This is a genomic window from Variovorax sp. NFACC27, assembly GCF_048301545.1.
Lineage (GTDB): Bacteria > Pseudomonadota > Gammaproteobacteria > Burkholderiales > Burkholderiaceae_C > Variovorax > Variovorax gossypii.
In genome coordinates this window covers 3,247,667-3,478,352 of record NZ_CP157613.1, presented here as the reverse complement: position 1 = coordinate 3,478,352, position 230,686 = coordinate 3,247,667, and the positions used below count along the sequence as shown (strand labels likewise).

Annotated in this window: 191 protein-coding genes, 2 tRNA genes, 1 other RNA gene and 17 pseudogenes (2 of these 211 cut by a window edge); 65 read left to right on the top strand and 146 right to left on the bottom strand. The window is 66.5% G+C overall.

The window, feature by feature from the left end:
* The 6 genes in view from ABL840_RS16265 to ABL840_RS16240 are tightly spaced (at most 42 nt apart) and all read left to right on the top strand, a layout consistent with a single transcriptional unit that may run on beyond the window.
* Positions 1–1,560 carry the 3' portion of a YhgE/Pip domain-containing protein gene (locus tag ABL840_RS16265; RefSeq protein WP_093302585.1) on the top strand. Its footprint begins 342 nt before the window's first position, so only the last 1,560 of its 1,902 coding nucleotides appear in the window; its start codon lies beyond the left edge, outside the window; the stop codon is at positions 1,558–1,560.
* A gap of 42 nt (positions 1,561–1,602) precedes the next feature.
* Positions 1,603–2,328: a MerR family transcriptional regulator gene (locus ABL840_RS16260; RefSeq protein WP_093195510.1), complete on the top strand. Its 726-nt coding sequence runs from the start codon at positions 1,603–1,605 to the stop codon at positions 2,326–2,328.
* Positions 2,329–2,332: 4 nt separating this feature from the next.
* On the top strand, positions 2,333–3,781 hold the full coding sequence (locus ABL840_RS16255) for a TolC family protein (RefSeq protein WP_418116306.1): 1,449 nt from the start codon (positions 2,333–2,335) through the stop codon (positions 3,779–3,781).
* Positions 3,781–4,767 carry an HlyD family secretion protein gene (locus tag ABL840_RS16250; RefSeq protein WP_093195511.1) on the top strand — a complete coding sequence of 329 codons (987 nt, stop codon included), beginning with the start codon at positions 3,781–3,783 and terminating at the stop codon, positions 4,765–4,767. The genes ABL840_RS16255 and ABL840_RS16250 overlap by 1 nt, the downstream gene beginning before the upstream one ends.
* Positions 4,768–4,791: 24 nt before the next feature.
* Positions 4,792–5,976, top strand: a complete 1,185-nt coding sequence (locus ABL840_RS16245; protein WP_093302582.1) for an ABC transporter permease — start codon at positions 4,792–4,794, stop codon at positions 5,974–5,976.
* Positions 5,973–7,112 (top strand): ABC transporter permease, encoded by a 1,140-nt coding sequence (locus ABL840_RS16240; RefSeq protein WP_093302580.1) that lies wholly within the window; start codon positions 5,973–5,975, stop codon positions 7,110–7,112. Before ABL840_RS16245 ends, ABL840_RS16240 begins: the two co-directional genes overlap by 4 nt.
* On the opposite strand, the gene ABL840_RS16235 is transcribed toward ABL840_RS16240, so the two are convergent.
* Positions 7,109–7,744, bottom strand: coding sequence for a TetR/AcrR family transcriptional regulator (locus ABL840_RS16235; protein ID WP_093195514.1), 636 nt, complete (start codon positions 7,742–7,744; stop codon positions 7,109–7,111). The genes ABL840_RS16240 and ABL840_RS16235 overlap by 4 nt on opposite strands.
* 130 nt (positions 7,745–7,874) lie before the next feature.
* Here ABL840_RS16235 and ABL840_RS16230 point away from each other — a divergent pair, with 130 nt between their 5' ends.
* Entirely contained in the window at positions 7,875–8,717 is an 843-nt protein-coding gene (locus tag ABL840_RS16230) for a metal-dependent hydrolase (protein ID WP_093302577.1), read from the top strand.
* Between the two features lie 24 nt (positions 8,718–8,741).
* On the opposite strand, the gene ABL840_RS16225 is transcribed toward ABL840_RS16230, so the two are convergent.
* From ABL840_RS16225 to ABL840_RS16190, 8 genes are all read right to left on the bottom strand, one after another.
* The gene (locus tag ABL840_RS16225; protein WP_093195516.1) at positions 8,742–9,329 is read right to left on the bottom strand and encodes a hypothetical protein; all 588 of its coding nucleotides are present in this window, start codon (positions 9,327–9,329) and stop codon (positions 8,742–8,744) included.
* A gap of 249 nt (positions 9,330–9,578) precedes the next feature.
* Complete coding sequence (locus ABL840_RS16220) at positions 9,579–9,809, bottom strand: hypothetical protein (RefSeq protein ID WP_019653008.1); 231 nt, start codon at positions 9,807–9,809, stop codon at positions 9,579–9,581.
* A complete protein-coding gene (locus ABL840_RS16215; protein ID WP_093195517.1) occupies positions 9,796–10,167 on the bottom strand; it encodes a hypothetical protein in 372 nt (123 codons plus the stop codon). Before ABL840_RS16215 ends, ABL840_RS16220 begins: the two co-directional genes overlap by 14 nt.
* A 17-nt stretch (positions 10,168–10,184) precedes the next feature.
* Positions 10,185–11,108 carry a DUF6999 family protein gene (locus ABL840_RS16210; protein ID WP_093302575.1) on the bottom strand — a complete coding sequence of 308 codons (924 nt, stop codon included), beginning with the start codon at positions 11,106–11,108 and terminating at the stop codon, positions 10,185–10,187.
* The gene (locus ABL840_RS16205) at positions 11,092–13,008 is read right to left on the bottom strand and encodes a StlD/DarB family beta-ketosynthase (RefSeq protein ID WP_093302572.1); all 1,917 of its coding nucleotides are present in this window, start codon (positions 13,006–13,008) and stop codon (positions 11,092–11,094) included. The genes ABL840_RS16210 and ABL840_RS16205 overlap by 17 nt, the downstream gene beginning before the upstream one ends.
* Positions 13,009–13,011: 3 nt before the next feature.
* Positions 13,012–13,959 carry a fatty acid desaturase family protein gene (locus tag ABL840_RS16200; protein ID WP_093302570.1) on the bottom strand — a complete coding sequence of 316 codons (948 nt, stop codon included), beginning with the start codon at positions 13,957–13,959 and terminating at the stop codon, positions 13,012–13,014.
* Positions 13,943–14,713 carry a sterol desaturase family protein gene (locus tag ABL840_RS16195; protein ID WP_093302568.1) on the bottom strand — a complete coding sequence of 257 codons (771 nt, stop codon included), beginning with the start codon at positions 14,711–14,713 and terminating at the stop codon, positions 13,943–13,945. Before ABL840_RS16195 ends, ABL840_RS16200 begins: the two co-directional genes overlap by 17 nt.
* Positions 14,714–14,722: 9 nt before the next feature.
* Positions 14,723–16,300: a phospholipase D family protein gene (locus ABL840_RS16190; protein WP_093302567.1), complete on the bottom strand. Its 1,578-nt coding sequence runs from the start codon at positions 16,298–16,300 to the stop codon at positions 14,723–14,725.
* Positions 16,301–16,461: 161 nt separating this feature from the next.
* Here ABL840_RS16190 and ABL840_RS16185 point away from each other — a divergent pair, with 161 nt between their 5' ends.
* Both ABL840_RS16185 and ABL840_RS16180 read left to right on the top strand, forming a co-directional pair.
* The gene (locus ABL840_RS16185; RefSeq protein WP_093195523.1) at positions 16,462–17,013 is read left to right on the top strand and encodes a peroxiredoxin; all 552 of its coding nucleotides are present in this window, start codon (positions 16,462–16,464) and stop codon (positions 17,011–17,013) included.
* Positions 17,014–17,076: 63 nt separating this feature from the next.
* Positions 17,077–18,510, top strand: a complete 1,434-nt coding sequence (locus tag ABL840_RS16180; RefSeq protein WP_093302565.1) for an aldehyde dehydrogenase family protein — start codon at positions 17,077–17,079, stop codon at positions 18,508–18,510.
* A gap of 24 nt (positions 18,511–18,534) precedes the next feature.
* Here ABL840_RS16180 and ABL840_RS16175 read toward each other — a convergent pair whose 3' ends face one another.
* Both ABL840_RS16175 and ABL840_RS16170 read right to left on the bottom strand, forming a co-directional pair.
* Positions 18,535–19,458 (bottom strand): ZIP family metal transporter, encoded by a 924-nt coding sequence (locus tag ABL840_RS16175; RefSeq protein WP_093302562.1) that lies wholly within the window; start codon positions 19,456–19,458, stop codon positions 18,535–18,537.
* 11 nt (positions 19,459–19,469) lie between these two features.
* Complete coding sequence (locus ABL840_RS16170; protein WP_093302559.1) at positions 19,470–20,105, bottom strand: superoxide dismutase; 636 nt, start codon at positions 20,103–20,105, stop codon at positions 19,470–19,472.
* A 204-nt stretch (positions 20,106–20,309) separates the two neighbouring features.
* Here ABL840_RS16170 and ABL840_RS16165 point away from each other — a divergent pair, with 204 nt between their 5' ends.
* From ABL840_RS16165 to glp, 5 genes are all read left to right on the top strand, one after another.
* On the top strand, positions 20,310–20,999 hold the full coding sequence (locus ABL840_RS16165; RefSeq protein WP_093302556.1) for a hypothetical protein: 690 nt from the start codon (positions 20,310–20,312) through the stop codon (positions 20,997–20,999).
* 88 nt (positions 21,000–21,087) lie between these two features.
* Complete coding sequence (locus ABL840_RS16160) at positions 21,088–22,371, top strand: serine hydrolase domain-containing protein (RefSeq protein WP_093195528.1); 1,284 nt, start codon at positions 21,088–21,090, stop codon at positions 22,369–22,371.
* Positions 22,372–22,429: 58 nt separating this feature from the next.
* The gene (moaA, locus tag ABL840_RS16155) at positions 22,430–23,578 is read left to right on the top strand and encodes a GTP 3',8-cyclase MoaA (RefSeq protein WP_093195529.1); all 1,149 of its coding nucleotides are present in this window, start codon (positions 22,430–22,432) and stop codon (positions 23,576–23,578) included.
* A gap of 14 nt (positions 23,579–23,592) precedes the next feature.
* Positions 23,593–24,228 (top strand): molybdenum cofactor guanylyltransferase MobA, encoded by a 636-nt coding sequence (gene mobA, locus ABL840_RS16150; RefSeq protein ID WP_093195619.1) that lies wholly within the window; start codon positions 23,593–23,595, stop codon positions 24,226–24,228.
* Complete coding sequence (glp, locus tag ABL840_RS16145) at positions 24,225–25,541, top strand: gephyrin-like molybdotransferase Glp (RefSeq protein WP_093302553.1); 1,317 nt, start codon at positions 24,225–24,227, stop codon at positions 25,539–25,541. The genes mobA and glp overlap by 4 nt, the downstream gene beginning before the upstream one ends.
* A 130-nt stretch (positions 25,542–25,671) precedes the next feature.
* Here glp and rnhA read toward each other — a convergent pair whose 3' ends face one another.
* Together rnhA and ABL840_RS16135 are read right to left on the bottom strand one after the other, a co-directional pair.
* Positions 25,672–26,121, bottom strand: a complete 450-nt coding sequence (rnhA, locus tag ABL840_RS16140; protein WP_093302551.1) for a ribonuclease HI — start codon at positions 26,119–26,121, stop codon at positions 25,672–25,674.
* A gap of 45 nt (positions 26,122–26,166) precedes the next feature.
* Positions 26,167–26,919 (bottom strand): class I SAM-dependent methyltransferase, encoded by a 753-nt coding sequence (locus ABL840_RS16135; protein WP_093195532.1) that lies wholly within the window; start codon positions 26,917–26,919, stop codon positions 26,167–26,169.
* A gap of 19 nt (positions 26,920–26,938) precedes the next feature.
* On the opposite strand from ABL840_RS16135, the gene gloB reads away from it, so the two are divergent.
* Both gloB and ABL840_RS16125 read left to right on the top strand, forming a co-directional pair.
* Positions 26,939–27,727, top strand: a complete 789-nt coding sequence (gloB, locus tag ABL840_RS16130) for a hydroxyacylglutathione hydrolase (protein WP_093302548.1) — start codon at positions 26,939–26,941, stop codon at positions 27,725–27,727.
* Entirely contained in the window at positions 27,724–29,349 is a 1,626-nt protein-coding gene (locus ABL840_RS16125) for a transglycosylase SLT domain-containing protein (protein WP_093302546.1), read from the top strand. Before gloB ends, ABL840_RS16125 begins: the two co-directional genes overlap by 4 nt.
* A 42-nt stretch (positions 29,350–29,391) precedes the next feature.
* On the opposite strand, the gene ABL840_RS16120 is transcribed toward ABL840_RS16125, so the two are convergent.
* From ABL840_RS16120 to dnaX, 8 genes are all read right to left on the bottom strand, one after another.
* Positions 29,392–30,579: a low temperature requirement protein A gene (locus ABL840_RS16120; protein WP_093302543.1), complete on the bottom strand. Its 1,188-nt coding sequence runs from the start codon at positions 30,577–30,579 to the stop codon at positions 29,392–29,394.
* Between the two features lie 68 nt (positions 30,580–30,647).
* Positions 30,648–31,484, bottom strand: a complete 837-nt coding sequence (locus ABL840_RS16115) for an ABC transporter permease (protein ID WP_093195536.1) — start codon at positions 31,482–31,484, stop codon at positions 30,648–30,650.
* Complete coding sequence (locus tag ABL840_RS16110) at positions 31,484–32,299, bottom strand: ABC transporter ATP-binding protein (RefSeq protein ID WP_093195537.1); 816 nt, start codon at positions 32,297–32,299, stop codon at positions 31,484–31,486. Before ABL840_RS16110 ends, ABL840_RS16115 begins: the two co-directional genes overlap by 1 nt.
* A 44-nt stretch (positions 32,300–32,343) precedes the next feature.
* Positions 32,344–33,384, bottom strand: coding sequence for an ABC transporter substrate-binding protein (locus ABL840_RS16105; protein ID WP_093195538.1), 1,041 nt, complete (start codon positions 33,382–33,384; stop codon positions 32,344–32,346).
* Positions 33,385–33,522: 138 nt separating this feature from the next.
* Entirely contained in the window at positions 33,523–33,915 is a 393-nt protein-coding gene (locus tag ABL840_RS16100; protein ID WP_093302541.1) for an MAPEG family protein, read from the bottom strand.
* Between the two features lie 8 nt (positions 33,916–33,923).
* Positions 33,924–34,514 (bottom strand): recombination mediator RecR, encoded by a 591-nt coding sequence (recR, locus tag ABL840_RS16095; protein ID WP_093195540.1) that lies wholly within the window; start codon positions 34,512–34,514, stop codon positions 33,924–33,926.
* Between the two features lie 115 nt (positions 34,515–34,629).
* On the bottom strand, positions 34,630–34,962 hold the full coding sequence (locus ABL840_RS16090) for a YbaB/EbfC family nucleoid-associated protein (RefSeq protein ID WP_012747441.1): 333 nt from the start codon (positions 34,960–34,962) through the stop codon (positions 34,630–34,632).
* A gap of 57 nt (positions 34,963–35,019) precedes the next feature.
* Positions 35,020–36,894: a DNA polymerase III subunit gamma/tau gene (dnaX, locus tag ABL840_RS16085; protein ID WP_093302538.1), complete on the bottom strand. Its 1,875-nt coding sequence runs from the start codon at positions 36,892–36,894 to the stop codon at positions 35,020–35,022.
* Positions 36,895–36,981: 87 nt separating this feature from the next.
* Here dnaX and ffs point away from each other — a divergent pair.
* Positions 36,982–37,078, top strand: an RNA gene (ffs, locus tag ABL840_RS16080) — signal recognition particle sRNA small type.
* A 94-nt stretch (positions 37,079–37,172) separates the two neighbouring features.
* Here ffs and ABL840_RS16075 read toward each other — a convergent pair.
* The 3 genes from ABL840_RS16075 to ABL840_RS16065 are packed head-to-tail and all read right to left on the bottom strand — an operon-like array spanning position 37,173 to position 44,274.
* Positions 37,173–38,411, bottom strand: coding sequence for a TIGR03862 family flavoprotein (locus tag ABL840_RS16075; RefSeq protein WP_093302535.1), 1,239 nt, complete (start codon positions 38,409–38,411; stop codon positions 37,173–37,175).
* Positions 38,408–41,671, bottom strand: coding sequence for a UvrD-helicase domain-containing protein (locus ABL840_RS16070; RefSeq protein ID WP_093302532.1), 3,264 nt, complete (start codon positions 41,669–41,671; stop codon positions 38,408–38,410). Before ABL840_RS16070 ends, ABL840_RS16075 begins: the two co-directional genes overlap by 4 nt.
* On the bottom strand, positions 41,668–44,274 hold the full coding sequence (locus tag ABL840_RS16065) for a PD-(D/E)XK nuclease family protein (protein ID WP_093302529.1): 2,607 nt from the start codon (positions 44,272–44,274) through the stop codon (positions 41,668–41,670). The genes ABL840_RS16070 and ABL840_RS16065 overlap by 4 nt, the downstream gene beginning before the upstream one ends.
* A 159-nt stretch (positions 44,275–44,433) precedes the next feature.
* Here ABL840_RS16065 and trxA point away from each other — a divergent pair, with 159 nt between their 5' ends.
* Positions 44,434–44,766 (top strand): thioredoxin TrxA, encoded by a 333-nt coding sequence (trxA, locus tag ABL840_RS16060; protein ID WP_093195545.1) that lies wholly within the window; start codon positions 44,434–44,436, stop codon positions 44,764–44,766.
* Positions 44,767–44,960: 194 nt separating this feature from the next.
* The gene (gene rho / locus ABL840_RS16055) at positions 44,961–46,226 is read left to right on the top strand and encodes a transcription termination factor Rho (protein WP_093195546.1); all 1,266 of its coding nucleotides are present in this window, start codon (positions 44,961–44,963) and stop codon (positions 46,224–46,226) included.
* A 131-nt stretch (positions 46,227–46,357) separates the two neighbouring features.
* Here rho and ABL840_RS16050 read toward each other — a convergent pair whose 3' ends face one another.
* Positions 46,358–47,416, bottom strand: a complete 1,059-nt coding sequence (locus ABL840_RS16050) for an oxidoreductase (protein ID WP_093302526.1) — start codon at positions 47,414–47,416, stop codon at positions 46,358–46,360.
* Between the two features lie 182 nt (positions 47,417–47,598).
* Here ABL840_RS16050 and ABL840_RS16045 point away from each other — a divergent pair, with 182 nt between their 5' ends.
* The 3 genes from ABL840_RS16045 to ABL840_RS16035 all read left to right on the top strand — a co-directional run bounded on the left by ABL840_RS16045 (position 47,599) and on the right by ABL840_RS16035 (position 51,024).
* Positions 47,599–47,868 carry a type B 50S ribosomal protein L31 gene (locus tag ABL840_RS16045; RefSeq protein ID WP_019653042.1) on the top strand — a complete coding sequence of 90 codons (270 nt, stop codon included), beginning with the start codon at positions 47,599–47,601 and terminating at the stop codon, positions 47,866–47,868.
* Positions 47,869–47,947: 79 nt separating this feature from the next.
* The gene (locus ABL840_RS16040) at positions 47,948–49,684 is read left to right on the top strand and encodes a hypothetical protein (RefSeq protein ID WP_093302522.1); all 1,737 of its coding nucleotides are present in this window, start codon (positions 47,948–47,950) and stop codon (positions 49,682–49,684) included.
* Positions 49,681–51,024, top strand: coding sequence for an MATE family efflux transporter (locus ABL840_RS16035; protein WP_093302519.1), 1,344 nt, complete (start codon positions 49,681–49,683; stop codon positions 51,022–51,024). The genes ABL840_RS16040 and ABL840_RS16035 overlap by 4 nt, the downstream gene beginning before the upstream one ends.
* Positions 51,025–51,069: 45 nt before the next feature.
* On the opposite strand, the gene phoR is transcribed toward ABL840_RS16035, so the two are convergent.
* The 7 genes from phoR to pstS are packed head-to-tail and all read right to left on the bottom strand — an operon-like array spanning position 51,070 to position 57,718.
* Positions 51,070–52,407, bottom strand: a complete 1,338-nt coding sequence (gene phoR, locus ABL840_RS16030) for a phosphate regulon sensor histidine kinase PhoR (RefSeq protein WP_170217042.1) — start codon at positions 52,405–52,407, stop codon at positions 51,070–51,072.
* A 44-nt stretch (positions 52,408–52,451) separates the two neighbouring features.
* Entirely contained in the window at positions 52,452–53,144 is a 693-nt protein-coding gene (gene phoB / locus ABL840_RS16025; RefSeq protein WP_007836652.1) for a phosphate regulon transcriptional regulator PhoB, read from the bottom strand.
* Between the two features lie 27 nt (positions 53,145–53,171).
* Positions 53,172–53,873 (bottom strand): phosphate signaling complex protein PhoU, encoded by a 702-nt coding sequence (phoU, locus tag ABL840_RS16020; RefSeq protein WP_019653047.1) that lies wholly within the window; start codon positions 53,871–53,873, stop codon positions 53,172–53,174.
* 16 nt (positions 53,874–53,889) lie between these two features.
* Positions 53,890–54,669 carry a phosphate ABC transporter ATP-binding protein PstB gene (pstB, locus tag ABL840_RS16015; protein ID WP_021007056.1) on the bottom strand — a complete coding sequence of 260 codons (780 nt, stop codon included), beginning with the start codon at positions 54,667–54,669 and terminating at the stop codon, positions 53,890–53,892.
* 20 nt (positions 54,670–54,689) lie between these two features.
* Positions 54,690–55,574 carry a phosphate ABC transporter permease PstA gene (gene pstA / locus ABL840_RS16010; RefSeq protein WP_093195550.1) on the bottom strand — a complete coding sequence of 295 codons (885 nt, stop codon included), beginning with the start codon at positions 55,572–55,574 and terminating at the stop codon, positions 54,690–54,692.
* Positions 55,571–56,653, bottom strand: a complete 1,083-nt coding sequence (pstC, locus tag ABL840_RS16005) for a phosphate ABC transporter permease subunit PstC (protein ID WP_093195551.1) — start codon at positions 56,651–56,653, stop codon at positions 55,571–55,573. The genes pstA and pstC overlap by 4 nt, the downstream gene beginning before the upstream one ends.
* A 30-nt stretch (positions 56,654–56,683) precedes the next feature.
* Positions 56,684–57,718, bottom strand: a complete 1,035-nt coding sequence (gene pstS, locus ABL840_RS16000; protein WP_093195552.1) for a phosphate ABC transporter substrate-binding protein PstS — start codon at positions 57,716–57,718, stop codon at positions 56,684–56,686.
* 264 nt (positions 57,719–57,982) lie between these two features.
* Between pstS and ABL840_RS15995 the strand changes: the two genes are divergently transcribed.
* Positions 57,983–59,503 (top strand): Ppx/GppA phosphatase family protein, encoded by a 1,521-nt coding sequence (locus tag ABL840_RS15995; protein ID WP_093302515.1) that lies wholly within the window; start codon positions 57,983–57,985, stop codon positions 59,501–59,503.
* Between the two features lie 30 nt (positions 59,504–59,533).
* Here the strand turns inward: ABL840_RS15995 and ABL840_RS15990 are convergent, their stop codons facing one another.
* From ABL840_RS15990 to ABL840_RS15980, 3 genes are read right to left on the bottom strand one after another with little or no spacing between them, the layout of a single operon-like run.
* Positions 59,534–59,995: a SixA phosphatase family protein gene (locus ABL840_RS15990; RefSeq protein WP_176947504.1), complete on the bottom strand. Its 462-nt coding sequence runs from the start codon at positions 59,993–59,995 to the stop codon at positions 59,534–59,536.
* Positions 59,996–60,014: 19 nt separating this feature from the next.
* Positions 60,015–62,336, bottom strand: a complete 2,322-nt coding sequence (gene ppk1 / locus ABL840_RS15985; RefSeq protein ID WP_093302512.1) for a polyphosphate kinase 1 — start codon at positions 62,334–62,336, stop codon at positions 60,015–60,017.
* A complete protein-coding gene (locus tag ABL840_RS15980) occupies positions 62,333–63,214 on the bottom strand; it encodes a GNAT family N-acetyltransferase (protein ID WP_093195556.1) in 882 nt (293 codons plus the stop codon). Before ABL840_RS15980 ends, ppk1 begins: the two co-directional genes overlap by 4 nt.
* Positions 63,215–63,385: 171 nt before the next feature.
* Between ABL840_RS15980 and ABL840_RS15975 the strand changes: the two genes are divergently transcribed.
* From ABL840_RS15975 to ABL840_RS15950, 6 genes are all read left to right on the top strand, one after another.
* A complete protein-coding gene (locus ABL840_RS15975) occupies positions 63,386–65,068 on the top strand; it encodes an FAD-dependent oxidoreductase (RefSeq protein ID WP_093302509.1) in 1,683 nt (560 codons plus the stop codon).
* A 38-nt stretch (positions 65,069–65,106) separates the two neighbouring features.
* Positions 65,107–65,376 carry a UBP-type zinc finger domain-containing protein gene (locus ABL840_RS15970; RefSeq protein WP_093195558.1) on the top strand — a complete coding sequence of 90 codons (270 nt, stop codon included), beginning with the start codon at positions 65,107–65,109 and terminating at the stop codon, positions 65,374–65,376.
* A 109-nt stretch (positions 65,377–65,485) separates the two neighbouring features.
* Entirely contained in the window at positions 65,486–66,190 is a 705-nt protein-coding gene (locus ABL840_RS15965) for a glutathione binding-like protein (protein ID WP_093195559.1), read from the top strand.
* Positions 66,191–66,225: 35 nt separating this feature from the next.
* Positions 66,226–66,302: transfer RNA gene (locus tag ABL840_RS15960), tRNA-Pro, on the top strand.
* Between the two features lie 187 nt (positions 66,303–66,489).
* Positions 66,490–66,566, top strand: a tRNA-Arg gene (locus ABL840_RS15955).
* Between the two features lie 181 nt (positions 66,567–66,747).
* A complete protein-coding gene (locus ABL840_RS15950) occupies positions 66,748–67,986 on the top strand; it encodes a tyrosine-type recombinase/integrase (protein WP_093195560.1) in 1,239 nt (412 codons plus the stop codon).
* Positions 67,987–68,127: 141 nt separating this feature from the next.
* Here ABL840_RS15950 and ABL840_RS15945 read toward each other — a convergent pair whose 3' ends face one another.
* Complete coding sequence (locus ABL840_RS15945) at positions 68,128–68,319, bottom strand: helix-turn-helix transcriptional regulator (protein WP_256228139.1); 192 nt, start codon at positions 68,317–68,319, stop codon at positions 68,128–68,130.
* 946 nt (positions 68,320–69,265) lie between these two features.
* On the opposite strand from ABL840_RS15945, the gene ABL840_RS15940 reads away from it, so the two are divergent.
* A complete protein-coding gene (locus ABL840_RS15940; protein ID WP_093195562.1) occupies positions 69,266–70,078 on the top strand; it encodes a metallophosphoesterase family protein in 813 nt (270 codons plus the stop codon).
* A 49-nt stretch (positions 70,079–70,127) separates the two neighbouring features.
* Here ABL840_RS15940 and lpxA read toward each other — a convergent pair whose 3' ends face one another.
* The 43 genes and pseudogenes from lpxA to ABL840_RS15725 all read right to left on the bottom strand — a co-directional run bounded on the left by lpxA (position 70,128) and on the right by ABL840_RS15725 (position 136,017).
* Positions 70,128–70,916, bottom strand: a complete 789-nt coding sequence (gene lpxA, locus ABL840_RS15935; RefSeq protein WP_176947489.1) for an acyl-ACP--UDP-N-acetylglucosamine O-acyltransferase — start codon at positions 70,914–70,916, stop codon at positions 70,128–70,130.
* 157 nt (positions 70,917–71,073) lie between these two features.
* Positions 71,074–85,077, bottom strand: a complete 14,004-nt coding sequence (locus ABL840_RS15930; RefSeq protein WP_418116305.1) for an SDR family NAD(P)-dependent oxidoreductase — start codon at positions 85,075–85,077, stop codon at positions 71,074–71,076.
* A gap of 102 nt (positions 85,078–85,179) precedes the next feature.
* Positions 85,180–87,117 carry a beta-ketoacyl synthase N-terminal-like domain-containing protein gene (locus ABL840_RS15925; RefSeq protein ID WP_418116304.1) on the bottom strand — a complete coding sequence of 646 codons (1,938 nt, stop codon included), beginning with the start codon at positions 87,115–87,117 and terminating at the stop codon, positions 85,180–85,182.
* A 277-nt stretch (positions 87,118–87,394) separates the two neighbouring features.
* Positions 87,395–88,189: pseudogene (locus tag ABL840_RS15920) on the bottom strand (beta-ketoacyl reductase); the annotation flags it as partial.
* A 778-nt stretch (positions 88,190–88,967) separates the two neighbouring features.
* Positions 88,968–89,717, bottom strand: a pseudogene (locus ABL840_RS15915) (polyketide synthase dehydratase domain-containing protein); the annotation flags it as partial.
* A gap of 10 nt (positions 89,718–89,727) precedes the next feature.
* A pseudogene (locus ABL840_RS15910) lies at positions 89,728–91,924 on the bottom strand (beta-ketoacyl synthase N-terminal-like domain-containing protein); the annotation flags it as partial.
* A 12-nt stretch (positions 91,925–91,936) separates the two neighbouring features.
* Positions 91,937–92,104 (bottom strand): annotated as a pseudogene (locus tag ABL840_RS15905) (acyl carrier protein); the annotation flags it as partial.
* Between the two features lie 97 nt (positions 92,105–92,201).
* Positions 92,202–92,815, bottom strand: a pseudogene (locus tag ABL840_RS15900) (SDR family NAD(P)-dependent oxidoreductase).
* 44 nt (positions 92,816–92,859) lie between these two features.
* Positions 92,860–94,242, bottom strand: a complete 1,383-nt coding sequence (locus tag ABL840_RS15895) for a polyketide synthase dehydratase domain-containing protein (protein WP_418116303.1) — start codon at positions 94,240–94,242, stop codon at positions 92,860–92,862.
* A 10-nt stretch (positions 94,243–94,252) separates the two neighbouring features.
* Complete coding sequence (locus ABL840_RS15890; RefSeq protein ID WP_418116302.1) at positions 94,253–95,317, bottom strand: ketoacyl-synthetase C-terminal extension domain-containing protein; 1,065 nt, start codon at positions 95,315–95,317, stop codon at positions 94,253–94,255.
* Positions 95,318–95,393: 76 nt separating this feature from the next.
* Positions 95,394–96,194 (bottom strand): beta-ketoacyl synthase N-terminal-like domain-containing protein, encoded by an 801-nt coding sequence (locus ABL840_RS15885; protein WP_418116301.1) that lies wholly within the window; start codon positions 96,192–96,194, stop codon positions 95,394–95,396.
* Positions 96,191–96,919, bottom strand: a complete 729-nt coding sequence (locus ABL840_RS15880) for an acyl carrier protein (protein ID WP_418116300.1) — start codon at positions 96,917–96,919, stop codon at positions 96,191–96,193. Before ABL840_RS15880 ends, ABL840_RS15885 begins: the two co-directional genes overlap by 4 nt.
* Positions 96,886–97,431 carry an acyl carrier protein gene (locus tag ABL840_RS15875; RefSeq protein WP_418116299.1) on the bottom strand — a complete coding sequence of 182 codons (546 nt, stop codon included), beginning with the start codon at positions 97,429–97,431 and terminating at the stop codon, positions 96,886–96,888. Before ABL840_RS15875 ends, ABL840_RS15880 begins: the two co-directional genes overlap by 34 nt.
* Before the next feature lie 41 nt (positions 97,432–97,472).
* Positions 97,473–97,829, bottom strand: coding sequence for a class I SAM-dependent methyltransferase (locus tag ABL840_RS15870; protein ID WP_418116365.1), 357 nt, complete (start codon positions 97,827–97,829; stop codon positions 97,473–97,475).
* Positions 97,745–98,650: a hypothetical protein gene (locus tag ABL840_RS15865; RefSeq protein WP_418116392.1), complete on the bottom strand. Its 906-nt coding sequence runs from the start codon at positions 98,648–98,650 to the stop codon at positions 97,745–97,747. The genes ABL840_RS15870 and ABL840_RS15865 overlap by 85 nt, the downstream gene beginning before the upstream one ends.
* Before the next feature lie 99 nt (positions 98,651–98,749).
* Positions 98,750–98,836, bottom strand: a pseudogene (locus tag ABL840_RS15860) (KR domain-containing protein); the annotation flags it as partial.
* Positions 98,837–98,870: 34 nt separating this feature from the next.
* Positions 98,871–99,329: pseudogene (locus ABL840_RS15855) on the bottom strand (SDR family NAD(P)-dependent oxidoreductase); the annotation flags it as partial.
* Between the two features lie 178 nt (positions 99,330–99,507).
* Entirely contained in the window at positions 99,508–99,879 is a 372-nt protein-coding gene (locus ABL840_RS15850) for a hypothetical protein (RefSeq protein WP_418116391.1), read from the bottom strand.
* A gap of 172 nt (positions 99,880–100,051) precedes the next feature.
* A pseudogene (locus ABL840_RS15845) lies at positions 100,052–100,702 on the bottom strand (polyketide synthase dehydratase domain-containing protein); the annotation flags it as partial.
* A gap of 97 nt (positions 100,703–100,799) precedes the next feature.
* Entirely contained in the window at positions 100,800–101,429 is a 630-nt protein-coding gene (locus ABL840_RS15840) for a hypothetical protein (protein ID WP_418116298.1), read from the bottom strand.
* A gap of 79 nt (positions 101,430–101,508) precedes the next feature.
* Positions 101,509–102,953, bottom strand: a pseudogene (locus ABL840_RS15835) (type I polyketide synthase); the annotation flags it as partial.
* Between the two features lie 3 nt (positions 102,954–102,956).
* Positions 102,957–103,034, bottom strand: a pseudogene (locus ABL840_RS15830) (hypothetical protein); the annotation flags it as partial.
* Positions 103,001–105,289, bottom strand: a complete 2,289-nt coding sequence (locus ABL840_RS15825) for an SDR family oxidoreductase (protein ID WP_418116364.1) — start codon at positions 105,287–105,289, stop codon at positions 103,001–103,003. The pseudogene ABL840_RS15830 and the gene ABL840_RS15825, both read right to left, overlap by 34 nt.
* Before the next feature lie 68 nt (positions 105,290–105,357).
* Positions 105,358–106,092: a ketoacyl-synthetase C-terminal extension domain-containing protein gene (locus ABL840_RS15820; RefSeq protein ID WP_418116297.1), complete on the bottom strand. Its 735-nt coding sequence runs from the start codon at positions 106,090–106,092 to the stop codon at positions 105,358–105,360.
* A pseudogene (locus ABL840_RS15815) lies at positions 106,089–108,334 on the bottom strand (beta-ketoacyl synthase N-terminal-like domain-containing protein). The gene ABL840_RS15820 and the pseudogene ABL840_RS15815 overlap by 4 nt, the downstream one beginning before the upstream one ends.
* Before the next feature lie 298 nt (positions 108,335–108,632).
* Positions 108,633–108,911 carry a hypothetical protein gene (locus tag ABL840_RS15810; RefSeq protein ID WP_418116296.1) on the bottom strand — a complete coding sequence of 93 codons (279 nt, stop codon included), beginning with the start codon at positions 108,909–108,911 and terminating at the stop codon, positions 108,633–108,635.
* On the bottom strand, positions 108,866–109,525 hold the full coding sequence (locus ABL840_RS15805) for an SDR family NAD(P)-dependent oxidoreductase (protein WP_418116295.1): 660 nt from the start codon (positions 109,523–109,525) through the stop codon (positions 108,866–108,868). Before ABL840_RS15805 ends, ABL840_RS15810 begins: the two co-directional genes overlap by 46 nt.
* The gene (locus ABL840_RS15800) at positions 109,468–111,003 is read right to left on the bottom strand and encodes a polyketide synthase dehydratase domain-containing protein (protein ID WP_418116294.1); all 1,536 of its coding nucleotides are present in this window, start codon (positions 111,001–111,003) and stop codon (positions 109,468–109,470) included. The genes ABL840_RS15805 and ABL840_RS15800 overlap by 58 nt, the downstream gene beginning before the upstream one ends.
* Positions 111,000–115,370, bottom strand: coding sequence for a GNAT family N-acetyltransferase (locus ABL840_RS15795; RefSeq protein ID WP_418116293.1), 4,371 nt, complete (start codon positions 115,368–115,370; stop codon positions 111,000–111,002). The genes ABL840_RS15800 and ABL840_RS15795 overlap by 4 nt, the downstream gene beginning before the upstream one ends.
* 104 nt (positions 115,371–115,474) lie before the next feature.
* Complete coding sequence (locus tag ABL840_RS15790) at positions 115,475–116,923, bottom strand: PfaD family polyunsaturated fatty acid/polyketide biosynthesis protein (RefSeq protein ID WP_093308076.1); 1,449 nt, start codon at positions 116,921–116,923, stop codon at positions 115,475–115,477.
* 42 nt (positions 116,924–116,965) lie between these two features.
* Complete coding sequence (locus ABL840_RS15785; RefSeq protein ID WP_418116363.1) at positions 116,966–117,982, bottom strand: NADP-dependent oxidoreductase; 1,017 nt, start codon at positions 117,980–117,982, stop codon at positions 116,966–116,968.
* A 258-nt stretch (positions 117,983–118,240) separates the two neighbouring features.
* Positions 118,241–118,978, bottom strand: a pseudogene (locus ABL840_RS15780) (acyltransferase domain-containing protein); the annotation flags it as partial.
* Between the two features lie 128 nt (positions 118,979–119,106).
* Positions 119,107–129,135, bottom strand: coding sequence for an SDR family NAD(P)-dependent oxidoreductase (locus ABL840_RS15775; protein WP_418116292.1), 10,029 nt, complete (start codon positions 129,133–129,135; stop codon positions 119,107–119,109).
* A gap of 14 nt (positions 129,136–129,149) precedes the next feature.
* A complete protein-coding gene (locus tag ABL840_RS15770) occupies positions 129,150–129,251 on the bottom strand; it encodes a hypothetical protein (protein WP_418116362.1) in 102 nt (33 codons plus the stop codon).
* 12 nt (positions 129,252–129,263) lie between these two features.
* Positions 129,264–130,705: pseudogene (locus ABL840_RS15765) on the bottom strand (type I polyketide synthase); the annotation flags it as partial.
* Between the two features lie 201 nt (positions 130,706–130,906).
* Positions 130,907–131,080: pseudogene (locus ABL840_RS15760) on the bottom strand (acyl carrier protein); the annotation flags it as partial.
* Between the two features lie 185 nt (positions 131,081–131,265).
* The gene (locus tag ABL840_RS15755; RefSeq protein WP_418116361.1) at positions 131,266–131,622 is read right to left on the bottom strand and encodes a class I SAM-dependent methyltransferase; all 357 of its coding nucleotides are present in this window, start codon (positions 131,620–131,622) and stop codon (positions 131,266–131,268) included.
* Positions 131,538–131,996 carry a hypothetical protein gene (locus ABL840_RS15750; protein WP_418116390.1) on the bottom strand — a complete coding sequence of 153 codons (459 nt, stop codon included), beginning with the start codon at positions 131,994–131,996 and terminating at the stop codon, positions 131,538–131,540. Before ABL840_RS15750 ends, ABL840_RS15755 begins: the two co-directional genes overlap by 85 nt.
* A gap of 8 nt (positions 131,997–132,004) precedes the next feature.
* Entirely contained in the window at positions 132,005–133,090 is a 1,086-nt protein-coding gene (locus tag ABL840_RS15745; RefSeq protein ID WP_418116291.1) for a polyketide synthase dehydratase domain-containing protein, read from the bottom strand.
* Between the two features lie 457 nt (positions 133,091–133,547).
* Positions 133,548–133,658 (bottom strand): annotated as a pseudogene (locus ABL840_RS15740) (hypothetical protein); the annotation flags it as partial.
* 340 nt (positions 133,659–133,998) lie between these two features.
* Positions 133,999–134,676 (bottom strand): annotated as a pseudogene (locus ABL840_RS15735) (polyketide synthase); the annotation flags it as partial.
* Positions 134,658–135,548 carry a beta-ketoacyl synthase N-terminal-like domain-containing protein gene (locus ABL840_RS15730; protein WP_418116290.1) on the bottom strand — a complete coding sequence of 297 codons (891 nt, stop codon included), beginning with the start codon at positions 135,546–135,548 and terminating at the stop codon, positions 134,658–134,660. The pseudogene ABL840_RS15735 and the gene ABL840_RS15730, both read right to left, overlap by 19 nt.
* Positions 135,545–136,017: pseudogene (locus ABL840_RS15725) on the bottom strand (KR domain-containing protein). Before ABL840_RS15725 ends, ABL840_RS15730 begins: the two are co-directional and overlap by 4 nt.
* A gap of 407 nt (positions 136,018–136,424) precedes the next feature.
* Between ABL840_RS15725 and ABL840_RS15720 the strand changes: the two are divergent.
* Positions 136,425–136,580, top strand: coding sequence for a hypothetical protein (locus ABL840_RS15720; protein WP_418116289.1), 156 nt, complete (start codon positions 136,425–136,427; stop codon positions 136,578–136,580).
* Positions 136,581–137,082: 502 nt separating this feature from the next.
* Here ABL840_RS15720 and fabD read toward each other — a convergent pair.
* Together fabD and ABL840_RS15710 are read right to left on the bottom strand one after the other, a co-directional pair.
* Complete coding sequence (fabD, locus tag ABL840_RS15715; protein WP_093209984.1) at positions 137,083–137,958, bottom strand: ACP S-malonyltransferase; 876 nt, start codon at positions 137,956–137,958, stop codon at positions 137,083–137,085.
* A gap of 46 nt (positions 137,959–138,004) precedes the next feature.
* Positions 138,005–139,441 carry a cytochrome P450 gene (locus tag ABL840_RS15710; RefSeq protein ID WP_093209982.1) on the bottom strand — a complete coding sequence of 479 codons (1,437 nt, stop codon included), beginning with the start codon at positions 139,439–139,441 and terminating at the stop codon, positions 138,005–138,007.
* A gap of 412 nt (positions 139,442–139,853) precedes the next feature.
* Between ABL840_RS15710 and ABL840_RS15705 the strand changes: the two genes are divergently transcribed.
* Both ABL840_RS15705 and ABL840_RS15700 read left to right on the top strand, forming a co-directional pair.
* Positions 139,854–140,090 (top strand): hypothetical protein, encoded by a 237-nt coding sequence (locus ABL840_RS15705; RefSeq protein WP_093429340.1) that lies wholly within the window; start codon positions 139,854–139,856, stop codon positions 140,088–140,090.
* A gap of 1,152 nt (positions 140,091–141,242) precedes the next feature.
* Entirely contained in the window at positions 141,243–142,007 is a 765-nt protein-coding gene (locus ABL840_RS15700; protein WP_093209980.1) for a metallophosphoesterase family protein, read from the top strand.
* Between the two features lie 183 nt (positions 142,008–142,190).
* Here the strand turns inward: ABL840_RS15700 and ABL840_RS15695 are convergent, their stop codons facing one another.
* From ABL840_RS15695 to ABL840_RS15685, 3 genes are all read right to left on the bottom strand, one after another.
* Positions 142,191–143,297, bottom strand: coding sequence for a relaxase/mobilization nuclease domain-containing protein (locus ABL840_RS15695; RefSeq protein WP_418116288.1), 1,107 nt, complete (start codon positions 143,295–143,297; stop codon positions 142,191–142,193).
* The gene (locus ABL840_RS15690; protein ID WP_176947550.1) at positions 143,290–143,589 is read right to left on the bottom strand and encodes a hypothetical protein; all 300 of its coding nucleotides are present in this window, start codon (positions 143,587–143,589) and stop codon (positions 143,290–143,292) included. Before ABL840_RS15690 ends, ABL840_RS15695 begins: the two co-directional genes overlap by 8 nt.
* Positions 143,590–144,233: 644 nt before the next feature.
* Positions 144,234–144,806 carry an XRE family transcriptional regulator gene (locus ABL840_RS15685; RefSeq protein WP_093304769.1) on the bottom strand — a complete coding sequence of 191 codons (573 nt, stop codon included), beginning with the start codon at positions 144,804–144,806 and terminating at the stop codon, positions 144,234–144,236.
* Positions 144,807–144,953: 147 nt separating this feature from the next.
* Here ABL840_RS15685 and ABL840_RS15680 point away from each other — a divergent pair, with 147 nt between their 5' ends.
* On the top strand, positions 144,954–145,262 hold the full coding sequence (locus ABL840_RS15680) for a helix-turn-helix domain-containing protein (protein WP_418116287.1): 309 nt from the start codon (positions 144,954–144,956) through the stop codon (positions 145,260–145,262).
* A gap of 873 nt (positions 145,263–146,135) precedes the next feature.
* Here ABL840_RS15680 and ABL840_RS15675 read toward each other — a convergent pair.
* The 7 genes from ABL840_RS15675 to ABL840_RS15645 form a co-directional block, all read right to left on the bottom strand.
* Positions 146,136–146,228 (bottom strand): phage portal protein, encoded by a 93-nt coding sequence (locus tag ABL840_RS15675; protein WP_143042967.1) that lies wholly within the window; start codon positions 146,226–146,228, stop codon positions 146,136–146,138.
* Between the two features lie 195 nt (positions 146,229–146,423).
* Positions 146,424–147,482, bottom strand: coding sequence for a phage portal protein (locus ABL840_RS15670; RefSeq protein ID WP_093304772.1), 1,059 nt, complete (start codon positions 147,480–147,482; stop codon positions 146,424–146,426).
* 1 nt (position 147,483) lies between these two features.
* Positions 147,484–147,654, bottom strand: coding sequence for a hypothetical protein (locus tag ABL840_RS15665; RefSeq protein ID WP_177227984.1), 171 nt, complete (start codon positions 147,652–147,654; stop codon positions 147,484–147,486).
* A gap of 159 nt (positions 147,655–147,813) precedes the next feature.
* Positions 147,814–151,380 (bottom strand): SIR2 family NAD-dependent protein deacylase, encoded by a 3,567-nt coding sequence (locus ABL840_RS15660; protein WP_093304775.1) that lies wholly within the window; start codon positions 151,378–151,380, stop codon positions 147,814–147,816.
* 103 nt (positions 151,381–151,483) lie between these two features.
* A complete protein-coding gene (locus ABL840_RS15655) occupies positions 151,484–151,804 on the bottom strand; it encodes a Mor transcription activator family protein (protein ID WP_093304777.1) in 321 nt (106 codons plus the stop codon).
* Between the two features lie 2 nt (positions 151,805–151,806).
* Positions 151,807–153,864 (bottom strand): phage terminase large subunit family protein, encoded by a 2,058-nt coding sequence (locus ABL840_RS15650; protein WP_093304779.1) that lies wholly within the window; start codon positions 153,862–153,864, stop codon positions 151,807–151,809.
* Positions 153,864–154,136: a hypothetical protein gene (locus ABL840_RS15645; protein ID WP_176947551.1), complete on the bottom strand. Its 273-nt coding sequence runs from the start codon at positions 154,134–154,136 to the stop codon at positions 153,864–153,866. Before ABL840_RS15645 ends, ABL840_RS15650 begins: the two co-directional genes overlap by 1 nt.
* Before the next feature lie 121 nt (positions 154,137–154,257).
* On the opposite strand from ABL840_RS15645, the gene ABL840_RS15640 reads away from it, so the two are divergent.
* On the top strand, positions 154,258–154,749 hold the full coding sequence (locus ABL840_RS15640) for a hypothetical protein (RefSeq protein WP_176947552.1): 492 nt from the start codon (positions 154,258–154,260) through the stop codon (positions 154,747–154,749).
* Positions 154,746–154,946: a helix-turn-helix transcriptional regulator gene (locus tag ABL840_RS15635; protein WP_418116286.1), complete on the top strand. Its 201-nt coding sequence runs from the start codon at positions 154,746–154,748 to the stop codon at positions 154,944–154,946. The genes ABL840_RS15640 and ABL840_RS15635 overlap by 4 nt, the downstream gene beginning before the upstream one ends.
* 209 nt (positions 154,947–155,155) lie before the next feature.
* Here ABL840_RS15635 and drt3b read toward each other — a convergent pair whose 3' ends face one another.
* From drt3b to ABL840_RS15615, 4 genes are all read right to left on the bottom strand, one after another.
* Positions 155,156–157,114 carry an antiviral reverse transcriptase Drt3b gene (drt3b, locus tag ABL840_RS15630; RefSeq protein ID WP_093304783.1) on the bottom strand — a complete coding sequence of 653 codons (1,959 nt, stop codon included), beginning with the start codon at positions 157,112–157,114 and terminating at the stop codon, positions 155,156–155,158.
* 7 nt (positions 157,115–157,121) lie between these two features.
* A complete protein-coding gene (gene drt3a, locus ABL840_RS15625) occupies positions 157,122–158,465 on the bottom strand; it encodes an antiviral reverse transcriptase Drt3a (protein ID WP_418116285.1) in 1,344 nt (447 codons plus the stop codon).
* Positions 158,466–158,684: 219 nt separating this feature from the next.
* Positions 158,685–159,827, bottom strand: a complete 1,143-nt coding sequence (locus ABL840_RS15620) for a tyrosine-type recombinase/integrase (protein ID WP_093304787.1) — start codon at positions 159,825–159,827, stop codon at positions 158,685–158,687.
* Positions 159,828–160,541: 714 nt separating this feature from the next.
* Complete coding sequence (locus ABL840_RS15615) at positions 160,542–160,664, bottom strand: hypothetical protein (protein WP_256230659.1); 123 nt, start codon at positions 160,662–160,664, stop codon at positions 160,542–160,544.
* A 265-nt stretch (positions 160,665–160,929) separates the two neighbouring features.
* Between ABL840_RS15615 and ABL840_RS15610 the strand changes: the two genes are divergently transcribed.
* Positions 160,930–161,736, top strand: coding sequence for a transglutaminase-like domain-containing protein (locus ABL840_RS15610; RefSeq protein WP_093304790.1), 807 nt, complete (start codon positions 160,930–160,932; stop codon positions 161,734–161,736).
* Between the two features lie 531 nt (positions 161,737–162,267).
* The gene (locus ABL840_RS15605) at positions 162,268–162,618 is read left to right on the top strand and encodes an RcnB family protein (RefSeq protein ID WP_093304792.1); all 351 of its coding nucleotides are present in this window, start codon (positions 162,268–162,270) and stop codon (positions 162,616–162,618) included.
* A 137-nt stretch (positions 162,619–162,755) separates the two neighbouring features.
* Here the strand turns inward: ABL840_RS15605 and ABL840_RS15600 are convergent, their stop codons facing one another.
* The 6 genes from ABL840_RS15600 to ABL840_RS15575 form a co-directional block, all read right to left on the bottom strand.
* Complete coding sequence (locus ABL840_RS15600; protein ID WP_093304794.1) at positions 162,756–163,367, bottom strand: alkylhydroperoxidase domain protein; 612 nt, start codon at positions 163,365–163,367, stop codon at positions 162,756–162,758.
* A gap of 15 nt (positions 163,368–163,382) precedes the next feature.
* Positions 163,383–164,057, bottom strand: coding sequence for a CMD domain protein (locus ABL840_RS15595; RefSeq protein WP_093304795.1), 675 nt, complete (start codon positions 164,055–164,057; stop codon positions 163,383–163,385).
* A gap of 16 nt (positions 164,058–164,073) precedes the next feature.
* Complete coding sequence (locus tag ABL840_RS15590; RefSeq protein WP_093304797.1) at positions 164,074–165,147, bottom strand: putative FMN-dependent luciferase-like monooxygenase; 1,074 nt, start codon at positions 165,145–165,147, stop codon at positions 164,074–164,076.
* Between the two features lie 141 nt (positions 165,148–165,288).
* Positions 165,289–166,821, bottom strand: a complete 1,533-nt coding sequence (locus ABL840_RS15585; RefSeq protein ID WP_093304798.1) for a sensor domain-containing diguanylate cyclase — start codon at positions 166,819–166,821, stop codon at positions 165,289–165,291.
* A 98-nt stretch (positions 166,822–166,919) separates the two neighbouring features.
* Positions 166,920–167,366: a hypothetical protein gene (locus tag ABL840_RS15580; protein WP_093304800.1), complete on the bottom strand. Its 447-nt coding sequence runs from the start codon at positions 167,364–167,366 to the stop codon at positions 166,920–166,922.
* Positions 167,367–167,753: 387 nt separating this feature from the next.
* A complete protein-coding gene (locus ABL840_RS15575; RefSeq protein WP_093429338.1) occupies positions 167,754–168,056 on the bottom strand; it encodes a hypothetical protein in 303 nt (100 codons plus the stop codon).
* Between the two features lie 59 nt (positions 168,057–168,115).
* On the opposite strand from ABL840_RS15575, the gene ABL840_RS15570 reads away from it, so the two are divergent.
* Positions 168,116–168,826, top strand: coding sequence for a hypothetical protein (locus ABL840_RS15570; protein ID WP_143042969.1), 711 nt, complete (start codon positions 168,116–168,118; stop codon positions 168,824–168,826).
* Between the two features lie 364 nt (positions 168,827–169,190).
* Here ABL840_RS15570 and ABL840_RS15565 read toward each other — a convergent pair whose 3' ends face one another.
* The 13 genes from ABL840_RS15565 to ABL840_RS15505 all read right to left on the bottom strand — a co-directional run bounded on the left by ABL840_RS15565 (position 169,191) and on the right by ABL840_RS15505 (position 180,591).
* Positions 169,191–169,556: a hypothetical protein gene (locus ABL840_RS15565; RefSeq protein WP_256228688.1), complete on the bottom strand. Its 366-nt coding sequence runs from the start codon at positions 169,554–169,556 to the stop codon at positions 169,191–169,193.
* Positions 169,553–170,500, bottom strand: coding sequence for a cupin domain-containing protein (locus ABL840_RS15560; protein WP_093304806.1), 948 nt, complete (start codon positions 170,498–170,500; stop codon positions 169,553–169,555). Before ABL840_RS15560 ends, ABL840_RS15565 begins: the two co-directional genes overlap by 4 nt.
* Positions 170,497–171,801, bottom strand: a complete 1,305-nt coding sequence (locus ABL840_RS15555) for a Zn-dependent hydrolase (RefSeq protein ID WP_093304808.1) — start codon at positions 171,799–171,801, stop codon at positions 170,497–170,499. The genes ABL840_RS15560 and ABL840_RS15555 overlap by 4 nt, the downstream gene beginning before the upstream one ends.
* Positions 171,801–172,682 (bottom strand): alpha/beta fold hydrolase, encoded by an 882-nt coding sequence (locus ABL840_RS15550; protein WP_093304810.1) that lies wholly within the window; start codon positions 172,680–172,682, stop codon positions 171,801–171,803. The genes ABL840_RS15555 and ABL840_RS15550 overlap by 1 nt, the downstream gene beginning before the upstream one ends.
* Positions 172,683–172,695: 13 nt before the next feature.
* Complete coding sequence (locus ABL840_RS15545; protein WP_093304812.1) at positions 172,696–173,871, bottom strand: pyridoxal phosphate-dependent aminotransferase; 1,176 nt, start codon at positions 173,869–173,871, stop codon at positions 172,696–172,698.
* The gene (locus ABL840_RS15540) at positions 173,868–174,698 is read right to left on the bottom strand and encodes an SDR family oxidoreductase (protein WP_093201421.1); all 831 of its coding nucleotides are present in this window, start codon (positions 174,696–174,698) and stop codon (positions 173,868–173,870) included. Before ABL840_RS15540 ends, ABL840_RS15545 begins: the two co-directional genes overlap by 4 nt.
* A 50-nt stretch (positions 174,699–174,748) precedes the next feature.
* Positions 174,749–175,489 carry a GntR family transcriptional regulator gene (locus ABL840_RS15535; RefSeq protein ID WP_093201424.1) on the bottom strand — a complete coding sequence of 247 codons (741 nt, stop codon included), beginning with the start codon at positions 175,487–175,489 and terminating at the stop codon, positions 174,749–174,751.
* 82 nt (positions 175,490–175,571) lie between these two features.
* Positions 175,572–176,411 carry a TauD/TfdA dioxygenase family protein gene (locus ABL840_RS15530; RefSeq protein ID WP_093304814.1) on the bottom strand — a complete coding sequence of 280 codons (840 nt, stop codon included), beginning with the start codon at positions 176,409–176,411 and terminating at the stop codon, positions 175,572–175,574.
* Positions 176,412–176,458: 47 nt separating this feature from the next.
* Positions 176,459–177,229, bottom strand: coding sequence for a class II aldolase/adducin family protein (locus ABL840_RS15525; RefSeq protein ID WP_093305199.1), 771 nt, complete (start codon positions 177,227–177,229; stop codon positions 176,459–176,461).
* Positions 177,229–177,987, bottom strand: coding sequence for an ABC transporter permease (locus tag ABL840_RS15520; RefSeq protein ID WP_093304816.1), 759 nt, complete (start codon positions 177,985–177,987; stop codon positions 177,229–177,231). Before ABL840_RS15520 ends, ABL840_RS15525 begins: the two co-directional genes overlap by 1 nt.
* Positions 177,966–178,724: an ABC transporter permease gene (locus tag ABL840_RS15515; protein ID WP_093304818.1), complete on the bottom strand. Its 759-nt coding sequence runs from the start codon at positions 178,722–178,724 to the stop codon at positions 177,966–177,968. The genes ABL840_RS15520 and ABL840_RS15515 overlap by 22 nt, the downstream gene beginning before the upstream one ends.
* Positions 178,721–179,572, bottom strand: coding sequence for an ABC transporter ATP-binding protein (locus ABL840_RS15510; RefSeq protein ID WP_093201434.1), 852 nt, complete (start codon positions 179,570–179,572; stop codon positions 178,721–178,723). Before ABL840_RS15510 ends, ABL840_RS15515 begins: the two co-directional genes overlap by 4 nt.
* Positions 179,573–179,583: 11 nt before the next feature.
* Positions 179,584–180,591: an ABC transporter substrate-binding protein gene (locus ABL840_RS15505; protein ID WP_093304819.1), complete on the bottom strand. Its 1,008-nt coding sequence runs from the start codon at positions 180,589–180,591 to the stop codon at positions 179,584–179,586.
* A gap of 137 nt (positions 180,592–180,728) precedes the next feature.
* On the opposite strand from ABL840_RS15505, the gene ABL840_RS15500 reads away from it, so the two are divergent.
* From ABL840_RS15500 to ABL840_RS15485, 4 genes are all read left to right on the top strand, one after another.
* Positions 180,729–182,171 (top strand): amidase family protein, encoded by a 1,443-nt coding sequence (locus ABL840_RS15500; protein ID WP_176947553.1) that lies wholly within the window; start codon positions 180,729–180,731, stop codon positions 182,169–182,171.
* 79 nt (positions 182,172–182,250) lie between these two features.
* The gene (locus ABL840_RS15495; RefSeq protein WP_093304822.1) at positions 182,251–182,556 is read left to right on the top strand and encodes a hypothetical protein; all 306 of its coding nucleotides are present in this window, start codon (positions 182,251–182,253) and stop codon (positions 182,554–182,556) included.
* Between the two features lie 134 nt (positions 182,557–182,690).
* Positions 182,691–183,263 carry a DUF4865 family protein gene (locus tag ABL840_RS15490; RefSeq protein WP_093304824.1) on the top strand — a complete coding sequence of 191 codons (573 nt, stop codon included), beginning with the start codon at positions 182,691–182,693 and terminating at the stop codon, positions 183,261–183,263.
* Entirely contained in the window at positions 183,260–183,388 is a 129-nt protein-coding gene (locus ABL840_RS15485) for a hypothetical protein (protein WP_276318363.1), read from the top strand. The genes ABL840_RS15490 and ABL840_RS15485 overlap by 4 nt, the downstream gene beginning before the upstream one ends.
* A 10-nt stretch (positions 183,389–183,398) precedes the next feature.
* Here ABL840_RS15485 and ABL840_RS15480 read toward each other — a convergent pair whose 3' ends face one another.
* On the bottom strand, positions 183,399–184,250 hold the full coding sequence (locus ABL840_RS15480) for a LysR family transcriptional regulator (RefSeq protein ID WP_093201447.1): 852 nt from the start codon (positions 184,248–184,250) through the stop codon (positions 183,399–183,401).
* A 147-nt stretch (positions 184,251–184,397) separates the two neighbouring features.
* Here ABL840_RS15480 and ABL840_RS15475 point away from each other — a divergent pair, with 147 nt between their 5' ends.
* From ABL840_RS15475 to ABL840_RS15465, 3 genes are all read left to right on the top strand, one after another.
* Complete coding sequence (locus tag ABL840_RS15475; protein WP_093201450.1) at positions 184,398–185,552, top strand: DSD1 family PLP-dependent enzyme; 1,155 nt, start codon at positions 184,398–184,400, stop codon at positions 185,550–185,552.
* 130 nt (positions 185,553–185,682) lie between these two features.
* Positions 185,683–186,936, top strand: a complete 1,254-nt coding sequence (locus ABL840_RS15470; RefSeq protein ID WP_093304826.1) for an acyl-CoA dehydrogenase family protein — start codon at positions 185,683–185,685, stop codon at positions 186,934–186,936.
* Between the two features lie 35 nt (positions 186,937–186,971).
* Positions 186,972–187,187: a hypothetical protein gene (locus ABL840_RS15465; protein WP_093201454.1), complete on the top strand. Its 216-nt coding sequence runs from the start codon at positions 186,972–186,974 to the stop codon at positions 187,185–187,187.
* 45 nt (positions 187,188–187,232) lie between these two features.
* On the opposite strand, the gene ABL840_RS15460 is transcribed toward ABL840_RS15465, so the two are convergent.
* Positions 187,233–187,547: a hypothetical protein gene (locus tag ABL840_RS15460; RefSeq protein WP_093201457.1), complete on the bottom strand. Its 315-nt coding sequence runs from the start codon at positions 187,545–187,547 to the stop codon at positions 187,233–187,235.
* Positions 187,548–187,934: 387 nt separating this feature from the next.
* A complete protein-coding gene (locus ABL840_RS15455; RefSeq protein WP_093304828.1) occupies positions 187,935–188,765 on the bottom strand; it encodes a crotonase/enoyl-CoA hydratase family protein in 831 nt (276 codons plus the stop codon).
* Between the two features lie 89 nt (positions 188,766–188,854).
* On the opposite strand from ABL840_RS15455, the gene ABL840_RS15450 reads away from it, so the two are divergent.
* Entirely contained in the window at positions 188,855–190,729 is a 1,875-nt protein-coding gene (locus ABL840_RS15450) for a PhoX family protein (protein WP_093304830.1), read from the top strand.
* Between the two features lie 30 nt (positions 190,730–190,759).
* Complete coding sequence (locus ABL840_RS15445; protein WP_093304832.1) at positions 190,760–191,158, top strand: DUF488 domain-containing protein; 399 nt, start codon at positions 190,760–190,762, stop codon at positions 191,156–191,158.
* Positions 191,159–191,167: 9 nt separating this feature from the next.
* On the opposite strand, the gene ABL840_RS15440 is transcribed toward ABL840_RS15445, so the two are convergent.
* Positions 191,168–191,776, bottom strand: coding sequence for a glutathione S-transferase (locus ABL840_RS15440; protein ID WP_093304834.1), 609 nt, complete (start codon positions 191,774–191,776; stop codon positions 191,168–191,170).
* 127 nt (positions 191,777–191,903) lie between these two features.
* Between ABL840_RS15440 and ABL840_RS15435 the strand changes: the two genes are divergently transcribed.
* Positions 191,904–192,362, top strand: coding sequence for an Lrp/AsnC family transcriptional regulator (locus tag ABL840_RS15435; RefSeq protein ID WP_093201469.1), 459 nt, complete (start codon positions 191,904–191,906; stop codon positions 192,360–192,362).
* Between the two features lie 19 nt (positions 192,363–192,381).
* On the opposite strand, the gene ABL840_RS15430 is transcribed toward ABL840_RS15435, so the two are convergent.
* Complete coding sequence (locus tag ABL840_RS15430; protein ID WP_093304836.1) at positions 192,382–193,284, bottom strand: SDR family oxidoreductase; 903 nt, start codon at positions 193,282–193,284, stop codon at positions 192,382–192,384.
* A gap of 170 nt (positions 193,285–193,454) precedes the next feature.
* On the opposite strand from ABL840_RS15430, the gene ABL840_RS15425 reads away from it, so the two are divergent.
* On the top strand, positions 193,455–194,342 hold the full coding sequence (locus tag ABL840_RS15425) for a CoA transferase (RefSeq protein WP_093304838.1): 888 nt from the start codon (positions 193,455–193,457) through the stop codon (positions 194,340–194,342).
* A gap of 10 nt (positions 194,343–194,352) precedes the next feature.
* Here ABL840_RS15425 and ABL840_RS15420 read toward each other — a convergent pair whose 3' ends face one another.
* Positions 194,353–195,264 (bottom strand): hypothetical protein, encoded by a 912-nt coding sequence (locus tag ABL840_RS15420; RefSeq protein ID WP_093305201.1) that lies wholly within the window; start codon positions 195,262–195,264, stop codon positions 194,353–194,355.
* A 37-nt stretch (positions 195,265–195,301) separates the two neighbouring features.
* On the bottom strand, positions 195,302–196,219 hold the full coding sequence (locus tag ABL840_RS15415; RefSeq protein WP_093304840.1) for a DMT family transporter: 918 nt from the start codon (positions 196,217–196,219) through the stop codon (positions 195,302–195,304).
* A gap of 234 nt (positions 196,220–196,453) precedes the next feature.
* Here ABL840_RS15415 and ABL840_RS15410 point away from each other — a divergent pair, with 234 nt between their 5' ends.
* Positions 196,454–196,834: a tautomerase family protein gene (locus ABL840_RS15410; RefSeq protein WP_093201479.1), complete on the top strand. Its 381-nt coding sequence runs from the start codon at positions 196,454–196,456 to the stop codon at positions 196,832–196,834.
* A gap of 17 nt (positions 196,835–196,851) precedes the next feature.
* The gene (locus ABL840_RS15405; RefSeq protein WP_093304843.1) at positions 196,852–197,502 is read left to right on the top strand and encodes a cold shock and DUF1294 domain-containing protein; all 651 of its coding nucleotides are present in this window, start codon (positions 196,852–196,854) and stop codon (positions 197,500–197,502) included.
* A gap of 10 nt (positions 197,503–197,512) precedes the next feature.
* Here the strand turns inward: ABL840_RS15405 and ABL840_RS15400 are convergent, their stop codons facing one another.
* Positions 197,513–199,921: a YgiQ family radical SAM protein gene (locus ABL840_RS15400; protein ID WP_093201482.1), complete on the bottom strand. Its 2,409-nt coding sequence runs from the start codon at positions 199,919–199,921 to the stop codon at positions 197,513–197,515.
* A gap of 167 nt (positions 199,922–200,088) precedes the next feature.
* Between ABL840_RS15400 and ABL840_RS15395 the strand changes: the two genes are divergently transcribed.
* A complete protein-coding gene (locus tag ABL840_RS15395) occupies positions 200,089–201,030 on the top strand; it encodes a bifunctional helix-turn-helix transcriptional regulator/GNAT family N-acetyltransferase (protein WP_240652036.1) in 942 nt (313 codons plus the stop codon).
* 105 nt (positions 201,031–201,135) lie between these two features.
* Here the strand turns inward: ABL840_RS15395 and ABL840_RS15390 are convergent, their stop codons facing one another.
* From ABL840_RS15390 to ABL840_RS15375, 4 genes are all read right to left on the bottom strand, one after another.
* A complete protein-coding gene (locus tag ABL840_RS15390) occupies positions 201,136–201,918 on the bottom strand; it encodes a 3-hydroxybutyrate dehydrogenase (protein WP_019653083.1) in 783 nt (260 codons plus the stop codon).
* Between the two features lie 59 nt (positions 201,919–201,977).
* A complete protein-coding gene (locus tag ABL840_RS15385; RefSeq protein WP_093304845.1) occupies positions 201,978–202,727 on the bottom strand; it encodes an acetoacetate decarboxylase in 750 nt (249 codons plus the stop codon).
* Positions 202,728–202,828: 101 nt separating this feature from the next.
* Entirely contained in the window at positions 202,829–203,959 is a 1,131-nt protein-coding gene (locus ABL840_RS15380) for a patatin-like phospholipase family protein (protein ID WP_093304847.1), read from the bottom strand.
* 189 nt (positions 203,960–204,148) lie between these two features.
* The gene (locus ABL840_RS15375) at positions 204,149–204,598 is read right to left on the bottom strand and encodes a CHRD domain-containing protein (protein WP_093201492.1); all 450 of its coding nucleotides are present in this window, start codon (positions 204,596–204,598) and stop codon (positions 204,149–204,151) included.
* A gap of 156 nt (positions 204,599–204,754) precedes the next feature.
* Here ABL840_RS15375 and ABL840_RS15370 point away from each other — a divergent pair, with 156 nt between their 5' ends.
* Positions 204,755–205,306: a DUF924 family protein gene (locus tag ABL840_RS15370; RefSeq protein ID WP_093304849.1), complete on the top strand. Its 552-nt coding sequence runs from the start codon at positions 204,755–204,757 to the stop codon at positions 205,304–205,306.
* 18 nt (positions 205,307–205,324) lie between these two features.
* On the opposite strand, the gene ABL840_RS15365 is transcribed toward ABL840_RS15370, so the two are convergent.
* Complete coding sequence (locus ABL840_RS15365) at positions 205,325–206,248, bottom strand: YihY/virulence factor BrkB family protein (protein WP_093304852.1); 924 nt, start codon at positions 206,246–206,248, stop codon at positions 205,325–205,327.
* An 89-nt stretch (positions 206,249–206,337) separates the two neighbouring features.
* Between ABL840_RS15365 and ABL840_RS15360 the strand changes: the two genes are divergently transcribed.
* The 4 genes from ABL840_RS15360 to ABL840_RS15345 are packed head-to-tail and all read left to right on the top strand — an operon-like array spanning position 206,338 to position 208,988.
* A complete protein-coding gene (locus ABL840_RS15360; protein ID WP_093201499.1) occupies positions 206,338–206,907 on the top strand; it encodes a chromate transporter in 570 nt (189 codons plus the stop codon).
* Positions 206,904–207,503 carry a chromate transporter gene (locus ABL840_RS15355; protein ID WP_093304854.1) on the top strand — a complete coding sequence of 200 codons (600 nt, stop codon included), beginning with the start codon at positions 206,904–206,906 and terminating at the stop codon, positions 207,501–207,503. The genes ABL840_RS15360 and ABL840_RS15355 overlap by 4 nt, the downstream gene beginning before the upstream one ends.
* Positions 207,504–207,537: 34 nt before the next feature.
* Positions 207,538–208,512: an aldo/keto reductase gene (locus tag ABL840_RS15350; RefSeq protein ID WP_093201504.1), complete on the top strand. Its 975-nt coding sequence runs from the start codon at positions 207,538–207,540 to the stop codon at positions 208,510–208,512.
* Positions 208,512–208,988, top strand: coding sequence for a DUF3237 domain-containing protein (locus tag ABL840_RS15345; protein ID WP_093304856.1), 477 nt, complete (start codon positions 208,512–208,514; stop codon positions 208,986–208,988). The genes ABL840_RS15350 and ABL840_RS15345 overlap by 1 nt, the downstream gene beginning before the upstream one ends.
* On the opposite strand, the gene ABL840_RS15340 is transcribed toward ABL840_RS15345, so the two are convergent.
* Positions 208,985–209,506: a GNAT family N-acetyltransferase gene (locus ABL840_RS15340; RefSeq protein WP_093304858.1), complete on the bottom strand. Its 522-nt coding sequence runs from the start codon at positions 209,504–209,506 to the stop codon at positions 208,985–208,987. The two genes, ABL840_RS15345 and ABL840_RS15340, sit on opposite strands and share 4 nt — an antisense overlap.
* Before the next feature lie 63 nt (positions 209,507–209,569).
* Here ABL840_RS15340 and ABL840_RS15335 point away from each other — a divergent pair, with 63 nt between their 5' ends.
* The 3 genes from ABL840_RS15335 (at position 209,570) to ABL840_RS15325 (ending at position 211,752) form a co-directional block, all read left to right on the top strand.
* Positions 209,570–210,160: a helix-turn-helix domain-containing protein gene (locus ABL840_RS15335; protein WP_093304859.1), complete on the top strand. Its 591-nt coding sequence runs from the start codon at positions 209,570–209,572 to the stop codon at positions 210,158–210,160.
* Between the two features lie 126 nt (positions 210,161–210,286).
* Positions 210,287–210,457 carry a hypothetical protein gene (locus tag ABL840_RS15330; protein WP_019653095.1) on the top strand — a complete coding sequence of 57 codons (171 nt, stop codon included), beginning with the start codon at positions 210,287–210,289 and terminating at the stop codon, positions 210,455–210,457.
* 95 nt (positions 210,458–210,552) lie between these two features.
* Positions 210,553–211,752, top strand: coding sequence for an NAD(P)/FAD-dependent oxidoreductase (locus ABL840_RS15325; RefSeq protein ID WP_093304861.1), 1,200 nt, complete (start codon positions 210,553–210,555; stop codon positions 211,750–211,752).
* A gap of 29 nt (positions 211,753–211,781) precedes the next feature.
* On the opposite strand, the gene rlmB is transcribed toward ABL840_RS15325, so the two are convergent.
* The 4 genes from rlmB to ABL840_RS15305 are packed head-to-tail and all read right to left on the bottom strand — an operon-like array spanning position 211,782 to position 214,825.
* The gene (rlmB, locus tag ABL840_RS15320; protein ID WP_093201517.1) at positions 211,782–212,528 is read right to left on the bottom strand and encodes a 23S rRNA (guanosine(2251)-2'-O)-methyltransferase RlmB; all 747 of its coding nucleotides are present in this window, start codon (positions 212,526–212,528) and stop codon (positions 211,782–211,784) included.
* 45 nt (positions 212,529–212,573) lie between these two features.
* Positions 212,574–213,557: a hypothetical protein gene (locus ABL840_RS15315; RefSeq protein ID WP_093304862.1), complete on the bottom strand. Its 984-nt coding sequence runs from the start codon at positions 213,555–213,557 to the stop codon at positions 212,574–212,576.
* A gap of 4 nt (positions 213,558–213,561) precedes the next feature.
* Positions 213,562–214,056: a hypothetical protein gene (locus tag ABL840_RS15310; RefSeq protein ID WP_093304864.1), complete on the bottom strand. Its 495-nt coding sequence runs from the start codon at positions 214,054–214,056 to the stop codon at positions 213,562–213,564.
* Positions 214,057–214,114: 58 nt separating this feature from the next.
* Complete coding sequence (locus ABL840_RS15305) at positions 214,115–214,825, bottom strand: ABC transporter ATP-binding protein (RefSeq protein ID WP_093201525.1); 711 nt, start codon at positions 214,823–214,825, stop codon at positions 214,115–214,117.
* Between the two features lie 36 nt (positions 214,826–214,861).
* Here ABL840_RS15305 and ABL840_RS15300 point away from each other — a divergent pair, with 36 nt between their 5' ends.
* On the top strand, positions 214,862–215,518 hold the full coding sequence (locus ABL840_RS15300) for an arylesterase (RefSeq protein WP_418116284.1): 657 nt from the start codon (positions 214,862–214,864) through the stop codon (positions 215,516–215,518).
* A gap of 59 nt (positions 215,519–215,577) precedes the next feature.
* Here ABL840_RS15300 and ABL840_RS15295 read toward each other — a convergent pair whose 3' ends face one another.
* Complete coding sequence (locus ABL840_RS15295) at positions 215,578–215,781, bottom strand: hypothetical protein (RefSeq protein ID WP_093052173.1); 204 nt, start codon at positions 215,779–215,781, stop codon at positions 215,578–215,580.
* A gap of 115 nt (positions 215,782–215,896) precedes the next feature.
* A complete protein-coding gene (locus ABL840_RS15290; protein WP_093201527.1) occupies positions 215,897–217,090 on the bottom strand; it encodes a PLP-dependent transferase in 1,194 nt (397 codons plus the stop codon).
* Between the two features lie 79 nt (positions 217,091–217,169).
* Between ABL840_RS15290 and ABL840_RS15285 the strand changes: the two genes are divergently transcribed.
* The 3 genes from ABL840_RS15285 (at position 217,170) to ABL840_RS15275 (ending at position 219,030) form a co-directional block, all read left to right on the top strand.
* A complete protein-coding gene (locus ABL840_RS15285) occupies positions 217,170–217,634 on the top strand; it encodes a GFA family protein (protein ID WP_143042970.1) in 465 nt (154 codons plus the stop codon).
* 11 nt (positions 217,635–217,645) lie between these two features.
* On the top strand, positions 217,646–218,485 hold the full coding sequence (locus ABL840_RS15280) for a helix-turn-helix domain-containing protein (protein ID WP_093304869.1): 840 nt from the start codon (positions 217,646–217,648) through the stop codon (positions 218,483–218,485).
* A gap of 95 nt (positions 218,486–218,580) precedes the next feature.
* The gene (locus tag ABL840_RS15275) at positions 218,581–219,030 is read left to right on the top strand and encodes a VOC family protein (RefSeq protein WP_093304871.1); all 450 of its coding nucleotides are present in this window, start codon (positions 218,581–218,583) and stop codon (positions 219,028–219,030) included.
* Between the two features lie 21 nt (positions 219,031–219,051).
* Here ABL840_RS15275 and ABL840_RS15270 read toward each other — a convergent pair whose 3' ends face one another.
* The 12 genes from ABL840_RS15270 to hisS all read right to left on the bottom strand — a co-directional run.
* Positions 219,052–219,576 (bottom strand): phosphoribosyltransferase, encoded by a 525-nt coding sequence (locus tag ABL840_RS15270; protein WP_093201538.1) that lies wholly within the window; start codon positions 219,574–219,576, stop codon positions 219,052–219,054.
* Between the two features lie 26 nt (positions 219,577–219,602).
* The gene (locus ABL840_RS15265) at positions 219,603–220,934 is read right to left on the bottom strand and encodes an adenylosuccinate synthase (protein ID WP_093201541.1); all 1,332 of its coding nucleotides are present in this window, start codon (positions 220,932–220,934) and stop codon (positions 219,603–219,605) included.
* 22 nt (positions 220,935–220,956) lie between these two features.
* Entirely contained in the window at positions 220,957–222,117 is a 1,161-nt protein-coding gene (locus ABL840_RS15260; RefSeq protein WP_093304873.1) for an ATP phosphoribosyltransferase regulatory subunit, read from the bottom strand.
* Positions 222,118–222,198: 81 nt separating this feature from the next.
* Entirely contained in the window at positions 222,199–222,387 is a 189-nt protein-coding gene (locus tag ABL840_RS15255) for a DUF2065 domain-containing protein (RefSeq protein WP_019653109.1), read from the bottom strand.
* 31 nt (positions 222,388–222,418) lie between these two features.
* Complete coding sequence (hflC, locus tag ABL840_RS15250; RefSeq protein ID WP_093201546.1) at positions 222,419–223,318, bottom strand: protease modulator HflC; 900 nt, start codon at positions 223,316–223,318, stop codon at positions 222,419–222,421.
* 17 nt (positions 223,319–223,335) lie between these two features.
* Positions 223,336–224,697: an FtsH protease activity modulator HflK gene (gene hflK, locus ABL840_RS15245; RefSeq protein WP_093201549.1), complete on the bottom strand. Its 1,362-nt coding sequence runs from the start codon at positions 224,695–224,697 to the stop codon at positions 223,336–223,338.
* A gap of 32 nt (positions 224,698–224,729) precedes the next feature.
* Positions 224,730–225,941 (bottom strand): GTPase HflX, encoded by a 1,212-nt coding sequence (hflX, locus tag ABL840_RS15240; protein WP_093304875.1) that lies wholly within the window; start codon positions 225,939–225,941, stop codon positions 224,730–224,732.
* Positions 225,942–225,997: 56 nt separating this feature from the next.
* Positions 225,998–226,243, bottom strand: coding sequence for an RNA chaperone Hfq (gene hfq / locus ABL840_RS15235; protein WP_093201554.1), 246 nt, complete (start codon positions 226,241–226,243; stop codon positions 225,998–226,000).
* A gap of 165 nt (positions 226,244–226,408) precedes the next feature.
* Entirely contained in the window at positions 226,409–227,752 is a 1,344-nt protein-coding gene (gene der / locus ABL840_RS15230; RefSeq protein ID WP_093201556.1) for a ribosome biogenesis GTPase Der, read from the bottom strand.
* A gap of 69 nt (positions 227,753–227,821) precedes the next feature.
* Positions 227,822–228,964, bottom strand: coding sequence for an outer membrane protein assembly factor BamB (gene bamB, locus ABL840_RS15225; protein ID WP_093304877.1), 1,143 nt, complete (start codon positions 228,962–228,964; stop codon positions 227,822–227,824).
* Positions 228,965–228,971: 7 nt separating this feature from the next.
* A complete protein-coding gene (locus tag ABL840_RS15220; RefSeq protein ID WP_093201561.1) occupies positions 228,972–229,664 on the bottom strand; it encodes a YfgM family protein in 693 nt (230 codons plus the stop codon).
* Between the two features lie 6 nt (positions 229,665–229,670).
* Positions 229,671–230,686 carry the 3' portion of a histidine--tRNA ligase gene (hisS, locus tag ABL840_RS15215; RefSeq protein ID WP_093304878.1) on the bottom strand. The gene runs 295 nt beyond the window's last position, so 1,016 of the gene's 1,311 nt are visible here — the last part of the coding sequence; its start codon lies off the right edge, out of view; it ends in the stop codon at positions 229,671–229,673.

Below are 230,686 nucleotides of genomic sequence, written 5' to 3'. Positions count from 1 at the left end.
GCCTTCGCGCTGCTGATCCCGCCCGACTTCAGCGCCAACGCGGTGCCCGGCACGCAGCGTGGCGCGGGGCAGCTCGTGGTCTACACCTCCGAAGGCAACAACTACAGCTCCGCCGGCCTGGCGCGGCGCTTCGCGGGCGAACTGGGGCACCAGGTCAACGAGATGCTCAACGAGCAGCGCTGGGGGCTGGTGCTGAACGCGGCCTCCGGCTCGCAGGCGCGGCTCGAAAAGCTCAAGCAGGCCCTGCTGGAGCTGCGCGACGGCAGCCAGACACTGGCGAATGGCGCCGCCCAGTACAGCGCGGCGGCGCAGCAGGTCGGCAGCGGGTTCAAGCAGGTCAACGGCGGCATCCGCACCATCGAGTCGAAGCTGCCCGCCGACGCGGACCTGCGCGCGCTGAAGGCCGGTTCGCAGCAGCTCGCATCGGGCCAGCGCGAACTCGGCAGCGGGCTCGCGCAGATCGGCGACGGGCTCGGGCAGCTGGAAGGCGGCGCCAGCCAACTCGGCGATGGCGCCCGCAGGATGCAGAAGGATACGGCCGATATTCCCTTCGTGGGCGACCGCATCTCCAAGGGCGCGGCCGAACTCGCCGCCGGCGCGGACAAGCTGCGCGGCGGCATCGACCAGGCGCAGGCCGCCATGACGAAGGCGCAGGACGGCAACCACAAGCTGGCGACCGGCGCGACGGCCCTGGACGGCGGCGTGGGCAAGCTCACCGACGGCATGACGGCGCTCGCCGCCGGCATCCACACGATGTCCGGCAAGCTGCCCTCAGACCGGAAGCTGGACGAATTCGTGCAGGGCGGCGCGCAGCTCGCCCAGGGTGCGGAGCGCCTGTCGACCGGCGTGCGCACCATCGAAGCCGCCCTGCCCGCCTCCATCACCCGCATCCAGGGCAGTGCCTCGGGGCTGGCCGACTCGGTCGAGCCCAAGGTGGAGGTGGTGGCACCGGTGGCCAACAACGGCAGCGCCTTCGTGCCCAACATGGTGTCGGTGGCGCTGTGGATCGGCGCGGTGATGGCCGGCTACCTGTTCAACATCCGCATCGTGCTGTCGGACCACAGCCACTATCCGAAGCTCGCGAAGACGCTGGGCAAGATCACCATGCCGGCGCTGATCGTGCTGCTGCAGGTGGTGCTGGTGCTGGCCACGCTGGTGGGCGTGCTGCGGGTGCAGGCTCCGGACGTGCCGGCGCTGGCGCTCACGATGGCGCTGGCCTCGCTGGTGTTCCTGGTGGTGCTGTTCGCGATCCTGCACGTGTTCGGCGACTTCGGCCGCATCCTCACCGTGCTGCTGCTGACGTTGCAGTTGTCGGCCGGCGGCGGCGTGCTGCCGGTGGAGCTCTCGGCCGGCTTCTTCCGCGACGTGCACGGCTGGCTGCCCTTCAGCTGGGTGGTGCAGGCCTTCCGCGCCGTGATGTTCGGCGCCTTCGACAACGGCTGGGCACATGCCTGCGGCGCGGTGCTGCTGTCGGGCACTGTGGCGGTCGGGCTGATGGCGCTCTTCGGCAAGTGGAACGAAGTGCTGCCGGCGGACTACAAGCCGACGATCCAGGTCTGAATCTCTTATGTGACATTGATGATGTAACATTCAATCCGTCACATGAACACGCCAGCCGTCACCGATGCGCTCCAGGAACTCTCCGTCGAGGAACTGGCCGCGCGCACCGGCGTGACGGTGCGCAACATCCGCGCCTACACTACCGCCGGCCTGCTGCCGCCACCCAGGCTGCGCGGCCGCCTCGGCCTGTACGGCGACGAGCACGCTCAGCGCCTGGCGCTGATCCGCGAACTGCGCGACCAGGGCTTCGGCATCGAAGCCATCCGCCGCATCTTCGGGCGCGCGCCGGCCTCGGCCTGGCGCGACCTCGTGGCGGTGGCGCGCTCCGTCTCGGGCAGCCTCTTCGCCGAAGAAGAGCCGGTGGTGGTCTCGGCCGACGCGCTCGCCGCGAAGTGGAAGGGCCAGATGACGCCCGCCCTGCTCGCCCGTGCCACCAGGGCCGGCCTCATGCGCGAGCTGCCCGACGGCCAGGTGCAGATGCTCAGCCCCGCGCTCGGCCAGGTCGCCGAGCAGCTCGCGGCGCTCGGCCTGCCGCTGGAGGAGGCGATCAGCATGCAGGAAACCATGGCCCGCACGCTGCGCACCGTGGCACGCCACTGGCTGCGCACGCTGGCCGACAGCCTGCTGAGCGGCGACGCCATCGACGCCCAGCGCACGGCCCAGCTGCTCGAGCAGGCGCGCGGGCTCGCCACCGGCGCGGTGCAGGCCGCGTTCCCCGTGATCCTGCAGCAGGAACTGGATGCCTTGTTGCGCCGCAAGGCCACCTGAAAAGATGACACCGATCCACCACGCCAGAAGCCCCTTCCTTCAGCGCCTGCCGCACCTGCTGCCGGCGCTGTTCGTGCTGTGCAGCCCGGCCTTCGCGCAGACCCAGGCCGGCAGCGACAACGCCCTCTCGCTGAGCTTCGACGCGGCCCGCGCCCGCATGATCGACCGCTCCGACAAGCTGGCCGCGGCCCGCGCGGCCGTCGAGGCGAAGGAGCTGCAGAGCCAGGGCCTCAAGGGCCTGGGCGGCCCGTCGATCAGCGTCTCGGGGCTGGCCTATGCCTACAACGCCAACCTGAACCTCGACCTCGATCCGCTCAACCAGAAGCTCGGGCAGATCGGCTCGTCGCTGCCCTCCTCCATCCAGAGCGTGATCACGCGCGTGCCGATCCCGCAACTGCCCAACAGCTACACGCTCAACCGCCACGACAGCGGCGCCAACGCCTCGATCTCGGCCGTGTGGCCGATCTACATCGGCGGCGCGACCGACGCGGTGCGCGGCTTCGTGTCGGCCCAGACGCGCGAGGCGCAGGCCGATGCCGAACAGGCCGGCCACGAGGTCGACACCCTGCTCGTGCAGCGCTACTTCGGCGCGCAGCTCGCCCGGCGCGCGGCGGCGCTGCGCCTGCAGGCCGAGCGCACCATCGCGCAGCACGATTCGGCAGCGCAGAAGATGCTCGCGGCCGGCGTGATCTCGCGCGTCGAGCGGCTGCAAGCCAGCGCCGCGTATGAAGAGGCGCGCCGCAACGCGCGCAAGGCCGAGAACGACGCGGCGCTCGCCTCCGTGGCGCTGGCCCGCACCGTGCGGGCCGACGGCAGCGTGGCGCCGCAGACGCCGCTCTTTCTCATCAGCACTCCGATCGAGCCGCTGGGCTATTTCATCGATTCGGCGCTCACGCGGCATCCAGGCCTTGGCAAGGTCGCGGCCAAGAAGTCGCAGGCCGAGCAACTGCACGAAGGCGAAGAAGCGCTGCGCCGCCCGCAGGTGATCGCCTTCGGCACGCGCGAGCTCAAGAGCGGCAACGCCGACTGGGTGGCCGGCGTCGGCGTGCGCTGGACGCTGTACGACTCGGTCGACCGCGACATGCTCTCTGCCGCGTCGCTCAAGCAGGTCGAGCAGGCCGAGCGCACCGATGCGCAGGCTCGCAGCGACATCTCGCTGCTGGTGGAGCGCAACTGGCGCGCACTGGAGAACGCACGCCGCCAGTACCTGGAGATGAAGGCATCCGTCGAACTTGCGCAGGAGGTGGTGAAGCTGCGCACCGCCGGCCTGCGCGAAGGCACGAGCACCACGCTCGACCTGATCGACGCCGAAACCAACCAGGCCAAGGTGCTGACCGAACGAGCGCAAGCCGCCAACGACTACGTGCAGGCGCTTGCGCAGCTGCTCGAGAGCGCGGGGCTTTCAGACAGGTTTTCCGACTACATCGCGCGTGCCGACGTGAAGGTGAATTGATGATGAGTGCCAAGACCCGAAAACTGATCGCGATACTCGCCGCCCTGCTCGTGCTGGCGGTGCTCGTCTGGGGTTTCTGGCGCGCGTCGCGGCCCGCGCCGGAAGTGTTCCAGGGCCAGATGGAAGCGCGCGAGACCGACGTCGCCGGCAAGGTGACGGCGCGTGTCGCCGAAGTGCCGGTGAAGGAAGGCGACCGCATCCAGGCCGGCGCGGTTCTTGTGCGCATGGACAGCCCCGAGGTGCGCGCCAAGCTCGCGCAAGCCACCGCCGCCGAGCAGGCCGCGCAGGCCGTTGCCGAGAAGGCGCAGAACGGCGCGCGCCCGCAGGAAGTGGAAATGGCGCGCATGCAATGGCAGCGCGCCGAGACAGCCGCGCAACTCGCGCAGACCTCTTTCCGCCGCGTCGACGGATTGGCGCGCGAGGGCCTGGTAGCCGACCAGAAGCGCGACGAGGCCGAAGCCAACTGGAAGGCTTCGCGCGATGCCGCCATCGCGGCGAAGGCGCAGTACGACATGGCGCGCACCGGCGCCCGCCCCGAAGACAAGGCTGCCGCCAGCGCGCAGGCGCGCCAGGTTGCCGGCGTGGTGGCCGAGGCCGAAGCCGCCAAGGCCGAGACCGAGCTGCGCAGCCCGGTCGGAGGCGAAGTGGCCAAGGTGCTGGCGAAGGTCGGCGAGCTGTCGCCGCAGGGCGTGGCGGTGGTCACGGTGGTCGACCTGAGCGACCAGTGGGTGGTGCTGAACGTTCGCGAGGACCGGCTCTCGCGCTTCGCGCTGGGCGATGAATTCGACGCGCACCTGCCCGCGCTGCCCGAGGGCAAGCGCACTGCCCGCTTCAAGGTCTACTACAGCGCCGTGCTGCCCGACTTCGCGACATGGCGCGCCACGCGCGGCGGCACCGGCTTCGACGTGCGCACCTTCGAGGTCCGCGCGCGGCCGCTCAAGCCCATCGAAGGCGCGCGGCCCGGCATGAGCGTGCTGGTGGACTGACCCGGCGACACACGGATTCCTTCGATGAGCCTCCGCGGCTTCTCCACCGCCAGCGCAAGGCGCGAGTTCGCGCTGCTGCGCACGCGACCGTGGGACCTCGCGATGATCTCGTGGGTGCCGCTGCTCGCGGTGTTCCTGATCTGGTGGATCTTCTCGGCCGGCCTGCCCGAGCGGCTGCCGATCGGCGTGCTCGACCAGGACCACTCCTCGCTCTCGCGGCAGGTGGTGCGCTTCCTGGACGCCACCCCGGGCCTGCGCGTGATGCAGCGCTACAGCGACGAAGGCGAGATGGCGCGCGCCCTGACCAGCGGTGCGGTCGACGCGGCGGTGCAGCTGCCGCGCGAACTGAGCCGCGACGTGAAGCAGGGCCGCGTCGGCCAGGTCGTGCTGCTGCACAACGCGCAGCTCGGCACGCACTCGAGCCTGATCCAGCGCGACGTGCGCACCGCCGTGGCCACCGTCTCCGGCGGTGTCGAGCTCACGGTGCGCAACAAGCGCGGCGAGTCGATGAAGGCCGCGCGCGTGAGCATGGAACCGGTCAAGGCCAGCATGGTGGCGCTGTTCAACACCTCGACCGACTACGAGCAGTTCCTGGGCGCCGCGCTGGTCCCGGCGCTGCTGCACATCCTCGCGATGACGGCCGGTGCGTGGGCCGTGGGCCGCGAACTGCGCGACCGCAGCATCGGCGGATGGCTCGGAGCCTCGCCGCGATGGCATGAAGCCCTGGCCGCGCTGGCGGGCAAGCTGGCGCTGCCGTTCGCGAGCCTCTCGGTGGTGGCACTGGCTGCCATGCTGTGGATCACCGCGGGCCGCGGGTGGCATCCGGTCGGCTCGCTCGGGTGGACGCTGTTCGCGTTGCTGGTTTTCCTGGCGCTGTCGATCGCGCTGGGGGCCTTCGTGGCGGCGCTCACTCGTTCGCTGCGCACGGCTCTTTCGGCCACGGGCTTCATCACCGCGCCGGCCTTCGCGTTCGGCGGCGTGGGCTTTCCGCTGGTCGCGATGCCTCTGCTGGCGCAGGTCTGGGCCAACCTGCTGCCCTACACGCACTACATCCGCGTGCAGATGGAGCAGTTGCAGATGGGCGCGCCGGTGGCGTATTCGGTGGCGACGCCGCTGTGGATGGTGCTGGGCACCGGTGTGCTGCTCGCCGCATGCGCCGCAGCGCTGGTGAAGGCCGCCAAGGCGCCCGAGAGCTGGGGTGGGCGATGACCGGCACCGAACCGCTTCGATTCGGCTCCGCGTGGCGCGAGACCGCGCTCGCCGTGCTGCGCGACAAGGGCGTGCTGCTGATCATGCTGCTCGCGCCGATCATCTATGGCTTCTTCTATCCGTGGCCCTACGGCACACAGGCCGTGACGCGCGTGCCGGTGGCGGTGGTCGACCAGGACCACACCGCGCTGTCACGGCAGATCGCACGCTTCGCGCAGGCCAATCCACGCATCGACGTGCGCATGGTCACGGGCGACGTGGGCGAGGCACAGGAGGCGCTGTGGCGCGGCGAGATCGAAGGCTATGCGCTGCTGCCGGCCGACCTGAAGCGCAACGTGCTGCGCGGCACCTCGGCGGTGGTCACCATCGAGGGCAACGGCGCCTATGCGCTGCTCAACAAGGCGGTTCTGTACGGCTTCTCGGAGGCCGTGGGCACGGTGTCGGCGGGCGTCGAGATCCGCAAGCTGCAGGCCGGCGGCCAGAGCGCGATCCAGGCGGCGCGCAGCCGCAGTCCGCTCAACACGCAGCTCGTCGCGCTGTTCAACCCGACCGAGGGCTACGGCAGCTACGTGGTGCCGGCGGTGGCCTTGCTGATCCTGCAGCAGACGCTGCTGATGGGCGTGGCGATGCTGGCGGGCACCTGGGCCGAGGCCGGACGGCTGCGGGCCTCGATGGGCGCCTGGCTGGGGCGGCTCGGGGCGCTGTCTGGCTTCGGCTTCCTGAGCGGCGTCTTCTACTTCGGCTGGGTGTTCTTCCTGCAGGACTATCCGCGCGGCGGCAATCCATGGGGAGCGCTGGTGCTGCTCGCGTTCTATGTACCGGCGATCTGCACGGTGGGCCTGCTGCTGGGCTGTTGGTTCCGCGACCGCGAGCGGGCCTTGCAGGTGCTGCTGTTCACCGCGCTGCCGATGGCCTTTCTCTCGGGCTTCTCGTGGCCCGTGGAAGCCCTGCCGGAGCCGCTGCAGGCGTTGCGCTGGCTCTTTCCGAGCACGGCGGGCATCCAGGCCTCGCTTCGGCTCAACCAGATGGGAGCGCCGCTGCATGACGTGCTGCCCTATCTCGGCGTGCTGCTGTCGCTGACCCTGGCGGGCCTGCTGACGCTGCGGCTGGCCGCGACGACGCCGAAGCAGGCCTAGCGCCGGCTCTCGGCCGCCACGGCCCGCACCAGCCGCGTGGCGGGCGCCACCAGCTCGCGCAGATCGCCCGCGCGGTTCTGCTCGATGGCCTGCAGCACCAGTTCGTTGATGCCACCCACCACCGTCATCGCCATTTCGCTCGTGAGGTGCACGGCGGGCCCCTCCGCGCTGCCGTTGCTGCTGGTGTTGATGGCGACCTGGATGAAGTTGGCAATCTCGTCGTTCACCCGTCGCCGCACCACGAGCCCCGGCATTCCGAGGCCCAGGATCTCGACGAACAGCGTGCGCAGCAGCACCGGGTCTTGGGCGAGGTAATCGAAGTACGCCGTCATGGCCTGCTCGACCTGCGCGTGCCACGGCTGTGCCGGGTCGAAGGCCTCGCTCACCGTCTGCAGCGCGAGGCGGCTGGCGGTTTCGTAAAGCGCGATCAGGCACTCGGTCTTGGTGCTGAAGTGTTCGTAGAAAGTGCGGCGCGACACGGCGGCCTCGCGCACGATGTCGGCAATGGTGGTTTCGGCGTAGCCCTTGGCCGCGACGGCATGCGCCATGCCCTGCAGCAGGCGCGCATAGTGCTCGCTCCCGGGGCCCTCGGCAGACTTGGAGGGAGCCGCTTTTTCGATGGTTTCGCTCATGGACGGCACATTTTCCTACGATCAGGTACTTGACAGTACCAATTCACAATTGCAACATGGCGACTCGCGGTACTTAGTTGTACCAACAGATCCACCCCACGCCGACCGTGCTTTTCCGAGGCTTGTTTTCATGACCGATCTCGTTGTCCGCCGCCTGCTGATCGACCTGCAACCGCCCTTTGCCCGCGACTGGTGCGGCGGCGACGCATTCTCGACTGCTTTCTTCAACGCGCTGTCGATGAGCTTTCCCTTCGGCGAGCAGTTCTTCATCGACGCGGTGCGCGACGCCGTCGCCACGCTGCCGGCTGAGGTGCAGGAGCAGCACAAGGCCGACGTGCGCGGCTTCATCGGGCAGGAAGCGACGCACCGGCGCATCCATTCGCTCTTCAACAACCATCTCGAGAACCAGGGCCTGGTCGACCGCTGGACGGCTCGCGCCAGCAAGCGCATGGAACTGATGGAAGGCGCCGATCCGCGTCATGCGCTGGCGGTGACGGCGGCCACCGAGCACTTCACGGCCATGTTCGCCGAGTGGCTGCTGGCCCACCCCGAGATCCTCGACGGGGCCGAGCCCCGGCTGCGCACCATGTGGCTGTGGCACAGCGCCGAGGAGCTGGAACACAAGAGCGTGGCCTTCGACATCTACAAGGCCGCGGGCGGCTCCGACGAATGGCGCACGCGCTGGTTCCGTCGCGTCACGATGATGTTCCTGGGCGACCTGATGCGCCAGACCATCGACAACCTGCGCCACGAAAAGCAGCTGTGGAAATGGGCGACCTGGAAGAGCGCCGCGCGCATTCTGCTGGGTCGCAACGGCCTGCTGCGCGGCAACGTTGCCGGCTGGCGCAGCTACCTGCGCGCGGATTTTCATCCGATGCAGCAGGACAGCAGCTTGTCGGAGCGTTGGCTTGCGGATAACCGGGCGCAGTACACGCCGGTGGGCGTGGCACCCGAGGCGGCGGCCGCGCGCTGACAGCGTCGGACCGCGCTCAATCGCTCAGAAGAAGGTGGCGCGGGTCGTCGTGTTGCCACCGGCCTGCTGGTGCTCGGGGCGCATCTGAAGATCGTGCAGGGTGTCGAAGTCGGACGGGGCATCCGGCACCCGCATCACCACTTCCAGCTCGTGCATCGACGCGACCCAGCGGCCGGCCGGCGACTCGGCCGGCTCGTCGTTGGCGAACACGCCGTCGCGGATGTAGATGGTTTCGCCTTCGGGGCGCTCGGCGTGCAGCTCGATCAGGCGCGCGATCGAGAAGTTGTAGGTCACGAGCTTCTCGCGCGTCTTGCGGTCCTTGCCGCCGCAGTTGAACGAGCCTTCGGCCGCGATGACGATGCAGGAGCCGTCCACCCCGCCGTCCATCTCGATTTCGTTGCCCGAGCGCCAGATCGCGTTGGGCAGGCGCACGCGCACCTTGTCGATGACCAGGTCGCGCTGCTTGTTGAGGCTGCCCAACGGCGGCACCAGCGAGCGCAGCTGGCGCAGGCGCTCGGCGAAGTTGTCGTCCATCAGGAATTCGACGTGGTGCGTCGCGCTGCCGGAGGAACGCCGGACCACCTGCATGACGACGTGGCGCGACTTACCCATGGCAGAACCCCCTGGCAAAGGTTGAATTCCGTAGCCCGCAGGGGGTACGGACGGCGTGGCAGCAATTCATTGGAAATCAGCTACTAATAGGACTTTTGATTACATGCAATTACATGCATCATTTGTGTCCAACTGTATAGCGATTACCCGCGACGTGGAAGCCCATTCCGTGATTTATGCACGAGGAAATGTCGCCAAAATGCCTCCTCGATGTGGTAGCTGGGTACCCCATCAGGCGCCGCCAAGGCCCTATTCGAGGGCTTCGTCCAGCGCCTTGCACGAAGGCGCGCACACGGTCTGCGACTTGCCCAGCACCTGGCGGGTGCGCAGCTGGGAGCGCACGCGGTGCTTGCCGCACATGAAGCACGACATGGTCGCGCCGCTGAACGACGCCGAGGCGCGGAACGGCGAACCCGGCGCCTTCGACTTGTAGCGCAGCCCGTCCGCAACCACCGCAGTCTTCACTTCACCCTTCGCCATGCATCTTGTCCTTGCTGTTCGGTTCTGCACGGCGCATTGCGCGTGCAATGGCTTCCCGGGCACCGATTTCGGCCGCCAGGGAAGCGTCCAACGCCGAGCGGCAAAGCCCGGCGTGCTTGTAATTGAGGTTCTCGTAGACCTCGGCCGCGGCCGGATAGGCATCGAGCAGGCGACCTAGTTCGGCGCCCTGTTCGACGTCCTCGAACTCATGCACGAGGTGTTCGACCACGGAACGGTACTGCTCCGCCCCAACGGGTACGGCGCTGTGCTCAAGCTTCTCCAGCAGCTGCGCCAACACGTGGGTCACTGCCAGATCGGTCCTGGGAGACGGATTATCGGTCGTGTTCATGGCCTGCATCTGGGGGCAGCATACGCCTATGCAAGTGGCTGCTCGTACAGGGTTGTCTCCGGCTGGCCGGCGTTTTCGGCCTTCTGGTGCGCCGCCTGCATCCGCTGCAGCAGGCTGTGAAGCATTTCGGTCGACAGCCCGTGGATCACCAGCCGGTGCCCCGCCCGCAGGGTCGACAGCGGCACCAGCGGGTGCTTGTTGTTGACCAGGATCAGGTGTTCCGGCGCGTTCAGGATCGTCGCCGCATAGATGCCGATGGTCTCGTCCAGCTGCAGGGAGTTGGCCGCGCGCCAGAAATCGTTGTCCGTGAGCATCAGCTGGTACAGCGGCGTGAAGAGCTCGATGGCGCTCTGCAGGTCCAGGAAATTCAGCCTGCCCTGAGGCATGTCCTCCAGCCGCAGCCCAGGTTCCCGGATCATCGAGAAATCGACCTTTTCGGCCTTGCACAGCGCCAGCCCCCTGTCGCGCAGCGCGGTGTTCAGCCGGATCACGAAGTTGAAGAGGTTCAGGTCGTGCTTCAGGAACATCTCGTCCTTCAGCGCGTCGATGTCGGCCGGCTCCAGCGGATTGGTGGCCACCGGCGCCGGCGAATTCCGCCCGATGAAGGCCAGGATCTGCGAGCCCAGGTGAAAGTGCCGCAGGATCAGCCAGTTGGCCTCCGGCGACACGAAGCGCTTCAGCCCCCAGGCCAGCAGCCGGTGCAGCAGGATCGAATGCGACCAGTTGCGCGGCACGAAGACCTTGGCGATCTGGATCAGGATGATCGTCAGCCGCGCGATCGGCCTCAGGAACGGCAGCAGGTACTGCCGCGAGCCCGAGCTCGAATCGGCCAGCCAGGCAGCCTTGACCTCATCGGGCAGCGGCGTGCTCTGGTCGAGGTAGAGCGCCAGCCAGGGGCTGGGGTCGCGCTCGTCGTGGGCTTGCGTCAGGAATTCAGGCGTTCGATCCATGGGGCGTTCGCTGCGTGATGTGTTGGAACTGCATCAGGTATAGCGCGGCGGTGTGTCGCGCGGTCTCGACGATCTGGCCGGCGGCGCGCGCCTGCCCTTCCACGGCCATCACCATCTCGACTGCCGTGAGCCAGCGGCTCAGGTGGTTCTCGTCGTTGTGGCCGTGGTATTCGAGGAAGCGGAAAACATCCGGCGGCAGCTTCAGACTGGCCTTGAGCAGCGGCAGCAGCGCCGGCACGATGCGCTGCCCCGTGCCCTCGATGATGTAGATCGCGCCCAGCAGGCCGATCGGATCGCGCGTTGCGGCCAGGCCGTGCAGGTAGGCATTGAGCGCCTCGCCGCCGGGGTTGCGGCGCAGCTCCTCGATGTTCTCGACCGTGCCGCCGGCCTTTCGGTAGTCGCTGAAGAGGATGTTGAAGTCGTTCTGCTCCTCGCCCGCGTGCACGCCGATCAGCGAGGCCAGCATCTGGTACGGCTCGCTCAGCGAGGCGGCGCCTTCGCGCATCCACTTGCTGCCCTCGCGCACCTGCGGCACCCATTGCTCCATCCAGTTCAGGTAGTCGGGCACGGCGAAGCGGCGCTCGCGGATCTGGCGGATCAGCGGCGTGCGCCACACGCGCGATCGGTAGTCGTGCCAGATGGCGGCCAGCTCGGTCAGCAGTGCGCCCAGGCCCTCGGGCGCGGCGTCGGGGTCGTGCGGGGGTGCGATCACGAGGTCGTCATCGGCAACCGCCGCCGCGCGCGGCGCCACCACGACGGGCGCGGCATCGACTGCCTCCACCTCGAGCAGCATGTACGCCGCCATGAAGCGCCCCGATTCCGGCACGTAGCAGAAGATCTGCTCGCCCGGCTTCAGCGACCTGGTGTGCAGGAACTCGGCCAGCATCACCAGAATGGACGCCGCCCCGGTATTGCCGCGCCACGCGAGGTTGCTCCACCAGCGCTCGCGCGGGATCGACAGGTCGGCCTTGGCCATCAGGTCCTCGACCACCGGGATGAATTTTTCCGACGAGTAGTGGCACAGGAAGTGGTCGACCCGCTTCGGATCGACCCAGCCGTCACGCACCAGCCCCGCGTATTCGTGGATGCCGATGTCGAACAGGTGCGGCAGCAGCCGGATGTCCTGCCGCAGCGACAGCGCACCCGCCGCCTCGGCCTCGGCCCACGAGCCGAAGTCGAGATGGCCGCGCGCGCGGTCCTCGGTGAGCCCCAGCTGCATGCAGACCGGATAGTCGCCCGAGAAAGCACGCTGGTGCACCCACTTCAGCTTCAGGCGCAGGCCCGGCGAGCCCGCCAGGGCCTGTGCGCCGTCGGACAGCAGCAAGGCGCCCGCGCCATCGGACAGCATCCAACGCAGGAAGTGCGAGTCGAAGTCGGTCTCGTAGCCGCGAGCCGCGAAGCGCGAACGCTTGAAGAGGCGCGACGGCATCTCGCTGGCCACCGCCATCGCCGAGCGATGCGCGCCCAGCTCGATGCCCTGCGCGGCCGTCTGGATCGCCGACACGCCCGCGGCGCAGATGCCGTGCACCGAATGCGTTTCCATGGGCTGTGCCGCCAGCTCGCCCTGGATCATGTTGGCGAAGCCCGGCATCAGCGTGTCGCCGCCTGACGAGCCGCTGGCCAGCAGCGACACCCGCGACAGCTCCGCGCCGCCGCGCTGCAGGCAGTCGCGGATCGCGCCGGCCGCCAGTTGCGCATTGGTGTGCCGGGTCACGCCTTCAGCGTCGATCGCGTAGTGCCGCGTGAGGATGCCGTTCTCCGCCAGGATGCGCCGCTTGATGCGCTCCGACATGCGGTTGAGCGGCGCGATGTACGCGTCCATGCGGTCGTTGGGAATCGGCTCGCCCGGCATGAAGTAGCCGGCGCTTTCTAGGTACACGCGTTGGAATGAGACAGGCATGGTTCAGTGAGTTGATGAATCGCGGGGCATCAGCGGGTGGCTGCGAAAACGCGGCCACACGGCCCCCAGCACGAAGACGCGCACCATGTACGGCACCAGCCCGCCCTCGTTGAGCACGGGGTCCACCTGCGCGCGGTAGTGCGCGCGATGCAGGCGGGTGAGCTCGGACCAGTGGGCATGCGGGTTCTCGTGGTGTGCGGTGTGCAGGCCGATGTTGAACAGCAACGGGTTCACCAGCCCTTCGAAATTGCGTGCGTAGTTCAAACGGCTACCCGCGGTATCGCGCGATGCCCCCGGCGCTTCCTTCCGCACGGGTTTTCGGCCGTCGGCGTGCGCGTGCTGCAGGTAGTTGGTCGCCAGCAACCAGTGCAGGCCGTGCAGCTGCGGCACGATCACGAACAGCAGCGCCTTGCGCCAGTCGATCGCCAGCAACACCGCCCAGCTCGCCAGCCACACCGCGTACTGCGCCATGCAGTAGCGCCAGGCCCCGCGGCGATGCAGCCGCAGCCGCCCGAGCCAAGCGAAGAAGAGCGGCATCAGCACCCACACGGCCTGGAACGGATGCAGCAGGTAGCCCCAGAGGTGGTTGGTGTCGCCGCCGAAGCGATAGGTGCGCGCCACGTCCTTCGGTCCGTGCCGGTGGCGATGATGGTTGGCCACGTGCGCGGGCCAGAACACGAAGGTCGGATGGCCCTGCAGCAGCGTGATCCAGAAATCGGTGAGCCTGTTCAGGCGCCTGCTGCGCCACATCCGCAGGTGCACGTGGTTGTGGTGGATCACGCCGACGCCGAGCGTCAGGAACAGCATCAGCCCGTAGAGCAGCACGTCGAAGCCGTGGAACCACTGCCACGTCGCCAGCGCGGGCAGAGCCACGAGGTAGGCGAGGCTCTGCCAGTCGCGCCAGTGACGCAGCAAAGGCAGGCGGCGGCCCGCGTCAGGCCGCGGCGCCATGCTTCTTTCGGAAAGCCTGGAGAACCGGTTCGGCCGCGTCGGCCGCAACGCGCGTGCCGAACAGCCGGTCCATGAAGGTGAACTGGAAGCCGTAGTTGCCGTTGTGCACCGCGTGGTGCAGATGGTGCCGGCGGCTAGCAGCGAACCAGTGGCTGTACGACACGCCCGTGAAGAAGTCGTAGTTCGAGTGCCCGATGCAGTTGAAGAACAGGCTGAACACCGGCACAGCCGCCAGCGACCAGAAGCTGAAGTCGTGCACCACCATCGGCAGCAGGATCACGTTGCCCAGCATCAGCGCCTCGATCGGGTGGAAGCTGTAGGTCGACCACGGCGTGGTCACGAACGAGCGATGGTGCGGTCCATGGAAGCGCCGCAGCCAGCGCGTGTGCAGCAGCCGGTGGTTGATCCAGAAATGCACGTCGTTCCAGATCGCGAGCACGATGATTTCCACCGCGATCTGCCGCCACCCCGCATCGGGATCGAGCCGCGCCCAGCCCAGCTGCAGCAGCCCCCACGGAAACACCATGCCCAGCCCGAAGATCAGCACCGACACGCCCGACTGCGTCAGCTCGCGCCGCAGCTGCCCCGGCTGCAGCGGCCGCGGATCGAGCACCCGCCCGATGCCCGCCGCCGGCAGCACGCGCTTGGTCAGCAGCCAGGTGGCGGCGCCGAAGCAGAGATAGATGCCGCCGAAGAAAAGCAGGCCCCACAGCATGACCTGCGGGGCGGACAACGAGGTGAAGGTCTGCGCCATCCCCCGAGGCTACAACAGCATTTCGGGAACGATCGGCGCGATGAGCATGTTGTAGAAGCGCTTGAAGAAGCCCGACTCCGGCTCGGTCGTCAGGATCATCTCCTTCTCGCCGTCGTTGGTGAGCCACTCCAGCGTGCCGGTGTCCTTGGCCAGCCGCAGCCGATACGAGTTCTGCAGCTTGCTGATGTTGATGACGCGAAGCATCTCGCGCGCCAACTGCGGGCTGTCGACCACCACCCCCATCTCGGTGTTCTGGCTGGCCGAGCGCGGATCGAGGTTCATCGAGCCGATGAAGATGCGCCTCTTGTCGATGGCGGCGGTCTTGGCATGCAGCCGCCCGAGCGACTTGCCGAACATGCCGAAGCGTTCGCCCGCGGTGGTTCGCTGCGGGCTCAGCTCGTACAGGTCGGCGCCGCTTTGCAGCAGCTTCTCGCGGTAGCGCGCGTAGCCGGTGTGCACCAGCGGCTCGTCGTTGGCGGCCAGCGAATTGGTCAGCAGCGTGAGCTTGACCTTGCGCCGGCCCAGGTCCTGGAAGGCCTCCATGCCGCGCTCGCCCGGCACCAGGTAGGGCGAGGTCAGGTCGACCTCGCTCTGGGCGTCGAGCAGCAGCGCCCAGACCTTCATCGTGACGCTGGTGGCGATGGCCTCATCCGCCGTCATGGTCGTGGGCTTGGTGGGCGGATCGGCGATGGCGCGCGCCTCGCCCCACAGCAGGCCCATGCGCCCGGCGTCGAGCTCCTCGGCGATGGGGCCGTAGCCCAGGATGTCGGACGGCGGCAGCACCACCTTCGGCGGCGGTGCCGCCATGCCCACCCAGCCGTCGAAGTCGGCGCCATTCGGCTTGCGACCGCCCTCGCCCGTCACGATGTCGGCGATGGGCCAGACCTGCTGGCTGTTCCAGTAGGCGTCGAAGATCGACTCGAGCTGCGGCACAACCTTGCCGACCACCAGCGCGTCCATGTCGATGAAGTTCTGCGCCTCGTTCAGCACGAAATACTCCTCGGCGATGTTGCGCCCGCCCACCACCGCCATCACGCCGTCGGCGATGAAGAGCTTGTTGTGCATGCGATGGTTGAGCCGCGGAATCTCCCAGGGCGACGCCGCGAAGCGCGACAGGAAGCCGTTGCGCCCGCAGCAGAAGGGATTGAACAGGCGCACGTCGACATTGGGCGTCTCCGACAGCGCCAGCAGCAGCTGCTGGCTCTTGACGGTGTAGAGGTCGTCCACCAGCACCCGCACCTTCACGCCGCGCATCGCCGCCTCGCGCAGCGTGCGCAGCAGCAGGCGGCCGACGGGGTCGTTCTCGAGCTGGTAGTACTGCACCACCAGCGAGCGCTGCGCCCGCTGGGCGAGCTGGAGGCGCGCGTCGAGCGAATACACGCCCAGCGGCATCAGCCGGAAGCCCGAATGCTCCTCGGGCGGCGTCGAGGCGGCGACGATCTTCGCCAGCATGGTCGAGGAATCGGCGGAGGCGGCGAACTCCGCGGGCCGCTCCCGCGCCGGCGGCAGCGAGCCGCAGGCGCCGAGCACCGCGGCCAGGGCGCCCGCAAGCGCGATGCGCAGAAAGGTTGAGAACCAGGCGTTCATGATGGTGCTTCCGTTGCTCAGTTCTTCTCTTCTTCTCATCGTGGTGTCCGACTGTCCTGTTCGTTCTCGTTCTTTACGCTGGCCGGCTTGTATCGGTTTCAAGGCTTTTCTTGCGAAGGCTCCGACCTAGAATTCGATCCACACCGCTGCGGAGTTACATCATGGCTCGTTCGCACCTCCACCGCATCGCCTGGATGGCGTTTTTTACCGCCCTTGCACATCCTGCCTGGGCCGCCCTGGACATCGGCGATCCCGTTCCCAAGTTCACCGCCAACGCCGCCCTCGGCGGCAAGACCTTCCGCTATTCGCTGGCCGACGCGCTCGCCAAGGGCCCGGTGGTGGTGTACTTCTTTCCGGCGGCCGACTCCAACGACTGCTCGATCGAGGCCCATGCCTTTGCCGAAGCCATCGACCAGTTCGCCGCGCTGGGCGCCAGCGTGATCGGCGTCTCGGCGGACGACATAGGTACCCTGTCCAGGTTCTCGGTCAAGTCCTGCCAGAGCCGCTTTCCGGTGGCCTCCGACGAGGGCAAGACCGTGATCCAGGGCTTCGACGCCCTGATGCAGACCCGGCCCGATTTCGCCAACCGCCTGTCGTACGTGATCGCGCCGGACGGCAAGGTGGCCTACTACTACCAGAACCTGAATCCGGACAAGCACGTGGAGCGCATGCTGAATGCGGTGAAGGCGCTGCCGAAAACTGCCGCCAAGTAGCGGTTGGGGTTTGTGCCGCGCGGCGGCCACGGCTTTTGCATGCTTCGCGCAAAATCCAGCCCCATGCAGCTCAACTACATCGCCAACGCGGACGTTCCGTCCTCCTCCGGCCGCACCCTGCCGGTCATCGATCCCTCCGACGGCCAGCCCTTCGACGAAATCCAGCGCAGCAACGCCGCCGACATCGACTCCGCCGTGCGCGCCGCGCGCGACTGCTTCGAGGGTGTCTGGCACAAGGTCAGCGCCGCCGACCGCGGCCGCCTGCTCTTCAAGCTCTCGCAGAAGATCGCCGAGCACGTCGACGAGCTCGCGCTGATCGAGCAGCGCGACTGCGGCAAGCCCGTCAAGCAGGCCCGCGCCGACGCCGTGGCGCTGGTGCGCTACTTCGAGTTCTACGCCGGCGCCTGCGACAAGCTGCATGGCGAGACCATTCCCTACCAGGACGGCTACAGCGTCTTCACCTGGCGCGAGCCGCACGGCGTGACCGGCCACATCATTCCCTGGAACTACCCGATGCAGATCTTCGGGCGCAGCGTGGGCGGCGCCCTGGCGGCGGGCAACGTGTGCGTGGTGAAGCCGGCGGAAGACGCCTGCCTTTCGCTGATCCGCGTGGCGCAGCTGGCGGCCGAGGTCGGCTTTCCGGCCGGCGCGCTGAACATCGTGACGGGCTACGGCCATGAAGTCGGCGACGCGCTCGCCCGGCATGCGGGCATCGACCACATCAGCTTCACCGGCAGCCCGAAGATCGGCACGCTGATCCAGCAGGTCGCGGCCGAACGGCACTGCCCCGTCACGCTGGAGCTGGGCGGCAAGAGCCCGCAGATCATCTTCGCGGACGCCGACCTGGACGCCGCCATTCCGGTGGTCATCAACGCCATCGTGCAGAACGCCGGCCAGACCTGCTCGGCCGGCTCGCGAGTGCTGATCCAGCGCGACATCTACGAACCGCTGCTCGAGCGCCTGGGCCATGCCTTCGAGGCGCTGCGCGTGGGCCCCGCGGCCATGGACCTCGATGTGGGCCCGCTGATCCGCCAGACGCAGCAGCAGCGCGTGTGGGACTTTTTGAGCGACGCGCAGCACGCCGGCATCCCGATGGTGGCGCAAGGCATCGTGGTCGAGGAAGCGCCCGAGACCGGCTTCTACCAGGCCCCCACCCTGCTGCGCGACGTGCCGGTGAACCACCGCCTCGCCCAGGAAGAAGTCTTCGGCCCCGTGCTGGCCGCGATGCAGTTCGCCGATGAAGACGAAGCCGTGGCGCTCGCCAACGCCACCCACTTCGGGCTGGTTGCCGGCGTCTGGACGGCTGACGGCGCGCGCCAGTTCCGCATGGCCAAGCGCGTGAAGAGCGGGCAGGTGTTCATCAACAACTACGGCGCCGGCGGCGGCGTCGAACTGCCCTTCGGCGGCGTGAAGTCTTCCGGCTATGGCCGCGAGAAGGGCTTCGAGGCGCTGTACGGCTTCACGACGCTCAAGACCGTCGCCGTCAAGCACGGCTGATGCCGATACGCCGCGCGGGGCGCGTCAGCCCAGCGCGGTATCGAGCAGCATCATCAGCACGAAGCCGATCATCAGCCCGCTGGTGGCGAAGGCTTCGTGCCCCTTGCGGTGCGATTCGGGAATGATCTCGTGGCTGATCACGAAGAGCATCGCGCCCGCCGCGAAGCCCAGCCCCCAGGGCAGCAGCATCGCCGAATGGCCCACCACTGCCGCGCCCAGCACTGCGCCCAGCGGCTCCACGAGTCCCGAGAGCATGCCGATCAGCACCGCGAACACGCGGCTGTAGCCGGCGGCCAGCAGCGCCACCGCGACCACCAGCCCCTCGGGCACGTCCTGGATGGCGATGCCGGTGGCCAGTGCGTCGGCGCGCAGCCCGTTGTTGGCCGCGTAGCCCACGCCGATGGCCAGGCCCTCCGGCACGTTGTGCAGTGCGATCGCGAACACGAAGAGCCAGGTGCGGCGCAGCTGCTTCGCGGCGTTGCCTTCGCGGCCCTTGATGAAGTGCTCGTGCGGCAGCACGCGGTCCAGCAGCATCAGGACGATGCCGCCGAGCAGGATGGCGGAGCCGATCACCCCACCCGCGGCCCAGCTCCCGCCGCCGAAGGTGCCCGCGTTCTTCGCGGCCTCCAGGCCCGGGATGATCAGCGAGAAGGCGCTGGCCGCGAGCATCACGCCGGCGCCGAATCCGAACAGCGTGTCCTGCAGCCGCTCCGGCAGCTTCTGCGAGAACAGCACCGGCAGCGTGCCGAGCGCCGTCGCCAGCGCGGCGACCGAGCCGCCGAGCAAGGCGTTCCACACCAGCGGATCGGATCGCACGAACTGCCAGAACTGGACGACGCCCACCAGCGCGCCCGCCGCGACGATGGCGAAGCCGATCCATTCGCGCATCGGCCGCACGGGCTTCGGCCGCCCGCCCTGCGCCACCGTGCCCTGCTGCGGCTCGTTCATGGGCTTGCTCCTCAGCCGCCGGTGGCGGCAGCGTGCCGCCGGGCCACCTCGGCCCAGTTCACGACGTTGTAGAAGGCCGCGATGTATTCGGGGCGGCGGTTCTGGTACTTGAGGTAGTACGCGTGCTCCCACACGTCGAGCCCGAGGATCGGCGTGTTGCCCGAACCGATGCCGCGCATCAGCGGGCTGTCCTGGTTGCCGCTGCTTTCCACCGCGAGCTTGCCGCCGGGGCCCACCGACAGCCACGCCCAGCCGCTGCCGAAGCGCGTGAGGGCAGCCTTGGTGAAAGCCTCCTTGAACGCATCGAAGCCGCCCAGGTCGGCGTCGATGGCGTTGGCCAGCGCTCCAGCAGGTGCACCGCCGCCGCCTTGGCCGACGGGGGCCATCACGGTCCAGAACAGGGTGTGGTTGGCGTGGCCGCCGCCGTTGTTGCGCACCGGCGCGCGCAGCGCCTCGGGCAGCTGCTCGACGCCGGCGATCAGCTCTTCGAGCGGTGTTTCCTCATGCGGCATGCCATTCAGGGCCGCGTTGAGGTTATTCACGTAGGTCTGGTGGTGCTTGCCGTGGTGGATTTCCATGGTCTGCGCGTCGATGTGGGGTTCGAGCGCATCGAAGGCATAGGGCAAGGCTGGGAGGGTGTACGGCACGGTCGGGAAGCTCCTTGATTGGAAGAGCCCTTTGCGTCGTCGACGTGCTGCGTACTCAGGCGTCCAAATGATAGGAATTCTCATTGTCTACGTCAAGACATATGAGGCATGGATGGTGCAAACCGGCCATTTCCGATGGCCGAGGAAGCTTCCTGAAACGATCGATACACTGCCCTGCAGCACGTTTCCGGGAGATCTCAAACGATGAAGCTCGCACGCATCCTTCCCCTCGTACTGCTCCTTGGCGCCGGCCTCGCCGCCGCCGAGCCCGCCACGCCGCCGGCCGGCGACTACATCTACGAAGGCGGCAGCGGCTCGCTGCGCGTCAAGCCCAACGGGCACTTCGACATCACCACCATCGGCGCCAACGCCCACACCTGCGCGCTCGACGGCGCCATCGCGCGCGGCAAGGCCAAGCTCGACGACACGGGATGCGTGCTGAGCTTCGCGTTGAATGCCGACAAGGTGCAGGTCACGACCAACGGATCGGACCAGTGCCGCGACTATTGCGGCATGCGCGCCGGCTTCGAGGGCGCCTATATCCGCCCCGCCCCCGCCTGCACCGACAAGGCCGTGGCCGGCTCGCGCAAGAGCTTCAAGCGCCAGTACGACGCGAAGGACTACGCCACGGCGCAGACCACCCTCGCCCCCGTGCTGTCGGACTGCGACAAGACCCTCGACTGGATCACCAAGGCCTGGCTGCGCAACGACCTCGCGCTCACGCAGTTCAAGCTCAACGACCGCGCCGCCTGCCTGAAGACGCTGCAGCCGCTGGCCGAGGACGCCGCCCGCACCGACGACGGCATCAAGGAAAACTACCCGCCGGCCGACGCCGAGATCTTCCTGCCCGTGGTCCGCGCCACGCGCACGAACCTGAAGCTCTGCCGCGGATAGCCCCCGAGGGGAGTTCAGCGAAGGCGGCACGCGAGACCGCCGGGCGGTTGCGGTTTTTCACCCACCACGACAAGACGGAGACGACACCATGAGATTCCTGAAGCGCAACCTGCGCGCGGCCGTGCTCGGCCTGGGCCTGGCCCTTCCCCTGCTTGCGGCGGCGCAGCAATTGCCCGCCGCGAAGCCGGAGCAGGTCGGCCTCTCGACCGAGCGCCTGCAGATGCTCACCGACGTGCTCAAGGCCGACGTGGCCGCCGGCAAGATCCCGGGCGCGGTGCTGCTGGTGGCGCGACAGGGCAAGGTGGCGTGGTTCGAGCCTGTCGGCAGGCTCGACAGCGCGGCCGGCACACCGATGCCGCGCGACGGCATCTTCCGCATCTACTCGATGAGCAAGCCCATCACCACGGTGGCCGCGATGATGCTGGTGGAAGACGGCCGCCTGAAGCTGGACGACCCGATCTCGGCCTACCTGCCCGAGTTCGCCAGCATGACAGTGGGCGTCGAGAAGCCCGGCGCCGACGGCAAGCCGGTGCTCGAGACGGTGCCCGCGCGCCGCCCGATCACCGTGCAGGACCTGATGCGCCACACCTCGGGCCTGACCTACGGCTTCTTCGGCCCGGGCCTCGTGAAGCAGGCCTACAACGCCGCCGACCTGGGCGCCGGCGACCCGACGCTGGCCGAGTTCTCCCAGCGCCTGGCCAAGCTGCCGCTGGCCTACCAGCCCGGCACGACCTGGGACTACAGCCAGTCGACCGACATCCTCGGGCGCGTGATCGAGGTGGCGTCGGGCCAGTCGCTCTACCAGTTCGAGAAAGCCCGGCTCTTCGACCCTCTCGGCATGAAGGACACCACCTACTACGTGCCCGAGCCGGCGCGCCAGCCGCGCATCGCCGAGCCGCTGCCCAACGACCGCAGCTTCGGCGTGGGCGCCGAATTCAACGACCCGCGCGTGGTGCGCAGGTACGAATCGGGCGGCGGCGGGCTGGTGTCGACCGCGAACGACTACGCGCGCTTCCTGCAGATGCTGATCAACGGCGGCTCGCTCGACGGCAAGCGCTACCTAGGCCCGCGCACCATCGCGCTGATGACCGCCGATCATTCCAACGCGGGCGCCGGCATCGTGCCCGGCCCGCTGTACCTGCCGGGACCGGGCTACGGTTTCGGCCTGGGCTTTGCCGTGCGCCGCAACGACGGCGAGGCGCCCTACCCCTCGGCCGGCGGCGAATACAACTGGGGCGGCGCGGGCGGCACCTACATGTGGGTCGACCCGAAGAACGAGATGTTCGTGGTGCTGATGCTGCAGTCGCCGAAATTCAGGACACATTACAGAACATTGACCCGGGACATGATTTATGCGGCGGTGATCAAGTAGCCTGTGTTCCACAGGCCCTTGGAGCCTGGCGCAAAATCAGGCCCCGCCCCGTGAACCCATGAAGAACAGCAGCAGCACCGTCATTCCGATCTCCAGCATCGGCCGCGCACGCCCCACGGTGGCCGTGCCGGAGGTAGCCGTGCCCGCCACGGGCATGTTGCTCGACCGCCTGGGCCGGCCGCTGACCGACCTGCGCATCAGCGTGACCGACCGCTGCAACTTCCGCTGCAGCTACTGCATGCCCAAGGACGTGTTCGACAAGGACTACAAGTACCTGCCGCACAGCGCGCTGCTGAGCTTCGAGGAAATCACACGGCTGGCCCGCCTGTTCGCCTCGCACGGCGTGCGCAAGCTCCGGCTGACCGGTGGAGAGCCGCTGCTGCGCAAGAACATCGAGGGCCTGATCGAGCAGCTCGCCGCGATCCGCACGCCCACCGGCGAGCCGCTGGCGCTGACGCTGACCACCAACGGCTCCCTGCTCGCGCGCAAGGCCGCCCGGCTGCACGCCGCCGGCCTGCAGCGCGTGACCGTCAGCCTCGACAGCCTCGACGACGCGGTGTTCCGCCAGATGAACGACGTCGACTTCCCGGTGGCCGACGTGCTGGCCGGCATCGACGCGGCGCTGGCCGCCGGACTGGGCCCCGTCAAGGTCAACATGGTGGTCAAGCGCGGCACCAACGAGCAGGAAATATTGCCGATGGCGCGCTACTTCCGCACGCACCACGGCGGCAAGGTGATCCTGCGCTTCATCGAGTACATGGACGTGGGCGCCACCAACGGCTGGCGCATGGACGAGGTGCTGCCCTCGGCCGACGTCATCACGCGCATCCATTCCGAATTCCCGCTGGTGCCGATGGGAGCCACCACGCCCGGCGAGACCGCCCGGCGCTGGGCCTATGCGGACGGCAGCGGCGAGATCGGCGTCATCAGCAGCGTCACCCAGGCCTTCTGCCACGACTGCAGCCGCGCGCGGCTCTCGACCGAAGGCAAGCTCTACCTGTGCCTCTTCGCCAGCGCCGGCCACGACCTTCGCCCGCTGCTGCGCGGCAGCGCCAGCGACGAGGACATCGCCTCTGCCATCGGCCACATCTGGCAGGGCCGTGCCGACCGCTATTCCGAATTGCGCGCCCTGCACGGTCCGGAAGGCGACGGCGGCGCCCACGACAAGGCGCCGCGCCGCGTCGAGATGAGCTACATCGGCGGATGAGGCAGGCGGCCGCCATGCCCGCGCACGCCGTCATCGCGCCCGCCGACATCACGGGATTGCTGCTGGCCGGCGGACGCGGTTCGCGCATGGGCGGCATCGACAAAGGGCTCCAGCCCTTCAACGGGGAACCGCTGGCGCTGCATGCGATGCGGCGGCTGGCGCCGCAGGTCGGCCCGCTCATGGTCAATGCCAACCGCAACCTGGCCGAATACGAGGCCCTCGGCGTGCCGGTGTGGCCCGACAGCCTCCCGGACTACCCGGGCCCGCTGGCGGGCTTCCTGGCCGGGCTGGAGCACTGCTCCACGCCATGGCTGCTGACCGTGCCCTGCGACACGCCCCTGTTCCCGTCCGACCTCGCCGCCCGGCTCGCCGAAGCCGCGATCGCCGGCCAGGCCGACATCGCCATGGCCCTCGCCCCCGAGGCCACCGAAGACGGGCCGGCGCTGCGGCCCCAACCCGTCTTCTGCCTGCTGCGCGCCGAACTGCGCGACAGCCTGCTTCGCTACACCGCCGCCGGCGGCCGCAAGGTCCATGCATGGATCTCGCAGCACCGCGCGGTGCACGTGCCCTTCGACCGTCCCGGCGACGCGCCCGACGCCTTCTTCAACGCCAATACCCTGGCCGAACTGCACGCCCTCGAAAACCGATGAGCCGCATTGCCGACATCGCCTCTTCAGCCCTCGCGGGCCACGACGGCGCCGCCGACCTGAGCGTCGAGGCGGTCCACGCCTTTCTTTCCCAGCTGACGGCCACTGCCGTCGTCACCCAGCGCGAGAGCATCTCGCTGTTCGACGCCCTCGGCCGCGTGCTGGCCGAGGACATCGTCTCGCCCGTCAGCGTTCCGCCGCACGACAACTCCGCCATGGACGGCTACGCCTTCGACGGCGCAGTGCTGCCCGACAACGCCCCCATCGACGCCTCCGTCGCGCTGCGCGTGGCAGGCACGGCGCTGGCCGGGGCAGCCTGGCGCGGCACTCTCGGGCCTGGCGACGCAGTGCGCATCATGACCGGCGCGATGATGCCGGCGGGCCTCGACACCGTCATTCCGCAGGAGTTCTGCAAGGTCGACGGCGACCGCGTGTGCTTTCCCGCCAGGGTGCTGCGCCGCGGCGACAACCGCCGCTTTGCCGGCGAAGACCTCATGAAGGGTCAGCCCGCGCTACGCAAGGGCGAGCGCCTGTCGCCCGCCGCGCTCGGCATGGTCGCCAGCCTGGGCCTGCCCGGCGTGCCCGTGCTGCGACGGCTGCGGGTGGCCTGCTTCTCGACCGGCGACGAGATCCTGAGCCTGGGCGAAGCGCCACGCGAAGGCGCGGTGTACGACAGCAACCGCTACACCGTCTTCGGCCTGCTCGCCCGGCTGGGCTGCGAGGTCGTCGATCTCGGCCTGGTGCGCGACGACCCGGCAGCGCTCGCCGCCACGCTGCAGCGTGCCGCGCGCGAGGCCGACGCCATCATCACCAGCGGCGGCGTGAGCGCGGGCGCGGCCGACCACACGCGCGACGTGATGCAGAAGCTGGGCGACATGGCCTTCTGGCGCGTGGCGATGCGTCCGGGGCGTCCGCTGGCGGTGGGGCTGATCCCGCGCGAAGCCTCTTCGCAGCCTGCCGTACTGTTCGGCCTGCCGGGCAATCCGGTGGCCGTGATGGTGACGTTCCTGGCCTTCGTGCGACCCGCCCTGCTGCGCATGATGGGCTGCCATGAAGCGGCGGCCGCACCACCGCCGCTGCTGCGCGCGCGCACCACGGGCCCGATCCGCAAGAAGCCGGGCCGCACCGAATATCAACGCGGTTTCGTGAAGACCGTGCCCGGCGCGCTGCCGGAGGTCTGCGTAGCGGCCAACCAGGGATCGGGCGTGCTCAGCTCGATGCTGGAAGCCAACGGGCTCGTGGTGCTGCGCCACGACCAGGGCAGCGTGGGCCCCGGCGAGGAAGTGGACGTGATGATGTTCGACGGGAACATCTAGCACTCCCCCAGGCTTCGCGCACTTCGTGTCGCTTCGCCAACCCCCTCGCCGGGGGCGACACCTGAGGCCCGGCGGAGCCGGTTCCTCGGTGTCCTCGGACGAGGCCTCGCATCAACGGGGCCCGGGCTACCTAGATTCGGCCCAGGGCCTTGTCCACGCCCTTGTTGGCCAGCATGTCGGCGCGCTCATTGCCCGGGTCGCCCGAGTGGCCCTTGACCCAGCGCCATTCGATCTGGTGGCCGCCTTCGCTCACCAGCTTGTCGAGCCGCTTCCAGAGCTCGACGTTCTTCACCGGCTCCTTGCTGGCGGTGACCCAGCCTTTGGCCTTCCAGCCGCGGATCCATTCGGTGATGCCCTTGCGCACGTACTGGCTGTCGAGGTAGAGCAGCACCTTGCAGGGCCGCTTGAGGGCGGCGAGGCCCTCGATGACCGCGGTCAGCTCCATGCGGTTGTTGGTGGTGTTGAGTTCACCGCCGAACAGGTCCTTCTCGGTGGCGCCCGACTTGAGCCACGCGCCCCAGCCGCCGGGGCCGGGATTGCCCTTGCAGGCGCCATCGGTGTAGATCACGACTTCGTTCAAACCAGCTTTTCCTTTTTCTTCATCTCTATCGATTCAATTTCAATTTCAGTTCTTGTTGGGCTCGCCGCTGCGGTGCACCTTGCCCGCGATGGGCACGGGCGCCGTGGCCCGGGCTCCGGCACGGCGCCAGTCGGCGCTCAGCATGCGCATGCCGCGCACCCGCTTCACCGCGACCAGGAAGTAGGCCGCACCGAAGATGGGCCACCAGCGCTCGCCGGCGGCATCCATCCAGCGCGAGCGCTCCAGCCAGGCCTCGCTGCGCACCGCCGGCCGGTAGATGCCGAAGCGGCCCGACTCCACCTCGAAGCTCAGCAGGCGCAGCCAGTCGCGCATGCGCCAGTAGCCGATGAACTCCCCGCCTTCGGGCAGGTAGAGGTCGCCGATGCCGAGCCGGCGATAGATGTGCGCGCGGCGCTGCCGCATGCCCCAGAGGCTGGTCGGGTTGAGCCCGCAGATCACCACGCGGCCCTCGGGCACCAGCACCCGCTCGACTTCGCGCAGGGTGGCGTGCGGATCGGGACTCAGCTCGAGCGCATGCGGCAACACCACCAGGTCGAGGCTGTTGGCCGCGAACGGCAGTGCCGCGAAGTCGGCCAGCAGCGTCGCCTTGCCGGCGCGGGCGGGATCGTCCAGCGCCAGCCAGCGGTGCGGCATGCGGTTGGCGCGCAGGCCGTCGACCTCCGCGGCGCCCAGCTGCAACGCGTGATAGCCGAACACGTCGGCCACCGCCTGATCGAACTGGGCCTGCTCCCAAGCCAGCAGGTACCGCCCCGGGGGGGTCGCGAACCAATCCTGCAAACCTATAATTTGACCGCTCATGACCCTTGTTCCGCTGCCCGCCTTCGCTGACAACTACATCTGGATGCTGCACGACGGGTCCCACGCCATCGTGGTGGATCCGGGCGATGCCCAACCGGTGTTCGACGCGCTGGCGCGCCACAAGCTGCAACTGGCCGCGATTCTAGTCACGCACCATCACCCCGATCACACGGGCGGCGTGGCCGCGCTGCATGCTGCCACCGGCGCGCAGGTGTGGGGCCCCGCCCGCGAGCGCATCCCCGAGCCCTTCACGCCGCTTGCGCAGGGCGACATCGCCGAGGTGCTGGGCCTGCGCTTCGAGGTCATCGACGTGCCGGGCCATACGGCGGGGCACATCGCGTACTTCCTGCCCGCCGCGCAAACCGCACCCGCCGACACTCCGCTGCTCTTCTGCGGCGACACGCTCTTCTCCGGCGGCTGCGGGCGCGTCTTCGAAGGCACGCCCGCACAGATGCTGGCCTCGCTCGACGCGCTGGCCGCATTGCCCGGCGACACGCGCATCTGCTGCGCGCATGAATACACACTTTCTAACCTGCGTTTCGCGCAGGCGGTGGAACCGGCCAACGCCGAGCTGACTCACTACAACGCGCGCTGCGAAAGCCTGCGCGCGCAGGGGCAGCCCACGCTGCCGTCCCAACTGGCGATCGAACGCCAGGTCAACCCCTTTCTTCGCAGCCGCGAAGCCACTGTCCTTCGAGCGGTGCGTGCCCACGCCGAGCTTGCTGCCGATGCGGCAGAGGCCGACGTGTTCGCCGCACTGCGCCAATGGAAAAACGACTTCCGATGAAACTGATCGCTGCCACCTGCATTGCAGGTTCACTGGTGCTCGCGGGCTGCGCGGGCACGAACAACAGCTCCTCTCCCTCCTCTTCTTCCCCCTCCTCGTCGTCGCAGGCCGGCGGCACCGGCTCCAAGGTCGCCGGCAGCGCGGCCCCCGTCTATCCTCGCGACGCACTCTCCCCACTTGCCAGCGGCCAGGCCCGTTCGCAGAGCGTCGTCACGCTCGCGCCGCCGGTCGACATGTGGGACCGCATCCGCCGCGGCTTCAAGATGCCGGACCTCGACAACGACCTGGTGCGCGACCGCGAGCAGTGGTACGCCAGCAGGCCCGACTACATCCAGCGCATGACGGAGCGCTCGAACAAGTACATCTTCCACATCGTCGAGGAGCTCGAGCGTCGCAACATGCCGACCGAGCTCGCGCTGCTTCCCTACATCGAGAGCGCGTTCAACCCACAGGCCATCTCCAGCGCGCGCGCAGCGGGCATGTGGCAGTTCATGCCGGCCACCGGCAACGACTTCGACCTGAAGCAGAACATCTTCCGCGACGACCGCCGCGACGTGGTGGCCTCCACCCGCGCCGCGCTCGACTACCTGCAGAAGCTCTACGGCATGTTCGGCGACTGGCAGCTCGCCCTGGCCGCCTACAACTGGGGTGAAGGCAGCGTGAGCCGCGCCATCGCCAAGAACCAGCGACTGGGCCTGCCCACCACCTACAGCGACCTCACCATGCCCGCCGAGACGCGCATGTACGTGCCCAAGCTGCAGGCGGTGAAGAACATCGTGGCGAATCCGCAGGCCTTCAACACCGAGCTGCCGCTGATCGCCAACCACCCGTACTTCCAGACCGTGACGCTCACGCGCGACCTCGACGTGGAGCTCGCGGCCAAGCTGGCCGACGTGCGCCTCGAGGACTTCCGCGCGCTGAACCCGGCCGCCCACAAGCCGGTGCTGATCGCCGCCGGCACGCCGCAGATCCTGCTGCCCTGGGACAACGCAGCCGTGTTCCAGCGCAACTTCGACGCCTACTCGCAGGGCCAGTACGCCAGCTGGACCGCCTGGGTCGTGCCCAACACCATGACGGTGGCCGACGCCGCCCAGCGCTCGGGCATGAGCGAGAACGACCTGCGCTCCATCAACAACATCCCGCCGCGGATGCTCATCAAGACCGGCTCGACGCTGATCGTGCCGCGCGGTGCCCGCGTGAAGGAAGACGTGGCAGCCGTGGTGGCCGACGGCGGCCACCTGAGCTTCCAGCCCGAGATCGTCACGCGCCGCACGACCGTGAAGGCCGGCCGCGCCGACAGCGTCGCGAGCATCGCGCGCCGCTACAACCTCAAGCCCGCCAGCGTGGCCGAGTGGAACGACGTGAAGCCGAACCACGCGTTCAAGCGCGGCTACAGCGTGGTGGTGTACCTGCCCGTGCGCGCGACGGTCGCTGCCCGCGCCGGCACCGGCATCCGCGCCACTTCGCATGCCGCGGCGCCAACTCCCGCCCGCCGTGGCGGCGCGCCTTCGAAGGCAGCCGCTCCGCGCGGCGCCGGCAGCGTCGTCAAGGTGCCTGCCAGCAGCAAGCAGCAGGTCGTGCGCGAGAAGCGCGGCGGCACGCCCTCCAAGAAGAAGCGCTGAAGCGCTGAAAAACCGCGAACGAACGAGCGCGCGAACGAAGGGTCAGTGAGCCTTCGCCGCCTGCTGTGCCCTTCTGCGCACCACCGCCTCCATCGCGGCGACGCCGATCATGATGACGGTGGTGAGCGTTCCCACCACCAGCACCGTCATGTGCGACGCGAAGACCGCAAGCACGGCCAGAAAGCCCAGTCCGAAGAGATGCGACTGCGGCAGGAAGCCGCGCACCACGCGCTTGAATAGCGCATTGCCGAACAGGTAGATCGCCGGCCCGCCGATCAGCGCCCCCAGGTACTTGAGCTCGGCGTGGTGCGAGCCCTCGCCGATCGTCAGCTCGTCCGCCACGGCGCAGACGATGATGCCCGCCACCAGGATCACGTGCGTGTAGTGGAACTTGGCACCGATGCCGCCCGGGTCCTTCGCATGCTCGATGACGTGCGTCGCCTCCTTGGCGCTGGTGTCGAAGTACATCCACCACATCGCCAGGCTGCCCGCGAAGCCCACCATCAGTGCGAACAGGTCGATGCCGTGCCACTCGGGGTGGTGGCCGAAGGCGATGCCGGTGGCCAGCACCGACTCGCCCAGCGCGACGATCACGAAGAGCTGGCAGCGCTCGGCGAGGTGGCCGCCGTCGATGGTCCAGTCGCTGGTCAGCGAGCGGCCCAGGCCCGGAAAGCGCAAGCCGATCATCGGCGCGATGTATTCGCACAGCACGCCGCCGAGCCACAGCACGAGGCGCGTCTGCCCCTCGGCCAGGCCGCCGGCGATCCAGAACACCCCGGCCACGCAGTTCCACGCCAGCAGGCGACGGAAGTTGGGCGTGAGCGGATCGTTCGGCCCGATGGCGATCAGCATGCACAGCGTGCGCCCCGCCTGGATGCCCACGAAGCAGAGCGCGAACACCAGTCCGCGCTCGGCGAAGGCGCCGGGCAGCGCCGAGGCCATCACCATCGCCAGCAGCATGATCGCGAACAGCACGCCGCGTATGCGCAGCGTGCCGGGGTTGAACCAGTTGGTGGTCCAGGCCGTGTACTGCCAGCCCAGCCAGACGGCGAACCACATGACCAGCGTCTGCAGCGCCCCGAGGAGCGTGAGGTGGTCGAGCAGGTAGTGGGAAAGCTGCGTGACGGAGAACGCGTAGACCAGGTCGAAGAAAAGCTCTTCGTTCGAGACCCGTGCCGCCTCGCTGCGCGAGCGCAGGGTCGTGGCCCGCCTGTTGTTGTCGTGGCTCATTGTTCGTTTACCCCCAAGAATCGTTGCGGCGCCCTACCGAGCCGCGCGCGATCATCGCACGGGCAACGCTAGAGCTTCTCGGTCTCGCCGGTCTTGGGTTGCCACTTCATGAGGCGCCGCTCGATGACCCCGACGATCCCGTCCAGCGCCAGCGCGAAGGCCGTGAGCACCACGATGCCCGCGAACACCGTGTTGACGTCGAAGGTGCCTTCGGCCTGCAGGATCAGGTAGCCCACGCCGCGTGCCGAGCCCAGGTACTCGCCCACCACCGCCCCCACGAAGGCCAGCCCCACCGACGTGTGCAGGCTGGAGAACACCCAGCTCGTCGCGCTCGGCAGGTACACCGTGCGTAGCAGCTGCCGCTGGTTGGCGCCCAGCATCTTCGCGTTGGCCAGCACCACCGGGCTCACCTCGCGCACGCCCTGGTAGACGTTGAAGAACACGATGAAGAACACCAGCGTCACGGCCAGCGCCACCTTGCTCCAGATGCCCAGGCCGAACCACAGCGCGAAGATGGGCGCGAGGATCACGCGCGGCATCGAGTTGGCGGCCTTGATGTACGGATCGAGGATCAGGCTCGCCGTGGGCGCGAGCGCCAGCCACAGCCCGCAGGCCAGCCCGAGCACGGTGCCGATGCCGAAGGCCAGCACCGTCTCGAGCAGCGTGGTGCCCAGGTGCTGGTAGATGTCGGCGTTGCCCTTCAGCCCTTCGGGGAAGAGCGCGTTGGCCGGAATCTCGAACGGCAGGAACCAGCTCCAGATGCGGCCCGCCACCTGGATCGGCTCGCCGAGGAAGAAGGCGATCTGCTGGTTGCGCGAGGCGATGTGCCACGCCACGAGGATCACCACCAGCAGCGCCAGCTGCCAGAAGCGCGCGTTGCGTTCGTTCAGGCCGAGCCGTGCCATCACGCGGCCTTCCTGAGTTGTTGCGCGTAGCCCTTGAGCACCTCGTCGCGCAGCACTTCCCAGATCTGGGTGTGCAGCTCGACGAAGCGCGGCTGCGTGCGCACCTCGGCCACGTCGCGCGGGCGCGGCAGGTCGATGGCGAATTCGCCGATGGGATGCGTGGCCGGCCCGGCCGACAGCACCACCACGCGGTCGCTCATCGCAATGGCTTCGTCAAGGTCGTGCGTGATGAAGAGCACCGCCTTCTTCTTCGCGCTCCAGAGCTCGAGCACCTCGTTCTCCATCAGCTGGCGCGTCTGTATGTCGAGCGCGCTGAAGGGCTCGTCCATGAGGATGATGTCGGGGTCGAGCACCAGGGTCTGCGCCAGCGCCACGCGCTTGCGCATGCCGCCCGAGAGCTGGTGCGGATAGCGGTCTCCGAAGCCCGAGAGGCCCACGCGCGAGAGCCATGCCTCGGCCTGCTCGCGGGCCTGCGCCTCGGGCACGCCCCGGTACTGCAGGCCCACCATCACGTTGTCGATGGCGCTGCGCCATGGCATCAGCGCCTCGGTCTGGAACATGTAGCCGGCGCGCGCATTGATGCCCGAGAGCGTCTGCCCGAAGACCTTCACCGTGCCCGACGAAGGCTCCAGCAGGCCCGCGCCCACGTTCAGCAGCGTCGACTTGCCGCAGCCCGTGGGCCCGACCACCGAGACGAATTCACCCGCCTTCACCCGCAGCGTGGTGTCGGCCACCGCCGTGTAGCGCTGGCCGGGGTCGTCCTTCGAGAGAAAGGTGCAGCTGATGGAGAGGAGTTCGAGTGCGTGGTCGGACATGGCATAAAAAACCCGGCCTGAGCCGGGTCGCGGGACGTTCGGAATCAGGCTTTGAACCTGTCTTTCGCGCGCCTTGCAAAATCGTTGGTGTAGGTCTTCGCGAGGTCGATCTTCTCGGCCTTCACGGAGGTGTCGAAGCTCGAGATGGCGTTGAGCGCCGTCTTCGGGCCGTCGGCGGGTATCAGGCCGTCGGTGGCGATCGACTCGCGCACCTTGTCGAACGACGCGAGATACAGCGCGCGGTCGCCGAGCAGGTAGGTCTCGGGCACCGTCTTGATGATGTCGCCCGGCCCCGCCGTCTGCAGCCACTTCAGGCCGTGCACGATGGCGTTCGCCAGCGCCTGGCAGGTGTTGGGATTCTTCTGGATGAACTCGCTCGACGCATAGAGGCACGCCGCCGGCATCGTGCCGCCGAACACCTGCTGCGTGCCCTTGAGCGTGCGCGTGTCGCTGATGATCTTCACGTCGCCCTTCTGCTCCAGCATCGTCATCACCGGGTCGGTGTTGCTGATGGCATCGATCTGGCCCGAGCGCAGCGCGGTGAGCGCGCCCGCGGCCACGCCTACGCCGATGAAGCTCACGTCGCTGGCCTTGAGCCCGCCGCGCGACAGCACGAGGTTGGCCACCATGTTGGTCGACGAGCCCGGCGCGGAGACGCCGATCTTCTTCCCCTTGAGATCCTGGATGCCGGTGTAGCCGGCCATGTTCTTGGTCGACACGCCCACCGCGATCTGCGGCGCCCTGCCCTGCAAGACGAAGGCCTGGAAGAACTGGTTCTTGGCCTGCAGGTTGATGGTGTGTTCGTAAGCGCCAGAGCAAACGTCGGCCGAGCCGCCGACCACCGCCTGCAGGGCGCGCGCGCCGCCGGCGAAATCGGAGATCTCCACGTCGAGCCCTTCGGCCTTGAAGTAGCCGAGCTGCTCCGAGATGGTGAGCGGCAGGTAGTAGAACGCCGCCTTGCCGCCGACCGCGATGGAGACCTTGGTCTTCTCCAGCTTCGCCTGCTGCGCAAAGACACGCGGCAACGCAATGGTTGCTGCGGCAATGGCGGCTGAAGCTGAAACGAATGTGCGGCGATGAAGCATGAAACCTTGCCCGTTGGCTCTGTGATTCGTAAGGACTGAATCGAGCTTAGGGGCCGCAACACGCGACTGCATCGGGGTGTTCCCGTGCGGGTTTTCACGTAAGCATGAAGGCCTCGCCGAGAAGCCTTCGCCAAGGCTTCATCGAGCCAGAAAAAGTATCGCGATATTGACCAGGAACGCGAGTGCCCAGACAGCGCTGCGAGCACTGCCGATGCCCCTGATGTAGAGCGCGAGATAGATCGTGCGCAGCACCACGTAGGCCACCGCGAGCATGTCGAGGCCCGCCTGCGCCGCGCCGAGCTGGTGCGCGATGATCACTGCGCCGATGAAGAACGGCAGCCCTTCGAAGCTGTTGGCCTGCGCGCTGTTGGCGCGTGCACGCCAGCCGCTCTGCTTGGAGGCCCATTCGCGCGGATGCAGGTTGTCGCGCGGACCGAAGCTGCCCGCCTTGGCGATCCATGCCGCCAGATACGGCAGTACGCAGGCGACGAGCACGCACCAGTAGGCGATCGTGAGCAGCGAGAGAGTCATGGTTCTATCTATCTGCGGTCCACGAGGGCGTGCGCGATGGTGCCGAGATCGACGTATTCGAGCTCGCTGCCCGCCGGCACGCCGCGCGCGAGTCGCGTTACGGTGAGGCCGTGTTGCTTCAACGCTTCGCCGATCACGTGCGCCGTGGCCTCGCCCTCGGCCGTGAAGTTGGTGGCGAGGATCACTTCGCTCACCGTGCCGTCGCGCGCGCGATCGAAGAGCTTCTGCAGGCCGATGTCCTTCGGGCCGATGCCGTCGAGCGGACTGAGCTTGCCCATCAGCACGAAGTAGTAGCCGCGGAACGCGCCGGTGCGCTCGAGCGCGGCCTGGTCGGCGGGCGTCTCGACCACGCAGAGCTTGCTGGCGTCGCGCCGCGTGTCGAGGCAGACGTGGCAGATCGGCGCTTCGGTGAAGGTGTTGCAGCGCTCGCAATGCCGCACCTGGCCGGCCGCCTGCTGCAATGCGCGCGCAAGCAGCTGCGCGCCCTCACGGTCGTGCTGCAGCAGATGGAACGCCATGCGCGAAGCCGACTTGACGCCAACCCCGGGCAGGCGGCGCAGCGCATCGACCAATGCATCCAGCGAACTGGCGTCTGCCATGTCAAGCTGCCCCTTCGCGGGAACACCGCGGAACCGGCTTCGCCGGGCCGCTGGTGTTGCCCCCGGCGAGGGGGGTGGCGGCCACACGAAGTGGGCAAGCCTGGGGGAGAGTCATTTAAAACGGCAGCTTCATGCCGGGCGGCAGGCCGGGCATGCCGGCAGTGAGCTTGCCCATCTTCTGCTCGCTGGTTTCCTCGGCCTTGCGCACGGCGGCGTTGAAGGCTGCGGCCACCAGGTCTTCGAGCATGTCCTTGTCGTCCGCCAGCAGGCTGGGGTCGATGGTGATGCGCTTGACGTCGTGCTTGCAGGTCATGACGACCTTGACGAGGCCGGCGCCGGATTCGCCTTCGACCTCGATGGTGGCCAGTTCTTCCTGGGCCTTCTTGAGGTTGTCCTGCATTGCCTGCGCCTGCTTCATGAGGCCGGCCAGTTGTCCTTTGTTGAACATCTTTGATCCTGATCTGTCGGGTTGGAAAAGTGGGTGAAGGATACGGGAGACGCGGACTCAGGCCGGCTTCAGCGTGCCGGGGACGATCTTCGCGTCGAAGTCGCGCATCAGCGCCTGCACTTCGGGGTCGCTCATGATGGCCTCCTCGGCCACGCGCTGGCGTTCGTCGGCCGCCTGCTTGTTGCGGCGCGCGGGGCTGTCGACCACGGCGCCGACCTCGATGGCGAGCTTGATCTCGTGGCCCAGGCCGTTCAGCGCCGCGGTGAGCTTTTCGCGGCTGGACGGCTGGCTCAGCGTCTCGCGCTCGATGCGCAGCAGCCACTGGTCGGTGTCGCGGCCCACCAGCTGCGACTGCAGTGCGAGCTCGCGAGTCAGGGCGCTGATGGCCTCGGCCGCGATCAGCTGCGTGACCGTGGCGTACCAGAAATCGCCATCCTCGCTGGTCGGGATGGGCGTGAAGGTGCTTCGCGGCTCGTCGGGGCGCGGGATGTCGCGGGCACTCGGCGGGGGCTGGACCCGGATGGGCACGCCGACGACCTTGGCGGGCGCCTCGGCGGCGTCGGGGCGGGGCTCGGCCTGCCGGGGTTCGTCGACCACGGCGAGGCGATGGCCGGCCGGAACCGGTGCAGCGGCCTGGACGACAGCAGGCGCGGGGGCCGGAGCGGGAGCCTGTGCAACCGCCGCAGGCGCTTCGACCGGCGGGCGGGCCACCGACGCGGGAGCCGGAGCGGGCGACACGACACGCGCCGGAGCCTGCGGCGCGGCGGCCGCGGCTTCATTCAGAGTTTTTTTTTCCGGGGATGCCGTCGAAGCGGTCGCGCTGGAAGGCTTGAAGGCCAGAAGCCGCAGCAGCACCATGGTCAGCGCGGCGTATTCGTCGGGAGCCAGGCCCAGTTCGCCGCGCCCATGCAGGCACAGGCTGTACAGCAGCTGCGTTTCGTCGGCCGGCATCAGCGCGGCAAGGCGCGCGGTGTCGGCCGCATCGGGGTCGGTGGCCGCATCTGCCGCTTCCGCCCGCGAGGGCACTGCCTGCAGCACCGCCATGGCCTGCAGCACGGCCGTCATTTCCTCGAGCGTGGAGGCGGCGGACATGCCGTCGACGCGCAGCGCCTCGGAAGTCTCGACCACCGTCTTGCCGTCGCCCTGGGCCAGCGCCTCGATCAGGCGGAACACATGGCCGCGGTCGACGCTGCCGAGCATCTGCCGCACGCCGGATTCGACCAGCTCGCCGTTGCCGAATGCGATGGCCTGGTCGGTGAGCGAGAGCGCATCGCGCATCGAGCCGCGCGCCGCGCGCGCCAGCAGGCGCAGCGCCTGTGGATCGGCCGGCACGTTCTCGGTCTGCAGCACGGCGGTGAGGTGCTCCAGCACCGTCTCGGGCGCCATCGGCCGCAGGTTGAACTGCAGGCAGCGCGACAGCACCGTGACCGGCACCTTCTGCGGATCGGTCGTGGCCAGCACGAACTTGAGGTATTCGGGCGGCTCCTCGAGCGTCTTCAGCATCGCGTTGAACGCGGTGTTGGTGAGCATGTGCACTTCGTCGATCATGAAGACCTTGAAGCGCCCCTGCACCGGCTTGTAGACCGCCTGCTCGAGCAGCGACTGGACTTCGTCAACGCCACGGTTGGAGGCCGCGTCGAGCTCGGTGTAGTCGACGAAGCGGCCGGCGTCGATGTCGCGGCAGGCCTGGCACACGCCGCAGGGCGTGGCGGTGATGCCGCCCTGCCCGTCCGGCCCCTGGCAGTTGAGCGATTTCGCAAGAATGCGCGAGACCGTGGTCTTGCCGACACCCCGGGTGCCGGTGAAGAGATAGGCGTGATGCAGGCGCTGCGTGGTCAGCGCGTTCTCGAGCGCCTGCACCACATGCCCCTGGCCGACCATCTCACCGAAGGTTTTCGGGCGGAACTTGCGAGCGAGCACGAGATAAGACATTGCGGGCATTCTAAAAGGAGGCGTGGCCCCGCCCCTCGAACCCCACGCCCCGGAGTGCGGACTTCCCGAGGGGTTACAATCCACCCTGACGGGCCTCCCTGCATGGTGAAGTGGCCAACCGGGTCAGGTGGGGAACCAAGCAGCCCTAACTGCGTAGTCAGTGCCAGGGGTAAGGCTCGTCAACTTCTTCAGCGGTTTCGTTTCATTCCACGCGAAATGAAACGGGGCCCGCAAAAACAGATCTCCAGCGACAAAATCTCCGGCGCGAGGCCTTTCTTTCAAAGGCCCAGCCGCTGGATCACGCCGCGCGCCGCCGCGGCGCCACTTGCCATCGAAGCCGTGAGCAGGTAGCCGCCGGTCGGCGCCTCCCAGTCCAGCATCTCCCCAGCCGCGAACACGCCCGGCAGTGCCGTTGACATGAGCTGCGCGTCCAGCGTGTCGAAGCGCACGCCGCCAGCAGTGCTGATGGCTTCGTCGATAGGCCGGGCCGCGACGAGCTTCAGCGGCACTGCCTTGATCGTCGCCGCGAGTTGCTCCGCGTCGTGCATCGCCTCGCGGCTCAAGGCCTCGTGCAGCACGCCGGCCTTGATGCCTTCGAGACCCAGTCGGCTCTTGAGATGGCTGCTGAGCGAACGCGCGCCGCGCGGATGCTTCACTGCGGCCAGCACCTGCTCGGCACTTCGATCGGGCAGCAGGTCGAGCAGTAGCGTCGCGCTTCCTTTTTCGGCGATCTCGTCGCGCAACAGGGCCGAGGCCGCGTAGATCAGGCTGCCCTCGATGCCACCGGCTGTCGCGACGAATTCACCCTTGCGCGCGAAATGCCGCCCATGGCTGTCCGTGAACAAAATCGCCACCGACTTGAAGGGCTGTCCTGCAAATCGACTGGAGAAATGCTCGCTCCAGCCCGTCCCGTCGAAACCGCAGTTGGCAGGCTCCAGCGGCGCCACGTCCATGCCCTGCGCCTGCAGCCACGGCGCCCATGCGCCGTCGGAGCCGAGACGTGCCCAGCTTGCACCGCCCAGCGCCAGCACGACGGCATCGGCCTTCGCCGTGACTTCGCCGGCGGGCGTCGAGAAGCGCAGCGACGCCATGTCGAACGGCCCCTCGCCCATCCAGCGATGCCGCATGTGGAACTGCACGCCCGCCGCGCGCAGCCGATGCAGCCAGGCACGCAGCAGCGGCGCTGCCTTCATGTCGGTGGGAAACACGCGCCCGGAGGTGCCGACGAAGGTTTCGATGCCCAGCCCGCTTGCCCACTCGCGCACCTGCTGCGGACCGAACCGCGCGAGCATCGGCTCCAGCTGCGCCCGGCGCTCGCCGAAGCGGCTCATGAACGCGTCGAAAGGCTCGGAGTGCGTGAGGTTCAGCCCGCCGCGTCCGGCCAGCAGGAACTTGCGGCCCACCGAGGGCATCGCGTCGTAGACATGCACCTGGGCGCCGGATGCGCTCAGTACTTCAGCCGCCATCAGGCCGGCGGGGCCGCCGCCGATGACGGCGACGGTGGGAGAAACATTCATTCGAGATTTACCAGTTCGCCCTGCCCGGTGAGGAACGCGACGCGCACCGTGGCACCGGGATAGGCATGTTGCACCGCGGCGCGATAGCGCTGCATCTGTGCGATCAGCGCGGCGTCCCGCTCGGGGCGAGCCGCGGATTTGTAGTCGAGGATCCACCAGGCACCGCTGTCGCGCTCGCGCACCAGCCGGTCGATCCGCAGGGTTTCGCCTTCGTGCACCAGCGTGACTTCGTTGCCGTGCCAGTCGACCCTGCGATCGTCCCACACCCAGGCACCCTCGCCCGAACGGATGCGCTGGGCCAGCGCGGCAGCGCCGCGCGCCTGTTGCGCGTCGAGCAGGAATTCGCGGGCCGCGGCGCGCACATGGGCCGCCGCCAGCGGTTCGCCCGGCACCGCCCATTCAAGCAGCCGGTGCATGGCCTGGCCGAAGGCGGCGGCGCGGGCATCGAGCGTGGTGCTGGCGGCTTTCTTTGTCACGGCAGGCTGCTCGACAGGCTCGGGAGCCTCCGGCATGCGCTGCATCGGGAAACTTGCCGCGCTGCCCGGCGCCGACAGCGCGACCAGCGGCTCGTCGGCCTCCGTGGGCTCGCACAGCGCTTCCAGACGCGCCCACCAACTGCCCTCGTTGGCACGCGCGGGCCGCACCGAGGACAGCACCAGCCGCTCGCGCGCCCGCGTGACGGCAACGTAAAGCCCGTTGAGCTCCTCGCGATGGCGCGCGCGCTGCTCTTCCTCGAGAAGGCCCGCCGCGCAGGCCGGGGGTGTCTTCTCGCTCGCAAGAAAGATGAAGCGCGTCGGCGCGCTGTCGCTGCCCTTCCATTCGACGAGCACGCCCATGGTCTGGGCGCGCGGCGGCGCGGCGTCGCAATCGAGCATGAGCACGGTGTCGGCTTCGAGCCCCTTGGCGCCGTGCACGGTCAGCAGCTGCACCGCGTCGGGAGCGACCACGGTCGGGGCACGCACTCCACCCGCGCGCAGGGCACGCACCAGCGCGTACGGCGTGGCGAAGCGCGCGCCGTCGATGTCCAGCGACGCGGAGAGCACGCCACGCAGATTGGCCAGTGCGCCCTGGCGCATCGCGGCCGGCACGGCGGCGCCGAATTTCGCGAGCAGATCGCCGTCATGGAAGATCGCGTCGAGCGCGTCGTGCGGCGGCAGCGTCATGAGCCAGCGCTGCCATCTCTTGAGCCGCGGGCCGGCCTCGACCAGCACCTGCGGAAGGCTCTCGTCCTTCTGGATCAGCGAGAACCAGCTGACGGGGCCGCGCTCGCGCTGTCGCAGTGCGAGCTGCACCAGCGCCTCGTCGTCGACACCGAACACCGGCGACTTCAGCGCCCGTGCCAGCGACAGGTCGTGCGCCGGAGACACCAGCGCGTCGATCAGCGCGACCACGTCCTGAACCTCGGGCGCGTCGTGCAGGTCGTTCTTTTCCGGCTGCTGCACGGGAATGTGGCGCAGGCGCAGCGCGTCCTGCATGGCCGAGAGCCGGCTGCGCCTGCGCGCCAGCACCATGATGCGGCTGGGCTGCGTACCGTCGGCGATGCGCTGCGCGACCCATCGCGCGGCCTGCTCGCACTCCTTCTGCAGCAGTTGTTCCTCGGGCAGCACGCGCGGGGTGACGAGGCTGTCGCGCCAGTGCAGCATGCCGTCGTCGGCCGGTGCCGCTTCGGCCGTATCGCCGAGCGCATCGCGGTCGATGGCCGGAAGCCTGAGCAGTTCGCCGTCGTCGCCGCGCTCCGTGGTGTGGGCGCGGTAGCCGTCGAATTCGCCGGCCTCCTGCGCGGCCAGCATCGCCGCGTTGACCAACCCGACCACCGACTGCGCGTTGCGATGCGTGTGGTCGCAGTTCAGCAGCTCGCCGTCGAGCCCTTCGCGCACGAACTTCTTCGCGGCGATGAACACCTGCGGCTCGGCGCGGCGGAAGCGGTAGATGCTCTGCTTCGGGTCGCCCACGATGAACACGCGCGGCGCGCGTCCCTGTGCGCCGGTGTAGGCGCTGAGCCAGCCGTAGAGCGCCTGCCACTGCAGCGGGTTCGTATCCTGGAACTCGTCGATCAGCAGGTGCGCGATGCGCGCGTCGAGCCGCTCCTGCACCCAGCCCGACAGGGCCGACTGGCCCAGCAGCAGCTGCGCGGCCTGCTCGACGTCGTTCATGTCGACCCAGCCATGGGTGCGCTTGACCTCGGCGAAGGCCGCGATCAGCAGCCGCGTGAGGCGCGTCATGCGCTGTTGGTAGAGCCATGCGGCGTGCTGGGCCTGGGCCGCGCAGAGCAACTGAAGCTCGGCTTCGGCCTCCTGCGCGGCGGGAAACTTCTGCAGGTTCTTGTTGAGGCGGTCCTCGGTCGCCACGAAGAAGCTCTTGCGCAGCAGGGCAAGCGCGGCGGACAGCGAATCGCCGGCAGGCTCGCCCGTTCCGAACACGTCGATGACGGCTTCGGCGGCCTTCTGCGGCGTCTTGTTGCTCTCACGGCCCAGCGCGGCGGCCCGGTCGAGCCAGCGACGGCGGACCTGTTCGCCGCGCAATGCATCGGTCGGTTCGTCCAGGCCTTCGAGCGCCGGATAGAGCGCGCTGAAATGCTGCACGGCATTCTCAGCATCGGCCAGGGAGAACTCGACGCGCTTCGACAACGCTTCGCCCAGGGCCTTGGCCGTCTGCGAGCGACCGTGCGTGGCAACGACGGCGTAATAGTCGGCCAGCGCCTCCTTGTCGGCCGTGACCGCCTCGAAGAAGGGCCGCCATGTATGGCCGCGCGCCTCCGCGTCGTCTTCGAGCAGCTCGTAGTTCGAAGGCAGGCCCAGCTCGCGCAGCACCGCGAGCGGCGCGTTGCGCAGCAGCCCGGCGAACCAGGCGTGGAAGGTGCGGAACTGCACCGGCCTGCCGCCTTCGAGCAGGCGCCGGTAGAGGCCCTTCAGGCGGGGCACGGCAGCGGCTGCCGCGGCAGGCTCCATGCCGCGCATCACGAGTTGGCCGACCAGTTCTTCCGGTGCGCGCTGCGCGAAATCCTCCAGCCACTGGTCGAGCCGCTCGCGCATTTCGCCGGCCGCCTTCTTCGTGAAGGTGATGGCCAGGATCTCGTGCGGCTCGCAGGCGGACTCACCCTCCTCGAGCAGCGCGCGCAGGATGCGCGAGACCAGCATCCAGGTCTTGCCCGCGCCGGCGCAGGCCTCGACGGCGACCGAGCGCCGCGGATCGCAGGCGACGGTGTAGAAGGCCTCGCGCGCGACGTGCCGGCCGTTGTGTTCGTAGGCTGCGCCGTTCATTGCGCGTCGCCTCCGGTCGTCGGGCCGCCCACGATGGCGGGCAGCGGGGACTCATCGCCCCAGAAGTCCTTTCGGCAGAGGCCGCGTGCGGCGCAGTAGTCGCACACGGCGCCCTCCCCCAGCGGCGGCAGTGCCGCGCCCTGAGCGATGCGCCTGAAGTCGTCGATGATGCCGGCCACCAGTGCATCGCGCGCCTCGACCACGGCGGGCTGCTCGACGGTCTGCGTGCCGGCGGATTTCTCGCCCACGTTCACGTAGGCCGCACGCAGGGTGTCGTCGGCCACGAGCGCGGCGTAGAAGGCCAGTTGCGTATCTTCGGTCGGGTCCTTCACGCGCTCCTTGCTGACCGTGGCGGACTCGGTCTTGTAGTCGATCACGAAGGCCTGGCCGTCGGGCATGCGGTCGATGCGGTCGAGCCGGCCTATCAGGCGCAGCTCGCCCAGCGACTGCTCCTTCCACGGCTCGGACTCGGTGAAGACTGCGCCCGCCGCCTCGTGCCCCGTCAACCAGCCCAGGTAGCCGTCGCGCACCGCGGGCCATGCGGCGGCGAATGGCAGGAACTCGGCGTCGGACAGCCCGAGTTCCTGCGTCGCGCGCCGCGCGGCCTCTTCGATGAGGGCGATGCGCTGCTGCGCGTCCGGTGTCGGAGCTTCGGCCAGGGCTTCGTGGAAATGGCCGAGCACCGCATGCAGCCAGTTGCCGAAGTCGCGCTTGTCGACTTCGGCATCGAGTTCATCGGCGCTGCGCAGGCCCAGCTGCCGCAGCGCGAAAAAGCGATAGGGGCAGCGGCGCAGGTCTTCATACACGCTGGTGGAGATGTTCTCCAGCGGCAGGAGAGCGCCCGAGGGCGTCGGGTAGCCGGTCGGCTGCACGGGCACCTCGCGCGGCAGGCGCGGATCGGCCGAGGGCTGCAGGGCGTGGTCGAGCTCCAGGGCCTGCACGAGCGGGCTCGGACGCACGGGTTCGCCGCTGGCGTCGGAGTGGCGCCAGATCAGCTCGCAAGACGGGTTGTGCAGGGCCGCGGCCCAGGCTGCGCGCTGTGCGGCCTCGAGTGCCTCGCGCGAGGGCAGGCCCAGTTCGAGGCGCTGGGCTGCGCTCCAGTTGCCTGGGGGCTCAGGCGATGCGGGCAAGCGTCGATCGTCGCAACCCGGGATGACCACCGCGCCGAAGGACCGACCCAGCAACTGGTAGAGCGGGAGCACCACGACCCTGGGCGCCTGGTCGCCGGCGGGGGGCACGAAGCTGGCGTCTTCCAGCACGTCGCGCACCCAGGCGGTGAATTCCGTCAGGGTGTGGCGGCCGCCGGGGAATTCGTCCTCGTCGTCGCCATGCGCGCCGGCGTCGAGCCACAGAGCGCCGATCACCTTGCCGCCGGCCAGGTCTTCCTCGAGCAAGGCCCACTGGTCGCTGGCCTCCAGCAGTTCGCGCAGCGCGCGCAGCCACTCGGCCAGCGGGCGCGAACGAGCCATGGGCGCACGGCGCGCCTCGACGGCCTCGGTAAAGACAAGCAGCGCGGTGTCTTTCGACTTCTCGCTGCGGGTCATCAAGGCACACCATGCCGACCAGTCGCGCATGCCTTCGTGGCGCAGGCGCGCTTCGACCGACTGGACGATGGGCGAATCGCCGTCGGCGCCACTCTTGAGCCATTCGAGCACCTGGTCGCTGGTGGCGTCGTGGGCGCATGCGCGCAGCGCGCTCATCAGCGAAGCGGCTGCGCGCGTGGTCGAGAGCTTCCAGCCCGTTTCGTCGTGCGTGACGACGCCTTGTGCGCTCAGCTGAGCGCTGATGCGACGGGTGAGCGCGCGATCGGTCGCGACCAGCGCGACGGGCGCGCGGTCTTCGGCGAGATGGCGCAGCACGCAGGCCGCGGCGAGCCCGGCTTCGTCCTCGGGGTCGAGGGCGATGTGCGAGGCGCAGGCCTGCGTGGGCGCGCCGGAAGGCACGAGCGAGAGGTGAAGCGCGCGGTCGCCCCACAGCCTGCAGAGCGATTGGGTGAGCGGATCGGCCTGGAAGCCCTCGAGCACGATCAGCGCGTCGACTTGGGCTCGCGTGGACTCACGCTGCAGCACGTCGGTGGCGTAGCTCGAGGTCGAAGTCCAGGCGACGGCGATGCGGATCAATGCGCTCTCGATGCGGAACCACTCGGACTCGCTGCCCGCGTCCGCCACGCTCGCCGCACGTTGCGCCCATTCGCCGCCTCGCTCCTCGGGCGTCACGGCAGCGGCCAGGGGCGCCAGTTGATAGGCGAGCTCGACGACGCGGCCGGCCAGGGCGAAGCGCTCGGCATGGAAGCCCGCCTGCGAAAGCAGCGCCTGCGCGGTGACCAGGTCGCGCGCCATGTCGTGGGCGATGTCGTAGCCCGTCGGCATGAAGCCGCCCGCGCTGCGGGCCCAGTTGTGGGTGGTCTCGAAGCGCGGCACGAAGCCGAGACTGCCGCACCGAGCCCACATGGCGCGCGCGACGCCCATCAGCTGCGCATAGGGCACCAGCACCACGGTGCGGGCGGCATGCAGCTGGCGCTCGGCGAGCGCACGGACGATCCGCGCGACCACGCCATCGGCGGGATCGCACCACAGGGCCTGGACGGGGTGGCCTTCGTTCATGTTCTATCGAGGGGTCGGAGCACGCGCGCGGACGCGGGGCGCAAGGGCTTTGGCTATCGCCGCCATAGCCGCCCTGCAAGGCACGCCGCCCCTTGGTTTCTGTCACAATGACCAGCACTTTAGCTGCACCGAAACTCTCTGCGCACAAGGACCCATCACATGGCCAGCGAACTCATCAAACACATCTCCGACTCCTCCTTCGAGGCCGACGTGCTCAAGTCCAGCCAGCCGGTGCTGGTCGACTACTGGGCCGAATGGTGCGGCCCCTGCAAGATGATCGCCCCGATCCTGGACGAAGTCTCCACCGCCTACGAAGGCAAGCTGCAGATCGCCAAGCTCAACGTCGACGAGAACCGCGACATCCCCGCCAAGTTCGGCATCCGCGGCATCCCCACGCTGATGCTGTTCAAGGACGGCCAGCTGGCAGCCACCAAGGTCGGTGCCATGAGCAAGGCTCAGCTCACCGCCTTCATCGACCAGCAACTCGCCTGATCGATTTCAACCGGCCAGCGCGCAATGCGTTGGCCGGCGCGTTTTTCCTGTCATAATCTCCCACAGATCACCGGCCCTTTACTCAGGCAACCGGTTCGAGTTCCCCGGTTGGTGAGGCAGTTCTCGCTTCACACCCAACCTCCCCCCGTTTTCCGTTTCTCCCCGACCGATAGGCCCCGTCAAGGGCTCATTCCATGCACTTAAACGAACTCAAGGCACTCCACGTGTCTGAAGTCCTCAAGCAGGCTGAAGCGCTTGAGATCGAAAACGTCGGCCGCATGCGCAAGCAGGAGCTGATGTTCGCGATCATCAAGAAGCGCGCCAAGGCCGGCGAACAGGTCTTCGCCGACGGCGTGCTCGAAATACTCCCCGACGGCTTCGGCTTCCTGCGCAGCCCCGACACCAGCTTCACGGCCAGCACGGACGATATCTACATCTCGCCCAGCCAGGTGCGCCGCTTCAACCTGCACACCGGCGACATGATCGAAGGCGAGGTGCGCACGCCCAAGGACGGCGAGCGCTATTTCGCGCTGACCAAGCTCGACAAGGTCAACAACGGCCCGCCGGAGCAGAACAAGCACAAGGTGATGTTCGAGAACCTGACGCCGCTGTTCCCCAAGGAGCAGATGAAGCTCGAGCGCGAGGGCATCAAGGGCGACGAGAACATCACCGGCCGCATCATCGACATCATCGCCCCCATCGGCAAAGGCCAGCGCGCCCTGCTCGTGGCACCGCCCAAGAGCGGCAAGACGGTGATGATGCAGCACATCGCCCACGCGATCAGCGCCAACTACCCCGACGTCCACATGATGGTGCTGCTCGTCGACGAGCGCCCCGAAGAAGTGACCGAAATGCAGCGCACCGTGAAGGGCGAGGTCATTGCCTCGACCTTCGACGAACCCGCCGCACGCCACGTGCACGTGGCCGAAATGGTCATCGAGCGCGCCAAGCGCCTGGTCGAGCTGAAGAAGGACGTGGTGATCCTGCTCGACTCGATCACCCGCCTTGCCCGCGCCTACAACAACGTCGTGCCCTCGTCGGGCAAGGTGCTGACCGGCGGTGTCGACTCCAACGCCCTGCAGCGCCCCAAGCGCTTCCTGGGCGCCGCGCGCAACGTGGAGGAAGGCGGCTCGCTGACCATCATCGGCACCGCGCTGATCGACACCGGCAGCCGCATGGACGAAGTGATCTTCGAAGAGTTCAAGGGCACCGGCAACTCCGAAATCCATCTCGACCGCCGCCTGTACGAGAAGCGCGTCTTCCCGTCGATCCAGCTCAACCGCAGCGGCACGCGCCGCGAAGAGCTGCTGCTGGCGCCCGAGATCCTGCAGAAGACCCGCATCCTGCGTCAGCTCATGTACAACATGGACGAGATCGAGTCGATGGAGCTGATGCTCAAGAACATGAAGGCGACGAAGACCAATGTCGAGTTCTTCGACATGATGCGTCGCGGCGGGTAACTGTTGCTCGCCCCCGGGCTGCGCGCACTTCGTGTCGCTACGCCACCCCCTACCGGGGGCGGTGCCCACTGATCGGCAAAGCCGGATCAGTGGCACCCTACGAATGAATGCCCGCCTTGCGCGGGCATTTTTCATGTGCGGATCGCACGCCCCTCGAGAGCGCTCTGACGACCGAGGTCGAGCAGTTCCATCAGCGCGACAGCCTGCTCGGGCGGCACTGGATTGGGACCATGGCCGAGGATGGCATCGCGAACTGCGGCGTAGTAGTCGACGTAGTTGCCGGCCCGCGTCGGAATGCTTCGCTTGACGAAGGTCCCGCCAGGCGCTGCCAGCGAGAGTTCTCCGTCCAGCGGATCGGCGCCCCACCCTTCGGCTGGCGGCCGCTGTCCGGCGCGCAGCGCGTCTTCCTGCGTATCGACGCCGTGCTTGACGTAGCTCCCGCGCGTGCCATGGACGATGTAGCGCGGCGCCGCGTGGGCCGCGAGCGTCGTCGAATGCAGCACCACGCGCAGCGGCGCGTGCGGCCCGGCCTCGTAGCGCAGCACGGCATGGAAGTAGTCCTCGACCACGGCGCTGTCGCGCAAGACGGCGGTGTCGAGCTGGATCGTGTCGGGACGGCCGAAGAGCTGCACCGCCTGGTCGACCAGATGGGAGCCCAGATCCACCCAGAGGCCCGAGCCGGGCACGGCCTGCTCGCGCCAGCGCTCCTTCACTTCGGGCCGGAAGCGGTCAAAATGCGATTCCATGTACACCGGGCGGCCCAGTTCGCCGGTTGCCAGGACATCCTTGAGAGTCAGGAAATCGGCGTCGAAGCGGCGGTTCTGGTAGACCGCGAGAACCCGATTGTTGCTCTTTGACAACAAATCGAGCTCCCTCGCCTCGGCCACGTCGAGCGTGAAGGGCTTGTCCACCACCACGTGCTTGCCAGCCTCCAGCGCCGCCTTGGCGACCGGATGGTGCTGGGCATTGGGCGTGGCGACCACGATCAGGTCGATGTCCGAACGGGTCACGAGCGCGGCCACGTCGGGAACGACCGCCACGCCGGGCCAGTCGGCATGCACCTTGTGCGGCTGCGAACTGGCCACGGCCGCCAGTTCCAGGCCCGGAACGGCCGAAAGAACGGGCGCATGGAAGGTCTGCCCGGCAAAACCATAGCCGACAAGGCCCGCGCGCAGGGGTGTGGAAGTCATTGGGAGCCTTTGGTTTGCTCGAAAATGGGGCAGTATGCGATAATCGCTGGCTCCGCGAAAAGTGCGGTCAGGCAGCTTCGCTTGGCCTCCTCGGTCTTCTCCGAGGCAGCGCGCCGCTCTTGGCACGCTGGTGGCTCTCGCATCGACCGCGCATTGATTCCAAAAGCGCAAAAGGAAACACCATGGCAAAAGAAGGCATTCACCCGAATTACCGCGAAGTCCTGTTCGTCGACATGTCGAACGGCTTCAAGTTCGTGACCCGTTCGTGCGCGAACACCAAGGAAATGGGCAAGACCGACGACGGTCGTGAACTGCCGCTGTTCAAGCTCGATACCACCAGCGAATCGCACCCGTTCTACACCGGCACGCAGAAGTCGGTCGACAACATGGGCGGCCGCGTCGAGAAGTTCCGCAACCGCTTCGGCAAGACCACCGGCGCCGCCTCGAAGTAAGGTACGCGCTTTTGCGTCGAGGGCAGCCCGGTTTACCGCGCTGCCCTTTTTATTTCCTAATCCAGCCTTCTCCCGCCACTTGAACCAGCCCACCCCCGCGATCGTTGCCCAGAGCGCCGTGCGCCGGCTGCCGCGCATCGCATTGCTCCTGCTGTGCGCGGCGTATCTGCTGCCGGGGCTGGTGGGCCGGGGCCCCTGGAAGAGCGCCGACATCACGGCCTTCGGCTACATGGCCGAGCTGGCTCGCAGCACCGAAGGCATCGCGCGCTGGTTCGACCCGATGCTGCTGGGCCTGCGCCCGGAAACGCCCGCGCTGATCCCGTACTGGATCGGCGCCCTGGCGATCAAGATCGCGCCCTCGTGGCTGAACCCCGACCTGGCCGTGCGCATCGCGTTCGCGTTCCTGCTATGGGGCACCTTCACGGCCACCTGGTACGCCGTGTACTACCTGGCCCGCACCTCACGCGCCCAGCCGGTGGCCTTCGCATTCGGTGGCGAGGCCCGCCCGACGGACTACGCTCGCGCCATCGCGGACGGCGGCCTGCTGGCGCTGATCGCCTGCCTCGGTCTCGCGCAACTAGGCCACGAGACCACGCCCGCACTGGCGCAGCTTTTCTTCGCCTCCCACCTCTTCTACGGCGTGGCCGCCCTGCCCTATCGCCGCACGGGCCCCGTGATCGCGCTGGCCGTGGGCACCATCGGCATCACGCTGAGCGGTGCGCCCACGGTCGGACTGGCGCTGGCTGTCGGCAGCGTGCTGTACATCGCCTACGAGCGCCGGCTTGCCGCGCAGTCCGAGAGCGAAAACGCCTATGACGAAGACAGCGGCCCCGGCTACACGCTCGGCGCCCTGCTCACGATGATCGGCATCACCGTGCTGGCGGCCGTGCTCGTGTTCGGCCTGAAGCTGCCCACGTGGAAGATCACCGTACTCGGCGGCTCCCTTGTCGGCGACGTGCGCAGCCAGGCCAAGCTGCTGGTGTGGTTCACGTGGCCGGTCTGGCCGCTCGCCATCTGGACGCTGTGGCGCTGGCGGCGACAGCTCACGGCCCGTCACGTCGCGCTGCCCTTCTGGTTCGCGGTGGTGCCGCTGGCCGCCACCTGGACCACGGACTACTCCGACCGTTCGCTTCTGCTGGCGTTGCCTGCCTTCGCCACGCTCGCGGCATTCGCCCTGCCCACCTTCCGGCGCAGCGCGGCGGCACTGATCGACTGGTTCAACGTGTTGTTCTTCAGCGGCCTCGCGGTGCTGGGCTGGATCTACTGGATCGCCATGCAGACGGGCGTACCGCCCAAGCCCGCGGCCAGCGTCGCGCGGCTGGTGCCCGGCTTCGTTCCCGAGTTCTCGCCGATTGCCGTGGCCCTGGCCGTGGCTGCGACCATCGCCTGGTGCTGGCTGGTGCGCTGGCGCACGGGGCGGCATCGCGCCGCGCTCTGGAAGACGCTGGTGCTGCCGGCCGGCGGCACGGCGCTGTGCTGGATGCTGCTGATGACGCTGTGGCTTCCGCCCATCGACTACGCGCGCAGCTACGTGCCGCAGATTCGCGCCGTGGCCGAGCGGGTCGGCCAGCCGCGCTGCATCGCGGAACTCGCGCTCAGCCGCCCGCACATCGCCGCGCTGCGCCATCACGGCAACTTCAACGTGCAACCGCTGCTGCTGGGCACCGACTGCCCGTGGCTGCTGGCCAGCCCCGAAACGATCGAGCGCCTGCACACCATCATTCCCTTCGACCAGTGGCGCTTTGCCGGTACGCTGCGACGCCCCAGCAGCGCGGCCGACGACCTCCTGCTCTACCAGAAGATCACGCAGCAGTGAGGGGCGAACGGGCTCTGATCGCGCGGCACGCCGGCACGGTGCTCGTCGGCCAGCTGGCCGTGATGGCCTTCGGCGTGACCGACACCATCATCGCGGGCCGCTACTCCGAACATGCATTGGCCGCGCTGTCGGTCGGCGCCGCGGTCTTCGTCAGCGTCTACGTCTCGCTGATGGGCGTCCTGCAGGCGCTGTTGCCGATCTGGGCCGAACTCCACGGCGGCGGGCGCGGCGGCGAGGTGGGCCGGTCAGTGCGGCAATCGCTGTACCTGGCGGCCATTGCGATCATGGTCGGCATGGTGATCCTGCTGCTGCCCGGTTCGGTCCTCCAATGGACCCAGGTGCCGGCGGACATGCGGGGCGAAGTCGAGGCCTACCTCGCCGTGCTGGCCTTCGCGCTGGCGCCCGCCCTGCTCTTCCGCCTGTTCAGCACGCTCAACCAGAGCCTGGGCAGGCCCCAGCTCGTGACGTGGCTGCAGCTTGGCTCGCTGGTCGTGAAGCTGCCGCTGTCCATCTGGTTCACCTTCGGCGGCGCGGGCCTGCCGGCCATGGGCCTCGTGGGCTGCGGCTGGGCCACGCTGTGCGTGAACTGGACCATGCTCGGCTGCGCCATCTGGCTGCTGCGCAGCCGGCCGTTCTATGCCGACTACGGGCTCTGGAAACGCATCGAGGCCCCCGACTGGCAGCAGATCCGCAAGTTCGCGCGGCTCGGCGTGCCGGGCGGCCTGGCGGTGCTGGTCGAAGTCACGTCGTTCACGCTGATGGCCCTGTTCATCGCGCGACTCGGCACCGCTGCCGCGGCGGCGCACCAGATCGCATCGAACCTGCTGGCCGTGGCCTACATGACGCCGCTGTCGCTGGCCATCGCGACCAGCGCCCGCGTGAGCTTCTGGCTCGGCGCGGGCGATGCAGCCAAGGCGCGGCACGCCTGCCGCCAGGGCTTCGAGCTGACCGCCGTATGCGCGCTGTTCTATGCCGCCGTCATGGCCGTGCTGCGCAACGAGCTCGCCAACGTGTACTCCGACAACCCGGCAGTCATCGCGATGGCTGGTGCGCTGCTGCTGGCCGTGGCGCTGTACCACTTCGCCGACGCGGTGCAGACCTTCTGCGTGTTCGTGCTGCGCTGCTACCGGGTCACGCTGGCGCCACTGGTGATCTACTGCGCGATGCTGTGGGGCGTGGGCCTTGGCGGAAGCTATCTCCTCGCCTACCGCGGCCTCGGCCCCTGGGCGGCCATGCAGTCGCCTCTGGCGTTCTGGATCATGAGCGCCGCCGCACTGGCTCTGACCGCCCTGCTGTTCGGCGTGCTGCTGCGCTGGACGATGCGTCAGCGCGCAAGATAGCCAGAAAGAAAGAAAGAACGAACGAAGAGTGAAGTGCCCGACGGCCTACTTGGCCATCACACGCGCTTCACGCACACGCGCCGCCGGGAACACCAGCGCGAAGCGGGAGCCCTTGCCCACCGTGCTTTCGATGCGCAGTTCCGCGCCGTGCCGCTGGGCGATGTGCTTGACGATCGCCAGCCCCAGCCCCGTGCCACCGGTTTCGCGCGAGCGACTCCGATCGATACGATAGAAGCGCTCGGTCAGCCGCGGAATGTGCTCGGCGGCAATGCCCGGGCCGGTGTCTTTCACGGCGTATTCGCCACGCCCGTCGGGCAGCACCTTCCAGCTCACCGCCACCTCGCCACCGCCGGGCGTGTAGCGGATGGCATTGCTCAGCAGGTTCGACATCGCGCTCTGCAACTCGGTCGGCGCGCCCGACACCTCGGACTCGGCATCGACGGAGAACGACAGCCGATGGCCCTGAGGCGTCAGGCGACCCGACAGGCCCCGGCCCTCGTCTTCGCATTGCGCAAACAGCGCACGGATGCGAATCCACTGGTTGCCCGAAGGCGGCGCACTGCCTTCGAGCCGCGACAGCGTCAGCAGGTCGTTCACCAGCGTCTCCATACGATGCGACTGCTGCCCCATCAGGGAGAGATAGCGCGTGCGCTCATCCGCATCGAGCGGCAGGTTCTGCAGGGTCTCGACGAAGCCCGCCAGCACCGTCAACGGCGTGCGGATCTCGTGCGACACGTTCGCCACGAAATCGCGCCGCATCGCCTCGGCCTGCTCCAGCGCCGTGATGTCGCGCGTGAGCAGCATCCGACGGTTGCCCGCATAGGGATGCACCTGCACCGACAGCCGCACGGGGTGGCCGCGCTGGTGGCCGTGACCGAGTCCGGACGCGTCGATGACCACGTCGCGGCTGTAGTTCCAGGACGCGAGGTAGGCCACGAAGGCCGGGTCGCGCACGAGGTTGGCCAGGTGCTGCGCCAGATCGCGCTCGGCATCGATGCCGAACTGGCTTGCCGCGGTCTGGTTGCACCATTCGATCCGGCCCTGCTCGTCGAGCAGCACCACGCCGTTGGGCGACGCCTGGATTGCCGCGAGAAACTCCTGGAGGCGATCTTCGGCCTGGCGGGTCTGCTGCTCACGGTCGCGCAACAGCTTGCGGATGCGCTCCGCCAGCTCACCCCACACGCCCGCGCCGCGCGACGGCAGGCCGCTGGCGTCGTTGCGCAATACACGCATCAGCCGCTCGGCACGCCAGGCATCCAGCCCGAGCCAGACTACGGCGCCCAGCCACGCGCCCAGCCACCCGAACTTCCAGCCAAAAATGCCGACAGCACCCGCTCCTATGATGAGGGATGCTATTAAAAAAGTAGCAATACGGAACGGCATGGCGGGCGATTATCCGCGCCCGCTGCCAAGGGAAGCCACGGCGCTCAAACCGTGACTTGGGCGGTCAGGCGATAGCCCGCTCCGCGGACAGTCTCGACCATGGGAGCCGCCGCGCCCAACGATTCGCGCAGGCGCTTGACGTGCACGTCGACCGTGCGCTCCTCGATGTAGACGTGGTCGCCCCACACCTTGTCGAGCAGCTGCGCCCGGCTGTGCACGCGCTCGGCATGCTGCATCAGGTAGGCCAGCAGCTTGAATTCGGTCGGCCCGACCTTCAGAGCGCCACCCTGCCAGGTCACGCGGTGCGTGGAGGTATCAAGGGCCAGCTCGCCGATCTCGACACGCTCAGTGACCACTTCAGGCGCCCGGCGTCGCAGCACTGCGCGGATGCGGGCCAGCATTTCCTGGGTGGAGAACGGCTTGGTGATGTAGTCGTCGGCACCGGCATCGAGGCCGGCAACCTTGTCGGGTTCGTCGCCGCGCGCGGTCAGCATCAGGATCGGGATGGCCTTGGTGCGCGGGTCCTTGCGCCATTGGCGCGCGAGCTGCAGGCCGCTCTGGCCGGGCAGCATCCAGTCGAGCAGGATCAGATCGGGCAGGAAGGCGTCGATCTCGCGCTGGGCTGCGGCGCCATCTTCCGACCAGATCGGCTCGAAGCCGTTGTGGCGCAGGTTGACGGCGATCAGCTCGGCGATCGAGGACTCGTCTTCGACGATCAGGACTCGGGGTTTCTTCATGCTTTCTTTGGAGTCTTGCCGCGGTTGTTACTGCAGCGCGGACTCGATTTCCTGCATCGAAGTGTGCCGCACATCGGCACCCTTGACGATGTAGATGATGAATTCGGCGATGTTCTTGGCGTGGTCGCCGATACGTTCGATGGCCTTGGCCAGGAACAGCAGGTCCAGGCTGGCCGAGATCGTGCGCGGGTCTTCCATCATGTAGGTGACCAGCTTGCGGACGAACCCGTCGAACTCCTTGTCGATCAGGTCGTCGTCCTTCAGGATCGACACGGCCGCCGCGGTGTCGAGCCGCGCGAAGGCATCGAGCGCCTTGCGAAGCAGGCCCGCGGCCAAGTCGGCGGCGATGCGCAGTTCGGTCGTGGGCAGCTGCCGGGCCGCGCCGCTCTCGATGATCGACTTGACCATGCGGGCGATCTTGTTGGCCTCGTCGCCAACGCGCTCGAGATTGGCAGTCGTCTTGCTGATGGCGATCAGCAGGCGCAGGTCGCGTGCGGTCGGCTGGCGGCGCGCGATGATCGACGACAGCTCGCGGTCGATGTCGATCTCCATCGCGTTGACGCGATGCTCGGTTTCCATCACGCGGTTGGCCGCCTCGGGATCGAACTGCAGCAGTGCGTACACGGCCTGGTTGATCTGCGACTCGACCATGCCGCCGAGTTCCATCACGCGCGACGAAACGCCGTTGAGCTCGCTGTCGAATTGGCTGGAGAGATGTTTCTCGGTCATGTTGTCTCCTTTGACTTCAACCGAAACGGCCAGTGATGTAGTCCTCGGTCTCCTTGCGCTGCGGCTTGAAGAACATCTGTTCGGTCGCGCCGAACTCGATCAGGTCACCGAGGTACATGTAGGCGGTGTAGTCGCTGCAGCGGGCGGCCTGCTGCATGTTATGCGTCACGATGACCACCGTGTATTCGTTCTTGAGCTCCGCGATCAGTTCCTCGATCTTCGCGGTCGAGATCGGGTCGAGCGCCGAGCACGGCTCGTCGAGCAGCAGCACTTCGGGCTTGATCGCGATGCCGCGGGCGATGCAAAGACGCTGCTGCTGGCCACCGGAGAGGCCGGAGCCGCTTTGCTGCAACTTGTCGCGCACTTCGGTCCACAGGGCTGCCTTCTTCAGGGCCCATTCGACGCGATCGTCCATTTCGCTGGCCGAGAGGTTCTCGAACAGCTTCACGCCGAAGGCGATGTTGTCGTAGATCGACATCGGGAACGGCGTGGGCTTCTGGAACACCATGCCGACCTTGGCACGGATCAGTGCCACGTCCTGCTTGGAGGTGAGCAGGTTCTCGCCGTCGAGGGCGATGGTGCCTTCGGCGCGCTGCTCCGGATAGAGCTCGAACATGCGGTTGAAGGTGCGCAGCAGGGTCGACTTGCCGCAGCCCGAGGGACCGATGAAGGCCGTGACCTTGTTCTCGGGGATCTCGAGATTGATGCCCTTGAGCGCGTGGAACTTGCCGTAGTAGAAGTTCAGGTCCTTGACCGAGATCTTCGAGCGCGACGGTTGTGCAACTGTGTTTGGCATGTTGTTGTCTTCTTCCGGGTTCAATGTTTGTTGCGCGTCAGTACCCGCGCCAGGATGTTGAGGGCAAGCACGGCAATCGTGATCAGGAACACGCCGGCCCATGCCAGCTGTTGCCAGTTCTCGTACGGGCTCATCGCGAACTTGAAGATCGTGACCGGCAGGCTGGCCATCGGCTGGCTCACGTCGGCGGTCCAGAACTGGTTGTTCAGCGCGGTGAAGAGCAGCGGCGCGGTTTCGCCGGCGATGCGCGCCACGGCCAGCAGCACACCGGTGACCACGCCTGCACGGGCAGCGCGCAGCGTGATGCTGGTGATGACCTTCCACTTCGGCGTGCCGAGTGCATAGGCAGCTTCGCGCAGGCCCGGCGGCACCAGCTGCAGCATGTTCTCGGTGGTGCGGATCACCACCGGAATCACGATCAGCGCAAGCGCGACTGCGCCGGCGAGGCCGGAGAAGGTCTTGAAGTAGGCCACCACCACGGCGTAGACGAACAGGCCGATCACGATCGACGGCGCCGACAGCAGGATGTCGTTGACGAAGCGCGTGACCGAAGCGAGCCAGCCCTTGGGGTTGTACTCGGCCAGGTAGATGCCGGCCATGATGCCGATGGGAGTACCCACGAAGGTGGCCAGCATCACCATCACGAACGAGCCGAAGATCGCATTCGCGATACCACCCGCCTCGTTCGGCGGCGGCGTCATCTGGGTGAAGGTAGCGATGGCGAGGCCGCCCACGCCCTGGCGCAGCGTTTCCCAGAGGATCCAGATCAGCCAGAACACGCCGAAGGCCATTGCGGCGAGCGACAGCGTGAGAGCGATCTTGTTGACGCGGTTGCGCGCGGCGAACTTGGCCTGGCGCGTTTCGGCCAATGCCTTGGCCACGAGAAGGTTCTGGGCGGTGCTCACGACTTGGTTCCTTCGCTCTTCTTCATCTTGGCCAGCAGCATCTTGGAGAGCGACAACACGACGAAGGTGATGAAGAACAGCACGAGGCCGAGGTACATCAGCGCAGCCTGGTGCAGGCCTGCGCCGGCTTCGGCGAATTCGTTGGCGAGTGCCGAGGTGATGCTGTTGGCAGCCTCGAACACGGAAAGGGAGTTGAGCTGGTTCATGTTGCCGATCACGAACGTGACGGCCATCGTTTCACCCAGCGCCCGGCCGAGGCCGAGCATGATGCCGCCGATGACGCCGGCCTTGGTGTAGGGCAGCACCACCTTGGAAACGACTTCCCAGGTGGTGGAGCCGAGGCCGTAGGCCGATTCCTTGAGCAGCGGCGGCGTCACCTCGAACACGTCGCGCATCACCGAGGCGATGAACGGGATGATCATGATCGCGAGGATGATGCCGGCCGAAAGAATACCGATGCCCACGGGCGGGCCGGACACCAGCGCGCCAAGGTACGGCACGCCGGAGAGCAACTTCTGCAGCGGCTGCTGCACCCAGGTCGACAGGATAGGGCCGAACACCAGCAGGCCCCACATGCCGTACACGATGGAGGGCACCGCTGCGAGCAGTTCGATGGCCGTGCCCAGCGGGCGCTTGAGCCAGCTTGGGGAAAGTTCGGTGAGGAAGAGCGCGATGCCGAAGCTCACCGGCACGGCGATCACCAGTGCGATGAACGAGGTGGCCAGCGTGCCGTAGATCATGACCAGGCCGCCGTATTCGTCCTTGACCGGATCCCACACGCTGCTCGTGAGGAAACCGAGGCCGTACTTGGAAATGGCGGGCCATGCACCGGCAACCAGCGACAGCAGGATGCCGATGAGCATCGCGAGCGTCAGCAAGGCGGCGCCCTTGGCGGCCCAGCCGAACAGCCGGTCGGCCATCGGGCCTGAGCGCGGTGCCTTCACGGGCGGCGGAGGTGCGGTGGCACGACCGCGCTCGGCCGCGAGGTCGAGAGAGGTGGTGGCGGCAGGAAAGGTGGATGACACGGGTCGCTCCGGCAAAGACGAAAGCGGCGCGTCCTGGAGCGAAGAGTTGCTCATGGGCGCGCCGTCCTGGACTGATGGGTAGGTTTACTTGAACGCGACGGCCTTGCCCGACGAGTCCTTCACGTCACCCCATGCCTTCGCAATGGCGGTCTTCACGGCGTCGGGCATCGGCACGTAGTCGAGCTCGTCGGCCGTCTTGTCGCCGCTCTTGTAGGCCCAGTCGAAGAACTTGAGCACGGTGGTCGCGTTGGCGGGCTTGTCCTGCACCTTGTGCATCAGGATGAAGGTTGCGCCGGTGATGGGCCATGCGTCCTTGCCGGCCTGGTTGGTCAGCACCTGGTAGAAGCTCTTGCTCCATTCAGCGCCGGCGGCGGCGGCCTTGAATGCCGAGTCGTCGGGCGACACGAAGGTGCCGGCGGCGTTCTGCATCTGGGCGTACGTCATCTTGTTCTGCTTGACGTAGGCGTATTCGACGTAGCCGATCGAGTTGGGCAGGCGATTCACGAAGGCGGCGACGCCTTCATTGCCCTTGCCGCCCGCGCCGGTGGGCCAGTTCACGGCCGTGCCTTCGCCGACCTTGGTCTTCCACTCGGCATTGACCTTGCTCAGGTAGTTGGTGAACAGGAAGCTGGTGCCCGAACCGTCGGCACGGCGAACCGGGGCGATGGCGGCGTCGGGCAGGTTCAGCGAACCGTTCAGCGCCTTGATGGCGGGGTCGTTCCACTTGGTGATCTTGCCGAGGTAGATGTCGCCCAGGACCTGGCCGTTGAGCTTCAGCTCGCCGGGCTTGACGCCCTGGATGTTGACCACGGGGATCACGCCACCGATGACAGTGGGGAACTGCATCAGACCCTTGGCCTGGAGTTCGTCGTCCTTCAGGGGAGCGTCCGAAGCGCCGAAATCGACGGTCTTGGCTTCGATCTGCTTGATGCCGGCACCCGAGCCGACCGACTGGTAGTTGATCTTGACGCCGGTGGCCTTGTTGAAATCGGAGGCCCACTTGGCGTACAGCGGTGCCGGGAAGCTGGCGCCGGCGCCGGTCACGTCTTGTGCGAAGGCGGGAATGGAGAACACCGCGGCCACGAGACCGGCTGTTGCAAATTTGAACGTCGTTTTCATGAAGCTTCCTTTTAGAAGTAAGAAGTAGTCCCTTTTCGGGCTTGGGACGGACTCTAGAAAGCTTCTGTGACATCGGTGTGACACCCCTCTGTCGAGGGAAAATGCCTTTTTCCCGCCGGTGATTCGTGTGACGCTGTCACATAACCGTCATGCGATGCGCCTAGCCTCCCGGGACTCGCCATCGGGCGATCCAGAAGGCGGGGCGCCCTGTCACGGCGCTACGATCAAACATAAAGACTCCCCGCCTTCTCCCTTCAGAACCACATGCAAAACGGCACCCGCCTCGCAGCAGTCGACCTGGGCTCCAACAGCTTCCGGCTCGAAATCGGACAGGTCGACCACGGCCAGATCCACCGCACCGAATACCTCAAGGAGACGGTGCGCCAGGGCAACGGCCTGGACAGCGCACGCAACCTCACGACCGAGGCCATGCAGCGCGGCTGGGATGCGCTCGCCCGTTTCGGCGAGCGGCTGGCGGGCTTCAAGCGCTCGCAGGTACGGGCCGTCGCCACGCAGACCCTGCGCGAAGCCCGCAACCGGGAAGAATTCCTGTTGCGTGCGCGCACCATCCTGGGTTTCGGCATCGACGTGATCCCGGGGCGCGAGGAAGCCCGCCTTATCTATCAGGGCGTGGCGCACATGCTGCCGCACAACGACGCCTCCGACCGTGAGCGCCGGCTGGTGGTCGACATCGGGGGGCGCTCCACCGAAATGATCATCGGGCATGCCCTGGAAGCCGACCGCATGGAGTCGTACCGGGTCGGCAGCGTCGCCTGGTCGATGAAGCACTTCGGCGAGGGGCTCTTCACCCAGTCCGCCTTCCGAGCCGCCGAAGTCGCCGCCAAGGCCGTGCTGGACGACGCGCTCGGCAGCTACACCCGCGACCAGTGGGACGTGGCTTACGGCGCCTCGGGCACCATCGGCGCGGTCGGCGACGTGCTCGCTGCGGCGGGCGGCGAGCCCGGCCTGGTCACGCGCGAGGGCCTCGACTGGCTGCTCGACCGCCTGCTCAAGGCCGGCAGCGCCGAAAAGCTGCGCATCGACGGTATGCGCGAGGACCGCAAGGCCGTGATCGGCGGCGGGCTCAGCGTGCTGCGCGCGGTGTTCGACCTGCTCGGCATCGACGAGATGAAAGTCGCCCAGGGCGCGCTGCGCCACGGCGTGCTCTACGAGCTGCTCGAGCGCGACGAGAGCGTTGCCGACATGCGCACCACCACCGTGGCGCGGCTCGCCAACCGGTTCGCGGTCGATGCGGCACAGGCCCGGCGCGTCGGCGAGACCGCCGCTGCCCTTTTCGTGCAGCTTTCGCCCGCTGCGCGCGGCGGCAGCACGACCAACCGGGCAGGCCGCGCGCTGCGCAAGCTCGGATGGGCGGCGCAACTGCACGAGATCGGCACGCTGGTGTCGCACAGCGACTATCACAAGCACGGCGCCTACATCCTCGACAACACCGATGCACCGGGCTTTGCCGTCAACGAGCTGCATGCGCTCGGCCAGTTGGTGCTGGGCCAGCGCGGCAAGCTGCGCAAGCTCGAGGCCTCCCTGGACGACGAAACCTTCGTGATGCAGCTGCTGTCCCTGCGGCTCGCCGTAATCCTTTGCCATGCGCGGCGCGACCCGGATCCGGAGGCTTTGCATCTCGCGGCACTGGGTGCCCGGGCTTTCACCATCGCCTGTGCGCCGGACTGGGCGGATGCGTATCCGCAATCGGCGCACCTGCTGCGCGAGGAAGTGCTGGCCTGGCAGAAAACCAGCAACTGGCGCGTGGAGCTCAGCGGCTGCTGAGCCCCTCCACTATCCAGTCAGTTAGAGCAGTTAGAGCAATTCAGGCGACTGCACCGTCACCACGACGGTCTGCACGTCGCCGTCGCGCTCGCGCGTGCGGATCCACCACAACGCCCCCTTGCGCACTGGGCAGCTGTCCTGTTTCAGGCCGAGCAACAGGGAGATCGCCTGCCCCACCGACGGCTGATGGCCGATCATCAATACCACCGATTTGCCATTGGGCCAGCCGGCCGCGCCGAGCAGCGCCTCGGCGGTGGTGTCGGGAGCGAGCTCCGAACGCAGCTTGTACTTGCGGCCCAGCGCCAGGGCAGTCTGCTCGCAGCGCCGCGCGGGGCTGCAGATGATGCGCGTGCCGTCCGGCAGTTGACGGTCCAGCCAGGCCGCCATCCGCTTGGCCTGCTTTTCGCCGCGCGGGGTAAGCGAACGCTGCATGTCGTCGCACCCCTCGGTCCAGTCCTCGGCTTCGGCGTGACGCCAGAAGATCAAGTCCATGGTCATCGTCTTTCGATCTTCAGTTGCTGGATGCATCTCTGAGATGCCCTCGTGATGCGTAGCGGTTCATGAGCGCCGCCTGCGCGCCATGGGCTTCGACGACGGGCGATGCGCCCGCCTCGCCCGAATGCGTGTCGTGGTCGACGCGCGTGTAGGTACCGTCCGCGCCCAGGTCCCAGGCATCGCGGCCATCGTGCAGGTAGGCCACCAGGCATTCGTCGATCAGGCGCTGGCGCAGTCCGGGGTCGGTCACGGGCCAGGCGAGTTCGACGCGGCGCATCATGTTGCGGTTCATCCAGTCGGCGCTGGACAGGTACAGCGCCTCTTCCTCGCCATTGCGGAAATAGAAGACGCGCGAATGCTCCAGGAAACGGCCGATCACCGAGCGCACCCGGATGTTGTCCGTCACACCCGGTACCTGCGCCGGCAGCGTGCAGGCGCCGCGCACGATCAGGTCGATCTTCACGCCCTTCTGACCGGCGCGGACCAGCGAGGCGATGATCTCGTCGTCGGTCAGCGCGTTCATCTTGGCGACGATGCGCGTCGGCTGGCCGGCCGCAGCGGCCACGCCCAGCGCATCGATCTGGGCGATGACGTTCTTGTGCAGGTCGAACGGCGCCAGCCACATTCGGTTGAGCTTCGGCAGCCGGCTCTGGCTTGCCAGGTGCACGAACACCGCCTCCATGTCGGCAGTCAGCAGCGGATCGGCCGTGAGGTGGCTGATGTCGGTATAGAGCCGGGCGGTACGCGGGTTGTAGTTGCCGGTGGAAAGATGGCCGTAGCGGCGCAGCTGCTTTCCCTCGCGCCGCGTCACCAGCAGCATCTTGGCGTGGGTCTTCAGGCCGACCACGCCGTACACCACCTGCGCGCCGATCGATTCGAGCATTTCAGCCCAGTTGATGTTCGCCTCTTCGTCGAAGCGCGCCTTCAGCTCCACCACCACCGTGACTTCCTTGCCCCGGCGAACGGCTTCGCGCAGCAAGTCCATCATTTCCGAGTCGGCACCCGTGCGATAGATGGTCTGCTTGATCGCCAGCACCTGCGGGTCTTGCACCGCCTCTCGCAGGAAGGCCAGCACGCCCTCGAAGCTCTCGAAGGGCTGGTGGATCAGCACGTCGCCGCGCTGCAGCTGTTCGAAGAACGACTGCCCGGAAGACAGCGTGACCGGGTAGGACGCACGGTAAGGCGGAAAGCGCAGCTGAGGCTCGTCGAGCAGATCGGCCAGCTGCGTGAGCCGGGCCAGGTTGACCGGCCCGTGCACGCGGTAGAGCGCCTCGGGCGGCAGGTTGAACTGTGCCAGCAGGAAGCTCGCGAGCGACTCGGCACAGCTTGCCGAGACTTCGAGCCGCACGGCCTGACCGTAGTGCCGGTGTTGCAACCCCTGGCGCAGCGCGGTGCGCAGGTTCTTGACGTCTTCCTCGTCCACCGCAAGGTCGGAATGCCGCGTGACCCGGAACTGCGAGAAATCTCCCACCTCGCGCCCCGGGAACATGCTTCCGAGGTGCGCCCGCACGACGCTGGACAGCGCCACGAAAAGCGTCTTGCCCTCCGACACCTTCGCCGGCATCTTGATCAGGCGCGGCAGCACGCGCGGCAGCTTGACGATCTGGATCGGGTTTTCGCGCCCGAAAGCATCCTTGCCGCCCAGCCTCACGATGAAGTTGAGCGACTTGTTCGCCACCTGCGGAAACGGATGTGCAGGGTCGAGGCCGACCGGAATCAGCAGCGGGCGCACTTCGCGCTCGAAATACTCGGCGACCCACTTGCGCTGGGCCGGATTGCGCTCCCCGTGCGAAATGATGCGGATGCCGTGCGTTGCGAACGTCGGCATCAGCTCGTCGTTGTACAGCGCGTACTGGCGTGCCACCAGCTTGTGGGCCGCCTCGGCCAGCCGCTCGAACGACTCGACCGTGTAGGTGCCCTTGTGGTCGCCGGCGCTGCCCGCGATCAGATGAGGCGCGGCACGGACTTCGAAGAACTCGTCGAGGTTCGACGAGACGATGCACAGATAGCGCAAGCGCTCGATCAGCGGCACCTCTTTGCGATGCGCCCAGTCGAGCACACGCTCGTTGAACGAAAGAATGCTGTGGTCGCGATCGAGCAATGTGAACGCGGGTGCCGCAACGTCGAGGGACGATTCTGCGGGGGCGGATGGCATGGGCACTGATTCTGCAGCAGGCGACACAGGAGGAAACGTAGGCTGAAATATGACAGTGTCAGCCCCTCTTGTGACAGTTCCGTGACTGCTTTGTGACGCAGTTGCTCCAGCCATCTGCTGGCGGCCCTCGCCAGATGACGAAGCGAGCGGCCCGGTTTCGGGCCGGTCGGCCGCCGGCTTCATGCGCCCAGGAAGTGCTTGCGGTAACGCGCCGGCAGATCGTCGATGCGCATCAGCATCGGCAGGTCGGCTGCGTTGAAATCCGGATCCCAGGCAGGCGCGCCGAGCACTTTCGCGCCCAGGCGCAGGTAGCCCTTGATGAGCGCCGGGGGCTCCACATCGAGCGTGCTGTCGAGCCGTTCAACCGGCAGCGGCAGGCGGGGCTGCACCTGGTACTGGATCGGCGCCATGTGCTTTGCCGACACCTGGCGCCAGATGCTGGCTGCCGCATCGCCATTTGTGACACCGTTGTGTGACATCGGAATGCTCGCGCAGCCGATCATCGTGTCCAGCTTGTTGCGGTGCATGAAGCCTGCCAGAGCGCCCCAGAGCGCGAGGATCACGCCGCCCTGGCGGTGGTCGGGGTGCACGCAGCTGCGGCCCAGTTCCACCATGCGCTCGCGCAGGTCGCGCAGGCGGGTGAGGTCGAATTCAGTATCGCTGTAGGTGCTGCCGACCCGGCGAGCCTGCGCCGGCGTGAGCACGCGGTAGGTGCCGATGACCTGCTGGGTCAGTTCGTCACGCACCAGGAGGTGCTCGCAGAAATCGTCGAACAGGTCGATGTCGTGGCCGGCTACCGGCGACGAGACCCGGGCGCCCATTTCGCCGACGAAGACGTCGTAGCGAAGACGCTGGGCGGCGCGCACGTCGTCGAGGTGACGGGCCCAGCCCACGGTGATGCCTTGCTTGGACTCGATGGCCTGCGGCAGGATGACCGCGGGAGCCTGGGGCACCGACGTGCGGGCGGCAGCGGTCGAGGTGGCGGTTGCAGGAGCGGGCCACAAGGCCGCGCGCAGCCCGATCTGCGAAAGCGGAAACGTCGGGTTGGGCAGTTCTTTCATGGGGAAACCCTTTCTGCCGAGGGAGTCTCCGCACCTGCGATGAAGCGGGCATGTCAGGAACATTGCAGGCACGTGACGCTGTTACAGCCCGCAGCCGCTACCGAAACGCCTGTAACCGCTCGGGCGGGCTTCGTCGTCTAATGCGGTGGTTTTTCGAAACGGAGTTTCCCCATGGCCACGACCAATGCCAACGGCACCGACAACAGCCGCCTCCACCAGACCTTCCCCGTACTCAGTGACACGGAGATTGCGCGCATTGCGCATTTCGGCACCGTGCAGCAGTTCGCGCGCGGCTCGAGGCTGTTCACTGCGGGGGAAACCGGCCCCGGCATGTTCGTGCTGCTGAAAGGCGTCGTCGCAGTAACGCAACGCGACGGTCTCGGCCACGTGGTTCCCATCGTCCGGCAGGGGCCGGGAGAGTTTCTGGCCGAAGTCGGCCAGCTGAGCGGCCGCCCTGCCCTGGTCGACGGCCATGCCGACGAAGACGTCGAGGCACTGCTCGTGTCCCCCGCGCAACTGCGGGCGCTGCTCGTCGCCGAAGCAGACCTGGGCGAGCGGATCACCCGCGCACTGATATTGCGGCGCGTGGCGCTGATCGAATCCGGCGCCAGCGGGCCGGTGCTGATCGGCCAGCCGCAGTCGCCCGACATGGCGCGGCTGGAAAACTTCCTGCGCCGCAACGGCTATCCATATCACCTGGTCGACGCCGCCGAAGACCCCGACGCCGCCGCGCTGCTCACGCAGTACGGCGCCTGCAAGCTGCTGGCCGTATGCCCCGACGGCTCCGTGCTGGTCAATCCGAGCGACGAAGCGCTGGCCCGCTGCCTCGGCATGGTCGATACCGCCGAGCGCAACGAACTCTTCGACGTGGCTGTCGTCGGCGCCGGCCCCGCCGGCCTGGCGACCGCGGTGTACGCGGCGTCCGAAGGACTGCGCGTGATCGTGCTCGACTGCCGCGCATTCGGCGGCCAGGCCGGCGCCAGCGCGCGCATAGAGAACTACCTGGGCTTTCCCACCGGCATCTCCGGTCAGGCGCTGGCGGGCCGCGCTTTCGTGCAGGCCCAGAAATTCGGCGTCGAGATGCTGATTCCGGCCAAGGTCGTCTCGCTCGACTGCTCCCGCAACAATCCGATGGACAGCTTGGCCATCGCGCTGGCCGACGGCCGCACGATCCACGCGCGCACGGTGGTCATAGCCAGCGGCGCGCGCTACCGCCGCCCCGACGTTCCACGTCTTGCCGAATTCGAAGGCCGCGGCATCTGGTACTGGGCCTCGGCGATCGAAGCGAAGATCTGCGCCAGCCAGGAGGTGGCGCTGGTCGGCGGCGGCAACTCGGCCGGCCAGGCTGCGGTGTTCCTGTCGCGCCACGCGGCGAAGGTCAACGTGCTGGTGCGCGGACCGTCGCTCGCGGCCAGCATGTCGCGCTACCTGATCGACCGCATCGAAGCCACGCCGAACATCTCGCTGCAGCCGTACACCGAGCTCATTCGCCTGCACGGCGGCTCCGACGAAGGGCTCACCGGCGCGACATGGCGCTGTCATACATCCGGCAACGAACATGACTGCGCGGCGCGCAACATCTTCCTCTTCGTCGGCGCAGAGCCCGAGACTTCATGGCTCGAGGGCTGCGGCGTGGCGGTCGACAAGCACGGCTTCGTGCTGACCGGCACGGCCGCCAGCCTCGGCTTTCCGGCCCGGCCCGCCGCGCCGCTCGAGTCGAGCGTGCCGGGCGTGTTCGCGGTGGGTGACGTGCGCTCGGGCTCGGTCAAGCGCGTGGGCGGCGCCATCGGCGAAGGCGCGGCGGCGGTCGCGTTGATTCACCAGCATCTGTCTCAGGCCTCGGCAGTGGCTTGAGGCACGACCAGTCACCCCGAACAACAAGGAGTCGAAAGTTGCCCATCAAGTCCTGCGAGCACGTGCCCACCGAGATCGCGCAGCCCCATGCACAGCATCAACGCGGCTGCGAAGACTGCCTGAAGACCGGCGACACCTGGGTGCACCTTCGCCTGTGCGTGCATTGCGGTCACGTCGGCTGCTGCGATTCGTCGAAGAACCGTCATGCGACGAGGCATTCGCACGCGGAAAGTCATCCCGTCATCCGTTCGCTCGAGCCGGGCGAAAGCTGGATGTGGTGCAACGTGCATGAAAGACAGGTCGGCTGAGACTTGGCCAGGCAGACGGCGAATTCCCGCGCCTGCGCGCGTTTGGAGTCGCACGTATAAGCTGGCGGGCTCCCATCAAACACAGCCCATCACCGGAGCGCCAGACAACATGCCCGCATCGCCCATCGAGGTCTACTCGTGGCCTACGCCGAACGGCCACAAGATTCACATCATGCTGGAGGAGTGCGAGCTGCCGTATCGCGCGCACCCCGTGAACATCGGCAAGGGCGACCAGTTCGCGCCCGACTTCCTGCAGATCAGCCCCAACAACAAGATCCCCGCCATCACCGACCCCGACGGTCCGGACGGCAAGCCGATCTCGCTCTTCGAATCGGGCGCCATCCTCGTCTACCTGGCAGGCAAGACCGGCAAGTTCCTGCCCACCGGCGACCGCGAGCGCTACGACGTGCTGCAGTGGCTGATGTTCCAGATGGGCGGCGTCGGCCCCATGCTCGGACAGGCGCATCACTTCCGCATCTACGCCCCCGAGAAGATCGCCTACGCGATCGACCGCTACAGCAACGAAGCCAAGCGCCTGTACGGCGTGATCGACAAGCAGCTGTCGAAGAACAAGTTCATCGCCGGCAAGAGCTATTCGATTGCCGACATCGCCATCTTCCCGTGGCTGCGCAGCTGGGAGAACCAGGGCATCACCCTCACCGACTTCCCTTATCTGAAGGACTGGTTCGACGGCATCGCCGCCCGCCCGGCCGTGCAGCGGGGTGTGAAAGTGCTGGCAGACCTGCGCCAGCCGATCACCGGCGACAAGGAGCGCGAGATTCTTTTCGGCAAGACGCAGTACCAGAAGCGCTGAAAGGCCCCTTATCCGGGCTAGAATAGAAGGCTTGTCGGGGTGTAGCGCAGCCTGGTAGCGCATCTGGTTTGGGACCAGAGGGTCGAAGGTTCGAATCCTTTCGCCCCGACCAAAAAAATCGAAATGCACACAGTCACGTAGCGGGCTGTGTGCATTTTTCGTTTTGGCTCCGAAGCAGAGTCGGCGATGCGCCTTGCAGAGCGAGTCGTGCCTTGGAACTGGGTAGAATCCGCCGCGGCCAGCCCGGAAGCAAAGGCGTCTAAGTCGTTGATTTTCCTGGCTTCTCTTCGGCCTCAAATCTGCCCGTAGCTCAGTTGGATAGAGCACCTGCCTTCTAAGCAGGTTGTCGGGGGTTCGATCCCCTCCGGGCAGGCCAAGCTTCATTCCCAAACCGTTCCAGATTGCCCCGAAACCCGCTCTCCTTCGAGGAGAAGCGGGTTTTTCTTTGCCCCAAGTCGGATCGAGGCATAGCATGTCTTGTCGGTATTTTGTCGGTACTTTTGCAGGTATCTGCCCTGCCACCGAAGCCAGATACCGACAGCAAGGAGAAAAACCCAATGCTGACAGACACTTTCGTGAGGCAGGTGAAGCACAAGGGCACCGAGATCGGCGAGCGCTATGCGGATGGTGGCGGCATGTACCTGCGCGTCAAATCGGCCGGCAAATACTGGCGTCTGGATTACCGCTTCAGCGGCAAGGCGAAGACGCTGGCCCTGGGCGTCTATCCTGCGGTCTCGCTCGCAAAGGCAAGGCAGCGGCGCGACAAGGCGCGTGAACTGCTCGCCGACAACGTCGACCCCGGGCTTGTAAAGCGCGCAGAGAAACTGTCCCGCGCGGTGGAAGCGGCCAACACCTTCGAAGCGTTAGCGCGGGAGTTCCACGCCACCAAGGCCAGCAGTTGGAGCACATCCTATTCGGAGCGCTGGCTGCGCATCATGGAAAAGGACCTGTTCCCCTACATCGGCAAGCTGCCCATCGCCTCGATCCAGGCCAAAGATCTTCTGCACGCGCTAAAGCGCACCGAGAGCCGGGGGGCCATCGAGACGGCCCACACCTTGCGCCAGTGTGCCGGACAAGTATTCCGGTATGGTGTGCAGACGGGCCGGTGCGCGAGCAATCCGGCGCCGGACCTGCACGGGGCGCTGCAGCCAGTGCTCACCAAGAGCATGGCCGCCGTCTTGGAGCCCCAGAAAGTGGGCGAACTGATGCGCGCCATCTATGGCTACAGCGGGCAGCCAATCACCCGTGCCGCCCTCCTCTTGTCCGCCCTGCTCTTCCAGCGCCCCGGCAACATCCGCGCGATGGAATGGACCTGGATCGACCTCGAAAACGCCATGCTCACCATCCCTGCGCAGGACATGAAGCGCAGGCTTCATGAAAAGCTCAATGGCCGTCCCCACTTCGTGCCACTGGCGAAGCAGGCACTGCAGACACTGGAGGAAATTGAGCCATTGACGGGGCATGGCAGGTACGTGTTCCCCAGCATCCGTACAGGAGAACGGCCTATGAGCGAGAACACCATAAACGCCGCGTTGCGGAGGCTGGGGTACACGAACGACGAAATGACCGCCCACGGATTTCGCGCTATGGCCCGCACAGTCATGGCGGAACAGCTGCACGGCATTTCGCCCGACGTCATTGAGGCACAGCTTGCTCACGGCAAGAGCGGACCACTGGGCGCTGCCTACGACCGCGCGGAGTTCATGGACAAGCGCAAGGACATGATGCAGCGCTGGGCGAATTACCTGGGCCAACTTGCCGCGAACGCACAAATCACGACGCTCAAGGCCGCCTAGCCGCAACTAGCCAAGACGTTCATTTTTTACGACAACGTCGAGACCTGGGGAGCACGCCCCTCCCGATGAGATGAAGTACGCGATCCATCCGACTACACCCGCGAGGTGTAGCGATGACAACGGATCGCCCGTACACGCCGCTCATTCAGCGCGTGTTCGTGAGTGATCCGTCCGTGAATATCCCTCCGGATCTTCGATCCAGCGCTGAAGCGCCGCCCGCGGCCATCCACAGGCGCGCCCGCCCAGATGCACTGGCGGAGGAAATTTACCTCCTGCAATCCTGCGATAGACGGTAGTGCGACTCAGAGCCGTGATGCGAATCACATCGGCCATGCGAAAAAACGCAGGACCTGTCACGGTCGAAGGAACAGCATCGCGGTGATCGGCATGAGGGTCGGAATGCATGACAAATCCTCAAAGTGGAGTTGGACTTTCAAGTCGCGGCTGTGCGTTCCCGCAAAGAGATCACTTTCATCCTGTGCTTGACTCGTATCACTGCCCACCCGGCGACAGCCTCCTTTCCCGTGGTCATCCTTCGCATGAATTTGTGCTGAGCGTGCGACGAAGCACGACGACAGACAACTGGCAAATCTGCTAGGTGCCCATGGGGCTTCAACGACGGCAAGTCGATAGCGTTGGCTGTCAATCTGTCGTTGAAATGACAAACAGCACGAGACCGAGAACTGCTCGGGCGGCACGGAAGAGGGATGCGAGCGAAAGCCTGAACTGAACTACCAGGAGGCAGTCGATGTCTTCGTACGAGGAGAGGATTCGAGTGGCCAGTTGTACATCTAACTCGGCAACGCGTGAGGACGACCATTCATCAGCGGGATTAAAAACAAGAAGGCCCTGAAAGGCGGTACAAGGGAATTCCGAGCAACGCCCTCGAGACCATGGTTGGCAGATCTGGGCACCCAAGGTATCCGAAGGCGTTGAAGCCAAGGATGCCCATAAGATGAACCACAGGAGAGTGGTAATCGGGGAACAGCTTCGTAGAATCAGACGAGGACCAGAGACCGCCTAGTCCCGACACTAGTCCGCAATCCGTCTCGTACGAGATGGGCTTCCCCTGGTCCGTATTCAGTCGGCACGTGATCAAGGTTCGGTCGGCGCGCATTCCCAACGAAGCGCCGTCGGAAACGAGGACAGGAAGAACAGACCAAGCTCGCATGGCACGGAACAACATTCGATCACTACCGCCGTCCGCAACCGAGGACATCTGGCTGGCCTTCCTCTCGACGCTGACAACGCTCGAACACTTGAGTGCAAGCAACGTCTGATGAAACTCTTCGCGATCAGCGACCTTCATCTCGGCTACGCCCAGAATCGCGACGCCATCGCCGTCATCGACCCGCGTCCGGACGACTGGTTGATCCTCGCGGGCGACATCGGCGAAACCTCGGAGCACCTCGAACTGGCATTCGAAGTGCTGTCGACGCGCTTCAGGAGGCTGGTCTGGGTGCCGGGAAACCACGAGCTATGGACCGTCCCCTCGCTGGGCGCTTCCTTGCGCGGCAACGAGAAATACCACCAACTGGTCGACCTTTGCCGGCGCTACGGCGTACTCTGCCCTGAGGATCCCTATCCGGTCGTCACGTTCGGTACGGAGCGCGTGCGGATCGTTCCCCTGTTCCTGCTCTATGACTACAGCTTCCGTCCGCCCGGCATGCCGCTGGCGTCCGCGGTCGAATGGGCCGCCAGTCATCGCGTGGTCTGTGCTGACGAAGATCTTCTGCACCCCGAACCGTACCCCGACATCGTCACCTGGTGCAACGCCCGCTGCGACGAAGCCGAAGCCCGGCTGCAGGCTTGCGCGGACGGAACACCCACCGTCCTGATTAATCACTTCCCTCTGCGGAAGGACCTGGTCTGGCTGCCGAGGCACCCTGAGTTCATTATCTGGTGCGGTACCGAACGCACGAGGAATTGGCATCTGCGATTCAATGCCAGCATCGTCGTCTCGGGCCACCTTCACATGCGCTCAACGATGCACAGGGACGGTGTGCGCTTCGAAGAGGTCTCTCTCGGAAACCCTGGCCAATGGGCGCCGTACACGACGCCGAATCTGTGCGTTCGAGAAATCATCGGCTGACGTGCGGGCGGGACGGCAATCCACCGACCGCCCACGGCTGCCGGTGAGCTCAAGCGCCCAACTTAGCGATGCCCGTTTGTGAACCGGCGACGAAACTCGCGATCTCGCGGAGATCGGGATCGTCCGGACTCGCATCGGCCAGGACCTGAGCGGCACTTTGCAACGATGCGGGTGACTTGAACAATTCACGCATCGCGCTCTTGATTCGACGTATACGCTCGGCATCGAAGCCTTTGCGCTCGAGTCCGATGGTATTGACGACACGGATCACCGCCGGATTGCCTTCCGCGATCATGAAAGGAAGAATGTCCTTGGTGACCTTGTTGATGGCCCCAATGAACGAATATTTTCCCAGCCGCACGAACTGGATGACACCGGTCATGCCGTTGACCGTCGTGTAGTCATCGATTTGCACGTGCCCGGCCAGCTTGGAGCCGCATCCCAGCACAACATGACTGCCGATACGGCAGTCGTGGCCCACATGACTGTCCGATAGGAAGGTGCTGTTGTCGGCGATGCGCGTCGTTGCTCCGTCGTCAGTCGCCGAGTTCACCGTGCAATATTCCCGAAAGACATTGCCGTTGCCGATCTCGACGTGCGTCACGGAGCCTCGCTGGAATTTCATGTCTTCCGTACGCCCCCCAATGCAGGCATATGGAAAAAATTCGTTACCTGCTCCGATGCTCGTCAAGCCGACCAGCGATACATGCGAGTGGAGTATGTTGCCGTCACCCAGCCGCACGTCCTTGCCGACATGGCAATACGGCCCGATGACGCAGTCCGAACCCACGACCGCGCCGTCCTCGATGATGGCCGTCGAATGAATTTTCAAGCTCACTACCCTATCCTCAATGGTTGCTTAGTGGTTAAGTTCTCGACCCCTCGTAATACGCGAGCCAATCAAATGCCGTCGAGTTGGTTTTCGATCAAACACCATTTTCCGTGGAACGCCTCCCGGAGGCAGCCACGGCAGCGCTCGTCGATAGACATGGGAATCAAGCAAAAGACAACGACTTTCGTGCGAACGGGTAACTCGGCAGCGAGAGCCGGATTGCACGCTTTCCTTCGGACAGCTGCGCCCACGGGACGTCAATCCCCATTTGCCACAACCCCGCCAAGCCGTTTATGTCCCGGTCCTCCAGCAAGGTCTTCGACACCTGCCGCCCCACGTTTCCGGACATTATCTTCCTGAGACGATTCACCGCATCGACGCTGTCCTCGGACGAGGGCCCGGCATTTGGATCCGAGGCGCCTTGTTCGAGGGTGCCCTCCAATTTCGCAATCAACTCGTCGACCGTCCGCACGACGGCGGCCCACCGGTACCTCATGTGCGTCCGGCGCAACTGCAAGGTGTAGGCAAGGTCACCGATCGGGATGTCAGGGTTTCGCCTCGCGTAGATGAGGAATTGCTCGATGACGGCTTGCAATTGTTCGGCCGTATGGGCGGACAGCAGGATCGCCTCCTCCCTATCGCCCAACGCCTCCTCTGCCGGCTGTTCCTGAAGCGACGGAGCATATTCTTCGACCACCATGCTCACGCACGAGCCTCCGGCTCCGAACGTGTTGATCAGCGCTCGACGCGGGAGGGGGAGCGATCCGTCTCTGGCGTCGATCCGGTGCGGCGCCCAGTCCATCAAGCGGCGCGCAAGGCCGATCGAATTCAGATCCTCCCTGATCTCTCCGACCTCGACGATCGGTGCGATTTTCTTGTTCATCATCTGGAGGACGACTTTGGTCAGCTGCGCAATTCCAGATGCAGCCTCCGGATGACCGATGTTCGACTTCACGGACCCGATCACGCAAGATTCCTGGATGTACCGTCCGCTAGAGAAGACCTTGCGGAGCACCGCCGCCTCCACGTCATCCACGATCGGAACACCGTTCGATGTCGCCTCGACATACGTAATTGGCACCTCCTCGGAATTCGACGATCGCAGAACGGACTCCACCAACCGCTCTTGTGAGACGACATTCGGCGTCCCGTACGAAATTGATCGACCCGCATGGCGACTTTCGATGCCCTTGACGACCGCCAGCACAGCATCCCCGTCTTCCACGGCCCGATGCAGCGGCTTGAGGATGACCGCCCCGACGCACTCGGACGGCAGGTAGCCGTCGCCGCTCGAGAAGCTTCGACTGCCAGGATGGCTTCCGATCATGTTCAACTGGCTCAGCGCGATGTACTTGTCCTGATGCAGGGACAAATTGACTCCGCCAGCGATCGCGAGCGTGCAGACCCCTTCCGCCAAGTCCCTGCAGGCGAGGTGAATGGCCGTGGCCGCGGACGACGACATGGTGTCGACGACCACGCTCGGCCCCTCGAACCCGAAAACATGGGAGGTCCTGTTCGCGATCGACGCGCTCGATGAGATGAACATGTGCGACGACAGCGATGCCTTGCGGGCGTCATCGTCCGGCCAGGTGCCATCGGAGACCTGATGCTTGTACATCGAGCCCACGTAGACGCCGACATTGCTCTCGTACTTTGAGGAGATCTGCTCACGGGTCACGCCGGCGTTCTCGAGGGCGTGATAGGCCGTCTGCAGGAACAGGCGCACCTGCGGATCCACGATCAGCGCCTCGTCATGCGAAATGTTGAAAAAGTCGCTGTCAAACTCGTGCACGCCATCGATGAACCCGCCCCATTTGCCGTGGGTCTTGCCCTGCCTTGCTTTCTCGGGATCGAAGTAGTGGCTGTGGTCCCAGCGATCGGACGGCACTTCGGTCACGCAATCCACGCCTTCTGCCAAGTTGTGCCAGAACTCATCGAGCGTGCGGGCTTGCGGATAGCTGCCGCTGATGCCGATGATGGCAATATCCAGCGGACCGCCGGTCTCTGCACGGGGCAGCACGGGGGCAGACTCCGGGTTAGCCAAGGCCTTCTCTTGAGGCACATCCGCCGCTCGTGCAAACCGAGCATGATGGGCCCGGCGGGGGGCACCTGGCATGGTCTCGGCGGGTGTCGGATCGGCTTCGCCCGCTGGTGGCCGGGATTGCCCCCCCAGCTTCCCGGCCAATTCCGCCCGGTGCTCGTGCATCAGATGCTTACCCAGTCCGGCCAGCGTCGGATGCTCGAAAAAGACCGTTGGCGTCAGCTCCAACCCGTACTTCTCGTTGATGGCGTTGGCGAACGCCGTCAACGTGATGGAGTCGAAGCCGAATTCGCTCAGCTCAGCCTCTGGGTCGACCTCAATCGGATCGAGCTTCAAGAGTTCCGAGACTGCCTGAACCAAAGAAGACTGTAGCTTCTCGGCGAAGTAATCGCCACTGCGAACCTCGGCCGCCGCTGGTTCGACAGGTCGTGGCGGTACCTCGTCCCGTGCCGGCAACGGACGCGCGCGAGAGGGTGGACGGGGAGCGTCGGACGCCACCTCGACCTCCGCCAGTGCGGTCTCGACTACCGGTGTCCGAGCTTTCACCCCCAGGCGGCTGGCCAACTCCGCCCCGTGCTCGCGCAGCAGATGCCCGCTCAGCCTCGCCAAGGTCGGATGCTCGAAGAAGACCGTCGGCGTCAGCTCCAACGCGTATTTCTCGTTGATGACGTTGGCAAACGCTGTCAGCGTGATGGAGTCAAAGCCAAACTCGCTCAGCTCTGCCTCTGGATCAACCTCTTCCGCCTTGAGTTTCAACAATTCCGAGACGCCTCGCACCAGCGAAGACTGCAGCGTTTGCTCAAGCGTGTCGCCGGTCGCAGCCTTGGCCGCCGCGGCTGTGCGGACTGGTGCCGGGGGCAATGCCGCTTCTAGCGCCGGCGTCCGGCGCGATGGCGTGGCGGCCACTGCTGCATGCTGTCGCACGACCCCGTCACTTCGGCCCACCAAGATCTGCTGGCCCAGTCCGTGTGCCAACGCCGCCGGATGGCGCACGTCCTTGAACCCCTCGGCCCCAAGCAATCGCAGCCAGATCTCTGGCGTGAGGGCCGGCGAGCCGGGAATCCGCAGTGAGACGTCCTCGGATTGCCACCACCCCTCCAGCAGCCCGAAGGTCAGCTGCAGGAACAGGCTGTTGGAGGACATCTCGTTGATCAGCACCACCCCGTTCGCCTTCAGCAGCGCCTTGGTGTTACGCACGGTGCGCCGGATTTCCCTGGTCGCGTGCAACACGTTCGTGGCGATCACCATGTCGTAGCGGCCGACCTCGACGCCCTGCTCCGCCAGGGACCGCTCGACGTCGAAGATCCGGGTCTTCAGGTACGGGGCCTTTGCGCGGTACTGCTTCTCGGCGTACAACAGGAACGCCTTCGACACGTCGGTGTAGCAGTACTCCTCGATGTGCGCGGCATAGGGCGCCAGCCGATCGAACAGCATCGCACTGGTCGCGCCCGTTCCCGCCCCGATCTCGAACAGACGCAGCTTCGCCTGCGGGTCCTGGGCCAGCCGCGCCTTCACCGCCGCAACCAGGCTTTCCGCCAGCACCTCGTTGAAGTAGTCCGAGACTTCGTTGTCGCGGTAGATGCCCTCCACCAGTTCCATTGAACCGTTCGGGAACAACACCTCCGTCGCCGCGCGCTGTCCTCGAAGAATGTCCGGCAGCGCTCGCAGGGCCACGTCCACGAACCGGACCTGAGCGCGGTACCCCGAGTCGACCTGGAGCTTATAGGCGTCCCAGCGCGACCACAGATCGTCCCGGTCCGAGGCCTTCGAAGCGAGCACCTTCAGCACGTCGCCTTCACGCGCCAGATACCCGCGCTTCTCCAGCACGCCCAGACTCTCGACGAGCCATCGCCCGTACAGCGACGGCAGACCCACCTGGGCTTTCCACGCCCCGACGTCAGTCACCGGCTGCGCGAACAACCCCAGCTCATGGAATTGGCACCGCAGGAGTTCAGCCAGCATGCCTTCGAGTTCTTCCTTCATCTCCGCCGGCATGCTCGGCGGGAGCTCGAGCGCAGACTCCCGTGGCAGCGCCTGCATCACCGCTCCCGTCGCCGGCACGACCTGCTGGGAACGCCCCGCGACGACGCCGAGCGCCTGTGCGAGCGCCGGCTGCGTCGTCTTGATGTAGATCACCTGGGGCACCGGCGATGCCAGCAACCGCTCCAGCACATCCATCGCCTCCGGCGGCTCGATCGAGTCGACGCCGATCCGGGCCATCTGATCTCGATACGCGGGCGAAGCAACTGCCCCTACACTGCCCCAGAAGGCCCAGCTGACCACCTTCACCTCGCACGACCACATCCGCGAGAGTGCCTGCGCATAACTGTCCGTGAACGTACAACCCGCGGAATAGTTGCTCTGGCCAGGCCCCTTGCTGACGCTCAGGATCGAGGAGAGGAACAGGACGAAGTCAAGCGCCTCCCGCCCGAACACCTCCGCCAGACGCACGCTCACGTCGACCTTGGACGCGAGACTGCCGACGAAGGTCTTCTCCTCCATCCGCATCAGGCTCTGGTCCTGCAGCACCAGCACCGAGTGCACCACCCCATGGATGACCCCGAAGCGCTCCTTGATCGCCTCGTACGCGGCCTGCAGCAAGACATGGTTCGTCGCATCCGCCGACAGGTAGTACGGCGCAGGCCCCAGCGTCCCAAGCCGCGCACGCTTGGCCTCGATGGCTTCGTCCTCCGGGCGCCGTCCGATCCAGATCACCTGAGCCTGGTACTCGCGGATCAGGTACTCGCTGAAGACTTCCCCGATGCCGCCCGCACCACCCAGCAGCACGTACACCCCGCCTCGGCGATAGCCTTGGCGCGCCGGCGCAGGCAGCGTGCTCGACACGAGCTCCTGCCGGTACCACTCGCCGTGGCGACAGGCCAGCGCGTTGCCCTGCGCATCCGCGGGCAAGGCCAGCACCTCGTCCAGCGACCACTCCTGCCCGGCGGGAACGTCCACGAGACGCACTCGCCAGTTCGGGTGCTCCTTGGCCAGCGAGCCCACGAGGCCATGCACCGCCGCATGCGCCGGCAGCACCTCGTCGCTCTCGTCCACAGCAACGGCCTGTTGCGTCACGATCGTCAGCCCCAGCGCCTTGCTGCCATGACCGGCCGAGAACAGCGCCTTGACCAGGCGGAAGCAGGCCAGCACGCCCTGCTGCTGCGCCCCGATCATCTCCTGGCTGATCAGCCCCACCTCCGCGCCCGACGGCACGAACCACAGCACGTGCGAGAACGGTGCCCGCTCCTTCAGCTGCGCCGCCATCTCCTCGATGCTCCACGGCTCGGCCGGACGCAGGCACTGCGCCTGCGCATACCGCGACAGGCACGCCTGCTGCTGCGCATCGCTGCCTCCCACCACCAGCACCCGCTCCTCCTGCGAAGGCCAGCGCATACCCGTCGAGGGCGTGCACACGACCCAGTCCGCAACCAGCGTCAGCTGACCAACCGGCATGGCCGCCATCGCCGGTGCGACCGGCGGCGACGCCGGCTTCGTCGGCGCCGCCTGCCCCAGCACACGGCTGCTGAAGCCACGCAGTTGCACGCACACCCGACCTTCGGCGTCCACCAGCGACACGTCCAGCTTCAGCACCGCGTCGCCGATCGTGCTGCCCGTGCTCTGGCGCACCACCGCCACCGCCTTCTCCGGCACCGCCCCGTACAGCTCCACCGCCTCCACCGCAAACGGCAGCGACAGCTTGTCCTGGGGATGTGCGAGAACCAATCCCATCGACGCCTGCAACACGCCATCCAGCAGACTTGGAGGCAGCACGAAAGCCTTGGATGACTCGCTCACCTTGGACGGCAGCGCCAACTCGCCCACCGCCAGCAGCCGACCCGCCTCGTCCTGACCCACCCGGACTTCCATCAGCGACTGGAAGGCCGGGCCGTACGCCAGACCCATCCGCGCGAACTCCGCATAGCACGCCTCGGACGCGAACACCTGCGGGCACTGTGCACGCAGCCGCCCCAGGTCCTCGAGCGGCGCATCCGCCGCCACCGCAACCCGCGCACGCCCCTGCGCATGCACCCGCGCCTCCTCCTCGCCCGCGACCTGGGTGTACACCTCGAAGCTCACCAACCCACCGTCCTGCGGCACCAGCGCAATGTGCACCTCCACCGGCGCATTACCCACCACCACAGGCTGCGCGAACACCACCTGCTCCAGCCGCACGTCCCGCGCCTGCGACGCCGCGAGCTCCAGCGCCTGCACCACCGCCGCGCGCGCAAGCTCCAGGTACGCAACCCCGGGCAGCACCCGCTGCCCCTTCACCACGTGGTCCGCAAGGAAGAACTCCTCCCCCGTGAACACCGAACTGAAGCGCTGCACGACCAGGCTCGAGGTGTTGCGGTGCACGAGCGGATGCAGCCGCTCGCTGACGAGATTCCCCGACGTGGCCGCCGCCAGCTCTTCCGGCACCCAGTACCGTTCCCTGGCGAACGGATAGGTCGGCAAGCTGATCCGCCTCGGCGTCACTTCGCCGTCGTACAGCCGCGCCCAGTCGAACGCCAGTCCCCGCACCCACAGCTCGACGAGCTTGTGCAGCTTGCCCTTGGACAGCCACGCATCGATGGTGCGCCCCATGTCCTCGTCTGCCAGTGCGGACAGGCCTTCCTTGCCACGCTTGGCCTCGCCACAGTGAAGCCCATCGACATTCCGGTCACCCGCAAGGTATTGACTCAGCTTCGCCTTGAGCTCCTCCAGCGTGCTCACCACGCACGCCAGCCTCACCTCCATCGCCTCGCGCCCCACCTGCAGCGTGTACGCAATGTCCGCAAGATCCTCGTCCGTGCACCCCTGGCGCTCCACATGCGACAGCAGCCGATGCACCGCCTCGCGCAGCCGCTCCTCGCGCCGGGCCGACAGCACCACCACGGCCGGGCGCTGCGGCGTCACCGCCACCCTCGCCCGCGCAGGCTCGGCAGCCCGGTACTCCTGCACGATCACGTGCGCGTTCGATCCCCCGGCACCGAACGACGAGATCCCCGCGATGCGCGGATACTCCCGCTGCGGCTCCCCCGCCAGACTGACCTGCGGACGCTTCCACTCGCCCAGCGTGCGCTGCACCACGAAGGGTGTGCGCGCAAAGTCGATGTTCGGGTTCAGCTCCTCGCTGTGCAGGCTCGGCACCAGCTGGCCGTGCTTGAGCTGCAGCAGCACCTTCGTCAGCCCCGCGATCCCCGCCGCACTCTCGCAATGCCCGATGTTCGACTTCGCCGAGCCGATCGCGCAGTACTGCCTGTCCTGCGTCTGAGCTCCGAACGCCTTGCTCAAACCCGCAACCTCGATCGGGTCGCCAAGCGCCGTGCCCGTCCCGTGCGCTTCGACGTAGCTGATGGTGCGCGGGTGCACGCCCGCCTTGCGCAGTGCATCCTCGATCAACTCTCCCTGCGCCTGCGGGTTGGGCACCGTGTAGCCGTTGGTCTTCCCACCGTGGTTGATCGCCGTGCCCTTGATCACGCCGTAGATCCGGTCGCCGTCGGCCACCGCGCGCGCCAGCGGCTTGAGCAGCACCGCGCCCACGCCCTCGCCTGGCACGTAGCCGTCGCCTCCCGTCCCGAAGCTCATGCAGCGCCCGTTGCTCGCGGCGAACTGCCCCTGGGACAGCGTCAGGTACTTGTTCGGGTGCACCGTCACGTTCACGCCGCCGGCCACGGCCAGCTCGCAACTCCCGTTGCGCAGGCTGTCGCAGGCCAGGTGGATCGCCGTCAGCGACGACGAGCACATCGTGTCCATCGCCAGGCTCGGGCCGTGGAAATTGCAGAAATACGAGACCCGGTTGGCGATCGACGAAGGACTGCCTCCGAGCGCAACGCCCGGCTCCATCTGCGCACCGTAGAGCTGGTACTCCTCGTACATCACGCCCACAAACACACCAACACTACCGCTCGGACCCGTGTCCCGTGCCCTTCCAGCCAGGTCTTGTCGGGTGTAACCGGCATCCTCCATCGTCTCGTACACGCATTGCAGGAACAGCCGCTCCTGCGGATCCATCACCACGGCTTCGCGCGGAGAGATGTTGAAGAACAGCGGATCGAACCGATCCACGCCATCGACGAACCCGCCCCACTTGCTGTAGGACTTGCCCAGCTTCCCCTTCTCGGGGTCGAAGTAGCGGCTGTGATCCCAGCGCTCCGCCGGCACCTCCGTCACGCAGTCCACGCCGTGCGCGAGGTTGTGCCAGAACTCCTCGAGCGAGTTCGCCTGCGGATAGCGCCCGCTGAGGCCGATGATGGCCACATCGAGTGCACCCCCGGCCGTCGTCGGGACCTCCTCCCTGGAGACCGCCGCAAAGCGCGGCCGCCCGCGCCTTCCCGCAGCGGTCGCCTTGCCGGGCGGCGGTTCTGCCGCCGCCGCCGATCGATCGGATCGCGCAGCCTGCGCGCTGCCGCCAAGGCCCAGCAACCCGATCAGCTGGCCTCGGTGCTGCTTGATGAAGTAGCCCGCCAGTTCCGCAATGCTCTGGTACTCGAAGAACAGCGTCTTCGAGAGTGTCCCGAAGTCCTCCTCGAGCACGTTCGTCATCTGGGTGACCATCACCGAATCAACCCCGTAGCGCTCCAGCGCCGCCTCGGCATCGACCCGATCCTCCGATAGCTCCAGCGTCGCCCCGAAGAGGCGCACCAGATGACGGACCGTGCGCTCCTTCAGGACATCGGCCGGCATCACCGAGCCGTCCACCTCGATCGGTCCAGCGTCCGCCTCGGGCGCCGAAGCGACCGGCTTGCGGATCCTGAGCCCCTCCTGCTCGATGCGGCTGCGCTCACCCGAGAGCACCGTCACCCGAGGCGTCCCCTCCAGCGACAGCGCACGCGCCAGCGCCGACAGCCCCTCCGGCGTCCCCAGCGGCACCAACCCTGCGCTGCGCCACAGTCGATCCCGCGTCGCCGCATCCACCCGCATCCCGCCCTCGGCCCACAGCGGCCACGCCATCGACAGCGTGCGACCCGAGCACTCGCCCGCCTGCACCGCAGCCGCACGCAGCGCCGCGTGCGCATCCAGGAACGCGTTGGCCGCCGCGTAGTCCGTCTGGCCCACGTTCCCCAGCATGCCCGCAGCCGAGGAGAAGCTGACGAACACCTCCAGCGGCTGATCTCGCGTCGCCGCATCCAGCGCCAGCACTCCCGCCACCTTCGGTGCGAGCACCGCACGCAACTCGCTCTCCGTCTTCTTCACAAGGAAGCTGTCGCGCAGCACCCCGGCCGTGTGGATCACGCCCGTGAGCCCACCGTGTGCCTGGACCACCTCCCGCACACATGCGGCCACCGCCTCGGCATCCGTCACGTCCACCTGCCGGTACACCACGCGCGCGCCCAGCGCCTCCAGCTGCCGCAGCTGCTGCAGCTTCTCGGCACCCAGCACCGAACGCCCCGTCAGCACCAGCGTCACATCCGACACCGCCGTCGCGATCGCCTTGCCGAAGATCAACCCGAGGCCCCCGGCACCACCACTGATCAGGTACACGCCCCCGCGCTTCCACGGCGTCGGCACCAACGCCTGCGCCTGCTCGGCATCCTCGCGCACCTCCTCCAGGCGCATCACCTCGCGCGTCGCTGCCCGATAGCGCACGTCCTCCTCGAACGCCTGCGCCTCGGCGCTCACACACTGCGCCAGGGCCTCGCCCCCAAGCGAAGGCTCCACCCCAAGCACCTGGATCACCAGCTTGGGTGACTCCTGGCGCGCACTCTTCAACATCCCGCCCAGCCCCGCCAGCAGCGCCCCTTCTCCACTCGCGGGCACCACCAGTTGCACGCGCACCCAGCCCGACGGCTTCTCCGAGAACATGGCCTGCAGATACGCCAGCAACTGCGCGGCGTAGCCGCCGTAGCGCGTCGACAGATCCGCGCCCTCGGCGCTCAGGTGCAGGCACCGCGCCTGCGGCAACGCCGCCTTCAGCGCAGCCCCCGCATCGCCACCCACCTCGCACAGCACCACCCAATGCGCGCCATAGGACACCGGCTCAGCCGCCGGCAGTTGCGCCTCCTGCCACGTCGGGCGCAGCAGCAGCGTCTCCACCTCGCCCTTCGCATGCGCAGGCGCCGCAGCCTGCCCGGCAACGCTGTCCAGCACGCGGCTGCTGAAGCCGCGCAGTTGCACGCACACCCGACCTTCGGCGTCCACCAGCGACACGTCCAGCTTCAGCACCGCATCGCCGATCGTGCTGCCCGCGCTCTGGCGCACCACCGCCACCGCCTTCTCCGGCACCGCCCCGTACAGCTCCACCGCCTCCACCGCGAACGGCAGCGACAGCCTGTCCTGCGGCTGCGCCAGCGCCAGTCCCATCGACGCCTGCAACACGCCATCCAGCAGGCTTGGAGGCAGCACGAAAGCCTTGGATGACTCGCTCACCTTGGACGGCAGCGCCAACTCGCCCACCGCCAGCAGCCGACCCGCTGCATCCTGCCCCACCCGGACTTCCATCAACGACTGGAAGGCCGGGCCGTACGCCAGCCCCATCCGCGCGAACTCCGCATAGCAGGCCTCGGATGCGAACACCTGCGGGCACTGCGACCGCAGCCGATCCAGGTCCTCGATCGGCGCATCCGCCGCCGCCGCAACCCGCGCTCGCCCCTGTGCATGCACCCGCGCCTCCTCCTCGCCCGCGACCTGGGTGTACACCTCGAAGCTCACCGACCCACCGTCCTGCGGCACCAGCGCAATGTGCACCTCCACCGGCGCATTACCCACCACCACAGGCTGCGCGAACACCACCTGCTCCAGCCGCACGTCCCGCGCCTGCGACGCCGCGAGCTCCAGCGCCTGCACCACCGCCGCGCGCGCAAGCTCCAGGTACGCAACCCCGGGCAGCACCCGCTGCCCCTTCACCACGTGGTCCGCAAGGAAGAACTCCTCCCCCGTGAACACCGAGCTGAAGCGCTGCTCGGCCAAGCTCGAGGTGTTGCGGTGCATCAGCGGATGCAACTGCTCGCTGACAGGGTTCTTCGCGAAAACCGCCCCCGGTACCGATGACGCCTGTGCTTGCGCTTGCGGCTTCTGCATCTGCGGCACCCAGTACTGTTCTTTGGCGAACGGATAGGTCGGCAAGCTGATCCGCCTCGGCGCCACTTCGCCGTCGTACAGCCGCGTCCAGTCGAACGCCAGTCCCTGTGCCCACAGCTCGACGAGCTTGTGCAGCTTGCCGCGCGCCACCCACTTGCCGATCGCCTCCTGCAGCTCCTCATCCGTGCTGAAGACGCCCCATGCATCCTTGTCGCGCTTGAGCTCCCCGCGATAAAGACCTTCGACGCTCTTCTCGCCTGCCAGGTACTGCGACAGCTTGGCCTTGAGCTCCTCCAGCGTGCTCACCACGCACGCCAGCCTCACCTCCATCGCCTCGCGCCCCACCTGCAGCGTGTACGCAATGTCCGCAAGATCCTCGTCCGTGCACCCCTGGCGCTCCACATGCGCCAGCAACCGCTGCACCGCCTCGCGCAGCCGCTCCTCGCGCCGGGCCGACAGCACCACCACGGCCGGGCGCTGCGGCGTCACCGCCACCCTCGCCCGCGCAGGCTCGGCAGCCCGGTACTCCTGCACGATCACGTGCGCGTTCGATCCCCCGGCACCGAACGACGAGATCCCCGCGATGCGCGGATACTCCCGCTGCGGCTCCCCCGCCAGACTGACCTGCGGACGCTTCCACTCGCCCAGCGTGCGCTGCACCACGAAGGGTGTGCGCGCAAAGTCGATGTTCGGGTTCAGCTCCTCGCTGTGCAGGCTCGGCACCAGCTGGCCGTGCTTGAGCTGCAGCAGCACCTTCGTCAGCCCCGCGATCCCCGCCGCACTCTCGCAATGCCCGATGTTCGACTTCGCCGAGCCGATCGCGCAGTACTGCCTGTCCTGCGTCTGAGCTCCGAACGCCTTGCTCAAACCCGCAACCTCGATCGGGTCGCCAAGCGCCGTGCCCGTCCCGTGCGCTTCGACGTAGCTGATGGTGCGCGGGTGCACGCCCGCCTTGCGCAGTGCATCCTCGATCAACTCTCCCTGCGCCTGCGGGTTGGGCACCGTGTAGCCGTTGGTCTTCCCACCGTGGTTGATCGCCGTCGCCTTGATCAAGCCGTAGATCTGGTCGCCATCGGCCTCCGCAAGCGAGAGCCGCTTCAGGAACAGCACCCCTACGCCCTCGCCCGGCACGTAGCCATCGCCTCCCGCACCGAAGCTTCTGCACAGCCCCTCCGTCGAGAGCATTCGAACTGCAGACATGGTGAGGTAGTTCGACGGATGGAGATTCAAGTTCACGCCGCCGGCGAGCGCCACCTCGCATTCGCCTCGCAGCAGATGCTCGCAGGCCTCGTGGATCGCCGTGAAGGAGGCCGAGCACATCGTGTCCAGCGGCATGCTGGGGCCGTGGAAGTCGAACAGGTACGACACCCGGTTGGCCACCGAGCTGAACGAGGTCTGCGGCAGCGCCTGCGTGCCCTGCCGCCTCAGCTCCGGCCCGTACAACTCGTGGCCGATCTTCGTGATCCCGGCATAGACGCCCACCCGTCCCTTGTGCAGCGCCGCCAGTCGCGCACGCGTGTAGCCCGCGTCCTCCAGCGCCTCCCAGCACGCCTGCACGAACAGACGCTCCTGGGGATCCATGGTCTCGGCCTCGCGCGGCGAGATCCCGAAGAACAACGGATCGAACTCGGCGAATCCTTCCAGGAATCCGCCCCACTTCCCGTAGCTCTTGCCCTGTGCCGCGGCCTGGTCCGGGTCCGGGTGATAGAAACCCTCCAGCGACCAGCGCTCCGACGGAATCTCGCCGATGCAATTCACGCCCTGCTTGAGGTTCTCCCAGAAGGCCTCCAGCGTCGCAGCCTTCGGATACCGCCCGCCCAGACCCACGATGGCAATGGGTTCCCGATCAGCTTGCCGACTGCCACAGGTAGCGCGCGATGCACGGCGCATCCGATCCATTTCCGGCCAATTGCTCTCTGCCTCGACAACGACCTGCGCCTTCCGGACACCGCTCCACTGCGCACACGTCTGCGGGTACTCGGCCGCCAAGTAGCCGGCCAGGGCACTCAGCGTCCGGTACTCGAAGAGCAGTGTCTTGGGGATTTCTTCGCCGAAGATCCCGTTCAGTGCCAGATTGAGCTGGGACACCATCACCGAGTCAATCCCGTAACGCTCCAGCGCCTCCTCGGGATCGATCCTGTCCGCGTCGATCTTCGCCACCTTGGAGAACAGCGTCAGGAGGCGGTGCAGCACCCTCTCCTGCAGCACCTGCTGATCCTCTGCTAGCTCGGCAGCCGACTCCAGGCGCCCGGCGTGCAGCGGCGCTGCCCACGCCTCCTGCTCGAGAGGGCTCCGGTCACCCGAGGTCGCTGTCACCTGGAGTCGCACGCACACCCGGCCCTGCACGTCCGCCAGCGACACGTCGAGCTTCAGCACCGCATCGCCGGCCGAACCTCCCGCGTTTTGCCGCACCAGTGCAATGGCCTGTACTGGCACCGGGCCGAACACCTCCACCGCGTCCACCGTCTCCCCAGCAAACGGCAGAGACGGCCCGTCCTGCGATCGCGAGAGGAACAACCCCATTGACGCCTGGAGCGCTCCGCCCAGCAGGCTCGGAGGCAATGCGAAAGCGCCCAGCGGGTCGCTCGCCTGCGCAGGCAGATTCAACGCACCCATCGCCAGCGGCCGACCTGCAGTGTCCCGTCCCACGCGGACCTCCGCCAACGCCCGAAACGTCGGCCCGTAGACCAACCCCATCCGCGCCAGGCCCTCATAGCAGTCCTCGGCCGAGAACACCTGCGGGCACAACGCACGCAGACCTTCCAGATCCTCGACCGGCGCCTCCACCGGCGCAAGAACCCGAGCCTGTCCCTTCGCATGCACGCGCGCCTCATCCTCGTCCGACGCCTGGGTGTACACCTCGAAGCCGATCGCTTCGCCTTCGTGCGGCTGCAGCGCGATGTGCACCTCTACCGGCGCTTCGCCTACCACCACCGGCTGCGCGAAGACCACCTGCTCCAGCCGCACCCCCAGCGCCTGCGGCGGCGCGAGTTCCAGCGTCTGAACCACCGCCGCCCGCGCCAACTCGAGATACGCCACCAGCGGCAGCACCCGCCGTCCCTGGATTACGTTGTCCGCAAGAAAAAACTCTTCTCCCGTGAACACCGAACTGAAATGCTGCATCATGAATTGTTCTCCATGGTCCGGCCAAGCCGGAATCAATTGATCAATACGATCTCCGCGTGGCGACCGCGACGGATCCGACGTCGACATCTCAATCGCCACCGGCTATTCCTGTACCGCAAGCGCCAACGCTGCGTCCGCGCTCAAGGCCCCGATCTCGATCTCCGCCAGCAAGGACTCCCACCGCCGAAGCTGCGCGTCGTCCTCGAGCTTCGCAATGGGCCTTGACGGCAGTCCGCTGTCGTTTGACATCGGCCAATAGCGTTCCTTTGCGAACGGATAGGTCGGCAGGCTGATCCGCCTCGGCGGCACATCGCCGTAAAGCCCCGTCCAGTCGAACGCCAGTCCTCGCACCCACAGCTCGACGAGCTTGTGCCACTTGCCGCGCGCCACCCACTTGTCGACCGCTTCCTGCAATTCTTCGTCGGTACCGAAGACGGCCAAGGCATCCTTGTCGCGCCGGGCGGTGCCCCTGTAGAGCCCGTCGATGCCCTTCGCTTCCGCCAGGTACTGCGCCAGCTTGGCCTTGAGCTCCTCCAGCGTGCTCACCACGCACGCCAGCCTCACCTCCATCGCCTCACGCCCCACCTGCAGCGTGTACGCAATGTCCGCAAAATCCTCGTCCGTGCACCCCTGGCGCTCCACATGCGCCAGCAGCCGATGCACCGCCTCGCGAAGCCGCACCTCCTGCTTCGCCGACAGCACCACCACGACCGGACGCTGCGGCGTCACCACTACCTTTGCCCGATCGGCAGACCGGTACTCCTGCAGCACCACATGGGCGTTCACCCCGCCCACACCGAACGAGCTCACGCCCGCCCGCCGCGGCAGCTCGCGACCCGCGTCGTCCCGCAGCGCCACCCACTCCCGCGACTCCTGCACCACGTAGAACGGACTGCCCGAGAGATCGATGTACGGATTGATCTCCTTCGCATGCAGACTCGGCACCAGCGTGCGGTGCTTGAACTGCAGCAGCACCTTCACGATGCCCGCCACACCTGCGGCGAGCTCCAGGTGCCCGATATTGGTCTTCACCGACCCCAGGCCGCAGTACCCCGTGGGCAGCGCCTCGCCCTGCGCCGCCGCCTGGAACGCGCTCTTCAGACCCTGGATCTCGATCGGGTCGCCCAGCGGCGTGCCCGTGCCATGCGCCTCGATGTAGCTCACGCTGCGCGGGTCGACCTGCGCCTGCTCGAACGCCGACCTGATCAGCGCCGCCTGCGCCTTCGGGTTCGGCGCCGTCAGCGAGTTCGCACGGCCCCCGTGGTTCTCCGCGCTGCCCAGGATCAGCCCGTAGATGTGGTCGCCATCGGCCTGCGCCTTGGACAGCGGCTTGAGCATGAGCATCCCCACGCCCTCGCCACGCACGTAGCCGTTCGCCTCCTTCGAGAACGTCTTGCAGCGCCCGTCCGGGCTGAGCATTCCCGCCTTGGTGAAGCTCACGTGCGCCTCCGGGCTGACCAGGGTGTTCACGCCACCGACGATCGCCTGCCCGCATTGGCCCGTGCGCATCGCCTGCACCGCTCGGTGCACCGCCACCAGCGAGCTCGAGCACGCCGTCTCGATCGGCTCGCTCGGCCCGTGCAGGTTGAGCAGGAAGCTCACGCGGTTCGGGCCGATGGAGCTCAGCGCACCGGTGCTGGAATAGCCCTCGATCGGCTCCCCCGCCTGGGCCAGCAGACCGCTGTAGCCACTGCCGGCCGTCCCCACGAAGATCCCGGTGTCCGTGCCGCTCAGTTGCGCAGGCGCATAGCCAGCGTCCTCGATCACCCGCCAGACGTAGGTCATCAGCAGCCGCTGCTGCGGATCCATCGCCGCCGCCTCGCGCGGCGAGATCCCGAAGAACAGCGGATCGAACTCGGCAATCCCATCGATCACGCCCGCGTGACGGATGTTGGTCTTGTTCACCTCCTTGGCCGGATCGCCGTACAACCGCGACCAGTCCCAGCGGCTGCCCGGTATCTCGCCGATGCAGTCGCGCCCGCTCGCCAGGTTCGCCCAGAAGTCCTCCAGATCCTCCGCCTGCGGGAACGCCCCGCTCACGCCGATGATCGCGATCGGCTCCGGCTTGACAGGAACCGCGGCCGCGGCCGGGGCCGCTGCATGTCTTTCGGGGGCATCGCAGGCGCCTGCGCGAAGCGCACGCGCTGACTGCGTCCCATCGGCAGCGCCGCGGAGACCGAAGCGTCCGACAGCTCGGGGGCAGTCGCTCGCACCGTATCCCCAGCTGCTTGGCCAACACCGTCCGGTACTCGTGCAGCAGATGCTCGCTCAGCCCCGCGAGAGTCGGGTATTCGAAAAGCACCGTCGGTGTCAGTTCCAGCCCGTACATGCCGTTGATGACATTGGCGAAGGCCGTCAGGGTGATCGAATCGAAGCCGAACTCGCTCAGCTCCGCCTCCGGATCGATGTCCTCCGACTCGAGCTTCAGCAGGTCCGAGACCGCACGCACCAATGACGACTGCAGCTTCTGCTGGAGTTCGTCGTCAATTCCTTTCCGGCCCGCTTCTGATTCGTCAGCCGGTGCCGCTTCCCGCTTCAGCAGTCGGCGAGATGACGAGGCAATCGCCACGGCCAGCGACTGTCGCTCCCGCTCGCCCGAGAGCACCGTCACCCGAGGCGTCCCCTCCAGCGACAGCGCACGCGCCAGCGCCGACAGCCCCTCCGGCGTCCCCAGCGGCACCAACCCTGCGCTGCGCCACAGTCGATCCCGCGTCGCCGCATCCACCCGCATCCCGCCCTCTGCCCACAGCGGCCACGCCATCGACAGCGTGCGACCCGAGCACTCGCCCGCCTGCACCGCAGCCGCACGCAGCGCCGCGTGCGCATCCAGGAACGCGTTGGCCGCCGCGTAGTCCGTCTGGCCCACGTTCCCCAGCATGCCCGCAGCCGAGGAGAAGCTGACGAACACCTCCAGCGGCTGATCTCGCGTCGCCGCATCCAGCGCCAGCACTCCCGCCACCTTCGGTGCGAGCACCGCACGCAACTCGCTCTCCGTCTTCTTCACAAGGAAGCTGTCGCGCAGCACCCCGGCCGTGTGGATCACGCCCGTGAGCCCACCGTGTGCCTGGACCACCTCCCGCACACATGCGGCCACCGCCTCGGCATCCGTCACGTCCACCTGCCGGTACACCACGCGCGCGCCCAGCGCCTCCAGCTGCCGCAGCTGCTGCAGCTTCGGCACCCAGCACCGAACGCCCCGTCAGCACCAGCGTCACATCCGACACCGCCGTCGCGATCGCCTTGCCGAAGATCAACCCGAGGCCCCCGGCACCACCACTGATCAGGTACACGCCCCCGCGCTTCCACGGCGTCGGCACCAACGCCTGCGCCTGCTCGGCATCCTCGCGCACCTCCTCCAGGCGCATCACCTCGCGCGTCGCTGCCCGATAGCGCACGTCCTCCTCGAACGCCTGCGCCTCGGCGCTCACACACTGCGCCAGGGCCTCGCCCCCAAGCGAAGGCTCCACCCCAAGCACCTGGATCACCAGCTTGGGTGACTCCTGGCGCGCACTCTTCAACATCCCGCCCAGCCCCGCCAGCAGCGCCCCTTCTCCACTCGCGGGCACCACCAGTTGCACGCGCACCCAGCCCGACGGCTTCTCCGAGAACATGGCCTGCAGATACGCCAGCAACTGCGCGGCGTAGCCGCCGTAGCGCGTCGACAGATCCGCGCCCTCGGCGCTCAGGTGCAGGCACCGCGCCTGCGGCAACGCCGCCTTCAGCGCAGCCTCCGCATCGCCACCCACCTCGCACAGCACCACCCAATGCGCGCCATAGGACACCGGCTCAGCCGCCGGCAGTTGCGCCTCCTGCCACGTCGGGCGCAGCAGCAGCGTCTCCACCTCGCCCTTCGCAGGCGCAGGCGCAGGCGCCGCAGCCTGCCCGGCAACGCTGTCCAGCACGCGGCTGCTGAAGCCGCGCAGTTGCACGCACACCCGACCTTCGGCGTCCACCAGCGACACGTCCAGCTTCAGCACCGCATCGCCGATCATGCTGCCCTCGCTCTGGCGCACCACCGCCACCGCCTTCTCCGGCACCACCCCGTACAGCTCCACCGCCTCCACCGCGAACGGCAGCGACAGCCTGTCCTGCGGCTGCGCGAACACCAGCCCGATCGACGCCTGCAGCGCCCCGTCCAGCAAGCTCGGCGGCAACACGAACGCGGCCGGATCCGTGCCCTGCGACGGCATCTGCACGTCACCCAGCGCCATCGGTCGACCCGCCGCGTCCTGACCCACCCAGACTTGCGCCAGCACCCGGAACGCCGGGCCGTATTCCAGCCCCATCCGCGCGAACTCCGCATAGCACGCCTCGGACGCGAACACCTGCGGGCACTGTGCACGCAGCCGCCCCAGGTCCTCGAGCGGCGCATCCGCCGCCACCGCAACCCGCGCACGCCCCTGCGCATGCACCCGCGCCTCCTCCTCGCCCGCGACCTGGGTGTACACCTCGAAGCTCACCAACCCACCGTCCTGCGGCACCAGCGCAATGTGCACCTCCACCGGCGCATTACCCACCACCACAGGCTGCGCGAACACCACCTGCTCCAGCCGCACGTCCCGCGCCTGCGACGCCGCGAGCTCCAGCGCCTGCACCACCGCCGCGCGCGCAAGCTCCAGGTACGCAACCCCGGGCAGCACCCGCTGCCCTTCACCACGTGGTCCGCAAGGAAGAACTCCTCCCCGTGAACACCGAACTGAAGCGCTGCACGACCAGGCTCGAGGTGTTGCGGTGCACGAGCGGATGCAGCCGCTCGCTGACGAGATTCCCCGACGTGGCCGCCGCCAGCTCTTCCGGCACCCAGTACCGTTCCCTGGCGAACGGATAGGTCGGCAAGCTGATCCGCCTCGGCGTCACTTCGCCGTCGTACAGCCGCGCCCAGTCGAACGCCAGTCCCCGCACCCACAGCTCGACGAGCTTGTGCAGCTTGCCCTTGGACAGCCACGCATCGATGGTGCGCCCCATGTCCTCATCCGCCAGGATTGAGAGGGCGTCCTTGTCGCGCCGGATTTCGCCCCGATAGAGTTCGTCGACGCTCTTCTCGCCTGCCAGGTACTGCGCCAGCTTGGCCTTGAGCTCCTCCAGCGTGCTCACCACGCACGCCAGCCTCACCTCCATCGCCTCGCGCCCCACCTGCAGCGTGTACGCAATGCCGCAAGATCCTCGTCCGTGCACCCTGGCGCTCCACATGCGACAGCAGCCGATGCACCGCCTCGCGCAGCCGCTCCTCGCGCCGGGCCGACAGCACCACCACGGCCGGGCGCTGCGGCGTCACCGCCACCCTCGCCCGCGCAGGCTCGGCAGCCCGGTACTCCTGCACGATCACGTGCGCGTTCGATCCCCGGCACCGAACGACGAGATCCCCGCGATGCGCGGATACTCCCGCTGCGGCTCCCCGCCAGACTGACCTGCGGACGCTTCCACTCGCCCAGCGTGCGCTGCACCACGAAGGGTGTGCGCGCAAAGTCGATGTTCGGGTTCAGCTCCTCGCTGTGCAGGCTCGGCACCAGCTGGCCGTGCTTGAGCTGCAGCAGCACCTTCGTCAGCCCCGCGATCCCCGCCGCACTCTCGCAATGCCCGATGTTCGACTTCGCCGAGCCGATCGCGCAGTACTGCCTGTCCTGCGTCTGAGCTCCGAACGCCTTGCTCAAACCCGCAACCTCGATCGGGTCGCCAAGCGCCGTGCCCGTCCCGTGCGCTTCGACGTAGCTGATGGTGCGCGGGTGCACGCCCGCCTTGCGCAGTGCATCCTCGATCAACTCTCCCTGCGCCTGCGGGTTGGGCACCGTGTAGCCGTTGGTCTTCCCACCGTGGTTGATCGCCGTGCCCTTGATCACGCCGTAGATCCGGTCGCCGTCGGCCACCGCGCGCGCCAGCGGCTTGAGCAGCACCGCGCCCACGCCCTCGCCTGGCACGTAGCCGTCGCCTCCCGTCCCGAAGCTCATGCAGCGCCCGTTGCTCGCGGCGAACTGCCCCTGGGACAGCGTCAGGTACTTGTTCGGGTGCACCGTCACGTTCACGCCGCCGGCCACGGCCAGCTCGCAACTCCCGTTGCGCAGGCTGTCGCAGGCCAGGTGGATCGCCGTCAGCGACGACGAGCACATCGTGTCCATCGCCAGGCTCGGGCCGTGGAAATTGCAGAAATACGAGACGACGAAGGAGTGCTTCCGAGCGCAACGCCCGGCTCCATCTGCGCACCGTAGAGCTGGTAGTCCTCGTACATCACGCCCACAAACACGCCGACGCTGCCGCCCGATCCACCGTGGGCCGCCCGTCCCAGCGCTTCACGGGTATAGCCGGCATCCTCCATCGTCTCGTACACGCATTGCAGGAACAGCCGCTCCTGCGGATCCATCACCACGGCTTCGCGCGGAGAGATGTTGAAGAACAGCGGATCGAACCGATCCACGCCATCGACGAACCCGCCCCACTTGCTGTAGGACTTGCCCAGCTTCCCCTTCTCGGGGTCGAAGTAGCGGCTGTGATCCCAGCGCTCCGCCGGCACCTCCGTCACGCAGTCCACGCCGTGCGCGAGGTTGTGCCAGAACTCCTCGAGCGAGTTCGCCTGCGGATAGCGCCCGCTGAGGCCGATGATGGCCACATCGAGTGCACCCCCGGCCGTCGTCGGGACCTCCTCCCTGGAGACCGCCGCAAAGCGCGGCCGCCCGCGCCTTCCCGCAGCGGTCGCCTTGCCGGGCGGCGGTTCTGCCGCCGCCGCCGATCGATCGGATCGCGCAGCCTGCGCGCTGCCGCCAAGGCCCAGCAACCCGATCAGCTGGCCTCGGTGCTGCTTGATGAAGTAGCCCGCCAGTTCCGCAATGCTCTGGTACTCGAAGAACAGCGTCTTCGAGAGTGTCCCGAAGTCCTCCTCGAGCACGTTCGTCATCTGGGTGACCATCACCGAATCAACCCCGTAGCGCTCCAGCGCCGCCTCGGCATCGACCCGATCCTCCGATAGCTCCAGCGTCGCCCCGAAGAGGCGCACCAGATGACGGACCGTGCGCTCCTTCAGGACATCGGCCGGCATCACCGAGCCGTCCACCTCGATCGGTCCAGCGTCCGCCTCGGGCGCCGAAGCGACCGGCTTGCGGATCCTGAGCCCCTCCTGCTCGATGCGGCTGCGCTCACCCGAGAGCACCGTCACCCGAGGCGTCCCCTCCAGCGACAGCGCACGCGCCAGCGCCGACAGCCCTCCGGCGTCCCCAGCGGCACCAACCCTGCGCTGCGCCACAGTCGATCCCGCGTCGCCGCATCCACCCGCATCCGCCCTCGGCCCACAGCGGCCACGCCATCGACAGCGTGCGACCCGAGCACTCGCCCGCCTGCACCGCAGCCGCACGCAGCGCCGCGTGCGCATCCAGGAACGCGTTGGCCGCCGCGTAGTCCGTCTGGCCCACGTTCCCCAGCATGCCCGCAGCCGAGGAGAAGCTGACGAACACCTCCAGCGGCTGATCTCGCGTCGCCGCATCCAGCGCCAGCACTCCCGCCACCTTCGGTGCGAGCACCGCACGCAACTCGCTCTCCGTCTTCTTCACAAGGAAGCTGTCGCGCAGCACCCCGGCCGTGTGGATCACGCCCGTGAGCCCACCGTGTGCCTGGACCACCTCCGCACACATGCGGCCACCGCCTCGGCATCCGTCACGTCCACCTGCCGGTACACCACGCGCGCGCCCAGCGCCTCCAGCTGCCGCAGCTGCTCCAGCTTCTCAGCACCCAGCACCGAACGCCCCGTCAGCACCAGCGTCACATCCGACACCGCCGTCGCGATCGCCTTGCCGAAGATCAACCCGAGGCCCCGGCACCACCACTGATCAGGTACACGCCCCCGCGCTTCCACGGCGTCGGCACCAACGCCTGCGCCTGCTCGGCATCCTCGCGCACCTCCTCCAGGCGCATCACCTCGCGCGTCGCTGCCCGATAGCGCACGTCCTCCTCGAACGCCTGCGCCTCGGCGCTCACACACTGCGCCAGGGCCTCGCCCCCAAGCGAAGGCTCCACCCCAAGCACCTGGATCACCAGCTTGGGTGACTCCTGGCGCGCACTCTTCAACATCCCGCCCAGCCCCGCCAGCAGCGCCCCTTCTCCACTCGCGGGCACCACCAGTTGCACGCGCACCCAGCCCGACGGCTTCTCCGAGAACATGGCCTGCAGATACGCCAGCAACTGCGCGGCGTAGCCGCCGTAGCGCGTCGACAGATCCGCGCCCTCGGCGCTCAGGTGCAGGCACCGCGCCTGCGGCAACGCCGCCTTCAGCGCAGCCCCCGCATCGCCACCCACCTCGCACAGCACCACCCAATGCGCGCCATAGGACACCGGCTCAGCCGCCGGCAGTTGCGCCTCCTGCCACGTCGGGCGCAGCAGCAGCGTCTCCACCTCGCCCTTCGCATGCGCAGGCGCCGCAGCCTGCACAGCAACGCTGTCCAGCACGCGGCTGCTGAAGCCACGCAGTTGCACGCACACCCGACCTTCGGCGTCCACCAGCGACACGTCCAGCTTCAGCACCGCATCGCCGATCGTGCTGCCCTCGCTCTGGCGCACCACCGCCACCGCCTTCTCCGGCACCACCCCGTACAGCTCCACCGCCTCCACCGCGAACGGCAGCGACAGCCTGTCCTGCGGCTGCGCGAACACCAGCCCGATCGACGCCTGCAGCGCCCCGTCCAGCAAGCTCGGCGGCAACACGAACGCGGCCGGATCCGTGCCCTGCGACGGCATCTGCACGTCACCCAGCGCCATCGGTCGACCCGCCGCGTCCTGACCCACCCAGACTTGCGCCAGCACCCGGAACGCCGGGCCGTATTCCAGCCCCATCCGCGCGAACTCCGCATAGCACGCCTCGGACGCGAACACCTGCGGGCACTGTGCACGCAGCCGCCCCAGGTCCTCGAGCGGCGCATCCGCCGCCACCGCAACCCGCGCACGCCCCTGCGCATGCACCCGCGCCTCCTCCTCGCCCGCGACCTGGGTGTACACCTCGAAGCTCACCAACCCACCGTCCTGCGGCACCAGCGCAATGTGCACCTCCACCGGCGCATTACCCACCACCACAGGCTGCGCGAACACCACCTGCTCCAGCCGCACGTCCCGCGCCTGCGACGCCGCGAGCTCCAGCGCCTGCACCACCGCCGCGCGCGCAAGCTCCAGGTACGCAACCCCGGGCAGCACCCGCTGCCCTTCACCACGTGGTCCGCAAGGAAGAACTCCTCCCCGTGAACACCGAACTGAAGCGCTGCGACCAGGCTCGAGGTGTTGCGGTGCACGAGCGGATGCAGCCGCTCGCTGACGAGATTCCCCGACGTGGCCGCCGCCAGCTCTTCCGGCACCAGTACCGTTCCCTGGCGAACGGATAGGTCGGCAAGCTGATCCGCCTCGGCGTCACTTCGCCGTCGTACAGCCGCGCCCAGTCGAACGCCAGTCCCCGCACCCACAGCTCGACGAGCTTGTGCAGCTTGCCCTTGGACAGCCACGCATCGATGGTGCGCCCCATGTCCTCGTCTGCCAGTGCGGACAGGCCTTCCTTGCCACGCTTGGCCTCGCCACAGTGAAGCCCATCGACATTCCGGTCACCCGCAAGGTATTGACTCAGCTTCGCCTTGAGCTCCTCCAGCGTGCTCACCACGCACGCCAGCCTCACCTCCATCGCCTCACGCCCCACCTGCAGCGTGTACGCAATGTCCGCAAGATCCTCGTCCGTGCACCCCTGGCGCTCCACATGCGCCAGCAGCCGCTGCACCGCCTCGCGCAGCCGCACCTCCTGCTTCGCCGACAGCACCACCACGACCGGGCGCTGCGGCGTCACCACCACCTTTGCCCGCGCTGGCTCGGCAGACCGGTACTCCTGCAGCACCACATGGGCGTTCACCCCGCCGATGCCGAACGAGCTCACGCCCGCCCGCCGCGGCAGCTCGCGACCCGCGTCGTCCCGCAGCGCCACCCACTCCCGCGACTCCTGCACCACGTAGAACGGACTGCCCGAGAGATCGATGTACGGATTGATCTCCTTCGCATGCAGACTCGGCACCAGCGTGCGGTGCTTGAACTGCAGCAGCACCTTCACGATGCCCGCCACACCTGCGGCGAGCTCCAGGTGCCCGATATTGGTCTTCACCGACCCCAGGCCGCAGTACCCCGTGGGCAGCGCCTCGCCCTGCGCCGCCGCCTGGAACGCGCTCTTCAGACCCTGGATCTCGATCGGGTCGCCCAGCGGCGTGCCCGTGCCATGCGCCTCGATGTAGCTCACGCTGCGCGGGTCGACCTGCGCGCCTGCTCGAACGCCGACCTGATCAGCGCCGCCTGCGCCTTCGGGTTCGGCGCCGTCAGCGAGTTCGCACGGCCCCGTGGTTCTCCGCGCTGCCCAGGATCAGCCCGTAGATGTGGTCGCCATCGGCCTGCGCCTTGGACAGCGGCTTGAGCATGAGCATCCCCACGCCCTCGCCACGCACGTAGCCGTTCGCCTCCTTCGAGAACGTCTTGCAGCGCCCGTCCGGGCTGAGCATTCCCGCCTTGGTGAAGCTCACGTGCGCCTCCGGGCTGACCAGGGCGTTCACGCCGCCGACGATCACCTGCCCGCACTGGCCCGTGCGCATCGCCTGCACCGCTCGGTGCACCGCCACCAGCGAGCTCGAGCACGCCGTCTCGATCGGCTCGCTCGGCCCGTGCAGGTCGAGCAGATAGCTCATTCGGCTTGGCCCGATGGAGCTGGCCACGCCGGTGCCGGAATAGCCTTCGATCGCCTTGCTGGCCCTAGCCAGCAGACCGCTGTAGCCGCTGCTGGCTGTCCCCACGAAGATCCCGGTGTCCGTGCCGCTCAGTTGCGCAGGCGCATAGCCAGCGTCCTCGATCACCCGCCAGACGTAGGTCATCAGCAGCCGCTGCTGCGGATCCATCGCCGCCGCCTCGCGCGGCGAGATCCCGAAGAACAGCGGGTCGAACTCGGCAAGCCCATCGATCACGCCCGCGTGACGGATGTTGGTCTTGTTCACCTCCTTGGCCGGATCACCGTACAACCGCGACCAGTCCCAGCGGCTGCCCGGTATCTCGCCGATGCAGTCGCGCCCGCTCGCCAGGTTCGCCCAGAAGTCCTCCAGATCCTCCGCCTGCGGGAACGCCCCGCTCACGCCGATGATCGCGATCGGCTCCGGCTTGACAGGAACCGCGGCCGGGGCCGGGGCCGCTGCATGCCTTTCGGGGGCATCGCCATGGCCTGCGCGAAGCGCGCACGCGGCCTGCGTCCCGCAGTCGGCGGCGCGATTGATATCTGCGCGACCGCCCGCTCCGGCGCCGCCGCAACGGTATCGCCCAAGTGCGTGACCAGCACGGCCCGGTGCTCGCGCACCAGATGCTCGACCAGAGCGGCCAGTGTTGGATACTCGAAGAACACAGTCGGCGTCAACGCCAACCCGAACTGGTCATTCACGACGTTGGCAAAGGACGCCAACGTGATGGAGTCGAAGCCGAACTTGCTCAACTCGACCTGCGGATCGATCTGTTCCGGCTCGAGCTTCAGGAGTTCGGCTGCCGCGCGCGCCAGCAACGATTGCAGCCTCTCTTCGAGCGCGTCGCTGGTCGTGACCTTGACCGCTGCGTAGGCACGCTCCGTGCCACCCAACTGCCCGGCCAGCACCGCCCGGTGCTCGCGCACCAGGTGCTCGCTCAGGCCAGCCAGCGTCGGGTATTCGAAGAACACCGTGGGCGTCAGCTCCAGCCCGAACTGATCGTTCACGACGTTGGCGAACGACGCCAATGTGATGGAATCGAAGCCGAACTTGCTCAATTCGGACTGCGGATCGATCCGTTCAGGCGCGAGCTTCAGGAGTGCCGCCGCCGCCCGCGCCAGCGACAACTGCAGCCTCTCGAGCGCGTCCCCGATCGTGACCCTGACCGCTGCGGAGGCACGCTCAGTCCACCCAACTGCCTGGCCAGCACCGCCCGGTGCTCGCGCACCAGGTGCTCGCTCAGGCCAGCCAGCGTCGGGTATTCGAAGAACACCGTGGGCGTCAGCTCCAGCCCGAACTGATCGTTCACGACGTTGGCGAACGACGCCAATGTGATGGAGTCGAAGCCGAACTTGCTCAGCTCGGACTGCGGATCGATCCGTTCAGGCGCGAGCTTCAAGAGCTCCGCCGCCGCGCGCGCCAGCGACGACTGCAGCTTCTCCTCGAGCGCGTCGCCGATCGACGCCGCGGATTCTCGGACCGACCGCGGTGCCATGTCCTGCGCTGGCAGTCCGTGCGATGGGGTCGCAACCAGCGGAGCCGCAACGGTCTGCCGCTGCCGCACGATGCCGTCGCTCAGGCCCACCACGATCTGCTGGCCCAGCCCATGCGCCACCTCCGCCGGATGGCGCACGTCCACGAACCCCTGCGCCTCGAGCAACCGCCGCCAGGCCTGCGGCGTCAGTGCCGGCGAGCCCGGAATCCGCAGGGCACATCCTCCGACAGCCACCACCCCTCCAGCAGCCCGAAGGTCAGCTGCAGGAACAGGCTGTTGGAGGACATCTCGTTGATCAGCACCACCCCGTTCGCCTTCAGCAGCGCCTTGGTGTTGCCCACGGTGCGCCGCATCTCCCTGGTCGCATGCAGCACGTTCGTGGCGATCACCACGTCGTAGCGGCCGACCTCGACGCCCTGCTCCGCCAGGGACCGCTCGACGTCGAAGATCTGCGTCTTCAGGTACGGCGCCTTCGCCCGGTACTGCTTCTCCGCATGCAGCAGGAACGCCTTCGACAGGTCCGTGTAGCAGTACTCCTCGATGTGCGCGGCATAGGCCGCCAGCCGATCGAACAGCAGCGCGCTCGTCCCCCCGTCCCCGCCCCGATCTCGAACAGACGCAGCTTCGCCTGCGGGTCCTGGGCCAGCCGCGCCTTCACCGCCGCGACCAGGCTCTCCGCCAGCACCTCGTTGAAGTAGTCCAAAACCCGGTTGCCGCGGTAGACGCCTTCGACCAGCGCCATCGAACCGTTCGGGAACAACACCTCCGTCGCCGCGCGCTGTCCGCGAAGGATCTCCGGCAGCGCTCGAAGGGCAGCGTCCAGGAGCGCCACCCGGGCGCGGTACTCCGGGTCAACCTCGCGCGCGAACGCCTCCCAGCGCGACCACAGCGTATCCCTGTCCGGCGCGTCCGCCATGAGCACCCTCAGCACGCCGCCTTCACGCGCCAGATACCCGCGCTTCTCCAGCACCTCCAAGCTCTCGACGAGCCAGGGTCCGTACAGCGACGGCAGACCCACCCGGGCCTTCCACGCCTCGACGTCAACCACCGGCTGCGAGGCCAGTCCCAGCTCGCACAGCTGACCCCACAGCAACCCCGCAAGCAAGTTATCGAGGGTCTGCTTCGTCTCCGCGCTCATGTCCACCGGAGACTCGACCGCAGTCGCACGCGGCAGCACCTCCGCCACCGACGACACCCCCGGCACGACCTGCCGGGCCTCTCCCGCCGCAACGCCCATGGCCTGCGCAAACTCCGGCGTCGTCGTCTTGATGTAGATCACCCGCGACACTGGCGACGCCAGCAACCGCTCCAGCACATCCATCGCCTCCGGCGGCTCGATCGAGTCCAGCCCGACCTTGGCCATCCGTGCACGGTAGTCCGCCGACGCCACGACCCCCACGCTGCCCCAGTAACCCCAGTTCACTACCTTCACCGCGCACGGCCACGCACGCGACAGCGCCTGCGCGTAGGCGTCGACGAATGTGCATCCCGCTGCATAGTTGCTCTGGCCGACCGCCCTGTGAAGGCTCTGGCTCGAGGAGAGGAACAGAACGAAGTCGAGCGCCTCCCCGCCCGAACACCTCCGCCAGACGCACGCTCACGTCCACCTTCGCCTCCAGGCTGCCGACGAAGGTCTTCTCCTCCATCCGCATCAGGCTCTGGTCCTGCAGCACCAGCACCGAGTGCACCACCCCATGGATGACCCCGAAGCGCTCCTTGATCGCCTCGTACGCGGCCTGCAGCAAGACATGGTTCGTCGCATCCGCCGACAGGTAGTACGGCGCAGGCCCCAGCGTCCCAAGCCGCGCACGCTTGGCCTCGATGGCTTCGTCCTCCGGGCGCCGTCCGATCCAGATCACCTGAGCCTGGTACTCGCGGATCAGGTACTCGCTGAAGACTTCCCCGATGCCGCCCGCACCACCCAGCAGCACGTACCCCGCCTCGGCGATAGCCTTGGCGCGCCGGCGCAGGCAGCGTGCTCGACACGAGCTCCTGCCGATACCACTCTCCGTGGCGACAGGCCAGCGCGTTGCCCTGCGCATCCGCGGGCAAGGCCAGCACCTCGTCCAGCGACCACTCCTGCCCGGCGGGAACGTCCACGAGACGCACTCGCCAGTTCGGGTGCTCCTTGGCCAGCGAGCCCACGAGGCCATGCACCGCCGCATGCGCCGGCAGCACCTCGTCGCTCGTCCACAGCAACGGCCTGTTGCGTCACGATCGTCAGCCCCAGCGCCTTGCTGCCATGACCGGCCGAGAACAGCGCCTTGACCAGGCGGAAGCAGGCCAGCACGCCCTGCTGCTGCGCCCGATCATCTCCTGGCTGATCAGCCCCACCTCCGCGCCCGACGGCACGAACCACAGCACGTGCGAGAACGGTGCCCGCTCCTTCAGCTGCGCCGCCATCTCCTCGATGCTCCACGGCTCGGCCGGACGCAGGCACTGCGCCTGCGCATACCGCGACAGGCACGCCTGCTGCTGCGCATCGCTGCCTCCCACCACCAGCACCCGCTCCTCCTGCGAAGGCCAGCGCATACCCGTCGAGGGCGTGCATACGACCCAGTCCGCGACCAGCGTCAGCTGACCAACCGGCATGGCCGACTGCCTCGCAGGAACCTGCACTGTCGCTGCCGCTGCTTCCGGCCTTGCCTTCGCCTGCCCCGGCAGGCCCCCAGCACGCGGCTGCTGAAGCCGCGCAGCTGCACGCACACCGACCTTCGGCGTCCACCAGCGACACGTCCAGCTTCAGCACCGCATCGCCGACCGTGCTGCCCGCGCTCTGGCGCACCACCGCCACCGCCCTCTCCGGCACCGCCCCGTACAGCTCCACCGCCTCCACCGCGAACGGCAGCGATGGCTTGTCCTGCGGTTGCGCAAGGACCAGCCCGATGAACGCCTGTTGGGCTCCGTCCAGCAAGCTCGGCGGCAGCACGAACACCCCGGCCTGGTCGCGGGCCTGCGACGGCATCTGCACGTCACCCAGCGCCATCGGTCGACCCGCCGCGTCCTGACCCACCCAGACTTGCGCAAGCACCCGGAACGCCGGGCCGTATTCCAGCCCCATCCGCGCAAAGCCCGCGTAGCAGGCCTCTGCCGACAACACCTGCGAACACTGCGACCGCAGCCGCCCCAGGTCCTCGAGCGGCGCATCCGCCGCCGCCGCAACCCGCGCACGCCCCTGTGCATGCACCCGCGCCTCCTCCTCGCCCACGACCTGGGTGTACACCTCGAAGCTCACCAACCCAACGTCCTGCGGCACAAGCGCAATGTGCACCTCCACCGGCGCATCACCCACCACCACAGGCTGCGTGAACACCACCTGCTCCAGCCGCACGTCCCGCGCCTGTGGCGCCGCGAGCTCCAGCGCCTGCACCACCGCCGCGCGCGCAAGCTCCAGGTACGCAACCCCGGGCAGCACCCGCTGCCCCTTCACCACGTGGTCCGCAAGGAAGAACTCCTCCCCGTGAACACCGAGCTGAAGCGCTGCTCGGCCAAGCTCGAGGTGTTGCGGTGCATCAGCGGATGCAACTGCTCGCTGACAGGGTTCTTCGCGAAAACCGCCCCGGTACCGATGACGCCTGTGCTTGCGCTTGCGGCTTCTGCATCTGCGGCACCCAGTACTGTTCTTTGGCGAACGGATAGGTCGGCAAGCTGATCCGCCTCGGCGCCACTTCGCCGTCGTACAGCCGCGTCCAGTCGAACGCCAGTCCCTGTGCCCACAGCTCGACGAGCTTGTGCAGCTTGCCGCGCGCCACCCACTTGCCGATCGCCTCCTGCAGCTCCTCATCCGTGCTGAAGACGCCCCATGCATCCTTGTCGCGCTTGAGCTCCCCGCGATAAAGACCTTCGACGCTCTTCTCGCCTGCCAGGTACTGCGACAGCTTGGCCTTGAGCTCCTCCAGCGTGCTCACCACGCACGCCAGCCTCACCTCCATCGCCTCGCGCCCCACCTGCAGCGTGTACGCAATGTCCGCAAGATCCTCGTCCGTGCACCCCTGGCGCTCCACATGCGACAGCAGCCGATGCACCGCCTCGCGCAGCCGCTCCTCGCGCCGGGCCGACAGCACCACCACGGCCGGGCGCTGCGGCGTCACCGCCACCCTCGCCCGCGCAGGCTCGGCAGCCCGGTACTCCTGCACGATCACGTGCGCGTTCGATCCCCGGCACCGAACGACGAGATCCCCGCGATGCGCGGATACTCCCGCTGCGGCTCCCCGCCAGACTGACCTGCGGACGCTTCCACTCGCCCAGCGTGCGCTGCACCACGAAGGGTGTGCGCGCAAAGTCGATGTTCGGGTTCAGCTCCTCGCTGTGCAGGCTCGGCACCAGCTGGCCGTGCTTGAGCTGCAGCAGCACCTTCGTCAGCCCCGCGATCCCCGCCGCACTCTCGCAATGCCCGATGTTCGACTTCGCCGAGCCGATCGCGCAGTACTGCCTGTCCTGCGTCTGAGCTCCGAACGCCTTGCTCAAACCCGCAACCTCGATCGGGTCGCCAAGTGCCGTGCCCGTCCCGTGCGCTTCGACGTAGCTGATGGTGCGCGGGTGCACGCCCGCCTTGCGCAGTGCATCCTCGATCAACTCTCCCTGCGCCTGCGGGTTGGGCACCGTGTAGCCGTTGGTCTTCCCACCGTGGTTGATCGCCGTCGCCTTGATCAAGCCGTAGATCTGGTCGCCATCGGCCTCCGCAAGCGAGAGCCGCTTCAGGAACAGCACCCCTACGCCCTCGCCCGGCACGTAGCCATCGCCTCCCGCACCGAAGCTTCTGCACAGCCCTCCGTCGAGAGCATTCGAACTGCAGACATGGTGAGGTAGTTCGACGGATGGAGATTCAAGTTCACGCCGCCGGCGAGCGCCACCTCGCATTCGCCTCGCAGCAGATGCTCGCAGGCCTCGTGGATCGCCGTGAAGGAGGCCGAGCACATCGTGTCCAGCGGCATGCTGGGGCCGTGGAAGTCGAACAGGTACGACACCCGGTTGGCCACCGAGCTGAACGAGGTCTGCGGCAGCGCCTGCGTGCCCTGCCGCCTCAGCTCCGGCCCGTACAACTCGTGGCCGATCTTCGTGATCCCGGCATAGACGCCCACCCGTCCCTTGTGCAGCGCCGCCAGTCGCGCACGCGTGTAGCCCGCGTCCTCCAGCGCCTCCCAGCACGCCTGCACGAACAGACGCTCCTGGGGATCCATGGTCTCGGCCTCGCGCGGCGAGATCCCGAAGAACAACGGATCGAACTCGGCGAATCCTTCCAGGAATCCGCCCCACTTCCCGTAGCTCTTGCCCTGTGCCGCGGCCTGGTCCGGGTCCGGGTGATAGAAACCCTCCAGCGACCAGCGCTCCGACGGAATCTCGCCGATGCAATTCACGCCCTGCTTGAGGTTCTCCCAGAAGGCCTCCAGCGTCGCAGCCTTCGGATACCGCCCGCCCAGACCCACAATGGCAATGGGTTCCCGATCAGCTTGCCGACTGCCCCAGGTAGCGCGCGATGCACTGCGCACCTGCCGGACGACCACCGGACCACGCCCGCCAGAGGAGGCCGTCACGTCCCCCAGTGAGGCGACAGCCGGCGCCTTCCCAACGCCGCTCCACTGTGCACATGTCTGTGGATATGCGCCCACCAAGTAGCCGGCCAGGGCACTCAGCGTCCGGTACTCGAAGAACAGCGTCTTGGAGATCTCCTCGCCGAAGATCTCGTTCAGCGCCAGGTTGAGCTGGGACACCATCACCGAGTCGATCCCGTAGCGCTCCAGCGCCTCCTCGGGATCGATCCTGTCCGCGTCGATCTTCGCCACCTTGGAGAACAACGCCAGGAAGCGACGCAGCACCTTCTCCTGCAACGCCTGCAGGTCCACGCCCAGGTCGGCGGTCGACTCCGAACGCCGGACAGAATGCGAAGCCGTCGGCACCGTCGGCTCGATCGGGGCCCGACACCCGAGAGCACCGTCACCCGAGGCGAATCCAGCGACAGCGCACGCTCCAACGTGCCGTTTTCCCACGACGGCCCGTCGATCGAGCGCGTGCGCCCCGAGCGCTCGCCCGCCTGTACTGCCATCGCACGATGCGCCGCGTACGCGTTCAGGAAGGCATCGGCTGTCGCGCGGTCCAACTGACCCGCGTTGTCCGCCGCAAAGGCGAGACTGACGAACACCTCCAGCGGCTGATCTCGCGTCGCCGCATCCAGCGCCAGCACACCTGCCACCTTCGGTGCGAGCACCGCACGCAACTCGCTCTCCGTCTTTTTCATCAAGCCGCCGTCATGCAGCACTCGCGCCGTGTGGATCACACCCGTGAGCGGGCCATGCGTCTGGACCATTTCTGCGACGCAAGCCTCCACCGCCGCACTGTCCGCGACATCCATCTGCCGGTACACCACGCGCGCGCCCAGCGCCTCCAGCTGCCGCAGCTGCTCCAGCTTCTCGGCACCCAGCACCGAACGCCCCGTCAGCACCAGCGTCACATCCGACACCGCCGTCGCGATCGCCTTGCCGGCAAGCAGGCCCAGGCGTCCTGCACCACCACTGATCAGGTACACGCCCCCGCGCTTCCACGGCGTCGGCACCAACGCCTGCGCCTGCTCGGCATCCTCGCGCACCTCCTCCAGGCGCATCACCTCGCGCGATCGCACGTCCTCCTCGAACGCCTGCGCCTCGGCGCTCACACACTGCGCCAGGGCCTCGCCCCCAAGCGAAGGCTCCACCCCAAGCACCTGGATCACCAGCTTGGGTGACTCCTGGCGCGCACTCTTCAACATCCCGCCCAGCCCCGCCAGCAGCGCCCCTTCTCCACTCGCGGGCACCACCAGTTGCACGCGCACCCAGCCCGACGGCTTCTCCGAGAACATGGCCTGCAGATACGCCAGCAACTGCGCGGCGTAGCCGCCGTAGCGCGTCGACAGATCCGCGCCCTCGGCGCTCAGGTGCAGGCACCGCGCCTGCGGCAACGCCGCCTTCAGCGCAGCCCCCGCATCGCCACCCACCTCGCACAGCACCACCCAATGCGCGCCATAGGACACCGGCTCAGCCGCCGGCAGTTGCGCCTCCTGCCACGTCGGGCGCAGCAGCAGCGTCTCCACCTCGCCCTTCGCAGGCGCAGGCGCCGCAGCCTGCACAGCAACGCTGTCCAGCACGCGGCTGCTGAAGCCACGCAGTTGCACGCACACCCGACCTTCGGCGTCCACCAGCGACACGTCCAGCTTCAGCACCGCATCGCCGATCGTGCTGCCCTCGCTCTGGCGCACCACCGCCACCGCCTTCTCCGGCACCGCCCCGTACAGCTCCACCGCCTCCACCGCGAACGGCAGCGACAGCCTGTCCTGCGGCTGCGCGAACACCAGCCCGATCGACGCCTGCAGCGCCCCGTCCAGCAAGCTCGGCGGCAACACGAACGCGGCCGGATCCGTGCCCTGCGACGGCATCTGCACGTCACCCAGCGCCATCGGTCGACCCGCTGCATCCTGCCCCACCCGGACTTCCATCAGCGACTGGAAGGCCGGGCCGTACGCCAGACCCATCCGCGCGAACTCCGCATAGCACGCCTCGGACGCGAACACCTGCGAGCACTGCGACCGCAGCCGCCCCAGGTCCTCGAGCGGCGCATCCGCCGCCGCCGCAACCCGCGCACGCCCCTGTGCATGCACCCGCGCCTCCTCCTCGCCCACGACCTGGGTGTACACCTCGAAGCTCACCAACCCAACGTCCTGCGGCACAAGCGCAATGTGCACCTCCACCGGCGCATCACCCACCACCACAGGCTGCGCGAACACCACCTGCTCCAGCCGCACGTCCCTCGCCTGCGACGCCGCGAGCTCCAGCGCCTGCACCACCGCCGCGCGCGCAAGCTCCAGGTACGCAACCCCGGGCAGCACCCGCTGCCCCTTCACCACGTGGTCCGCAAGGAAGAACTCCTCCCCCGTGAACACCGAGCTGAAGCGCTGCTCGGCCAAGCTCGAGGTGTTGCGGTGCACGAGCGGATGCAACTCTTCACCGACGGGCTTGCCCGGGGCGAACAGCATCCGTGCCTGCGGTACCCAGTACTGTTCTTTGGCGAACGGATAGGTCGGCAGGCTGATCCGCCTCGGCGTCACTTCGCCGTCGTACAGCCGCGCCCAGTCGAACGCGAGTCCCCGTACCCACAGCTCGACGAGCTTGCGCAGCTTGCCCTTGGACAGCCACGCGTCGATGGTGCGATCCATGTCCTCGTCCGCCAGGAGTGCGAGGGTCTCTTTGTCTCGCTTGATCTCGCCCCTATATAGAGCCCATCGATGTCCTTCGCTTCCGCCAGGTACTGCGCCAGCTTGGCCTTGAGCTCCTCCAGCGTGCTCACCACGCACGCCAGCCTCACCTCCATCGCCTCGCGCCCCACCTGCAGCGTGTACGCAATGTCCGCAAGATCCTCATCCGTGCACCCCTGGCGCTCCACATGCGCCAGCAGCCGCTGCACCGCCTCGCGAAGCCGCACCTCCTGCTTCGCTGACAGCACCACCACAACCGGACGCTGCGGCGTCACCACCACCTTTGCCCGCGCTGGCTCGGCAGACCGGTACTCCTGCAGCACCACATGGGCGTTCACTCCGCCCACACCGAACGAGCTCACGCCCGCCCGCCGCGGCAGCTCGCGACCCGCGTCGTCCCGCAGCGCCACCCACTCCCGCGACTCCTGCACCACGTAGAACGGACTGCCCGAGAGATCGATGTACGGATTGATCTCCTTCGCATGCAGACTCGGCACCAGCGTGCGGTGCTTGAACTGCAGCAGCACCTTCACGATGCCCGCCACACCTGCGGCGAGCTCCAGGTGCCCGATATTGGTCTTCACCGACCCCAGGCCGCAGTACCCGTGGGCAGCGCCTCGCCCTGCGCCGCCGCCTGGAACGCGCTCTTCAGACCCTGGATCTCGATCGGGTCGCCCAGCGGCGTGCCCGTGCCATGCGCCTCGATGTAGCTCACGCTGCGCGGGTCGACCTGCGCCTGCTCGAACGCCGACCTGATCAGCGCCGCCTGCGCCTTCGGGTTCGGCGCCGTCAGCGAGTTCGCACGGCCCCCGTGGTTCTCCGCGCTGCCCAGGATCAGCCCGTAGATGTGGTCGCCATCGGCCTGCGCCTTGGACAGCGGCTTGAGCATGAGCATCCCCACGCCCTCGCCACGCACGTAGCCGTTCGCCTCCTTCGAGAACGTCTTGCAGCGCCCGTCCGGGCTGAGCATTCCCGCCTTGGTGAAGCTCACGTGCGCCTCCGGGCTGACCAGGGTGTTCACGCCACCGACGATCGCCTGCCCGCATTGGCCCGTGCGCATCGCCTGCACCGCTCGGTGCACCGCCACCAGCGAGCTCGAGCACGCCGTCTCGATCGGCTCGCTCGGCCCGTGCAGGTTGAGCAGGAAGCTCACGCGGTTCGGGCCGATGGAGCTCAGCGCACCGGTGCTGGAATAGCCCTCGATCGGCTCCCCGCCTGGGCCAGCAGACCGCTGTAGCCGCTGCCGGCTGTCCCCACGAAGATCCCGGTGTCCGTGCCGCTCAGTTGCGCAGGCGCATAGCCAGCGTCCTCGATCACCCGCCAGACGTAGGTCATCAGCAGCCGCTGCTGCGGATCCATCGCCGCCGCCTCGCGCGGCGAGATCCCGAAGAACAGCGGATCGAACTCGGCAATCCCATCGATCACGCCCGCGTGACGGATGTTGGTCTTGTTCACCTCCTTGGCCGGATCGCCGTACAACCGCGACCAGTCCCAGCGGCTGCCCGGTATCTCGCCGATGCAGTCGCGCCCGCTCGCCAGGTTCGCCCAGAAGTCCTCCAGATCCTCCGCCTGCGGGAACGCCCCGCTCACGCCGATGATGGCAATCGGCTCCGGCTTGACAGGAACCGCGGCCGCGGCCGGGGCCGGGGCCGGGGCCGCTGCATGCCTTTTCGGGGGCATCGCCATGGCCTGCGCAAAGCGCGCACCCGGCTTGCGTCCCGCCGACGGCAGCGCCGCGGAGACCGAAGCGCCCGACAGCTCGGGCGCTGCCACTTGCCGGGTCTCGCCCAGGTAACGAGTCAGCACCACGCGATGCTCGTTCGCCAGATGCTCGCTCAGGCCCGCCAACGTCGGATATTCGTAGAAGACGGTGGGCATCAACTCCAGTTCGTACTTGCCGTTGATGACGCCGGCGAAGGCCGTCAGCGTGATGGAGTCGAAGCCGAATTCGCTCAGCTCTGCTTCCGGATCAATGTCCGCCAGATCGAGCTTCAACAGATCCGAGACGGCACGTACCAGCGACGACTGCAGCTTCTCCCGAAGTTCGCCGTCAGTCGTTTCCGGGTCGACTGCGGATTCGTCGGTCGGCGCCACGTCCCTCGTCGGCAGTCGGCGGGCCGACACGACCGTCACCGCGGCCACCGTCTGCCGCACGATGCCGTCGCTCAGGCCCACCACGATCTGCTGGCCCAGCCCGTGCGCCACCTCCGCCGGATGGCGCACGTCCACGAACCCCTGCGCCTCGAGCAACCGCCGCCAGGTCTGCGGTGCCAGCATCGGCGAGCCCGGAATCCGCAAGGGCACATCCTCCGACAGCCACCACCCCTCCAGCAGCCCGAAGGTCAGCTGCAGGAACAGGCTGTTGGAGGACATCTCGTTGATCAGCACCACCCCGTTCGCCTTCAGCAGCGCCTTGGTGTTGCCCACGGTGCGCCGCATCTCCCTGGTCGCATGCAGCACGTTCGTGGCGATCACCACGTCGTAGCGGCCGACCTCGACGCCCTGCTCCGCCAGGGACCGCTCGACGTCGAAGATCTGCGTCTTCAGGTACGGCGCCTTCGCCCGGTACTGCTTCTCCGCATGCAGCAGGAACGCCTTCGACAGGTCCGTGTAGCAGTACTCCTCGATGTGCGGCATAGGCCGCCAGCCGATCGAACAGCAGCGCGCTCGTCCCCCCGTCCCCGCCCCGATCTCGAACAGACGCAGCTTCGCCTGCGGGTCCTGGGCCAGCCGCGCCTTCACCGCCGCGACCAGGCTCTCCGCCAGCACCTCGTTGAAGTAGTCCAAAACCCGGTTGCCGCGGTAGACGCCTTCGACCAGCGCCATCGAACCGTTCGGGAACAACACCTCCGTCGCCGCGCGCTGTCCGCGAAGGATCTCCGGCAGCGCTCGAAGGGCAGCGTCCAGGAGCGCCACCCGGGCGCGGTACTCCGGGTCAACCTCGCGCGCGAACGCCTCCCAGCGCGACCACAGCGTATCCCTGTCCGGCGTGTCCGCCATGAGCACCCTCAGCACGCCGCCTTCACGCGCCAGATACCCTCGCTTCTCCAGCACGCTCAGACTCTCGACGAGCCATCGCTCGTACAGCGACGACAGACCCATCCGGGCCTTCCATGCCTCGACGTCAACCACCGGCTTCGAACAAGCCCAACGCATGAAGTTCGCACCACAAGAGCTCCATCATCAGGCCCTCGAGCGCTTGCGCCATGCCCACCGGCATGCTCGCAGGCAGAGCGACCGCAGTCGCACGCGGCAGCACCTCTGCCACCGACGACACCCCCGGCACGACCTGCCGGGCCTCTCCCGCCGCAACGCCCATGGCCTGCGCAAACTCCGGCGTCGTCGTCTTGATGTAGATCACCCGCGACACCGGCGACGCCAGCAACCGCTCCAGCACATCCATCGCCTCCGGCGGCTCGATCGAGTCCAGCCCGACCTTGGCCATCCGTGCACGGTAGTCCGCCGACGCCACGACCCCACGCTGCCCCAGTAACCCCAGTTCACCACCTTCACCGCGCACGGCCACGCACGCGACAGCGCCTGCGCATAGGCGTCTGCGAACATGCATCCCGCCGCATAGTTGCCCTGGCCGGCGGCTTTGCTGATGCTCATGATCGAGGAGAGGAACAGAACGAAGTCAAGCGCCTCCCGCCCGAACACCTCCGCCAGACGCACGCTCACGTCCACCTTCGCCTCCAGGCTGCCGACGAAGGTCTTCTCCTCCATCCGCATCAGGCTCTGGTCCTGCAGCACCAGCACCGAGTGCACCACCCCATGGATGACCCCGAAGCGCTCCTTGATCGCCTCGTACGCGGCCTGCAGCAAGACATGGTTCGTCGCATCCGCCGACAGGTAGTACGGCGCAGGCCCCAGCGTCCCAAGCCGCGCACGCTTGGCCTCGATGGCTTCGTCCTCCGGGCGCCGTCCGATCCAGATCACCTGAGCCTGGTACTCGCGGATCAGGTACTCGCTGAAGACTTCCCCGATGCCGCCCGCACCACCCAGCAGCACGTACACCCCGCCTCGGCGATAGCCTTGGCGCGCCGGCGCAGGCAGCGTGCTCGACACGAGCTCCTGCCGGTACCACTCGCCGTGGCGACAGGCCAGCGCGTTGCCCTGCGCATCCGCGGGCAAGGCCAGCCCTCGTCCAGCGACCACTCCTGCCCGGCGGGAACGTCCACGAGACGCACTCGCCAGTTCGGGTGCTCCTTGGCCAGCGAGCCCACGAGGCCATGCACCGCCGCATGCGCCGGCAGCACCTCGTCGCTCTCGTCCACAGCAACGGCCTGTTGCGTCACGATCGTCAGCCCCAGCGCCTTGCTGCCATGACCGGCCGAGAACAGCGCCTTGACCAGGCGGAAGCAGGCCAGCACGCCCTGCTGCTGCGCCCCGATCATCTCCTGGCTGATCAGCCCCACCTCCGCGCCCGACGGCACGAACCACAGCACGTGCGAGAACGGTGCCCGCTCCTTCAGCTGCGCCGCCATCTCCTCGATGCTCCACGGCTCGGCCGGACGCAGGCACTGCGCCTGCGCATACCGCGACAGGCACGCCTGCTGCTGCGCATCGCTGCCTCCCACCACCAGCACCCGCTCCTCCTGCGAAGGCCAGCGCATACCCGTCGAGGGCGTGCACACGACCCAGTCCGCAACCAGCGTCAGCTGACCAACCGGCATGGCCGCCATCGCCGGTGCGACCGGCGGCGACGCCGGCTTCGTCGGCGCCGCCTGCCCCAGCACACGGCTGCTGAAGCCACGCAGTTGCACGCACACCCGACCTTCGGCGTCCACCAGCGACACGTCCAGCTTCAGCACCGCGTCGCCGATCGTGCTGCCCGTGCTCTGGCGCACCACCGCCACCGCCTTCTCCGGCACCGCCCCGTACAGCTCCACCGCCTCCACCGCAAACGGCAGCGACAGCTTGTCCTGGGGATGTGCGAGAACCAATCCCATCGACGCCTGCAACACGCCATCCAGCAGACTTGGAGGCAGCACGAAAGCCTTGGATGACTCGCTCACCTTGGACGGCAGCGCCAACTCGCCCACCGCCAGCAGCCGACCCGCTGCATCCTGCCCCACCCGGACTTCCATCAACGACTGGAAGGCCGGGCCGTACGCCAGACCCATCCGCGTGAACTCCGCATAGCACGCCTCGGACGCGAACACCTGCGAGCACTGCGACCGCAGCCGCCCCAGGTCCTCGAGCGGCGCATCCGCCGCCGCCGCAACCCGCGCACGCCCCTGTGCATGCACCCGCGCCTCCTCCTCGCCCGCGACATGGGTGTACACCTCGAAGCTCACCGACCCACCGTCCTGCGGCACGAGCGCAATGTGCACCTCCACCGGCGCATCACCCACCACCACAGGCTGCGCGAACACCACCTGCTCCAGCCGCACGTCCCTCGCCTGCGACGCCGCGAGCTCCAGCGCCTGCACCACCGCCGCGCGCGCAAGCTCTAGGTACGCAACCCCGGGCAGCACCCGCTGCCCCTTCACCACGTGGTCCGCAAGGAAGAACTCCTCCCCGTGAACACCGAACTGAAGCGCTGCACGACCAAGCTCGAGGTGTTGCGATGCACGAGCGGGTGCAGTCGTTCAGTGGCAGGGCTCCTCGCGACCGCAGCCCCCTGTGCCAGAGGCACCCAGTGGCGTTCACGGGCAAACGGGTAAGTCGGTAGGTCGATCCGTCGGGGGGTCGCACCGCCATAAAGCCGGATGCCGTCAAACGCCCCCCCTTGCACCCACCGTTCGGCAAGTCCGTTCAGCATGCTCTCGGACGGCCACACACCGACGGCACCGTGCTCGTTCGACCGCGCAAGCAGATCCGCCTTCTCGCGCTTGACCTCGCCTTGATGAAGGCCGTCGACGTTTTTCTCACCCGCCAGGTAGCGACGCAGCCTTGCCTTCAATTGCGCGAGCGTGCTCACCACGCACGCCAGCCGTATCTTCATCGCCTCGCGCCCCACCTGCAGTGTGTAGGCGATATCGGCCAGATCCACGTCCGTGCAGCCCGGCCGCTCCACATGCGCCAGCAGCCGCTGCACCGCCTCGCGAAGCCGCTCCTCGCGCCGGGCCGACAGCACCACCACCACCGGCCCTCTCGCCTGCACGACGTCTCGCACCGGCTGCCGGTACTCCTCGACAATCACGTGCGCATTGGTGCCACTGAAGCCGAAGGAGCTGATGCCCGCTCGCTTTGGCCCCACAGGCCAGGCCTGCGACCGGCCGACCACCTGTACAGGCAGACGATCCCAGGGGATGTGGGGATTCGGCTTAGCGAAATGCAGCTGCGGCGGAATCACGCCGTGCTCGATGGCCTGCACGGTTTTGATCAGGCCCGCGATGCCCGCCGCGGCCTCCAGATGGCCAATGACACTCTTGGCTGAGCCGATCAGCAGCGGCGCGTCTTTCGCGCGCCCCTCGCACAAGGCCTGGGAAGCGGCCTGCACCTCGATAGGATCGCCCAGCTTGGTTCCGGTGCCGTGCGCCTCCAAATAGCTGATCTCGTGCGGCGCCAGACCCGATCGGGCCAACGCGGTTTCGATCACTGCCTGTTGCGCCCGCTGGTTCGGTGCGGTCAGGCCGCTGCTGCTGCCATCCTGGTTAATCGCACTTCCCCGGATCACGGCAAGGATGCGGTCGCCATCGGCCTGCGCATCGGCCAACCGTTTGAGCAGCACCGCCCCGCAGCCTTCGCCGCGCACGTAACCGTTCGCCGAAGCATCGAAGGTCTTGCAGCGGCCGTCCGGCGACAACATGCCCGCGTTCTCGAACGCGATGAAGCGCTTTTCGTCCAGCAGCAGGTTCACCCCGGCGGCCAGCGCCGCATCGCACTCCCCGCCCAGCAGGCTGCGGCACGCCGTGTGCACCGCCACCAGCGAGGAACTGCAAGCCGTGTCGACGCTGATCGCCGGCCCCTGCCAATCGAAGAAGTACGCCAATCGACCGGTCGCGACCGAGCACGCGTTGCCCGTCGCAAACTGCGCGTTGATGTCGGCATCCGAGCCCTGACTCACGATCAGGGACTCATAGTCGTTGCCCATGATGCCGACGAAGGAACCAATGCGCTTGCCGCGCAGCGCCGCAGGCGCGATCGCGGCCGACTCCAGTGTCTCCCACGCGACCTCCAGCAGCAGGCGCTGCTGGGGATCCAGCAATTGCGCCTCGCGCGGAGAAATACGGAAGAACGCGGCGTCGAAGCAATTGACGTCATCGACGAAGGCGCCCTGCCAGCGAAGTGGGGGGCGATCCGCGGGCACAGTGCCGATCGCATCTCGTCCTTCAACGAGGCGTTGCCAGAACAGTTCGGGAGTGCGCCCGCCACCGGGCATTCGGCAGGCCATGCCCACGATCGCGACAGCCGATTCCGCCGTTTCCTCTGGCGGTGAGGCCTCGCGCAAGGGCTCCGCCTCCTGCCCAGCGCGCGAAGTGGGCAGCGGTGAGGACGCCGGCGGCGAGCTTTCCACCTGGCCGGCAAAGTACTCAACGATCGCCGCGGGCGTTCCGTAGCTGAACAGGAACGTCGACGGCAACGACTCGCTCATGCAGTTGCCCAGCAGACGGCGCAACTCCAGCAGTTCAAGCGATCCCAGGCCCATCTCCATCAACGGCACGTGCTCGCCGTACGCCGCTGCGCCCTCGCGCCCCAGCACTTGGAGCACCAGGCCGCGCACCTGCATTTCGATCTGCCGGCTTGTCATCGCAGGCCCGCCGCCATTGGATTCTTGCACCTCGAAACCGGCCAGGCTCTCACCCCGCAACCTGTATTCGATCAAGACTCCGGCGCCATCGTTGTCGATGTCCTCCGGCCGAAATTGCGGCAACACTTCCCGGATCAGCGCACCATGCGACGTGTGGAAATGCAGCATCGGGTCTTGCCATTGACCTTGCTCATCGCGTCGATGGACATAGCTGCCGATGTCACAGGCCGCCTTGTGCTGCGCGAAATTCATGCACCGCGTCACGCCCACCACCACATCCACACTCTCTTGCGCCGTGCAGTACGTCAGCATCAGGTCGATGAGCGCATCGCCATAGCCACGCCCCTGCATCTGCGGCATCACGTACAAGCCCAACAGTTGCACACATCGCCCCTCTGGCCGATGCAGGGATGGCAGCTCTCGATGCCCGCAACCACGCAATGCGCCGATCGACTCGATACGCTGCGAGTACAGCGCCGCAACGATCTGCCCTTCAACCTCCAACACCATCTGACCTAGCGGATGGTCCTGCACGCGCCGCTCGAGTTCCGCTGACGCAGTGCGAAGAGCTTCAGGCTGGCTCGCGCAGTCAAGTTGCTTCAGCGTTGGCAGATCCTCCCAAGTGGGGTGACGCACGATGTACGGCTTCGATGTCAGCCGATGCAGGGAAATGCGGGTGAAGTCCGCTGTCTTGGGAATGCAGCGTGACACACCGACTTCCGGAAACAAGCCGGCCTCGGCAGCGGCCATCAGAAACACCGGCGCCTCGACCAACTGCTGTCCCGAGAAGGCGTGATACGCATCGAAGTGCGCGCTCTCGGTTTGGTTCTGCAAACGTCGCACCATTTGCGGACGCAGACAATGAACTTCGAGCATGACCAGCCCGAACCCGGCAACCACAGCATGCCAGCGCCGCAGATGCTCGACCAGGGACTGCACCGCATGCGTCGCCTTGACTTCGCCGCCATCACGCGCTACGTAGACCCCGCTGTACTCCTGTCCCTGACGCCGCTGGGCAGCGGCTTCGTCTTTCACCGGCACAAAGGGCCGGTCGTGATCAAGGAAAGTGCGCACGTGCAGAATGCGCTCGGTGTCAAGAATGCCTTGTGCAGCCAGATCCACCACCAAGCGCTGCGGATCGGCAATGTCGCCTTGCACGAGGCAATGCGGCACGTCCGCCAACGTGCGTGCAGTGGCATGCAACGCCAGCGCGTTGTAGTCGATACCGATCATCGTCAGCGGGTGGGTCTGCAGTGCCTGCCCGCGGCGAGTCTGTTCGCAGACCACGCGATAGATCCGCCGCAGCAAACTCCCGTCCCCGCAGCCCATGTCGGCCACGTACCGCGGCTGCGCCTCCAATGGCGTTCTGTCGAACATGCTGACGATCAACGCGTCCAGCTCGGCAAAATGGCTCTGGTGCTGAACTCCGCTGGCGGTAACGTTGAGCGTGCGATCGATGTGGCTTTCATGTCCCTGGGCGTCGGCGTCGAACACCGCTTGCGCATGACCGAACAACAAGTCGTCCATGCAGCGGAACATTGCGGCATAAGACACCACAGTACCCAGCGCGCCGGTGCTTGACAGCAAACTTCGGCCGACCGGATGGAGCTCGAAACCCGCCGCTGTCGTGCGTCCCCAGCCGCGATGCTCAAACAAGGCGTGCACCGCGCGCCACGCGGCGGCCAAAGTGTCGTCCGTCTCCTGTGGCCTCTCGAGCTTTTGCTCACCCAGGTCGTACAACTGCGCCAGAAGTGGCGCCAGCGCGGCCCCGTCCAGCAGCGGCACCATCATCGGATGCGCCCCCGTCCAATCGACGCAGCAGCGCGCCAGCCAAGCAGGCAGCGTTGCCACCGCGGCATGCAGTGGTGCGGGGGTCAGCCCGAACGGGAGCAATGCGTCGAGTTCGTCATACAGGGCCGCGGCAGCTACGGCCTCTGCGCTCGCCGTGTAGAGACCCACGGGGGTCACGTCCACCCAGCCCAGTTCGTCCAGCAGCCGAAGCCCTGCATGCAGATGCCCGGCGTTTCCGCGGCAATGCTGCACCAGCTCTTCGAGAGACATCGGTCTCCGTGAAAGCAGGGCGAAGATTTCCCGTTGCGCGAAAGCGCGAACCACCGGCGCGGCGACCCAGCCATTGGCGAGTCCATTGACGAAATCCAGCATCTAATTTCTTCCTGAAATTGTCTTCTCTGATATTCGGCCGTCGACTCGCGAGGCCGGCAATGCACGAGGCCGCTTTGCGGATCCGATACGGACCGCGGCGATCGTCAGCTCATGTGGAGGATGTTGGCCATGCGGGACGCCAGCACCTCGGCCGCCCCTTCCATGATGGCTTCGGCGATGTCAGCAACCCGCCGCTGGCGCCAGTCCTCCATCCCGGTCCCGAGGACCCACTGGTTGAATGCCCCCAAGGCCGGTCCGCAATGAACCTGGTAGTCGGACACCAGAGGACTGCCCGACAGCGCCAGGCGCGTGGTGTGAACGAAGTACCAGCGAAAGACGAGCGCCATCTTCTGCTTGGCGCTGCGTTCGGCGGCAGCCAATGCGGCAGGGTGCGCTCCGGCGTAGTGCTCCTTGACCTCGCGCCAGACCTCGTCGAATGTCCGCTTGAAGTACTTCTCCTGAATCTGCGTCCGCGTCTTCTCGTCGATCTCATCCAGCGAGCCGAAGCGTTGATAGATCTCGTAGAGCTTGTTGGCCCGCACCGGGAACAGGAGCCCTTTCTTCAGGACCTGGACCCGGGCCCCCATCTCGAACATGTCGCCCGCCGGCGCATACGTCGTGTCCTGCACGTTGATCTGCTGCAACAGGTCCTTGACCGCATCGCTGGTGCCGGCTTCCACCGTGCATTGGTTGATCGAGCCGGTCACGATGAAGTCAGCGCCGAGGACAAAGGCCGCGGCCGCCGCGTCCGGCGTCCCGATCCCGCCAGCCGCACCGATGCGAATCGGTTCGCGGTATGCATGCTCGGTCATAATCCGATTTCGCAGCGCGATCATGGCGGGCATCAGCGCGTAGGCGACACCTTGGTCGGTATGACCGCCCGAGTCCGCCTCCACGCAGATATCGTGGGCCAGCGGAATCTTTCGGCCCAGTTCCGCTTCCTGCGGCGTAAGCTGCCCTGCGGCCACCAGCTTCTCAACGATCTGCGTCGGCGCCGGCTGCATGAAAACGGTCGCGACTTCCGGGCGAGAGACCTTCGCGATGATCCGGTTCTGGATCTCGACATCTCCGGCTGGATTGCGTGTGAGCCCCGAGAGCCGGTATCGCACAAGACTTTGCGAGACTTGCATGAACGCGGACGCCTCCACCGTGCGGATTTGCTCCCGAAGGTACAGGTCGACGACACGGTCTTCCTGATCTGGGCGCATCGGGTCCGCCAAGAGGTTCATCCCGTACGACTGCCCCTCGGACAGCGCAGCCTTGATGTAGCGGATCGACTCTTCGACCTGTTCAGGCCGAAGTCCGCCGGTGCCCAAGAAGCCCATCATTCCGCGCCGCCCCATGGCGACGACCAACTCTTTCGAGCCGACGCCCTTGTACATGGAGCCCGCGCAATACGCGTACTTGAGCTTGTACTCCCTTCGGAAGGATGCACTGCCGAGAGACCCGGGGTCTAGGCGGAGGGAGACATCGCGACGGCTCCTTCCAGGGAGACCCGGCGGGCCGCCTCGCTCGAACGATGGGACGGAAGTTTCCTGCTTTGCAATCGACATGGTCACTCTCTTCTATTTGGATTCGGCAGACGCTCCGCCCCTTCAGAACTTCACGAGATGCTTGCCATGGCGCTTGCCCTGGAGCATGCCGAAGAACGCGTCCGGCGCGTTCTGGATGCCTTGCGTGATCGTCTCGCGGTACTTCAGCTTGCCGGCGGTCACCATGGCACCAAGTTCCTTCAGCGCCTCCGGCCATGCTTCCACGTGCTCAATGACGATGAAGCCTTGGGCCTTCATCCGCTTGGTGAGCATCAGTTGCGGCTGCGCCATCGGTGTCGGCTCGCCGTTGTAGCCGGCGATCATTCCGCACAGCGCGATGCGCGCGAGGTTGTTCGCGCACAGCATCACGGCATCCAGGAGCATGCCGCCGACGTTCTCGAAATAGCCGTCGATACCGTTCGGGCACGCGGCTTCCAGCGCGCCACTCATCGACTTGAGGTCGGGGTATCGGCGATGGTCGACACATGCGTCGAAGCCCAACTCCTCAACGACTGAGCGGCATTTCTCGGGTCCGCCAGCGATGCCCACAACGCGGCAGCCGCGTGCCTTTGCGAGCTGCCCCACCACGCCGCCCACGAGCCCGGCCGCAGAGCTCACGACCACCGTCTCGCCAGCAATGGGAGCGATGATCCTGACAAGGCCGTACCAGGCCGCGACCCCCGGCATGCCCACGGCACCAAGGTAGGCCGACAGCGGCAGGCGCGTGGCGTCGACCTTCTGCAGAGCGCCGCGCTGATCCGCGTCGATGGTCGCGAACTCCTGCCAGCCCCCCATGCCCATCACCTTGTCCCCGACCTTGAAAAGCGGATGCCTCGACTCGAGGACTTCGCCTGCGGTGGCTCCGAGCATCACCTGGTCGAGCGGCTGCGGCTCGGCGTAGCTCTTGGCATCGCTCATGCGACCGCGCATGTAGGGATCGAGGCTGAGGAAATGGTTGTGCACCAGCACCTCGCGATCCCTCAATGGCCCAAGGGGGGTCTCGACCAGCTTGAAGTTGTCGGCGCTCGGCGCTCCGCTCGGGCGCGAGACAAGCAGGATCTGGCGGTTGATGGTGGGCATGGAATGACCCGGGTTCTGGATAGAGGCGCTGCCGTGCGCGCCACCGGAAGGTTTCGAGACCTCTGCGCGCTGCGCTGGACCGGATGCGGCTCGGCTTGTGCGCAGGGCTGCAATCAGGTCGGCGAGTCTCTTCGCGCCGGGGCCGAATGGGCTCAGGATGGACCGGTGTTCCGATCCGCTGCCCGGCGGCAGAACGTACTTCAGCATCGTGGCCATCGTTCCGGAAGGGCCGACGTCCACATAGCGACAGGGTCCTGACGCTTCGAGCCGCTGGACGGTTTCGCGGAACATGATCGGATTCCTGACGGTGCTCCAGAAGCCCGAGACCTCGATGCGATCGACGAAGTCCTGCCTCGTGCAACACGCCACCGCAATCCTGGGACGACGTCCGACGAACGGCACAGAGAGCGCCTCGAATCGCGCCTTCGCGGGCTCGATCCAGCGCGAGTGGAATGGTCGCGCGACCGGTAGCTCCTGATGGGCCAGTTTCAGGGACTTCAACAATGCGAAAAGCACCGGAAGATCGCCGGCCCGGGCGGAGACGACGAAGGCCTTGTCAAAGTTGATGCCGGCGAGATCTGCGACGCGCTGCAGCTCGGGCTCACTCCGATAAATCGCGGGATCACCGAGGACGGCGATCATGCCGCCAGGCTCGCATGTCTCCGCGAAGGCCCGACCTTGCTCGAACACGAATCTCAACGCCTCTTCCTCGGAGAGGCATCCAGCCGCCGTGAACGAGGCGTACAGGCCCATGCTCGAACCAACGCACATCGCCGGCTCGATGCCGTGGTCGGCCAAGCATCGGGTCAGCGCACGTTCCACGAGATAGATGGCCACACTTGAGGTCGGCACGTCCGTGAAGGGATCGGACGGCGTCCTGCGCGCATCACGGATCAGCGCGAGGATCGATTGGCCACAAAGATCACGGGCCATTTCCTCCAGCGCATCGAGGTGATGGCGAAAGCGTGCGTCGGACTCGTAGAGGTCCAGACCCATGTGGTAGTACTGTGACCCTTGGCCCGAGAACAGGAAGACGATAGGCTTGTCCTCGTTCGGGATGTCTGCCCGCTCGTCTCGCCGATGAGTCTTTTCGGCAATCGCAGTGCCGGATGGGAAGCCGAGATTCATTTGTAGAGCCCTTCCGGGAGCTGACGCTCGGCCGGCTTGGAGGTGTTGCGATGCAAAAGCGGATGCAGTGGCTTGCCGACGTCCGTCGCCTGGAGGGAAGGCACTTGCCGCACCGGCGGCACCCAATACCGTTCCCTGGCGAACGGATAGCTTGGCAGGCTGATGCGCCGCGGTGCCGCCTCGCGGCACAACTGCCTCCAATCGACCTCCATGCCCTTCGTCCACAACTCGACGAGCCGATGCGATCTGCCTGATGTCGCGCACTCTTCGATCATTGCCTGGCGTTCTTCGTCGGTAGCCAGCCCGTCCTTGTCGCGCCGGGCGGTGCCCCTGTAGAGCCCGTCGATGCCCTTCGCTTCCGCCAGGTACTGCGCCAGCTTGGCCTTGAGCTCCTCCAGCGTGCTCACCACGCACGCCAGCCTCACCTCCATCGCCTCGCGCCCCACCTGCAGCGTGTACGCAATGTCCGCAAGATCCTCATCCGTGCACCCCTGGCGCTCCACATGCGCCAGCAGCCGCTGCACCGCCTCGCGAAGCCGCACCTCCTGCTTCGCTGACAGCACCACCACAACCGGACGCTGCGGCGTCACCACCACCTTTGCCCGCGCTGGCTCGGCAGACCGGTACTCCTGCAGCACCACATGGGCGTTCACTCCGCCCACACCGAACGAGCTCACGCCCGCCCGCCGCGGCAGCTCGCGACCCGCGTCGTCCCGCAGCGCCACCCACTCCCGCGACTCCTGCACCACGTAGAACGGACTGCCCGAGAGATCGATGTACGGATTGATCTCCTTCGCATGCAGACTCGGCACCAGCGTGCGGTGCTTGAACTGCAGCAGCACCTTCACGATGCCCGCCACACCTGCGGCGAGCTCCAGGTGCCCGATATTGGTCTTCACCGACCCCAGGCCGCAGTACCCCGTGGGCAGCGCCTCGCCCTGCGCCGCCGCCTGGAACGCGCTCTTCAGACCCTGGATCTCGATCGGGTCGCCCAGCGGCGTGCCCGTGCCATGCGCCTCGATGTAGCTCACGCTGCGCGGGTCGACCTGCGCCTGCTCGAACGCCGACCTGATCAGCGCCGCCTGCGCCTTCGGGTTCGGCGCCGTCAGCGAGTTCGCACGGCCCCCGTGGTTCTCCGCGCTGCCCAGGATCAGCCCGTAGATGTGGTCGCCATCGGCCTGCGCCTTGGACAGCGGCTTGAGCATGAGCATCCCCACGCCCTCGCCACGCACGTAGCCGTTCGCCTCCTTCGAGAACGTCTTGCAGCGCCCGTCCGGGCTGAGCATTCCCGCCTTGGTGAAGCTCACGTGCGCCTCCGGGCTGACCAGGGTGTTCACGCCACCGACGATCGCCTGCCCGCATTGGCCCGTGCGCATCGCCTGCACCGCTCGGTGCACCGCCACCAGCGAGCTCGAGCACGCCGTCTCGATCGGCTCGCTCGGCCCGTGCAGGTTGAGCAGGAAGCTCACGCGGTTCGGGCCGATGGAGCTCAGCGCACCGGTGCTGGAATAGCCCTCGATCGGCTCCCCCGCCTGGGCCAGCAGACCGCTGTAGCCACTGCCGGCCGTCCCCACGAAGATCCCGGTGTCCGTGCCGCTCAGTTGCGCAGGCGCATAGCCAGCGTCCTCGATCACCCGCCAGACGTAGGTCATCAGCAGCCGCTGCTGCGGATCCATCGCCGCCGCCTCGCGCGGCGAGATCCCGAAGAACAGCGGATCGAACTCGGCAATCCCATCGATCACGCCCGCGTGACGGATGTTGGTCTTGTTCACCTCCTTGGCCGGATCGCCGTACAACCGCGACCAGTCCCAGCGGCTGCCCGGTATCTCGCCGATGCAGTCGCGCCCGCTCGCCAGGTTCGCCCAGAAGTCCTCCAGATCCTCCGCCTGCGGGAACGCCCCGCTCACGCCGATGATCGCGATCGGCTCCGGCTTGACAGGAACCGCGGCCGCGGCCGGGGCCGCTGCATGTCTTTCGGGGGGCATCGCAGGCGCCTGCGCGAAGCGCACGCGCTGACTGCGTCCCATCGGCAGCGCCGCGGAGACCGAAGCGTCCGACAGCTCGGGGGCAGTCGCTCGCACCGTATCCCCCAGCTGCTTGGCCAACACCGTCCGGTACTCGTGCAGCAGATGCTCGCTCAGCCCCGCGAGAGTCGGGTATTCGAAAAGCACCGTCGGTGTCAGTTCCAGCCCGTACATGCCGTTGATGACATTGGCGAAGGCCGTCAGGGTGATCGAATCGAAGCCGAACTCGCTCAGCTCCGCCTCCGGATCGATGTCCTCCGACTCGAGCTTCAGCAGGTCCGAGACCGCACGCACCAATGACGACTGCAGCCTCTTCTGGAGATCCTTGCCAGTGATCACCGGATCAACCGGGGATGCGCGGACAGGCTTGGGAGCCGCGTTCGAGACCGGCAACCGTGGCACTTGAGGCGCAGCCGCCACCGTCTGCCGCACGATGCCGTCGCTCAGGCCCACCACGATCTGCTGGCCCAGCCCGTGCGCCACCTCCGCCGGATGGCGCACGTCCACGAACCCCTGCGCCTCGAGCAACCGCCGCCAGGCCTGCGGCGTCAGTGCCGGCGAGCCCGGAATCCGCAAGGGCACATCCTCCGACAGCCACCACCCCTCCAGCAGCCCGAAGGTCAGCTGCAGGAACAGGCTGTTGGAGGACATCTCGTTGATCAGCACCACCCCGTTCGCCTTCAGCAGCGCCTTGGTGTTGCCCACGGTGCGCCGCATCTCCCTGGTCGCATGCAGCACGTTCGTGGCGATCACCACGTCGTAGCGGCCGACCTCGACGCCCTGCTCCGCCAGGGACCGCTCGACGTCGAAGATCTGCGTCTTCAGGTACGGCGCCTTCGCCCGGTACTGCTTCTCCGCATGCAGCAGGAACGCCTTCGACAGGTCCGTGTAGCAGTACTCCTCGATGTGCGCGGCATAGGCCGCCAGCCGATCGAACAGCAGCGCGCTCGTCCCCCCCGTCCCCGCCCCGATCTCGAACAGACGCAGCTTCGCCTGCGGGTCCTGGGCCAGCCGCGCCTTCACCGCCGCAACCAGGCTTTCCGCCAGCACCTCGTTGAAGTAGTCCGAGACCTCGTTGTCGCGGTAGATGCCCTCCACCAGTTCCATCGAACCGTTCGGGAACAACACCTCCGTCGCCGCGCGCTGTCCGCGCAGGATCTCCGGCAGCGCTCGCAGCGCCGCGTCCACGAAGTTGATCTGGGCCTGGTACTCGGGACCGAGCTGGAGCTTGCAGGCCTCCCAGCGCGACCACAGCGCATCCCTGTCCGGCGCGTCCGCCATGAGCACCCTCAGCACGCCGCCTTCACGCGCCAGATACCCGCGCTTCTCCAGCACCTCCAAGCTCTCGACGAGCCAGGGTCCGTACAGCGACGGCAGACCCACCCGGGCCTTCCACGCCTCGACGTCAACCACCGGCTGCGAGGCCAGTCCCAGCTCGCACAGCTGACCCCACAGCAACCCCGCAAGCAAGTTATCGAGGGTCTGCTTCGTCTCCGCGCTCATGTCCACCGGAGACTCGACCGCAGTCGCACGCGGCAGCACCTCCGCCACCGACGACACCCCCGGCACGACCTGCCGGGCCTCTCCCGCCGCAACGCCCATGGCCTGCGCAAACTCCGGCGTCGTCGTCTTGATGTAGATCACCCGCGACACTGGCGACGCCAGCAACCGCTCCAGCACATCCATCGCCTCCGGCGGCTCGATCGAGTCCAGCCCGACCTTGGCCATCCGTGCACGGTAGTCCGCCGACGCCACGACCCCCACGCTGCCCCAGTAACCCCAGTTCACTACCTTCACCGCGCACGGCCACGCACGCGACAGCGCCTGCGCGTAGGCGTCGACGAATGTGCATCCCGCTGCATAGTTGCTCTGGCCGACCGCCCTGTGAAGGCTCTGGCTCGAGGAGAGGAACAGAACGAAGTCGAGCGCCTCCCGCCCGAACACCTCCGCCAGACGCACGCTCACGTCCACCTTCGCCTCCAGGCTGCCGACGAAGGTCTTCTCCTCCATCCGCATCAGGCTCTGGTCCTGCAGCACCAGCACCGAGTGCACCACCCCATGGATGACCCCGAAGCGCTCCTTGATCGCCTCGTACGCGGCCTGCAGCAAGACATGGTTCGTCGCATCCGCCGACAGGTAGTACGGCGCAGGCCCCAGCGTCCCAAGCCGCGCACGCTTGGCCTCGATGGCTTCGTCCTCCGGGCGCCGTCCGATCCAGATCACCTGAGCCTGGTACTCGCGGATCAGGTACTCGCTGAAGACTTCCCCGATGCCGCCCGCACCACCCAGCAGCACGTACACCCCGCCTCGGCGATAGCCTTGGCGCGCCGGCGCAGGCAGCGTGCTCGACACGAGCTCCTGCCGGTACCACTCGCCGTGGCGACAGGCCAGCGCGTTGCCCTGCGCATCCGCGGGCAAGGCCAGCACCTCGTCCAGCGACCACTCCTGCCCGGCGGGAACGTCCACGAGACGCACTCGCCAGTTCGGGTGCTCCTTGGCCAGCGAGCCCACGAGGCCATGCACCGCCGCATGCGCCGGCAGCACCTCGTCGCTCTCGTCCACAGCAACGGCCTGTTGCGTCACGATCGTCAGCCCCAGCGCCTTGCTGCCATGACCGGCCGAGAACAGCGCCTTGACCAGGCGGAAGCAGGCCAGCACGCCCTGCTGCTGCGCCCCGATCATCTCCTGGCTGATCAGCCCCACCTCCGCGCCCGACGGCACGAACCACAGCACGTGCGAGAACGGTGCCCGCTCCTTCAGCTGCGCCGCCATCTCCTCGATGCTCCACGGCTCGGCCGGACGCAGGCACTGCGCCTGCGCATACCGCGACAGGCACGCCTGCTGCTGCGCATCGCTGCCTCCCACCACCAGCACCCGCTCCTCCTGCGAAGGCCAGCGCATACCCGTCGAGGGCGTGCATACGACCCAGTCCGCAACCAGCGTCAGCTGACCAACCGGCATGGCCGCCATCGCCGGTGCGACCGGCGGCGACGCCGGCTTCGTCGGCGCCGCCTGCCCCAGCACACGGCTGCTGAAGCCACGCAGTTGCACGCACACCCGACCTTCGGCGTCCACCAGCGACACGTCCAGCTTCAGCACCGCGTCGCCGATCGTGCTGCCCGCGCTCTGGCGCACCACCGCCACCGCCTTCTCCGGCACCGCCCCGTACAGCTCCACCGCCTCCACCGCGAACGGCAGCGACAGCCTGTCCTGCGGCTGCGCGAACACCAGCCCGATCGACGCCTGCAGCGCCCCGTCCAGCAAGCTCGGCGGCAACACGAACGCGGCCGGATCCGTGCCCTGCGACGGCATCTGCACGTCACCCAGCGCCATCGGTCGACCCGCTGCATCCTGCCCCACCCGGACTTCCATCAGCGACTGGAAGGCCGGGCCGTACGCCAGACCCATCCGCGCGAACTCCGCATAGCACGCCTCGGACGCGAACACCTGCGAGCACTGCGACCGCAGCCGCCCCAGGTCCTCGAGCGGCGCATCCGCCGCCGCCGCAACCCGCGCACGCCCCTGTGCATGCACCCGCGCCTCCTCCTCGCCCACGACCTGGGTGTACACCTCGAAGCTCACCAACCCAACGTCCTGCGGCACAAGCGCAATGTGCACCTCCACCGGCGCATCACCCACCACCACAGGCTGCGCGAACACCACCTGCTCCAGCCGCACGTCCCGCGCCTGCGACGCCGCGAGCTCCAGCGCCTGCACCACCGCCGCGCGCGCAAGCTCCAGGTACGCAACCCCGGGCAGCACCCGCTGCCCCTTCACCACGTGGTCCGCAAGGAAGAACTCCTCCCCCGTGAACACCGAGCTGAAGCGCTGCTCGGCCAAGCTCGAGGTGTTGCGGTGCATCAGCGGATGCAACTGCTCGCTGACAGGGTTCTTCGCGAAAACCGCCCCCGGCACCGATGACGCCTGCGCTTGCGGCTTCTGCATCTGCGGCACCCAGTACCGTTCCCTCGCGAACGGATAGGTCGGCAGGCTGATCCGCCGCGGCGGTCGGTCGCCGAAAAGCCGCTCCCAGGGCAACTCGTACCCCTGACAGTACAGATCCGCCAACGCCTGGAGGTTTTCCTGGCGATCAACGTGCGACAGCCCGGGCTGGGCCGTGCGCGCCAGCAGCTCGAAGCCGTAGCGCGCCAGAGCCTTCTGCGCAGCGAAGTTTCTGCCAACCTGGCCCTGGAACAGGCCCGGCAGCTTCTCACGGCCACCGATCCGGCTCATCGCGTGCAACGCGTCATCCCGGTCCTGCACGACCAATGCGCACCGATGAGCGAAGTGGTGGCGCCCGGTCAAGAGCGTACAACTCAGCGCGCACAGATCGACTGACGACCAGGCCTTCGCACCGAGCGCCCCGGCCAGGGCCTGGACACGCGCGGCCAGCGCCTCCTCTGTCTTGGCCGACACAACCAGCAGATGGAAGCGCGGCACTGACGAGGTCGGCGTCGCCGCCTTTTCCTCGTAGCTCTCGACCACCACATGAGCGTTGGTGCCGCTCATCCCGAAAGCGCTGACTGCCCCGAGCCTCGGCCTTCCCTGAGACGGCCAGGGCTTGCGCGCGCCGTTCACGTAGAACGGACTCGCCTCCCACGGAATGTAGTCGCTCAACTGCTCACAGTCGAGGCTCGCCGGGATCTCACAGTGGCGCATCGCCTGAACCAGCGCGACCAAGCTCAGCAACCCCGAGGCTGCAAACGTGTGGCCGAAGTTGGTCTTCGTTGAGGTCAGCGCGCACTGCCCCGGCCGCACACCCTCGCAGCCGGCAAAGGCTTCGTAGAGCGCGTTGACTTCGATGGGATCGCCCAGTCGCGTCCCCGTTCCATGGGCGACGACGTAGTCGATCCGGGCCGGATCGATCCCGAAGCGGCGGTGAACGTCTCGCAACAGCCGTGTCTGCGCCATGCCGCTCGGCGCGGTGATGCCGTTGGTTTTGCCGTCGTAGTTGATCCCGCTGCCACGGATCACGCCCTGGATCGGATCCCCGTCTCTTTCGGCGTGCGACAACCGTTTCAGGACAACCGCCACCACCGCCTCGCCCGGCACCATCCCATTGGCGCGCCGGTCGAAGGCGTACGACTTGCCGTCCGGGGACAACATGCCCGCCCGCCCGAGGGCCACGAACATCTGCGGTGTCAGCACCAGGTTCGCCCCGGCCGCGATCGCCGTCTCGCATTCCCCCATGCGCAGGCTCAGGCAGGCCTCATGCAGCGCCACCAGCCCGGAAGAGCACGCCGTGTTGATCGCCAGCGCGGGGCCTTGCAGGTTCAACACGTACGCCAGCCGCGCGGCCAGGATGCCGTCGTGGTTGCCGGTCACGCTGCCCTGCTCGCCCACAAGGTACTGGTAGTCGCCTTGCTCCACGCCGACGAACATACCGACTGACTGCCGGTCCAGATGCGCGCGTCCGTAGCCCGCATCCTCCAGCGCAGCCCAGGCCTCTTGAAGGAGGAGCCGCTGGCGCGGATCCATCAGTTCGGCTTCCTTGGGCGAGATCTCGAAGAACTGAGGATCGAACTCCGCCACCCCAGGCAACGCGCCCAGCCACCGGCCGTTGGTCTTTCCGGGGTCCTTCATCGGATCGCCAGCGTACGGCCGCCAGTCGAACCGATCCGGCGGGATCTCCTCCACCACGGTCCGGCCTTGCCGCAGGATCTCCCAGAGCTCCTCGACCGTGCGCGCCCCCGGGAAGCGGCCGCTCATGCCGATGATCGCAATCGGCTCATCGGCGAGCAGACTGGTGGGATCTGGTTCGTGTCGGGCCACCTCGCCGGTCGTCGCGGTGCCACGCTCCACCGTCCGATCGCCAACAGCGCCCGGCGTCTCCGTGCCTTCCTGATAGAACTCGGCCAACGGCATCGCATACTTGTCCATCAGGTAGGCCGCAAGCCGTCCCAGGCTGGGGTGGCTGAAGAACACGGCCGGCGTGAGGTCGATGCCGAAGTGGCCATTCAGGCAGCGGGAAAGCTCGGCCAGCCGAATCGAATCGAAGCCGAAATCCGCAAGGTTCTCTTCCAGCCCCAGTTGCGCGCGCGGAACGTCCAGGAGCGTACTGACTTTCTCCCTGAGGTCCCACACCACGCACGTCTCCACATCGAAACCCTTCATCTCCGGCCGTCGGCCGCGTCCCGCAGGGGCCACGGAGCTTCCGGCCTCCGCATCGGGCGCGGAGCATTCCGTCTCGTCCCCCAGACCGAGGAGCCCCCGCACCCGGGCCGGCTGCCCCTTCATTACCAGCGGCGCCGGCGACGGCTGGCCTAGCAGGCGTTCGAACAACGCCACGCCCTCCGCTGACGTCAGGGCTTGCTGGCCGCTCGACTTCAGGTACAGATCGATCCGGGCGCGGTCGCGGCCGCTCATCTGCCCGTCCTGCCACAGCGGCCAGGCGATGGCCAAGGTCCTCCCAACAACCTCGCCGCGCGCTCGGCGCTCGTCGCGGGCCTGGGCATAAGCCATCAGGAAGCGGTTGCCCATGGCGTAGTCGCCAGCCCCAAAATCACCCAGCACCGCCGACGCGGAAGCGAAGTAGCAGACGAACTCCAACGGCTGTTCGCACAGCAGGTCCTCGAGCACCAGCGTCCCCGTCACCTTCGGCGCCAGAATCGCGCGGAACTGCTCGGGATCCTTCTCGAGAAGATCGACCTCGGAATCGAGTCCCGCTGCATGCAGGACGCCGTCGATCGCGCCGAATCGCGCCAGCGCCTGCGCCAGCCCATCCCGCATGGCGTCGCGATCCGTCACGTCGGCCTGCACGTACAGCACCTGTGCGCCCAATCGCTCCAGGGACGCGAGCTGGGCTTGCCGGGAGGCGTCCAGCATCGAGCGGCCGCTCAGTACCAGGCGCGCACCATGCTGGCGGGCCAGGTACTGCGCAAAGACAAACCCCAATCCTCCAAGACCCCCAGTAATCCAGTAGGCTCCGTCCCGCCGCAGCGGCAGCGCCTGCGGTGTGCATGCCAGGTCGCGCGTCTTCGGTACATACCGCGTCTCGCCCCGATACAGCGCGCTCTGGCCTCGGGGCGCCGCCAGTTCCAGAAGCAGGCGGCGCGCCCACGCCGCGAAGTCCACGGTCTCACCCGCAGCCGCTTGCTGGCCGACCACCGACAACGGAATCGACGGCAGCACCAGCTTCATGGAGCGTCCCAGTCCGATCCAGGACGACAGGTGCGCCAGTTCCGCGTCACAGCAGCTCTGCCCGGCAAGCACCAGCCGGGCACAGTCGATCCGCCGGCGACCCAGCGCCTGCAGCAGGTGCAAGATGGGGACGGCGTCCTCCAACAGCGCGGACGCCTCCAACGGCCACAGGTACGCCAGGGCATCCAGCGGACCATGGGTGGCCGCGATCGCTTCGAGGATCTCGCCGCCATCCATCGCCGTGCCCGACCAAGCGTGCCGGACCAAGCCGTCGGCCGGAGCCGTCACATGGCCTTGCGTCACGAACACCAGCGTCGTGCCCGGCGCCTGCTCGGACACCACCTTCGCCACCGCCTGCTGGTGAGCTGGTGCCGATAAGAAGCACACCAACGTCCCAGACTGGCTTTCGCGGCCGGAGGACAGCGCCTGCGCGTCCCAGACCTCTTCGAACGTCAGAATCTCCGCGGCCTCTGCCACCTCGACGGAAGCGGACGACACGCGCGAAGGGGCCTCGTCCACCGCCCTCCGCGGTTGGTCGGGCCGTGACGTCTCTTCGCGCGTCGCCATCCAATACCGTTCTTTGGCGAACGGATAGGTCGGCAAGCTGATCCGCCTCGGCGTCACTTCGCCGTCGTACAGCCGCGCCCAGTCGAACGCCAGTCCCCGCACCCACAGCTCGACGAGCTTGCGCAGCTTGCCCTTGGACAGCCACGCGTCGATGGTGCGATCCATGTCCTCGTCCACCAGGAGCGCGAGGGTCTCTTTGTCTCGCTTGATCTCGCCCCTGTAGAGCCCGTCGATGTCCTTCGCTTCCGCCAGGTACTGCGCCAGCTTGGCCTTGAGCTCCTCCAGCGTGCTCACCACGCACGCCAGCCTCACCTCCATCGCCTCGCGCCCCCCTGCAGCGTGTACGCAATGTCCGCAAGATCCTCATCCGTGCACCCCTGGCGCTCCACATGCGCCAGCAACCGCTGCACCGCCTCGCGAAGCCGCACCTCCTGCTTCGCCGACAGCACCACCACGACCGGACGCTGCGGCGTCACCACCACCTTTGCCCGATCGGCAGACCGGTACTCCTGCAGCACCACATGGGCGTTCACTCCGCCCACACCGAACGAGCTCACGCCCGCCCGCCGCGGCAGCTCGCGACCCGCGTCGTCCCGCAGCGCCACCCACTCCCGCGACTCCTGCACCACGTAGAACGGACTGCCCGAGAGATCGATGTACGGATTGATCTCCTTCGCATGCAGACTCGGCACCAGCGTGCGGTGCTTGAACTGCAGCAGCACCTTCACGATGCCCGCCACACCTGCGGCGAGCTCCAGGTGCCCGATATTGGTCTTCACCGACCCCAGGCCGCAGTACCCCGTGGGCAGCGCCTCGCCCTGCGCCGCCGCCTGGAACGCGCTCTTCAGACCCTGGATCTCGATCGGGTCGCCCAGCGGCGTGCCCGTGCCATGCGCCTCGATGTAGCTCACGCTGCGCGGGTCGACCTGCGCCTGCTCGAACGCCGACCTGATCAGCGCCGCCTGCGCCTTCGGGTTCGGCGCCGTCAGCGAGTTCGCACGGCCCCCGTGGTTCTCCGCGCTGCCCAGGATCAGCCCGTAGATGTGGTCGCCATCGGCCTGCGCCTTGGACAGCGGCTTGAGCATGAGCATCCCCACGCCCTCGCCACGCACGTAGCCGTTCGCCTCCTTCGAGAACGTCTTGCAGCGCCCGTCCGGGCTGAGCATTCCCGCCTTGGTGAAGCTCACGTGCGCCTCCGGGCTGACCAGGGTGTTCACGCCACCGACGATCGCCTGCCCGCATTGGCCCGTGCGCATCGCCTGCACCGCTCGGTGCACCGCCACCAGCGAGCTCGAGCACGCCGTCTCGATCGGCTCGCTCGGCCCGTGCAGGTTGAGCAGGAAGCTCACGCGGTTCGGGCCGATGGAGCTCAGCGCACCGGTGCTGGAATAGCCCTCGATCGGCTCCCCGCCTGGGCCAGCAGACCGCTGTAGCCACTGCCGGCCGTCCCCACGAAGATCCCGGTGTCCGTGCCGCTCAGTTGCGCAGGCGCATAGCCAGCGTCCTCGATCACCCGCCAGACGTAGGTCATCAGCAGCCGCTGCTGCGGATCCATCGCCGCCGCCTCGCGCGGCGAGATCCCGAAGAACAGCGGATCGAACTCGGCAATCCCATCGATCACGCCCGCGTGACGGATGTTGGTCTTGTTCACCTCCTTGGCCGGATCGCCGTACAACCGCGACCAGTCCCAGCGGCTGCCCGGTATCTCGCCGATGCAGTCGCGCCCGCTCGCCAGGTTCGCCCAGAAGTCCTCCAGATCCTCCGCCTGCGGGAACGCCCCGCTCACGCCGATGATCGCGATCGGCTCCGGCTTGACAGGAACCGCGGCCGCGGCCGGGGCCGCTGCATGTCTTTCGGGGGGCATCGCAGGCGCCTGCGCGAAGCGCACGCGCTGACTGCGTCCCATCGGCAGCGCCGCGGAGACCGAAGCGTCCGACAGCTCGGGGGCAGTCGCTCGCACCGTATCCCCCAGCTGCTTGGCCAACACCGTCCGGTACTCGTGCAGCAGATGCTCGCTCAGTCCGGCCAGCGTGGGGTATTCGAAGAAAATCGTCGGCGTCAATGCCAATCCATATTGGCCGTTGAGGGTGTTGGCGAACGTCGTCAACGTGATGGAGTCGAAGCCGAACTCACTCAGCTCGACCTGCGGATCGATCTCATCCGACCGAAGCTTCAGCAGTCCGGACGCCGCGCGCGCCAACGACGAACGCAATTTTTCCTGCAGCTCGTCGCAGGACACTGCTTCGTCCTCCGCCGACTCGTGGGCTTCTCCGCGAGGACGAGAGGCCACTGCACCCGTCTGCCGCACGATGCCGTCGCTCAGGCCCACCACGATCTGCTGGCCCAGCCCATGCGCCACCTCCGCCGGATGGCGCACGTCCACGAACCCCTGCGCCTCGAGCAACCGCCGCCAGGCCTGCGGCGTCAGTGCCGGCGAGCCCGGAATCCGCAGGGCACATCCTCCGACAGCCACCACCCCTCCAGCAGCCCGAAGGTCAACTGCAGGAACAGGCTGTTGGAGGACATCTCGTTGATCAGCACCACCCCGTTCGCCTTCAGCAGCGCCTTGGTGTTGCCCACGGTGCGCCGCATCTCCCTGGTCGCATGCAGCACGTTCGTGGCGATCACCATGTCGTAGCGGCCGACCTCGACGCCCTGCTCCGCCAAGGACCGCTCGACGTCGAAGATCTGCGTCTTCAGGTACGGCGCCTTCGCCCGGTACTGCTGCTCCGCATGCAGCAGGAACGCCTTCGACAGGTCCGTGTAGCAGTACTCCTCGATGTGCGCGGCATAGGCCGCCAGCCGATCGAACAGCAGTGCGCTCGTCCCCCCGTCCCCGCCCCGATCTCGAACAGGCGCAACTTCGCCTGCGGATCCTGGGCCAGCCGCGCCTTCACCGCCGCAACCAGGCTTTCCGCCAGCACCTCGTTGAAGTAGTCCGAGACCTCGTTGTCGCGGTAGATGCCCTCCACCAGTTCCATCGAACCGTTCGGGAACAACACCTCCGTCGCCGCGCGCCGTCCGCGCAGGATCTCCGGCAGCGCTCGCAGCGCCGCGTCCACGAAGTTGATCTGGGCCTGGTACTCGGGACCGAGCTGGAGCTTGCAGGCCTCCCAGCGCGACCACAGCGCATCCCTGTCCGGCGCGTCCGCCATGAGCACCCTCAGCACGCCGCCTTCACGCGCCAGATACCCCGCTTCTCCAGCACCTCCAAGCTCTCGACGAGCCAGGGTCCGTACAGCGACGGCAGACCCACCCGGGCCTTCCACGCCTCGACGTCAACCACCGGCTGCGAGGCCAGTCCCAGCTCGCACAGCTGACCCCACAGCAACCCCGCAAGCAAGTTATCGAGGGTCTGCTTCGTCTCCGCGCTCATGTCCACCGGAGACTCGACCGCAGTCGCACGCGGCAGCACCTCCGCCACCGACGACACCCCCGGCACGACCTGCTCCACCTCCAACGTCGCGGGCACGCCGTCCGGCGTGCGGCTGCGGACGCCTTGAAGCCACACGCACACCCGGCCCTGCATGTCCGTCAGCGACACATCCAGCGTCGGGAGCGCACCGCCGGTCGTGCCGCCTACACCCTGCCGCACCACCGCCACGGCCTTCGCCGGCACCGGCCCATACAGCGCCACCGTGTCCACCGCCTCCATCGCAAACGGACGCAACGGCTCGTCCTGCGGCTGCGCGGTCACGCGCCCCATCGACGCCTGCAGCGCCGCGCCCAGCAGCCCAGGCGGCAGCATGAAGGCCGCCGACGACTCGCTCGCCTTGGACGGCAGCGCCAACTCGCCCACCGCCAGCAGCCGACCCGCTGCATCCTGCCCCACCCGGACTTCCATCAACGACTGGAAGGCCGGGCCGTACGCCAGCCCCATCCGCGCGAACTCCGCATAGCAGGCCTCGGATGCGAACACCTGCGGGCACTGCGACCGCAGCCGATCCAGGTCCTCGATCGGCGCATCCGCCGCCGCCGCAACCCGCGCTCGCCCCTGTGCATGCACCCGCGCCTCCTCCTCGCCCGCGACCTGGGTGTACACCTCGAAGCTCACCGACCCACCGTCCTGCGGCACGAGCGCAATGTGCACCTCCACCGGCGCATCACCCACCACCACAGGCTGCGCGAACACCACCTGCTCCAGCCGCACGTCCCGCGCCTGCGACGCCGCGAGCTCCAGCGCCTGCACCACCGCCGCGCGCGCAAGCTCCAGGTACGCAACCCCGGGCAGCACCCGCTGCCCCTTCACCACGTGGTCGGCAAGGAAGAACTCCTCCCCGTGAACACCGAGCTGAAGCGCTGCTCGGCCAGGCTCGAGGTGTTGCGGTGCACAAGCGGATGCAACTCTTCACCGACGGGCTTGCCGGGGCGCGCAGCATTCGCGCCTGCGGCATCGGGGCCTCGGGCGCCCAGTACCGGTCCTTCGCGAACGGATAGGTCGGCAGGCTGATCCGCCTCGGCGTTGCTTCGCCGTACAGCCGCGCCCAGTCGAACGCCAGTCCCCGTACCCACAGCTCGACGACCTTGTGCAGCTTGCCCTTGGACAGCCACGCGTCGATGGTGCGCCCCATGTCCTCATCCGCCAGTGCGGACAGGCCTTCCTTGCCACGCTTGGCCTCGCCACAGTGAAGCCCATCGACATTCCGGTCACCCGTAAGGTATTGACTCAACTTGACCTTGAGCTCCTCCAACGTGCTCACCACGCACGCCAGCCTCACCTCCATCGCCTCGCGCCCCACCTGCAGCGTGTACGCAATGTCCGCAAGATCCTCGTCCGTGCAACCCTGGCGCTCCACATGCGACAGCAACCGCTGCACCGCCTCGCGCAGCCGCTCCTCGCGCCGGGCCGACAGCACCACCACGGCCGGGCGCTGCGGCGTCACCGCCACCCTCGCCCGCGCAGGCTCGGCAGCCCGGTACTCCTGCACGATCACGTGCGCGTTCGATCCCCGGCACCGAACGACGAGATCCCCGCGATGCGCGGATACTCCCGCTGCGGCTCCCCGCCAGACTGACCTGCGGACGCTTCCACTCGCCCAGCGTGCGCTGCACCACGAAGGGTGTGCGCGCAAAGTCGATGTTCGGGTTCAGCTCCTCGCTGTGCAGGCTCGGCACCAGCTGGCCGTGCTTGAGCTGCAGCAGCACCTTCGTCAGCCCCGCGATCCCCGCCGCACTCTCGCAATGCCCGATGTTCGACTTCGCCGAGCCGATCGCGCAGTACTGCCTGTCCTGCGTCTGAGCTCCGAACGCCTTGCTCAAACCCGCAACCTCGATCGGGTCGCCAAGTGCCGTGCCCGTCCCGTGCGCTTCGACGTAGCTGATGGTGCGCGGGTGCACGCCCGCCTTGCGCAGTGCATCCTCGATCAACTCTCCCTGCGCCTGCGGGTTGGGCACCGTGTAGCCGTTGGTCTTCCCACCGTGGTTGATCGCCGTCGCCTTGATCAAGCCGTAGATCTGGTCGCCATCGGCCTCCGCAAGCGAGAGCCGCTTCAGGAACAGCACCCCTACGCCCTCGCCCGGCACGTAGCCATCGCCTCCCGCACCGAAGCTTCGGCACAGCCCCTCCGTCGAGAGCATTCGCAGCGCAGACATGGTGAGGTAGTTCGACGGATGGAGATTCAAGTTCACGCCGCCGGCGAGCGCCACCTCGCATTCGCCTCGCAGCAGATGCTCGCAGGCCTCGTGGATCGCCGTGAAGGAGGCCGAGCACATCGTGTCCAGCGGCATGCTGGGGCCGTGGAAGTCGAACAGGTACGACACCCGGTTGGCCACCGAGCTGAACGAGGTCTGCGGCAGCGCCTGCGTGCCCTGCCGCCTCAGCTCCGGCCCGTACAACTCATAGCCGGTCTTCGTGATCCCGGCATAGACGCCACCCGTCCCTTGTGCAGCGCCGCCAGTCGCGCACGCGTGTAGCCCGCGTCCTCCAGCGCCTCCCAGCACGCCTGCACGAACAGACGCTCCTGGGGATCCATGGTCTCGGCCTCGCGCGGCGAGATCCCGAAGAACAACGGATCGAACTCGGCGAATCCTTCCAGGAATCCGCCCCACTTCCCGTAGCTCTTGCCCTGTGCCGCGGCCTGGTCCGGGTCCGGGTGATAGAAGCCCTCCAGCGACCAGCGCTCCGACGGAATCTCGCCGATGCAATTCACGCCCTGCTTGAGGTTCTCCCAGAAGGCCTCCAGCGTCGCAGCCTTCGGATACCGCCCGCCCAGACCCACGATGGCAATGGGTTCCCGATCAGCTTGCCGACTGCCACAGGTAGCGCGCGATGCACGGCGCATCCGATCCATTTCCGGCCAATTGCTCTCTGCCTCGACAACGACCTGCGCCTTCCGGACACCGCTCCACTGCGCACACGTCTGCGGGTACTCGGCCGCCAAGTAGCCGGCCAGGGCACTCAGCGTCCGGTACTCGAAGAGCAGTGTCTTGGGGATTTCTTCGCCGAAGATCCCGTTCAGTGCCAGATTGAGCTGGGACACCATCACCGAGTCAATCCCGTAACGCTCCAGCGCCTCCTCGGGATCGATCCTGTCCGCGTCGATCTTCGCCACCTTGGAGAACAGCGCCAGGAGGCCATGCAACACCTTCTCCTGCAACGCCTGCAGGTCCACGCCCAGGTCGGCGTCCGACTCCGAACGCCGGACAGGGCGCGAAACCATCGACACCTTCGGCTCGATGCGGCTGCGCTCGCCCGAGAGCACCGTCACCCGAGGCGTCCCCTCCAGCGACAGCGCACGCGCCAGCGCCGACAGCCCCTCCGGCGTCCCCAGCGGCACCAACCCTGCGCTGCGCCACAGTCGATCCCGCGTCGCCGCATCCACCCGCATCCGCCCTCTGCCCACAGCGGCCACGCCATCGACAGCGTGCGACCCGAGCACTCGCCCGCCTGCACCGCAGCCGCACGCAGCGCCGCGTGCGCATCCAGGAACGCGTTGGCCGCCGCGTAGTCCGTCTGGCCCACGTTCCCCAGCATGCCCGCAGCCGAGGAGAAGCTGACGAACACCTCCAGCGGCTGATCTCGCGTCGCCGCATCCAGCGCCAGCACTCCGCCACCTTCGGTGCGAGCACCGCACGCAACTCGCTCTCCGTCTTCTTCACAAGGAAGCTGTCGCGCAGCACCCCGGCCGTGTGGATCACGCCCGTGAGCCCACCGTGTGCCTGGACCACCTCCCGCACACATGCGGCCACCGCCTCGGCATCCGTCACGTCCACCTGCCGGTACACCACGCGCGCCCAGCGCCTCCAGCTGCCGCAGCTGCTGCAGCTTCTCGGCACCCAGCACCGAACGCCCCGTCAGCACCAGCGTCACATCCGACACCGCCGTCGCGATCGCCTTGCCGAAGATCAACCCGAGGCCCCCGGCACCACCACTGATCAGGTACACGCCCCCGCGCTTCCACGGCGTCGGCACCAACGCCTGCGCCTGCTCGGCATCCTCGCGCACCTCCTCCAGGCGCATCACCTCGCGCGTCGCTGCCCGATAGCGCACGTCCTCCTCGAACGCCTGCGCCTCGGCGCTCACACACTGCGCCAGGGCCTCGCCCCCAAGCGAAGGCTCCACCCCAAGCACCTGGATCACCAGCTTGGGTGACTCCTGGCGCGCACTCTTCAACATCCCGCCCAGCCCCGCCAGCAGCGCCCCTTCTCCACTCGCGGGCACCACCAGTTGCACGCGCACCCAGCCCGACGGCTTCTCCGAGAACATGGCCTGCAGATACGCCAGCAACTGCGCGGCGTAGCCGCCGTAGCGCGTCGACAGATCCGCGCCCTCGGCGCTCAGGTGCAGGCACCGCGCCTGCGGCAACGCCGCCTTCAGCGCAGCCTCCGCATCGCCACCCACCTCGCACAGCACCACCCAATGCGCGCCATAGGACACCGGCTCAGCCGCCGGCAGTTGCGCCTCCTGCCACGTCGGGCGCAGCAGCAGCGTCTCCACCTCGCCCTTCGCATGCGCAGGCGCCGCAGCCTGCACAGCAACGCTGTCCAACGAGCCTTGCTGACGCGCCGATTTGAGAATGGTCAAGGCTGCGTCCAAAGATAGACGCTTAGCTTCTACCTGACCGAACACGTACTTCAACAAGTCATTCATGACGTCAACAGCTCCCTGTATTTCTCGGAACGCCTATCAACTCAGCCGATGTCGATGGTCAGGATCGATCGCCTCGGTCACGCCGCTTCCAGGGCAAGACGGCACAACCGCTACGCCGCACCCTTGTTTGGCCATGCGAGTCGCGACTGAAATCACGCCATCGTGGCGTCGTACTCTCGAATCTGCTGGATCAATCGCGTCAACACAGTGCCAGGACCGATTTCGTGGAATTCATCCACACCGGACTCGGACATGTGCCGCACACTCTGCGTCCAAAGCACGGGGCGAGAAATCTGCCTGACCAGGAAAGCGCGCACGGTCAACGTTGGATCGCCGGCAGGATAGGGACGCCCAGTCACGTTGGAGATGACCGGCAGCAGGAGCGGCTCGAAACTGAAGTCGACAAGGAAATCCTGGAACGCCCGCGCAGCGTCGATCATGTAGCGCGAGTGGAAGGCGGCACTGACCGGAAGCGGCACGCAAGCGTCCGCCTCCTTCTCGAGCAGCCGACAGGCCAGCGTCAGATCGTCCTTCTTTCCGGAAATTACCGTCTGATTGGGCGCGTTGTAGTTGGCGACATCAATTCCAGCGAGGTCAGCCCCCCGAAGAATGGACTCGACACGAGCCGCACCAGGCCCTAAGACAGCCGCCATGCCGCCGGATTTGACCTGACCCATCAGTTCTCCCCGCTTCTGGACCAGACGCAGCCCCGTCAACAGATCGAAAGCACCAGCCGCCAGCAAGGCGTTGTATTCGCCCAGACTGTGTCCTGCGACGATGCCTGCATGCTGCCCTCGGGATCGCGCCGCGTAGTAGTGCAATGCATTGACGACAAACAGACTTGGCTGGGTATACCGGGTCTCCATGAGTTGGCTCTGAGAAGCGTTTGCGCAGAAGTCACGCATGGAGTAGCCGAGCAACGCGTCCACCTCTCTTTCGATCGACACGTACTCCTTCACTTCGTCGAACAATCCCGCTCCCATTCCCTTCTTCTGGGAGCCCTGCCCTGGAAAAACGAATGCATGCATTGAGAATCCTTTAACTGTCTAGTTCATTTCATCTGGGAATTGCGAGTCAGGAGCCCGAAGCCACATGCACCGGGCATCTTCCGGATAGCGCCGGCGTTCTTGTGGAGCCCGCGACATGCGTATTCAAACTGCTCGTCCGCCTCGAAAGCACGAGTCGCATGCCACCTGCCGGCCGCATGGTCGTGTGCATCAACAAGCCAGGCTCGGCTTGGCCGGGCGCAGGCGTGAGCGAATAGCGTTGCAGCAGCAAGGCGAGCGCCAGCTTTATTTCCATGCTGGCTAGGTTGTTGCCAATGCATACGCGCGGGCCGATCCCGAAAGGGAAATAGCTTCCTCTGGTGATGTTTTCCGCGTTCTCCGGATTGAATCGCTCGGGATCGAAGCGCAGCGGATCTTCGAACCAGCGTTCGTCGCGTTGTACGACGAACGAAAGGATGGAGACCAAGGCCCCCTTGGGCACCAGCCATTCGCCAACCTGCACGTCCTCCGTGGCCCTGCGAACGATGACGCCGGTCGCCGGGGAATACAGGCGCAGCGTCTCTTTGACAACCTGATCCAGATAAGTGAGCCGAGCCATGTCGGCGAATGTCGGCTCGCGTTGGCCGATCACTTCATCGATCTCGACCGAAGCGCGCTCCTGGACATCAGGGTACTTGGCAAGCACCCAGGCCGCCCAGCACAGGCTCGTGGCGGTGGTCGAGTGGCCGGCGAGGAAGACCGCCATGCTCTGGTCCCGCGCTTGCCGATCCGAATCCTGGCCGTCACCCCTCCCGTCGCCGGATAAAGCCAGCAGCGTCCCAAGAAAATCGTCCTGCTTCGATCCTTCCGCGCGGCGCCGACGAATCTGTGACGTGACAAAGTCGTTCAGCACACCCATCGCCCAACGCTTTTCAGCCTTGCCGGGCAGCGGCAGCCAGTCAGGCAAGGTCATGGGCATCCCCATCTCCGCAAAGGAGATCTGACTCCACAATCGAACGGCCTTCTCGATCTCCGCTGTATCCTGCTCCACCCGGCCTCCAAACATGGTGCGCAGCACGGCGTCGATGGTGAGCATGTTCATCGCATGTTCGAAGTCCAGAGAGGTTTCGGTGGGCAGCCGGTCCAGCGATTCACGCGCCGCCTCCACCACTTGTCCGGCGTAGTAATCGAATTGCTTGTTGCTGAAGCTGGGCTGAAGAATTCGCCGCTGCTGGCGCCACTCTTCGCCCTCGGCGATCAAGACGCTTCGCCCATGCAGTTGAGAATGCACTTCGATGATGCGCTCGTATCGGACGAATGACTTGGCCTTCTCGACCAACACTTCCCGGATCAGCGCGGGATGCGCGAAGGCATAGAGGTCGCGACTCGTCAGCCGCATATAAACAGCATCACCATAGCGACGATGCGTTTCCTGCCAGAAGTCGAGATAACGGCGCCGCATCTCACCCAGCAAGCTGAAACCAAACCATCGGCCCTCGGGGCCCGGCGGTCGTAGAAGCGTCATTGGGTGCGTCCTCCGTAAGTTGGTCTAAAACCTGAGATCCAGCATCAACACTGATTCGCAGCAGGTGCGACCTGCTGCATTCGTCGTTGTGTGCGCTGTGAAGATCGATGGCACATTGAGCTGCACGCTCGCTGGCCGTCCAATGCCATGTGACCAATGCACGAGCCAGGGCCGGATACAGCTCGCAAGGTGGGGGATCGAACGGCTCCCAATCGAGATGACGCCATGCGAACGCACGCGCACGCCATGCTTCGTATCAAGGTGAGGGGCGAGCCCAACCAGTCTGCCGCGCTCGCGACTGCAACCAACAACCCGGCGGCCAAAGGCCTGCGTCACACCCCCGCCCCCCCGGGCATCGCGATAGGTCATCGGCTTCACACCCCACGCCACCTTCGTGACGCGAGGTGCCACATTGGGCGCGGTGGTGCGGCTTGCGATCACTGCCGGCCTCATCAATCCACTGCAGCCCGCCATGCAGGCCTCGCTCAAAGACGCCCCTGCGCGAACGAATAGTGAGATGGCGCTCGACCGCATCCTCCTCGTGCAGGGCACCGCCCTCCCCCGAAAGATCCTTTCCCGGACGCTTGCCATTGGCGGCGGCACGAGACGCTGGCGCAGACGATGGGATTGGCAGGCCACCGACGCGTAGCGTTGCCTGCGCCAACTCTCATTGACCGAACTGCGCGGTGCTGCGTAGTTGGATCTATGCTGTGTCAGCCTGGATGAAGCCGTTGCACCCCACTCTCCGAGAGGGTGCACACAGACCCCAACTCCACAGACCGAGGCAACCTCGGCAGCAAGCGCCACCGCCTCGTGAGCCGCTAGGACACCCCGCCGATCTTCTACGTGAAGGGAATTAATCGCCACGATTCGGCGACCTTCGAGCAATTGCTCGATATGCCGCAGGGCTGGCCCTTGCGATAGCCTGCCAAGCTGCGCGGCCGACAAGGAGTCGACCATTCGCACTGCCGCGCGCATCAGAAGCGCCGCAGTATCAAGAACCGCATCGCCCGAATAGACATTGGGCGCAACCGGCTCGAGCTCCATGGCCAAAGCATCGAATGCGTGCTTGGCTGGCCGCATTCAGTAAGTTGCACACCCAATGCCAACGCCGCATCGGCATTCATTTGGCTTGGCCTTCCCTGGCTTGCTGTGTTATCCACATTCGTACTCTGCATCCGTCTGTTAGTTGTTTTAAGAGGGCACCGGAATAACGAACTGCGATGCTAGCATGGCACGAATAGAAATGTCACATATTCAATATCGAGCTTAATGAGTCGAGAGAACTTATGTTTTCACACCTGCCTCGCAATTCAAATAAGTTGCTCTCGACCCTGGCAATCACCCGGCATCCAAGTCGTCCGTCAGCCTGTAGATAATCAATTGGCATTACCAGCAAATAGAATTAGGAAAGAATTAGAACGCGCTGGCCTTCATGTTTCAGGAGGGGGGGAGAATCACGATGACGCGGACGGGGCGAAGTACTCTTTAGGCCGGTTCCTGAATACACAGCACTTGAAGCACAGGCCATTGCCCTACTAGGCTCTTTCACTACAAATGCAGCACCCAGAGGACCGCAATGTCGCCCAAGGGAAACTCAGTTCACCCTGCCGGCGCGCTATATAGTCAACGCCCGCCACTACCACAAGGCCGCGTTCTTGGAATAACTGTCACCCAAAACAGCCGGCCCGCATATGACATGATCGTGACATCCTGCGCTCGGGAGCTGAAAAATTCAGCTGCAGCAATCGCCTTGCTCCTTGGCAGCAGGCATGGCTGATTTCCGTTGTAATCCGGCGGCATGAGAGTTTTCGCGCTATCGGACATTCACGTCGACTATGAAGCCAATGCGCGCTGGGTCGAGTCACTCTCCCGAAGCGACTACCGCGACGATGTACTGCTTCTAGCAGGGGACGTCTCTGACTCTGTGGTGCTGCTGGAGCGTTGCCTGCGCCAATTTGCAGACCGCTTCAAGCACCTGCTGTTCGTTCCTGGCAATCATGAGCTTTGGGTCGTCCGCGATGGCGCCTGCAGCGACTCATTCGACAAGTTCGAGATGGTTTGCGAAATCGCGCGACGCAGCGGCGCATCCATGGCCCCCTTCCGCCACGGCCAATTGACCATCGTTCCGTTGCTTGGCTGGTACGACTACTCCTTCGGTGAGCCGGATTTGGCGCTCCTCCAGACATGGATGGACTTTCACGCTTGCCGCTGGCCAGGCGCTTGGACGTCTTACGATGTGACCTCGCATTTTCTGCAGATGAATCGGTACCAGCGGCGCACGCCCGACGAGATCATCATCTCGTTTTCCCACTTCGTGCCCCGCATCGACGTGATGCCCAATTTCATCCCCCTCCAACACCGCGGTATCTTTCCTGTCCTAGGCACACACCGTCTGGAACAACAGGTACGCGAACTGGGCTCTGCGATCCATGTCTATGGGCATAGCCATGTCAACCGATGCGTGCAGCTCGACGGGACGGCGTATGTCAACAATGCGTTCGCCTATCCGCGTGAAGTGCACCTATCCCAGAAAGCGTTGTTGTGTCTGTATGACTGCCCATGAGTTGTGCCCTACATCAAACAACGAGCCAAGGGATGCTCTGACGCCACCCAGCCGTTGAATTGATCCGTAGTTTCTTTTTGTCGCCCGGATCAGGGTGGCATGCGAGAAACCGAAGGAAATTCCATAGAGAGCACGGCAAGCGAGATCTATCGCGATTTCAACGCGATATTGATATGCGGCCGTTCACCGAATATGCGGCCCGGGCGACTTGACATCTACCAGCTCCTGCGCCCGACTCCTCCCTACCTCCCTCCAGCGCCCGGCCATGCGTTGCGCATCAGTCTGTACGGAAGGCATGCGCGCGACGAAGCGCTCCACCCGAGCGGCCAGTTCGCCCTGACCGTGCCTTCGAAGCGCGTCAGCGGTCGCCCGCCAGTCCACCGCGACCTCCTGCCGCGTGCGCTGCATCGCCTCCTTGCCGGCATCCCGCGTACCCTGCCTCGCCTGAAGCGCGTGGAGCACGCTGTCCAGCTTGGCACGCATGAAGGTCGAGGTCTTCGGCGCTCGACGCCCTGCCCGCTCGCCCATCGGCAGTTGCCCGAACGCGCGCAGCGCGCGAAGCCGATGATGGATCGCGTCCTTGTACGGCTTGCGGACCTGCCCCCGCACCTGCCGCGGCGTCGCATTGGCGGCCACGCCCTGCTCCCGCATCAGCGCGGCGAACTGCTCGCGCCGTTGCCTCAGCGTCTCCTTGCGGATGTACAGGCGCTGGCCAGGCTCGAACTCGTGCTCGCACTTGACCGCCAGATGCACGTGCGGATGCGGCTGGTCGGTGTGCAGCACCATCGCATAGCGATGCTGCAGTGCGAAGTTCTCGCGCGCGAACACGCGCGCCGCCGTCAGCACCTTCTGCGGCGGCGTGCCGGCCGGCATCGACAGCACGATGTCGTGCACGAGCTTCGCCCGGGTGTCCTTCTGCCCCTCGGCCGGCCTGGGCTTGTACTGGCTTCTGCAAAGTTCGAGCTGCCAGTCGGTCACGACCTCCCTGGGGGCGCCGCGCCCCTGCATCGCCGGTCCCTCGTCGATCTCGATGGGCAGCTTGCCGTGCCGGCTGATGTAGCCCAGATGCGCCTCCACGCCGCCCACGTCGCGCCCGCCGCCGGAGACCTTCACCATCACCTCGGGCGTGCGCCCCACCGTGCGCTGGACCTGCGTGATCTCGCCGGACCCGAAGCGCAGGGTGCCGCCGGGCCCGCGCCGGCCGTAGCTCACGATGTCCAGCGCCATGTCGCGCACGCCGTTCGCCGGTCCGCGATCAGTACGTGCCAGCCGTACCGTCCGCTCAGGCATGGTCCGCCTCGCGGCTGCCGGTCTCCCAGCTGATGAGGTTGCGTTGCACGATGGAGGCCGTGGCCTCGCGCACCGCCTCGATCTCTCGCCGGGCCAGGGCGATCGCATTGCGCAGGTCCGAGGCCCATGGCTCCGTCACGGTGTTCGGCATGCCGAACATTCGGAGCTGCCGTCCGAGCGCGGCCAGTTGCGCGCAGCTCACCCTGAGCTGATCCAGTTCTCTCGGGGGCAGTACGGTCGATCCATGGACATGGTTGTGGATCAGCATGGCCAGGTAGCTGCCGGTTTTCATTCCCCGAGCCTCGGCCCTCTCCGACACCCGGGCTCGATCCCCTTCGCGAAGCCGTAGCGTGACGCGCTCTCCCGCAAGGCAGCCGGTCCCCGATGTTCGAGCGCCTCGCGAGGGGACCGATCCGGATGCCGCTGATGCATTGGCCCGCAGCACCTCGTCGACGACACGGGCGAGCAGACCGGACTCGCTGAGCTGATGACGTGCAGCCAGCGCCGCAAACCGTGTCCGGACGTCTACCGGCACCCGGGTCCCCATCACGCTTGATCGAGAGGGTTTGGTCATCGCAACGCCATGGCTGTTAACAATGTCTGACGGCAGTCTATCCTGCCCTCATCACCGCACAAGGCCTCTGCCCTAGCAATTTCAGCGTCGCGCTACAAACATCACCTCGAGACCGCTCGATGCTCAGCCGCCTTTCGCTCGCACGGAAGCGCTTCACGGGACACATCCACGAGCTCTTCACCGCTCTCAAAAGAGGAGGCCGCAATCACTGACAGGCGTTTGTGAGGCCACCGGTGTTCGGCATGCCGAACACCTAGGGAGGGAGAAGGCGGGCAATCCAGCATGACCCAATGAATGCGCGAGCAATTCGATCAACAGCGCATCCGCCTCGCTTCGCAGCATGGCGTTGTGGCGCAAGCAACCTACTCGCGCAACGTGAACACCACCGACAGGTAGGACACCGGCTGAACCTCGATCGCCTCGATGCCGTGCAGCGCCGTCGCATCGAACAGCAGTGAGTCCCCCGCCCTCACCTCGACCACCTTGGCGCCATAGCGGTAGCACACCTCACCTGAGAGGAAGTACAGGAACTTCAGGCCCGGGTGCTGAAAGGTCACATAGGGGTCGGCCCCCGGAAGCAGCGTGACCAGATACGGCTCGACGAAGAGGTTGCCCGACAGCAGGTGGCCCAGCAGCTCGTAGCGGTAGTCCGCCACCGCGCCGATGCGGTCGACCAGTACACCGTGTCCTGCCCGCACATGGCAGAAATCCGTGCGCCGCGCCTGATCGCTGAAGAAGCGCGAGACCGGCACGTGCAGGCCTTGCGCGAGTCGCTCCAACGTCTCCACCGACGGCGAGACTAGCCCGCGCTCGATGCGCGAGAGCATCGAGGAAGAGATCCCCGACGCCAAGGCCAACGCACCGCCGGACACACCCGTCGCCATGCGCAGCGCCCTCACCTGCGCGCCGATGCGCGCTGCTGACAGGCTGCGCACGACAGGCGCTGTTTGCCGCGGCCGGACACGCGTCACCGAAGCCGGTAGACGCAGCGGACGAGTTGTTGGCAGCGGCGATGGAAGCAGTCTCGTGGACATTTGGCATACCTCTCAAAACGGTAACCATATCCCGTGATATTTTATCCCGTGGTGCTGTATTCCTTTAAAACTGACCATCTCCATATGGCGATTGGGGTCTCAGCAGGCAGGAAGAAAGTATCGGAGCTTGTGCTTTTTGGCGATGCGGTGCGTGAGCGCCGGAAGGCCTTGGGCTATTCTCAAGAGGCATTCGGGGACGCGTGTGGTATTGACCGCAGTTACATCGGCGGCATAGAGCGAGGCGAACACAATCTTGCGCTGGTCAACATTCTCAAGATCATTGCGACCTTGGAGCTCCAGCCATCTGAGTTCTTTCGGGCGCTCGACACACCACGCAAGAAACTGAGGTCTGGCTGAGAGCAATATCTTTGGATCGCTTGGAGCTTGCCATCTGCAGCGAGCTGCCAAGGGCAATTCACTACCAACCTGTCGATCGGTCTGCGCATGCCGACTCTAGGGGGCCTTATTCGTGAACAATCTTGGTCACCTTATTGCCGCACTGTCGAAAGCGGCTTGGCTCACTCGGCGATCGCGGCCCACAACTCACCCTCGTAGCCTTCGCGCAGTTCAATCTCAGCGACCACAAACGCTGCGAAGTGGTCGGAGTTAACGCCTGGCGCAAGGCTCTCCGTAGACATCGCCCGACTCGCCGGAGTCCCTGCACGGCATTCGACTTGCATAGGAACCTTCACGATTCGCACTGAAGCTAACCTGCAGCCGACAAGCGCCAAAGCAACAGGCACCAAACAGCCCCATGGAGCGCAGATCGCTTCATGGCTGCACCTCCCTCAATCACTCGTCAATGCGCAACTGCGCGCTTGCGCAAACATCGCAAGACACGACCGCCGGCGTCGCGAGAATGCCCTGCGTCCGTGCCTGATAGTCGAGCGCGCAGCAGCCTGCGCCTTCTTCGCCTCGGCCGCGCGGTTATTGGTAAAGTCACGAAGCCTTCCGTCGCATCGCCGCAGGCCATTACCGCCGCTCGCGCATCGTCACGCTGCGGCACCGACGTGGCCGCCTTCTATCGCGCGCCCGCCCACGCCCAACCGAGCGCCACCAATAAGGCCTACGTCGGGCTCATTGCTCAGCACCTTGTAGGCTCGGGCTGTGGCCGCCTTGCACTCGGCGAGCTTCAGCCGCTTCGCTTCGTTGACACATTCTGCGTGAAGAAACCGAAGTGATTCGCGCCGTGTTCGGCGGCCAGCATGAAGCCGCCCAGGTGCTGCAGGCTCAGCGTGCCCGCCCCATCCATGGGATGCCGCGCACCTGCTCGGCGCACTCGGCCTTGAAGCCGTGGATCACGTCCTCGGCAGGGAGGCGCACGCGCCGGCGCGATGTGCGAGAGCTGACCTGCCCCCTTCAGGCGCACCAATGTTGAGTTAGCGAGTCCAAGGTTGTGGAGACTACTTGATCTCCGGTGATTGCCTTGCATCGCCAGCGCGCTAGCGATGCAAGGCCGCAATCAACGTCTGGCCGCTTGGCTATACACGGCTCTGACGGGCCGCAGCGGTACCGCCTTTATTCTGCCGGCCGGCCCGGCGTAAAGCTGGAAAGACGCGCACCGGCGGGCAGCGGAATGACCGCAGCGCCCTTGAGTTGACGGATGTTGCGGGTCTGCGCGACCGAGGCATTCCACGCATCGCGCGGGTTCTCGCCGAACAGCTCGGCAGCGGATGCCGGATCGAGATCCGATTCGAGGAACGCCGCGACCAGTGAATTTGCGAGACTCGCCTGCAGCTCGTTGGCCGCGTACTTGCCGGCCATGTGGAATTCGCGCATGACGGCCGACACGACCGGCTTGCCGCGCGATTGGCCGGTGCGTTCCTTGTCGTGCAAATGGATGACCCGACGACGGCCCCACGAAGTGAACGCGGCCACGCGGTCCCACTCCATGAACTGCGCCTCTCGTGTCATGCCGTAGAAGCCGAACGCGAAGGCGTCACCCGGATGGCGCTTGAGGATGTGATACGCGACCGGCGCACCCCATTTGTCGAACTCGATGCCCTTGCGGATGTCCTCGCGATGCTCCATGCCGACCGGTGTTGCGAGCCGGTCGGACTCCACCATCATGAGCCGCGTGTTCCAGCGAGCACCAGGACGGGGCAGCCACAGCGGCAGTGCCAGCGCATCGCCGTTGAGCATCGCGCCGCCAAGCGCCTGCAGGGTCATGCCGAGCAGGTTCTGCGTGCGTGCGGCATCGCACTCGGGTGTTTCGGCCCAAGAGCGGAATTTGGCTTCGGTGACGTTGCCCCACTCGCGAGCCCGCTCGCGCGTCCAGCCGAGCAGGCGGTAATCCGGCGTGGCACTCAGACGCAGCACCGAACCCACGATGTTGTCGCGCAGGGTCTGCATGCCGCCGGCCATGAGACCGTTGTTCCGGCCCAGGTCGCGCGAGCGCGCGGTCAGCGTGTCGAGGTCTGGTAGCAGGTCGGCATCGGCACTGCCGGCGACCGGGTTCCAGTCGCGCATCGCCAGGTCAGTGCCCGAGGCGGCATCGTGGGCGGCCATGGCCGCGCCAGAGCGGACAGACACAGTGGCGCTCGCGGACGGATGGCGGTGACGGGTGCGGCGCGCCATCTCAGACCATGTAGATGGGGCCGCGCGAACTGCCGCCCGAACGGCGGTCAAGCTCTTCGCTCACGGCGGCGATTTCCTTGCGGATCTCGGCGACGTTCTGCTGGTACTGAACAGACCGCCCGTTGTGGGCGGCAGAGGTGGGGGTGGTTAGCCGGTCCTGCAGCGACGCCATGAGGCGCGTGCGGGAGGCTTGAAGTTCAGAAACTGAGAGGTGGCGGTAAATGCCCATGCATGCGATGACAACAGTTCATCGCGGACATTTCCGCTGGACATTTTCACAAAATCGCGTCCCGACAGATCATTTTGTAGTGACCGGAAGCCTACCAGTTGGTCAGTGCTCAAGGTGAGCAAATCTGACTTCGGGCAGCGGATCCAATCGAGCTGTAGCTAATACCCGCTCCAACTCGCTTTGATTTCCTGACCCTACACGCACCAGTTCACCGGCAAGTTTTGCAGATTCTGCCCGCAATAGAGATACGCTTACCGCACTTCGGCTACTCGGAATTGTGGACATGTAATCCGCAGAATCAAATATCGACGGACAGCATTCCCCTAGAACGTCCAACTCACTTTGATTGAGCCAGCCATTTTGAATCATCTTTTTCATGGTCCACAACAAGGCGGGTAGACCCGATTTTTTCCCGGACTCAATAATGGTGACCAGCTGAGACACCAAATCACCAACCTCTCTGTCAGAGCGAAACTCACGCCACTTGAGCAATGCATAGGATGCGGACGCAACTGAATTTGCATCATCAGCCTGAAGCCCCTTTCTAATCTCCCTTTTGACAATCTTTGTGTTTTCATCTGGCGACTGAGCAAAATACACAAAAGCAGTAAGCACCGATTGCGACTTTGATTTTGAATAAAACTCACACAGCTTATCTAAATTAGAGCTAGACCAATCAGCCGGCGACAAGTAAGGCACGACCGCTCCAGAGAGCACATCGCCAATCGCCTTAGCAATTTTTTTGTTCAATCCAGCGGATTCCGAGAAATAATCATTGGAAGTATCCGCTGGGCGCCACGCAGCAAGTCGGTCAAAGTAGTTCAAAGCCTGATGCGACGTTGGAAATTGCTTATCTTTTGTAACGTAAGCAGCACCTTTAATTGAAATTAGAAGCTCGTAATCGCACACGGAACCATCCGTACGCTCGAATAAATAGCGCCGTAGCAGCGAAATAGTTGCCTCTGAGTTCGGAGAAGGAAGCTCAAGAAGAATTGCGCGGGACAAACCAATATTTGGAATTGACTCATACACCGGACCAGCACCCCAAACCGCGTCGGCGAGTTTTGAACATTCAGCCGGGCTTAGAAAGTTCGACCTCACCAACGGAAGCAAGCGAATAAGGGCAGGATCGTCATCTGGAGAAATTGGTGTGATGGAACCTATTATTTCATCGATGCGACGATCTTGAGCTGCATTTGAAATTCTCGTACCCGGATTTTTTATTTGAGGGCTTGGCCAACGCATCCTACCGGAGTCGTTAATTTCAGAAACCAATGGAAACGCCAGATATTCAAAAAGAACGTCCGAATGCTCGCTTTCTGGAATGCTTTCTAGCGAATATTCGACAAGATGTCCTAGGGCATCGATAATCCAAAGATGCCGAAGCGATGAGTTCCGCGCAATGTCGTTTGCTAAGCGGAAAGCCTGTTTAGCTTGCTCGGAAGAGGCTCGCACAACCACTCTGGCCAATACTTCCAAGAAAATCCGCAACTTAGTGAGCGCAAAGGACTTGTCGCCAACATGCGCTGCCATCAATTTCCCCCGCCAATACTCGATTGCGGAAATAGATTGCTGAAACAACTTATCGGCAATTTCCTGCGAGATTCGAGCCATGTGCACACGGGAAAAAGCGAATTTCAGGACATCATCAGACTCACTATTGGCCGCCCTTATGGCAAGTGAAAATCGATGCTCATCATCAATTCCGTCCACTCGTGTTACTTGCTTGACCTTGTCTCCTAAAAAATTCACTCCACTCACACGCACCGGAATACCGACCGATTCAGCAACGCCATAAAGCAATAGCAGCGGATGCAATTCGTTAGAAAATTGAATACTTCCAGAATTATCGATATACCGTCCTGGCTCGAATGACGGATCAATTTCCGCTTCATTTTGTTTTTCAATAGTCTTGGCGATCCGAATTTGCACGTAATCCATGCAATCAAACGGACTACACTGAGCCTCTTGATAATTCGCAGGAAATCTCTCGAGCTGCTTCTCGGAACTCCATCTATTGATTCCGCGCAGTAGCCAAGTTGCCCAAGCCAATCTTGACAGCACGTATACAGAATTTTTACTGCTTCTGTACTGACCAGAAAGTTCGTGAAAAGCAGATCTAATGAGTTTTTCACCTTCCTCAAATCGTCCACATTCGGCCAGCAGCGCAGCTTTTTGAATCTTCCTAACCGGATCTGCTTCGGAGATAGTCTCCGCCATCTTCTCCATTAGCGGAAAATCATGCCTGTCGCGCGCTTCTCTTGCACGAAACAAGGAAATTTCGTTGACCACATCCGGCCAAAACTGAACGTTTTCCTCCAAGATTTTCGAAGCACGTTCGGCCATGCGGCGACTGGAATCATCCGGAAACCAAATGGACCTCTTGAGCAACAAGAGAGCGATCTCCAATTGCTGCCTCTTTGTCAGTCCGCAATTATCTTTCGGATCGCAAACCAAAAGAAATTGCTCCGCCAGCCATGACTGAGGCTGCTCGAAGGTTATCGACTGGCGCCATGCAATTTCATAGAGCAACTTAGCCCTCAAACCCGGGGAAAGCGCAGCCAAATTCTTTGTATTTGGATACGGGTCGCTGATTTGAGTTTGTAAGGCGAAGCGAATCCCCGAAGGACATACGAGCCATCCAGGATATGACTCCCGATCGCTAATCAGCACTGGAAGTTGGCGTTCAAGCAGAGTCGCCGCAAATTGCTCATCCTTGTAGCTCTTGTCAAACTCCTCTGCCGCAACGGATTTTCGATGGATCGAACTAGGAACCCAACTCCACGGGGTCTTAGGCTTAAGTGCGGTCAACACTTCCAAGAAGATCTGCGTTGCCGCAGCGTGTCGCAAGTCCAAATCCTCGTGATCCGAAACAATTGCTCCTAAATCTATTGGCGCGATATTGATTGACTCCAAATAGCGCCGTTTCGCAGCGGTTAGATTGAGCGCACCGACGAGGTAGATGCGACGTGCATGTGTGGACAATCGATCGCGCACCCACCCAGCCCACTGCAGAAAATTCGGATCATCCCCTGAGAAACCAAGCAAGCAGAGCTCATTTTCTATAAAGATCTGACGCGCCAAATTGACAAATGCAGCATGATTTTCGGGGTATTTTCTGTAGTCCTCTTGTGTAAATACAAGATCTTCGGAGACGTCTAGAGTGCCATGCAGCTTTATTATTCGCGGCGCGGACGAGCTAGAAATATCTTCTTCTTTAAGAATTACTTTATACGCGGGATCCATGACCTCCGCCGCTGCCCGCTCCAAGAGAGAATCCCAGTTTGTCGTCAAGACATCTGACCAAGGCAGGCTCAGTAGACTTTTATGAAGCGGGCCCGGACGCCAGGCCGCGTCGTTCATCTCTCGACGGATCAAATCATGCAGCGCTGGCTTTCCAAAATACGCGTGATACTCCTCCGCGAGTCTCAATGGATCCGCCTTCGCATCCGCGCCCAGATCCGAGGCAAGAGCAGACGACAGATGTAGCCATAAGGGCAATTTTCTTTGCGCATCTATGGTCACTGCCGCTGCACGGCTAAAGCCAGCGCCGACCATGACGGCCGCACCATGGGAGGAGTCGTCTTGATGCCACAAGCCGGCCGCCAGCTTCTTCAAGGCGGCGTAGTCCGGCAGTTCAGAGACCCGTTTCGCTGCAGTATTGCTCATAAATTCCCTCTTTACTCATTAGCATAGGTCCCGTCAGACGACATATGATGATTCTGCTATGCAATGCCTAGCTGCTGCCGGCATCGCATGTGTTTGGCGAGAGCTAGGACGCTCCGTCTTCAATCCGGGCCACTGCCTCCGAGATAATCCGTCGGGCATGCCTCGCCGTCATGCCGTACTCTTTGGCTAAGTCCGCCAAGTTGCGACCGTTAAACCTGCGAACGATCTCTTTGTGCATCTTCTCTCTCTCCCGAGCAGTCTTTCGCGGGACGTATATGTGCATGCCGCCCAACCGATGAAGAATGCGCTCGACCAATGAGGCCGCGGCGGCCTCAGGCACTGCGATGCCGAAGCATCGCGCCACTGCAACCGCTTCCTCTTCGATGACTGCGAGCGGCTCATCGCCAAAATAGGACGTCTTCATTGTTAACTCAGGGCAATAGGAGAAAAGATGTCCACGGCTGCGAGCGATGAAGCAGGTTCCACCGTAGGGTTGAGAGATCCTTCAAGGGCAGGCTCGCGCGGCGCGAGCCTCTCCGGCGCCCGGATGAGGCCAGCGGACGTCGAAAACAAGTCTTGGGATGGCTGGACGGCGGACTCCAGATCCGACCACCGCTTATCTGCGTAGTTGTGCAGGCCCAGGCCGAAGGCCGCGTGCAATGCATAGTTCCTGTTGTCGAGCACCTCGTTGCGCGGCCTGCGCTTCACCCAGCGAAAAACCTCCTTGCCGTTGACCTTCACAAGAATGCGCTGCTCGGCCGTGAGCTGCTCGAACCATTCGCGCGGCAGTTCGGAGCTGAAATGGATGAAGCCCGGACCAGGCTGTTCAATGGCGAGCTGCCCGAGCAACAGGTCCTTCGCCGTATCTACACCGACATTCCAAAGCTTGATGCCGTTCGGGATCTTCTTCCCGTTGAACCGCACCTCCTGCGGACTGCTCGGCCCGAGCACGGGCACATTGTCTTCCCCTCGCCCCTTCACAGCGCGCAGCTTCGGCAACAGGTGCTGCGTCTTGCGTACCCAGTTGTAGACCGCCTGCGTCTGGTCGCTCGAATCGATAGAGATTGCACTCAGGCCCAGCGAGCCGCCGTGCCAGGCTTGCACGTAGCGCCCCGAGAGGTAAGCCGTCACCGGCGCCCAGTCATCTTCGGACGCGGGGTTGCCATGGATGACATGGTGCTCGACGTGCCATGACTCGAGTCCGCGGCCCCATGCCCATACGTCGATCTCCCAACGGTCACGCTGCACGTCCACGCCCGCCGTGAGCACGAGGCCGCCGGCGGGCACCGTCCTGAGCGCATAGGGCTCTGCACGTAGCTGCAGGGCATGCTCATCGGTGCGCTCGCCAACGATCTCCCATGTCTCGCCTAGCGTCTCATTGACGAAGAGTTGCATAGGCCCGGCATCGCCGCGCGCGAGCGCGTCGCATGCTTCCTCGAATTCCTTGACGATGCTTTCCCAGGTGCGCTGCGGGCTGTATGCCGCCCACACATGCAGGCCGAGGCTTTGCGGCGGGCGTGTCGGCATGCCGGCGGCATCGCGCCAGATGCGATCAGGCCCGAAGGTCTTGCCGGTCTTCTCGCACACCCAGCGGCCAGGCATGGGCAGGCCGCCTTGCAGGAAGTCGCTCTGCCGAATCGGCTTGCTGCAGTGCGGGCAGACATGCCGCACGCTGGCCGGATTGCCGCGCTCCCATTTGAAGCCGTGGAGCTTCTCCTTGCCGCCCCAAGAAAGCGGGTGCTCGACGCCGCAGTGCTTGCAGTCGATGTAGAAGCGAACGAAGCCGGCGGCGTTCAATGCGGCGCGCTCGACGTGGCACAGGCCCTTCACGCCAGGCGTGGAGCCGCCAACGAACTTCGGATAGGGGGCGCCCTCAAGACGGCCTTTCGCCAAGCCGCCCGGGTCGCCGGACTTCTCAATGGTCTGGTCGAAGGCCGACCACTCGTCGAGGATCGAGATGGCCACGGTGATGCGGCGATAGGCACGCTTCGCCTTGCCGCCCAGCAGATGAAGAACGCTGTCGCGAAACTTCTTCATCTTGATGGTGTCGTCGTTGCCGCCGCCCTTGCGGCGAGCGGCCTGCACGGAAGGCACACCGTCGCGCGCATCAAGGATGGGATCGATCTCGCTCTTGACGTAGCTATCGCGGTCGTCGTCTGTCGGTTGCCAGAGCGCCTGTTTGCGGCGGCGGTGCGCGATGTTGTAGGCGACGAAGGCGGTAATCATCTTCGTGTAGCCGACGCGCTTCGACTTCATCACGTCGAGCTCTTCGATGCGGTCATCACTCATGAAGTCGAGGATGCCGACTTGAAACGACCACGCGATCCAGCCGCCCTTCTGGTGCGAGCTTTCGCCGGCGAGCTTGAAGTGATCGGCGGCCCATTCACTCAGCGTCTGGAAGACCTCGGCGCGCAGGCTGCCGAGGCCCAGAGTCACAGCGTGAAGCACTGCCGTGAATGTTTCACGCGAAACGTGTGCGGCCATCAGGTCGTCGCCTCCGCATGATCTTCGAGCGCGGCGCCGCTGTCGTCTGCGCCCTCGTCTTCGTCGGCCTCGCGGCTCATCTTGTCCAGCTCCAACGCAACGAGCTTCTCGGTGGACCGAATCCATTCGTTGCGCGCGTTGGCGATCACCTGCTGCAGCGTGGCCTTCGCCTCGTCCGGCAGTTCCGGACATGCCTTGCGCAGCGCGCCCTCCAGTTGCTCAAAGCGATCAACGACTGCGCTCGACGCCATGCCGAGCACGTCGGCGAGCAAGCCGATAGCCACCCCAGCCAAGATCGGCGCGTGGTCTTTAATGATCTGCGCATCGAGTCGCGCATCGAGTGGGCAATGACAACGCGCGGCGGCAAGCAGCTCGACCTTCTCGCCCAGCTCGATGAGCCGACCGCTTGCAGTTCGTCATACGGCCTTTGCGAGTGAAGTCATGAAGCGCAATAGTCGCCGCATCCGCCCCACGATGGTCGCTGTCGCTGCTCGCCAGGTACACAACATTCCGGCAGGCGACGACATCATCACGAAGGTTTACAGCGCCTTCGCCGATCTCAAGGCAGGCAGCAGAGACGACGAGCTTTTCGACAGGCTCAGCGCGCACCTGAATACCGTCATGGTGCGCGCCGAAGCAAGCGATGAACTTTGCCTCGCGCCCCTCCATGCCGCAGCGGATGCACTCCGCCGCTGCGACGCAATTCGCGGCCGTCATGGCCGCTACGGCTTCGACGGACCCGGCCTGCAAGCGATGGCGGCTGGCCTTCAGGTCTGGGAAGAAATCGCCCGCAACAGCTCGCCGAGGCAGATGTTCGATGCATTCATCGAATCTCTCGCGCGCATTCGCCGCCAAGTCGCGGCAGAGGAAGGAATCACCCAATGAACACGCGCACCGCGCAAACGATGAACGAGAAACTTCTAGTCCCCGCCGCGGAGGCCGCACGGCTGCTTTCCATGGGCCGCTCCACCTTTTGGAACAAAGTGAGACTCAAGCAACTCCCCCAACCGGTAAAGATTGCGGGCATCACCCGCTGGCGGGTTGCAGACCTTCGAAGCTTTGTCGACCTACCGCGCGTCTGAGAAGCTTGATGGGCCAAGAAGGGTGGGAAGCGAGTTGCCTCTGGGTGTGTGGATAGCCTTGCGGCTAACGCTCATAGGACATCACGAAGCAGGTGCTTTTAACGGCGACCCGCCTCGTTCCGAACAGAGACCTGTTTTGCAGGTGCGCACCATTCGGGACTAAGCCGAACGGGAGGAGAGGCGCCCCGCTTCCCGCGTCGAGTGTACCGCTAATACGCTTGCCTCAACTCCTTTTTCTCTAGGGAGTTGAGCAAATCAACATCCGACCAATTCACCTGCCAATATTCTCTGCTTAGTTCGTTCGCAGCCTTTTCCAATTCCTCGCCAGTAAAATTGGTAATTCCAATTTTACGCCCTATAGCTCGCACCCATTTCTTCCTTATATTTAAAGGCAAATATGGGCAACCTAAAGCATCAAGCAGCAAATGAGCTTTTTCACTTTTTATAAATACATCACTTAGGTCTGAAAGCTTTTCTCGAAGAAACTTAATCAGTATTTTCTTAATTCGCTCATATTCATTTGAGTCGCGAATATAGAACAAACAAGACGATACCGTAAAATAGGAAAGTTCATCCACCCGCACAAACAAGTCTTTGATTATCACCTCGGGAACCAGATAAGAATCTCCCAACTCTCGGGCAGCAAGCAGTATATTCAGCATCTCGAGATGAACAAATCCGTCCACCGTGACAACACGCTGGCGCTGGCATTCGCCCACAAGCAAGTCCAAAATTAATTGATAAAGCTTGTGCGCAACCTCCTCCTCGTATTCCTTTATCTGAGCCCGAGTGAATCGAATTAAAAGAATTATTGCGGTACTCAGTTTATAGGAAGCACTCACCGAGGGAGCCACACTGTACAGAAAGAACAAGACCTCCACCAGCACAATAATGGCGGAAAAATATTCTTTGGAACCTTCATCTGCGGCCGCAGCCTCCTCGTTCACCAATCGCTTTATGCGCTCTGTGAGAGCAGAGATCAAAAAAGAAGCGACTTCATCGTAAGCAACATCGTTGCGTGAGCAAAGAACTTTGATCGCATCGATGAAACCCTTAGCTAGGCGCCAAGGCGAATGAATGGGTTTCGGTATCAGCTTCCCTAACCCATTACTCTCCAAAAAAGAATCAAAGAACGAATCCGCCAGTTCTCCAGCGCCCAAGATCAACCTTGTTTTCTTGCTTACAAATGGCCGCTGCTGCATTGCCATCTTTCCACTGTTGGCATGCAAGTTAAATTGGATCAACGCATCCGAATACGTGGCATAAATCTTGGTAGCTAAAGAGTCAGTTCTGGCAAAAATATATACGTCGTCGACGTACCGGCGAAACACAAAATCGATACCAAATTTGCACCCTCCTTCTGAGAGCCTCGATATTGCAAATCGATCAACCTCTTGAAAAATTATTTCCGCAAAAACCCTACTTACCTCGGGGCCGATGGGAATGCCGTTTGTTTCGTTATGGTTCCCATGACGAATGACGGAATCAAAATCATTGCCAAAAGAACTGGATCTAATATTTTGCTTGACGAACTCTTTATCCTTAACCGCCCAAGCTAACGAGTGCGTGTAAATGCTGTCAAAGCATTTAGCAACATCCAGCGTCATCTGTACGTCAAACCGTTTTTCCAACTCAAAATAATCGGCCGAATCAAAGAATTTGAAGAGCCGATCATATCCTCTGTATGCAAAGTACGACGGTGTATGCTTTGCGTATCCATCTATGCTTTCAGACGAGATTCGGCCTTCTTTATATTTGTAGATGTTTTCCCAAGAACTCTTGGAATAAAAAGTACTAGCGATAGATTTCGGGGCCCGAATTGACGCAGGACTTATTGCACAGTAGTGAAGAATTATCCGATCGTATTGACGATAAAACTCTCGAATCTTCCACTGCGATGCAGGATGAAGAAGTGCCAGTCTCCTGTACTCCAGCGAGTTCTTGCGAACCTTGTAGAGGTACGGCTCAGTTGACTTTGCGGCAGTCCCGCCTTCTCCGAAGACAAGCGCCTTCGTAAGCCTCCGCTGGAATTCGCTTGCTGCAGGAAGATTCTTCACGCGCTCATATAGCCCGTCGTTCGAAAAAATAATAGGAGTCTCATATGGCAAAGTCTCGGTGATGAGGACCCGATCGTAGTCACTCCGTTTGATTATATTTTTCTTGGCCATGCCAGCTTCAATGCTTCCAGCACTGTTTTATTGTATGGATTCTATCCGGGGTGAAATAGATAAACGTTTTTTGCGCATGTCCTCTAACGAAACTGTTAGCTAACAAATTCCTTTTCATTGATCCCGTCAATAACGCAGACAGTTTCTTCCCGAGACGACCATGGCTCGACAGCACCAATCCACGCAAATAGTGATCTAACTCTCCGAGGCTTCGCGCCCCATGCTGAACCAGCGGATAGCTATGGAATATGCCCGCCAGCTTCTTTTTTCTAATATGAATATTGAAGACGCTAAAATTATTAGACAGGTATTTAACCCGATCTCTCAATAGCGAAAAGTCTTTGGTTTGTGTGTACTCGTAGAAGGCTCTCGACAGCCGAAGTTTATATTTTTTGACTTTTCGGTCTGCGATATCAATTTCAACATTTCTATATGATTTGTCGCTCGATCCTTTATAAGGATTGCTCGCGGTGAACTTGTACCCCAAATATTCAATTTGCGCGACCGTATTCTTGGGCTGCGCATCTTTAACTTCCACGAGCGGTCCGATCTTCGACGAAACAGTGTATTTTTCGTAATTTAGTTTCAGGCCAGACGGAAGAGAACCTTTCACCTGGGCAAGAAATTCATTTCGCGCCTCTTCGCCAGAAGTGATAACCACTATGTCGTCGACATATCTGGAATAAAAAAAGACATGCTGGGCATTTTGCATTTTTGAATCAAAATGCCGCATCATGGTTTCTGTAAGGACCGCACTAATTGGCAAACCTCTAGGCACCCCCACTCCACCGAGGTCCGTGTGCCGCGCTAGTAGCGTTTCAATGAGCCGCTTGCTGTGAGGGCTGAGACGCACCAGCTCTCCTATTTCACCGATAACGGCTGACTTCTCAAATGACTCGTAGAATCTTCGGATGTCCAATCGATATATTCTGTACGGCACACCTTCTTTGAGAAATATTTTTAGTTTCTCAACTATATGAGATCGCCCTAGAGGTTGCACGCCGGAGGCCAGCCGTAGATTTCGTGCGAGCTTGCGTTCTACAAGCTGATCTCCCTGCTTTCCTAGCTTGAAAACTACGGCTTTCCGTAAAATGAATTTCGTTAGCGGGTTGCTGGGCGCCGAAAACTTTGTTTTTGCGGCCAGCATGGAGGTTAGGATTAGGTTTGTTCGGTGGGCCTCTTGGGCTATCGTCGGCACCTTTCGGAAATCGCTCTTGCGAATTTCTCGTTCCAGGCCATGTTTGCTGAATGCTTGGTAATCCAATGTAGCCCCTCCGAAAAAGCGAATCCCGATGCTGGACCCGCCATGTTTTAAACAGTTGGACTTCAGAACTCGGAGCAACTCGGCCACGCTCGGACGGCTACCGCTATGTGGCGCAATTTCGCATTGCACGATCCTCGGCTCTTAGCACGGGAGGTCAGAGCTTGGCTCTATCGCATAAACCGCAGAACTGGCTCCGTTCCGACCAACCTAATCGTCCGGATGAATCCGGCCCTCCTGTGATTGAAGTAACGCAATGTAGCGCGGATTGGCTAAGTTGCGTTACTCTGCGGCGTAGCGCCACCAGCGCTAATCGGATCTGGACTGTGCAGCCTCCAGCCAGTTAGACCACCACTGCATCAGTTCACGGCGCTGTGTGAGATATTCCGCGCGGTTGTAGGCCGCCCGAACGGCATCCGTTTCCTTATGCGCGAGTTGCCGCTCGATCACGTCATGCGGGAAGCCCGACCGCTCATTGAGCACTGTCGAAGCCAAGGCGCGGAACCCGTGGGCCGTCATTCGCCCACGGTAGCCAAGCCGATAGAGCGCAAAGAGAAAGGTGTTCTCCGAAAGCGGATGCCCCGGATGAATGGGCGAATCGAGCACGAGCGCACCATCGCCGCTCATCTCTCGCAGCTTCGCAAGGATCGACTGCGCCTGTCGCGAGAGAGGCACGACATGGGGCATGCGCATCTTCATGCGCGTCTCGGGAACGACCCACACTGCGCCGCCTTCCTTCAGTTCCCCCCACAGCATTCCCCGCAACTCACCAACGCGGACGAAGGTATGCGCGAGCAGTAGCAGCCCGAGTCGGGTTACTGAGTCGTCGTATCCGTCGATGGCACGCATCAGCCCTCCGGCCTCTTCGGGCGGGATGCTTGACATCGGCTTCTTCGTCTTGCGAGCAACGAGCACGCGTGTAAGGCCAGCAGCGCCGTGCTGCTCTATGAGTCCGGTGTCTTGGGCATAGTCGAAAACTGCCGAAATCCGGCTCGCGACACGGTGTCCCGTTTCGATCTTTCCGCCCGCCTGGGCAGCGCGAACCACCTTCACCAGCTCCGACCTGGGAATCTCGTCGATAGACAGCTTGCCGAGAAATGGCAGCGCATACCGCTCCAAGGTGTTCGCGACCTGAATCTGATGCTTGCCATTGGAAAGAGTCGGCAGCTTCGCCTTCAGCCAATCGCGCATGACCGTCTCGAAGGTTGGCGCGAGCTTTCGCGCCGGAGCCTCTTCACGCCCCGCCAAGTGTGTCTTTCGCGCCTCCGCAAGGCTCACCCTAGGGTAGAGGCCGTATGTCCTAGTCTTCTGCTTTCCGGCTTCTGTGTAGTTGGCTCGCCAGCTCTTTGCGCCCTTAGGCGAAACATAGAGGTAGAGGCCGTGGGCATCGGCCAACTTGTACGCCTTCTCGCGCGGCCTGGCCGCATCAACAGCTTTAACGGTGAGTGTCATGGTATCCACGGAAAAATACCATGACCGATGCCATGTTGGGAGCCGGGTTGGAGAAGATTCGCATCGGACCTTTCGAGACTCGAAAGGACCAGTTCTCCAATGAAAAAGTCCCGTCGCAGAGGCTGCGCGGGACTTTCGAAAACTGCCAGAGATTGATTCTGGCGGAGAGTGTGAGATTCGAACTAGAGGCTGAATGCAGCCCAACTCGCACTGACACCCCATATCATCCGTTTTGCAGGTACTTTTGCCGGTATCTTGCGACACCGAAAACTCAGAATCCCCAATTTCATTGAGATCCAGCCCCATATTCGATCCCCTCCGGGGGCCAATCGCGCCTCTAACCGCTGCGGTTTTCCCTGACCGATGCGTGCTCATGAAAAGTTCTGAGCCACGGGTGCCGGCTTGGCGTTTGTCACTCAGTCCCTCTTCCCCGCCCCAGAACTCCAGTCGCTCGTTTGCGGGCCATGCTGACGAACGCATGACTGTTGCCTCGCTCAACGGCACGGGGCCGCTATCTACGGTGTGATCGGATCGGTGGAGATTCGACGGGCGCTTGCAGGTTGATCAATCACCCGTGCAACACACTGTCACCTTTCAGCAGTCTTCAATGAAAACAAAAGGTCTACACTTCATTCGGGCAGCCAATCTCTCCCTCCTCCCTCCTCTGGCTGTCCGTTTTAGCCCGCTTCGGCGGGTTTTCTTTTGGAGAAGCGCTCAGGTCACGAGCACACCTTGCGCGTCTTCGCGTTCAAGCTCAGCCTCGTCGATCCACTCGATGCATTTCTCCTCGAGCATCGTGTCGCCACAGTCCCGCGGCAAATCAGTGAGGCTCAGCACGACTCTGCATCGCTCCTGTCCCTTGCAGTAGATGCTGGCAGACGCCGAGTATCCGCACTCGGTCGCCGTCGTTCGAGTGATCGAGATCGTCCACGGCTCTCGATCTTCGGAAACAGCAAATGACGTAGATGGGGCCTCTTGGCACCTGCCAACGCTCTTGCCGTGCAGAAGCCGCCCGCAGAGGAAGAGTTCCGCGGTTCGGAAGCAGAAGCTCGTGAGCCATCTATTCCTACTGAAGGCACGGATCAAGGCGCATGATGGGCCCATGAACATCCAGCTCGGCTTCGAAATCGCCTATCAGTTTCCTCGCTCGACGCCGATGATTCTGACCCTCAGCATCCACTATTCGCGAGCATCGGATCTCCTGCACCCGGACCACCTGCTCACGAATCCAGCCGTGCCCACCACGGCGTACCGCGATCTGTTCGGGAACTGGTGCACGCGCCTGGTCGCCCCGGCAGGCCGCTTCGTGCTGAGTACGGATACCGTGGTTCATGACAACGGCTCGCCGGACATCGTTGTGCCCTCGGCGCCGCAGACGCCCGTGGAGTACCTGCCCGAATCCACCTTGGTCTATCTGCTGGGTAGCCGCTACTGCGAGACCGACTTGCTGTCCAACTTTGCCTGGCAGCGTTTCGGGAACGGGCCGACCGGATGGGGGCGCGTGCAGGCGGTCTGCGATTTCGTGCACCAGCACATCGAGTTCGGCTACCAGCACGCTCGGCGTACCCGTTCTGCCTTGGAGGCCTTCAGGGAAGGGCAAGGCGTGTGCCGGGACTATGCGCACCTGGCCATCACCTTATGCCGATGCCTGAACATTCCCGCACGTTATTGCACCGGATACCTGGGAGATGTCGGAACTGCGCCGCCATTCGGCCCGATGGATTTCGCAGGCTGGTTCGAGGCTTTCCTGGGCGACCGTTGGTACACCTTCGATGCGCGCAACAACGTACCCCGCATCGGCCGCGTGCTGATCGCGCAGGGACGGGATGCCAGCGACGTGGCGTTGTCCTGCACCTTCGGTCCGGACAAGCTGGACGGCTTCAAGGTCTGGTGCGACGAGATCCAGTGAATAAGAAGCACGCGGCGAACTTTCGCTGTCTCGCCCGGGATCCCTGAGTGCGGATGCGGCGGGCTCCAGAGCATCGAGCATGCGGTCTTTCCACTGATCATCCTCAAGCCCGAGGAGGTCTCCCATGCAGGATCGCTGGGGGCGTAGAGCTGGATCTTCCTGCAGGCCGCAGAGTCTGACTTCCGTTCAGAAGGCATGGCTCACCAGTCGATCGTGATCAACGACATTGCCGCTGGAGGTCGCGCCGAACTGCGGCGCCGGCAGACCTTGGGACCTTGGGAGTGGCGGAAGAAGTCACGCGGCTGACAGGCATTGCACCACGGCTCCCCAGTTGCTGCCCGGATCGGGAACGCGTGGCACCTGCCCGGCCGATGAGGTCGCAGGCAGAGACCCGGCTGGATAAGGCGTTATCGCCAGGATAGTGCGCCGCCGCCTCCGGCCCAATCCCCCGGCTCTTCCGGTCTCTCCGAATTTCACCCCAGGTCCCGCCATAGGCTGAGCTTCCCTGTTGTCCAGAGGAACACAACCCGCATGCGATACACCGCCCGGAAGCTCACCATCATCGCCACGACGGCCATCGTCGCGGTCTCATCCACACTCAGCGGTTGCGTGGTCGCGCCACCGCCGACCGCCGCCACCGTGACGTTCGCGCCCGGTTCGACGCTTCCGCCCGGGTATCGAGGCGAGGCGTACGTCGTGAGCGACTGGCAATCCAGAGGCCTCTACGAGCCCCCGCAGGGCTATGCCTGGCGCTACGTCGACGGGCAATATGTCCTGGCGGCCGTGGCCACCGGGATCATCGCCGCAGCATTCCTTGGTGCGCTCTTCGGTCATGGCGGCCACGGCGGGCCGGGGCCGGGGCCGGGCTTTGGTCCCCGCTAGCTTCGGTCGAGCCGCCGTCATTTCGTAGGGCCCTGAATTTGCTCGACGCACTCCGCGCCCTATGGGCCGCACTGGTCGCCATCGGCCAGTTCCTGGCCTGGTTGCTGAATCTGCTGTCGTGAGGCGGATCAGCTGGATCAGCTGCTTGCGGACGCCTGCGGCTCTCCCAGCGAAAGCATCAGCCGGTTCGCCCAGTTGAAGAAGGCCGCGCCGTGGATGACGTCGGCAATCGCAAGATCGTCCAGCCCTTGCGCGCGCAGTTGAGCCACGTGCTCGGGCCCGAACGCGGACGGCGTGGCAGACAGCGCGACCGACGCCGCCACGATCGCATTCCAGCGCTCGCCCAGCTCGGCCTTCACGCCTTCATCGAGAAGCCTTTGCACGTCGTCCGTACGCTGCGAGAAGTGCGAGGCGAAGCGCGCATGCACCGAGGCGCAATAGATGCAGCCGTTGTAGCGCGAAGCCGCGGTGGCCGAGAGTTCGCGCTCGGCGCGCGGCAGGCCGGCTTCGGGGTTGTAGAAGATGTCCTTGTCGGTGCGCGTACGGGCGCCAAGGATGTCCGGGTCGCGCGCCAGCAGGCGGAAGTACGGCGACTTCGCACGCGATGCATCCACCAGCCCGGTGAAGTGCCGCTCGGTCAGGTCGGCCTTGGGTAGCGGCTCGAGCCAGGGCAGCCATTCGAGCTGCGCCTGCGTGAAGGCGTTCGGATGAATGTTCCCGGGATGGTTCAGCACGGATTCGGCGCTCATGGTGTTCTCTTCGACTCAATCGACAAGGGTGACGGGGCGTTGCGCCAGAGCCCGCAAGCCGCTGACGACACGGATCTGGAACGCGAGGAACGCAACGAGCTGCGACAGCGTCACGATCTCGGTGCTCGACCATCCCGCGTCGAGCAGCGACTGCAGTGCTGCAGCGCTCGCATCGCGCGGATGAAAGACGAGCAGGTGTGCGTGCTCGAAGCCGGCCGAAAGCCGCTCGCCCAGCACCGCGCGCTGCGCGTCGCTCACCGCGTACGAGGCACCGCCCGCATCCTCGACGCTGAGCGGTCCGGTGGGATAGCGGCCATAGGGGCCCTGTGCGGCACCCCGCTTCGTTTCGGTGGCGATGGCCTCGACCACTCCGGCACGAGCGCCCTGCCTCGGCAGCGCATCCGCATAGAAGCGCGCCACGTCGGCCTGGCTGTGCAGCCCCGCGACGAAGGCCGCAATGGCAAACCGGTCCGCGATTTCGAAGTTCCCAAACAGCGGTGGCGTCGGTGCGAACAGTACCAGATAGCTCTGCTGCGCATGGATGCGCGCCTGCTCGCGCTGCGAGCGGATGTGGTCGAGGTGGCTGCCGGGCTCGATGCCGGCAAGCCGGTCGATGACATCGGGCACCGCCGATGCGAGGGAGGCCGAAGAAAAAGAAGAGGAGGAAGAAGAGAAAGCGATGGCGTTCATGGAAGAAGGAATGCGGCTAGAGAAGTGCAAGTGCCTGGAGATCCGGCGCGCTCGCCCCGCGCGTCCAGCCCAGGGCCGGCGCGACCACGGTGGCGGTCAGCTCGATGGAGCGCAGGATCGCCTCGTGCGGCGGATCGACCGAATGCACCTGGCAGACGAGATCGGTCACGCGCGCGAGCGTGCTGTCGGCGCGCAGCGAGGCGATCACGTCCTCCGGCGATCCGACGTGCACGTCGTACTCGGCAATCAGTTGTTCGAGCGGCGCATCTGGACCGGCTCTGTCGGCAAGACCGGCCTGGCCCGAAGCCGCGAAGCGGGCCGCCGAGCGGCGCAGGCCGATGTCGGCCAGGCGCAGGGCCTCCTTGCGCGTATCAGCCACGAAGACGCTGCGCGAGCCCACGATCCGCGGCGTATGGCCGGAAGGCAGCGCTGCAAGGTAGGCATCGACGATAGGGTTCTGGATCTCCGCGAGCGAGGCATGCGGCGCATGCCCGGGGCGCGGCTGCGTGCGCGACAACATCAGGCCGTCGCCCGCGTTTCCCGCGCGCGTGCCGCCGCTCACCGAGAACGTGGCCTGCCAGATGCGGCCCAGCAGCTGCGAGCCCGACGGGTACAGCGTGTCGCCGCCGGCCAGCGGCTGGCCTGCCCATGCCGAGCGCACCGCGGCGAGCTGCCTGGCGAAGATGGCCGATCGGTCGTTGCCGTCGAGCCCGAAGGCCGCAAAGGACTCGGGCGTGCCGCCCGTTCCCACGCCCACCTCGAGCCGGCCGCCCGAGAGCAGGTCCAGCACGATCGCGTCCTCGGCCACTCGCACGGCGTTTTCCAGCGGCAGCGTGACGATGCCCGTGCCCAGCCGGATGCGCCGGGTGCGCGAAGCCACGTAGGCCAGGAAGACGAAGGGCGACGGCAACCCGCCCTCGTGCTCATGAAAGTGATGCTGCGCCACCCAGGCCGAGTCGAAGCCGAAGGCCTCGGCGTGGTCGATCTGCGCGGCGACCAAGCGGTAGCGCTCCGCGGCGGGAGCATCGTCGAGCAGACGGCTGAAGAATCCGAGGCGAAGCGGGCGCGAGGAATGAGAAGTGCCGGGCATCCGGAGGTCTGAAGGCTGTGTTGTGACTGGCCTTCGAGTCTTGCCCGTGATGCGGTCCCGAGGGAAATCCGCTTATCGCGCTTGCTTATGCGCTTTGCGCGTATCGCCGGTGTCCGGCGCCGGAGCCAGGCGACTCCTCGCTCATGTCTGCGTCGAACGCATCGCCGTGCAGACGCGGTTGCGGCCCGCCATCTTGGCCGCATAGAGCGCCCTGTCGGCCGACTGGATCAGCTCCTTCGGCGGACTCGGGGTCTCGGCGGGGCTGAAGGCGTCCACGCCTGCGCTCAAGGTCACGAACCCCCCTGGCATGCCGGCGTGCACGATCTCCAGGTCGCGAACCGCGCTGCGGATCTTTTCCGCGAGGACGGCGGCGGCAGCCACGTCGGTCTTCGGCAGCAGCACGGCCAGTTCTTCCCCGCCGTACCGCGCGGCAAGATCACCCGGGCGCCGGGCCGCGAGGCTTGCGATGGTGCGTCCGATCGTCTGCAGGCACTCGTCGCCGGCCGCGTGGCCATAGATGTCGTTGTACTGCTTGAAGCAGTCGACATCGATCAATATCAGCGCCAGCGTGCTCGCGTCCCGCATGGCGCGGCTGAATTCGTTGTCCAGCGTCACGTCGAACTGCCGGCGGTTCGCCAGGCCCGTGAGGCCGTCTTCCATGGCAAGGGTGTTCAGGGTCTTGTTGAGCTTCTCGAGCGCGTCGCGCGCGCGCCGCAGTTCGGCCTCGGTCCTGTTCTGCAGCTCCATCTGCCTGACCAGCCGCCAGCCCACGAAGCCGACGATCAACGTGAGCAGGATGACCCCGCCGGTGTGCCAGAGCGTTTCCCGCCACCAGGCGGCCAGGATCTCGTCCTTGGAGAGAGCCGCCGCGGCGAACAGCGGGTAGTTGGCAAGGCGCCTGAAGCTGTTCAGCCGCGTGATGCCGTCCTGTGCCGACAGGATCTCGGCCGTGCCGACCGGCCCCTGGTCCTTGTATGCGCGGAAGAGCCCGGTTTCGCGCATGTTCCGCCCCACCATTTCGACGCTGAAGGGCCGGCGGGTCATCATCGTCCCGCTCTCGAGGATCAGCGCCACGGCGCCGGCCTCGCCTATGTCGAGGCTGTCGTAGAACTTGCCGAAGAACTCGACGTCGATCGTCGCGAGCGCCACCCCGCCGAAGCTGCCGTCCGGGTTGTCGATGCGCCGCGAGACGGGAATGAGCAGCTTGCCGTTGGTCCGGCTCTTCACCGGCACGCCGATGTGCGGGCCGCGCTCCGAGTGCTCGCGATGGAAGGCGAAGTACTCGCGCTGCGCGTTGTTCAGGTTCTGCGGCGGTTCCTCCCGGGAGTTGACGACCCAGTTTCCGTCCTTGTCGTAGACGTGAAGCGCGTCGAGCTGAGGGAGTTCGTTCACCCGCATCGCCAGCAGCCTGTGGAGCCGGTCGAGAGCGGCGGGCCCCGTGCCGTCGTGCTGGATGCGTTCGACGATGCCGATCAGCGCGGTGTCGGCCTGCTTGATCGTGTCGTCCGCCTGCTGCGCCATCGCGCGCGCGAGGTTCGACGTGGCAACGCTCATCTGCTTGAGCTGGACCGTGCGCGAATGCCAGCTGTTCAGGAAGTCGAGCGCCACGAGGGCGAGGCAGACGACGGCGACGAAGGCCGTTGTCCGGAAGGTGATGGATGGTCGACGAAACACTGTCTGCTTTCGGAGCAATGATGTCTGAGTGCCTTGCGGACTTTGACACATCTCCGGCCGGATTCGCAGCAACCCGGCGCGCCCGCCGGTTACACGGCTCAGACAGGCCGCACGTCGAAGAAGGCCTCGTCGGTCTCACCCAGGTCGCGAAAGCCCGCGGTGCGCGCCGCGTCGTAGGCCTTGGCCCAGCGCCTGGCCATGGCGATCTCGGCCTTCGACAGGTCGCTTTCGCTCGACTCGCTCGCATTCTGGAATGCCCGCAATGCCTCGACGACGTCGTCGCCCAGCTGCCGGTCTATCTCGCGCCGGAAGCGCTGCTCCGCGACTCTTACGGCATCGGCTTCCGGGTGCGAATAGTCCGCGAGCCGCACTGTGTAGGTGACGCGCGCCTCGACTTCGACATCGTCGAACCGGAACGGCTCCTCGTGCGCCATCTGCGCGAATGACGGCTCCGCCGGCAAAGCCGGCAAATGCGGCTGCGGCATGGAAGAAACAGGCAAGGCTGTCACCGCAGCCCTCGGGAAGAAAAGCTCGAACTGGTTCATGGTTCATCGCCCCGGCGCACGAGGCACCGATCGGGCTTGCAGCCAAAGACTGTACGAATATACAGTCTTTGGCGACCGTTAACCAGTCCGCGACCGGCAGGAGCAACCGATTCAGCGACGCTCGTGGATCATCCGCCAGACGTTGCACCCATTCACGCACGGCTGGCTCGGCAAGCCTGGAGACGGCTGAACAGCTGCAACCGGCGATGTGACAAGGGAGAGGCCGGCAGGATCGCTGCCCGGCGACGGGGTGCCGCCCATGACGATGGCAGTCAGGCTGACCGCCGCCACTTTTGTAACCATCAACATGATCGTCTCCAGCAGTTGGTCACAGATTCAAGATAGGTCTGCTGCAGACAAAAATCGCCGGGATTTACCCTCAAGCCCTCAAGGTGTCGACGGTCCTCCGGGCTTCGCCGGCAGGTCTCCTTCCCGCAGTTTCCGGCCCACCCACATCAATCCCGTCTCGTAGTTCGCGGCGCCAACCTGGATGCCGCCAACAGTCCGGAGCGCACCGGTGCCGTCGTCGGTGGCGGGCCCCTCCCCCGTGTACTCGCCAGGAACCAGCAACCGGCCGTCCTTCAGAAAATCGGCGATGCGAAGCTCCCGCATGCCGCGACCCCAGTGCCACTGTTTCTTGATGTCGTATGTGCTGGCAGCGGTCTTCCCGGGTGGATTGGATTTCTTCATATCATCTCGGCCGAATCAAAAAACAGGCGCCAGCATAGCCCGCGCCGATCGAGACCTTCATGAAGAACCGTTCAGCAACGCCTTGGAAGAAGAGCCGAACCTACGGCGACATCCATGGCGGACGCACACGACGCCGGTTCACGGACAACATCGTGGCACGCGCACACTCGCTGCAACGGCCTGGGCCAGGGGATGCGCTGCCTCTTCTGCTTCAGGACAACCCGTCACGCGATTTCTTCTTCCCCGTATCGGTGCAAGAGTGCGCGGCCGCGCTGCAGGCGCTTCCCGCAAGTCACGGGGAGGGCATCACGCATATCTGGCTCCGCCGAAGACCCGAACGCATGACTGGCCTGGATGCGCCGCTTGCCTTGTTCATCTATGGCAGCGGTGTTCGCGTCATCATCCTGTATCCCTGGCGTGTCGACGGACGCCTGTATGTCGGGCGCAAGAAACCGAAGCCCCAGCATGTTGCGCCGTACCTGCGTTTTGGAGCGAAGCTCATCAGCGAGCATGGCCGGTGGTATGCGGCCTTTTCGGCGGCCGACCTCAAGCGCTTCTACCTCGAGCACCTGTTCTGCCACGAGGTCGGACATCACGTCGATTGGTACTCAAGGCACTGGAGCAGCGCCAACGCTCGTCAGGTCGAAGAGTTTGCTGATCAATACGCCGTGCAGTGGGGCCCCTTCACCAAGGTCGTGTCGCAATTGCCCTACTCGGGTGGTGACGCCGACGGCGACCTGGGTTCTACAGCCTCCCCCGCCTCCACATAGTTGAGTTCGACCGGATGAACGATGGAGGCGGTCGACTCTCCATCGAAGCGAACCAGCAAGTGCTCGCCGCTCGCGCCGGTGATGACTCCGAACCTTCCTTGCAGCTCGACCCTGCCGCCACGCCGCGCGGGCACCTTGAAGCGGATGCGGATGTACGGAAGGCCTACCCTGAAATACTCCACCATGCGACCACCCCTGATGACTTGTTGTCGTTCCGGCCGGGGCGTTGCGATGGCCTGCCAGGGGCGCTGCAACGTCGATGACCGGAAACGTCAATTTCGCCGGAGGCTCATGGGGTGCGTGTCAGCCAGGGCCTACCGCCTCTGACAGCCGCCGGGCATTCCGGCGGCCGTGCCGAAGCGTGTCAGCGGGCGTTGCCGAGAGCCGCTTCTGCCGTGGAGATCAGCTCATCGGCCTCTTCGCGAGGCCCGACGTTCAGGTCTTCGGAGAGTCCCTTCAGCACGACGTAGCCTGCCTGCAGGGCTTCGGCGTAGGTGGCGAATCCGGTGGCCGCTTCCATCAGCGGCTCGAACTCCATCGAGTTGTCGAAGGATTCCAGCAGTACCCAGAAATAGTCGCCTGCGTCGTGTTGGTCTACGGTCAGGGCGATGGAGATAAGTTGGCCAGCCATGCCGCGGATGGTGGCGCGCCCAAATGACAGGTCGAAGAAGCGGGCGTGAACGTTCTGCTTCCCTGCTTGTGCTCTCGCGGGCAGGCGTGCGCCAATCAACCGGCAGCTTCGAGGAATTCGAATCCCATCGTTCGCGCGTGATAGTGCAGTCCGCCGTCTTGCACGATCAGGAAGCGTGCGCCGCGCGAGCCGGCGTTGTGATGCGAGTGCGGCGCACCGGGTGGCGTGACCAGCGTGGCCCACGGCGTCCACGGGCACACCGCATCGCCCACCACCGAATGGCAGCCCTCGCCCTGCACCACCAGCGTCACGGCAGCCGAGTTGTGGCGGTGGGCGCGCTGGTGCGTGCCCGGCTCCAGCGTGTTGAAGCTCAGCGTCAGCGTGGGCGTGAGGTTGCGCGCGGCGGCCTGGCGGTCGGACGAGAAGATCAGTGCCCGGCCCGAGGTTTCGTCGCGCGTGGCGCAAGAGAACATCAGCGCGAACTGGCGCTCGATCTCCGCGGCCGGATAGTGCACGACATCGATGGCCGCGCCGGCCGCGGGCGCCGGCTGCGCGCGCTCGAAGGCCAGTTGCGGCTCGTTGCCGACCGTCCACAGCAGCGCTCCTTCGGCGCCCGCTTCGATCCGGTAGCCCGATGCGCCGGGCAGCAGGAACACGTCGCCCGCGCCGAAGGCAAAGCCGTCGACCGCCCCCGTCAACCTGCCGCTGCCGGAGATCACGTGCCAGACCGACCCCGTGGCGCGCACATCCAGCGGCAGCAGCGCGTCGCGAGCGGCGATGCGCACATAGCGCGCGAGCATCAGCGGCGTGGTGGCCGGAAAGCCGCAGTCGAGCGCGCGCGACTGGTCGCAGTCGAAGACCCCATGTCGCCCTTCCGGAGGCGGCGCGAAGAGCCGCGCGGGCACCTCGGGCAGCTTCACGTTGAAGGCGTTGCCGGAGTTGAAGAAGCGCGCCCTGGCCTGCGCCGCGCTGGCCGGCGCGCGCGGATGCTGCATGGGCAGGTCGGCCATGTCGATGACGGTGGCGGTGTCGACTGCATTCATGGCGAATCTCCCAGTCCAGCCCTTGCGTAGGGCAGCAGCACGCGCAACAGCACGTTCGCCCCGGCCACCACGTGCGCGGGCTCGGCCCACTCATGTTCCGCGTGACTCACGCCGTCGCGGCAGGGAATGAAGATCATCGCGCTGGGGCACAGCGGCGCCAGGTGGCGCGCATCGTGGCCGGCGGCCGAGAGAATTGGCATGTGCGGCTGCCCGATGCGCTCGGCGGCCTCCGCGATTGCCCGCTGCAACGCAGCGTCGAAGCCGTTGGATGGAGCATCGACCAAAGGAGTCACGCTCGCCTGGCACGGCGCGGCGAGCGTCTCGCACAGTTCGACCAACCGCTTCCCCAAGTGGTCGAGCACTGCATTGTCGGGATGCCGCAGGTCGATGCGCAGCGTCACCCGCTCCGGCACCACCGAGGGCGCGTTGGGTTCCACCTGCAACCGGCCGATGGTGAACTTCACCGCGTCGTCGTGACCGCCGATCTCGGCATGGAGCGCCGTCGCGATGCGCGCGAAAGCCGCGAGCGCATCTCGACGATCCGCCATTGCGAGCGTGCCGGCATGGCCGCGCTCGCCGTCGATCACGACGTCGAATGTCTTCTTGCCCTGGATGCCGGTGACGACGCCGATCACGCGCTCCTGCGCCTCCAGCAGCGGCCCCTGCTCGATGTGCGCCTCGACATAGGCCGCCACCGGAAAGCCCAGCGGGCGCCGGCGCAGGCTGGGGAAAGCCGCATGCAGGGCATCGAGCGCATCGGCGACGCGGATGCCGTCGGCGTCGCACACCTCGCGCACGGCCTGAAGGCTGCGCACGCCGGCAAAGGCTTCCGAGCCCATCATGCCGGGCGCGAAGCGCGAGCCCTCCTCGTTCATCCACGCCACGCAGACGATGTCCACAGGCGGACGCACGCCGCGCGCGGCCAGCGTGGTCAGCACTTCCAGCGCCGCGACCACGCCGTACACGCCGTCGAAGCGCCCGCCTCCGGGCTGGCTGTCGAGATGGCTGCCCGCGAGCACGGGCGGCGCGTCGCGGTCGGCACCTGGCAGCGCGATGAAAAGATTGCCCGCCGCATCGGTCGACGGCTCCAGGCCGGCCGACAGCGCCCAGTCGATCATCGCGTGCCACGACGCGATCTCTTCCGCGCTCAGCGCCTGCCGGTTCACGCCGCCGCCCGGCGTGGCGCCGATGCGGGCGAGCGCCATGAGCCGGTCCCACAGCCGGTCGGCGTCGATGCGCCAGATGCCCTGCCCCTCGGCGGCAGCAGCAGCAGCGGCTTCGGTGGCGGTCGCCGCGCTCATCAGTCGGTCTTCATGATCTGGCTGGGCAGCGCGCGCGAATCGCGCGGCTTCCACTGGCCGGCCTCGACCTGGGCGAAGAACTCGGCCAGCAAGGCATTGAACGCGGCGGGCTCTTCCAGGTTGAGCGTGTGGCCGGTCTTGGGCATCACGGCAAGGCCGCATGCCGGCAGCGTCTTCTTGAGAAAGATGCCGGGCTGCAGGCAATGGTCGTCCTCGTCGCCGACCACCACGAGCGAGGGCACGCTCATCGCGCGCAGCTCGCTTTCCAGGTCGTAGATCGAGGGGCGCCGGGCCTGCACGCCGCGCATGGTGTTGGCCGCGCCGACGGCATCGTGCTGGCCGAGCCAGGTCGCGAATTCCTGCCAGCCGCGCGGGTCCTTGTTCTGGAACTGCACGCGGCTCGCGCCCAGCGAATAGGTGCGCGCGAATTTCTCGGAGCCCTGCGCCTCGAACTGCCTGGCCACTTCGAGCGAGACGCCGCGGAAGTACTCCTCGTGCTCCTTCTCTGCGCCGTAGCCCGCGCCGGCGATCACCAGCGACGATGCCCGCTGCGCATGGCGAAGGCCGAAGTGCAGCGTGGCGAAGCCGCCCATCGACAACCCGACGATGTGCGCGCGCGCAAGGCCCAGCGCGTCCATCACCGCGACGATGTCGTCGGCCGCAGTCGCTTGCGAATAGCGCTCCACGTCGGCCGGCACGTCCGATGGCGGATAGCCGCGCGCGCCGAAGGTCACGCACTGGTGGCGCCGCGCGAAGTAGCGCATCTGCGGTTCCCAGCTGCGGTGGTCGCCGCCGAACTCGTGCACGAACACGATCGGCGTGCCGCTGCCGGCGGTCTCGTAGTAGAGGCGAACGCCGTCGGGGGTGGTGGCGAAACTCATGGTCGGCTCCTCCTCAGAACAGCGCCGCCGTCGCCGGCAGGCTGCGCGCACGCGCGACCGCCTGCGGCAGCACGTCGCACAGCGCCTGCGCCCAGGCCCTGGGCACGGTGGTGGATATCTTCACGAAGCGGTGCCCGAAGCGCGGCGTGTGGTACGTGCCCTGCCGCACCATGATGTCGTGCTCGCCCAGCGCGGTGACCAGCGCCTCGGGCGTCACGCCCGCCTTGCTGCACTCGACCACGATGAAGTTGGCCTGCGACGGGAACACCGGCACCTCGAAGCCCGGCAGCTTCGCGAAGGCGTCGACGATCAGCCGCTGGTTCTCGCGCTGCTGCGCGATCACCTCGGCCATCCACTCGGCCTTCACCGCCAGGCCCGCGATGGCCGCGCGCTGCGCCAGCACGCTCGCGCCCAGCGGCGCCTGCGAGTGCGGCAGGATGCGCGCGAGCAGCTCCGGCGAGGCCACGAGCGCACCGAGGCGCAGGCCCGCGAGGCCCAGCCACTTCGAGAAGCTCACGATGGTCACGGTGCCTTCCGGGTAGAAGCGCGACGCCAGCGTGTGGCTGTCGGCGAAGTCGCGGTAGGTGCAGTCGTGGATGAGGATGGCGCCGATCTCGCGTGCGCGCTGCGCGAAGGCGCGGATCTCGTCCTCGGTGTAGGTGGTGCCCAGCGGGTTGTTGGGGTCCACGAGATAGATGACGGCGGTGTTCGCATCGGTCGAAGCGGCCAGCGCCTCGGCCGACAACTTGAAGCCGTATTCCGGCCCGTAGATCGGAATCTCCGTGATCGCCGAACCGGCCTTGGCCGCGAACTGCAGCGGCCACTTCCACCCCGGGTCGGTGGTGACGAAGCCCTTGCCCGCCACGCAGAAGGCGCGGCATGCCAGCGCCAGCGCGGAGACCGCGCCGTCGGTCACCACGGCCGACTGGTCCGGCACGCCGAGATCGGCCACGATGGCAGAGCGCAGCGCTTCCATGCCCAGCGGCGGCGCATAGGCGTGAAAGCTCTCGTCGTCGATGGCGTCGTGCAGCGCCTTGCGCACGACCGGGTGCAGCGGGAAGTGGTTGGTGTTCTGGCCCAGCCACATGAGCTCGGGGTTGGAGAACAGCCGGTCGAAGTACCGGTTGCGGGTTTCGGCATCGCTCGTCACGGCCGGCACCGCTGCGGCGGGGTTCAGCGCCGCGTTCATGCCGCAAGCCTCTGCTGTTCGGCGGCCATGGCCTTCTTGCTGGTCTTGATGATCGAGCCGCGCGCCGCGATGCCGCCGTCGATGGTCACCACCGTGCCGGTGATGTAGCCCGCGCGCGGCGAGGCCAGGAACACCATCAGTTCGGCCACCTCTTCCGGCGTGGCGGGGCGACCGCCGGGATAGTTGTCGAACAGTTCCTCCCAGCGGCCTTCGTCGCCATGGGTGTCGAGCGCGCGGCGCTTCATGAGCTTGACCATGCGGTCGGTCGCGACCGGACCGGGGTTCACGCCCACCACGCGGATGCCGTCGTCCAGGCTCACGCCGCCGAGCGCGCGCGTGAAGGCCATCACGGCCGCGTTGCCGGTGGACCCGGCGATGTAGTTGGCGTCCCAGTTCTCGCCGGAGTTGCCGATGTCGTTCACGATCACGCCGCCGCCCGCGGCCTTCATGCGCGCGTAGTAGATCTGGCTGAGTTCCATGTAGCCCAGCACCTTGAGCTGGAAGCCCCGGCGCACCAGGGCGAAGTCCAGCGACTCGATGGGGCCAGAAGGGATGTCGCCCGCGTTGTTCACGAGGATGTCGACATGCCCTGCCGCCTCGGCGAGCTGCACCATGGCGCCGGGCGCGGCCAGGTCCATCGGATGAATGCGCACCTTGACCGGATGGAGCTTCTCGATTTCTTCCTTGGCGGCGGCCAGCGCGACACCGTCGCGCGCGGCCAGTTGCAGGTGGCAGCCTTCGGCCGCGAACGAATGGGCCGCGGCGAGGCCGATGCCCTTGGAGGCACCGGTGATGAGCACGGTCTTGCCGTCGAGTTCGAGTTTCATGGAGAGATGTCCTGGGATGCGATCGGGAAAAAGATGGTCGTGGGGAAAGCTCAGGCAGCGCCCGCCGCGTCCTGCTCGGACAGCGCGGCGATCAGGTCGACGATGTCGTCCTCGAGCAGGCTCACGTGGTCGATGGCGGCGTTGAACGCGGCGCCCGGGTCGTTGCGCCGGATGGCGTCGAGGATGGCGCCGTGCTCGCCGATGGTGGCGCTCATGCGCCCGGGCTGGAAGGTCACGTAGCGGCGGTACACGCGCACGCGCTTGCGCAGCGCGCGCGTCTGCTCCGCGAGGTAGTGCGTGTTGGAGGCTTCGTAGAGCGCATCGTGGAAGTCCTGGTTCACGTCGTAGAAGCGCGAGTGGTCGCCCGAGGCCAGGATGCTCGTCAGGTCGTCGTGCAACTGGCTCATGCGCTGCTTCTGCGCCTCGGTGGCGCGACGCGCGGCGAACTTGGCGCACAGGCCCTCCATCACCGCCATCATCTGGAACATCTCGATGAGCATGGGCAGCGAGATGCGCGCCACGCACACGCCACCCTGGCGGCTGCGCAGGTCGACAAGGCCCGTGGCGGCCAGCGCCTTGAGCGCCTCGCGCACCGGGGTGCGCGACACCTTGAAGCGCTCGGCCAACTCGGCCTCGTCGAGCCGCGCACCGGGCTTGAGCACGCCGCTGACGATCAGGTCCTCCAGCGTGTCCTTCAGCTCGTCGGACAGCGTCGCGCCCTTGCCGCGCTGGCGCTCGCGTGCGCGCGGCGCCGAGGGGTCGGCGGTCATCTCGGGTTCATCGGGTTCCATGTTCTTGCCTTCCTTGTTGTGTTTGTCTTTGTCGGTGCGATTCAGGCACTCGGACGCTGGGCCCGCGCGCCATTCGGGGATTTCAGAACGGGCGATCGCCAGCCACGGTGGTGCGGTGCATCACGCGGCGGTACACGTTGTCGTCGTAGGGCGTGGCGCGGTGCATGGTGCAGCGGTTGTCCCACACCAGCAGGTCGCCCGCGAGCCACTTGTGGCGGTAGCTGAACTCCGGCGAGATGGCGTGCGCGTTCAGCTCGGCCAGCAGCGCCACGCTCTCGTCGGCGGGCAGGCCGTCGATGTGCTTGACCACGTCCTCGCCCACGTAGAGCGAAAGGCGGCCGGTCTCGGGGTGCGTGCGCACCAGCGGATGCACCACGTCGGGCGTGGCCGCCAGCTGCTCGGGCGTGAGCGGAGCGCGATCGGCGAAGGCCTTGCCGTAGTAGTTGGCGTAGCTGTGCGTGGCCGTCATGTGGCGGATGCGCACCTTCGTGTCGTCGTCCAGCGCCTCGTAGGCGGCGTGCATCGAGGCGAAGAAGGTGTCGCCTTCCACCGGCGGCACTTCCAGCGCGTAGAGCAGCGCGCCCATCGAGGGCTCGGCCTTGTACGAGAGGTCGGAGTGCCAGTTCCAGCCCTCCTTGTGGTTGCCGATGGGCTTGCCGTTCTCCGACACGTTCGACAGCACGTAGACCTCGGGATGCTCCTTCTTCAGGAACTGCGTGAGCACGTGGCCCAGCAGCGGTCCGAAGCGGCGCGAGAAGGCCACGTGCTGCGATTCGTTGATGCTCTGGCCGCGAAACAGCAGCACCGAGCGCTGGTTGAGCGTGTCGCGCAGCACCGCGAAGTCGGCGTCGCTCACTGGCTCGCGCAGGTCTAGCCCCGTGACTTCGGTGCCGATGAAGGAGGTGAGGTTCTCGAGTTGCATGGTCGGGATGTGTCTCTGTGGATGAACAGGAAGGAAGTTGCCGGCGCTCAGAGCCGGTAGTCGGGCTGGGTGCGCTCCAGCATGCGCAGGAACGCAGGCCATTCGCGCGTGCCGGGCGGCAGGATGTCGCCCGCGAATTCGGTGAACTGGCGCGCGGCCAGTTCGCTCACCTCGGGCTGCGGGTACACCAGCGATTCGCCGGGTGCCACCCCGCCCTGCGCGAGCAGCTGCACCTTGGCCGCCTTCTCGAAGTAGTACATGAGGATGAAGGCCTCGGGAATCGTGCGACCCACGGTCAGGATGCCGTGGTTGCGCAGCACCAGCGTGTGGTGCGGGCCCAGGTCGCGCACCAGCCGCTCGCGCTCGCCGGTCTCCAGTGCCACGCCCTCGTAGTCGTGGAAGGCGGTATGGCCCTGGTAGCGCATCGCGAACTGGCTCAGCGGCGAAAGGCCGTTGGGCATGGCGGCGATCGCCGTGCCGGCCTCCGAGTGCGTGTGCAGCACGCACAGCGCGTCGGGGCGCCCCGCGTGGATCGCGCTGTGGATCACGAAGCCGGCCCGGTTGACCTCGGCGTCGGTGTCGTCCACCTTGTTGCCGTCCAGGTCGATCTTCACCAGCGAGGACGCCGTCACTTCCGAGAACAGCAGCCCGTAGGGGTTGATGAGAAAGTGATGCTCCGGCCCCGGCACGCGCGCCGAGATGTGGTTGTAGATCAGGTCGTCCATGCCGAAGTGCGCCACCAGCCGGTAGCAGGCGGCGAGCTGCACGCGCAGCTCGGCTTCGGTCTCGGGGTATGCCGCGGGATTTGTCTTCGACATCATCGCCACCACACGAGCTTTTGATCGATCCACACGAGCAGGCCGTAGAAGACCATGCTCGCCAGCGATGCCACGAGCACCGCCGACCACACGCTCAGCAGGTCGACCTGCTGCGTCGATTCATAGATCATTCGCCCCAGCCCCGCGTAGGCGCCCAGCATCTCGCCGACGATCGCGACGATCATGCTGCGCGGCACGCCGATGCGCAGTGCCGTGACCACCGAGGGCATGGCCACCGGCAGGCGCAGGCGCCAGACGATCTTCAAGGGCCCTGCCCCGAAGCTGCGCATCAGGTTCACTGCCGCGAGGTCGGCCTGCTTCAGGCCGTGCAGCGCATTCACCAGCATCGTGAAGCCGACCGCCAGCGCCACCAGCGCGATCTTCGAGGCGGCACCGAGGCCGAACCAGATCAGGAAGAGCGGCGCATAGGCGACCGTGGGCACCGCGTTCACCGCCACCGCCAGCGGCATCACGATGCGTTCGAGCGGCGGCACCAGCAGCAGCACCACTGCCAGCAGCAGCCCGAGCAGGCCGCCCAGTGCGTAGCCGCCGAGCGCCTCGCCCAGCGTGGCCAGCAGCGCACCCGTCAGGCGGCCGGTGTCCGTGAACGCATGCTGCACGATGGTGCCCAGACTGGGCAGCACGAAGGGCGGGATGCCGAAGAGCCATATCGCGCCCTCCCACACCGCGAGCAGCACGGCGATGCCCAGCACCACCGGAGCGACAGGCGATGCCGTCAGCTTTCGCTGCGCCACCATACGAGCCTCCTTTCCACGAAGGCGAGCAGCCCGTAGAGCAGCGCACCCATCAGCCCGCAGGCGAACATCACCACCCACAGGCGCACCACGAGGTCGGCGTTCATCGCCTCCATCAGCATCACGCCCAGGCCCACTGTCTCGCCGAACCACTCGCCCACCACCGAACCGATCAGGCTCAGGCCGATGGCCACGCGCAGCCCGACCATGACCTGCGGCAGCGCCGACGGCACGGCCAGCTTGAAGAACATCACGAGGCGGTTGGCCCCGAAGCTCTTCATCAGCGCGATGCGCTGCGGGTCGCACGACTTCAGCCCGCGCAGCGTGTTCACGGTGACGGGGAAGAAGGTCAGGAAGAACGCCGTCATCACCTTGGCCAGCAGCGAGTTGCCGAACCAGATGACGATGAGTGCGCCGAAGGCCACCACCGGCACCGTCTGCGACACCACGAACAGCGGGAACACCGAGCGCTCCATCCAGCGCGAATAGGTGAACACCGTGCCGCAGGCGCAGCCGAACAGTGCGCCCATCGCGAAGCCGAGCACGGTCTCCAGCAGCGTGCGGCCGAAGCCGCGCGCGAGCTGCGGCCACACCGACCAGGCGTCCTGCGCGATGGCGCTCAGTGCAGGCAGGTAGCGCGGCGACGGCGCGAAGGCATGCACGCAGACCTCCCACACCAGTGCCAGGCCCACGAAGGCCAGCGCGGGCGAGCGCACTGCGCGCTGCAGGAAGTCGTTCACGAGGCGGTGCCCTCCTGCGCGAAGGTCTTGCGGCTTTCTTCCTCGATCTCGGCCAGCAGGCGCTGCTTGATGCGGATGAACTCCGGCGTCAGCACGACCGACGGATCGCGCGGGCGCGGCAGGTCGATCACCGTCTCGCTCTTCACCGTGCCGGGGCGCGCGCTCATCACCAGCACGCGGTCGCCCAGCACGATGGCTTCGTCGATGTCGTGCGTGATGAAGAGCACGGTGCGCCAGTGGCGCGCCCAGATGTCGAGCAGCCAGTGCTGCATGCGGCTGCGCGTGAGCGCGTCGAGCGCGCCGAAGGGCTCGTCGAGCAGCATCAGGTCGCGCTCGAACAGGAAGGTGCGCATCAGCGCGACGCGCTGGCGCATGCCGCCCGACAGCTGGTGCGGGTAGTGGTTGGCGAAGCCCGCCAGGCCGAACTCGGGCAGCATGGCGCGGGCCCGTTCGCGCGCTTCCTTGCGCGGCAGGCCCTCCACCTCGAGCGCGAGGATGGCGTTGTCCAGCACGGTGCGCCACGGAAACAGCAGGTCGCGCTGCGGCATGAACGACACTTTGCCGAGCAGCTGGCCGTCGCGCTGCGGCACGCCGCCGAAAAGCAGCGAGCCGTCGTCGTCGGGCGGCAGCAGGCCCGCGATCATGTTGAAGAGCGTCGACTTGCCGCAGCCCGAAGGGCCCACGAGAGTGACGAACTCGCCTTTCGCGATCCGCAGGTTGACGCCCGACACCGCGACGGTCCGCGCCTGCGCTTCGCCGAAGCGCTTCCACACGTTGACCAGTTCGAGCATGGGCGGCGCCGTGTCGCTCGCGGCGGGCGGCATCACTTCATGGGGCATGAACTTCATGGCGGCGCGGCTCAGAACTTCTTGTCGGCGGCGGGCACCTGCGTCCAGAAGCTCGGGTCGTAGGCCTTCGACAGGTCGGCCGGCGCCTTCAGCGCCTTGTAGCCCACGAGCTGCGCCTGCATCTTCTCGACGGTGGGCAGGTCGATGGCGAGGATGCCGTCGGTGGTGCCCTTGCCGGCCTTCACGAGCTTCTCGAACTCGTCGAGCATGGCTTCCTGGTGCGCACGATTCAGGCTCGGGGCGGCGGCCATGACGATGTCGATGGCTTCCTTCTTGTTCTGCAGCGCGTACTTCCAGCCCTTGATGGTGGCCGTGAGGAAGGCCTGCACCTGCTGCGGCTTCTCGTTGCGGTACTTCTCGGACACGAGCACCGTGTCCTGCTGCACGACCACGCCGTAGTCGTCGGGCTTGATGAGCGTGAGCTTGTCGCCCAGGCCCTGCTCCTTCAGCGTGTTGAGCTCGTTGTAGTAGGTGGCGGCGGCCACGTCGAACTGCTTCTCGACGAAAGGCGCCATCGAGCCCGACTGGGGAACGATGGTCAGGTCGCTCTGCTTCACGCCGGCCGAAGCGAGCATCGAGTACAGCGTGTACTGCGTGCCGGTGAACCATGTCGCGACCTTCTTGCCGGCGAAGTCCTTCACCTTGGTGATGCCGGAATCCTTGTAGGTCACGTAGGTGAAGGGCGTGTTCTGCACGGTGACGCCGATGCACACCAGCGGCAGGCCCTTCTCACGGGCCAGCAGCACGGTCTCGGTGCCGCCTGCGAGGCCGAAGGTGTCGTTGCCCGAGGCGACCAGCGTCTCGACGTTCAGATTCGGGCCGCCCGGATTGATCGTCAGGTCGAGCCCGGCCTGGTCATAGAAGCCCTTGGCCTTGGCCACGTAGAAACCGGCGAACTGCGCCTGCGCCAGCCATTTGAGGCGCAGCGAGACCTTCTCGGCGGCGGATGCGGGCATGCCCGCCAGAAGAGCCATCGACGTCGCGACGGCGGCCAGGATACGCAAGGACTTGAAAGACATTGGATGGCCTCGTGAATACAAAAAACTCTTAAAGCAGTATTCATGCCATGCAATTTCAGGCTGTTTTTCGGCTCGGCTGGCTCGAATTGGCCCAAAACATGCACCGGAGTGCAGCTTCTGCCCCACTTCGAGCCCCCATGAACCGAATGAATGCGTTGACAGATCTTTCCGCCCGCGAGGCCGCCGGGCTGATGGCGCGCGGCGAACTTCGAGCCACCGACTACGCACAGGCGTTGCTGGAGCGCGCCGATGCCATCGCCTCCTACGGTGCCCTGCTCCACCTGGACCCCGAAGCCCTCCGTACCGTGGCCGCCGAACTCGATGCCTCACCGCTCCCCACGCCTGGAACACATCCTCTATATGGCGTGCCGCTGGCCTTCAAGGACAACATCGACGTCGCCGGCATGCCGACCACGGCCGGCAGTCCGTGGATGGCGGACCACCGCCCGCGCATCCACGCGGGCGTGACGCAGCGGCTGCTCGACGCAGGTGCGCTGGCGCTCGGCAAGACGAACCTGCACGAGTGGTCGCAGGGCGTTACCGGCCACAACCACGGCTTCGGGCCGTCGCGCAATCCCTTCGACGCCGAGCGCGTCACGGGTGGTTCCAGCGGCGGCAACGCGGCGCTGCTGGGGTTGCGCGCCGCGCCGGCGGCCATCGGCACCGACACGGGCGGCTCGGTGCGCGTGCCGGCCGCGCTGTGCGGGCTGGTCGGTTTCCGGCCGACGACGCACCGCTGGCCCGACGACGGACTGGTGCCGATCTCGCCCACCTTCGACACCGCCGGCGTCATGGCGCGCTGCGTCGACGATTGCGTGCTGGTCGACCACGCGGTGGCAGGCGGTCCGCTGCGAGTGAACCCGACACCGCTCGCTGGCGTGCGCCTCGGCGTGCCGGAGGCCTACTTCTGGGAAGAGCTCGATCCGCCCGTCGCGCAACTGGCCCGCGAACGCCTCGAGTTGCTGCGCGAGGCCGGAGCCGTGCTGGTGCACTGCGATCTGACCGAAGCCGGGGCACTGTTCCAGGAAGCGTCGATGACGATCTCTCTGCACGAGATCCTGCCCGCGCTGGCCGCCTACTTCGCGCGGCACGGCCGGCCTTTCGATGCACGCGCGCTCACCGACGCGGTGGTCAGCCCCGACGTACGGCCACTCTTCGAGCGCCTCTTCGGTTCCACAGCCATCGCGCCGGAGGCCTACGCCCACGCGCTGCACACCCTGCGCCCGCGGATGCAGGCGGCGTACCGCGAGTGCTTCGCCCGGTACGAGCTCGCCGCCCTCGTCTTCCCGACCAGTCCTTTGACCGCCGCACGCATCGGCGAGGACGTGGAAGTGTCGCTGTGCGGCCACCGCACCACCGCGTTCTCTGCCTACATCCGCAACTCGGGCCCGGCCGGCATGGCGGGCCTGCCCGCGGTGAGCCTGCCGATGGGCCTCGCCTTCGACGGCCTGCCCGCGGGACTGGAAATCACCGGCGCGGAAGGCTCCGATCCGGCGCTGCTGGCACTGGCCCTCGGCATCGAAGCCGTGCTGCCGAACGCGCCGATCGCCCCCGTCGTGGAAAAGTTGGCAAGCCGCTGAAACCCGCGTCGCAAAAACACTACGCCCCTTCGCGCGACAGGCCTTCACGTCCCGGCACGGGATCGGCGATGCTCAGGACATGCCGATTGCAAACTCACGTCCGCCCTCGCGCTCGGGATGGCGCGCCGCCGCCCTGGCCTACACGGTCGCGGGCGTCGTCTGCATCCTGACTTGCGCGGTCGCGCCCGACAACGACGTGAGCCTGCTCGTCGCCATCGCGGGTGGGCTGCCGTGGTCGCTGAGCCTGCTGACGCTCGGACTGTCGCCCGGCGTGGCCAGCATGGCGCTGCTGATGCTGGCGGCGAGCTGGTCGGTCAACGCCGCGCTGCTCTGGTGGCTGGCACTGCGCCGGCCGGGACGGCACGAGCCTTCGCACCCTGCGTAAGCATCCGCCCGAGTCGAGCCATTGCGCCGACGCATCACAGCTATATCGCCCGCCCTCTTCTCCCTGGGTGGCTGCGCGCGCAAGCTCCTGGTGACCCATTCATTCATCCACCAGGATTCACAAGGAGCAATCCGATGTTCGCGATGCAGTACTCGCACAGGCTTCCGGCCGACTACGACATGCAGATCATCCGCCAGCGCGCCGCCCGGCGCGGCCCGCTCTGGGACGACACGCAGGGGCTGGCGTTCAAGGCCTTCGTGTCGCAGGAGCGCGGGCGGCACGGGGCCGCCGGGCACGTCTACGCATCGGTGTACCTGTGGCTCGACGCCTCGGCGGCGGCGAGCTTTCTCATGGGAGAGCGCTTCCAGGCCGTGATCGATTCGTTCGGCCAGCCGCGCGTGGAGACATGGCTGCCGCTGGATGCGCGCGCAGGCACCGACCGTGCGCAGAAGGCTTCGTGGCTGCTGCGCGAGGAGCGCCTGCTGGATGCAGGAGCCGACCGCGCGGCGCTTCATGCGGCGCAAATCGAGTCAAACCGGCAGCGTGCCGCCGAGGCCGGCACGGTCGCCGTCTGGACGGCGCTCGACCTCGATGCATGGCGGCTGGTTCGCTTCACGCTGTCCTCGCACGAGCCCGAGACGACGAATGGAGGCGCGCTCTACGAGGTACTGCATCTGGCGAGGCCCGGTATCGGGGCGCTCGCATGAAGCCGCCCCGCCCTTCGGAGATGTGGCTCGCGCACCTGGCCGGCGTGTGCGTCACCGGCGCCCTGCTTTGCGGTGCAGCAGCGCTTGCGGCCGCGGTGGCGCGCCGCCTTGTCGCGCTGCTGTAAATGCCTGCTGCTACGCCGCCGTCGACCTGATCGCCGCGGCCAGCGTGCGCAGCGCACTGCGGGCCTGCGCATCGGTCACGCTGGCGTGCATCACCACGTCCCGCGACGGCAGCGGGGGCAGGCCCAATACGGGCCCCACGTCGACAGTACCGACCGGCGCCACGCGACGCCCCAGCGCGGCCACCGCGAGCCCCGCCGACACGGCCGCGCCCACGGTCAGAACGCCGCCGCCCACGAACACTTCGGTCCACGGTACGCGACCTTCGGTCAGCGCGGCCACGGCCATGCTGCGCACGCTGCAGGGTTCGGCCTGCGTGGCCAGGCGCAGCGGCTCGCCCGAGCGGTGCACGAAGTCGGGCGCGGCCATCCAGCCGAACTGCTCCTGGAGCAGCACCTCGCCATCGAGCCGGCGGCTGTCGTGCCGCAGGATGACGACTGCATCGATCGCGCCGCGGTCGAAGGCGTCAAGCAGCTCTCGCGAGGTGGAGACGCGCACTTCCATGACCACTCGCGGTTCGGCGTCCTTCACCTGCCGCAGCAGCAACGGCAGCTCGGCGCCCACGACGTGATGGCTGATGCCGACCACCAGCCGGCGCTGCTGAGCGCCGAAGGATTCGAGCGCGCCGTTGTGCGCCGCCAGCAGCTGGCGCGCGGACGGCAGGAAGGCCATGCCCTCGGCGGACAGGCGCACCAGCCGCGGCGTGCGCTCGAGCAGCCGACGGGCCAGCACTTCTTCGAGGCGCTTCACCTTGAGGCTGACGGCCGACTGCGAACTGTCCATGGCTTCGGCCGCGCGCGTGAAGCTCTTGAGGTCGGCAACGTGTACGAAAGCCTGCACGGCCTCGATGTCGAGCGCTTTCATCGGGGGCCGGCCATTTGGGAAACTACGATGGATCGGTCGAACATTTCGATGCGATCATTTCACAGCACAAGCATCCGTGCATGGCCTGCGGCGCAGGCGCTCCGTCAAGACAAGCACCCCACAACCTCCCAGCAAAGGCTCTCTTCGATGTTCCAGGACCAGCAAGTCAACGCGCCGCTGATCGGCGTTCCCGGTGGCCGCCATCTGCTCGACACCCCCGCGCTGCTGATCGACCTGCCTGCGATGACGCGCAACATCGAACGCATGGCCGCCTTCGCCAAGGCGCGCGGCGTGAGCCTGCGTCCGCACGTGAAGACGCACAAGTCGGTCGAGATCGCGCGGCGCCAGGTGGCGGCGGGCGCCATCGGCGTGAGCTGCGTCACGATGGGCGAGGCCGAGGTGATGGTCCAGGGCGGCATTCCGGGCGTGCTCATCACCTCGCCCGCCGTCACGCCGAGCAAGATCTCTCGGCTCATCCGCCTGGCGCAGCGGGCCCGCCCGGGCGACGTGATGGTGGTGGTCGACAACCCGCAGAACCTCGCCGACCTGGCGCGCGCCGCGGGCGAGCTCACGCATCCGCTCGACGTGCTGGTGGACTATGGCGCGGGCTACAACCGCACCGGCTGCGCCACGCAGGCCAAGGTGCTCGAGCTGGCCGCGCTGGTGGCCGCCGAGCCGCGCCTGCGGCTGCGCGGGCTGCAGTCGTACGCGGGCAATCTGCAGCACATCGTGGCGCGCGAGGAGCGCAGCGCCGCGGCAGCCGCTCTGCGCGAAACCGTGGCGGGCATCGTGGCGGCGGCGCGGCGCCAGGGACTGAACTTCGACATCGTGACGGGCGCAGGCACCGGCACGCACGACCTCGATTCGCAGGAGAACGCCTTCACCGAGCTGCAGGCGGGCTCGTATGTGTTCATGGACGCCGAGTACTCGCGCGTGCTCGCCAACGGCGACCAGCCCTCGCCCTTCGAAACCTCGCTGTTCGTGCAGACGGCGGTGGTCAGCACGAACGCGGCCGACTGGGTGACGGTGGACGGCGGCACCAAGTGCTTCTCCACCGACAGCGGCGTGCCGGTGGTTGCGAAGGGCGCCGACGCCGCGAGCCGCTATGCCTTCTTCGGCGACGAGCACGGCAAGCTGATGCCGTCGCCGGCCTCGCAGGCGCCGAAGCCGGCGCTGGGCGCGCGGGTGGAGTTCGTCACCCCGCACTGCGATCCGACGGTCAACCTGCACGACGCCTATCACGTGGTCGAGGGCGGCACGCTGGTCGCCATCTGGCCGGTGGACGCGCGCGGCAGGCGATAGCGCCAACCACCGGAAGCCGGCGGCATAACGAAACTCGAAAAGCGTATTTCACAACCGCCGTGCCGAGGGGGACAGTCGGGCGCTGTCTCTCTCTCTTCTCCAGGGCATGCCTCCGGGCGGCCCCGCCTCCATGGAATCCATCCAAGCAACGACGCGCCCCGCCGCACAAGCCCCGGGCGCACAGGCGCCCTCCTCGCAGCAGCTCGCCACACGTTTCCGCCCCGTCTTCCAGCGCATTGCCGAGCATGCCGCGCAACGCGAGAACGATCGCGAGCTCGCCTACGAGCCCGTGGCCTGGCTCAACGCCGAGCGCTTCGGCGCGCTGCGCGTGCCGCTCGAACACGGCGGCCTGGGCGGCTCGGTGGAGCAGCTCTACGACCTGCTCATCGAACTCGGCGAGGCCGACTCCAACCTGCCGCAGATCCTGCGCGCGCACTTCGGCTTCATCGAACGGCTGCTGGCGGAAATCGACCCCGCCCTGCACGGCCCGTGGATGCGTCTCGCAGCCGAGGGTGTGATCTTCGGCAATGCCACCACCGAGCTCGGCGACGGCTCGCTCAAGACGCTGCAGACCACGCTGAAGCGCGACGGCGATGCGTGGCGGCTCGACGGCGACAAGTTCTACAGCACCGGCACGCTCTACGCCGACTGGATCTCGGTCTCGGCCCAGCGCCTGAACGATGACGGCAGCAGCGACCGCGTGATCGCGCTCGTGCCCGCCGAGGCGCAGGGCGTGGAGCGGGTGGACGACTGGCGCGGCTTCGGCCAACGGCTGAGCGCATCGGGCACCACGCGCTTTCGCAACGTGCGCGTGAAGCCAGAGAACGTGCTGCTGTACGTGCGCGACCAGCCCACGCCGCTGACGGCGCATTTCCAGCTCACGCACCTCGCAACGCTCGCGGGCATCGCGCGCGCCATCGTGCGCGACGCGGTGGCCTTCGTGCAGCCGCGCAAGCGCATCTACAGCCACGGCAGCGGCGACACGCCGCGCGAAGACCCGCTGGTGCAGCAGGTCGTCGGCCAGCTCGCGAGCACGGCCTTCATCGCGACCTCGACCGTGCAGGCCGTGGCGCGCGGCCTGGGCGAGGTCGACCGCTTCCGCCAGCGCGGCGAGGCCGTGCCCGAGAGCCTGCTGTTCGAGGTGGAGCTGAACACCGCCAAGGCGCAGGCCGGGATCGTCGACGCGGTGCTGCAGGCCGGCACGCGGCTCTTCGACATCGGCGGTGCCTCGGCGCTGCAGGAAGACCGCCGGCTCGACCGGCACTGGCGCAATGCGCGCACGCTCGCCTCGCACAACCCGACCATCTACAAGGGACGCGTGGTGGGCGAATACCTGCTCAACGGAACGAGGCCGACTTTCTACTGGGCGGTGGGAAGCGCTTAAAGTCTCGGGTCCTCCACGGACCCGTTTCTTTTCTCATGCGCCGACTGCTGCCCGCCCTCCTCCCGTTCGTCATCGCCGGTTGCGCGACGCCACAAACCGGCGTGCTGCGCCTCAACGACGGGATATTCAGGGCATCGAGCCAGCAGGAAGCGCAAGCCTACTGCCGCAAGGACGGAAACCCGATCAGGTTCCTGCAGCAGGCCGACGCACCGACCACGCCGGGCAGCGGCGTGCTCTTCAGGTGCGATTGAAGGGCTGAAGCGACAGCAGTTGCGGCGGCGGTCGACGCGGCGCCGTCAGACGCGCGGAAGCGCCGCCAGGAAGGTGGACACGACGATCGCCGCGGCCCGGTCGAGCTGCAGGATGTCCGCCACGTCGAAGGCGTGCGGCGCGGTGCGTCCACTCGAACCGAGTGGCTTGCGGATCTCGACAAGGACTTCGGCCGCCAGCTCACGGTCGCTGCGCGGCCGGCCGTCGGGGTGCATCACCCATTCATCGACTTGATCGAATGGAATGCTGCGGAAGACTCCCACTATGGGGATGTACTTGTAGCGATCCTCGCCCACCAGGATGGGCACGCTGAGGTTACAGAAAAACGTGGTCGTCGACATGCAGGATCGCCGTCGCTAAGCAAAGCTATCAATTGTTAATGAGTGCGCTGTCTGGAGCCATCCTCCGTAGGAGCTGTCAGAGGAAGAGACGTGACCTTCTGCACACAAATTGCCTCCATCCTCATCGATTCTCGCGTCAAAACAACCACTTTATTCTTACATAAAGATACACCAAAGGGAATTTCTGATGTTTTCGGCTGTTCGGGCCCGGATTGAAGGACCAGCCGAACGACAGGCACAGGCGTAAACACGCCTGCGGAAAGACGGGGATGCGAGGGTGCGCGAAGAACGGCGCCGGCAGACAGGGGAATTACCCGGCCGCCCGTTCACCCGGCAGCGCGAAACGGCCTGCCCCTGAGGCCGGCCGCCTGATGGAAACCGGAGAAATCAGGCCGGCGCGCTGAAGCGCGGCGCGCGCCGTTCGATGTTGGCCTTCACGGCCTCGGCCTGGTTGGGGCTGCCGATCAGCGCCTTCTGCTCGACCGACTCGGCCATCAGCAACTCGGCCGCTCCCAGCGATAGCGATGCGTTCAGCAGCCGCTTGCCGGCACGTATCGCGTCGGGGCTCTTGAGCGCGATCTCGTGCGCCATCTGCAGTGCCTCGGCCAGCGGGTCGGCCGCGACGCGGGTGGCGAAGCCGATGCGCAACGCCTCCTCGCCGGAGAAGATTCGCCCCGTGAAGGTGAGCTCGCGCACCACGTCGCTGCGCGCGAGTTCGCGCATCAGCACCATGCCGGCCATGTCGGGCACCAGGCCCCACTTGATCTCCATCACCGACAGCTTCGTGTCGGGCGCGACGATGCGGATGTCCGCGCCCAGCGCGACCTGCAGGCCGCCGCCGAAGGCCACGCCGTGCACCGCGGCGATGACGGGCACCGGCACCTCGCGCCAGACCATCGCGACCTGCTGCGCGGCGTTGGAGATGCCGTGCGTGCGCATGACAAGATCCGCTCCCGCAGCGCCCCCACCCAGCACGTCGGAACCAGCGCCCTGCTGCTGCATGCGCTCGAACGAAGCCATGTCGAGCCCCGCACAGAAGGCCTTGCCGCGGCCCGAGATCACCACCGCGCGCACCGCCTTGTCGCCGCGCAGCGCCTCGCCGGCCTCGATCAGCGCATCGAACATCGCCGGGTCGAGCGCGTTCATCTTGTCGGCGCGGGCGAGCTGCAGTTCCACGACGCCGTCGGCGTGGCGGGTCCATTCGATGCGGTCGGTCATTCGATGTCTCCTGGGCGGTTGCCGCGCCAGTATCGCCGGGCACGGCCTCAGGCGATGATGGCGGCTGTCGCCTACACAACACCAAAGCCATGCCCCTGGACCGCCGCCACTTTCTTCTTCAATCGGGTTCCGCCGCCGCCGTGGTGGCGCTGTTCGGACAGGGCTGCGCCTCGACGCCGGCGCCGCCGTCCACGCGCCCCAGCGAGACGCTGGGCTTCACCGGCGTGCCGGCCTCCCTGCGCGACGGCATCGTGGTGCCGCCCGAATACGAGTGGCAGCTGCTCTACCCCTGGGGCTCCCCCACCGGCGTCGCCGGCCGGATGCCGCTCTTCGCACCCGATGCCGGCAACAGCGCCGACGACCAGGCCGTGCAGGCCGGCATGCATCACGACGGCATGCACTTCTTCGCGCTCGACGCGAGCGGCGAACGCGGCCTGCTCGTGATGAACCACGAATACACCGACGAACAGCTGCTGCACACCGACGGCGTGAAGGAGTGGACCGCCGCGAAGGTGCGCAAGTCGCTGCACGCCATGGGCGTCTCGGTGATCGAGGTGCGGCGCAACGGCCAGGGCTGGCAGCAGGTGCTGCCCTCGCCCTTCGCGCGCCGCGTGCACGGCAACACGCCGATGCGCATCGCCGGGCCTGCCGCCGGCACGCCGCTGATGCGCACCGCCGCCAATCCGGCCGGCGACGCGGTCTTCGGCACCTTCGCCAACTGCGCGATGGGCGTCACGCCGTGGGGCACCTACCTCACCTGCGAGGAGAACTTCCACGGCTACTTCGGCGGCCCGAAGGAAGCGGCCCGCAACGCCACGCCCGCCCAACGCCGCTACGGCACGGTGGCCGGATCGCAATGGATCGAGTACTGGCGCTTCGACGAGCGCTTCGACCTCAGCCGACACCCGAACGAGCCGCACCGCTTCGGCTGGGTGGTCGAGATCGACCCCTTCGACCCCACGGCCACGCCCGTCAAGCGCACCGCGCTGGGCCGCAAGCGCCAGGAAAGCGCCACCTGCACCGTCGCGAAGGACGGCCACCTCGTGGTCTACATGGGCGACGACTCGCGCTTCGAATACATCTACAAGTTCGTCAGCCGCGACAAGGTGCGCCCCGGCACCGACGCCGCCGCGCGTGCCGCCAACCGGCACCTGCTCGACGAAGGCACCCTCTACGCCGCACGCTACGACGCAGGCGGACGCGGTAAGTGGCTCGAGCTCACCCACGGCCGCGACGGCCTCGACGCGGCGCACGGCTTCGCGGACCAGGCAGAGGTGTTGATCCACGCGCGGCTGGCGGGCGACGTCGTCGGCGCCACGAAGATGGATCGCCCCGAGTGGATCGCCATCCACCCGCAAAGCGGCGAGGTCTACGTCACCCTCACCAACAACAGCCAGCGCGGCGACGCCGGCAAGCCCGGCCCCGACGCTGCCAACCCGCGCGCCGCCAACCTCTTCGGGGGCATCCTGCGCTGGCGCGAAGATGCGGGCGATGCTGCTTCCACCGGCTTCTCGTGGGACCACTTCGCGCTCGCGGGCGACCCGGCACAGCCCGGCAGCGGCGCGCGCTACCCCACGGCCGGTGCCGACATGTTCGGCGCCCCCGACGGCCTGCACTTCGACCGTGGCGGCCTGCTCTGGATCCAGACCGACCTGAGCGGCCAGGTCATCGGCAAGCCGCCCTACACCTCGCTGGGCAACAACCAGATGCTGTGCGCCGACCCGGCCTCGGGCCGCATCAAGCGCTTTCTCACCGGCCCCAACGGCTGCGAGATCACCGGCTGCGTGGTCACGCCCGACCGGCGCACGCTGTTCGTCAACATCCAGCATCCGGGCGAGGCGCGCGACGACGGCGACACGAAGCACAACAGTGCCTGGCCCGACGGCGCCGAGCCGGGCAGCGCGCGGCCGCGCTCGGCGACGCTGGCGATACGCCGGCGCGACGGCGGTATCGTCGGCACCTGAGACAACAGGCAGAGAAAAAGGGAAGACATCATGAGCATCCGCATCGTCCGCCTCGGCACACCGCGCGCACCCGACGAAGGCCTGCGCGTCGGCACCGTGCGCCGTCCGCCGCGCGGCGTTCCGAAGACCGAGTTCGCCTCGCAGGACTGGTACGACGTGTGGTACCCGAACCTCGCGCCCTCCGTCGAGACGATGAAGCAGGCGCAGGAAGCCCAGAAGGCGGAGTCGCCCGCGCAGTGGAACGCCTTCGTGCGCAAGTTCAAGGCCGAGATGGCCGAGCCCGACGCGAGTCGCAGCCTCGACCTGCTGGCCGCGCTGTCGCACGGCGCGTCGCTGTCGGTGGGCTGCTACTGCGAGGAGGAGTCGCGCTGCCACCGCTCCGTGCTGCGCGGCCTGCTGGCGGAGCGCGGCGCGAAGATCGTCGACTGACGGGCCTCCTCAGGCCATCGGCGCACCGAGGAACGCCGGCAGGCTCTCGGCCTGCGCCGAGTACGCGGCCAGCGCCGGAAAGTCTTTCGGCGAGACGGCATCGGGCGTCACCAGCTGCGTGAAGGCCCAGGCCACGGCCGTCGAAATGCCGGCCTGCGTCATCGTCTCCTCGCTCGCGGACAGCGGCGCCTCAGTCAGCTCATGCTCGAGCGCCAGGCATGCGGCGGCAAGCTGGCCGCGCACGCGGTCCATCCACGGCTGGTGCTGCTTTTCCGCCGGACGCAGCTTGCGCTCGTAGACGATCTGCACCGTCTTCTCGCAGGCCGCCAGGGCAAGCCCCGTGAGGCGCAGCGCGCGCAGCCGCTGCGGCAGGCCGGAGGGCATCAGGCTGCGCCCGCTCAGGGCTTGCGCGTAGTCGATGATCAGCGTCGAATCCATCAGCACCGTGCCGTCGTCGCAGACCAGCGTGGGCGCCTTCACCACCGGATTGATGGCGCTGAACTGCTCGAAGGTGCTGAAGAGCGAGATCGAGCGATGCTCGAAGGAAAGGCCGAGCAGGCGCAGCGAAATGGCGGTGCGCCGCACGTAGGGCGAGTCGAGCATGCCGACGAGTTGCATGGGTTCTCCTTGAAGACGGCCCCCGACGATACGGACGGCGCCGCGCGCCATGAATGGCAATCCATCGAAAATCGCGCTCGCAAACCGATCAACCATCGACGGCTGCGCACGTCGCCGCGTCCATCCCATGAACATCGACAAGAAAGACCGCCTGATCCTCGAAGCACTGCAGGCCGACGCGCGCCAGAGCCTGGCCGCCATCGGCAAGCGCATCGGCCTGTCGCAGCCGGCCATGAGCGAGCGCGTGCGCAAGCTCGAGGAAGCGGGCGTGATCGAAGGCTACGGCGCGCGCGTCAACCTGCGCGCGCTGGGCGTGGGGCTGCAGGCCATCATCCGCATCGACACCACGCATGCGGGAATCGCCAGGTACCTGAAGCTGTTCGAGTCGATGCCCGAGGTGCTGAGCGCCGACCGCGTGACCGGCGAAGACTGCTTCTTCGTGCGCTGCGCGATCGCCGAGCCGGCCGACCTGGAGCGCGTGGTGGACGCGCTGGCGGTCGACGGCTCGGTGACCACGTCGCTGGTGCTGTCGAGCCCGGTGAACAAGCTGGTCACCGTGCACGCGGCCAGGCCGCCGAAGAAATAGACGGGGACAGCCGCAGCCGTCAGCGCTGCGCCTTGTCCTTCTGGTTCTGCGCCTCGATGCGCTCGCGCGCGGCCAGCCAGTCGGAGTCGCTCCACTGGCGCAGCTCGTAGAAGTTGCCGCCGGTGGCCAGCGCGTTGCCGCCGTCCATCATGATGCTCTGGCCGGTGAGCCAGTCGCACTGGCCCGGCGCCATCAGGAAGGAAGCCAGGTTCTGCAGCTCGCTCATGCGGCCGGTGCGCGCCATCGGGTTGTTCTGCTTGCTGCGCGCGCCTGGCTCCTCGCCGGGGTTCAGGCGCTTGCTCATGCCTTCGGTCGGGATCTCGCCGGGACCGACCGCGTTCAGGCGGATGCCGTAGCGCGCCCACTCGACCGCGAGCGACTTGGTCATGACCTCGATGCCGGCCTTGCTCATGGCCGAGGGCACGACGTAGGGGCTGCCGTTGTCGACCCAGGTGACGATGATGCTCATCACGCTGCGGAAGGCGTCGCCCTGCTTCCATTCGCCCGAGCGGGCCTGCGCCACCCAGCGCTTGCCCACGGCGTGCGTCACGTAGAAGCTGCCGTGGAACACGATGTTGGCGATGGCGTCGAAGGCGCGCGGCGAGAGGCTCTCGGTGGGCGAGACGAAGTTGCCCGCCGCGTTGTTGACCAGCCCCGTGAGGCCGCCGCTCTGGAACAGGCTCTCGACCATCTCGTCGACCTGCTGCGCGATGCGGATGTCCACGCCGAAGGCGTCGACGCGCCGGCCCGGGAACTGCTGGCGCCATTCGGCCGCCGTCTCCTCGCAGACCGACTGGCGCCGGCCGCAGATGGCCACGTCGGCGCCGAGGCTCAGGAAGCGCTCGGCCATCGCACGGCCGAGGCCGGTGCCCCCGCCAGTCACCAGGATGCGCTGGCCGCTCATGAGGGAAGCTTCAAACATGGTTCGTCTCCTTGGTCGATGAGAAGATGAAAAGGCGGCAGGAAACAGAGAGGAAAACAGTCGCCGCCACCGGACGCATGCTACGCGCGCGGCGCCCCGTCGGCTTGCGGGAAGTGGCTCCGGCCCTCGGGCGAGAATGCGCGAAACGATTCTTCCGGAGACCAGGACCGATGCCGAGTTCAGCAGCCAGCCCCGCCGACGACCATGACTTCGCACCGCTGGAGGGCGTTCGCGTCCTCAGCCTCGCGCTGAACCTGCCCGGCCCCGCCGCGCTGCTGCGCTGCCGAGGCATGGGCGCCGCCTGCCTCAAGCTGGAGCCGCCGGGCGGTGACCCGATGGCGCTCTACAACAAGCCCGCGTATGCGGCGCTGCACGAGGGCATCGGCATCCAGACGGCCGACCTGAAGACGGAAGCCGGCCAGCAGCAGCTGCACGCCGAGCTCGCGCGCACCGACGTGCTGCTCACCTCGTTCCGCCCCTCCGCGCTGCGCAAGCTCGGCCTCGACTGGCCGGCGCTGCAGGCGCGCCATCCGTCGCTGTCGCAGGTGGCCATCGTCGGCGCGCCCGGCGAGCGCGCCGAGGAGCCCGGCCACGACCTGACCTACCTCGCCGAAAGCGGCCTCGTCACCGGCACCGAGCTGCCGCCCACGCTCTACGCCGACATGGGCGGCGCCCTGCTCGCGAGCGAGGCGGTGCTGAAGGCCATGCTGCTGCGCTCGCGCAAGGCGGGCGGCGTGTACCTGGAAGTGGCGCTGAACGCCTCGGCCGACTGGCTCGCCCTGCCGCGCACCTGGGGCCTCACGCAGCCCTCTGGCGCGGTCGGCGGCGCGCATGCCGGCTACCGCGTCTATCCCTGCGCCGACGGTCGCGTGGCGGTAGCCGCGCTGGAGCCGCATTTCGCGACCCGGCTCTGCGAGGCCGCGCAGATTGCCTCGCGCGACATGCTGGCGCCGGCCACGCGCGAAGCACTCGCCGCATGGATCGCGACGCGCACGCGCGCCGAGCTCGAAGCCATGGCCCGCGAGCGCGACGTGCCGCTGCTCACGCTGGCCGACTGATTGATCCGGCTCAGCGGCTCGCGCCGTCGCGCTGCCGGTCTTCGCGCTTGAGCGCGAGGTAGGTGTCGAGATCGATCTCGTGCAGCTGGCGCGGGTACTGCTCTGCGCCCGCGAACCAGCGCCGCTGGCGACGCTCGGCCTGGTCCGCCCCCGGGGCCGAGAGGTAGGCGTCGAGCGTCAGGAAGTAGCGCATCGCATTGCGCTCCACCAGCCCGCGCAGCCCGCGGATGTAGTCGGGCTGGCCCTCGGGCGTCTTGCCGACCACGGTGAAGCCCACCTTTTCACTGCCGAAGGTCGCCAGGTAGGCCATGGTGCCCAGGCGCACCATGGTGTTGTGGTCGTAGCTGTAGCTGAAGTGCAGGAAGCTCTTGCGCTCGTCGAGCGCCACCGCCTCGAGCGTCACGCGGTAGTTGCTGGTGCCCAGCGGGCCGCTCTCGGCGGAGAGCTCCACCAGCAGGTGCTCGGGCGAGTTGCTGCTGACCCGGTAGACGAAGGGCAGCTCGAAGGCCTGGTCGATCGGCTTGTCGTAGCGGCGCACCACGTAGAGCGTGAGCATCTCGCGCCCCTGCGGGTCGCTGGCGACGCTGCAGCGCCGGTTGTTGACGTGCAGGGTCAGCACGTCGCACCAGTGGGCGGAGCCCTTGAGCGCGGTGCTGATTTCGGCCAGCGGATGCTCCACCACGGCATAGACGTCGCCCTGAAGGCCGTCCGCCGTTTCCAGGGAATCGAGCTGCACGGGCCGGCCGAAACTGCTGCGACCGAGCTTGTCGATCATGCGCTGGTGGGTGGCGCGCAGCGCCTGGGCGGAGGAGTTCTCCGGCGCGGCCGCGAGCGACGACTGCATCGAGGAGGCCGCAAACAGCAGCAGCGCCGCCGCCAGAGTGCGTGTCCATGAAGCCGGCGGGTGGGGCGAACTGCTCATGGGCCACACCATACAACGGACCGCCCCGCCCTCGCCTTCAGTCGGACTGCGCGGGTTTGCTGCGCCGCACCAACAGCAGCATCGCGCCGGCCAGCAGCAAGGCGCCGCCCCACTGGCGCGGGGTCATCGCCTGCGAGAACAGCGCCGCGGCCAGCAAGGCGGCCACCAACGGCTCGATCAGCGTGCCGACCACCGCCGCCGTCGGCGACAGGCGCCGTGCGCCCCAGGCGAAGGCCAGGTAGGCCACCGAGGTCGTCACCACGCCCGTGTAGCCCACGCCCAGCCACTGCGCTCCCCCGGCCGGCCAGGTGATGCCCGAAGGCCACGCGACCGCGAGCATGCACAGCGCCGCCACCGTCATGCCCCAGGCCGAGGCCGTGACCGCTGGCACCCGCGCGGGCATGCGCGCGTTGCCCAGCACCACCATCGCGTAGCAGAAGGCCGAGCCCAGCGACCAGGCCACGCCGGCCGCGTGCCCCGGCGCCAGCGGGCCCCAGCCGCCGGCGGGCATCACCAGCAGCAGCACACCCGCCAGCGCGAGCAGCAGGCCCGCGACCAGCCTCGGGCCGAGGCGCTCGTAGCCGCGCAGCACCGACACCAGCGCGACGATCACCGGCGCGCAGCAGATCGAAATGACGGTAGGCAGCGCCGCGCCCAGGTGCACGATGCCGGCGAACCAGCAGCTCACGTTGAGCGCCATCGCCGCGCCCGTGGCCAGCATCTGCAGCCGCTCCCGGCGCGTGAGATCCCCCCAGCCCGCATCGGGCATCGCGGGCGCCCGACAGTGCAGCCACCACAGCAGCGGCAGCCCGAGCGCGAAGCGCGCCAGCGACAGGCTCTGCGGCGCGATGCCGCCGTCGATCAGGAATTGCGCCACCAGCGCACCGCCACCCCACAGGGCGCCGGCCAGCAGCACGCCGCCCCAGGCCAGGGCGGCAGACGTTCTTGCGTTCATTGTTGAAAGTTCTCCATAGCGCCCGCCATGGCCGATCGATCCAGGATCGGCAACAGGGAGCGGGCATGACCATCCGAGCCGCCGGCCGACCAGGAAGGCTCGGACGACGGCGACCGCTTGCGGGTCTGAGCGCGGCGCGAAAAGCGCGCGTCAGCTGCGGGTCACGGAGGGAGGAGAACGACGATGGGCCATGTGGCGTATCTTAGGCCCCCACACTTTTTCGAGGAACGGCACATGCCACTCGTGCGTATCGAGCTTTCCAGCGACAGCCCCGAAGCCCTGGGCCCCGCCATCGGGGACGTCGTCTACCAGGCCATGCGGGACACCATCAACGTACCGGAGCACGACAAGTTCCAGGTCATCACGCGGCACGCCCCGCACGAGCTGGTGCATCCGGCAAGCTACCTCGGCGTCGTGTATTCGCCCGGCTTCGTGCTGATCCAGATCACGCTGAACCAGGGGCGCACGACCGAGATGAAGAAGGCCTTCTACAGGCGCGTGGCCGACGACCTGCACGGCCAGCTGGGCATCCGGCGCGAGGACGTGTTCATCAACCTCGTCGAGGTGTCGAAGGAGAACTGGTCCTTCGGCAACGGGGAGATGCAGTACGCCTAGCGGCGAGAATCCCGCCGATGAAACGCCAGGGCACGCTCGTTCGATGGGAAAAGGACCGTGGCTTCGGCTTCATCCGCTGTCCCGACATCTCCGCCGATGTGTTCGTGCACCTGCGCGACTTCACCGACCGGAGCATGACGCCGCAGGTCGGCATGAAGCTGAGCTTCGAGGAGATCCACGTGGGAGGCAAGGGGCCTCGCGCGATGTCGGTGCAGGCGGCTGGTGCCGGACGGCAATCGCAGCCGCCGCGCGAGCCGGCACGGCCTCGCGGTCGGCCCGATCGTTCGACCCGCGGGCCTGCACGATCTTCCTCATCCTCGCTGCCGATGGCGCTCCTGCTCACGGCATACGCCGCATTGCTGGGCTACGGCGTGTGGAGCGCGCGCCTTCCCTTGATCGCGCTCGGCGCGTTGCTGCTGCTGAGCCTGCTGACCTTCTTCATCTACGGATTCGACAAGAACGCGGCCGGAACGGACCGGCGGCGCACGCCGGAGAACACGCTGCACCTGCTCTCGCTGATCGGGGGCTGGCCGGGCGCCTGGTTCGCGCAGCGGCTGTTCCGCCACAAGCTGAGCAAGACGAGCTTCATGGCGGCTTACTGGGCCACGGTGCTGGCGCACATGGCAGCCATGGGCGCCTGGGTCGGCAAGCTCCTGCCGGCCCTTTGAGCCGGCTGGCTCAGCGCGGCTTGCGGATGTTGCCGCGCACCGGGCCGGAAGGCTTGCGCGCGGCGGAACCCGTGCCCGAGCCGTTGTCGCGCGGCGGCAGGCCGGTGTGCTGCGTGAGGATGCGGCCCTTCGAGGGCTTCACCGGCGCCAGCTTGACTGGGGCCGACTTGGCGACGGCCGGCGCGCTCGTCGAGTTCTTGCGCCGTGCGCTGGTGTAGCCGCCGTCGGTCAGCGGCTGCCACGTCGGAATGAGATGGTGCTTGCCGTTGCCGATCAGGTCGGCGCGGCCCATGCTCTTGAGCGCCTCGCGCAGCAGCGGCCAGTTGTTGGCGTCGTGGTAGCGCAGGAAGGCCTTGTGCAGGCGGCGGCGCTTGTCGCCGCGCACGATGTCCACCGTCTCGCTCTCGCGCGTGATCTTGCGCAGCGGGTTGCGGTTGGAGTGGTACATGGCCGTGGCCGTGGCCATCGGGCTCGGATAGAAAGTCTGCACCTGGTCGGCGCGGAAGCCGTTCTTCTTGAGCCAGATCGCGAGGTTCATCATGTCCTCGTCGCTGGTGCCCGGATGCGCGGCGATGAAGTACGGAATGAGGTACTGCTTCTTGCCCGCCTCTGCCGAGTATTTCTCGAACATCTGCTTGAACTTGTCGTAGCTGCCGATGCCGGGCTTCATCATCTTCGTGAGCGGGCCCTGCTCGGTGTGCTCGGGCGCGATCTTGAGATAGCCGCCGACGTGGTGCTGCACCAGTTCCTTCACGTACTCGGGCGACTGCACCGCCAGGTCGTAGCGCAGGCCGGAGCCGATCAGGATCTTCTTGATGCCCTTCAACGCACGCGCCCGGCGGTAGATCTTGATGAGCGGGTCGTGGTTGGTGTTGAGGTTCTGGCAGATGCCCGGGTACACGCAGCTGGGCTTGCGGCAGGCGGCCTCGATCTCGGGCGACTTGCAGCCGATGCGGTACATGTTGGCCGTGGGGCCGCCGAGGTCGGAGATGGTGCCGGTGAAGCCCTTCACCGAATCGCGGATGGCCTCGACCTCCTTGATGATCGAATCTTCCGAGCGGCTCTGGATGATGCGGCCCTCGTGCTCGGTGATCGAGCAGAAAGTGCAGCCGCCGAAGCAGCCGCGCATGATGTTCACGCTGAAGCGGATCATTTCCCACGCGGGGATCTTGGTCGCGCCGTCGTGGCTGCCGTTCTCGTCGGCGTAGCGCGGATGCGGGCTGCGCGCGTACGGCAGGTCGAACACGTGGTCCATCTCGGCCGTGGTGAGCGGAATGGGCGGCGGGTTGATCCACACGTCGCGCGCCGTGGTGCCCTCGCCGTGCGCCTGCACCAGCGCGCGGGCGTTGCCGGGGTTGGTTTCCAGGTGCAGCACGCGGTTGGCGTGCGCGTAGAGCACCGGGTCGCTGCGCACCTGCTCGTAGGCCGGCAGGCGGATCACCGAGCGCTCGCGCGGCGGCACCTTGGTCTTGCCCCTGCCCTGCAGCGCAGGGTTGGGCACGAAGTTCAGCGGCTTGATGGCGGGGTTGACCACCGAGCCCGCGGCCGATCCAGCGGCTTCTGCAGCCTTGGCAACAGCTTCGGCCTCTTCTTCCTTCGCGCAGGTGGCGCCGTTGGCCTTGGCCTGGTCGGACACCATCAGGTATGGATTGACGTGCGCCTCGACGCGGCCGGGCTCGTCGACACTGGTGGAATCGATCTCGAACCAGCCTTCCGGCGTCTCACGGCGCACGAAGGCGGTGCCGCGCACGTCGGTGATCTGCTGCACCGGCTCCTTGGCGGCCAGGCGGTGCGCGATCTCGACGATGGCGCGCTCGGCATTGCCGTACAGCAGCAGGTCGCACTTGGAGTCGACCACGATGGAGCGGCGCACCTTGTCCGACCAGTAGTCGTAGTGGGCGATGCGGCGCAGGCTGCCTTCGATGCCGCCGAGGATGATCGGCACGTCGTTCCAGGCTTCCTTGCAGCGCTGCGAATACACGATGGCCGCGCGGTCGGGGCGCGAGCCGCCGACGTCGCCGGGGGTGTAGGCATCGTCGCTGCGGATCTTCCGGTCGGCCGTGTAGCGGTTGATCATCGAATCCATGTTGCCGGCGGTGACGCCGAAGAACAGGTTCGGCTTGCCCAGCGCCATGAAGGGCTCGGCGCTCTGCCAGTCGGGCTGCGCGATGATGCCCACGCGGAAGCCCTGCGCTTCCAGCATGCGGCCGATGACCGACATGCCGAAGCTGGGATGGTCGACATAGGCGTCGCCCGTGACGACGATGATGTCGCAGCTGTCCCAGCCGAGCGCTTCCATCTCCTTGCGCGTAGTCGGCAGGAATTTCGCCGTGCCGAAACGGGCCGCCCAGTACTTGCGGTAGCTGGTCAGCGGCTTGGCGGCACGCGCGAAAAAGGAGACGTCGACGGGAGCGTTCATCGGTGGGAGTTGACAGCGCCGTGGGAGCGCCGTTGTGGGCAACCCTCGATTTTAGGGTTTTCCACCATGCCTGTCGCCCTGCGTGACGTGTGACCGGACTTTCCCGAAGGACTCATGTCCGGTCAATTTGATTGCCAAAGTCAATTAACTGAATGACAATAGCAACCATGTCCACGACTTCGCCACCCATCGACACCGCCGCCGTCAAGGCGATCCGGCAGTTCAACCGCTTCTACACGCGCCGCATCGGCGCCCTCGACCCCTACCTGGGCAGCGCCATGTCGCTGACCGACGTGCGCGTCCTGTACGAGCTGGCGCACCGCGAGATGGCCGTCGCCAGCGAGATCGGGCGCGACCTCGGGTTCGACGCAGGCTACCTGAGCCGCATCCTTCGCCGCTTCGAGAACGAGGGCTGGCTGGTCCGCGAGCCCCATCCGCGCGACGCGCGCCAGAGCGTGCTGCGCCTGACCGAGGCGGGCCACGCCGCATTCGCGCCGTTGCAACAGAAGTCGCGCGAAGAGGCGGCCGCCCTGCTCGCCTCGCTCGCACCGGCACAGCGCCAGCAGCTGGTGCACGCCATGGGCACGGTGCAGTCGCTGCTCGATCCCCAGGCGCCGCCGGCAAGGCCGCAGGCCGCCATCCTGCGGGAGCCCGGCCCCGGCGACATCGGCTGGGTCGTGCAGCAGCACGGCGAGATCTACGCACGCGAATACGGCTGGAACAGCACCTTCGAGGCACTGGTGGCCGGCATCGCGGGCGAGTTCCTGCTCAAGTTCCAGCCCGAGTGGGAGCGCTGCTGGATCGCCGAGCTCAACGGCGAGCGGGTGGGCTCGATCTTCGTGGTGCGCAAGTCGGCCACGGTGGCGCAGCTGCGCCTGCTGATCCTCACGCCCGCCGCGCGCGGGCTGGGACTGGGCGGCAAGCTGGTGGACGAATGCATCGCCTTCGCGCGCCTGAAGGGCTACCGGAAGATGGTGCTGTGGACCAACAGCTGCCTGACGGCCGCGCGCGGCATCTACGCCAGCCGCGGCTTCCAGCTCACGGGTTCCGAGCCGCACGAGGGCTACGGCACCCCGCTCGTGGGCGAGACCTGGGAATTGAAGCTCTAATGCCAGGAACACCGCGGAACCGGCTTGGCCGGGCCGCAGGTGTTGCCCCCGGTAGGGGGTTGGCGAAGCGACACGAAGTGCGCGCAGCCTGGGGGCGAGCAACAGTTATTGCATGAACCAGCCGTGGCTCACCACCAGTGACTGACCGGTGAGCGCATTCGTCGGGAAGCCCGCGAACAGCAGCGCCACGCGCGCCACGTCTTCCGTGGTGGTGAATTCGCCGTCGACCGTCTCCTTCAGCATCACGTTCTTGATGACCTCCTGCTCGGTGATGCCCAGCGTCTTCGCCTGCTCGGGAATCTGCTTCTCGACGAGCGGCGTGCGCACGAAACCCGGGCAGATCACATTGGCGCGCACGCCGTGCTTGGCACCTTCCTTCGCGACAGTCTTGGCCAGTCCGATGAGGCCGTGCTTGGCCGTCACGTAGGGCGCCTTCAGCAGCGAGGCTTCCTTGGAGTGCACCGAGCCCATGTAGATCACGCTGCCGCCACGGCCCTGCGCGTACATGTGCTTCAGGCAGGCCTTGGTGGTGAGGAAGGCGCCGTCGAGGTGAATGGCGAGCATCTTCTTCCAGTCGGCGAAGCTGAATTCTTCGACCGGGTGCACGATCTGGATACCGGCATTGCTGATGAGGATGTCGATGCCGCCGAAGGCAGCCGCGCCCTCTTCCACCGAGGCGTTGACCTGGTCTTCGTTCGTCACGTCGACGCCCACGCCGATGGCCTGCGCGCCCGTGGCCTTGAGCTCGGCCGCGGTGGCGTCGGCCGCCTCCTTGTTGAGGTCGGCGATGATGATCTTCGCGCCTTCCTGGGCGAACAGGATGGCGATCTCCTTGCCGATGCCGCTGGCCGAGCCGGTGATGTAGGCGACCTTGTCCTTGAGTTGCATGGTGATGTTCCTTGAGGGTTGGGGTTGGAAAGCCGGCGACCCGAAGCCGCCAGCAAGAATCAGGCGAGATAGTCGTGCTCGACGGTGCCTAGCGCGAGCGTCATGTCCGCGATGTAGTGCACCGCCGATTCGACCTTGCGCACGGGCAGATCGGCCACCGGCGCCAGCGCGTGCGGATGCAGTTCGAGCGAGCCGGGCCCGCCCCACGCGCCGTGCAGCGTCACGTCGACCATGTGATAGCGCACCAACTCGCAGATGCGCGCCGTGCCGTCGACGTGCGGAATGATCTTGAGCAGGAAGTTCGGCTGCGCGATGCCCGCGAGGATGGGCGCCGGGTCGAGCGTGCGGTGCTTGAAGCCCATCGTGCCCTTGGCCACGCGCACCTTGCCGTAGTCGAGCGTGCCGACCACCACGTCGGTCTCGTAGTCGAGCACCGGCGAGGCGAGCTTCTTCGGAAAGCCCCAGAGCTCGCGCCCGCCCGCGATGGGCGGATGGTCGTTGAGGTACATCGCATGCACGTACGAGCCCTTCTCCACGCCCTTGTCGGTGCGCAGCTGCACCGGAATGACCTGGCCCGACTCGGTGTAGTCGCCGAAGCCGGTCGAATCGGGCATGCGGATGAACTCGTACTTGACCAGCGGCTCGACAACCTCAAGCGGCTCGGGCACCACGGCGCGCAGGGCCTCGATGTCGGTGCGGTACGTGATGATGAGAAATTCGCGCCTGATGAAGCGATAAGGGCCTGGTGGAAAGGCGGGGCTGGTCAGCGGCATCGCGAATGCCGTTCGTCGCACGTCTTCAATGTTCATGATGCAAACATTTCCTCCTGGTGAAGCTGAAGCGTTGAAGTGACGGCCCAGTCTCGCGCTGGTTTCTTAGCCGGGGCTGAATCGCAGACCGCCCCGACGATTCATCGAGAAAGCCCAGGCCGCTTGACGCGCCCCGAACCGTGCTCGCCGAGGTCGAAGGTGGTCACGCCGTTCACGGTGGCATCGGCGCGCAGCGTCTCGGGGTGGGCCAGCGTCACGCGCATGTCGCGCGCACCGGCCTCCCAGTGCTCTTCGACTGCGGCGCGCGAGAACTCGTAGTCCTTCGACTCCAGCTCGTAGGGCTTGTCGCGGTAGATCAGGTGGAAGATGTCGATGGGCTCGTGCGTGAGCTGCGACTGCACCTCGTGCACGCTGGGGTCGTTGCGCAAGTGGGCCGGCAGCTTGGAGATCAGGTCGGCAATGGCCTGCTGCAGGTTCATGTTGGCGGCCAGCGCATCGGTGTTCATACGCGTGCGGCTCGAGTAGGTGATGTCCTTCTGCCGCTCCATCACGCCGGCCATGTTGTGCGGCATCTCGCCGCGCGCATTGAACAGGTCGACCTGCAGCACCACCAGCGGCTCGCTGCGCGGATGCGTGTCGAGCACGTACTGCAGCGGCGTGTTCGAGACGATGCCGCCGTCCCAGTAGTCGTCGCCGTCGATGCTCACGGGCGCGAAGCCCGGCGGCAGCGCACCGCTGGCCATGATGTGCTCGGGCCCGATCAGCTGGCGCGTGTTGTCGAAGTACACCGAGTTGCCGGTGCGCACGTTCACCGCCCCAACGCTGAAGCGCGCCTCGCAGGCGTTGATGCGGTCGAAGTCGACGAGGCGCTCGAGCGTGGACTTCAGCGGCGAGGTGTCGTAGTAGCTCAGCAGCGGCGCCGCCCCGCCCATCAGGAAGGCCGGCGAATAGCGCGGCTCGAAGAAGCCCGGAATGCCCACCAGCGAGGCCATGGTGGCGCTGAACTGGTTCTGGGTGGCGCGGTCGCCCAGCCATGGAGGCAGGCGCTGCGAAGGCCCGGAAGACACGAGATGCCAGAACTCGCGCAGCCGGTCGACCCGCTTTTCCTGTGCGTTGCCGGCGATCAGCGCGGCATTGATGGCGCCGATGGAAACGCCCGCGATCCAGTGCGGCTGCAGCTCGGTTTCGCTGAGCGCCGCGTACACGCCGGCCTGGTAGGCGCCGAGCGCGCCCCCGCCCTGCAGCACCAGCGCCTTGCGGGCGGTGCGCATGTCCTCGCGGCGCGAGGCGAAGGGGTCGAGGGGCTTCCTGGATGCACTGGAAGCGGTGGAGGCGGTGGAGGCGGCACGGGTTCGGGTTTTCTTCTTCGGTGGTGTCGTCGTCATGCGTTCATTTGACACCAGCCCCGAGACGCCAACCTGACGAGGGACTTATCCAGGGGCTGTGCCCCTGGAACGAAGTCACATCTTCGGCAACATCTGCCCGCGAATCTCGCCGCCGGGGTTGGCGGCCGTGTGGATGTTGGCGTACCACTTGCCCGCCGACAGGTCCGCGGCCTGCGCCGGCGTGAGCGTGGCTTGGCCCTCGATCGGGCTTGCCGGGTTGGCGAAAGGCAGCACCACGCCGGCATTGGCGCCTGCGGCGGCCGGACCGTGGAAGTGCGCCATGGTGGCCGGGCCGCTCAGGCCGGTGTAGGTGATCTTGTACTTGAGCACGTTGGTGTCGCGGTCGAGCCAGGCCTCGGCCATGCCGCTGCCGCGCGTCATGTTGGGCGGGACTTCGCTGGCTGCGTTCATCGCGCCGCTGAAGCTCGCGACGTTCGACTTCGACATCATTCCGCAGCCGACCAGCGCGGCACTGGCCACCCCGGTCACGAGGGCTGCGCGCAAAAAGGTGCCATATTTGGTCATGAGCTTGATCTCCTGAGTAATGAAAGCCTCCAAAGCATAGGCAGCGCAGAGGACCTGTCTTGTCGGCCACCACCCCGACTTTGATGGCCGCCGGAGGGCCCGAGACGGCTGCAAAAGCCGGTGAAAGGCGGCGAGAGGCTGAAAGAGAATGCAACGATGACTTCCACCTACCTCCCCACCGCCCGCAACGTGGTCGATTTCTGGCGCGAGGCCGGCCCCGACCGCTGGTTCGCCAAGAACGACTCCTTCGACGCCGACTTTGCCCTGCGCTTCTCGCAGGCCCACCAGGCGGCAGCCCGTGGCGAGCTCGACCATTGGGCGTCCGACGCCGAAGGCGCGCTGGCCCTGCTCGTGCTGCTCGACCAGTTTCCCCGCAACACCTGGCGCGGCAATGCGCACATGCTGGCCACCGACGGCAAGGCTCTGGCCGTGGCGAAGCAGGCGATCGAGGCGGGCTTCGACCGGCAGTGCGAGCCCGTGCTGCAACGTTTCTTCTACCTGCCCTTCATGCACTCGGAGGTGCTGGCCGAACAGGAGCGCTCGGTCGAACTCAACGCCGCGCTCGACGACAACACCCAGCGCTATGCCGTGCTGCACCGCGACATCGTCGCGCGCTTCGACCGCTTTCCGCACCGCAACAGCATGCTCGGGCGCACCAGCACGGCGGAGGAGCAGAAGTTCCTGGACGAAGGCGGCTTCGCCGGCTGAGCAGGAAGACAGCGACGCTCACTCGTCGTTGTGCGGCAGCGGCACTTCGCGCGTGGGCGAGGGGTTCAGCTCGGCGATGCCCTTGGTGTCCTTCATCGAGCCGTAGGTGCGCGCGTAGACCCAGGTGAACTCCGCGCCCAGCAGGAAGATCTGCGCCGAGTAGTACACCCACACAAGCACCACCACCAGCGAGCCCGCAGCGCCGTAGCCCGAGGCCACGCTGCTCTTGCCGATGTACAGGCCGATCAGGTGCTTGCCCACGGTGAAGAGCAGCGCCGTCACCGCCGCGCCCACCCACACGTCGCGCCACTGCACCTTGGCGCGCGGCATGATCTTGTAGATCATCGCGAAGATCGCCGTCACCATCGCGAAGCTGAAGACGAAGTTGACGAGCTGCGCCGTCGTCTCCCACGCGCCGAACACCGGCGACCACCACTTGCTCAGTGCCGCGAGCCCGGCGCTCGCAACCAGCGACACCATGAGCAGGAAGCCGATGCCCATGATCATGCTGAACGACAGCAGCCGCACGCGCAGCATGTTGAACAGGCCCTTGTTCTTGACGCGGGCCGGCGCGCGCCAGATGCGGTCCAGCGCGTCCTGCAGTTCGCCGAAGACGGTGGTGGCGCCCACCACCACCAGGCCGATGCCGATCACAGTGGCGACGATGCCCTCGGCCGGCTTGTTGACGGCCTTCAGCATGCCCTGCACCGCCGCCGCGCCCTGCTCGCCCATCAGGCCCGAGAGCTGGGCGAAGATCTCGCCGCGCGCGGCCTCCTGCCCGAAGACCAGCCCGGCCACCGCGATCACGATCAGCAGCAGCGGCGCGATCGAGAACACCGTGTAGTAGGCCAGTGCGGCGCCCATGCTCGGGGCGTAGTCGTTCGACCACGAGTTGAAGGCCCGGCGGCAGAGATCGAAGAGCGCGCGCAGTTGCGTGACCATGCTGGAATGTCCTCCATGAAGCGGCCGGGCACCGCGCTGTCGCTGCGGTGCCCGGCGTGTTGAAAGCATGCCTACGATAATCGCTCGACATGCAACCGTCTCCCCCCGCAGCCCACCCGCAGTCGCCGCGCGACCTTTTCGTCTCGTTCACCTGGCTTGCGCTGCAGGGCTTCGGTGGCGTGCTGGCCATCGTCCAGCGCGAGATGGTCGAGAAGAAGAAATGGCTCACGCCCGAGCAGTTCCTCGAGGACTGGGCCGTGGCGCAGGTGATGCCGGGACCCAACGTGATCAACCTCGCCCTGATGATCGGCGACCGCTACTTCGGCCTGCGCGGCGCGCTGGCCGCGGTGGCTGGCATGCTGACCATTCCGCTGGTGGTGATCCTCGCGCTGGCCGTGCTGTATGCGCACTACGCCGGCAACCCGCAGGTGGCTGCCGCGCTGCGGGGCATGGGGGCGGTGTCCGGCGGGCTCATCGCCGCCACGGGCATCAAGCTGGTGCCGCAGCTGCGCAAGCACCCGCTGGGCTTCACGACCTGCCTGGTCTTCATGGCACTGGTCTTCGTGGCCATCGCGGTGCTGAAGATTCCGCTCGGCTGGGTGCTGCTGGTGGTCGGCGGCGTGGCCTGCATCTGGACCTGGAAGAGGATCGCCCCATGACCATCGTCATGCAGTGGCACGACTGGCTGGCCCTCTTCGGGCAGTACATGCTGCTGTCGCTGCTGTCGATCAGCGGCGCTATCACCACGGTGCCCGACATGCACCGCTATCTCGTCTCGCAGCACGGCTGGCTCACCGACGCGCAGTTCAGTTCCTCGGTCGCCATCGCGCAGGCGGCGCCCGGGCCCAACGTGCTGTTCGTGGCGCTGATGGGCTGGAACGTGGGGCTCAACGCCGGCGGCGGCATCGGCGCGGGGCCTCATGCCTGGCTGCTCGGCCTCTTCGGGCTGATGGTCACGATGCTGGGCATCATGCTGCCGAGCACCACCCTCACCTACTTCGCCACCCGCTGGGGCCACCGCAACCGCACGCGCCGCGAGGTACGCGCCTTCAAGCAGGGCATGGCGCCCGTGGTGGTCGGACTGCTGATCGCCACCGGCTGGGTGCTGGCGGCCGGAAACCATGCCGGCGATGCGCCCGCGTGGCACCTGTGGCTGCTGACCGGCGCCGCCGCGCTTATCGTCTGGCGCACGCGCATCCACCTGCTCTGGCTGCTCGGCGCCGGCGCGGTGCTGGGCGCCGTGGGCTTCGTCTGACTTCTCCCTTCCCTTTCATCAGGAACACATCGACATGTCGCAACTTCGCCCGCTCGGCCGCTCCGGCCTCCAGGTTTCCCCGCTCGCCTTCGGCGGCAACGTGTTCGGCTGGACCGTCGACGAGGCGGCCTCGTTCAAGCTGCTCGACGCCTGGCTGGACGCGGGCTTCAACTTCGTCGACACCGCGGACGTGTACTCGGCATGGGTGCCGGGCCACACCGGCGGAGAGTCGGAGACCATCATCGGCAAGTGGCTCAAGCAAAGCGGCAAGCGCAACCGCGTGGTGCTGGCCACCAAGGTCGGCAAGCCGATGGGCGAAGGCAAGGTGGGCCTTGCGCCCAAGTACATCCGCGAAGCCGTCGAGGCCTCGCTCAAGCGCCTGCAGACGGACCACATCGACCTCTACCAGTCGCACGACGACGATGCCAATACGCCGCTGGAGGAATCGCTCGGCGCCTTCGACGACCTGATCAAGCAGGGCAAGGTGCGCGCCATCGGCGCGTCGAACTACACGGCGCCGCGCCTGGCCGAGGCGCTCGACGTGTCGGAGCGCCTGGGCATCGCCCGCTACGAGAGCCTGCAGCCGCTGTACAACCTGTACGACCGCGCCGTGTTCGAGGACGCGCTGGAGCCGCTGTGCATCAAGCGCGAAGTGGGCGTGATCAACTTCTACGCGCTGGCCGCCGGCTTCCTCACGGGCAAGTACCGCACCGAGGCCGATGCCGCCAAGAGCCCGCGCGGCGCCAACACCACCAAGAAGTACCTCAACGAACGCGGCCTGCGCATCCTCGATGCGCTCGACAAGGTCGCCCAGCAGTACAACGCCAAGCCGGGCCAGGTCGCCATCGCATGGCAGATCGCGCGACCGGGCGTGACTGCGCCCATCGCCAGCGCGACCTCCATCGCGCAGCTCGAGGAACTCGTGGTCGCGACGCAGCTGAAGCTCGACGCGGGCACCATCGAGATGCTCGACCGCGCCAGTGCCGAGACGGCGAAGCCCGCGGCCTGATGAGCGTGTTCGACGCCATCGCGGCGCCCACGCTGGAGCACTTCGTCGACCTGCGCGTCGAGGTGGGCGTGCCGCAGATCCTGGGCAATGGCCCGCGCGGGCTGCGCCGCGTGGTGCCGATCACCGGCGGCGAGGCCATCGGCCACGGCTGGCGGGCCCGAGTGCTGCCCGGCGGCAGCGACTTCCAGCTGATCGTGAGCGACACGCTCTCCGAACTCGACGCGCGCTACAGCCTCGAGACCGATGCAGGCGACCTGATCTACGTGCAGAACAGCGCCCTGCGTTCGGCCTCGCCCGAAACGATGGCCAGGCTGCTGCGCGGCGAGCCGGTCGATCCGTCGCAGGTGTACTTCCGCTGCAGCCCGCGCTTCGAGACCGCCTCGGCCTCGCTGAAGTGGATCAACGAGCGCATGTTCACCGGGGCCGGCGTGCGCCACCCGGCCGAGGTGGTGATGCGCTTCTTTGTCCTGAACTAGCCGTCGACCGGGTTCAATGGCGTCGCAAGGATGCGCTGGTAAAAAGCCACGTCGAGCCAGCGCCCGAACTTGAAGCCCGCCTGCCGCACCGTGCCCGAGTGCTCGAAGCCCAGGCGCTCGTGCAGCGCGATGCTGCCGGCGTTGGCGGCGTCGATGGCGCCGACCATCACGTGCACGTCGCGCTTCACGGCCTCCTCGATGATCGCTTCCATCAGCGTACGGCCCAGCCCGGCGCCGCGATGCGCGCTGTCCACGTAGACCGAGTGCTCCACCGTGTACTTGTAGGCGGGAAAGGCGCGGAAGGTGCCGTAGCTCGCGAAGCCCAGCAGCTTGCCGCTGTCGTCCTCCGCGCCGACCACCGGGAAGCCGTTGGCGCGCTTGGTGGCGAACCACGTGACCATGTTCTCGGCGGTGCGCGGCTTGTAGTCGTACAGGGCGGTGGAAGTGACGATGGCCTCGTTGAGGATGGCCAGGATCGCGGTGGAGTGGGCTTCTTCGGTGCAGGAGATGAGACGCATGGTGCGGTTCCTCGTTCGGGTTTCGTTGAAATTTCGTTCAATATAGGAGAATAATAATCTCATATGAGAAACGATTCATCTCCCGTCGACACCCCGGGTCCGAACATCGACATGCTCATCGCCACCCGGCTGCTGGCATTGAGGCAGGCGCAGGGGCTGAGCCTCGCCGACCTGGCCGAGCGTTCGGGCGTGAGCAAGGCCATGATTTCCAAAGTGGAGCGCGCCCAGAGCAGCCCTACCGCCGTGCTGCTGGGAAAGCTGGCGGCCGGGCTCGGCGTGGCGCTGGCGCAGCTGCTGACCGAGGAGAAGGCGCAGACGAAGCGTCTGCGCACGCGCGCCGGGCAGGAGGTCTGGCGCGACCCGCAAGCGGGCTATCTGCGGCGCCAGGTCGCCGAGCGCCAGGCGGGCAGCGGCGTCGAGATGGTCGAGATCGAACTGCCGCGTTCGGCGCAGGTCGACTACCCGCGATGGAGCGGCAAGCCGTATCGCCAATGCCTGTGGATGCTCGAAGGAGAACTGCGGGTGGACTACGGCGACGAGCGCTTCGAGCTCGCACCGGGCGACTGCCTCGACTTCGGAGTCGACCGTCCACTGGTCTTCAAGGCGCTGGGGCGCGGTGCCTGCCGCTATCTGCTGGTGGCGAGCCCGGAATAGGCGGCGCACGGGGGTGGCGTACCCCCGAGGTAGGCAAGCTCCCACATTCACATTCGGCGCGCACCGGTGCTGCGGGCGGCGCCGGCCGGAATACTGCAAGACATCTCGACTTCCGGAGGAACGACGATGTCTTTCGCGCTCTACATGATCGGTTTCCTGATTTTCCTGGCCGGCGTCGCCTGGGGCGCCTCGGTGGCCGGCGTGCCCACGCTCTACATCGGCATCGGCGCGGTGATCCTGCTGGGTATCGGCATCTTCAGCGCGGTGGGCCGTACGCGCGGCAAGGACCCTTCCTGAGTTCACGCGGGCTTCACGCCGCCCGCACAGAGGGTCGCTAACTTCGCAGCGCGCATCGCGAGAGGCGGTGCGCGTTGCTTCAAGTCAGCGGCCCCATGCATACATCTCCAACCTTCTTTTCCCCGCTTCTTCCCTCCGCCTATTCGGCGGCGCCCGCACCGGCCTCTGCTGCCGGCAACGGCATGGGCCATCTCAAGGTCGATTTGCTCGTCGTCGGCGCCAGCTTCGCGGGCCTCGCCTGTGCGCGGGCGGCGGCGCTCGCGGGCCTCAGCGTGATGGTGCTGGAGAAGAAGACCGCGGCCGGCGCCAAGCTGCACACCACCGGCATCATCGTCAAGGACGCGGTCGACAGCGTGCCCTGGCTGGCCGAGGTACCGCCCGCGCTGGTGCGCCGCATCGAGGGCGTGAGGCTCTACGCCCCCGACATGCATCACGTCGACCTGCATGCGCCCGGCTACTGGTTCTGGGCCACCGACGCGCCCGCCCTGCTCGACTGGATGGTCGATTCGACCCGCGCCTGCGGCGTCGACGTGCGGCTGGGCATGCTGTTCGAGCAGGCCCTGTGGCTCGACGGCCGCTGGGAAGTGCCGCTGACGCACGGCCCCTGCATCACGGCCACGTACCTCGTGGGCGCGGACGGCCCGCACTCGCGCGTCGCCAAGGCACTGGGCCTGTCGCGCAACACGCGCTTTCTCTACGGCGTGGAGCACGAATACCAGGGCGCAAGGATGGCGCCCGACCTGCTGCACTGCTTCATCGACCGCAAGCTCGCGCCCGGCTACATCGGCTGGGCGCTCGAAGGGGTCGGCGTGAGCCAGATCGGACTGGCGCGCCGCATGGTGCACGACGATGCGGGCGCGCTGAGGCTCGAACCGCTGCTGCGCAAGATCGCCCCGGTGGTCACGCCCGGCGACGCGCCGCCCGTCGCGGTGCGCGCGGGAATGATCCCCTGCGGCGGCGTGCTGCCAGTGGTGGCGCGCGAAGGGGCGCTGCTGGTGGGCGATGCAGCGGGCATGGTGTCGCCGGTGACCGCCGGCGGCATCCACACGGCCCTTCTGCACGGGCAAGGCGCCGGCGAGGCCGTGGCGCGCTTCGTGCGCGGCGAGGTCGGCGACCCGGCCACGTGGTTCGTGCGCGGCTACCCGGGCTTCAGGCTCAAGCGCGCGCTGCGCTGGGCCTTCGACCATTTCCAGAATGACTGGATGTTCAACCGCCTGCTGGGCACGCCGCCGATGCGGCGCATGGCGGAACTCGTCTACTTCCACCGCAAGGGCAGGTCGCTGCCCCGGGGCTAGGAAAGATCCAGGAAGAGCCGGAAACGAGATCAGGCGCTGCGCTGTCGCAGTGCCTCGTAGAGGCATACGCCGCTGGCCACCGAGACGTTCAGGCTCTCGACCGCGCCGGCCATCGGGATGCTCACCAGCTCGTCGCAGGTCTTTCGCGTGAGCTGCCGCATGCCCTCGCCCTCGGCGCCCAGCACCAGCGCCAGCGGGCGCTTGAAGTCGCTCTGGTAGATGGTGCCCGGAGCGTCGTCGCTGGTACCCACGCACCAGATGTTGCGTTCCTTGAGCTCGTTGAGGGTGCGCGCGAGGTTGGTGACCATGAAGTACGGCACCGTCTCGGCCGCACCGCTCGCCACCTTGGCGACAGTGGCGTTAATGCCGGCCGCGTGGTCCTTGGGGGCGATGACCGCGTGCGCGCCGGCGCCGTCGGCCACGCGCAGGCAGGCGCCGAGGTTGTGCGGGTCGGTCACGCCGTCGAGCACCAGCAGCAGGGGCACGGTGCCGGCCTCTTCGAGGCCTTCGAGCAGTTCGTCGAGAGAGCGGACCTGGGCCACGGGCTCGACCCGCGCCACCACGCCCTGGTGGCCGTGGCTGCCGCTGAGCTTGGAGAGCCGGGCACCGTCGGCCTCGATGAGTCGCACGCCGGTTTCCTGCGCTCGCGCGAGGAACTGTTTCATGCGCGCGTCGCGCCGGCTGGCGTCGAACAACACTTCGAGCACCGACTTCGGCGCGGTCTTGAGGCGCACGCCCACGGCATGGAAGCCGAAGATCACTTTGGGGGAAGACATCCGTGGATTATCCCTGCCCCCTCGGGGCCGGCCCGCCGTGCGCGTTCAGGCGATCGGCAGGCCGCTGAGCGCGCGGGTGCGCTCGTCGTGCAGTTCCTGCACTGCCAGCGCGTTCGGATGCACTTTCGCAGCGTTTCCCACGCTCTCCAGGTACTGGCAGGCGGCGTGGCCCTGGGCGGCCTTTTCATAGCGGGCGATCCAGGCGTCGCGCGCGGGCAGCTTCTCGGGCGATACCGGCCACACGCCCGGCTGGGGCCGCATGTGGTCGCCGATGCCCACGCGCCAAGGCTTGGCGCTCACGCGGGCGCGAAAGCAGTTCTGGTTGCGGCACATGCGTGCGTAGACCTTGTCGACGCCCAGCGCATGGAAGCAATCGGCCACCGCGGTAGCGGCCGGGTCGAAGACGTCGTGCATCGCCAGCAAACGAAAGCCCGCGGGGGTGCGGTAGATACGCAGATGCCAGTCGGGATGCTGCTGCATGAAACGTGCGATGCGCTCCGCCGCCCGCTTCTCGGGTGCGGGGTTGCCGCTGTGCTCGCCGCGCTTCTTGCGCTGGCCGATGACCCACGCCACGACGAAGACCACGATGCCCGCGATCAGCCCGCCCAGCCAGGTCCTGGCGGCCCAGCCGCCGACCACGCCGGCGATCAGCGCCGGAACGAGCGCGAAGCCGAACACGCTGCCGCGCAGGGGCTCCTCGAAGTCGATGTCGACGAACAGCACGTCGGGCGTGTTGAGGCAGCGCGCGCCGTAGGTGTTGCGCGTGATGATGGTGTCGCCCTGGCGCTCGACGATTTCCTCGCGGATCGGCACGCCGTCGGCGCCGTTGTAGGGCATCTTGCGCTCGCGGAGTTCGAGCTTCTCGCCCTTGTGGACGATGCGGTCGAAGGCCTCGCGGGTGCGCTGGTCGGCGTGCGCCTGCGCGGCCACGGGGCTCTCGTCGGACCAGCCGTAGCGGCGCACGGTGACCTGCTTGCCGGCCACGCGCTCCTGGACGCGGCCTTCGGCCCAGAACTGGGGAACAATCATCGCCTCAGGCCTTTCCGCCGAACAGCAGCCAGACCAGGACCGCCGCGAGCAGGATGATCAGGATCGGCAGCCATTTGTAGCCGTCGCCCTGCACGCGGCCCGGCTCGACCATGGGGCGCCGGGGCATGTGCTGGGTCAGTGGACCGAAGCTGCCGAGCGCGGGGTCGTCGTGGTTGTCGACCAGCCGCTTGGCGGCCGACAGGCTCAGCCCGGTGGCTTCGCGCGTGAGGCGGATGGCCTCCATCTTGTTGCCCTGCGCCAGGGCAGCGAGCGCGGTGGACGGCATCGATGCGAAGCCGCGATCCTGCTTGGCCGCGGTGGGGACGCAGCGTCCGCCTTCGTTGTCGTCCTCTCCTCTTTCCAGCCGGTCGGCATACCGGTCCACAGCTTCCTTGGCCGACTTGAGGTCCACGCCCGTGCGGCTGCGCACGATCTTGATGGCCTCGATCATCCTGCCGCGCTGCAGCGCCAGGACGGCGTCGGGCGGAAGCTCCTCCATGAATATCTCCTCGAAAGTGACGGGCGCTTTATTTATGTTTCATAGCTTATTGCGCTTGTCAGGCGGGCGCCAGAGCCACTTTTTCATTAAGAGCGACGCGCCCGGCCTCGATGGTGATACGTCGTTCGCAACGCGCCGCGATGCCCCGGTCGTGGGTGACGAGCACGAGCGTGGTGCCGAGCTCGCGGTTCAGGTCGAACATCAGCTGCATGACCTGCTCGCCGGTGGCGAAGTCGAGGCTGCCGGTGGGCTCGTCGGCCAGCAGCAGCGCCGGCTGGACGACGAAGGCGCGGGCCAGCGCCACGCGCTGCTGTTCGCCGCCGGAGAGCACTTTCGGGTAGTGCCCGAGCCGCTGGCCCAGGCCGACGCGGCCGAGCATTTCGGTGGCGGCCTTGCGGGCGTCCTTGCGGTTGGCAGTTTCCAGCGGAAGCATCACATTCTCGAGTGCCGTGTAGTTGGCCAGCAATTGAAAGCTCTGGAATACGAATCCAACATGGCGGCCTCGCAGGGCGGCGCGCTCGTCCTCGTTCATCGCGAAGATGTCTTCACCCGCTATGCGCACCGTGCCGCGCGTGGGCGTGTCCAGCCCCGCGATGATCGACAGCAGCGTGCTCTTGCCGGAGCCCGAGGCGCCGACGATGGCGGCGGTTTCCCGCGCACCGAGGGTGAAATCGATGTCCTGCAGAATGTCCAGCGTGCCTGTCGAATCGGTGACGGACTTGAACACATGCTCGACGGCGACAATGGCATCAGAGGGGGGTTGGGACATGGAAAGGCTCTGGTTTTGAATCGACGTGACTTTATCTTGACCACCACCGCGCTCGGCGGCGCGGGGCTATGGACGACCGCGGCGCAGGCCCAGGCTCAGGCTCAGTCCCAGACATCTTCGTCTTCGGGCAAGCCGGTGATCCTGGTGCTCGGCGATTCGCTGAGCGCAGAGTACGGCCTCAAGCGCGGCGAAGGCTGGGTACCCTTGCTCGAAAAAAGGCTTGCGCAGCAGAAGGTCTCGGCCACGGTGGTCAACGCCAGCATCAGCGGCGACACCAGTTCCGGCGGGCGCGCACGTTTCGCGCCGCTGCTCGCGCAGCACAAGCCCAGCCTCGTGGTGCTCGAGCTCGGCGCCAACGACGCCCTGCGCGGCCTGCCGCTCACCGACACCGAGAACAACCTGATGCAGATCACCAAGGCGGCCCAGGCTGCGGGCGCGAAGGTGCTGATCGTCGGCATCCAGGTGCCCCCGAACTACGGCGGCGACTACACGCGGCGCTTCGAGGCGGTGTTCTCCAAGGTGGCCGAGGCGACCAAGTCGGGGCTGGTGCCCTTCCTGCTCAAGGGCGTGGCCGACGCGCCCGATGCGCTCTCGCTGTTCCAGGCCGACCGCATCCACCCGACGGCGGCCGCGCAGCCTCGACTGCTCGACAACGTCTGGCCCGAGCTGCGCAAGCTCCTGCCGAAGCAATGAAAAAAGCCGCCGCGGGCGCAGGCCCGCGGCGGCTTTCTGATTGGTGCGCCAGAAGCGAATCAACCGTTCTTGGTAGGCAACTCGGGAACCGTGGGGGGATCGCGTTCGAGCGAAGCCACATCGGTCTCCGGGTCTCCAGGAGCCAGGCCGTCGCTGCTCGGATTGAGTTTGCGGTTCGCCTTTTCCCGGAGCTTTTCTTCCTTCTTTTTCTTCTTGGCCAGCTCTTTCTGGCGCTTCTCGTAGCCGTAGTTGGGTGTTGCCACTGCTTCTCCTTAGGCGCGGCAGTCAGGGTGACTGCACGTGGCCTACTGTAAGCGATAACGGTGCAGTCCCGGGAGGGTACCCCACGACGCGCCCCGGGCCATGGGAAGCGGTTTATTACATCCGGGCCAGGGCCTGCTGCAGATCGGCGCGCAGGTCGTCGACGTCCTCCAGGCCGATGGAAAAACGCACGAGCGTTCCCTTGTAGGGCCAGCGCGCCACGCTCGCGTCGCGCATCAGGCCGATGTCGTAGGGCACGACGAGACTGATCGGCCCGCCCCACGAGTAGCCGAGGCGGAACAGCTGCAGGCTGTCGCAGAAACGGTCGACCTGCTCGGTGCTGTAGCGCTCGTCGAACACCACCGAGAACAGCCCGGCGGCCAGGTTGGTTTCGCCGCAGAGCGCACGCCAGTGGACATGGCCCGGCGAGTCTTCGAGCGCGGGATGAAGCACCTGCGCGATCTCCTCGCAGCCGTTGAGCCAGCCGGCCAGTTCGCGCGCCGCGCGGTCGTGCGCGGCATAGCGCAGCGCGATGCTCGGAAGCGAACGCAGCAGCGTCTCGACGTCGCCCACGCCGATGCCGAAGCCCATGCGCATGTGGGTGAGCTTGAGCGCGCGGTGCAGGCGCTCGTCGCGAGTGGTCACGCTGCCCATGAGCACGTCGCCGCCGCCGCTGGGGTACTTGGTGAGCGCGTGCACGGAGATGTCGACGCCCTGCCCGCTGCCGTTGAAATCGAAGGGCGCGAAGGCCAGGCCGGCGCCCCAGGTGTTGTCCAGCGCGGTCATCACGCCGCGTGCGCGGCAGATGTTCACCAGTGCGGGCAGATCGGGGAACTCCATGGTCACCGAGCCCGCCGCCTCGACCCACACCAGCCGCGTGCGATCCGACAGCTTGGCCGCGAGGTCGGCCGGGTTCATAGCGTCGTACAGGCGATGGGTGATGCCGAAGTTCGCCAGCTCGCCGGTGGCCAGCGCCTTGTTCGGGCCGTAGGCGTTGTCGGGGATCAGCACCTCGTCGCCCGTCTTCAGGAAGGCGAACGAGACCAGCGAGATGGCCGCGAGCCCGCTGGGCACGAGCAGGCATTCGGTGCCGCCTTCGAGCGTGGCCAGGCGCTCCTCCAGCGTGAAGGTGGTGGGCGTGCCGTGCAGGCCGTAGGTGTAGCCGGCCTTGGTGCGCCAGTCGCGCGCGCGCATGGCGGCCACGTCGGCGAAGAACACGGTCGACGCCTTGAACACGCCGGGCTGCGGCGCGGCGAAGGTTGCGGGCGGAACGTAGGGGTGGTGGATCAGGGTCGTGGAGGGCTTGCTCATGTGCAGATGCTAGTGGATCGAATCCGGGGCCTGCCACACAGGCCTGCCTGCGGCGCTTTCTGCGGCGACGGAGCCCCATTTGCGCGCGGTCCATGCCCTTGCCAGAATCCGGCAACCAAGCTGGAACCTGCGAATGACTCTGACCGGTGGCTGCCTCTGCGGTGCGTTGCGATTCGAGATCGACGGGCCGGTGCGCATGCGCGGGCTCTGCCTGTGCCGGACCTGCCAGAAGGTTTCGGGCGGCGCCGGCAACCTGTTCGTGGGCCTGGAGGCTGCGGCCTTCCGATACACCCGCGGCGAGCCGCGCAGATTCGCCCGCGCGGACGCGTCCGATGCACCGGCGCGCGATTTCTGTGCCGAATGCGGCGTGCATGTGGCCTCCCGTTCGCCCAAGGCCCCCGGTGGCTTGATCGTCAAGGTTGGTGCGCTTGATGACCCCGGCGCCTTCGGGAAGGCCGACATGGTGTTCTGGACGCAAGAGAAGCAGGCCTTCCACCACCTGCCCGAGGACGCGACCATCTTCGAACGGCTCCCGGGCCGATAGATAGGGACAGCATGCAGCTGACACGCCTGCCCTCCCCGCGCCTTCGACCCTTCGTCCGGCTGATGTGGGCTTCGGCGCCTGCGGAAAAGCCCGCCGAGCGACCGGGCGCGCGCGAGCATGTGCTGCCCACGGGCGGCATGCATCTCGTGTTCCGGCTCGGTGGTCCTCCGCTGCGTCTTTTCCGGAACGGCGCGGATGCCGATGGCTTCACCGTGGGCCACGCCATGGTAGGCGGCGCCCGCTCCGCCTTCTTCGTGCGCGACGTGTCGATCCAGACGCATTCGGTCGGCGTGATGCTGCACCCGGGTGCGGCGCGGGCGCTGCTCGGTGCCCCCGAAGACGCATTGGCCGAATGCCACACGCCGCTCGATGCGCTCTGGGGCGCCGACGCGGGCTTCGCGCTCGAACAGCTCCAGGGTGCGGCCTCCCTGGAGCGCCAGCTTGCGATCCTCGAGGCCCTGCTGAGCGCCCGCCTTGCCGCTCGCGCCATGCATGGCCTGCACCCTGCGGTGGCACAGGCGCTGGCGAGCCTGTCCAGCGCCGACGATGACGGGCAGGCAATTGCCATCCGCGAACTCGTGAAGCAGAGCGGCTACAGCCACCGCCGCTTCATCGAACTGTTCCGCGGCATGACGGGCATCGCGCCCAAGCAGTACACGCGCATGCTGCGTTTCGATCGCGTGCTGGGACAGTTCGTGCTGGACCCAGCCCGGCCCTGGGTCGAGCTGGCGCTGGAGGCCGGCTACAGCGACCAGGCGCACTTCAACCGCGAGTTCCTTGCGATCGCCGGCATGTCGCCCCAGGCCTATCGGCGCGCGGCGCCTGCGTCTTCACGGCACGTGCAGGTCTGACCGGGCTGCGCGTCGGCAAGGTCAAATTCGTTCAAGACCCGAAGCGTCGCGAATTCCAGAATCGCGCCCATCTCAACTGAAGGGACAACAAGGCCATGGCCATCCACGAACTGTTTCCGTACCTCTGCGTCCACGACGCCAAGGCAGCCATCGAGTTCTATTGCAAGGTCTTCGAGGTGAAGGAGATCTTCCGCCTGACCGAGCCGAGCGGCCGCATCGGCCACGCGGAGCTGGACTTCCAAAACGGCGCGATCCTGATGATCTCGGAGGAGTTCGCCGAATTCGGCATCCTCAGCGCGAAGACGCTGGGCAACACGTCCGTCTCGCTGCACCTGCACGTGGACGATGCCGACGCGGTGGTGGCGCGCGCGGTCGCCGCCGGCGCCACGCTGGACATGGCGCCGCAGGACCAGTTCTATGGGGAACGCTCCGGCGTCTTCCATGACCCCTTCGGCCATCGCTGGAACGTGGGGCACAGCATCGAGAAGCTGACGCCGGAGGAAATGCAGCGGCGCTACACCGCCATGTTCACCGACGCCGGGTAGGCCGGCGCCAGTGTGGCCGGATCAGACCGACCACTTCTCGAGCAGCTTCTCCGCGCCCATGGAGTCGTAGCCTTCGAAGGGCTGGTGGATCCACGGGTTGGTCGCCAGGAATTCCACCTGGTAGTCGGGCGTGAAGGTCGACAGCGCCTTGGTCCAGATCACGGCGCTGCGCAGCTCGGTGATGGGCGGGTAGTTGTTGCGCAGCATGTCCATCACCGCGTGCAGCGTGTGGCCCGAGTCGGCCAGGTCGTCCACCAGCAGCACCTTGCCGGCGATCTCGCCCTTGGGCGTGGTGATGTAGCGGGCGATGTCGAGGTGGCCCTGCACCGTGCCTGCATCGGCGCGGTACGAGCTGGTCGACATGATCGCCAGCGGCTTGTCGAAGATGCGCGAGAGCACGTCGCCGGGCCGCATGCCGCCGCGCGCCAGGCACAGGATGGTGTCGAACTGCCAGCCCGACTGGTGCACCTTGATCGCGAGCTTCTCGATCAGGTTGTGGTACTCGTCGTAGCTGACGTAGAGATGCTTGCCGTCTTCGGTCAACATGGGGTTTTCTTTTCCTCTCTCTTTGTTCAGTCGGCCAGGTAGGGGTGGCGCATCATGATCGTGTGGTCGCGGTCGGGGCTCGTCGACACCATGTGGATCGGCACGCCGGTGACCTGCTCGATGCGCTGCAGGTAGAGGCGCGCATTGATCGGCAGCTTGTCGTACTGCGTGACGCCCACGGTGCTTTCGCTCCAGCCTTCGAGGGTTTCGTAGATCGGCGTGCAGCGTTCGATCTCGTCCGCGCCCATCGGCAGGATGTCGGTGGTTTCGCCGTCGAGTTCGTAGCCGGTGCACAGCTCGAGCTTCTCGAGGCCGTCCAGCACGTCGAGCTTGGTGATGCACAGGCCCGACAGGCCGTTGACCTGCGCCGAGCGCTTGAGCAGCGCGGCGTCGAACCAGCCGCAACGACGGCTGCGGCCGGTGGTCACGCCCTTTTCAGCGCCCACGGTGCTCATGTGGTAGCCCGGGGTGCCGGGCGTGGCCCAGTCGAGTTCGGTGGGGAACGGACCGCCACCCACGCGCGTGCAGTAGGCCTTGGTGATGCCCAGGATGTAGTGCAGCATGCCCGGGCCCACGCCCGAACCGGCGGCGGCGTTGCCGGCCACGCAGTTGCTGGAGGTGACGTACGGGTAGGTGCCGTGGTCCACGTCGAGCAGCGTGCCCTGTGCGCCTTCGAACAGCAGGTTGGCGCCGTCGCGGTTGGCGTCGTTCAGTTCGCGCGAGACGTCGGCCATCATGGGCTTGAGCAGCTCGGCGTGCTTCATCGCCTCGTTGAAGACTTCGTCGAAGTCGATGGCGGGCGCGCCCAGCACCTGGGTCAGCACGTGGTTGTGCAGCTCGAGCAGCACGCGCAGCTTGGCGGCGAAGCGCTCGGGGTGCTTCAGGTCCTGCACGCGCAGCGCGCGGCGGGCGATCTTGTCCTCGTAGGCCGGGCCGATGCCGCGGCCGGTGGTGCCGATCTTCTCGATGCCGCCCTTTTCGCGGTAGGCCTCGCGCGCGATGTCCAGCGCAGCGTGGAACGGCAGGATCAGCGGGCAGGCCTCGCTGATGCGCAGGCGCGAACGCACCTCGACGCCGGCCTTCTCCAGCCCTTCGATTTCCTCGAACAGCTTGGCGGCGGACAGCACCACGCCGTTGCCGATGTAGCACTTGACGCCGGGCCGCATGATGCCGCTCGGGATCAGGTGCAACGCGGTTTTCACACCGTTGATGACCAGCGTGTGGCCCGCGTTGTGGCCGCCCTGGAAGCGGACCACGCCCTGGGCGCTCTCCGTCAGCCAGTCGACCAGCTTGCCTTTGCCTTCGTCGCCCCACTGGGTGCCGACGACGACCACGTTTCTTCCGGTGGTTACGCTCATGCTCGTTCCATTACTTGAAAAATCAGATCGCACGGACACTCCACTGGCCGGCCTGCTCGACGAGCTCGCGGTCGCAGTGGAATTCATCGATTTCGCTGCCATGGCCCGGCAGCACGCAGACTACCGTTTCACCGGACTTGCGCAATTGGGCAATGGCCTGACGCAGGCCGGCCGCGTCGCTCCAGGGCGCGCGGATGGCGGCGCGCAGCGGGCGGGCCGGCAGCACGCCGACCAGTTCGCGCACGTCGAGGCTGAAGCCGACGGCCGGACGGTTGCGGCCGAACACGGCCCCCACCTCGTCGTAGCGGCCGCCGCGCACCAGCGAGTCGGCCGCGCCGGGCACGTAGATGCCGAAACGCATGCCGCTGTAGTACGCATAGCCGCGCAGGTCGGCCAGGTCGAAGCTGATCTGGCGGCCGGCCACGCCCTTCAGGCCGGAGGCAAGCTGCTTCAGGTCGGCCAGCGCCGCACCGACCGCGGGCGTGCCCTTGAGGGCCTTGGCCGCTTCGTCGAGCACCGACTCGTCGCCATAAAGCTGGATCAGCGCACGCAGGCCGTCGCGCGAGGCGGCGGGGAAGTTTTTGGTGAGCGACTCGAGCTCGCTCGCGTCCTTGGCAGCCAGTGCAGCATGCACCTGGGCCAGGGCGGCACCATCGACCGGCACGCCGGCGAATAGGGCGCGCACGATGCGGGCATCGGCCAAGTCGACGATCACGCCCTCGCGCAGGCCGGCGGCGTCGAGGCAGTCGAGCGCCAGCAGCAGGGTTTCGGTGTCGGCCTCGAGCCCGGCATGGCCGTAGATCTCGGCGCCGAACTGCAGGGGCTCGCGGGTCGCATGTGGGCGATCGGGCCGGGTATGGAGCACCGGGCCGCAGTAGCACAGGCGGGCCACGCCGTCGCGGTTCAGCAGGTGGGCATCGATGCGCGCCACCTGGGGGGTGGTGTCGGCACGAAGGCCCATGCTGCGGCCGGAAAGCTGGTCGACGAGCTTGAAGGTCTGGAGGTCGAGCGCCTCGCCAGTGCCGGAAAGCAGCGACTCGAGATGCTCGAGCAGCGGCGGCATCACCAGCTCGTAGCCGTAGCCACGGGCGGTATCGAGCAGCTGGCGTCGAAGTTCTTCGATGTGGCGCGCCTCGGAGGGCAGCACATCGGCAATGTGATCCGGGAGGACCCAGGCGGACATGGGGATCGGGGGCGTGGTTAAAACGGGATTCTACCGGCACCGGGCACCCGGTCCCGCGCGGGGGTCGATCGACGGGCCGGACTAGGCCAGGATCCAGAGCAGAACCAGCCCCAGCAGGATGCTGCAGAGCCCGAAGAAACGAAGCTGGCCGTCGCGTAGCTGCATCAGCTGGCCGAAGCCGCGCCGCCACCCTCCCGGCGACACGAAGGGCAGGATGCCTTCGATCACCAGGACGAGCGCCAACGCGCTCCAGAAAGTGTCGGCGCTCACGGCTCCTGAAGACGGCTGCGGCCGGAAGTAATCAACGGCGAGGTGCGTTGGTGGTCGAGCCCGAGCCGTGCATGGCGCGGAAGAAGTCCGACGACGGGTCGAGCACCATCACGTCGCTCTTCTTGTTGAAGCTCTGCTTGTAGGCCTCGAGGCTGCGATAGAACTGCGCGAACTGCGGGTCGCGGCCGAAGGCCTCGCTGTAGGCGGCGGCGGCCTGGGCATCGCCCTCGCCCTTGATCTTCTGGGCATCGCGGTAGGCGTTCGCCACGATCACCTCGCGCTGGCGGTCGGCGTCGGCGCGGATCTTCTCGCCTTCGGCCGTACCGGTCGAACGCAGCTCGTTGGCCACGCGCTTGCGCTCGGCCTCCATGCGGCGGTAGACCGATTCGGTGATGGCTTCCACGTAGTCGACACGGGTGATGCGCACGTCGACCACATCGACGCCCCAGGGCTTGGCGCCCTTCACTACCGACAGCACTTCGCGCTGCACGTCGGCCATCAGGGCCTCGCGGCGCACCGAGATCAGGTCGCGCACCGTGCGCTTGTTGATGTTTTCCTGGAACGCGTTGCGGACCACGCGGTTGAGCTGCATGGCACCGGCGTTCTCGTCGAGGCCGACGTTGCGGATGTAGGCCTGCGGGTCGCTGATGCGCCAGCGCACATACCAGTCGATCACCACGCGCTGCTTCTCGGCGGTGAGCATCGGCTCGGTGTCCACGCTAGACAGCGTCAGGAGGCGCTTGTCGATGTACGACACGTTCTGGAACGGTGGCGGCAGCTTGAAGTTGAGGCCGGGCTCGGTGATGACCTGCTTGATCTGGCCGAGTGCGTAGACCACGCCGAACTGCCGCTGGTCGACCACGAAGAGGGTCGAGCTTGCCAGCACGAGCAGCACGAGGATCGAGGTGGCGATGAATCCGATTCTGTTCATGTTCTTGCGGGCCTTTCTCAACGCACGTCGCGGTCACGCGAGCGGCCATCGCGGCCGCGCACGTCGGTCGTGGCAGGGGCCACCGGGATCACCGAGGATTGCGCCGGCGCGGTGCCGGCGACACTGGGGCTGGCAGCATCGACCGGCGTGGCGGCATTGCCGCTGCCGCTGAGCTGCATGAGCTTGTCGAGCGGCAGGTACAGCAGGTTCGAACCCTGCTTGCTGTCCACCAGCACCTTGGTCGTGCTGGCGTAGATCTGCTGCATGGCGTCGGTGTACATGCGGTCGCGCGTCACCTGCGGGGCCTTCTGGTATTCGGACAGCACCGCGCTGAAGCGGCCTGCATCACCCTGTGCCTGCGCCACGATCCGCGCCTTGTAGGCCTCGGACTCTTCCTTCAGCCGCGAAGCTGTACCGGTGGCCAGGGGCACCACGTTGTTGGCGTAGGCCTGCGCATCGTTCTTGGTGCGCTCGCGTTCCTGACCGGCCTTGAGCACGTCGTCGAAAGCGGCCTGCACCTGCTCGGGCGGGCGCACGCCGCCCTGCTGCAGGTTGATGCCCACGACTTCGACGCCGATCTTGTAGCGGTCGAGGATGGTCTGCATCAGCGCACGAACGCGCGGGGCGATCTGGTCGCGCTCTTCGGCGAGCGCGGCGTCCATCTTCATCTTGCCGACCACCTCGCGCACGGAGGTCTCGGCCACCTGCACGACGGTGTCGGCGGGCGACTTGCTCTCGTAGAGCCAGGCACGCGGATCGCTCAGGCGGTACTGCACCGCGAACTTGATCTCGACGATGTTCTCGTCCTCGGTCAGCATGGCCGACTCGCGCAGGCCGGTAGAGCGCACGATGGCGTCGCGGCCCACGTCGGCGGAGCGGATCTGCGTGGTCACCACGACTTCGTGGCGCTGGATGGGATAAGGCAGGCGCCAGTTGAAGCCCGCGCCCACGGTGCTCTTGTACTTGCCGAACTGGGTGATGACGGCCTGCTGGCCTTCATTCACGATGAAGAAGCCGGTGCCGAGCCAGATCAGGACGGCCACCGCGGCCACGAGGCCGATGCCGAAGCCCGCGTTCTTCATGTCGGGCTTGTAGCCATTGCCGCCACCGCCGCTGCCGCCGTTCGGGCGATTGCCGCCGCCCTTGCCGCCGAAGAAGCCGCCGAGCTTGCGGTTGAGGTCGCGCCAGAGCTCGTCGAGGTCGGGCGGGCCCTGGTTGGGCCCCTGTCCGCGGGGACGGTTGTCGTTGTTGTTGCCCGAGGGCGGAGGCGTCGGAGCGCCGGGGGGATTGGCATCAGGGGGCCGGTTGCCGGCCGGGCGGTCGCCGTTGGAGGACGGCTCGTCGCCACGCCCCCATCGGCCGTCGTTCAGGTTGAACATGCCCAGAAACCCTCTCCGCGCTGGCTTTGAATTCATTCGCTTCGTTCTCTTGTCAGTGGCGGGATTGTGCCCAATCCATCGGTTGCATCGTGCAATTCAGCGTCCGCAGCAGGGGTCATCGTATCGGGTGCGGAGCCCGACTGCCTGGCGAGCTCGGCTCGCAGCAGCGGTACGCCCTCGCCGGTCCTGGCGCTGAGGAAGATGCGGGGGACCTGTACGCCGTCGATTTCCATCTCGTCCTGCAGATGCAGCGGATGCTGCGTGCTTTCAAGGGCATCGAGCTTGTTGAAGACCAGAAGCTGCGGCACGGTGTCCGCGCCGATCTCGCGCAGCACCGACTGCACCTCGGCCATCTGCTCCGGATAGTGCTGGTTGGAAGCGTCGACCACGTGCAGCAGCAGGTCGGCATCGACCGCCTCCTGCAGCGTGGCCTTGAAGGCATCGACCAGCCCGTGCGGCAGGTCGCGGATGAAGCCCACGGTGTCGGATATGGACACCTGTCGCCGCGCATTCCCCAGGTAGAGGTGGCGCGTGGTGGTGTCGAGCGTGGCGAACAGCTGGTCGGCCGCATAGGCGCGCGCCTTGACCAGCGCATTGAACAGCGACGACTTGCCCGCGTTGGTGTAGCCCACCAGCGAGATGTTGAAGGTGTCGCGCCGCTCGCGCTGGCGGCGCTGCGTGCCGCGCTGCTTCTGCACCTTGGCGAGGCGCTCGCGCGTGCGCTTGATCGACTCGCTGATCATCCGGCGGTCGAGCTCGATCTGCTTCTCGCCCGGGCCGCCGCGCACGCCTGCACCGCCGGTCTGGCGCTCCAGGTGCGACCAGCGGCGCACCAGCCGCGTGCTGAGGTACTGCAGGCGAGCCAGTTCGACCTGCAGCTTGCCTTCGTGCGAACGCGCGCGCTGGGCGAAGATCTCGAGAATGAGGAAGGTCCGGTCGTAGACCGCGACGTCGAGCTGGCGCTCGAGGTTGCGCTGTTGCGCAGGGCTCAGGGCCTGGTCGAAGATGACCTCGCTCGCCCTGTACAGGGCGGCCAGTTCCTTGATTTCTTCGGCCTTGCCGCTGCCAACGAACAATGCCGCGTCGGGCGCCTTGCGCTTGCACGCGAGACGGGCGACGGGAATGAGGCCCGCGGTCTGCGCGAGCAGGCCGAGTTCCTCGAGTTCGCTGTCGAAATGGGGCAGCCCGAAATCGACGCCGACGAGAACGGCGGCGCCTTCCTGGCGGGGAATCAGTTCAGACAAGCGGGATCGGAAATTTGGAAAAAGCGCGGCAGCGGGGGCTGCCGCGCTCCGCGCGATCAGGCTGCGGCGTCGTCGTTCTCGGTAGCCGAGAAGTTGACGGCACGGCCTGGCACGATGGTGGAAATGGCGTGCTTGTAGACCATCTGCGTCACCGTATTGCGAAGCAACACGACGTACTGGTCGAAAGACTCGATCTGGCCTTGCAGCTTGATACCGTTCACCAGGTAAATGGAAACCGGCACATGCTCGCGACGCAAGGTGTTCAGGAACGGGTCTTGCAGAAGTTGCCCTTTATTGCTCACGATATTCTCCGTGTTCAAGAGTAGTTGTTGGAGGAGAAGACCTTAACACAGGGTTTCCGCGCCGCAGCAATCGCACCCAAAAGCCTTTGAAAAATAACGTCTCTCAAAAGCCGGAACTTCAACCCCAGTCGGAACTCAACGGCGGCCATCCGCCGCCAATAGGGTTCAGTCGTCCTTGTCGACGAAGGGATTGTGGGAGCTCTTGAACTCGATGCGCAAGGGGGTACCCACAAGGTCGAACTCCTTGCGGAAGCGCCCCTCGAGGAAGCGCTTGTAAGCATCGGTCACATGTTCGAGCGAATTCCCGTGGATCACGATCACGGGCGGATTCATGCCTCCCTGGTGCGCATAACGCAACTTGGGACGGAACATGCCGCCGCGCTTGGGCGCCTGGAACTGCACCGCCTCCAGCAGCAGCCGGGTCAGCACCGGCGTCGACATCTTGCGCGTGGCCGACTTGTGGGCCTGCGCGATTGCCTGCCACACCGGGCCCAGGCCCTGCCGCTTGATGGCCGAGATGAAATGCAGCGCCGCGAACTTCAGGAACGGCAGCCGGGTCTCGATCTGCCGCTGGATCTGCTCTCGCTGGTAGCTGTCGACCGCGTCCCACTTGTTGATGGCGATAACCACCGCACGGCCGCTTTCGAGGATGTAACCGGCGATGTGCGCGTCCTGGTCAGTCACGCCCTGGGTGGCATCGAGCAGCAGCAGCACGACGTTGGCCGACTCGATGGCCTGCAGCGTCTTGACCACCGAGAACTTCTCGATCGCCTCAAACACCCTGCCCTTGCGGCGCAGGCCGGCCGTATCGATCAGCTCGAAGCGTTGCCCATTGCGCTCGAAGGGCACCGAGATGGCATCGCGCGTGGTGCCAGGCATGTCGAAGGCAACCAGGCGCTCTTCACCAAGCCAGGTATTGATCAGCGTGGACTTGCCCACGTTGGGCCGACCGGCCACGGCCAGCTTGATCGGCTTGTTGACGTCGTCTTCCTCGGCGTCTTCATCTTCCTCGGGCAGGTTCAGCGGCGCCAGCGCCAGCTCGACCAGTCCGCGCATGCCCTGCCCGTGCGCCGCGGACACGCCGTGTACTTCGCCGAAGCCCAATTCGTAGAAGTCCACCAGCTTGGTGCCGTCGTGCATGCCTTCGGCCTTGTTGGCTACCAGCACGCAGGGCTTGCCGATACGGCGCAACTCGTTGGCGATGTCATGGTCCTGCGCCGAGAGCCCCTCGCGCGCATCGACCACGAAGATCACGACGTCGGCCTCGGCCACGGCCTGCCGCGTCTGCTTGGCCATCTCCTTGTAGATGCCGCTGCCCGCGTCGGGCTCGAAGCCGCCGGTATCGATGACGATGAACTCGCGCTTGCCCAGGCGGCCGTTACCGTAGTGGCGGTCGCGCGTGAGCCCCGCGAAGTCGGCGACGATGGCGTCGCGCGTCTGCGTCAGGCGATTGAAGAGGGTCGACTTGCCGACATTCGGCCGCCCGACCAGGGCCACGACCGGCTTCATGGCCGGCCTTTCGAGGGCGCGGTTTTCATGGTCGGGCCTTGGAAAGAGAAGAAAGGAAAAAGAACGGGATTATTCGGGGCGATAGCCAAACACACCACCCTTGGCGGTCACCACCACGACCGTATTGCCGGCCAGCACCGGAGCAACGGTGATGGCCGAGCCATCGGGGGTGACGCGATTGAGCAGCGCGCCGTCTTCACGCGACACGAAATGCAGCGTACCGGTGTTCTCGCCGATGATGAGCGAGCGCCCCACGGCCAACGGCGCGGTCAGCACGCGGTTCTTGAAGCGGGACATCTGCCAGGCGCGCTCGCCGTCGGCACGACGCCAAGCCACGACGCTGCCGTCGGACTCGGTGCCGTAGATGAAGCTCTCGTTGCCGCTGACGCCGTCCGCGCCCGAGGCAGGCTTGCTCCAGACCAACGAACCACGCACGGTCTCGACGCAGCCGACGCTGGCGTAGTAGGCACGCGCGCAGACCGTGTCGCCGTAGCGGCTCACGCTGCCGGTCAGGTCGACCAGGCGCTCCACGTCGTTGGTGCCGCGCGGCGCGGCGATGGGCGCTTCCCAACGCGAAGTGCCGTTGGCGGGGTTGATGCCTGCCAGCCGGCCACCGATACCGGCCACCAGCGTGTCGCCGACGGCCAGGAGCACGCCCGACTTGCGCAGCACGAGGTTTTCACCGGCGCGCTGCTGGATCCAGAGGCGGCGGCCGCTCTGGCCGTCCCAGGCGCTGATGCTGCGGTCGGCGGTCTGCACGAACACGCGGCGGCCTGCCACCAGCGGTGCGGTGAAGGCCTGGGCCGAGAGCTTCTGCTTCCACAGGACCTTGCCGTTCTCGATGCCGACCAGCTCGTTGCCGGTGGTGACGACCGCGGCCAGTTGGCCGTCGCTGCCGACACCTGCCGCCAGGGGAGCGCCGGCGCTGGCGCGCCAGATTTCACGACCCGCGCGCGCATCGATGGCGACCACCGTGCCGTCGCTGCCGGCCGCGGTGATCGTGTCGCCGCTGACGTCGGTGGTCAGCGGGAACTGCACGTCGGGGATGCGCACCGTCCATGCCTGGCGCACGCCCATCAGGGCCGGGTTGGCGGGAAGTTCGTCCGGCTTCGGCTTGGCCGAGCCAGAGCAGGCGGCGAGGAACGCTACCAAAACAAGAGCTGATCCCGCACGCAGGGCGGTCGATTCAGGCATGAAACGCTTGAAATTCATGATGCGGTCAGGGAGTTTTGGGTGCTGCGGGAGTGACGGTGACGACAGGCGCCAGGCTCTTGGGGTCAACGCCGACCGCGTTGAGCTTGATCTCGATCAGGCGGCGGTAGTCCGAAGTCGGGCCGAGGCCGGTCCAAGCCTTGCGGTATTCGGCCTGCGCCTCGGTGCGCTTGCCCTGGGCCAGGTAGATGTCGCCCTTGCGATCGGCCACCAGCGGTTCGAATTCCTTGGGCACGCTGCCGTCGAGCTGCTTCAAGGCATCGTCATACGACTTTCCGTCGAGCAGCTCGGCCGCCAGGCGCAGCCTCGCGACAGCCTTGTAGCCGGGGTCGATGGCGTTCTGCGCGACCCACTCGAGCTCGGTGCGCGAACCCGCGGCATTGCCCTTCTCGTACAGCGTCCTGGCGACCAGCAGGCCGGCCTGCTGCGCATAGGTAGTGCCCGCGAAGCGCTTCTTCATGTCGTCGAGCACGAGCGCGATGCGCGCCGGGTCGCCCGCCTGCGCCGTCCTCTCGATTTCGTCGTAGAGCGACGAGGCTTGTGCCGCCTTGTTGCGGCCATACCATTGCCAGCCGTTCCAGGCCACGAAGGCGCCGGCGACGAGCAGCACGATCGAGGTGATCAGGGTGCCGTAGGTATTCCAGAAATGCTTGAGCTGGTCGAGCTGTTCCTGTTCTTCGAGGTCGAGATGGGTTGCCATGCGCTGTCAGGTATTGGGAGCCGGCGATTGTAGGGTGGCGGCCCAGGTGGCCACCTCGGCAAGAGACCGGGCGGTCTGCGCGCCGCTTCCGTCGCGCAGCGCCTTGAGAGTCACTTCGCCGCGTGCGAGTTCATCTGCGCCGAAGATCAGGGCGTAGGTGGCGCCGCTGTTGTCGGCTCGCTTGAACTGCGACTTGAAGCTGCCGAGGCCATCGACCGTCGCGGCGTGCATCTGCACGCGCACGCCGGCATCGCGCAACTGCTGCAGCGTGCGCAGCACCACCGGCATGGCGGCGGCATCGGACACGACAGCGTAGACGTCCGGGGTCGGCAGCGGGATGTCGGTGCCCTGCTCTTTCATCAGGTCCAGCACGCGCTCGACGCCCATCGCCCAGCCCACGGCCGGAGCGGGCTTGCCGCCGATCTGCGCGATCAGGTCGTCGTAGCGGCCACCCGCGCACACGGTGCCCTGCGAGCCGAGACGATCGGTGACGAACTCGAAGACCGTGAGGTTGTAGTAATCCAGCCCGCGCACGAGGCGCGGATTGATGGTGAACGCGATGTCGTTGGCCTTCAGGATGGCCTGCAGCCCCTCGAAGTGAGCCAGCGACTCCGCGCCGAGAAAGTCGATCAGCTTAGGCGCCGACTCGACCACTTCCTTCATTGCCGGGTTCTTCGTGTCGAGGATGCGCAGCGGATTGCTGTGCAGGCGGCGCTTGCCGTCTTCGTCGAGCTTGTCGGCGTTCTTCTCGAAGTGGGCGATGAGCTGGGCGCGATGCAGGGCGCGCTCGGCCGGCTGCCCCAGGCTGTTGAGTTCGAGGCGGACATCGGTCAGGCCGATGGTCTTCCAGAGCGCACTGGCCAGCAGGATCAGCTCGGCATCGACGTCGGGGCCGGCAAAGCCCAGTGCCTCGGCGCCGATCTGGTGGAACTGGCGGAAGCGCCCGCGCTGCGGCTTCTCGCGGCGGAACATCGGGCCCGTGTACCAGAGGCGCTTGCCGCCGTCGTAGAGCATGTTGTGCT

Coding starts and splice junctions, on each gene's coding strand:
- ABL840_RS16260 (WP_093195510.1), top strand. CDS start 1,603: ATGAACACGCCAGCCGTCACCGATGCGCTCCAGGAACTCTCCGTCGAG.
- ABL840_RS16255 (WP_418116306.1), top strand. CDS start 2,333: ATGACACCGATCCACCACGCCAGAAGCCCCTTCCTTCAGCGCCTGCCG.
- ABL840_RS16250 (WP_093195511.1), top strand. CDS start 3,781: ATGATGAGTGCCAAGACCCGAAAACTGATCGCGATACTCGCCGCCCTG.
- ABL840_RS16245 (WP_093302582.1), top strand. CDS start 4,792: ATGAGCCTCCGCGGCTTCTCCACCGCCAGCGCAAGGCGCGAGTTCGCG.
- ABL840_RS16240 (WP_093302580.1), top strand. CDS start 5,973: ATGACCGGCACCGAACCGCTTCGATTCGGCTCCGCGTGGCGCGAGACC.
- ABL840_RS16235 (WP_093195514.1), bottom strand. CDS start 7,744: ATGAGCGAAACCATCGAAAAAGCGGCTCCCTCCAAGTCTGCCGAGGGC.
- ABL840_RS16230 (WP_093302577.1), top strand. CDS start 7,875: ATGACCGATCTCGTTGTCCGCCGCCTGCTGATCGACCTGCAACCGCCC.
- ABL840_RS16225 (WP_093195516.1), bottom strand. CDS start 9,329: ATGGGTAAGTCGCGCCACGTCGTCATGCAGGTGGTCCGGCGTTCCTCC.
- ABL840_RS16220 (WP_019653008.1), bottom strand. CDS start 9,809: ATGGCGAAGGGTGAAGTGAAGACTGCGGTGGTTGCGGACGGGCTGCGC.
- ABL840_RS16215 (WP_093195517.1), bottom strand. CDS start 10,167: ATGCAGGCCATGAACACGACCGATAATCCGTCTCCCAGGACCGATCTG.
- ABL840_RS16210 (WP_093302575.1), bottom strand. CDS start 11,108: ATGGATCGAACGCCTGAATTCCTGACGCAAGCCCACGACGAGCGCGAC.
- ABL840_RS16205 (WP_093302572.1), bottom strand. CDS start 13,008: ATGCCTGTCTCATTCCAACGCGTGTACCTAGAAAGCGCCGGCTACTTC.
- ABL840_RS16200 (WP_093302570.1), bottom strand. CDS start 13,959: ATGGCGCCGCGGCCTGACGCGGGCCGCCGCCTGCCTTTGCTGCGTCAC.
- ABL840_RS16195 (WP_093302568.1), bottom strand. CDS start 14,713: ATGGCGCAGACCTTCACCTCGTTGTCCGCCCCGCAGGTCATGCTGTGG.
- ABL840_RS16190 (WP_093302567.1), bottom strand. CDS start 16,300: ATGAACGCCTGGTTCTCAACCTTTCTGCGCATCGCGCTTGCGGGCGCC.
- ABL840_RS16185 (WP_093195523.1), top strand. CDS start 16,462: ATGGCTCGTTCGCACCTCCACCGCATCGCCTGGATGGCGTTTTTTACC.
- ABL840_RS16180 (WP_093302565.1), top strand. CDS start 17,077: ATGCAGCTCAACTACATCGCCAACGCGGACGTTCCGTCCTCCTCCGGC.
- ABL840_RS16175 (WP_093302562.1), bottom strand. CDS start 19,458: ATGAACGAGCCGCAGCAGGGCACGGTGGCGCAGGGCGGGCGGCCGAAG.
- ABL840_RS16165 (WP_093302556.1), top strand. CDS start 20,310: ATGAAGCTCGCACGCATCCTTCCCCTCGTACTGCTCCTTGGCGCCGGC.
- ABL840_RS16160 (WP_093195528.1), top strand. CDS start 21,088: ATGAGATTCCTGAAGCGCAACCTGCGCGCGGCCGTGCTCGGCCTGGGC.
- moaA (WP_093195529.1), top strand. CDS start 22,430: ATGAAGAACAGCAGCAGCACCGTCATTCCGATCTCCAGCATCGGCCGC.
- mobA (WP_093195619.1), top strand. CDS start 23,593: ATGCCCGCGCACGCCGTCATCGCGCCCGCCGACATCACGGGATTGCTG.
- glp (WP_093302553.1), top strand. CDS start 24,225: ATGAGCCGCATTGCCGACATCGCCTCTTCAGCCCTCGCGGGCCACGAC.
- gloB (WP_093302548.1), top strand. CDS start 26,939: ATGACCCTTGTTCCGCTGCCCGCCTTCGCTGACAACTACATCTGGATG.
- ABL840_RS16125 (WP_093302546.1), top strand. CDS start 27,724: ATGAAACTGATCGCTGCCACCTGCATTGCAGGTTCACTGGTGCTCGCG.
- ABL840_RS16120 (WP_093302543.1), bottom strand. CDS start 30,579: ATGAGCCACGACAACAACAGGCGGGCCACGACCCTGCGCTCGCGCAGC.
- ABL840_RS16115 (WP_093195536.1), bottom strand. CDS start 31,484: ATGGCACGGCTCGGCCTGAACGAACGCAACGCGCGCTTCTGGCAGCTG.
- ABL840_RS16110 (WP_093195537.1), bottom strand. CDS start 32,299: ATGTCCGACCACGCACTCGAACTCCTCTCCATCAGCTGCACCTTTCTC.
- ABL840_RS16105 (WP_093195538.1), bottom strand. CDS start 33,384: ATGCTTCATCGCCGCACATTCGTTTCAGCTTCAGCCGCCATTGCCGCA.
- ABL840_RS16100 (WP_093302541.1), bottom strand. CDS start 33,915: ATGACTCTCTCGCTGCTCACGATCGCCTACTGGTGCGTGCTCGTCGCC.
- recR (WP_093195540.1), bottom strand. CDS start 34,514: ATGGCAGACGCCAGTTCGCTGGATGCATTGGTCGATGCGCTGCGCCGC.
- ABL840_RS16090 (WP_012747441.1), bottom strand. CDS start 34,962: ATGTTCAACAAAGGACAACTGGCCGGCCTCATGAAGCAGGCGCAGGCA.
- dnaX (WP_093302538.1), bottom strand. CDS start 36,894: ATGTCTTATCTCGTGCTCGCTCGCAAGTTCCGCCCGAAAACCTTCGGT.
- ABL840_RS16075 (WP_093302535.1), bottom strand. CDS start 38,411: ATGAATGTTTCTCCCACCGTCGCCGTCATCGGCGGCGGCCCCGCCGGC.
- ABL840_RS16070 (WP_093302532.1), bottom strand. CDS start 41,671: ATGAACGGCGCAGCCTACGAACACAACGGCCGGCACGTCGCGCGCGAG.
- ABL840_RS16065 (WP_093302529.1), bottom strand. CDS start 44,274: ATGAACGAAGGCCACCCCGTCCAGGCCCTGTGGTGCGATCCCGCCGAT.
- trxA (WP_093195545.1), top strand. CDS start 44,434: ATGGCCAGCGAACTCATCAAACACATCTCCGACTCCTCCTTCGAGGCC.
- rho (WP_093195546.1), top strand. CDS start 44,961: ATGCACTTAAACGAACTCAAGGCACTCCACGTGTCTGAAGTCCTCAAG.
- ABL840_RS16050 (WP_093302526.1), bottom strand. CDS start 47,416: ATGACTTCCACACCCCTGCGCGCGGGCCTTGTCGGCTATGGTTTTGCC.
- ABL840_RS16045 (WP_019653042.1), top strand. CDS start 47,599: ATGGCAAAAGAAGGCATTCACCCGAATTACCGCGAAGTCCTGTTCGTC.
- phoR (WP_170217042.1), bottom strand. CDS start 52,407: ATGCCGTTCCGTATTGCTACTTTTTTAATAGCATCCCTCATCATAGGA.
- phoB (WP_007836652.1), bottom strand. CDS start 53,144: ATGAAGAAACCCCGAGTCCTGATCGTCGAAGACGAGTCCTCGATCGCC.
- phoU (WP_019653047.1), bottom strand. CDS start 53,873: ATGACCGAGAAACATCTCTCCAGCCAATTCGACAGCGAGCTCAACGGC.
- pstB (WP_021007056.1), bottom strand. CDS start 54,669: ATGCCAAACACAGTTGCACAACCGTCGCGCTCGAAGATCTCGGTCAAG.
- pstC (WP_093195551.1), bottom strand. CDS start 56,653: ATGAGCAACTCTTCGCTCCAGGACGCGCCGCTTTCGTCTTTGCCGGAG.
- pstS (WP_093195552.1), bottom strand. CDS start 57,718: ATGAAAACGACGTTCAAATTTGCAACAGCCGGTCTCGTGGCCGCGGTG.
- ABL840_RS15995 (WP_093302515.1), top strand. CDS start 57,983: ATGCAAAACGGCACCCGCCTCGCAGCAGTCGACCTGGGCTCCAACAGC.
- ABL840_RS15990 (WP_176947504.1), bottom strand. CDS start 59,995: ATGGACTTGATCTTCTGGCGTCACGCCGAAGCCGAGGACTGGACCGAG.
- ppk1 (WP_093302512.1), bottom strand. CDS start 62,336: ATGAAGCCGGCGGCCGACCGGCCCGAAACCGGGCCGCTCGCTTCGTCA.
- ABL840_RS15980 (WP_093195556.1), bottom strand. CDS start 63,214: ATGAAAGAACTGCCCAACCCGACGTTTCCGCTTTCGCAGATCGGGCTG.
- ABL840_RS15975 (WP_093302509.1), top strand. CDS start 63,386: ATGGCCACGACCAATGCCAACGGCACCGACAACAGCCGCCTCCACCAG.
- ABL840_RS15965 (WP_093195559.1), top strand. CDS start 65,486: ATGCCCGCATCGCCCATCGAGGTCTACTCGTGGCCTACGCCGAACGGC.
- ABL840_RS15950 (WP_093195560.1), top strand. CDS start 66,748: ATGCTGACAGACACTTTCGTGAGGCAGGTGAAGCACAAGGGCACCGAG.
- ABL840_RS15945 (WP_256228139.1), bottom strand. CDS start 68,319: ATGGCCGATGTGATTCGCATCACGGCTCTGAGTCGCACTACCGTCTAT.
- ABL840_RS15940 (WP_093195562.1), top strand. CDS start 69,266: ATGAAACTCTTCGCGATCAGCGACCTTCATCTCGGCTACGCCCAGAAT.
- ABL840_RS15930 (WP_418116305.1), bottom strand. CDS start 85,077: ATGATGCAGCATTTCAGTTCGGTGTTCACGGGAGAAGAGTTTTTTCTT.
- ABL840_RS15865 (WP_418116392.1), bottom strand. CDS start 98,650: ATGGCCAAGGTCGGGCTGGACTCGATCGAGCCGCCGGAGGCGATGGAT.
- ABL840_RS15850 (WP_418116391.1), bottom strand. CDS start 99,879: ATGCCGGTTGGTCAGCTGACGCTGGTCGCGGACTGGGTCGTATGCACG.
- ABL840_RS15825 (WP_418116364.1), bottom strand. CDS start 105,289: ATGCTGTTCGCCCCGGGCAAGCCCGTCGGTGAAGAGTTGCATCCGCTC.
- ABL840_RS15810 (WP_418116296.1), bottom strand. CDS start 108,911: ATGGATGTGCTGGAGCGGTTGCTGGCGTCGCCGGTGTCGCGGGTGATC.
- ABL840_RS15795 (WP_418116293.1), bottom strand. CDS start 115,370: ATGCTGGATTTCGTCAATGGACTCGCCAATGGCTGGGTCGCCGCGCCG.
- ABL840_RS15790 (WP_093308076.1), bottom strand. CDS start 116,923: ATGTCGATTGCAAAGCAGGAAACTTCCGTCCCATCGTTCGAGCGAGGC.
- ABL840_RS15785 (WP_418116363.1), bottom strand. CDS start 117,982: ATGCCCACCATCAACCGCCAGATCCTGCTTGTCTCGCGCCCGAGCGGA.
- ABL840_RS15750 (WP_418116390.1), bottom strand. CDS start 131,996: ATGGCGGACGCGCCGGACAGGGATGCGCTGTGGTCGCGCTGGGAGGCC.
- fabD (WP_093209984.1), bottom strand. CDS start 137,958: ATGCATGCATTCGTTTTTCCAGGGCAGGGCTCCCAGAAGAAGGGAATG.
- ABL840_RS15710 (WP_093209982.1), bottom strand. CDS start 139,441: ATGACGCTTCTACGACCGCCGGGCCCCGAGGGCCGATGGTTTGGTTTC.
- ABL840_RS15700 (WP_093209980.1), top strand. CDS start 141,243: ATGAGAGTTTTCGCGCTATCGGACATTCACGTCGACTATGAAGCCAAT.
- ABL840_RS15695 (WP_418116288.1), bottom strand. CDS start 143,297: ATGCCTGAGCGGACGGTACGGCTGGCACGTACTGATCGCGGACCGGCG.
- ABL840_RS15690 (WP_176947550.1), bottom strand. CDS start 143,589: ATGAAAACCGGCAGCTACCTGGCCATGCTGATCCACAACCATGTCCAT.
- ABL840_RS15670 (WP_093304772.1), bottom strand. CDS start 147,482: ATGGCGCGCCGCACCCGTCACCGCCATCCGTCCGCGAGCGCCACTGTG.
- ABL840_RS15665 (WP_177227984.1), bottom strand. CDS start 147,654: ATGGCGTCGCTGCAGGACCGGCTAACCACCCCCACCTCTGCCGCCCAC.
- ABL840_RS15660 (WP_093304775.1), bottom strand. CDS start 151,380: ATGAGCAATACTGCAGCGAAACGGGTCTCTGAACTGCCGGACTACGCC.
- ABL840_RS15655 (WP_093304777.1), bottom strand. CDS start 151,804: ATGAAGACGTCCTATTTTGGCGATGAGCCGCTCGCAGTCATCGAAGAG.
- ABL840_RS15650 (WP_093304779.1), bottom strand. CDS start 153,864: ATGGCCGCACACGTTTCGCGTGAAACATTCACGGCAGTGCTTCACGCT.
- ABL840_RS15640 (WP_176947552.1), top strand. CDS start 154,258: ATGAGCCGACCGCTTGCAGTTCGTCATACGGCCTTTGCGAGTGAAGTC.
- ABL840_RS15635 (WP_418116286.1), top strand. CDS start 154,746: ATGAACACGCGCACCGCGCAAACGATGAACGAGAAACTTCTAGTCCCC.
- drt3b (WP_093304783.1), bottom strand. CDS start 157,114: ATGGCCAAGAAAAATATAATCAAACGGAGTGACTACGATCGGGTCCTC.
- ABL840_RS15620 (WP_093304787.1), bottom strand. CDS start 159,827: ATGACACTCACCGTTAAAGCTGTTGATGCGGCCAGGCCGCGCGAGAAG.
- ABL840_RS15610 (WP_093304790.1), top strand. CDS start 160,930: ATGAACATCCAGCTCGGCTTCGAAATCGCCTATCAGTTTCCTCGCTCG.
- ABL840_RS15605 (WP_093304792.1), top strand. CDS start 162,268: ATGCGATACACCGCCCGGAAGCTCACCATCATCGCCACGACGGCCATC.
- ABL840_RS15600 (WP_093304794.1), bottom strand. CDS start 163,367: ATGAGCGCCGAATCCGTGCTGAACCATCCCGGGAACATTCATCCGAAC.
- ABL840_RS15595 (WP_093304795.1), bottom strand. CDS start 164,057: ATGAACGCCATCGCTTTCTCTTCTTCCTCCTCTTCTTTTTCTTCGGCC.
- ABL840_RS15590 (WP_093304797.1), bottom strand. CDS start 165,147: ATGCCCGGCACTTCTCATTCCTCGCGCCCGCTTCGCCTCGGATTCTTC.
- ABL840_RS15580 (WP_093304800.1), bottom strand. CDS start 167,366: ATGAACCAGTTCGAGCTTTTCTTCCCGAGGGCTGCGGTGACAGCCTTG.
- ABL840_RS15575 (WP_093429338.1), bottom strand. CDS start 168,056: ATGAAGAAATCCAATCCACCCGGGAAGACCGCTGCCAGCACATACGAC.
- ABL840_RS15570 (WP_143042969.1), top strand. CDS start 168,116: ATGAAGAACCGTTCAGCAACGCCTTGGAAGAAGAGCCGAACCTACGGC.
- ABL840_RS15560 (WP_093304806.1), bottom strand. CDS start 170,500: ATGAATGCAGTCGACACCGCCACCGTCATCGACATGGCCGACCTGCCC.
- ABL840_RS15555 (WP_093304808.1), bottom strand. CDS start 171,801: ATGAGCGCGGCGACCGCCACCGAAGCCGCTGCTGCTGCTGCCGCCGAG.
- ABL840_RS15550 (WP_093304810.1), bottom strand. CDS start 172,682: ATGAGTTTCGCCACCACCCCCGACGGCGTTCGCCTCTACTACGAGACC.
- ABL840_RS15545 (WP_093304812.1), bottom strand. CDS start 173,871: ATGAACGCGGCGCTGAACCCCGCCGCAGCGGTGCCGGCCGTGACGAGC.
- ABL840_RS15540 (WP_093201421.1), bottom strand. CDS start 174,698: ATGAAACTCGAACTCGACGGCAAGACCGTGCTCATCACCGGTGCCTCC.
- ABL840_RS15535 (WP_093201424.1), bottom strand. CDS start 175,489: ATGGAACCCGATGAACCCGAGATGACCGCCGACCCCTCGGCGCCGCGC.
- ABL840_RS15530 (WP_093304814.1), bottom strand. CDS start 176,411: ATGCAACTCGAGAACCTCACCTCCTTCATCGGCACCGAAGTCACGGGG.
- ABL840_RS15525 (WP_093305199.1), bottom strand. CDS start 177,229: ATGTCGAAGACAAATCCCGCGGCATACCCCGAGACCGAAGCCGAGCTG.
- ABL840_RS15520 (WP_093304816.1), bottom strand. CDS start 177,987: ATGGTGGCGCAGCGAAAGCTGACGGCATCGCCTGTCGCTCCGGTGGTG.
- ABL840_RS15510 (WP_093201434.1), bottom strand. CDS start 179,572: ATGAAGTTCATGCCCCATGAAGTGATGCCGCCCGCCGCGAGCGACACG.
- ABL840_RS15505 (WP_093304819.1), bottom strand. CDS start 180,591: ATGTCTTTCAAGTCCTTGCGTATCCTGGCCGCCGTCGCGACGTCGATG.
- ABL840_RS15500 (WP_176947553.1), top strand. CDS start 180,729: ATGAACCGAATGAATGCGTTGACAGATCTTTCCGCCCGCGAGGCCGCC.
- ABL840_RS15495 (WP_093304822.1), top strand. CDS start 182,251: ATGCCGATTGCAAACTCACGTCCGCCCTCGCGCTCGGGATGGCGCGCC.
- ABL840_RS15490 (WP_093304824.1), top strand. CDS start 182,691: ATGTTCGCGATGCAGTACTCGCACAGGCTTCCGGCCGACTACGACATG.
- ABL840_RS15485 (WP_276318363.1), top strand. CDS start 183,260: ATGAAGCCGCCCCGCCCTTCGGAGATGTGGCTCGCGCACCTGGCCGGC.
- ABL840_RS15480 (WP_093201447.1), bottom strand. CDS start 184,250: ATGAAAGCGCTCGACATCGAGGCCGTGCAGGCTTTCGTACACGTTGCC.
- ABL840_RS15475 (WP_093201450.1), top strand. CDS start 184,398: ATGTTCCAGGACCAGCAAGTCAACGCGCCGCTGATCGGCGTTCCCGGT.
- ABL840_RS15470 (WP_093304826.1), top strand. CDS start 185,683: ATGGAATCCATCCAAGCAACGACGCGCCCCGCCGCACAAGCCCCGGGC.
- ABL840_RS15465 (WP_093201454.1), top strand. CDS start 186,972: ATGCGCCGACTGCTGCCCGCCCTCCTCCCGTTCGTCATCGCCGGTTGC.
- ABL840_RS15460 (WP_093201457.1), bottom strand. CDS start 187,547: ATGTCGACGACCACGTTTTTCTGTAACCTCAGCGTGCCCATCCTGGTG.
- ABL840_RS15455 (WP_093304828.1), bottom strand. CDS start 188,765: ATGACCGACCGCATCGAATGGACCCGCCACGCCGACGGCGTCGTGGAA.
- ABL840_RS15450 (WP_093304830.1), top strand. CDS start 188,855: ATGCCCCTGGACCGCCGCCACTTTCTTCTTCAATCGGGTTCCGCCGCC.
- ABL840_RS15445 (WP_093304832.1), top strand. CDS start 190,760: ATGAGCATCCGCATCGTCCGCCTCGGCACACCGCGCGCACCCGACGAA.
- ABL840_RS15440 (WP_093304834.1), bottom strand. CDS start 191,776: ATGCAACTCGTCGGCATGCTCGACTCGCCCTACGTGCGGCGCACCGCC.
- ABL840_RS15435 (WP_093201469.1), top strand. CDS start 191,904: ATGAACATCGACAAGAAAGACCGCCTGATCCTCGAAGCACTGCAGGCC.
- ABL840_RS15430 (WP_093304836.1), bottom strand. CDS start 193,284: ATGTTTGAAGCTTCCCTCATGAGCGGCCAGCGCATCCTGGTGACTGGC.
- ABL840_RS15425 (WP_093304838.1), top strand. CDS start 193,455: ATGCCGAGTTCAGCAGCCAGCCCCGCCGACGACCATGACTTCGCACCG.
- ABL840_RS15420 (WP_093305201.1), bottom strand. CDS start 195,264: ATGAGCAGTTCGCCCCACCCGCCGGCTTCATGGACACGCACTCTGGCG.
- ABL840_RS15415 (WP_093304840.1), bottom strand. CDS start 196,219: ATGAACGCAAGAACGTCTGCCGCCCTGGCCTGGGGCGGCGTGCTGCTG.
- ABL840_RS15410 (WP_093201479.1), top strand. CDS start 196,454: ATGCCACTCGTGCGTATCGAGCTTTCCAGCGACAGCCCCGAAGCCCTG.
- ABL840_RS15405 (WP_093304843.1), top strand. CDS start 196,852: ATGAAACGCCAGGGCACGCTCGTTCGATGGGAAAAGGACCGTGGCTTC.
- ABL840_RS15400 (WP_093201482.1), bottom strand. CDS start 199,921: ATGAACGCTCCCGTCGACGTCTCCTTTTTCGCGCGTGCCGCCAAGCCG.
- ABL840_RS15395 (WP_240652036.1), top strand. CDS start 200,089: ATGTCCACGACTTCGCCACCCATCGACACCGCCGCCGTCAAGGCGATC.
- ABL840_RS15390 (WP_019653083.1), bottom strand. CDS start 201,918: ATGCAACTCAAGGACAAGGTCGCCTACATCACCGGCTCGGCCAGCGGC.
- ABL840_RS15385 (WP_093304845.1), bottom strand. CDS start 202,727: ATGAACATTGAAGACGTGCGACGAACGGCATTCGCGATGCCGCTGACC.
- ABL840_RS15380 (WP_093304847.1), bottom strand. CDS start 203,959: ATGCGCACCGCCCGCAAGGCGCTGGTGCTGCAGGGCGGGGGCGCGCTC.
- ABL840_RS15375 (WP_093201492.1), bottom strand. CDS start 204,598: ATGACCAAATATGGCACCTTTTTGCGCGCAGCCCTCGTGACCGGGGTG.
- ABL840_RS15370 (WP_093304849.1), top strand. CDS start 204,755: ATGACTTCCACCTACCTCCCCACCGCCCGCAACGTGGTCGATTTCTGG.
- ABL840_RS15365 (WP_093304852.1), bottom strand. CDS start 206,248: ATGGTCACGCAACTGCGCGCGCTCTTCGATCTCTGCCGCCGGGCCTTC.
- ABL840_RS15360 (WP_093201499.1), top strand. CDS start 206,338: ATGCAACCGTCTCCCCCCGCAGCCCACCCGCAGTCGCCGCGCGACCTT.
- ABL840_RS15355 (WP_093304854.1), top strand. CDS start 206,904: ATGACCATCGTCATGCAGTGGCACGACTGGCTGGCCCTCTTCGGGCAG.
- ABL840_RS15350 (WP_093201504.1), top strand. CDS start 207,538: ATGTCGCAACTTCGCCCGCTCGGCCGCTCCGGCCTCCAGGTTTCCCCG.
- ABL840_RS15345 (WP_093304856.1), top strand. CDS start 208,512: ATGAGCGTGTTCGACGCCATCGCGGCGCCCACGCTGGAGCACTTCGTC.
- ABL840_RS15340 (WP_093304858.1), bottom strand. CDS start 209,506: ATGCGTCTCATCTCCTGCACCGAAGAAGCCCACTCCACCGCGATCCTG.
- ABL840_RS15335 (WP_093304859.1), top strand. CDS start 209,570: ATGAGAAACGATTCATCTCCCGTCGACACCCCGGGTCCGAACATCGAC.
- ABL840_RS15330 (WP_019653095.1), top strand. CDS start 210,287: ATGTCTTTCGCGCTCTACATGATCGGTTTCCTGATTTTCCTGGCCGGC.
- ABL840_RS15325 (WP_093304861.1), top strand. CDS start 210,553: ATGCATACATCTCCAACCTTCTTTTCCCCGCTTCTTCCCTCCGCCTAT.
- rlmB (WP_093201517.1), bottom strand. CDS start 212,528: ATGTCTTCCCCCAAAGTGATCTTCGGCTTCCATGCCGTGGGCGTGCGC.
- ABL840_RS15315 (WP_093304862.1), bottom strand. CDS start 213,557: ATGATTGTTCCCCAGTTCTGGGCCGAAGGCCGCGTCCAGGAGCGCGTG.
- ABL840_RS15310 (WP_093304864.1), bottom strand. CDS start 214,056: ATGGAGGAGCTTCCGCCCGACGCCGTCCTGGCGCTGCAGCGCGGCAGG.
- ABL840_RS15305 (WP_093201525.1), bottom strand. CDS start 214,825: ATGTCCCAACCCCCCTCTGATGCCATTGTCGCCGTCGAGCATGTGTTC.
- ABL840_RS15290 (WP_093201527.1), bottom strand. CDS start 217,090: ATGAGCAAGCCCTCCACGACCCTGATCCACCACCCCTACGTTCCGCCC.
- ABL840_RS15280 (WP_093304869.1), top strand. CDS start 217,646: ATGCAGCTGACACGCCTGCCCTCCCCGCGCCTTCGACCCTTCGTCCGG.
- ABL840_RS15275 (WP_093304871.1), top strand. CDS start 218,581: ATGGCCATCCACGAACTGTTTCCGTACCTCTGCGTCCACGACGCCAAG.
- ABL840_RS15270 (WP_093201538.1), bottom strand. CDS start 219,576: ATGTTGACCGAAGACGGCAAGCATCTCTACGTCAGCTACGACGAGTAC.
- ABL840_RS15265 (WP_093201541.1), bottom strand. CDS start 220,934: ATGAGCGTAACCACCGGAAGAAACGTGGTCGTCGTCGGCACCCAGTGG.
- ABL840_RS15260 (WP_093304873.1), bottom strand. CDS start 222,117: ATGTCCGCCTGGGTCCTCCCGGATCACATTGCCGATGTGCTGCCCTCC.
- hflC (WP_093201546.1), bottom strand. CDS start 223,318: ATGAACAGAATCGGATTCATCGCCACCTCGATCCTCGTGCTGCTCGTG.
- hflK (WP_093201549.1), bottom strand. CDS start 224,697: ATGTTCAACCTGAACGACGGCCGATGGGGGCGTGGCGACGAGCCGTCC.
- der (WP_093201556.1), bottom strand. CDS start 227,752: ATGAAGCCGGTCGTGGCCCTGGTCGGGCGGCCGAATGTCGGCAAGTCG.
- bamB (WP_093304877.1), bottom strand. CDS start 228,964: ATGAATTTCAAGCGTTTCATGCCTGAATCGACCGCCCTGCGTGCGGGA.
- ABL840_RS15220 (WP_093201561.1), bottom strand. CDS start 229,664: ATGGCAACCCATCTCGACCTCGAAGAACAGGAACAGCTCGACCAGCTC.